We start from the raw sequence: 228,321 nt of genomic DNA, 5'->3' as shown, positions 1-228,321 counted from the left end.
GTGAGCCTGCTCGCGATAGCGTCCTTTCAGATCAGCGCAGGAGGTACGGGATTTCGACTTTCACTGCGCCAGTCGGGCAGTCCTTTTCACACGGCATGCAGTACCAGCATTCGTCGAACGCCATGTAGGCCTTTTGCGTGGCCGGGTTGATCGCCAGCAGGTCCATCGGGCACACGTCGACGCACACGGTGCAGCCTTTGTGGGCGATGCAAAGGTCTTCATCGACCGTGACGGGCGCGTTGGAGCGAAAGAAGATTTCCTGGGGTTGATAGGCCATTTTGCGGTCTCTCTTTTGGGCTCAAGCAGCAAAGGCACCGACACGCAGCCGGTCGTAGGCCTGCATTTCATCGGCGTCCAGCGGGATGATGTAAGGCTCGACGGCTTTCTTGAAGCTGGTCATCAGCCCGTTTTCATCCTTCTTCAGGTGGCAATGGCAGAACCAGTCGCTGTCGTTGCGTTGCGGATGGTCGACCCGATAGTGATAAAGACCCCAGCGGCTTTCGGCGCGGAACAGCGAAGCGCGGGCGGCCATTTCGGCGCAGTCGCGGATCATGCTGACTTCCATGGCGCGCATCAGTTCATGGGCGTTATGGGCCTTGATCTGATCGAGATCGCGCTGGATATCGCTAAAGCGTTGCAGGCCGATTTGCATCTTCTTGGTCACTTTCGGCGGTTGCAGGTAGTCGTTCACAAAACGTCGCAGCTTGTACTCGACCTGAGCTGGCGGCAGGCCGTGTTCGCGATCCAGCGGTGCGTAGACCCGGGCCTTTTCCGTTTCGATTTGCTTGGCATCGACCGTCGAAAACTCGCGTCCGGCGACAAATTCCGCCGCGTTGGTGCCGGCAAACCAGCCATAAGTAAACGCGCCGAGCATGTAGTTGTGCGGCACCGCGGCCATGTCACCGGCCGAGTACAAACCCTTGACCGAGGTCTCGGCCTTCTCGTTGACCCACACGCCGGACGCCGAATGCCCGCTGCAAAAACCGATTTCGGAGATGTGCATCTCGACCATTTGCGTGCGGTAGTCGGTGCCGCGATTGGCGTGAAACTGGCCGCGACTCGGGCGTTCGTTGCTGTGCAGGATCTCTTCGATGTTCTGGATGGTTTCCTCGGCCAGGTGATCGAGTTTGAGGAACACCGGGCCATTGCCGCTTTCGAGTTCCTGGTGGAACTCCCACATCATCTGCCCGCTCCAGTAGTCGCACTCGATGAAGCGTTCGCCCTTGTTGTTCGCGGTATAGCCGCCCAATGGACCGGTGACGTAGGCGCAGGCCGGGCCGTTGTAATCCTTGATCAGCGGGTTGATCTGGAAGCATTCAAGATTCGCCAGTTCAGCCCCGGCGTGATAGGCCATGGCGTAACCGTCGCCGGCGTTGGTCGGGTTTTCGTAGGTGCCCATCAGGTAACCCGAGGACGGTAAACCGAGACGTCCGGCGGCGCCGCAGCAGAGGATCACGGCTTTGGCCTTGATCACGTGGAAGTCGGCAGTGCGGCAGTCAAAACCCATCACCCCGTTGACCGCGCCCTCGTCGTCCGTCAGCAATCGCGTGCAGACCAGCCGATTGGTGATGCTCACCCGCGCCCGTTTCAACTGGCGATACAGGACTTTTTTGATGTCGTGCCCTTCCGGCATCGGCAGCACGTAGGCGCCCATGTGGTGGACCTTTTTCACTGCGTAGTCGCCGGTCTCGTCCTTCTCGAACTTCACGCCCCAGCGGTCCAGTTGCTCGATGGTTTCGAAGCTGTGGGTCGCGTAGGCATACACCGCCGCCTGATTGACGATGCCGTCATTGGCAATGGTGATTTCCTTGGTGTACTGCTCCGGCGTCGAGTGACCGGGAATGATCGCGTTGTTCAGGCCGTCCATGCCCATGCTGATCGCGCCACTGCGTTTGACGTTGGCCTTGTCGATCAGCAGCACGCGCAAATCGCGATTGCGTTCCTTGGCCTTGATCGCCGCCATCGGTCCAGCGGTGCCGCCGCCGATCACGACGATGTCGTATTCCTGTTCGAGCGTGCTTCTAGTTATTGAGCTTCTGGTCATGCCTGCGCCCCTTTTTGCCGGTCGATCCGCAGGCGGTACTGGAAGGCATCGCCGCGGTAGTAAAGGTGTTCGAAGTCCACGGGAACGCCTGCGGCGTCGTGGGTCAAACGCTCGATGCGCATGATCGGCGAGCCGGGTTCGACGTTCAGCGCCTGGGTCAGGTCGCTGTCGGCCAGCACCGCATCGATGGCCAGATCCGCGTGACCAAGGGCCAGGCCGCAGTCGTTTTCCAGGATCAGGAAAATGTCGCGGGTGACCAGATCGGCCTTCTCCAGGCGCTCGCCGATGGCCTTGGGCAGGTAGGTGATTTCCAGGGAAATCGGCTCGCGGTTGATCAGCCGCACCCGTTTGATCTGCGCCACGGTCTCGCCTTCGGCGACGTGCAAGCGCTGGGCAACGAGTTTGTCGGCGGCAATGAATTTGAAACTGCGCAGGCGGTTGATCACCTCATAGCCGCGACCGGTCATGGACTCGGCGAGGCCTTGCAGGGTGCTGACGTTCTGGAAGGTTTTAGGCTTGGCGACGAAGGTGCCTTTGCCGTGGATCTTGAAGATCAGCCCTTCTTTCTGCAGATCCCCCAAGGCCTGGCGCACGGTGATGCGGCTGACTTTGAACAGCGCACCGAGTTCGCTTTCGGAAGGCATCTGGCTGTCTTGCGGGTATTCGCCGTCGAGGATGCGGGCGCGCAGCACATCCCGCAGTTGGGTGTGCAGCGGGACGCTGCTGAGGGAGAGAACGTTATCAGTCATGGAAGATCACTTGTTATAACGAGTTATGACGTGATCTTAAAGTTCTAATGACAGGCTTGAGAAATACTGTTTGAGCATAAGGTTAGAGCGGTCTGTCAGACGGGCACAAACCATTGTGGCGAGGGGGCTTGCCCCCGTTCGGCTGCGCAGCAGTCGCTAAACCTGCTGACTTGATATTACTGAAAGAATGCAGGGGAGCGCTTCGCACTCCAACGGGGGCAAGCCCCCTCGCCACAAGAACCCCTCACCACAAAGGTGCAGAGTGAGCAAAGTTCAGTTGCGCTTGAGGATCTGGTCCATAACCCAATCGGTTTTCACTGCCTGTTCGGCCACGGCCGGATGCTGCACTTCTCCCCGAATGTGCGCGTTCATACCCAGCACGTGATGCCACTGGATGTGCTCATGATTCTCGATGTGCAGGCTGAGTGTTTCATCGGCTTCAAGCTGAACCGGATGCTCATCGAATACGGAAAAGCTGATCCGGCCTTTGCTGCCAATCAGTTCGACCCGATCTTCTCGTCGGTCCGCGACGAAATTCCAGCAGCCCATGCCCAGGGCGCCCGAAGCGAACCGCCAACTGGCGCTGACGGCATCCTCGGCGGCATACAAACCAGCCTGGTGCGCAGTAAAACCGGCGACTTCGACGATGTCACCCAGCAGGTACTGGAACAGGTCGAAGCCATGACTGGCCAGGTCGGCGAAATAACCACCGCCAGCAATTGCCGGGTCGGTGCGCCAGTTATCTGTACCGCCAAGATCGGTCGGAGATGGCGCTTTGGTCAGGGTCCAGGTCAGGTGCCGGACCTCGCCGATCCGCCCTTCCTCCAGCCATTGCCGCACTTGCTGAAAGCGCGGCAGCGAGCGTCGGTAGTAGGAAACAAACAAGTGCAGCCCGGCATCGGCAAAGACCTTTTGCATCTCACGGCTTTGCCCGGCATTCAGCGACATCGGTTTTTCGACGCAGCAATGTTTGCCAGCGGCGGCCACCCTCAAGGCGTAAGCGTGATGACAGTCAGGCGGCGTGGCGATGTACACCGCGTCGACCTCGGGATCATTGATCAGCGCGTCGACATCGGTGTAGACCCGAGCGATGCCGTGGCGCGCGGCGTAATCCGTCACCGCTTCCAGACGCCGGCCCATGACCGCCACCAACGCCGAGCCGGGCGCCTTGTAGAAGGCCGGCCCGCTCTTGCGTTCAGCGACGCTGCCACACCCGATCATGCCCCAGCGCACCACGTTCATACTGACTCCTTGATAGTTAGCCGACGCGCAGTGCGCGCAGGTCCAGATGACCGTCCTTGAGCGGCGGGCACCAGTAGTAGCCGCCGGTGATCGGCCGGCTGATGCGGTACAAACCGTCGGTGATGCCGTCTTCCAGACCGCTCATGCGGCGCAGTTGGGCTTCGAAGGCGTCGAGGGAGAAACCGAAGGCCAGGAACATCAGGCCGGCGCGATCGCCTTCGATCCAGGGCATGGAACGGCGCACCACGAAGGCCTCGGGGGCGAAGCTTTCCTGGGCGGTGCGTTTGACGTGAGCGGAAATCGGCGCGTCGTCGAGTTCTTCGTTGTCGCTCAAACGACGGCCCATGATGTTGTCCTTCGCATGGGACGGCATCGCGTGGAAACCCTTCAAGTCGTGCTGCCACTGCTGGATCGCGGCGAAACTGCCGCCGACCATTCCGTCAGCGCCGTCACTCACCAGCGCAGCGGCAACGGCGGCTTCGTCGTGAGGGTTTTCGGTACCGTCTTCGTAACCGGTCAGGTCGTGGCCGGAGAGGTGGCGGAAGGTTTCGTTCATCTGCACCAGGCGCAGGGCCGGGGCCAGCGCAGCTTCGATGGCGTTGCTGCGGTTGAGCAATTCGCCACGGTCGACACCGTGCAACCAGCACCAGAGCGCGTGCTGGGTCGAGGGGTTGTCGACGCCGACACCGGTCAACGCTGGAAAGGTGCGCAGGCCATCGATTTGCCCCTTAAGCGCCTTGACCAGGGACTCACCGAAACCGACCACGGCCGACTTCCCGTCCACCAGTCCCTTGAGATTCTCCAGCGCGGCCGGCAAGGCAGCGGCGGATTCGAGGGCGAAGAACATATGACGAGCTTGAGGCGGAACTGGGGTGGCGAGAATGCCCGGCTGGTAGTAACTCATATGAACTCCTTTAGAAAGAACGCGAAGTTTAACCGGAGGATCGTTACTTGTGTGTTTTCAGGGCAAAAGGTCGCAGGCTCGGCAGCTGCTACGACGACCCGCAACGTCGAGCCAAAAAAATCATAAGATGAGCCATGACAAGCGAGTCCGAGGTCTGCTAAAACGATTCATCAGTGCATCACCCAATCCAGACGGGGTAGCGACATGACCACAGCACACATCCTTGGCAACCTGTTTCCCGACGCCAGCGACATCCCGGAAAAATATCGCCTCGATGGCCAGACCGAGCAGCGTGAATACCTGGTCGATGGCGAGCTGAAAACCTGGTCCGGGGCCCTCGCCCAAGTCCGCAGCCCGGTGTACCTGACCGGCGAAAATGGCGATGAACAAGTGATCCTCGGCAGCACGCCGCTGCTCGATGCCGACACCGCATTGACCGCCCTCGACGCCGCCGTCCGCGCCTATGACCGGGGCCAGGGTCTGTGGCCGACAATGCGCGTGGCCGAACGCATCCAGCACGTCGAAACCTTCCTTGGACGCATGCGCGAACAGCGCGAAGCCGTGGTCAAGTTGCTGATGTGGGAAATCGGCAAGAACCTCAAGGACTCGGAGAAAGAGTTCGACCGCACCTGCGACTACATCGTCGACACCATCAATGCACTCAAGGAACTCGACCGCCGCTCCAGCCGCTTCGAACTGGAACAGGACACCCTCGGCCAGATCCGCCGCGTGCCGCTGGGCGTGGCGTTGTGCATGGGACCTTACAACTACCCGTTGAACGAAACCTTCACCACGCTGATTCCGGCGCTGATCATGGGCAACACCGTGGTGTTCAAACCGGCCAAGCTGGGTGTGCTGCTGATTCGTCCGTTGCTGGAAGCGTTCCGCGACAGCTTCCCGGCCGGGGTGATCAACGTGATCTACGGCAGCGGCCGCGAGACCGTCAGCGCGCTGATGGCCAGCGGCAAGATCGACATCTTCGCGTTTATCGGCACCAACAAAGCCGCCAGTGACCTGAAAAAACTCCATCCAAAACCGCACCGCTTGCGTGCGGCGTTGGGTCTGGATGCGAAAAACCCCGGCATCGTGCTGCCTGAGGTGGATCTGGACAACGCGGTCAGCGAAGCGCTCACCGGTTCCTTGTCCTTCAATGGTCAGCGTTGCACCGCGTTGAAAATCCTCTTCGTCCATGAAGACGTGGTCGAAGCGTTCATCGAGAAATTCAACGCCAAACTCGCCAACCTCAAACCCGGCATGCCGTGGGACAGCGGCGTGGCGCTGACGCCGTTGCCGGAAGCGAGCAAGGTCGATTATCTGCACTCGCTGGTGGCGGATGCCGTGAGCAAAGGCGCCACCGTGGTCAACCCCAACGGCGGTGAAGCCCGCGCTTCGTTCTTCTACCCTGCCGTGCTGTACCCGGTGACGCCGCAGATGCGCGTCTATCAGGAAGAACAGTTCGGCCCGGTCGTGCCGATCGTGCCTTACCGGCATCTGGACACGGTGATCGATTACGTTCTGGAATCGGACTTCGGCCAGCAGCTGAGTATCTTCGGCACCAACCCGGTGGCGGTCGGCCGGCTGGTCGACACCTTCGCCAACCAGGTCGGCCGGATCAACCTCAACGCCCAGTGCCAGCGCGGTCCGGACACTTTCCCGTTCAACGGCCGCAAGAACTCCGCCGAAGGCACGCTGTCGGTGCATGATGCGTTGCGGGTGTTTTCGATTCGCACACTGGTGGCGACCAAGTTCCAGGAAACCAACAAAGATCTCATCAGCGAGATCATCAGCGGACGCAGTTCGAGCTTCCTGACCACCGATTACATCTTCTGAGGAGACCGAGCCTGAGCACATTCAGAGACAGCCGACTCCCACCGCTAATGCGCCGACTGCTGCGTCCGTTACTGGACCCGTACCGGCGCTATCGCCACGCCAGGGTGATCCACGCGGTGCGTGTGTCGCTGGGGTTACTGGCAACGATCCTGCTGACCACCGGCATCAATCTGCCCCACGGTGAGTGGGCGTCGGTGACGATGCTGGTGGTGATCGGTGGTTTGCAGCATCACGGCAACATCGGCAAAAAAGCCGCCGAACGCGCCATCGGTACCTTGATCGGCGCCGGTGTCGGCTTGCTGCTGGTGGCGCAACAGGCCTGGCTCGGGATGCCGTGGCTGACCTATTTCGCAATGGCCGTGGTTTGCGGGTTCTTCTCGTACCACGCCATCGGCAAGGGCGGTTACACCGCGTTGCTCTCGGCGATTACCGTGTTTATCGTCGCGGGGCATGGCGACAATCCGATCACCGACGGGTTGTGGCGTGGGGTGGACATCCTGATCGGCATCGCCCTGGCCCTGGCTTTTTCTTTCGCCTTGCCGCTCTACGCGGTTTATTCCTGGCGCTACAACCTGGCCGATGCCTTGCGCGACTGCGCGGCGATCTACGGACGCATCATCAATGGCCAATCGGTCACCGATGACGAACACCATAAACTGGTGGGCCGCTTGAACACGGTGATGGTGCAATTGCGCTCGCTGATGCCGTCGGTGTCCAAGGAAGTGCGGATCTCCATGACCGAACTCGATGCCATTCAGCGGCACTTGCGGATGTGCGTCAGCACCCTGGAAATTCTCGGCAACACCCGACCGGATGCCAGTGACCCCGAGGCCATGGACCATCTGCAATCGTCCTTGAAAGCCGAGCATCGGCTGATTCGGGTGCAACTGATCGGTATGGCCCGGGCGCTGAAATCCGGTGCGTCCCAGCGGCTCAACCGGCCCGTCGAATTGCCGTCGGATTCAAGCCTGACCGCGCCGGTTTACAATCCGCTGGACGGCTACCGGTTATTGGTCCGGCAATTAGCCGCCAACATCGGCGAGATGCGCCAGCGCTTGGCCAAGACGGCACCGCGCTGGAACATCTGAGGTTTCTTCACGGCTTACTGCGTCGTCACCGTCCGACGAAACTTCAGGCTCCAACCCTGTTGCATGCCGGCAGCGGCCAACAGAATCGCGGCAACACCGATCCATTGCAGCGGCTCCAGGCGATGGCCGAAGGCAAACCAGTCAACGAAAATCGCCGCAATCGGGTAGATGAAGGACAGCGCACCGGTCAGTGCCGTCGGCAGTTTTTGGATCGCGCCGTAGAGCAGCACATACATCACGCCGGTGTGGACAATGCCCAGGGTTATCAGACTCGCCCATGCACTCGGCGCTTGCGGCAGTGCCGAAAAGTGCGCGAATGGCGCGAGTAACAGCACGCCGGTGGTGACCTGGACCAATGCAATCAGATGCGGCGGTGTGCCGGTCAGGCGCTTGATGATCAACGCAGCAATCGCGTAAAGAAATGCCGCCCCCAGCGCCAGAGCGATACCCATCAGGTAATCATTACCGCTCTCGCCCTGCCCGCCATGTGCGCTGACAATCGCCAGCATCCCGAGAAACGAAATACCCAGCCAGAACAGTTTCTGCAGGGTGATTTTTTCGTTGAGGAACAACGCGGCCAACCCCACCAGCATGAACGGCTGAACGTTGTATACCGCGGTGCCTATGGCAATCGAGGCGCGGGAGTAAGAAGCAAACAACAGCACCCAGTTGCCGACAATCGCCACGCCGCTGAGCACGGCCAGCAAGAACGTGGTGCGGGTCAGAATGCCGGGGCGCAGGAAGCCGAATGCCGCGCAAATCAGCAACAACGTGCCGGCGCCGAACACGCAACGCCAGAACACTACGTCCAGCACCGGTTGCCCGGACACCAGCACGAACCAGCCGATGGTCCCGGAAATCAGCATGGCGGCGGTCATTTCAAATGACCCGTGACGTATGGTTTTGTCCATCATCAGACTCCTGTGTTTGAGCCCAAAGTATGCCAATCCGCTGGGGGGCTTCTCCAGCGCAAAAAGCAGGCTAAACTCGGAATCTGCCTTTTTTATCAAGGCGGTTTGAATTAATTGCCTAATAGGGTTTTCGCCATGACCGACGATATCGACCAAGTGCTGATCACGGCATTGATGGAAGACTCACGCCGCTCGCTCAAGGCTCTGGCGCAAATCAGCGGCCTGTCTTCGCCCAGCGTCGCCGAGCGTTTGCGTCGCCTCGAAGAGCGTGGCGTACTCAAGGGTTACACCGTCGAGATCGACCCCAAATGCTTTGGCTATCAACTCCAGGCCATCGTCCGTATTCGTCCGCTGCCAGGCCAGTTGCAGGAAGTGGAACGACAGATCCAGGCCATTCCCGAGTTTACCGAGTGTGACAAAGTCACCGGCGACGACTGTTTCATCGCACGCCTGCATGTGCGTTCGATGGAACAACTGGACACCCTGCTCGACCGCCTCAACACCCACGCCGAAACCAACACTGCAATCGTCAAGAAAACCCCGGTCAAGCGCCGCTTGCCACCGATGGCATGACCCTTTACTCAAATCCCAGGCAAGAAAAAACCCGCCGAAGCGGGTTTTTTCCTCAAGGCTGACGATTAGTCATCGCGGCTCATGATGCCGAACAGCTGCAACAAGCTGATGAACAGGTTGTAGATCGATACATACAGGCTGATGGTCGCCATGATGTAGTTACGCTCGCCGCCGTGAATGATGGCGCTGGTCTGGAACAGAATGCAGACCGAGGAGAACAGCACGAAACCTGCGCTGATCGCCAGTTGCAGACCGCTGATCTGGAAGAACAGGCTCGCCAGCGTCGCACCCAGCAGCACGAAGAAGCCTGCAGTGATGAAACCACCCAGGAAACTCATGTCCTTGCGGGTAATCAGCACATAAGCCGACAGACCGCCGAACACCAGCGCAGTCATCGCGAAGGCCGAACTGACCACCTCGGCGCCGCCCTGCATACCCAGGTAACGGTTGAGGATCGGGCCGAGCAGGAAACCCATGAAACCGGTCAGGGCAAATGCCGACACCAGGCCCCAGGCCGAATCACGGAGTTTGTTGGTAAGGAAGAAAAGGCCATAGAAACCGATCAGCACCACGAAAACGTTCGGGTAGCCGACACGCATCTGCTGAGCGACAAACGCCATCACGCCGCTGAATGCGAGGGTGAGAGCGAGTAAGCCGTAAGTGTTGCGCAGGACGCGGCTAACCTCTAGCTGCTCAGCCTGCACGCTGTTATTAACTGCGTAATCCTGTTCGCGCATGGCGACACTCCTGTTGGTTTGAAACGTTCAGTCGCAAAGATCATAACAGACGCTCTGTAACAAGCTATGCAGAGAGTTTGACAGTGTGTTTCATTCAGGTATTATGGCGCCCGCAACGCAAACGGAGGTGTGGCCGAGTGGTTTAAGGCAACGGTCTTGAAAACCGTCGACTGTAACAGGTCCATGAGTTCGAATCCCATCGCCTCCGCCATATTTGTACCGACAAAGCCCTGATTAGTCAGGGCTTTGTCGTTTCTGGGGTTTGGTGAGCGGTTGAGCGGCCTAGGTGGTCGTTTCCGCATCTTTTCGGCTATTTCCGCAACCCCCGCGCAGAAATCACTTGAAACAACTGGCTTTCGAGCCCCTCCCCCGGCGTCCTGCCGATCGTTAAACATCCTTCATGTAACGCGATTCTGCGCTTGGGAGAACTCACGAAACGGGATCGGCTTCGCACCGCTCAGGTAGGCATAGTTCGGATCGTTCTTGTTCCAGCAGCTGAACTGGTACGGCTTCTGGCACACGCCAGAGTAGCCCTCCCGTGGCCACCACAGCCAAACTGGTTGCGCTTGCGCGCAACGCGCCATGCCTGGCGCACCAATAAAAAACCCGCCGGAGCGGGTTCATAAGAGTTGAAACTATCAGATGGGACCGTACTGCTTTTGCAAGGCATCCAATCGTGCCTGCTCATTCTCACTAAGGCCGCCAGCATCAAAAAGTACCTTGCCGTCCGGACCATCAAGTCTGTAGACCTCGACGGTGAAAATTGCTCCTGCTGGAGCTTCAATCTTGCCCCACTTACCGAACTTATTGGGCAAGAGCTGCCAAGTAGCTCCCTCACCGGCCTCCAAGCCACCGCTAATATCGTAGTTAAACGCGTCAACAAACCATGGAATGGCTCTTTCAGGACTGGCAATAGTTCCCTTGAAGTAAGCGCGGGAAATCGGGTGGGAAGTACCGTTCTGAACAGTTAACTCGATAACAGGCTGAGGTACTTTGGAGTATTTTTCAGCCTGCTCCAGAAGTCTTGATCTCGACACGGCGAACTTTGTCAGTTCAACTTTGGCGGTCTCAGCGGATGCTACTCTGGACTGTAGCTCCTTGATCTCCAGCAAAGCCTGCTCTTTTTGCTTCCTCTCTCTTTCAGCACGAATGTTTGTCGCCATCGTGTTCACTTCGGCAGCGGTCTTCCCATCCAAGCTTAAATTGTTGTCCTGCTGCGCTCCCACAAGCGATGTTTTCCCAATATTCAGACTGCTCAACGCTACAAGCATCAGGTCGGCAGCGAACTGTTTCTTTTCATCAGGAGAAAGCCTTTCGGCTACTTTTTTTGAGGATTCTTGTAAGGTCGCCTCGGTTGTAGCATCCAGTTTTGGGTCCCCGCATCCAGCAATCAATGCTGCCGCCAGTCCGATAAGCAACATCCGTTTCATCCGTTTCCCTCCAAAAAAAAACGAATTTTAGCAAATGGCCATAATCGCGTCGCCTTCAACAGATTTACTTATGATCCTACGGGAAGCGATCGGACATAAGTGAGAGCGCTTCAGCCTCCATGACGCGCAGATCGTGGAAGATTGCAGTCCTATCTTTTACCGGAACGCCGGAAAGATCGAATCCAATCCGAACTACCAGACCGCCCAAGGCAAGATCACCATCAACTACTGGGACAGCAGCTGGAATGCCTACTGGGGCGGCATGGGGCCCCGCACCGTTGCCGAGTTCGTCGCCGACTGTGACTGGCTGACCCGACCTCCATCAGCCGGCCCACCGCCCGGGCATGACCAGGCGGATCGAAATCAGAAGTCCATTTATTCCAAAGCCATCGATTTCCTGGAACGACTCGGCAAGCTGTCAGATCGCTCTTTAGTGGCACGATGCAACAAAGAAACATTGTAATCGTAGGTCGATATCAACGGCATTGGCCCCTCGTTCCGAGCCATCCCTAGCCATTGCCTTGTTCGTTCAACGTCAAAGAATTCGTTCTTGAACTTCATCTTCGCAACAAGGTTCGCTGAGACCCTAAAGTGTCCACATCCGGCCGAGCATTTGACCTCGGACCAGCATCCAGCCATGTGAACAATTTTAGAAGCAGCCTGGCAAATTAAGCATTGCATGTCCGATCTCCATTTCGATGACTTACCTACTGTAGCCGAACATCGGCCAAGGCTCCCCCAATGCCCACGGAAAATCTTAAGGTCTATCAAGCCGGAGAAGGTGCCGAAGGCCAACAGTAATAACCTTCGCCACCAGCATCGCCCAAGCTCGCCTGTCAGTCGCCCCCCACGTTACCTATCCGTTAAGGCCGGTGAGGGCTGGCTTTGCGGTCCCGGCTGTAATGGTCATTCCCCCTGTAGGTCTGGGGGGAGCCTTGGGAACTGGTTTTTTGGCCGGCACCTGTGCGGGCTCAGGCGTCAGGCCTTCATTTTTGGTGCCAGTCGTCACTGTTGGTCGGCCTGGCGGTCGCAGGAATACTAACCTTTTAAGGTAAGGCCTGAATGTGTCGTGGTGGACCGGCCTCCGAGTTGCTCCCGGCCCACCGCAGTACTCGATAGGAGGAATGAAAAATGGCCAATTTCGAGAAGAAAATGCCGGTGCAGACCGACGATGAAAAAACCAATCAGCAACCGATGGCTACATCAGACCCTTGGCGTCATCTGGAAAAACTGCGCCAGCAGGTCGATCACCTGTTCGAAGACTTCAATCGTGGCTCAGGGTTAATGCCTTTCCGGCGAGGGCTGTTCGATGTCGAACCGTTCTGGAGTCGGGAATTTATCGGCCGCAGCCTGCCTGCGGTGGACATTACCGAGAAAGATGAAAGCTTCGAAATCACGGCCGAACTGCCAGGCATGGATCAGGAAAATATCGACATCAAATTGTCCAACGGCAATTTGATCATCAAGGGTGAAAAGAAAGAGGACAAGGAAGAAAAAAGAAAAGGCTATCACGTGTCAGAGCGTCACTATGGCACCTTCGAGCGGGCGTTCAGCCTGCCAAAAGGTGTCGATACCGACAAGATCGAAGCAAATTTCAGCAAAGGCGTGCTGAGTATTTCACTGCCGAAAAAGCCCGAAGGCATGAACGCGGACAAAAAGGTGCAAATCAAATCCAGCTGAATCCGAGACAGCCCTTCACGCCAAAAAAGCCCTTTGTCGGGAAGCCGGCACGGGGCTTTTTTGACGTGGTCTAAAAGTAACCGGGCGGGCGCGGTTAATGCCAGGCGGCGCGGCTCGTTTTGAACGACCCTGCGTTCTCATGCTGATGCTGAGCCAAGGCCATGAAAAAGAATGACCAGTGGAATCTGTCCTACTTCGCGATCGCTTTTATCGTGCTGAGTCTCATGCAGATATTCTTTGGCGAGCGCCAGGCGGTGCAGCCCCTCCCGTACAGCCAGTTTCTGCAATTGTTGAACGAGCAAAAAGTCAGTGATTTGCACGTCGATAAAGACCAGATCAGCGGCAAGTTGCAAGAGCCCATCAACGGACACGATCGATTCTCCACCGTGCGGGTGGATCCGGCGCTGGCGACAGAACTCTCTCAATCGGGCGTCAGTTTTACCGGAATCACCGAAAACACCTTTATGAACAGCCTGTTGGGCTGGCTGTTGCCGTTTGTCCTGATTATGGTCTTCTGGAATTTCCTGTTTCGCGGGATGGTGGACAAACAAGGCCTTGGCGGTTTGATGAATGTCGGCAAATCCCGGGCCAGGGTGTTTGTCGAACGCGACACCGGAGTGACCTTCACCGATGTCGCCGGCATCGACGAAGCCAAGGCCGAGCTGGTGGAAATCGTCTCGTTTCTCAAGGACACGGCCCGATACGAACGCCTGGGCGCACACATTCCCAAGGGCACCTTGCTGGTCGGCCCGCCCGGCACCGGCAAGACGCTGGTGGCCAAAGCCATCGCCGGTGAAGCCGGTGTGCCGTTTTTCTCGATCTCCGGCTCCGAGTTCGTCGAGATGTTCGTCGGGGTCGGTGCAGCACGGGTCCGCGACCTCTTCGAACAGGCACGGCAGGCAGCGCCCTGCATCATCTTCATCGATGAACTCGATGCGCTGGGCAAGATGCGCGGCGTCGGTACGCTGGGCGGCAATGACGAAAAAGAACAGACCCTCAACCAGTTACTGGCCGAGCTGGATGGCTTCGATCCCCGCGAGGGCGTGGTGTTGCTGGCCGCGACCAACCGCCCGGAGGTCCTCGACCCGGCGTTGTTGCGGGCCGGGCGCTTCGATCGGCAGATTCTGATCGACCGCCCCGACCGCAAAGGTCGGGAAGCAATCCTCAAAGTTCATCTCAAGAAAGTCACCGTGGAGCCAGGGCTCGATGGCGTACGTATCGCCGAGATCACCACCGGTTTCACCGGCGCCGACCTGGCCAATCTGGTTAACGAAGCGGCCATCGTCGCCACCCGACGCGGCGCCGAGGCGGTCAGCCTGAACGATTTCACCGCAGCGGTAGAGCGCCTCATCGCGGGGCTCGAGCGCAAGAGCAGCCTGCTCGATCCCGACGAGCGTCGGGTGGTGGCCTATCACGAAATGGGGCATGCCCTGGCCGCCAGCACGCTGCCGGCGATGGACCCGGTGCATAAAGTATCGATCGTGCCCCGCGCCATCGGCTCGCTCGGCTATACCCTGCAACGACCGACCGAGGATCACTTCCTGATCAGTTGCCAGACGCTCAAGGACCGGATTGTCGTGCTAATGGCCGGGCGTGCAGCCGAAGACCTGATCTATGGCCAGATCTCCACCGGTGCCGCCGATGATCTTGTCCGCGCGACCGATATCGCCCGGCAACTGATCACCCGGTTCGGCATGAGCGCCGAACTTGGACAATCGGTGCTGGAGCGGCAAAACGCAACGTACCTGGGAGACCGCATGGCCACGGTGGGCGAGAAGGATTATTCGGAGCAGACCGCCCGCGAAATCGACCTGGGTATCCGCGCCCTGCTCGATGAAGCCTACCAACGGGCCAAGGCATTGCTGGAGAGTCGTCGGGCCGACCTGGATGAGGGGGCCCGCCTGTTGCTGGAAAAGGAAACCCTCACGCCGGAGGAATTCCCACCTCTACTACCCTGTGCAGCAAAGCGCGACGGGCCTGATTGAGACGATAGCGGCGCTGATAGCGCATTCGGTGATTTTTTCAACGGTGTCCGCCAACAACGCTAGGCTTACAAACAATGTGGTGATTATCGCCATTTTGCAGGGAGCGCAAAAATGGAAATCATTACACCGTCGGCAAATCCTCTCTCTCAAGATGGCCCAGAGAGGAATGCCGCAATGAAGCTTTCCAATCATTACAAATGGACTGCCTTGGGCGCCATTGCGCTGACCCTTTTCAGCGTACTTGTATTTTTGCTGATCAAATCCTATTCCTATGACACATCGACCTACTTCGAGTCGCGCGACTTCGTTCGCCAACTCAAGCAGTTCGATGCCAATTGGAACGTGAAGATTCTGAGAGCAAAAATTGGTATGAACAACAATCTGCTTCTGGTGGCGCCTCCTGAAGCAGAGCAACGATGGCAGCATCTCGATGACCTTAACGCTGTCGGCCCGCTTTCGACCCTTTGGCAATCCCGACGCCAGGGTTATCTGGATGCGTTGGAAAACAAAACCCTATTGGTCGAGCAATTCAAACAGCACAACACGGTGTTGCGAACTTCACTGGATGCCCTGCCTGAACAAGAAGATGACATTCAGGCATTACTGGACAATAACAACATCCAGGATTTAACCACCCAATCAAACGTATTCGATCTCATGTTGGCAACCGTCGAGTACGCCCTCTATGTATCCCATGACAAAGCCGACGAGATCGCCCATCAACTGAACGAACTCAACGAATACATCAATCAAATGCCATTTGATCGGCGCCAGCCTTTTACTGCATTTGTCGAGCATGTAAACGCCATCGTTCGAGAGCAGCCCATTGTCAATGACCTGCTTGATCGCATCAGTGTGATTCCGGTCGCACAGCAACTGGACAGCATCAACGAATTATTGAACGAGACACAACGGCGCACTGGCGCGACAGACCACCAATATCACCTTTATCTCGGAATATGCGCCGGCATCATGGCGTTGCTGTTGTTGTACCTGGCGGCCCGGCTGGTTCGCAGTTATGCCGTGATCAACAAGATGAACAACGAGTTACAAACGGCAAACGAGCGGTTGGAGCAACGCGTCGAGGAACGCACCCGCGAGTTGATCGAAGCCGAGCGCGAACTGGTCGATGCCGCGCGAATGGCCGGCATGGCAGAGATCGCAACCAATGTGTTGCATAACGTCGGCAATGTGCTGAACAGCGTTAACGTCTCGGCAGAATTGATCACGCGCAAATTAGCGGTCAGCAAAACCCTGGGCCTGGGTAAAGCGGTAAATATGATGAACGAGCATGCCGAAGACCTGGGGCAATTCATGACCTTCGATGAAAAAGGCAAACTGCTGCGCGGTTACCTCAATCAACTGGTCGACTCCATCGCGACTGAGCAATCGAGCATCGTTGAGGAACTGTCACAACTCACCAAAAGCATCGATCACATCAAGGACATCGTTTCCACTCAGCAGGCTTATGCCGGCGCCGCCAGGCTGGTCGAGCCGTTGAACGTCGTCGATCTGTTCGAGGATGCGTTACGCATGAATTCCGGTGCGTTGAGTCGCCACCATGTCGTCGTCAGCAAGGACTACCGGGACACGCCGACGATCATCGGCGACAAACACCGACTACTGTTGATCCTGATCAACCTGATCAGCAATGCCAAATATGCAATGTCCAAGGTCAGCGATCATCAGCGCCATATGACGCTGGGCGTCAAGATTGTCGATAACGCAACACTGCGCCTCAGCGTAGAAGATCAGGGCGAAGGGATCGCTGCCGAGAACATCACCCGCATCTTTAATCACGGTTTCACCACGCGCAAGGAAGGCCACGGTTTTGGCCTGCACAGTTGTGCGCTCGCTGCGGTAGAGATGAACGGGCATCTTCGCGTGCATAGCGATGGACCAGGCCACGGAGCGGTTTTCACGCTGGAGATTCCGCTGGAGACGGCGCATGCATTGCCGACCGCCGGAATCACGACACAACATGACACTCAAGCAACCACCTCACAACGATAGCAATCCACTGTACAACCCATACGCTGCCAACCCGGCCCCGGCGATGACGCAGGCAAAAATCCCTTTCTCGATAGGCGAGAACAAAGGCTCACCCTGCTCATGTTTTGCCTTGGCAAATAAAATCACGCCGGGCGCATACAACAATGCCGAGAGCAGCAAATACTTCACCCCGCCGGCATACAACAGCCACACCGCGTAACAAAGTGCGATCCCGCCAATCATCAGGTCTTTGGTGCGCTCGGCCGATGCGTGTTCGTAAGTTTCGCCGCGTCCGCTCAACAGCACTGCATAGGCCGCCGACCACAGATACGGCACCAGAATCATCGAGGAAGCGAGGTAGATCAGACTGGTGTAGGTGCCGGCGGAGAACAGCGTAATCAGCAGGAAAATCTGGATCATTACATTGGTCAGCCACAAGGCGTTGACCGGTACATGGTTGGCGTTTTCCTTTTTCAGGAAGGCCGGCATGGTCTTGTCCTTGGCCGTGGCAAAGAGGATTTCAGCACAGAGCAACGCCCATGACAGCAACGCACCCAACAGCGAAATCGCCAAACCGACGCTGATCAACAGTGCCCCCCAATGACCGACGATATGCTCCATCACCGTCGCCAGTGACGGGTTCTGCAGTTTGGCCAATTCGGGCTGGCTCAAGACTCCCAGGGACAGCACGTTAACCAACACCAGCAGCGCCAACACCCCGAGGAAACCGATGACTGTCGCTCGGCCTACGTCCGAACGCTTCTCCGCCCGGGCCGAATACACACTGGCGCCTTCGATGCCGATGAAGACGAAGACCGTCACCAGCATCATGTTGCGCACCTGATCCATCACACCGCCAAAATTCGGATTGCTGTGCCCCCAGATATCCCGGGTAAAGATGTCGGCCTTGAACGCCACGGCAGCGATGACGATAAACATGATCAACGGCACGATCTTGGCGACGGTTGTCAGTTGATTGATGAATGCGGCTTCCTTGATTCCGCGCATCACCAGAAAATGCACCGCCCACAGAAGGACAGAGGCGCAGCCGATGGCGATCGGCGTGTTGCCTTGGCCAAAGACCGGAAAAAAATAACCCAGCGTGCTGAACAGCAACACGAAGTAACCGACATTGCCTAGCCAGGCGCTGATCCAGTAACCCCAGGCAGACGAGAAGCCCATGTAATCGCCAAAACCGGCCTTGGCGTAGGCGTACACCCCGGAGTCCAGCTCGGGTTTGCGATTGGCCAGCGTCTGAAAGACGAAGGCCAGGGTCAGCATGCCAACGGCCGTAATGGCCCAGCCGATCAATATCGCGCCGGCATCGGCTTTCTCGGCCATATTCTGCGGCAGGGAAAAGATCCCGCCGCCAATCATCGACCCCACCACTAAGGCAATCAGTGCATTCAAACGGAGTTTTTGCGTCGGCTGGGACATTTTTTGCGCCTCACTTTAATCGCGAGAACTTTCATAGTCGATATTAACCGACCAACAAAGCGTAATAGTGGTTACCCATTAACGCCAGGCAATGGTTTTTTATAACTTATCGCAATGAAAGCACGTGGCAAAATAGCGATTTAATCCACAATTGTTAACACTTAATCTGGCATTCCTAAAATATAAAATTAAATTTGCCAAAACCCTGAAACCAACTAGCGTCAAGTCACCATTTATTTTTTTCTGCCTGCTTTAAAACGCTTATAGCAACAACATCTAGCACAGCCTTACAACGATAAGTCTTTAAATAACAACAAACTATGAGAATGCATTAAACCCACGTAAACATTGGCTAACGAAACTAAGTGTTGTCTCTCCCCAGAAATGGAGTCATGCAATGTCTGAATCCCCCGGAAAACTGAAACTCGGCGCTCTGGTTGCTTTGGTCGTCGGCTCAATGATCGGTGGCGGGATCTTTTCCCTGCCGCAGAACATGGCCGCCAGTGCTGACGTCGGCGCCGTTCTGATCGGTTGGGCCATCACGGCCGTCGGCATGCTGACCCTGGCCTTCGTCTTCCAGACCCTGGCCAACCGCAAGCCGGATCTGGACGGCGGTGTTTACGCCTACGCCAAGGCGGGTTTCGGCGACTACATGGGTTTCTCGTCTGCCTGGGGATACTGGATCAGTGCCTGGCTGGGGAACGTCGGCTACTTTGTTTTGCTGTTCAGCACCCTCGGTTACTTCTTCCCGATCTTCGGTGAAGGCAACACGGTGGCGGCGATAATCGGTGCGTCGGTGCTGCTCTGGGCCGTGCACTTTCTCGTGCTGCGCGGGATCAAGGAAGCCGCATTCATCAACCTGGTGACCACGGTCGCCAAGGTCGTGCCGCTGTTGCTGTTCGTCCTGATCGCAATCTTCGCCTTCAAACTGGATATCTTCACCGCCGATATCTGGGGCCTCAAGAACCCGGACCTGGGCAGTGTGATGAACCAGGTGCGCAAGATGATGCTCGTCACCGTCTGGGTGTTCATCGGCATCGAAGGCGCGAGCATCTTCTCGGCCCGGGCGGAAAAACGCAGCGACGTCGGTAAAGCCACCGTGATCGGTTTCATCACCGTGCTGCTGTTCCTGGTGCTGGTGAATGTTCTGTCGCTGGGCATCATGACCCAACCAGAGCTGGCCAAGCTGCAGAACCCGTCGATGGCCGCAGTACTGAAACACGTGGTCGGCGAGTGGGGCGCGCTACTGATCAGTGTCGGCCTGATCATCTCGTTGCTCGGAGCGCTGCTTTCATGGGTGCTGCTGTGTGCAGAAATCATGTTCGCCGCCGCCAGGGACCACACCATGCCGGCCTTCCTGCGCAAGGAAAATGCCAACCAGGTGCCGGTCAACGCCTTGTGGCTGACCAACGCGATGGTGCAACTGTTCCTGATCATCACGCTGTTCTCGGCCAGTACCTACCTGTCGCTGATCTACCTCGCCACCTCGATGATTCTGGTGCCGTACCTGTGGTCGGCGGCCTATGCGCTGCTGCTGGCGATCCGCGGTGAGAGCTATGAAAACGCTCTGGCCGAACGCAGGAAAGACCTGTTCATCGGCGCCATTGCGGTGATTTATGCGATCTGGCTGATTTATGCCGGTGGCGTCAAATACCTGCTGCTCTCCGCCCTGCTCTACGCCCCCGGCGTCATTCTGTTCGCCAAGGCTAAACTTGAAGTCAATAAACCGGTTTTCACCAACGTCGAGAAGTTGATTTTCGCAGCAGTCGTCGTGGGCGCCCTGGTCGCAGCCTACGGGCTGTATGACGGCTTCCTGACCCTGTAACACCTCATTTGGAGGATTACTGTAATGACCACCGAAAAAGTTAAGTACGGCGTCCATTCCGAAGCCGGCAAACTGCGTAAAGTCATGGTTTGCTCTCCAGGCCTGGCTCACCAGCGGCTGACCCCGAACAACTGTGACGAACTGCTGTTTGACGATGTGCTGTGGGTCGCCCAAGCCAAGCGCGACCATTTCGACTTCGTCACCAAAATGCGCGAGCGCGGCGTCGACGTGCTGGAAATGCACAACCTGCTGACCGATATCGTCGCCATCCCGCAAGCGTTGGACTGGATTCTGGAACGCAAGATCACCGCCGACTCGGTTGGGTTGGGATTGATCAACGAAACCGGTTCCTGGCTGCGCAGCCTCGAGCCGCGCAAGATTGCCGAGTTCCTGATTGGTGGCGTGTCCGCGGATGACCTGCCAACCAGTTTCGGTGGCAAGACCATCGAAATGTTCCGCGATTTCCTCGGCCACTCCAGCTTCATTCTGCCGCCACTGCCCAACACCCAGTTCACCCGCGATACCACCTGCTGGATTTACGGTGGTGTGACGCTGAACCCGATGTACTGGCCGGCCCGCCGTCAGGAAACCCTGCTGGCGACTGCCATCTACAAGTTCCATCCGCAGTTCACCAGCGCCGACTTCCAGATATGGTATGGCGATCCGGACAAGGAGCACGGCAGTTCCACCCTCGAAGGGGGTGACGTCATGCCGATTGGTAACGGTGTGGTCTTGATCGGTATGGGCGAACGCTCGTCTCGCCAGGCTATCGGCCAACTGGCAGTCAATTTGTTCAAGAACAAAGCCGTCGAGAAAGTGATTGTCGCCGGCCTGCCGAAATCCCGTGCGGCGATGCACCTGGACACGGTGTTCAGTTTCTGCGATCGCGATGTGGTGACCATCTTCCCGGAAGTGGTGAACCAGATTGTGGCCTTCACCCTTCGCCCCGACGAAAGCAAACCGGGGAACATCGACATCCGTCGCGAAGAGACCAACTTCCTCGACACCGTGGCCAAGGCCCTCAACCTCAAAGCGCTGCGCGTCGTCGAAACCGGCGGCAACAGCTTCGCCGCCGAACGCGAACAGTGGGATGACGGCAACAACGTGGTCGCTGTGGAGCCGGGCGTGGTCATTGGTTACGACCGCAACACCTACACCAATACGCTGCTGCGCAAGGCCGGTGTGGAAGTCATCACCATCAGCGCCGGCGAATTGGGTCGCGGCAGAGGCGGCGGCCACTGCATGACGTGCCCGATCATTCGCGACCCTATCGACTATTAATTTGCCCACCTCGGCCTGCGCTTATAAAGCACAGGCGTTGGGATAACCGACATCCAAGGAGATCCAAAATGGCCTTTAATATTCACAACCGTAATTTGTTGAGCCTGGAGCATCACACCCCTCGCGAATTACGTTATCTGCTGGACTTGTCTCGCGACCTCAAGCGCGCCAAGTACACCGGCACCGAGCAGCAACACCTCAAAGGCAACAACATCGCGCTGATCTTCGAAAAAACCTCGACCCGGACCCGTTGCGCTTTCGAAGTGGCAGCCTATGACCAAGGCGCGAATGTCACCTACATCGACCCGAACTCTTCGCAAATCGGCCACAAGGAAAGCATGAAGGACACCGCCCGCGTATTGGGTCGCATGTACGACGCCATCGAATACCGTGGCTTCAAGCAGGAAATCGTCGAAGAACTGGCCAAGTTCGCCGGCGTGCCCGTGTTCAACGGTCTGACCGATGAGTACCACCCGACGCAAATGATTGCCGACGTGCTGACGATGCGTGAAAACGCCGACAAGCCGATTCATGAGATCAGTTACGCCTATTTGGGCGACGCCCGTAACAACATGGGCAACTCGCTGCTGCTGATCGGCGCCAAGCTCGGCATGGACGTGCGCATTTGCGCTCCGAAAGCCCTGTGGCCGGCGGACGATCTGGTCGCGCGTTGCAAAAAATACGGTGAAGAAAGCGGCGCTCGCATCACCCTGACCGAAGACCCGAAAGCCGCAGTCAAAGGCGTGGATTTCATCCACACCGATGTCTGGGTGTCGATGGGGGAACCCGTTGAAGCCTGGGCTGAACGCATCAAGCAACTGTTGCCATACCAGGTCAACGCGCAACTGATGAAAGCCACTGGCAATCCGCGCACCAAGTTCATGCACTGCCTGCCGGCGTTCCATAACAGCGATACCAAGATCGGCAAACAGATCGCCGAGCAATATCCGGACCTGAGCAATGGCATTGAAGTCACTGACGACGTGTTCGAGTCGCCAGCCTGCATCGCCTTCGAGCAAGCGGAAAACCGCATGCACACCATCAAGGCGATTCTGGTGTCGACTCTGGCTGACCTTTAACAACCGATCACGATTGCATGATCGATCACTGACCTGTAGGAGCTGCCGGAGGCTGCGATCTTTTGATCTTTGAAGATCAATAGCAAGATCAAAAGATCGCAGCCTCCGGCAGCTCCTACCCAAAAAGGACTGCATTATGCGTATCGTCGTTGCTCTGGGCGGTAACGCCCTGCTCCGCCGTGGTGAACCCATGACGTCGGACAATCAGCGCGCCAACATCCGGATCGCCACCGAACAGATCGCCAAGGTTCATCCTGGCAATCAACTGGTCATTGCCCATGGCAATGGTCCTCAGGTCGGGCTACTGTCGCTGCAAGCCGCGGCCTACACCTCGGTTTCGCCGTATCCGCTGGACGTGCTGGGTGCCGAAACCGAAGGCATGATCGGCTATATCATCGAACAGGAACTGGGCAACCTGCTGGACTTCGAAGTGCCCTTTGCCACCCTGCTCACTCAAGTCGAAGTCGATGCCAATGACCCGGCGTTCCAGAACCCCACCAAACCCATCGGCCCGGTCTACACCAAGGCTGAGGCGGAAAAACTCGCAGCTGAAAAAGGCTGGGCGATAGCCCCGGATGGTGACAAGTTCCGTCGCGTAGTCGCCAGCCCAAGACCCAAACGTATTTTTGAAATTCGCCCGATCAAGTGGCTGCTGGAAAAAGACAGCATTGTCATTTGCGCGGGGGGTGGCGGCATCCCGACGATGTACGGCGCCAGCGGCAAACTGCAGGGCGTGGAAGCGGTGATCGACAAAGACCTGTGCTCGGCGCTGTTGGCTGAACAGCTGGAAAGCGATCTGCTGGTGATCGCCACCGACGTCAATGCCGCCTACATCGATTTCGGCAAACCCACCCAGAAAGCCATCGCTCAGGCTCACCCCGACGAAATGGAAAAACTCGGCTTTGCGGCTGGGTCCATGGGGCCGAAAGTCCAGGCCGCCTGCGAGTTCGCCCGCCATACCGGCAAAGTCGCGGTGATCGGTTCACTCTCGGACATCGAGGCCATCGTTCAGGGCACGGCTGGCACCCGTATCAGCACCCAGGAACCTGGCATTACTTATTTGTGAGGAGAAACGACAATGGCGACGTTCGACCCCGGGCATCTGCACTTCGAGCGCCATGCGCTGAACAAGAGCGATGTCAGCTACAACCTGCACCTCGACTATGAAGTGTTCAAGGATCCCAAGGAAGGCAAAGGGATGCAGTTCACCTTGCACGGTTCGATCCAAGGCAAGGACATGCAGGAAAAGTTCTTCCTTCCCAAGGATCAAGCCTACAACTTTGCCAGGAATGTCACGAAAATCCTTGAAAAGTACGGTATCCCCAAAGTCCACAGCAGCATTGGGTCAAATCACAAATTCTACGACTTGATGTTCGAAGACATGAGGGAGCAACTGGATATGAAATCGGGCGACCCGGTCAAACCAGAACATCTGGAGTAATCCGGGCGAGCTTTTTCTATCGTTATCAGTGGGGCGGCCAGGACAACGCGTGCAGCTGCGTGTCCTGGCCGCGCAAATCCCTGACGGACATCCGCAAGGCTTCAGCCCAATTCACTTTCCCGGATGAGCTTCTTGTTAATCTTCCCGACGCTGGTTTTAGGGATTTCGGCGACGAACTTGAACTGCTTGGGGATAGCCCATTTGTTGATGCGGCCACGCTCGACAAACCCATGCAGGTGCGTCTCCAGGATCTTGCGATCGAGATACTGCCCGGGCTCGCACACCACCAGCGCCATCGGCCGTTCGCCCCATTGCTCATCGGCGATGCCCACGACCGCGACCGACATGACGGCCGAGTGTTCGCTGATCAGGCTCTCCAGTTCCAGGGAGCTGATCCACTCCCCGCCCGTCTTGATCACATCCTTGATGCGATCCTTGATTTCCACTCCACCCAACGCGTCGATAGAGGCCATGTCGCCGGTGTGCAACCAGCCGTTGTGCCACAACTCGGCGCCCTTTTCGGGCTCCTTCAAATAGCCTTGGGTCAGCCAGGGCGCGCGCACCACGATCTCGCCCAGGGACTCGCCGTCATGAGCAACGTCATTGCCACTGGCGTCGATGATTTTCAGGTCGACCATCGGCACCGGCGTGCCCGTCTTGATGCGGGTGGCCAGTTGGGCTTGCGTGGATTGAGCGAGGTCTTCGTCACGCAGGTAAGTCAGGCACAGCAATGGGCAGGTTTCCGACATGCCGTAACCGCTGTGCACCTGAATCCCTTTGGCGCTCGCTTCGCTGGCAACACCTAATGTCAGCGCGCTGCCGCCCAGGAGCATTTTCCAGCCATCAAAACGGGTCTGTGCCGCTTCCTCGCAGTTCAGGATCATTTGCAGAATGGTCGGCACGCAGTGGGAAAAAGTGACCTTCTCCTCTCGATACAATCTGACCAGGCTGTTGGGCTCGTAGCGACCGGGGTACACCTGTTTGATCCCCATCAGGGTGGCGACATAAGGCACACCCCAGGCATGCACGTGAAACATCGGTGTGATCGGCATGTAGACATCATCGGAACGCAGCAGCGGCAACCCCTGATAGACGCCCAAAGTGCCCACGGCATTCAAGGTGTGCAGGACCAATTGGCGGTGGGTGAAATACACGCCTTTTGGGTCGCCAGTGGTGCCCGTGGTGTAGAAAAGGGTCGCGACGGAGTTTTCATCGAAATCGGGAAAGTCGTACTGATCTGCCGACCCGGCCAACAGGTTTTCATATTCCCCCAGTACCGGTAGCGACGTGTGAGTGGCTGTGTCGTCCGTGAGCTGCAAGTAACCTTTGACGGTTTTCAGCTGCCCGTGAATCTGTTCTACCAAAGGCAGGAAATCATCATGTACCAGCACCAGGTCGTCCTCGGCATGGTTCATGGTGTAGAGCACCTGATCCGGCGAAAGACGGATGTTCACGGTATGCAGCACCGCGCCGATCATCGGTACGGCAAAGAAGCATTCCAGGTAGCGATGGCTGTCCCAGTCAAGCAGGGCCACCGTGTCCCCGGCCTTGACGCCGGCAGCGGTCAAGGCGTTCGCCAGTCGGCGGATCCGCTGGTTGAGGGTCTGGTAGCTGTAGCGCAGTTTGTCGGCATACACGATTTCCCGACCCGGCTCGTAGCGCACGCCAGACAGCAGCAATTGCTTGATCAGCAAGGGATAGGCATAGGCGCCGTCGGCGGGCGGAATTATTTTTGTCGCCATCATGGTTGTGGTTCCCGGTCCTTTTTACGTGGGCTCAGAACTGCTCTGCATCCAATTGATAAAGGCATTCGCTGCCCGCCTTGGCCGATGCGCTCAACGAATGGATACGCGGCAGCAGACGGGCGAAGTAGAAGCGCGCGGTGGCCAGTTTGCTGGCGTAGAAATCGTCTTTGGAATGCGTGCTCATGGCCGCCTTGGCCATTCGCGCCCACATGTAGGCGTACGCGGTGTAGCCGAACACGTGCAGGTACTCGACCGAAGCCGCACCGATTTCATTCGGGTTGTTCTGGGCTCGGTCCAGCAGCCAGGCAGTCAGTTCGTCGAGGGTGTCGACGGCGGCGTTCAACGGTTTGGTGAACTCACCGAGGTCAGCGCAGGCATTGGCGGTAAAGTTGCGGATTTCCGAAGCGAACAGCCGGTACAGCGCCCCGCCGCTGCCGACGATTTTGCGCCCGGCCAGGTCCAGTGACTGGATGCCGTTGGTGCCTTCGTAGATCTGGGTGATGCGCACGTCGCGAACCAATTGTTCCTGGCCCCATTCGCGGATGTAACCGTGGCCGCCGAAGACCTGCTGGCCATGCACCGTGGTTTCCAGCCCCATGTCGGTGAGGAACGCCTTGGCCACCGGGGTCAGCAGCGACACCAGTTCCTGAGCGCGGCTGCGGGTTGCCGCGTCATCGCTGTACTTGACGGTATCCAGTTGCAGGGCCACGTAGCTGGAAAACGCCCGCCCGCCTTCGTTCAAGGCTTTCATGGTCAACAGCATCCGCCGTACATCCGGGTGCACGATGATCGGATCGGCGGCTTTGTCCTTGTTCTGCGCGCCCGTCGGCGAACGACTTTGCAGACGGTCACGGGCGTATTCGACGGCGTTCTGGTACGAACGCTCACCCAACGCCAGGCCCTGGATACCCACGCCCAGACGTTCGTAGTTCATCATGGTGAACATCGCCGCCAGGCCCTTGTTCGGCGCATCGATGATCCAGCCGGTCGCCTCGTCAAAGTTCATCACGCACGTAGCGGAGGCCTTGATACCCATCTTGTGCTCGATGGAACCGCAGGACAGCGAGTTGCGTTCACCCAGCGAGCCATCGGCATTGACCAGCACCTTGGGCACCAGAAACAGCGAAATCCCCTTGGGACCTGCCGGTGCATCCGGTAACCGGGCGAGCACCAAATGAATGATGTTTTCAGTCAGGTCGTGCTCGCCGCCGGTGATGAAAATCTTGCTGCCGCTGATCTTGAAACTGCCGTCGGCCTGAGGTTCGGCACGGGTGCGAATCAGGCCCAGGTCCGTGCCGGCATGCGCCTCGGTCAGGCACATTGAACCGGTCCAGGTGCCGGCGTACATGTTCGGCAGATAGCGTTCCTTGAGCTCCCGACTGGCGTGGGCATTGATCGATAGGCACGCGCCGGCGGTCAGCATCGGGTACAGGCCGAACGACAGGCTTGCCGAGTTGACCATCTCCTCGACCTGAGCCGAAATGGCCTTGGGCATGCCCATGCCACCGAATTGCGGATCACCGCCAACACCCACCCAACCGCCGTCGGCGAATGCCTGGTAGGCCGCGACAAAACCGTCCGGCGCCTGGACGGCGCCGTTGCTCCAGGTGCAGCCCTGCTCGTCGCTGCTGCGGTTCAGCGGTGCGATAACTTCACCACTGATTTTGCCGGCCTCTTCAAGGATCGCAGCGGCTGTTTCTTCATCGATCACCTCGGCCAGGCCAGGCAATTGGGCCCATAAGCTGGACACCTTGAAGACTTCGTTGAGCACGAAGCGCATATCGCGCAAAGGAGCTTTGTAATCAGACATGGTTGGCTTACTCGGAAGTGGTCAGGGCATGCGGCATGCCCTGGCGTTGAGATGTATCGGTTTCAGCGGCTTGCGCCACGTGGACTTGCGGAACGGGGTGACGCAGCAGGAAGTACGACAGGGCAGGAATCAGCACCAGCGCGCCGAGCATGTTCCACAGGAACATGAAGGTCAGCAGGATGCCCATGTCGGCCTGGAACTTGATCGGCGACCAGACCCAGCACACCACGCCGGCCGCCAGGGTGATGCCCACCAGGCCCACGACCCGGCCGGTAAACGACACAGCGTTGCGGTAAGCCTGAGACAGCGGCAGGCCCTGGCGCTGGAAATGCAACTGCACGCTGAGCAGGTACAACGCGTAGTCCACGCCAATCCCCACGCCCAATGCGATCACCGGCAGGGTCGCGACCTTCACGCCAATGCCCATGGCCACCATCAACGCCTCGCAAAGGATCGACGTCAGCACCAGTGGCAACAGGGCGACCAGGGTTGCGCGCCAACTGCGGAAGGTGATCAGGCAGAACAGCGTCACCGCCGCATAGACGTAAAGCAGCATGGTGCGATTGGCCTCGCGAACCACGATGTTGGTCGCTGCTTCAATCCCGGCCGACCCGGCCGCCAGCAGAAACTGGCGATCTTCGCTGTTGTTCTCCCGGGCAAATTTCTCGGCGATGCCCACCACGGCATCCAGCGTCTCGGCCTTGTGGTCCTTGAGGAAGGTGATCACCGGCATCAGCGAACAATCGGTGTTGAACAACTCCGGGGAGTTGACCGAGGCTTGCTGCGCGGCGTAGTTCAGCACGTCCTGATTGCGCTGGATGCTGTTGAGCTTGGGGTTGCCTTCGTAGGTGCCGGCGGTGATTTGGCGCACCGCGTTGACCAACGAAGCCGTGGCCTGTACGCCCGGGTACTGCTGCAGTTCCCAGGCCAGACGGTCGGCGAGGACCAGCGTCTTGTAGTTCAAGCAGCCTTCCGGCGCAGTCTTGATCATCACCGCGAACAGGTCGCTGGACAGCGCGTAGTGGCTGGTGATGTAGGCGTTGTCACGGTTATAGCGCGAGTCGGCACGCAACTCCGGTGCGCCACTTTCCAGATCGCCGATCTTCAGCTGCAAGCTGACCATGAAGCCGCCGATGCCCATCAGCACCGCGACCAATACCGCCCCGGCGGCCCACTTGCGCGTGGTGAAGCGGTCGAGCAAGTCCCACAGTTTGCCGAAGCCTTTGTGCCCTTCCGCGCGCGTGTCGATTTTCAGCGCACGCTCGGCAGCCCTAGCGCCGACACCGACATAAGACAGCGCCACCGGCATCAGCAACAGCGAGGTGAAAATCAGCACCGCCACACCGATACTGGCGGTGATCGCCAGGTCGCGGATCACCGGAATATCGATCAGCATCAGCACCGCGAATCCGACGGCGTCAGCCAGCAGCGCGGTGACGCCGGCAATGAACAGACGGCGGAAGGTGTAGCGCGCGGCGATCAGTTTGTGGGTGCCACGGGCGATGTCTTGCATGATCCCGTTCATCTTCTGCGCCGCATGGGACACGCCGATGGCGAAAATCAGAAAAGGCACCAGCACCGAGTACGGGTCGATGGCATAGCCGAGCCAGGCGACGATGCCGAGTTGCCAGACCACCGCGATCAGCGAGCAGCCGACCACCAGCAAGGTGCTGCGAACGCATCGGGTGTAGGCGTAAATAATGATCAGCGAAGTGACGACGGCCAGGCCGAAGAACATCATCACCTGAATCAGCCCGTCGATCAGGTCGCCCATCAGTTTGGCGAAACCGATCACCCGGACTTTGTACTGGCCCTTGCCCTCCTCCCCGGCCTTGCGTGCAGCGCTGTCACCGGCGAATTCGATCTTGTCGCGCAACTGCTCTTCGAGCATCTGCGAAAAGGCGTGGTAGTCGATGCGCTGACCGCTGGCCGTGGCCTTGTCCAGCAGCGGCACGATCAGCATGCTCGATTTGTAGTCGCTGGCCACCAGACTGCCGACGATACCGGCGCGGGAAATGTTCTGGCGCAGCTGTTCTATTTGCTCAGGCTTGCCCTCATAGGTATCGGGCATCACCGGACCACCCTGGAACCCTTCCTCGGTGACTTCGGTCCAGCGCACCGCCGGGCTCCACAACGACTTCATCCAGGCGCGGTCGACGCCTTCGGTGAGGAACAATTTGTCGTTGACCTGCTTGAGCACGTCCAGGTAACCGGGGTCGAAGATATCGCCCTGGGTGTTCTCCACCACCACCCGCACCGAGTTGCCCAACCCGCGCAGCGACTGGCGGTTTTCCAGGAAATTCTGGATGTACGGTTGACTCTGCGGAATCATTTTTTCGAAGCTGGGACGCAGCTCCAGGCGAGTCGCGGCCATGTAGCCCAACACCACGGTGGCCAGCGCCATCAGCAGCATGAACAGCGGACGGTAGTTGAACACCAACCGCTCCAGCCGATTGCCGGATTGGCGGTCGAAGTCCCGCAGATCGCGGATCACCGGCATGGTTTCTTGTTTGATATTGCCCATGTCTGGGTTCTCGCTCTAAGGGTTCGAGGGCTTATTCAACGGACAGCGTCCGTGCACCACGGCTGCCAACCACCACCAGCGCACCGTTGGCGGCGCGCGTGACGCCCGTCACCGGAACCGGTTCGGCTTGCTGCAACCAGTGCATTTGCGCACCGGCGCCCTGGCTCACCAGCATCTGCCCGCCCTGAGTGAACAGGCGGTAATCACCATGGGCATCGACGATGCCGGCGGTGATGCTGACGCGCAGGCCACTGTCCTGCGGGGTCCAGCTGAGACCGCCATCGGTGCTGCGCAGCACATTGCCGCGCAAGCCATACACGAGCGCTTCCCCGGGCTTGCCGAGCACACCGAAAAAACTGCCCTGATAAGGTGTCTGCACAGCGGCGAAGCGCTGTTGGGTGTCATTCCATTTCAGCAACAAGCCCTGCTCGCCGGCGATGTACAGCGCATCACCGGTGGAGGCGATGGCGTTGAGGTGAAAGCCCTGCGGGTTGTCGGTGCGGTCCTGGAACGGGGTCCAGCTCTGGCCGCCGTCTTCGGTGCGCAGGATCAGGTTGAACACCCCGACCACATAGCCGAGGCGGTCGTTGGCGAACCAGACATCGAGCAAGGGCTTGTCGGCGCCCTGCGCCACCAGGCGCTCACCTTCGGCGACCAACAGTGGCCATTGTTCGTTGCCCGGTTCTGCACTGACCAACGCGCCGTAATGCTTGACCAACAAGGCACCGATCTCGCGGCCGTCCAGTTGCTTGCGCCAGGTCGCCCCCGCGTCGTTGCTGTGCAACACCACACCGTCGCCGCCCACCGCCCAGCCCTGAGTGGCGGATGGAAAGCTGACGGCATTGAGGTCGGCACTGACCGGCACCGCTGCCTGCTGCCAGTGCTGGCCGGCATCGTCGGAAAACAGAATATGGCCACGCTGGCCGACGGCGATCACGCGCTCACCGGCGCGGGCCATGCCGGACAACGGACTGTTGATGGCCAAGGCACTGACCCTGGCGGGCAGGTCCAGCACATCGACGTAATCGGCCGCGTGGGTGACGCCCTGCAACAGGCCGAGCACAACCCCAAACGCCACCTGCAAATAATTCTTATACGAACACATACCGCGTCCTCTTCGGAAAACCGCGCCGGGACACACATCCGTGTGTCTGACGTTCACACCTGGCGCCCACGACGATCGGCGTGCACCAACCGCCGCAGGGTCCACGCCTTGTGAGCCGTGGACCTTGCGGGCGCTTTTTTGCGTTTGGCTTAGCGAATGCCGCTGCCGGCCAGGGATTCCGACGACCATTGCGCCTTGGAGAGCGGATCGATGTACTTGATGCCGCCGTACGGCCCGACCACGCCGTTGATGTTGTAGGACCCCCCCACCAGGTCGTAGATCATGAAGGGCGTGGAATCCGGGATCTGCTTGTCGTAGCTCTGGCTGAGGAACGCGAAGGAGCCACGGTACAGCTGACCACGGGCGTCGTATTGGTCAGAGGCCAGAGCGGTCCAGCTGTCTTCATCGAGGTAGAAGCGGCGCTTCTGATAGATGTGTCGAGCGCCGGACTTGAGGTTGCCCTCAACCACCCAGACACGGTGTTTTTCCCAACGCACATAATCGGGAGCCAGGTGATTGGCGGTGGTCAGCGACTTGGGATCCTGGGCGTAAGTCAGCTTGTAGGTGTTGTACGGCACGATCATTTCCTGCTTGCCTACCAGCTTCCAGTCGTAACGATCCAGTGCACCGTTGAACACGAAAACATCATCGTAGGTGCCCGCGCCGGCGGTGCCGGGGTTAGGCGTGTCGTAGGCCAGGTTCGGTGCCAGCTTGACCCGACGCTGGCCAGGCAGGTACTGCCAGGCGCGACGCGGTTGCTGCAGCGGGTTGGCGGCGTCCTTGAGCATCACCGCTTCACCGGCCCGGCGCGCGGGGCCGGTGTAGGACAGCTTCATCTGGTAGTACACGTCGGCGCTGCTGATCGGCTGCGCGAGGTTTTCGTAGATCGGATAGGAAATGAACGCCTGGCCGGTAGTCGCCAGGCTCGGCACGCCAGCGGAGTCAACGTTCCAGGAGTCGTACTTGGAGTTGATGCTCACGCCTTGATAGCGCAGCAGGAAGTTCCACATCGCTTCGTTGCCCGACTGCGGGATCGGGAACGGCACGCCCGGCAGCACGTTATCGATGGCCAAACCGCCTTCGAGGGACTTGGCGCCGCTGGCATTCTTCACGCCGTTGTCGAGGATGGCTTTGGGCAGCGAAACGGTGCGGTGGGTCGGGTAGACATTGACGTGGAAGCTCGGGAACCGTTTGGCCAGTTCCGCCGTGGTTGCACTGAGCAAGCCCTTGTACTGATCGACGTTTTTGCCGTCGATCACCAGCAACGGTTTTTCGTTGACGAAGGGATCCGGACGCATGCTGTCACCGGCTTTGAAGCTGGCCGGCGGCGTGGTCAGGCCACCGTCATAGGCGGGAATGGAACCATCAGCGTTCCCGGCCTTTTCGGCGCCCACCAGGGTCAGGCTGCTGCCCAATTTGGCGGCGTCCTGAGTTGAAACAGCGGCCTGTGCCTGGGCGGCAAGGACCATGGCCAGCGACGCGGCCAACACGGTTTTTGCGAATTTCATCTTGTTATTCTCCTGCTTGCATTGAGCAAATCAGTGGTGCATCAAAAAGTTGTTTTCATCGTCAGGTAAACGGCGCCACGGTCCTCAGTCGTGGCCCCTCCACCGGAGAAGGCTGAGTAGCCACCGCCGTAACAGGCGTAGTTTTCATTGCCGCTAAAGGCATTGGGAGTGGAGCCGTCGCCGCTGCCGGCATTGGCCGCGCCGGTGCTCAGACCGCTGGTGTCGCACTTGTCGGTCTTGCCGAAGGAGTCCACGTACTTCAGGTCGACGAAGTATTTGTTGTACACAACGGCACCCACGCCCACGGCATAGTTACCGGTGTCTTTGGCGCCGCCACCGGACACTGGCGACACGCCGGCAAGGCCCACGTTGACGGACATCGGTGCGTTGAGGTCGACGCCGGGAAACACCTGGTACCAGGTCGGCGTGAAGTTGACCGCGATGCCCCAGTTGTCCCGGGTCGGCTGGTCGATGCCGCGATAGGTGTCCTTGCCCTTGTAGAGCGCCTCGTTCTTGCTATCGAGCTTGAGCAGGTTGCTGTAATACAGCTCGCCCAGCAGGGTTGCCGAATCGAACACCGGCGTTTTGGCAATGGTCATCAGACCGTTGAGCGTCCAGTGCAAGGTGTCGCCGGTGGCGGCCATGCTGTCGCCCCTCTCCGGGGTGTCATACACCACACCGGTGGCAGCCGTGCGTGCCGGCAACAGGCCAAGACCCGCGCCCAGGCCCAGCGGACTGTTGGTGCTGACAATCGCCGGAATACTGGCCAGCGGCATGTTGTGACGAATGTTCAGGTCCGACCCCACACTCACCCCGCCCACATCCTTGGACAGGCTCAGGCCAACGATCTTGATGTTGTCGGCGTAGGCCATTTGATAGGTGGCGGTGCTCAGCGAGTTGAGCGTATTGACCACCGCAGGCACTTGCCCAGCCGGCGGGGTGCCGTTGGGGTTGGCAGAACTCAGGCCTCTGGCATCCAGCCATGCTTGCGGCAGGATTTCCGAGGTTTCGCGGTAGTAAACACCAAGGGTGCCATCCAGCCAGGCCGGCGACCACTTGGCCATAACGCCCCAGTCACCGCGCTTGTCCGGCGTCAGGTCATGACCGCGACGCACATTGGTCAGCCCGTTGCAGGGCGCCAGACCACAACCCAGCGGACTGCCCGGCACCACACCATTGGTGTTGCCCAGCAGGAAAGATTGCGCACCGAAACCGACCAGATCGGAACCGCCGTAATAAGTGCCGGCTTCCGGCAGGCGCGCGGCGTCCCAATCGAGGAAATACTGGGCACCCACGGTCAACTCGGGATTGACGGTGAACGACATCGACAACTGATTACGCGGAACGAACAGTTCCTTGGCTTCGGTACCGGGCGAGGCAGCCAGTTTGGCCAGGTCCAGACCGGATTGGCCGTAACTGATCGAGTGCACCGGGTTGAGAATGGTCTCGCCCCAGAACACGTTGTGCTGTCCGGCCTTGACGCTGAGCAGCGACTCCTCGCCCACTTCGGTGCTGTAGAACACGAAGGCATCGAGGATTTCGCCGGACGGTCCGGTGTAATAACGCTGGGCATAGTTGCTCAGGTGCGGGCTGCCGTTGCCGACGTTGTCACCGGTGACTCCGGCCAGACGTGGGTCGTTGGCGACCAGTCCCGACCTTGCGTCGTTGCCGTTGACGAACGGGTTGGAGTTGGAACCGGTGTTCTCGTAGGCCTTGTCGTACCAACTGGCGGCGCTGACACGAAAACCCATGTGGTTCTGGTAGACCACATCCATCTCGGTCAACAGGTCGACACGGTTGGTGATGTTGGTCCCGGCCTTGCGGAAGTTGTAGTCGCCGTCGTTGTTGTTCGGCGTTGCCAGCATGCGTTTGTCAGCGCTTTCGGTGCGTACGCCGTAGTTGTACTTCACGGTGTTATCAAGACGTACGGTCCAGTCCGGGTTACCTGTGTCGAGCTCGATCGCCTGCGCGACCGGCACGGCTGCGGCCAGGATGGCCGAGGCCAACAAGGTGTAACGCGAGGGTGCGAACCCGTGACTCTTATTGTTGTGCATTGCGTTGTCTCCGCCTTTTTGTATTTGTTTTAAGCGCAGCCGCCCTCGCGCAACCCCTTGTTCCAGGGGTTTACGGTTTCAGGAGTGAGGGCAAATGCCGGATGGCGCGGGCCAACCGGCGCCTGAACTAGCGATCCAGCTCGAGGATGAGGGCTTCGGCTTGTGGCCAGTGCCCATACCCGGCAGCAGGATTGAGATGACCGACTTCGCCGAGATTGAGCAGTTCGCTGCCCCAGCCTTCGGCCATGCGCGTGGCGGCGTTCAGGCTGGCGAGGTGGTCGTTGGTACTGGCGGCCACTAGACTGCGGAACGGCAACCGGCCTTTGGGTAGAGGGTCCCAACCCTGGGTACGCAGGGTTTCAACGGATGGGTAGCCTTGCGGCCATTGGGCATCGAGGTCCGGCGGAGCGGCCAGCAGCGCGCCTTTGATCGGCCGACTGTGCCGCGCAGCCCAGTGCGCAACCATCAACACGCCGGCGCTGTGAGCGACCAGAATCACAGGCCCGTCGATCTGTTCCAGCTCATGCTGAATCGCTTCGACCCGCTTGCTGCAATCAAGCTTGTCGGTGTCCAGCGGCGGCACACTGCGTACCTTGCACAGCCTGGTTTCAAGCAGCGTTTGCCAATGCTCGGCAACGTGCTCGCGCAGACCTGGTACGATCAGAACGGTTGCTGCAGTTTGCAGTTTGTTCACTTCAACACCTTCGCTTTCTCGATGACTCGACTGGCTCTGTTCGCCAGGGGCTTCTTGTAGGACTGACATTAAAGAGCGCCCGCCCGAGGCGCTTTTCATTAGACGTCAGGCACTTTTCTTTTCATGACAAATTTCCAGGTGTTGGGCACACAGCGACCATTGGTCGAATATCCCCGCAGGTTCTCTACAGCTCACTGTAATCAATGGGTGAGCGTCGATTGCTGTACAACGACGGTGTGATTTTGGACAGCATTTAGCGAGCGCCCTCGCCAACGTCACAACTGTTCAATTGTTGATGTGCTGGATATAGTCGCCACGCAAATTTGAATCGCAACCGGCCCAGGAAAGACCTTCGCATGCCCAAGCTTGTTCGCGCCGCCGTCTTGACCAACTACCTGGAGGTCACTCAGTACCTGGGGTTCAACCCGCGCGATGTACTGGCCGGCGTCGGCTTGAGCAAAGCCAAGCTGCAAGCCCCTGAACATCGCATTCCCATCGATGCCGCCGTGCGTCTGCTGGAGGACTCGGCCGTCGCCAGTGGCTGCCAGAGTTTCGGCCTGAGCATGGCCGAGTCGCGCCAGCTCTCGGACTTCGGCGTGGTCAGTCTGCTGCTCAGTCATCAGCGTACGTTGCGTGACACCTTGCAAGTGTTGGTTCACTACCGTCATCTGATGAACGATTCGCTGGCCCTCTTCATCGAGGAGGCGGGCAAGATGGTGATCATTCGCGAAGAGGTGGTCACCGAATCGCCGATGCCCTGCCGACAAGCCAATGAACTGGCGATCGGGGTGATGTTCCGCCTGTGCGCTGCCCTGCTCGGCGCACACTGGCAACCCTACAGCGTCAACTTCACGCACCAGCCTCCCGACAACCTGCAACTGCATCGCCGTCTGTTCGGCTGCAAACTGGAGTTCGGCAGCGAGTTCAATGGCATCGTCTGTCCCAATGCCAGCCTCGACATGACCAACCCCCATGCCGACCCGGCCATGGCGCGCTACGCCCAGAGTTACCTCGACTCACTGCTGAACCACGAAGGCCCTTCGATGCTGTTCGAGGTGCGCAAAGCCATCTACCTGCTGCTGCCGATGGGACGCGCCACCATCGAGCAGATCGCCCAGACCCAGGGTATGAACGTACGCACCCTGCAACGTCGCCTCAAAGACGACGGCTGCGCCTTCAACGACCTGATCAACGACGTGCGCCGTGACCTGGTGTTGCGCTACCTGGAAAACCCGAATTACTCGTTGGGCCGGATCGCCGACATGCTCGGCTACTCCATGGCGAGTTCCTTCACACGCTGGTTCATCACCCAGTTCGGCATGCCGCCGGCGGCTTGGCGCAGCGCGCAAAAACAACCCAAGGCACCCAGCGAGCCGAGCACCCTGCCCGCCCCCACGGAACCCTGAGACGACTGAAAGGCCCCCTGGGACTTCCACAAAAAAAAACGGCGACTGCTGGTACAGTCGCCGCAAAAAACCGGCGTTTGTGACACCGGTCGGGAGCCCCACTGCGACTAGGAGTCGACCGCAGTGCAGCCCTGCCATAAAGCGTTTTGCGTCAGGTTCTAAAGCCCCCAACGCAGCAACAACAGCACCAGCACGACGAGAAATACCGTCTCCCCCACCATCAACAGGATCGGCTTGATGCCGACAGCGGCCAGCTCCTTGAGTTGGGTTTTCATGCCCAGAGCGCTGATGGAAACCACCAGGCACCAGCGCGACAATTCATTGACCGATCCCTGCACCACCGGGGCCACCCAGCCGGTGCTGTTGATGCAGGCCAGAATCAGAAACCCGACAGCGAACCATGGCAGCAGCGGCGGTCGTTTGCCGGTCGGGTCGGCGCCCTGCATGCGGGTGATCATGGCGGCACAGACGATCACCGGCAGCAGCATGGCAACCCGCATCAGCTTGACCACCGTGGCCGTATCGCCAGTCTCGGTCGACATGCTGTAACCGGCACCGACCACTTGGGCGACATCGTGAATGGTCGCCCCCAGGAGCACGCCCGCCACTTGTGGCGACAACGACAGCCAGTTGGCAATCATCGGGTACACGATCATCGCCAGGGTCGACAGCGCCGACACCCCGATCACCGTGAATAACGTCGCGCGTTCTTTCTGCGGATGGTTCGGCAATGCCGCCGCCAGCGCCAACGCGGCCGATGCACCACAAATCGCCGTGGCGCCCCCGGTGAGCATGCCGAACAAACGCTGAAAGCCCAGCGCCTTGGCTGCGATCACTGAAACGCCGATGGTCACCACCACCAGAATCACCACCAGGGCCACAGGCTTCCAGCCCAGCGCAGCCATCTGTTCGAGGGTGATGCGCATGCCCAGCAGCGCCACACCAATGCGCAACACGGTGCGCGCCGTGAACTCGATGCCAGCCTTGCAGGCACCGTCACCGGCCAGGAAGTTCACCGCCATGCCCAGCAACAAAGCAAACAGCATCACCGGCGCGCCGTAGTGCTCGGACAAAAAGGACGCAGCCGCTGCAACGATCAGACTGACGATAAAGCCCGGCGCCAATTCGCGCGTTCGGCTGTGGATACGGGTGAGAGCGATGGCGCTCATGGCGCGGACTCCTCGGGAACGATGACGATGAATGCCTGGCCGTCGATAATCTCGACCGGGTAGTTGGTGACTTTGACTGCGGTGGAATTGAGCAAGTAGCCGCTGCGCAAATCGAAGCGCAAGCCATGGGCGCAGCACTGAATCACTCGCCCCTCAAGGCGCCCGCCACACAGCGAGGCGCCCTGGTGCGGGCAACTGTCGTCGATGGCGAACACGTCACCTTCGACGTTGAATAACGCCAGGCTTTTGTTATCGAATTCGAACAGTGCACGACCGCCCGCCTGCGGGAGTTTTCCGACAGGCACGGGGATACGCCGGTTCATGCAGGTTGCCGCTCGTGATCACTTTCTTTCAGTGCCTGGCTCATGGCCCCGAGCAGCGCCTGAGCAGGTTGTGCACCGATCACCGTCATGCGACGGTCGAACTGAAAGCTCGGCACCCCACTGGTCGCGCCGGGGAAGCCATCGAATGGCGTGGCGTCGCCCCTCAGGCAATCGAGCACGACGTCCGCATCGATGCCGCAGGAGCGGGCAATGGCGAGCAAGGTCTCGCGGCACCCCAGGTTTTCGCGTTTGCGGAAATAAGCGGTGAACAGCCGTTCGAGCAACATTTCACGCTGAGCAGCATTGCCCAATACGCTGACTCGTTCGAACAAACGGTGGGCGTCTGCGGTGTTGGGCATCGTCTCGATGTGGCTGAGGTCGATGGCCAGTCCAACCGCCGCGGCAGCCTGCTGTACCTGGGCCTGGCGCATGGTCATAGCGTCGGCATTGCCCAGACGCTTGCGGTAGAAATCGGCGAAGGGCTCACCTTGTACCGGCAACTGAGGCAGCAACTGCACGCCATGCCACACCGTGGTGATCTGCACATCCGGGTGGCGACTGCGAAACTGTACCTGCGCATGCTCCAGTTGACGCTTGCCGATCAGGCACCAGGGGCAGATGAAATCGAAGAACACATCAATACGTAAACGACTACTCACAACTTCACCTCTAACACCGCTTTGCTAATCGAATCGTGGACGTGCTCGCCCTTAAGCCGGGCAATGTCCTTGTGGTAATGACACTTGGCATAAAAGAACACGGCCCCAGCCGCGATGCTGACCAGCGGCACTAATTGAAAAGCAGCCTGCAAGCCAATGAGGTCGGACACCTTGCCGGTGATGAACGGCCCAGGTGCCAGCCCCAGCATGTTGTTGGCCAGGGTCAGCGTGGCGAAGGCCGTGCCGTGGACTGAGTAATGGGTCAGGTTGGCAACCATCGCTCCGCAAGGGCCGGTCGTGCCGGCGGCAATCAACATGCCCAGGCAGATCAGCACCAATTGCACAGGCCCTGCCGGCAGGGCGAACGCCGCCGACAACAACAGGCAACTGCCCAGGCAATAGGTGATGGCCAAAGTGACTTTGCGCTCCGGCGAATGGCGCGACAGTCGATCGCTGAGCATGCCGCACAGGATCATCCCCGCACCGCTGCACAGCACGATGATCGCCGCGACGCCGCCCGCCTTATCCGTGGCCATGTCGTAATAACGATTGAGGTAACTGGGCATCCACACAATCACGGTGCCGCCGACGAACAGTTGCAAGCCACTGCCGATGTAGGCAGCGATCACCGAACGGCTGGAAAACAGCGTACGCAACGGACGCTTGACCGCTGCCGCCGCCTTGTTCGCCGCCAGGGAGGCACGTTGCGGCGCAATGCGTGCTTCCTTGACGATGATCGGGTAAAGCACTGCCAGCAGCAGGCCGAACAGCGCCATGCCGGCAAACGACCAGCGCCAGCCAAGCTTGGCGGCGATTGCACCGCCCAGCGCCATCCCTAATACCGAACCGAACATGCCGCCCGCCATGAAGGCACTGGCCAGCGTTGCGCGCAGGTGTTTGGGAAATACCGAAATCACCACCGCGATGCCGACGCTGCCGTACGCCGCTTCGCCGACGCCGACCATGAATCGTGCAATGAACATCTGCTGATAGTCCTGCGCCACTGCGCAACCCAGCGTCGCCAGACTCCACAGCAAGGCCATCAGCGCCAGGCTCTTGACCCGGCCGAAGCGATCCGCCAGCAATGACAGCGGAAACGTCAGCAGCCCCACCATCAGCGCGACAATGCCACTGAGCAGGCCGAGCTGACCGTCGCTCAGGGCCCATTCGCCCTTGAGCATCGGGAACACCGCGTTCAACACCTGGCGTGACATGTAATCGGAAATCAACAGCCCGAACGTCAGTGCGAAGACGATCCAGGCATACGGTCGCGCAACACCGACAGCACAGTCGTCATCGTCTGCGGCGATTGGGTGAAAGGCCATGCAGCCTCCTCAAAGCTTTGTTTTATTGTTGTTATCAAGCGTGTTGCAGTGCAGCGAGCGGGAGGCCATCGACCTCCCGCTTCGTCTGCCGATCAGCCGCGTTGCGGCACACCTTTCTGCCCAGCCTTGCGGTTGGGGGCCATGCCGTTGGCCAGCAGCGTTTCTTCGATGCTCTGGTACTGCACGCCGATGCGGTAGATCTCACGGGCTTCTTTACCGGTGGCGATTTCGCGACCCAGTTCATGGGCGATACGCACGGTCTGCTTGATCTGCGCAACTGAGCCGAAACGATCGCCCTTGTGATCAATGATAGTGTCTTCATTGCCCACACGCGGGTGCATACCCATGGCCATCGACATGGTGTTGAACGGCATGACGTTCTTGAGCAGCGACTCGGAGGTCAGGGTGCAACCGTCTGGCGCGCGGTGGATGAAGTTGAAGAAGTTGAACGGATTGGGGCCATCGAAACCGCCACCAATACCGATCCAGGTCAGGTTCAACGGGCCCTTGTAGACGCCCCTGCGCACCAGACGCTCGAGGGTTTCCATGGCGTGCATGCCGGTCAGCTGGAAATGCGGCTGGATGCCGTTGTCCATCAGACGCTTGAGGTGCTCGGCGACCCAGGCCGGACCTGCCGGAACGGTCATTTCACTGTAGGCGGCCTGATACAGGGGATTGGCCAGGGACGTGCCTTCCAGGTATTCCGGATACAGCAGTTCCATGATGTTCATCTGGGTGGTGTTGATCGCCACCGTGACCTGATCCGGTTTTGGCGTCAGCTCGGCCAGCATGTGGCGCGTATCGTCAGACAGCCACTTGGCGGCTTCGCCATCGCTTTCCGGCGCGAAGGAAATCGAACCACCGACCTGGATGATCATGTCCGGCACGGCTTCACGCACGCCGGCGATCAATTCGTTGAATTTGGACAGACGCTTGGAACCCTTGCCGTCCAGCTCGCGCACGTGCAAGTGCAAGACGGTGGCGCCGGCCTCATAACATTCGACCGCTTTTTGCACCTGTTCGTCCATGGTCAGCGGGATGTCTTCGGGGAAGTCTTCCGGCATCCATTCCGGGCCGTACGGGGCCACGGTGATGACCACCTTTTCCATGTTTTCCGGGTGCAGGGAATCGTCGAAGAATTGCATGAGTTACTCCTGTTTTTATGATTGTCGCGCCCACCCGGGATCGTGCCGGGCAGACGTGTTTACGAGTGCGAATGCAGAAGGGGTCGATCAGTAGGTCTTGTCGCCGATGATCCCGGCACGCTCCATCTTGCGATGACACGGCGGGTAATCCATGACGGCGTAGTGCTGGGTGCTGCGGTTGTCCCAGATGGCGATGCTGTTGGGTTTCCAGCGCCAGCGCACCTGATACTCGGGGATGTAGGCCTGGCTGATCAGGTAGCGCAGCAACTCGCTCGCGCCAGGGTTGGCGTCCTGGCCGAAGCGCACCCGCTCGGGGGTGTGGTAGTTGCTCAAGTGCGTGGTGAAGGCGTTGACGAACAGCACCTTCTCCCCGGTTTCCGGATGAGTGCGCACCACCGGGTGCTCGGCATCCGGGTACATCGCCTTGAGCGCCAGACGTTTTTCGATCGGCATGGCGGCGCCAAAGCTTGCTTCAATGCTGTGACGGGCGCGCAGGTCGGCAATCTTGACCTTTACGTCCTCCGGCAAACGAGCGTAGGCCTCGACCATGTTGGCCCACATGGTGTCGCCGCCCACCGGCGGGCACTCTACGCAGCGCAGCACGCAGCCCATCGGCGGCGACTCGCGCCAGGTCGCGTCGGTGTGCCAGGCGTTTTCGTAGCGGTCCATCGGCTGGTCCGGGTTCTTGTAGATGCGCACCAGCCCGGGATGATCCGGATCACTGCCGGCCACCGGATGATCTTCCAATTCACCGAAGCGGCGAGCGAAGGCCACGTGCTCGGCGCGAGTGATGTCCTGATCGCGCAAGAACACCACCCGATGCTTGAGCAACTGAGCACGAATCTCGGCAAAAAGACCGTCGTCATGGACCGCGTCGGCGAGGTTCACGCCGATCAGTTCGGCGCCAATGCTGCAGGTCAATTGTTCGACTTTCATGGCAGACGACTCCCTTAAATAACGAAAATCGAAGAGCCCGTGGTTTTGCGTGATTCCAGGTCGCGATGGGCCTGCACGGCATCCTGCAAAGCATAGTGCTGGTTGATCTCGATCTTGATCCGACCGCTGCCAACGTGGTCGAACAATTCGCCGGCCAGGGCTGCTTTTTCCGCCGGGTCGGCGATGTAATCGGCCAGGGCTGGACGGGTCATGAACAGCGAGCCTTTCATCGCCAGCAGTACCGGGTCCAGGGCCGGGATCGGACCGGATGCCGTGCCGACGCACACCATCAGGCCACGACGCTTGAGCGAGTCCAGCGAACCCATGAAGGTGTTCTTGCCGACGCTGTCGAACACCACGTTGACACCGACACCATCAGTCATTTCACGCACGCGCTGGGCGACATCTTCATGGCTGTAATTGATGACATGGTCGCAGCCATGGGCACGGGCGATTTCACCCTTGACCTCGGTGGACACGGTGCCGATGACGGTCAGGCCGAGCAGCTTGGCCCACTGTGAAACGATCAGGCCCACGCCACCAGCGGCGGCGTGCAGCAGAATGCTGTCGCCGGCCTTGAAATCGTAGATGCGCCGCATCAGGTACGACGACGTCAGGCCGCGCATGGTCATGGCGGCGGCGGTCTCAAAACTGATGGTTTCCGGCAGTTTGATCAGCGGCGCGGCCGGGATCAGACGCTCGGTGCTGTAGGCCCCCAAGGTATTGAGAAAACCGGTATAGGTGACGCGATCACCCACACGGACATTGGTGACTCCCTCGCCGATGGCCTGGACCACACCGGAGGCTTCAACCCCCATGCCATTGGGCATCGGGATCGGGTAGGTGCCATTGCGAAAGTAGGTGTCGGCATAGTTCAGGCCGACCGCCACATGACGAAGACGAACCTGGCCTGGACCGGGGTCGCCAACTTCGACCTCCTCATAACGGAGGACTTCGGGACCACCGGTTTCGTAGAAGCGTACGGCTTTGGCCATTTTTTCTTATTCTCCAATCTGCAAGATGGGCGTGCTGCGTCGAATTGCGCTGATTGGACTGTAGGACGCCGTCTGGGGAGTCGCTTCTCATCAGACGACAATGGCTTTTCATTTCATGACAACTGTGTGTGTTGTCCGAATCCTGGAAACGTAAAAGCACGGCAAGTGTGGGCTGATGCCGGGATACATATCCGTTTCTGCGGTCACGGCGGCTATTGGTTTCGCTTTTACAGCGAGTCACTTGGAAGAGCCCCAAGTAACCAAGGGCTCTTGCCCCTGTCGTTCGGTGCCTCGCCTAGGCTCGGCATGCCCTCGCTCCGGTCCTGCTCCGTGGGCCCGCCGCCATCGGCCATCCATGGCCGGGGGCGGCTAACCCGGCATCCATGCCGGGTTGCCCACTGCGCAGAACCTCCACTCGGCCTCTCGAGGGGGCGTGCACCGCAAAAACACCGCGAGGCGGCCTACCGGCCGACCTGTCTCTTCAAGCGTACGCATTCCCCTGTGGGAGCGAGCCTGCTCGCGAAAGACGTGAACGATTACGCGTGCTGTCTGAATGAACGCGGTGTCTTGACGTTTTTCGCGAGCAGGCTCGCTCCCACAGGAACCAGTGAGTGCCGGGAGCTGTTGATTTTGCTTTGGCTTTGGCTTTGGCTCTGGTTTTTGATCTTGATCTGCTTGCCCCTTTCCCAGAGGCCGAGCGCAGGTTCTGCGCAGTGGGCACCGCGGCAAGGATGCCGCGGTAGCCGCCCCCGGCCATGGATGGCCGATGGCGGCGGGCCCACGGAGCAATGCCGGAGTGAGGGCATGCCGAGCCTAAGCGAGGCACCGAATGGAGGGGCAAAGCGTTTTGCTTCCTTTTGGGCGTCTGCAAAAGGGAGTCGCTGTAAGAGCGAAACCGCCAGCCGCCATCACCGCAGAAACGGATATGTACCCCGGTTTCGGGGGGTAGATTCAATGGAGCTGACGTTGTCTCTGTAGCTCCATCTTCAGCCAGGTACTCGTCGGCTGGACGCCTGTTGAGCAACGCACTTGATAGGCTTTGCCACTCATGCTGCTTTTAGTGGCAGCAAGATCGATGAAGTCTTCTGCACTGCTCACCAGATTCTTGCCTTCAAGATAATTCAGCTTCTTTTCGAGATGTGCCCGAGCCTGGGGTCCAGGGTACTCACTGCCGTTGCGCACGAACTTACACTCGCTGCGCTCCACAAAATCCAGCAAGCCCTTTATCTCCTGGTTCGCCTGTGGCGAGATTTGAGCCTGTACACCGCCCGCCACTGCAAAAAGGCCGATAGAAACAGCGATCAGCCATCGGCGGAAAATGGGTCGAATTACCGCTACGTTCAAAACCCACATGATACTTTCCCTGTCCTGAAAACGATGACTGTAGCGCGGCATCGCCCGAGCAGCCAGGGCTGGGCCAATCCGCATGCACTCCCCCTGCGCGATATTCTTCGTTCGAAAGGATCAACCTGGAAAAGAGAAAGGGGATCAATGAGCCCAACGTCTGTGCGCGAGCAGTTGGCCAAAGTCGCAGTTACTTATCCCTGTATCGGCATCAGACTCATTGATCATTGCCCAGCTCAATGTTGGGCGATTTCCATCTAACCGAATGGAGATGCATTGGCGCGTCAATAGCAGCCATGCACTATTTTTTTAACAAAACAACTTCTGCACGTCTAATCACCTTTTCCCCGGCCTTACAGGCTCCTTATAGGCTCAGGAAATATCCCCTTGGAAGCCAGCCACCACCATTCGTCGCATCAGAAACGTAGCGCGATTTTTTTGACAACGTCTGGCTCAAGGTTTGCACAAGACGCTCGTAGCAGCCCCAGAACGACATAATTCTGACGCGGCAGCACTTTAATTAACGCTTAGGACGCCAGCAATGCGCTTGGTCAGTCACCGGGAGATGTAACGTGTCAACTCTCAATGAAATCGCAGCGAACCACGCGAGAATGGCTAAGGCTCTTGTCGAAGAGTCGACCGGGCTGAGTGAGCGCCACACCCAGATTGTGGAAAGTTTCGAAGTTCCATCCATGGATGCGCAACACGTGCCTCTGCACCTTATCGCCGGAGTGCAGGACAATCACTTTGGACAGGCAACGAGTTACTGACTCTAACCGCGCTTGATCCGGGCAGCCTGTTGGGCAAGCTGTAACGGTCGAATACCACTTCTTGACCTAAACTCAACTAACTAGCCCGTTGGGGAGCTGCCGGAGTGGCATTCCCATGCTCGAAAATTTAGAGATGTCGCGTGTCAAGCGCTTCGCCGCAAACGTGGCCGGCCGAGATTTCGCGGTCGGTGACATTCATGGCCATTTCACTCGATTGCAGGACGCTCTGGATGCAGCCGGATTCAACCACTTGGTAGATCGCCTGTTCAGTGTTGGCGATCTGATTGATCGTGGGCCCGAGTGTCACGATGCGCTCGATTGGCTGGACAAGGCATGGTTCCACCCGGTGCGAGGCAACCATGACGACTACGTGGTGTACTTCGATACCTGCGACGTCGACAGCTGGATCGACAACGGCGGCTCATGGTTCTTGGACCTGTCGCCGCTCGAAAAGCAAGCATTCGCGGCGCAGTTCGCCAAGCTCCCTATCGCGATCGAAGTCGAAACGGCCTACGGCCTGATCGGCATCGTGCATGCCGATTGTCCATTTCCATCATGGCAGCAACTGCGAAACGAACTGGAGTCGCCGGAAAGCAACAGGCGTCTGCAGGAGGTGCAGCACTACTGCATGTGGTCACGAAGGCGGATCGATCAGCACGAGGCGCATGGCGTTGAAGGACTGCGCGCACTGGTCGTAGGGCATACGCCGCTTTATATGCCCGTCAGCCTTGGCAATGTGATTCACATCGATACGGGTGGCTGGAGGCCGGACCGTGGTTATTTCACCCTGCTGGATCTCGAAACGCTCGAAACCATCCCCGCAAGCTGACTCAACACAATTCGGCCACTCAAAAAAAACCCGGCCTCATCAGCCGGGTTTTTTATTAGCTATTCAGGTGGCATCACTGCCACCGATCATCAACAGCACTTCGGCCCAGCCTTGCTTCCGTAACGAGCTTCCTGGCGTTCCCGAAAAAACACCTCGTAACTCATCACTGGCTTGTCCGGGTGCTTGGTCTGCATGTGCTCGACGTAGGTGTCGTAGTCGGGCATGCCGACCATCAGGCGCGCCGCCTGACCGAGGTATTTACCGAGGCGACTCAGGTCATTGAACATGCTGCAATCCTCGATCAAGCATCCGGCAGAGCCTGGAATGGCGCTTCTTTATCCGTACGTTCTTTAGTGCCCCAGGCGGCGATACCGACCTTGAGCGCAAAGAACAGGATGCTGAAGACCACCAGCAAGAACAGCGCCGTCAGCGTTGCGTTGGTGTAGGCGTTGTAGATCACGTGCTGCATCTGGTCGATGCTCTTCGCCGGGGCGAGGATCTGACCGTTGGCCAGCGCATCGCTGTACTTCTTGGCCAAGGCCAGGAAACCGATCGCCGGGTTGGCATCGAACAGCTTGATGAAGCCGGCGGTGGTGGTGCAGATCAGCAGCCACACAGCGGGCAACATGGTGACCCAGACGTAACGCTGGCGTTTCATTTTGATCAGCACGACAGTCGCCAACATCAGCGCGATACCGGCCAGCATCTGGTTGGAGATACCGAACAACGGCCACAAGGTGTTGATGCCACCCAGCGGATCGATCACGCCCTGGTACAACAAGTAACCCCACATCGCCACACACCCGGCGGTTGCGATCAGGTTGGCGGTCCAGGATTCGGTGCGTTTCAGCGCCGGCACGAAGGAGCCGAGCAAGTCCTGCAGCATGAAACGGCCGGCACGGGTACCGGCATCCACAGCCGTCAGGATGAACAGCGCTTCGAACAGGATCGCGAAGTGGTACCAGAACGCCATGGTGTTCTCACCCGGCAGAAGGTGGTGCAGGATCTGCGCGATACCGACTGCCAGGGTCGGTGCACCACCGGCACGGGCCAGGATCGTGGTTTCACCGATGTCCTTGGCCACCGCTTGCAGCGCTTCCGGAGTAATCGCAAAGCCCCAGCTGCTGACAGTCTGAGCAACCGTAACAGCGTCAGAGCCGACAAGCGCCGCCGGGCTGTTCATGGCGAAGTACACGCCCGGCTCGATCACCGAAGCGGCGACCATGGCCATGATGGCGACGAAGGATTCCATCAGCATGCCGCCGTAACCGATGTAACGGGCATGGCCTTCGCTGGCCAACAACTTCGGCGTAGTGCCCGAAGCAATCAGCGCATGGAAACCGGAGACTGCGCCACAGGCGATGGTGATGAACAGGAACGGGAACAGACCGCCCTTCCATACCGGGCCGGTGCCATCGATGAACTGGGTGAGTGCCGGCATTTTCAGGTCAGGCATGGTGATCAGGATGCCGATCGCCAAGGCCACGATGGTGCCGATTTTCAGGAACGTCGACAGGTAGTCACGCGGCGCCAGAATCAGCCACACCGGCAATACCGCGGCAACGAAACCGTAACCGATCAGCATCCAGGTGATCTGGATCCCGGTAAAGGTAAAGGCCTTGGCCCAGACCGGATCAGCAGCAATCTGCCCGCCCAGCCAGATCGAACCGAGCAGCAACAACACGCCGACAACGGAGATTTCACCGATGCGGCCCGGGCGGATGTAGCGCATGTAAATGCCCATGAACATCGCGATCGGGATGGTCGCCATCACCGTGAAAATGCCCCACGGGCTCTCGGCCAGGGCTTTCACAACGATCAGCGCCAGCACCGCGAGGATGATGATCATGATCAGGAAGCAGCCAAACAGCGCGATGGTGCCGGGGATGCGGCCCATTTCCTCACGAACCATGTCGCCGAGGGAACGGCCGTTGCGGCGGGTGGACATGAACAGGACCATGAAGTCCTGAACGGCACCGGCCAGCACCACGCCGGCAATCAGCCACAGCGTACCGGGCAAGTAACCCATCTGCGCCGCCAGGACCGGACCGACCAGCGGCCCCGCGCCAGCAATGGCTGCGAAGTGGTGACCGAAGAGGACGTGTTTATTGGTCGGCACGTAGTCCAGACCGTCATTGTTGACGACAGCGGGCGTGGCACGATTGGGGTCGAGTTGCATCACTTTGGTAGCGATGAACAGGCTGTAGTAGCGGTATGCGACGAGATAGATAGCGACTGCTGCGACTACGATCCAGAGGGCATTGATCGCTTCGCCGCGGCGCAGGGCCACGACACTTAGCGCAAACGCTCCCAGGACAGCCACGGCAAACCAGGCGAGGTGTTTAGCCAGACGGGGCATAGCGTGTCTCCTGCCGACAGCCAGTGGACTGCGGCGGTAATTTTTATAATTGTGTCCGCTGTGCGGAGCTGGCCCAATATCCCCGCATGCCGTCTACAAATAAATCCGCGTTACTACGTACGTGGCTTCTACGTAGTTCTACGTAGATGTCGTCTGATATACCGCCATCGCGAGCAGGCTCGCTCCCACAGGGGAATGGTGTACACCTGCGAGTAATTGGTCGGCTGTCAGGCCGTCATCGCGAGCAAGCTTTGCTCCTACAGGGGATTGTTGTTCGCCTTTCGCTTCTCACCACTCAACAGGCCGAGCGTTAGCTCGCCTGCAGCTTTTGATCTTGATCCACCCGCCCCTTCGGGAGGCTGAGTGGAGGTGTTCATCTGGGGGGGTAGGCGCGAAGCGCCGTGCGGCGAAGCCGCACACATCGAGAGGAGGTCGAAGCGAAGCCGACCGGAGGCGATGCCCCCAGATGAATACCGGAACGAAGGAACGCCGAGCCTAAGCGAGGGGCCGGACGCTGGGGCGAGACCTTTTGGTTCCTTTTGGGGCGTTTGCCAAAAGGGACTCGCCGTAAGGGCGAAACCATTAGCCGCCGTTACCGCAGAAATGGATATGTACACCTCAAAGAAAATGGTCGGCTGTCAGGCCGCCATCGCGAGCAAGCTCAGCTCCTACAGAATCCAAGCCACAGGTCATTCCGTCCAGCACCGCTACTGGACGCGCGTATCTTTGGCATATGATGCCGGGCCTTCGCCTTCCCTCGGTCCGGACAGGAGCAGAGATGCAGCTCAAACACAAAATCGTCGCGCTCGGGATTCTGCCGCTGGTATTGGCCATCGCCGTCATCTGCGCGCTGGTGATATCCATGAACCGCCAACTGGGTGAACAACAGGCGCAACTGATCGAAGACAGCATTCTGGCCAGCAAACGCGCAGAACTTAAAAACTACGTCGAAATGGCGCAAAGCCTGATCGAACCTCTGTACGACGACGGCCACGGTGACGAACACGCACAGCAAAAAGTGCTGGAAGAACTGCGCAAACTCAGCTTTGGCATCAACGGCTACTTCTTCGTCTACGACCACGAAGGACGCAGCCTGATGCACGCGCGCCAGTCCGAACTGGTGGGCAAATACCTGTGGGACATGAAGGACCCTCACGGTTTGCCCGTGATCCAGGCGTTGCTCAAAAGTGCACAATCAGGCGAAGGCTTTCAGCGCTACGCCTGGAACAAACCCTCCTCCGGCCAAGTGACCGACAAGCTCGCCTATGTGGTGATGCTGGATCGTTGGGGCTGGATGCTCGGCACCGGCATCTACCTTGAAGACGTTGAACGCGCGACCCAGCAGGCGCGTGACGAAGTGGCCCAGGGCATTCGTAAAACCATGCTGGCGATTGCCGCAGTGGCCCTCGTGGCGGTGCTGTTTGTCTTCGCCAGCGGCATGACGCTCAACGTCAGCGAGCATCGTCTGGCCGACAAAAAACTGCAGCGCCTGACCCAGCGTATCGTCAGCTTGCAAGAGGAAGAGCGCTCACGGGTTTCCCGTGAACTGCACGACGGCATCAGCCAGCTACTGGTCTCGATCAAGTTTCAGTTCGAACTGGCCAGCCATCTGCTCGAGAATGGGCAAGCACACGACAAGGGTTTGAGTACGCTGAGAGACGCCACGGAACGCCTGGGGGAAGCGATTGGCGAAGTTCGCAGCCTCTCCCACGACCTGCGTTCCTCGCTGCTCGACACCCTGGGCCTGCCGGCCGCGATCGGTCAACTCGCCGCAGAATTCGAGCAACGCAGCGGCCTGGTGGTGACTTTTAACGACAACGAATTCGACTGTCACCTGGTCGATGGGGCCGCGGTCTCGCTGTTTCGCATCGTGCAAGAAGGCCTGACCAATATTGAACGACACGCCCAGGCTAAAAACGTCTCCATTACCCTGCACGGGTCCGAAGATTCCATACGGTTGACGGTGGTCGATGACGGTATCGGTTTCAACGTCGCCCAGGTCGAACGTCGTCATGCGGGCATTGGCCTGCGTAATATCCGCGAGCGTGTCGAGCATTTTGGTGGACGATTCGACCTGATCTCGATGCCGGGAAGAAGCGAACTGGACGTTTGGCTGCCAATGAAAATGCCCGGTACAACACGCTGACTCACCCCTTACAACAAGAGTGAATACCCGCGATGAACCTGCCCTACCCGATCCGCGTCGCACTGGTCGACGATCACGCCCTGGTCCGCGACGGGATCAAAGCGCTGCTGGCGGTCATGCCTCCCCTGGAAGTGGTGGGCGAAGCCGAGAGTGGCGCGGATGCCATTGAAATGGTCGGACGCTGCCAGCCGGACCTGTTGCTGGTCGACATCAGCCTGCGGGACATGAACGGGCTCGAGCTGACCCGGGTGTTACGCAGCCAGTACCCGTCGCTCAAGGTGCTGGTGCTCAGCATGTACGACAATAATGAATACGTGAGTGAGTCCGTTCGCGCGGGGGCCAGCGGCTATGTGCTGAAGAACTCACCGTCGCGGGAAATCATCGCGGCGATCGAAGCCATCGCCAGTGGCGGCACGTTCTACAGCGCCGAGATCGCCCAGCGGCTCATCGCCGATAAAAATACCGACAACGAGCTGACACCGCGCGAGAGCCAGGTGTTGTACAAGATGGCTCAAGGGCTGAACAACAAGGAGATGGCCCGCGAACTGGACATCAGCGTTCGCACGGTAGAAACCCATCGCCTGAGCATCCGTCGCAAACTCAACATCGACAAACCGGCGGCCCTGGTCAAATACGCGATCGATCACGGGATCATCTCGCGGTAGCGGATATACATTTGTCGCGAACTTCAGGCAAAAAAAATCCCAGGCAGCTGATGGACGCCTGGGACTCAAAATGCATAAACCGTGGTGGTGAACGCGGGACGAATATTACTTAATATTTCTGCCTGTAACAAGATGTTTTGATTCACCATCCAGTTACTAAAGCTTCTAACTCATTCAATATCCACACATTTTTTATGGACGAGCAGCGACAAGGACTGATTTAGAGGTACCAGCGATACTCCCGTGCACTGATGTCCTGCAGGAATGCCAAATGGTCCTGGCGCTTGTTTTCGCAGTAGACATCTACAAACTCTGCCCCCAAACCCTCGCGCAATTGCACGTTGTTTTGCATCGAACGCACGGCCTCCAACATCTCCAGCGGGAAGTCGATTCCGCTGCCACGATCTTCGTTGAGGGATGCAATCGGTTCACGCCCCACTTCCAGCCCTTGCTCCAGCCCGACCAGAATCGCCGCCAACACCAGATATGGATTGGCATCCGCGCCCGCCAGGCGATGTTCGATGCGTAGATTCTTCGCGTCCGACTCCGGCACCCGCAGGCAGGCGTCACGATCTTCGAAGCCCCAACTGGCGCGCGTCGCGACATTCACCGTGCCGCTCAAGCGCCGCATTGCGTTGTGATTCGGTGCAAAGATCGGCATGCAATGCGGCAACACTTCAAGGCAACCGGCCACTGCATGGCGCAGCGCCTGCTGATTGTTAGCCGCCAACAGGTTGGTTCCCGCCTCGTCGTAAAGGCTCACATGCACATGCATGCCGCTACCGGGGTGCTGCAAGTAGGGTTTTGCCATGAAGCTGGCGCGGTGATTGTGCTTGAGGGCCACGCCCCGTGTGCTGCGGCAGAACAGGGCTGCCCAGTCGGCCGCACGCAGGCCGTCGTCAAGGTGACCGAAATTGATCTCGAACTGGCCAGGGCCCAACTCCGCAGTGATCACCGTGGCATCAATGCCTTGCGCCCGCGCCGTCTCGACCATGTCATCGAGTACCGGTGAAAATCTCGACAGCCGTTCGATGTGCATATTCGGCTGATCATCGGCATCGTCCGTCAGCTGATCACGAGGGAACTGTGGCAAGCCGTCACGCAGCTGGCGATCGAACAGATAAAACTCCAGTTCGAACGCGACCACAGGGAAAATCCCTTTTCGGCCGAGGCGCTCGAGCACCTGCGCCAACACTTCACGCGGCTCGAAAACAATAGGCTTTTCAGTACCGCTTGAGGTAATCAGCATCTGCCCCAGCGGTTGGTTTTCCCAGCTCACGGGCTTGAGCGTACCGGGCACCAGGCGGCGTGGAGCATCCGGGTCGCCGTCGTTAAAACAGTAGTCGCCGATTTTGAACAGACCGCCCTGCGTACCCAGCAACACACAGTTTTGCGGCAGCTTGAGCGCGCTGCCTGCAGCGACCTTCTCGAGCATTTCTATCGGGTAGCGTTTGCCGTAAAAATGCCCGGGAATATCCAGGGAAATAAGGTCAACGTAACGCACCTGCGGGAAGCGCTGGCGAAACGCGCGAACCTCAGCAACCAGATCAGAGCAGACAGCATCCATCGTTAGTGTTCCTTGTTGTTTTTATCAGGTGTAAACCCAAAGCACCCGGGCGAGCTGATCCGAGAGGTTGCCGTAGCGACAATGCGTATGACTGGCCAGTTGAAAACTGTCGCCGGTGCGCAATGTCACCGGCTTATCGTCATCCAGCCACAACGTCAGCTCACCCTCGAGGACATAGCCACCTTGCTCCGAGCTGTCGTTCATGTGCCGATCACCACTGCTGGCGCCGGGCTCCAGTTGGCTTTCAAGCATTGAGAAGGACGCCCTCATCTTCGGAGAGACGAGGATGTCGGTAATCCCGTCGGCGTAATACAGCGTGCGTCGCTCATCCGGACGGGTCACCCAAGGCAATGCCATGGGCTTGGGCAAGCTGTAGAAATAGGTAGTCGGCACGCCGAGTGTTTCGCTGATGGCGGTCAAGTCCGCCACCGTGGGACGAGACAACCCCCGCTCGACTTGCGAGAGAAACCCGACCGAACGACCGATTTTGTCCGCCAGCTCTTTGAGCGTGTATTTTTTGTGTTTGCGCAGGTCCTGGATCAGGATCGCCAGCGCCGAGATTTCTTCTTGCATGTCCATCTGAAGGCTTCCAGAAATTGATGTTTCAAAGGCTGTCGCGCAGCCGATACCAGGCTTTGCCGATGGCTTCCAGTGGTGCTGCCATGTATTTGCCACCGGGAAAACTGCCGTTGATCAAACCCTGGTACAACGCCAGCTCATCCGGCTGGCCAAGTATCGCGTCGGACACGGCACGCGCCCCGGCCAACGTCGGCAGCACGCCATGCCCTGAGTAACCCTGTAGCCAGTAGAAATCGCCACGTCGACCGATGTCAGGCGTGCGCTTGAGGGTCAGATCGATGTGTCCTCCCCAGGCAAAGTCCAGTTCGACGCCCCTGAGTTGGGGAAATACGCGCTCCAGACAGGGCCGTGTCGCAGCGGCGATGTCCTTCGGCATGCCGCCCAGGTAAGTGCAACCACCGCCGAACAGCAGCCGGTTGTCCGGCGTACGGCGGAAATAATCGAGGACAAACTGGTTGTCGGTGACGCACACATTGCTCGGTAGCAACGCGGTCGCCTGATGCTCTGAAAGTGGCGCGGTGGCCACCTGATAAGTGCCAACCGGTAACACGCAACTCGACAGCTTCGGATCAAGCCGATCAAGGTAGGCGTTGCACGCCAGCACCAGCACGTCGGCGCGAATGCGACCGCGCTCAGTGGTGACCACGTAACGATCGCCGTCTTCGCAATAACTCAACGCCTTGCTCTGTTCATGAATGCGTCCACCGGCCTGTTCAATCGCAGCGGCCAGGCCGAGCGCCAGTTTCAGCGGATTCAAATGCCCGCCTTCAGGATCAAACAGACCTGCCTGGTAACGCTCACTGGCGACCCAATCAGGCAATGCCTCGCGCGAAATGAACTGCAAACCATCGTGACCCCACTTGTGGCTGGCCTCGTGTTGCCATTCTGTCAGCAGACTCACCCGACGCGGCATCACCGACGTCCAGAGGTGACCAGGCCGATAGTCACAATCGAAACCATGGCGGCCTGGCAAGTCTCGCAACTCCCGGGCAGCCCAACGCATGCTGTCCCATAACCGGCGCGCACGCTCATAACCCAGCGCCGCCTCCAACGGCGGCATGTCACACGACCAACCGAGAATGGCCTGACCACCATTGCGACCCGAGGCAGCCCAGGCCACCCGACTGGCTTCCAGCAACGTCACACGCTTACCGGCCAGGGCCAGGCGCAACGCCGTATGTAACCCACTGAAGCCGGCCCCGATGATCAACACTTCGGTGTCCTGCTCGCCCTCAAGAACAGCTCGATCCACCAAGCGATCCGCGCAGGTGTGGGCGTAATAGCTGGCGACGTGCTGGGTAGATTGCTGGAACATACGGCCTCATGAAATTTTATACTTATAATTTCATGAAAAAGTACACGTTAAATTTCACGGCGACAACCGTTCAAGGCACAAAAAAAATCCCGCCCAGGAAAACCCGGGCGGGATCGATGTGCAGACGACCGAGGTGATCGCGTTCGGCCGGAATCTGATCGGCCGGTCCCGATCATCCAGGTGACCGGTACCACCGACTGAACCTTACAGACAATCACGCACTGCCTGACGCAACGCCCCTGATTTCGCCCAGGGCGGCCCCTGATAAAGCGATACGTGACTGCCATCCTTCGATTTCACGATATCCACAATCTCGTCGGCCGTGATGATGCTCGGCGCGGTGACCCGGTAGCCATTGGAAATCGCCGATTGGGTCGTCTTGGGTATCTCCCGCTGCCACGCCGGCAGCACACACGCGGCGTAGTCTTTTGGCGCCTTGGCGCTGTACTTGCTGACATTGGGCTCACCTGGCACCAGGGACGCGGGCAACGAACAACCCGCCAGCAACGCCAACCCTATGCCCCCAATCAATTTACGCATGACGCTTCCTTATCCCGAAAAAGAGGAATGTAGCGTGTCGCTGTCCAGACATCCATCCGTTGCACTGAACTCAGCAAGGAGCGTTTTGATCGCCGGGATTGGGATACGACCTCTCGTTCAGATAAGTCATCCATCTTTCGTACGCTTCATGCTGCCATTGAGTGACCCGCTCCCATTCCGGGCCGCTCAGCTGATGTGCAGATATCAGTTTCATCATTTCCGTGGTGGCCGCGTCCAGATCAACGATCAGCTCATGGGCATGAAATCTAAAGTCATCAGTAGCCGTCATTTGAAGTTGCCTCGCCCTAGCAAAAATTCACTACCTCACTACGACATCAGATCTGCGGGTTCGCGCACATTTTCCGACAAAAGGCGGCACCAACAGTCCAGACGAACAAAACGCCCTGACCCGGGAAATGGGACTAAAATTTCGTAGCGGAGATTGGCAGGAGGTCATCATGTGGCTTAACGAATCTGAAAACGATCTTCGGCGCGACCTGCAAGGTGTTGCGTCGGATTTGAGATGGTCAGCGGTAGAGCTTTTGCGCATCGCAGAGCAGCTACGCCTGGCCGGCAATGACGTGGATGCGCAAGCAACCCTGAAGCTGTGCGAGTTGTTTCAGGGAGATGAAGAACGACTGAAGGGTTATGCCGAGGAAGTGAAAGCCAAGATCATCACTCGAACGAAAGCTCAATAGCAGGAGCATTTGCCATGCACAAGCCTCTATGCGCGCTGGTCGTTGTACTGGTCGCGTCGGGTGGCTGCAGCACCGAATCGCGTGTCTATCGGGATCAGCCGCTGGTCGCAAAGGTCGAGACCGGCATGAGCAAGGATCAAGTCCAGCAGATTGGCGGCCAGCCTTTATCCATAACGGATCGCACCGTTGAGCCTGGCACTTGCTTTGACTACAAGCTGAAGCAGGCCGGCCATCAGCAAACGTACAACGTCAGTTTCGATGGCAGGGGCAAGGTCGACCATAAAAGCTTCATGACCTGCGCGGAATGGAGTAACGCGCAGCAAAAAGCCCGAGAGCCCTCCCGCAGCACCGGTGGTGGTGGCGGTTATTAGCCCGGGACCTCAGCGCCCAGCAAAGAAAAGCCCCGGCGAACCGGGGCTGCAAGTGCGCTATTTATCTGATTTCTGGCTGCGTGCAGGCCGACTTGCCTTGGCCTTGTAGCCGGGAAGAGCGGCCGCAAAAGCCAGTGCTTCCTCTCTACTGCCAAAGGCTCCAAGCCGGTCACCTTTGGTGCACACCCGCCACGGGCCGTTGTTCACGCTGAGTACGTCATAACCATTCATGTGCATTTTGGTCAGCATCGGAACGCTCATAGTCACCTCCATTTCGGCAGTGATGATCCTGGATTCACTTGAATACCTTACACCCGACCTTCCATGAAGTGCCAACCAGACGTCGCGCCAGGATTTCGGCACCCGGTTGCACTTTCAGCCTCGTTCATCACTCCAACCATTGAGACAGACACATCGGCTCGAATATTGCATTTTTATGACTGATTTATGACAAACAGCAATCAGGTAACACATGAAAGTACGCGCGACCGTCATTTGCGAGCAAGACCGGCACATTCTCCTGGTGCGCAAGCCAAGGAGTCGCTGGATGCTGCCCGGCGGAAAGGTTGAGCGTGGTGAAGCCATTGCCGACGCCGCCACGCGAGAGCTTGAGGAAGAGACTGGGCTTGGGGTCGACGGGTTGCTGTACCTGATGGAGTTGCAAACGGGTAGCACCCGGCACCATGTTTACGAGGCCTCAGTGGCGAACGCGGATGAGGCCCGCCCGCAAAACGAAATTTTTGATTGCATCTGGTATCCGCTGGACGCGGTCCAGAACCTGAACACCAGCGACGCCACGCTCAGAATTATCAAAGCGTTTCAGCGTCGCCTGTAAGGCTCTCTATCCTGCGGCCAACGCCGTCGCGGCCTTATCGATGAACGCAGCAATCTCGACCGGCATCGAAGCCAGGGACGCATGGCTGGCGTTCAGGGTCAGGATCTCCCTGGCGTTCAGCCGCCCCGCCATCCATTGCTGATTTTGCGGTGAGATCATCCTGTCATCCGCAGAAACCTGATACCACGACGGCTTCTTCTTCCACGCCACCGTGGTAATGGTGTCGCCGAAGGTGCTGGCCAGCGGCGCTTTCTGGGTGATGCCCATCACCAACCCTTCGGTCGCGGGCAGGTCCTGGCAGAAGCTTTCGTGATAGAGCTCAGGCTTGACCCACAGATAACCGTCGCTGTCGGGAGCCAGGTTGGCCGCCGCAGCGGGTGGATGCCGTTGCGTGATGCCGCCGGGACTTTCACCGGCGTCCGGCGCGAAGGCAGCGATGTACACCAACCCCACCACGTTCGGCTGATCGCCGGCCTCGGTGATCACCGCGCCGCCATAGGAGTGCCCCACCAACAACACGGGTCCCGACACTTGAGCGAGCATCTTGCGCGTGCGCTCTGCATCGTCTGCCAATGAAGTCAGCGGCATCTCCACAGCGCGGATGTTCGTAATGCCCTTGTGAATCAACTCGGCGATGACCTTGTTCCAGTGGGCAGCGCCGCCCCAAAAACCATGGACCAGCACGATCGTGGGTTTGTCGCTCATTGCGATGACTCCGATTGAGGATGGGGTTGTTGGCAAGTCGCGTCAGCCCTGGTCGCCGCCACCGACCGGCATGATCATGCCGGTGATATAAGACGCTTCGTCGCTGGCCAGAAACAGAATAGCGCTTGCCTGCTCATCCAGCGTGCCATAGCGCTTCATCAAACTGCTGTCGAGCGTCTGGTCGACAATCTGCTGATACCAGACCTTCTCTTGCTCGCTCTGATCGGCGCTGTTGCGCGGAATGACCCGCGGCGGCGCTTCGGTACCACCGGGCGCGGTGGCATTGACCCGAATCCCGCGACCGGCGGTTTCGAAGGCCAGGCAAGCGGTCAGCGCGTTGACCCCACCCTTCGCCGCACCGTACGGCACGCGATTGACACTGCGCGTAGCGATGGACGAAACGTTGACGATGGCGCCGCTGCCCTGCTCAAGCATGAACGGCAGCGCGGCATGACAGCACCACAGCGTCGGGAACAGCGAACGGCGCACTTCGGCCTCGATCTGCGACGCTTCGTAATGCTCAAAAGGCTTGGTCCAGATCGTCCCGCCCACATTATTGACCAGCACATCCAGACGCCCGAAACGCTCGACGGCGGTTTGCATGACGCGGCTGCATTCGCTGTATTGCTCAAGATCGGCGGTCAGCGCGAGCACCTGGCTGCCCTGCCCCAATTGCTGCTGAACCTCGAACACCAGCTCGGAGCGATCGACCAGAATCAACCGCGCACCTTCCGCCGCCATGCGCTCGGCAACGCGCCGACCGATGCCTTGGGCTGCGCCGGTGATCAGCGCGACTTTTTCGTGAAATCTGTTCATACCCACCTCGTGTTTGCGCCACCCCCTCCGTAGGAGCTGTCGAGTGAAACGAGGCTGCGATCTTTTGATGTCGCCCTTATTAAAGATCGCAGCCTCGTTTCACTCGACAGCTCCTACAGGGACAATGCCGCAGAGAATGCTTACGCCGCGCTGGCGGCAAATTTCTCGTAGTAAAAGTTTGTCGGCGCGATGCCTTTTTCGCGGATGAACTGGCTGACCGCTTCGACCATCGGCGGCGGGCCGCACAGGTAGACATCGACGTCGCCTTCGTTCAAATGCTGCGGCTCGATGTGTTGGGTCACATAGCCCTTGAGCGGGTGCTGACTGTCCGGGTTGGCGACGCAGGCACTGAAGCTGAAGTTCGGGATTCGTGCGGCAAAGGCTTCGAGTCGATCCATTTCCACCAGATCGAAATCGTTGGTCACGCCGTAGATCAAATGCAAAGGATGTTCACTGCCCTGCTCGGCGATTTTTTCCAGCATCGCGGTGAATGGTGCCAGCCCCGTACCGCCGGCCAGCAGCAACAACGGACGGCGAATGTCGCGCAGATAGAAACTGCCCAACGGCCCGGCCAGGCTCATGCTGTCACCGGCCTTGGCCATGCCGGTGAGGAAGCTGCTCATCAAGCCGCCGGGCACGTTGCGGATCAGGAAACTGACTTCGCCGTTGCGCTGCAACGAGCTGAATGAATAGGCGCGGGTCTGCTCGCTGCCGGGAATCCCTAGGTTCACGTATTGCCCCGGCAGGAACGCCAGTTTGCTCAGCGCCTCGCCCTTGATCGACAGCGCGATGGTGCTGTCGGACAACTGGCGCACGGCACTGATGGTCGCGTCGTAACTGGCCTGGCGGGTGCGGCACACCTCGGATGAGGTCGGCACGCGCACCACGCAATCGCTCTGGGCGCGCATCTGGCAGGTCAGGACAAAACCTTGCTCGGCCTCTTCCGCGCTGAGCGCATCTTCGATGTACTCCTCGCCCAAATCATAACGGCCGGCCTCGGCGAAGCACTTGCAGGTACCGCAGGCGCCGTCGCGGCAATCCAGTGGAATATTGATGCCTTGGCGATACGCGGCATCGGCCACGGTTTCGCCGACATTGGCGTCGATGAATCGGGTGACGCCGTCTTCGAAATTGAATGCGATGGAATGAGTCATGACCGCTGCCTCACAGGTGGTAGACATCGATGACCTGGCGAACGTAATCGTTCTTCAGGATCACTTTCTTGGCCTTGATCAGCGGGTTTTCACCGCGCACATCGAGGGTGTAGAAACTGCTGCCGAAATAGCTGTCGACGGTCTTGTAGCGAAAGCTCAGGGTGTGCCAGTTGAAGCGCACGTTGCACAAGCCATCGGCCTGTTCGAGCAGCTCGATGTTGCTGATGTTGTGCGAGGTGCGGGTGTCCGGCATGGTGGCGCTGGAACGCTCGGTCTTGATGCGGAAGACGCGGTCTTCCAGACCGGTGCGATTGCCGTACCAGATCAGCGAAATTTCCCGTTGCGGGTCTTCTGTCAGCTCGTCGTTGTCGTCCCAGGATGGCATCCAGAACGTCGCGTCCGGGGCGTACAGCTCCAGCCATTCGTCCCACTGCCGGTCGTCGAGGTAGCGCGCTTCACGGTAGAGAAAATCACGCACGGCGTCATAGGTGATGGTCATTGCACGGCCTCCACAGGAATCAGTTCGGACTGCTCGGTGGCCAAGGCCTTGAGCATGGTCTGCTGCCAATACTTGTGTTGCAGCACGAACAGGCCTTCGTCTTCGGTGCGCACACCGCTGAGCAGCGGATGCAGGTCGATTTCCTTGGCCGCCTCATCGGCGCCTTCGATCCAGTGTTCGGCGCCACGGGACATGTCGTTCCAGGCGGTCACGCTGCCCTGATAACTGGTCTGGCAGGAACGAAACTCTTCCAGATCATCCGGGGTGGCCATGCCGCTGACGTTGAAGAAATCCTCGTACTGACGAATCCGGCTCGAACGGGCGTGGTCGCTTTCGCCTTTGGGGGCGATGCAGTAAATGGTGATTTCCGTGCGGTTGACCGAGATCGGCCTGGCGATACGGATCTGCGAACTGAACTGGTCCATCAGGTACACGTTCGGGTACAGGCACAGGTTGCGCGAGTTCTCGATCATCCAGTCGGCACGGGCCTTGCCGAAGTCCTGGGCCAACTCATCACGACGCTCGTACAGCGGGCGATCTTCAGGGTTGGCCCAACGGGTCCAGAGCAACATGTGACCCTTGTCGAAAGAGTAGAAACCGCCGCCCTGCTTGGCCCAGCTGCCGGCACTCATGGTCGGGTTGCAATCGCCGGCCTCGCGCTGCTTGCGCTGGTTCTGGGTGGCGGCGTAGTTCCAGTGCACGGAGCTGACGTGATAGCCGTCGGCGCCGTTTTCGGCGGTGAGCTTCCAGTTGCCTTCGTAGATGTAGCTGGAGGAACCGCGCAGCACTTCCAGGCCATCGGTGGACTGGTCGACGATCATGTCGATGATCTTCGCCGACTCGCCCAGGTGTTCAACCAGCGGGACTACGTCGGCCTTGAGGCTGCCAAACAGGAAACCGCGATATGACTCGAAACGCGCGACTTTGGTCAGGTCGTGGGAGCCTTCGCAGTTGAAGCTCGCCGGGTAGCCCGCTTCGGCCGGATCCTTGACCTTGAGCAGCTTGCCGGAGTTGTTGAAGGTCCAGCCATGGAATGGGCAGGTGTACGAACTTTTGTTGCCGGACTTGTGCCGGCACAGTGTCGCACCGCGATGGCTGCAGGCGTTGAGGAACGCATTGAGCTCACCGTCCTTGTTGCGCGCGATGAAGATCGACTGGCGCCCCATGGTGGTGGTGTAGAAGTCGTTTTTGTTGGGGATCTGGCTTTCGTGGGCCAGGTACAGCCAGTTGCCTTCGAAGATGTGCTGCATCTCGAGATCGAACAGCCGCGGGTCGGTGAACATCTCGCGCTTGCAGCGGTAGATGCCTTGTTCTGGATCGTCCTCAAGCAGGGATTGAAGATATTCGGGTCGCAGGGTCATGGCCGCCGCCTCCATTGTTATTGTTCAGGCAAGGCTCATGCTAGGACGGGGCAATGGGGTGGACTATCCGCTGGGTGCAGACCTTTATCCGTTTTGTGCAATGGGATTTTTTATGGGAGTGGATGGCGTTTGCGGGAATACAGTCCACCGCTGATCCGGTGTAGGAGCAAAGCTTGCTCGCGATGGCGTCGTGTCAGGCGACATCAATCGTGAACCTGCCGGCCTCATCACGGGCAAGCCATGCTCCCACAGGGATGGGTGGTGTTTGCGAGGTCAGTGGCGGCGTTTGAGGGTGTCCGACGGCAGTTCGCCAAACTGTTTGCGGTAGCTGTCGGAGAAACGGCCCAAGTGTAAGAAGCCATAATCCATCGCCACTTCCGTGACATTACGCACGTTGCACGTCGGGTCGCTCAGGCAGGCGTTGATGCGCTCAAGGCGTTTTTGCCGGATGTAGTTTTTCGGTGTGGTGCCGGCGTTGCGTTCGAACAATCCGTACAACGAGCGCAGACTCATCCGCGCCTGGCGCGCCAGTTCTTCGCTGTCGATGTCCTGTTTGAGGTGGCCCGCGATGTAATCGGCAATCACCTCGAACGTGGCCGTCTGTGAGCCAAGACTGATCCGGCTGACGTTGGTCTTCATCAGGCTGAGCATCTTGCTGACGATGATCTGAGCGTAGTGCTCCTGCACCCTGGGAATCTGCTCGGTGGCCTCGGCTTCCTGGCAAATCATCGCCAGCAGACCGACAAAGCCTTCCAGTTCATTGAGTTGATATCGGTTTTCCAGAAACCGCACGCCCTGCCCCGGATACCGCCAGCGCTGCTCATCGCACACGGATTCCAGCAACGAGGTGGGGACTTTCAGAATGAATTTTTCGCAATCGTCGGAGTACGTCAGGTCCACCGGATCATCGGGATTGATCAGCAGCAACTCGCCGGGTGCGAAGTAGTGTTCCTGGCCATGACCGCGCCACAGGCAGTTTCCGCGCAGCAACACTTGCAGGTGATAGATGCTTTCCAGCGCACCGGAAGTAACCCGCACGCTGCCGCCATAGCTGATGCGGCACAAATCGAGGCTGGCAAACTTGCGGTGATTGAGGCTGGCCAGCGGTCGCCCGGCCCGGGGCATCAAAATGCAATGGTTACCGACATGCTGATTGACGTAGCCCGACACCGCGTAAGGGTCGGCATGGTCGAATACGGTGCTGCGCTGACTCAACAGTTGCGCTTGCATCATCGGGTCACTCTCATTGTTGTTATAGGTTGCGTCGGGCCAATCCAGGGCAATGATCGAAACGCCGAAGACCACGAGATAAACGGTCGGTTATCTCGTGGCCCGGTTCCGTTGTTCGAGGATATCAGTCCTCCAGTGCGCGGACCCGCTCGTGGCGTTGCTGCTCGTCGGGTTGCGCGGAGGTCTGCAAGGTGAAATCGAAGTCGATTTCGGCAAAACGACCGCTGACACCGTGCGCCGCTGCGCGCTGTGGATCGTCGCTGAAGGTGATTTTGGCAATCAGCTCGTCACGGGTGGCATACGCGAAGTCGTCGTGCAGGTATTGATCGCCATCGAGGTTGATCTGGGTGGTCAGGTGACGATGATCCGGCGCGGAGATGAAGAAGTGAATGTGCGCCGGCCGTTGACCATGACGGCCCAGTTGATCGAGCAGTTGCTGGGTCGGACCGTCCGGCGGGCAGCCATAGCCCGACGGCACGATGCTGCGGAAGCGATAACGCCCCTCGGCATCGGTGACGATACGACGACGCAGGTTGAACTCCGACTGGGTGGTATCGAAATAGGAGTAAGTGCCGCCGGTGTTGGCGTGCCAGACATCCACTACTGCACCGGCCAATGGTTCGCCGGCGGTGTTCTTGACCTGGCCCTGCATGAACAGCACCACACCCGGATCGACGCCGTCATCGAGTCGCGCTTCGCCTTCCGACAGCGGCGCACCCGCCACGTACAGAGGGCCTTCGATGGTCCGCGGTGTGCCGCCGGCCTTGCCGGCCTGTTCATCTTCGGCGTCCATCAGCAGGTCGAGGTAATGCTCCAGACCGAGCCCGGCCACCACCAACCCGGCCTCTTGACGCGCACCCAGCACGTTGAGGTAGTTGACGGCTTTCCAGAACTCTTCCGGGGTCACGGCCAGGTCTTCGATGATGTTCACCGAATCACGCAGGATGCGGTAGACCAGGGCCTTGACCCGCGGGTCGCCGGCGTCGTTGAGCAGGCCGCTGGCCTCTTCGAGAAACTTTTGGACACTGGCAGTGTGGGAAATCTTGACGTTCATTTTGGTGGGTTCCTCATCTTGTAATTATTAGCGTAGCGAACTGAACAGGCTGGGTTCAGCGGTCATCCTCGCGAATGGAAGAAGGATGCCGGCACATCGCCTCGACCTCGATCGCCATGTACGGAAACAGCGGCAATTGCATGAGCAGGTCGTGCAGCTCCTGCACGCTGTCGACGTCGAAAACGCTGTAATTGGCATAGTGCCCGGCGATGCGCCACAGGTGACGCCACTTGCCTTGCTCTTGCAGGCGCTGGGCCAAAGCTTTTTCGTCAGCCTTCAATTGGGCGGCTGCTTGCGGATTCATATCGACCGGCAGGTTCACGGTCATTTTTACGTGGAACAGCATAATGCTCTCCTCAGGCTTGATGAATGGCAGTAGAGGTTTTGTCTCGACGGAAGAACGCCAGACGTTCTTCATCGAGGTTCAGGCCCAGCCCCGGTGTTTTCGGCACGTGCAACTCAAAATCGCGATAGACCAGCGGCTCGCTGAGAATGTCTTCAGTCAGCAGCAACGGGCCGAACAGCTCGGTGTCCCACGCCAGTTTGTTCAGCGTGACAAAGGCATGGGCCGAGGCCAGGGTGCCGATGCCACCTTCGAGCATAGTGCCGCCATACAGGCCGATACCGGCCGCTTCGGCTATGGCGGCGGTTCGCAACACGGCGCGCGGGCCGCCGTTCTTGGCGATTTTCAGGGCGAACACCGAGGCCGCGCCTTCACGGGCCAGGTTGAACGCATCCTCCACGCATTCGATGGATTCGTCGGCCATGATTGGCGCCGGGCTCATGGCGTTCAGGCGCGCCATGCCGGCCCGGTTGTTGCGCGAGATCGGCTGTTCGATCAGGTCGATGCCGTTGGTTCCCAGGATCCGGCAGGCGCGCAACGCGACCGCTTCATCCCAGGCCTGATTGACATCGACCCGCACGCTGGCGCGATCGCCCAAGGCTTTCTTGATTGCAATAACGTGAGCCAGGTCGCGGTTGACTTCGCCGGCACCGATTTTCAGTTTGAAGATCCGGTGGCGGCGCAGGTCGAGCATTTTTTCCGCTTCGGCGATGTCCTTGCCGGTGTCGCCACTGGCCAGGGTCCACGCCACTGGCAGGGCATCGCGAACGCGGCCTCCCAGCAACTCGCTGACCGGCAGCCCAAGGCGTTTTCCCTGAGCGTCGAGCAAGGCGGTTTCGATACCTGATTTAGCGAACGTGTTGCCCCGGATGCTGCGCTCCAGGCGCAACATCGCGGCATTCACGTTGGCGCTGTCCTGGCCCAGCAGCAGCGGCGCGAAGTGTTTGTCGATGTTGGTCTTGATGCTGTCAGGGCTTTCGTTGCCATAGGCCAGGCCACCGATGGTGGTGGATTCGCCAACACCTTCAATGCCGTCGGCACAGCGCACGCGAATGATCACCAGGGTCTGGTTCTGCATGGTGTGCATCGCCAGCTTGTGCGGGCGGATGGTCGGCAGATCGACGATGATCGTCTCGATCGATTCAATGGCTGTTGCAAGCATGTCGATACCTGTCAGGTTCTTAAAGTTCTGGAACCGATTCTGGTACGGCTTTTTTCGGGAAGCCAATATAGAATTGGTCTGACTTGATACCTTTAAGGTATGCAACCGACTTGCGACTGGAGGCCCCATGGAACTGCGTCACCTGCGGTATTTTCAGGTATTGGCTCAAACCCTCAATTTCACCCGTGCCGCTGAACTGCTGCACATCGCCCAGCCGCCACTGAGCCGGCAGATGCAGCAACTGGAGGATGAACTCGGGGTGTTGTTGCTGGAACGCGGGCGGCCGCTGAAGCTGACCGATGCCGGGCGGTTTTTCCATGAGCACTCCACCGCCCTGCTCGAGCAACTGAGCAAGGTGTGCGACAACACGCGGCGGATCGGTCTGGGCGAAAAGACCTGGCTGGGCATCGGTTTCGCCCCGTCGACGCTCTACGGCGTGCTGCCGGAACTGATTCGCCGTTTGCGCAGCGGCGAGCCCCTGGAGCTTGAACTGGGGCTCTCGGAAATGACCACGCTGCAACAAGTGCAGGCGCTCAAGGCCGGGCGCATCGATATCGGTTTCGGCCGAATCCGCATCGACGACCCGGCGATCATCCAGACTGTATTGACCGAAGACCGACTGGTCGCCGCCCTGCCCGCCGGTCACCCATTACTGGCCGGGCCGATCAGCCTTCGCGAATTGGCGAAAGAACCCTTCGTGCTGTACCCCGGCAACCCACGCCCCAGCTACGCCGACCATGTGATCGCGTTGTTCGAATCCTATGGCGTGAGCATTCATGTGGCGCAATGGACCAACGAGCTGCAAACAGCCATCGGTCTGGTGGGAGCGGGAATCGGCGTCACCCTGGTGCCGGCCTCGGTGCAGTTGCTGCACCGCGACGACATTGGTTTCACGCCGCTGCTGGAGGACAACGCGACCTCGCCGATCATTCTCAGCAGGCGCGTGGGCGACGTATCGCCGGGATTGAATCATTGCTTGCAGATGATTGATGAACTGCAGCCGCGGGCCTAGCCGGCAAACGCCCGACGACCGGCGCGCATCTCAATGCGCAACTCGCCAATCAGATTGGAGACATCACGAACGGTAGTCAGCCGTTCGGGTGATACACCGGTAATCAACAGATCAATGCGCCCGGCGGCGGGTTCGTAGACCTTGATCCGTAACGTTCCGTCGGGATTCACCGTGCAGGCACAGGAAAGCGGTTGAAAACCGGACTCAACAATGCGGCAAAGCTCAGGAACTGAAACCATGACTGACGCCTCCGTGGCAGGAAATCGGATCCAACTTGCTCAGCATAGATGGGCTTTTCAAATCCTGCGCCTGCCAAAGCTCAAAATAAGTGTTAGCTGTTTCTCACTTTGGCGACCTTTCAGTGAGAATCCCCACCCCAGATCCAATTCCAGAGCCCCGGTAACTCAACCGGCTGTGAACTGTCGCGAACGGTACGCACCATGGCGGCCCGTTGCAGCGCTGCCGTGTCGTCGTAAAACGGCTTTTCTGCGGTTTTCACACCGGTAGCCTGTGCACTGTCGAGGAGGATTTGCAGGTATTCACGAGTATGCCGGGTGGTGTAGCGATTGACATCGGTTTCACTGCGCTTTTGGAAGAGAACGCGACCTCGCCGATTACTCTCAGCAGGCGCGTGGGTGACGTATCGCCGGGGTTGAATCATTGCTTGCAGATGATTGATGAGTTACTTCCGCGAGCGGAATAAAGCGATCCCGGGCGAGCACTGAAGGCTCCCCCCGGATCATGGCGCTGCAACTCAGACGAAGTCGGACTGCGTCAAAGTGGCAACCCCGGTGAGCTTGATGGCGAAATCTGCGTCAGCTCCGATGTTGGTCGTCCCATACAGCACACCATCGGTCAGTTTCAATTGCCCGGCATCCGTAAAGGCCGTATTGCTGTCGAGCAGTTGGAAGGTGCCCAACCCCGTCAGATCAATATGATCGGTACCCGATGTGAAATCGGTGACGACGTCCCAGTTTGCACTGGTCAGGCCCAACTGGCCCAGATTGGTGAACGTGAACGTGTCGCTACCCAATCCCCCGGTGAACACGTTCTGCGACGTATTGCCCGTCAGCACGTTGTCCAGAGCGTTGCCGAGCAGATTGAGCTTGACGTTAGCTTCGGTATTGCTGAGGTCGAGGTTTTCCAGGTTTGCCCCCAGGGTGATGGTGGCCACGTTGAGACCCGCCACCCCCCCCCAAACCACAACGGTGTCGTTGCCCTCGCTGGCCACTTCGACCAGTTTGTCCTGCAACGCATTCGTGCTGGTCAGATCGACATTGTACTGATCGTTGCCAGCTCCCCCCACCAACGTATCGACGCCCTCCCAGCCATCGAGTTTGTTGTTTCCGCTGTTACCGGTCAGGATGTTGGCCAGCGTGTTGCCGTCAGCATCGATGTCAGCTGTGCCGGTCAGCGTGAGGTTCTCGACGCTGTTCTCATTCAGGTCGTAACTGATGCTGGACAGGACGGTATCCACCCCGGCGCTGTCAACAATTCCGTCACCGATATTGTCGACGATATAGGTGTCGTTACCGGCGCCACCGATCATGAGGTCGGCCCCCGCTCCACCGTCGATACGGTTGTTCGCCGCGTTACCCGTCAAGGTGTTGTTCAGGTCATTACCGGTCAGGTCGAACGCTACGGTGTTGACTAGCGTTGCATACTCCACGTTGGCGCTCAGGTTGTAGGTCCCCCCTGCGGTGGCTATGGCTACCCTGACCAGGTCGGTACCCTCAGCAGCGTTTTCCGTCACGCTGTCGCCCAGGTTGTCGACCGTGTAGATATCGTCACCCAGCCCACCGATCAGGATGTCGCTGCCGATCCCACCATTGAGTGTGTCGTTGCCCGCACCGCCGTTGAGCGTATCGTTGCCGGCACCGCCGTCGAGGGTGTTGTTCGCGCTATTGCCGATCAGTTCGTTGTTCAGCGCGTTACCCGTGAGGTTGAGCAGCGTGGTGCCGGTCAAGCTGGCGTCGAGGTTTTCCAGATTGGCGCCCAGGGTCAGCAAGCTCGAAGACGCCAGTACGGCTCCGCCCTGCAAGCGGACGGTATCGCCCCCCTCGCCGGCGTTCTCGGTCAGGGTATCTTCCAACTGGTTCGTGGCATTCAAATCGACCAGATACAGGTCATCGCCCGTGCCGCCCTTGAGGATGTCGACACCCAGGCCACCGTAAAGCTGGTTGTTGCCGGCGTTGCCGATCAATGTGTTGTTCAGGGCATTGCCCGTAGCATTGATGTTGCCAGTGCCGGTGAGCGTGAGGTTTTCGACGTTGGCGCCCAGCGTGTAGGTCTGGTCCGACTTGACCAGGTCGACCCCGCCGTTCAGGCCTTCGACCACCGTGTCATCCGCATCGACGATGTAGGTGTCGTTGCCGGCCAGGCCGGTCAGCACGTTGGCGGCACTGTTTTGCGAGCCGTCCAAAATATTGGCCAACGCGTTACCGGTGGCATTGACGGCGGCACTGCCGGTCAGCGTGAGGTTTTCCAGCGTCGCACCCAGGGTGTAGCTCACCGCGGATTCGACCGTGTCGATGCCGGCACTGTCGATGATGGTTTCACCGACGGTATCGACCACATAGGTATCGTTGCCCGCGCCCCCGTTCATGACATCGGCACCGGCGCCGCCGTCGATGCGGTTGGCCGCCGCGTTACCGGTCAGGGTGTTGACCAGTTCGTTGCCGGTCAGGTTGTAGGCCACGGTGTTGGTCAGCGTGGCATTTTCCAGGTTTTCACCCAGGGTGTAGGTGCCGCCCGCCAGGGCGATGGCCACGTTGACGGTGTCGGTCCCGGCGTCTGCATCCTCGGTGACGGTGTCACCGACGTTGTCGACGACGTAGGTGTCGTCACCCAGGCCGCCGATCAAGGTATCGGCGCCAAGTCCCCCATTGAGGGTGTTTTTGCCGGCATTGCCCTGGATGAGGTTGGCCGAAGCGTTGCCAGTGAGGTTCAGCGACAGCGTGCCGGTATCCCGGGCATCGACGTTTTCCAGGTTGGCGTCCAGGACCAGAGTGGTGACCGTGGTGTTAGTAAACGCACTGGCCAGCGTCAGGGTATCGATGCCCTCACCGGCGATCTCGACCACCTTGTCCTCCAGCAGGTTGGTGGCGGTCAGGTCGACGACATACTGGTCATTGCCCTTGCCGCCGATCAGCGTATCCACGCCCCCCACACCGTCGAGTTTATTGTTGCCGTCGTTGCCGGTGATGATGTTGGCCAGTCCATTACCCTTGCCATTGATGTTGCCAGTGCCGGTGAGCGTGAGGTTTTCGACGTTGGCGCCCAGCGTATAGGTCTGGTCCGACTTGACCAGGTCGACCCCGCCGTTCAGGCCTTCGACCACCGTGTCATCCGCATCGACGATGTAGGTGTCGTTGCCGGCCAGGCCGGTCAGCACGTTGGCGGCACTGTTTTGCGAGCCGTCCAAAATATTGGCCAACGCGTTACCGGTACCATTGACGGCGTCACTGCCGGTCAGCGTGAGGTTTTCCAGCGTCGCACCCAGGGTGTAGCTCACCGCGGATTCGACCGTGTCGATGCCGGCACTGTCGATGATGGTTTCACCGACGGTATCGACCACATAGGTATCGTTGCCCGCGCCCCCGTTCATGACATCGGCACCGGCGCCGCCGTCGATGCGGTTGGCCGCCGCGTTACCGGTCAGGGTGTTGACCAGTTCGTTGCCGGTCAGGTTGTAGGCCACGGTGTTGGTCAGCGTGGCATTTTCCAGGTTTTCACCCAGGGTGTAGGTGCCGCCCGCCAGGGCGATGGCCACGTTGACGGTGTCGGTCCCGGCGTCTGCATCCTCGGTGACGGTGTCACCGACGTTGTCGACGACGTAGGTGTCGTCACCCAGGCCGCCGATCAAGGTATCGGCGCCAAGTCCCCCATTGAGGGTGTTTTTGCCGGCATTGCCCTGGATGAGGTTGGCCGAAGCGTTGCCAGTGAGGTTCAGCGACAGCGTGCCGGTATCCCGGGCATCGACGTTTTCCAGGTTGGCGTCCAGGACCAGAGTGGTGACCGTGGTGTTAGTAAACGCACTGGCCAGCGTCAGGGTATCGATGCCCTCACCAGCGATCTCGACCACCTTGTCCTCCAGCAGGTTGGTGGCGGTCAGGTCGACGACATACTGGTCATTGCCCTTGCCGCCGATCAGCGTATCCACGCCCCCCACACCGTCGAGTTTATTGTTGCCGTCGTTACCGGTGATGATGTTGGCCAGCCCATTACCCTTGCCATTGATGTTGCCAGTGCCGGTGAGCGTGAGGTTTTCGACGTTGGCGCCCAGCGTGTAGGTCTGGTCCGACTTGACCAGGTCGACCCCGCCGTTCAGGCCTTCGACCACCGTGTCATCCGCATCGACGATGTAGGTGTCGTTGCCCAGCCCCCCTTGCAAGGTGTCAGCGCCGGCAGCACCGTCCAGCACGTTGGCGGCGGCATTACCGGTCAGCACGTTATTGAGTGAGTTACCGGTGAGGTTGAACGCGACGGTATTGATAAGCGTGGCGTTCTCAAGGTTGTCACCCAAGACGTAGGTGCCGCCGGCCGTCGGGATGGCGACCTTGACGGTATCGGTTCCTTGATCGACCCCTTCGTTGATCACATCGGCGATGCTGTCGACGATATAGGTGTCGTCACCTGCCCCTCCACTCAGAATGTCGGCGCCAGCGCCACCATCCAGGGTATTGGCTGCGTCGTTACCGATGATGTTGTTGGCCAGCGCGTTACCCGTGATATTTATCAGAGAACCACTGTTGCTGTAGCTGGCGTCGGCCTCTTCAAGGTTCGCGGCCATGGTGATGTTGACAGTTCCCAGGCTAGCGTCCCCACCCCAGATCTCGACAAAATCGTAGCCTTCGCCCGCCTTCTCGATAATGACGTCGACCACTTTGTTGTCGTCGGTCAACTCGATGACATAGCCATCGTCACCCACACCGCCCTGATAGGTATCCGCGCCGCCGAAGCCGTCAAAAAAGTTATTGGCGGTGTTACCGATCATCAGGTTATCAAGGGCATTGCCCTTGGCCTTGGCGTTGCCGGTGCCGGTAAACGTCAGGTTTTCAATATTGGTCGCGAGCCGGATAGTGACCGACGACATGACGGTATCGATCCCCCCCGCTGCACCCTCGCCGGTTTCACTGATGACATCGCCCAGATTATCGACGATATAAGTGTCGTTGCCAGCGCCACCATCAAGGGTGTCGGCGCCTGCCCCGCCATCAAGCAGGTCGTTGCCGGCATAGCCCAACAGGGTGTCATTGCCCGAGCTGCCGGTGATGGTGTCATTGCCACTCAAGATAGAGGCATAGGTTGCCTGGGTATCGCCCGGCGTTTGTGCAAACTCGGCCAGCTGCGCCGCACTCTTGGAGATCCCGGTGAGGGTGTAGATGAGGACCCCGTTTTCTCTGTAGGTGCTGCCGGTCACGGTACCGGCGACGACGCCTGGAGAAGGGTATGTGAAGTTACCCGTAAAGACTTGTGTATGAACCCCGTCACTGATGGTCAGCGAGGTACTGGTAGTGTTGGTGACGACCCATTCCCAATCCTGATCCGCCAGAAAACTGAAGCTGTTCGATAAGGTTAAAGCAGCCATGGTTAGTCACCTGATAATCAGCAAAATTCTTTGAATGGGGGGTGCCGAAAAGGCTCTGGCATGACGTGGTGCCGGCACAGAGCCATCACGAGCATAGATGGATCCATAAAAAAGAAACGCCAGAAACGACTAATTCGGTGCTTTCCCGCCGAGCGGTTGGAAAAGGGTGAATCGGGGTCGAAAAAGCGCGTAACGGTGCAAAACCGACGCCAATTAAACGGCTTTCTCAGCTTTTTTCAGCGGAGTCATGGGGGCGATCTTTCAGTGGGAATCCCCATTCCAGATCCAGTTCCAGATCCCCGGCAACTTGACCGGCTCAGCGCCGTCGCGGACGGTACGCGCCATGGCGGCCCGTTGCAGCGCTGCCGTGTCGTCATAAAAAGGTTTGCGGGCTGTTTTCAGACCTGTAGCGCTCGCACTGTCGAGCAGGATTTGCAGGTACTCCCGAGTATGTCGGGCCGTGTAACGATTGAGATCATGGAAGGTCACCACCACCGGAATCACCCCGTCCACCACCGGTAACTCGCCACGGGCGATGCGCTCACGCACTTCGGACATTGTGCGCAAGAAGTGGGCCCGCCGCCGGGGGCTGGCGTTGAAGCCCCAGATCTTGCCGTCATTGGCGCTAAGGTCGGTCAGCAGCACATGCATGCCATGTTGCTGATAGGCCGCGAAGGTGCGCTTGTCGTAGTTCCAGAATGGCGGGCGCACCAGGGTCGGTGGCGCACCAGTGATCGCAGCGATGTCGGCGCTGCCGTTGGTGAGGGACTGTTCCAGTTCTTGCGGATCCAGGGATCGATGATTGGTGTGCCCGGGCGTGGCCGTGTGGAAGCCCAGGATCTGACCTTCGGCCTGTTCGCGGTGCATGACCTGACGCCCTATTTCACTGCCGCCCGCCCGTGAGGCACGGGTCTGCACGAAGAACACCGCTTTGAGGTTCGGTTGCACCGGGTTAGTGGCCAAACTGTCGAGCACCGTCATCGTCGGGTTCCAGAAACTCGATGCGCTGGGACCGTCATCGAAGGTCAGCAGAAAACGGATCGGTGGTTGCGCACTCAGACGCTGTTCGGTTTGCGGCGTCATTTCGATGGGAGAAGCGATGCACCCCACCAGCCCTGCGGCGATGATGAGTGCAGATAGAACCTTGACCAGCCGTTTCATGTTTTGCCCATTTATCCTTCGTCGGCCCCGCAGGTCGCTGCGGGCCGAGGTTGGATAAGGGTACACAGTGTTTGGTTCCAGTGCTGCCCGGCATCGTGGGTTACTGGGCAAACGCCTGCTGAAACGAGCTGTCGATAATCGGCGCAGTCGCCAACGCGGCCGGCAGCGCTTTTACCTTGAACAGGAAGTCCGCGGTGCTTTGCAGATCCTTTGCTGCCTGCGCATCCACCGGGCCAACGGTCATGTGGGCCTGGCGCAACCAATGGCGCGACACGTTCTGGTCAAGGTTGGCTTTCTTCGCCCAGAGATCGGCGTACTCGTCGGTGTGGTTGTCGACCCAGGCCCGGGCCTTTTTCAGGCGCACCAGAAAGTCGGCAATGGCTTCGCGTTTGCTGTCGATCGACGGCGTCGAGGCGGCGATGGCGCTCAGGCCGGGCATCAGGTTCTTGGCGGTGAGGATCGGCCGGGCGCCGGAGAACAGAATCTGCTGGGAGATGTAGGGTTCCCAGACCGGGAACGCGTCAATGCTGCCCTGAGGCAACGCGGCGGCGGCATCGATCGGCATCAGTTTGATGAAGTCGACATAGTCTTCCGGCAGGTCGGCTTTTTCCAGGGCACGCAGGGTCAGTTGCTGGCTCCAGGCACCGGGCCAGTAGGCGACTTTCTTACCCTTCAGATCGGCGATGGTTTTGACCGGCGAATCCTTGGGCACCAGCAAGGCGATGGTGTCGGGGTTCTGCCGCGACACGCCGATCAGTTTCACCGGCGCCTGTTTGGCGGCGAGGAACAGAAAACCCGAATCGCCGAGAAAACCCAGATCCAGCGCGCCGGTATTCAGCGCTTCGGCCAGCGGCGCGGCGGCCTGGAAGTGCTTCCAGTCGACGGTATACGGCGCGTCTTTCAGTACGCCCGACGCCTCCACCGAAGCGCGAACGTTGTAGTAGTTCTGATCACCGACGTGCAGGACGACGGGCTCGGCGGCGTACGCCAGTGGTGCGGCGAATAGTGCGCTGGTTAGTAGACTACGCACGAATCGGGACAGGTTCATCGGAGGCTCCTTGAGGGTTACTGCGATAGACCATAACGCTCTTATAAGAAGCTTTTGAAATTCGATTAATGCATAAGCTCATGACCCACAGCGAACAGTGTTTGCCCGGCAACAGCGACTGAACAGACTGTTTTCCTGTGAACATTTCTTCTGCGCAGCCGGCGCGGGAATGGCTTGACCCACCACCCCCAAAGAACGCGCTGAGCGGATGGCGCTGTTGCAGGGCGAAGTCAGCGAAGTTTTAACGTATCAATACAGACCTATAAGCAGGCATAAGTAACAGTTATATATACCTATTGATCGCTTGAACGTTACACAGGCTGTTTCATACAGGAAACACTCTGCTTTATTTGCGATTTTAATCGGGCAACCGCCTGTCCGACACTTCGGTACATTTAGAATAACTATGGATAGCATGCGCGCCGCATTCCCTTCGGAACCCCACAATTGACCAAAGAGTCAATAAACCAAGGAAATCCCTACAACAACAAGCCTTGCAGAGAATTAAATTGCGCGACGATTTCACAATCAATCAAGTCGATGGTCTGGCGTGTGTTTATCTTTCGAAGACAGAACATTACCCACTCGACTGTTATATCGGGCAATACATAAAGACCCGCAACCTGCATTCAATTGCCACTATCGGCAACCTCCTTCGCTCAACCCTCGAACGCTATCCGGGTAAACCTCCGGTCATGGTCAACGAGCTGAACGCCTGGATCGACAATACCTTGGGTTATCGGGCCTCCCACCCCGATTTTCTGCTGGAAGACGTTTGAGTTGATGGACCGGGTTCATTCAGCCAAAGAACTGAACGAACCCGACATCGAGCCACTCTCAATAACTGAGCTTCGGTCCAAGGAGGAATATATGAGCAAACTCGTTCCCTATGCTGTGCACTATATGTTCGACGGCGTTCGTCAGCACTTTTTCAAACTGGCTGAACAGTTTTCCGATGTCGAGGCGATACATTCGGCTTCCGCCCATGCTTATCCTGACTCCGGTCGTCAAATCGCCGCACACGCCAACCTCGAAACTGCGCGCATCAAGGCGCAGCAATTGGGTATTACGCACATTCGCTGGAATGAAGCGATCTGATTTAAAAAATCGCCCAATGAAAAAGCCCCGCTTTGATAGCGGGGCTTTGTTGTATGTGCAGCGCGGTCAAGGTTTCAGCGGACGTTCCTGGTCGCGATCTGACAGCTCTTTACCGTCGTCGGGGTGCTTCCAGTCCGGCGTCGAACGCCGTTGCCGCTCAATCTCTTCTTCCGTGGGTTCATCATCCACATCTTCATCCGGGTACGGACGCTTTGGATCATTAGCCATGCTCACCTCTCTTCCTGTAGGGGTCCCCTTTAAGCGTAGAACAATTTCGACGGGAACGACTTAGAGCCACCAACGCAGCAAAAAGAAGAACCCCATGCTCAACAACATGCTGAGCAAGGTATTGCGGGTGTAAAGCACCAGCCCCACCGCCACCAGCGAACTGATCAGGTACGGGTTATCCCACTGCAGATTCAGCTGCTTGTCCGGCATGAACACGATCGGCCCACAGATCGCCGTCAGCATGCCCGGCACCGCAAACCCCAGGAACTGCCGCGCATTGCTGCTCAAGCGCACGGGCAGCCGCGGTTCCAGAAACACATAGCGGTTGAAGAACACCAATAGCCCCATGCCGAAAATCACCGCCCAGACCATCATGTGCGTCCACCGTAGAATTTGTTGCAGATAAAGCCTGCGGTCATGCCCGCCAACCCCGACAGCACCAGCGCCGAGCCCCATTGCCAGTAGCTGAACAGCACCGAGCAGAACAACGACACCGCCACGCACACCACGGTCGGCACGTTCCGCACCACCGGGGTGATCAGGGCGATAAACGTCGCCGCAATGGAGAAGTCCAGTCCCAGATGTTCCAGCCCCGGAATGCTGCTGCCCAGCACGATGCCGGCCAGGGTGAAGAGGTTCCAGGCGATGTAGAACGTCAGGCCGACGCCCAACGCGTACCAGCGGTTGAACTGTTGTTTGTCATGCGCACTGGTCAGGGCGAACAGCTCGTCGGTGAGCAAAAAGCCCAACCCGACACGCCAGCGCCCCGGCAACGGCGAAATCACCGAACGCATGCTCATCCCGTAGAGCAAATGCTGGGAGGTCAGCAGCAGTGTGGTCAGCAGAATCGAAAAGATCCCGGCACCGCCCTTGAGCATGCCGATCGCCACCAGTTGCGCGGCCCCGGCGAATACGATGCTCGACAACCCCTGGCCTTGCAGGGGCGTGAGATTGGCCTCGATGGCCATGGAACCGGCCAGAAGTCCCCAGGGCGCGGTGGCCAGGGACAACGGCATGATCGCCGCAGCGCCGCGAAGAAAGGCACTGCGCGGCATGAGTGAATTGGACATAACGCTCTACAACCAGGGAAAGACCTCAGACTGTGCCAGCAGTCGCGGCCGCTGGCTTGAACAATCTTGCGCACTTGTTCCGCGAACTTGTTCCATTCATCGGCTGCACGCTTGATCCCCCCCAGTAAATTTCCTCGTCGTGCCCGCAGCGCTGAACAGCAAACAATCGATAGAGCGTCAGCAACCCGGCCGAGTACCATGGAGCCATTCGCATAACGCGTCAGGGAGTCGACATGCTTTACCGAATCGCCGCCGACGGGCTGGTCCTGTTCCACCTGTTGTTCATTCTGTTCGTGCTGTTCGGCGGGCTGCTGGTGCTCAAATGGCGCCCCCTGATCTGGTGGCACCTGCCTGCGGCTGTGTGGGGCGTGTCGGTGGAAGTCTTCCACCTGAACTGCCCGCTGACGCAGTGGGAAAACCTCATGCGCGACGCAGCCGGGCAAACCGGTTACAGCGGCGGTTTCATCGAACATTACGTATGGCCGGTCATTTACCCGGCAGGCCTGACACCGGCGATTCAGCTGGGACTGGGCAGCGTGGTGCTGGCGATCAACGTGCTGGTCTACCTTCGGTTGATCAGGTTGTGGAAGTTACGTCGGGCAACCTGACACCAAAAGATCGCAGCCTGCGGCAGCTCCTACGGGAAACGCATATCGCAGAGTAGGAGCTGCCGCAGGTTCGGGCTGCGTTCAGACGATCTTTTGATCTTGTTCGTTCAAGGACTCCGCCCATGTTATCGATTGACGATCTCACCTTGCTGGAAGCCATCCGCGAAACCGGCAGCCTGTCCCGGGCCGCTGCTCACTTGGGCAAGGCGCCCTCGACGGTGTCCTACGCGGCGCGGCAACTGGAGGAACGCTTTGACGCGTTGCTGTTCGACCGTCGTCGCTACCGCTTGCAGCTGACCCCGGCGGGTGAGTTGCTGGTGAACGAGGCGGCGCGACTGATGCAAGACGTCTCGCGGCTGACCCAGCGGGTGCAGCAAGTGGCCAATGGCTGGGAGAGCCGGCTATGGATCGTCACCGATGAGTTGCTCGAATTCGAAGCGTTGATCCCGGTGATTCACGAGTTCGATGCGCTGGAGTCCGGCGTGCCGTTGCGCATCACTCAGGAAGTCCTGAAAGGTGTTTGGGAAGCCCTGCGTGAAGGCCGTGCGGACTTGATCATCGGCGCCACCAACGAACCACCGGCGATCCCCTCCTTGCGCTGGATGCAACTGGGGGAAATGGAATGGGTGTTCGCGGTTTCACCCAGGCACCCACTGGCCAAGGCCCAAGAGCCGATTTCACGCGCCATGGTTGCGCAACACCGGGCGATTGTCGTAGCCGATTCGTCCCGGGTTACCGAGGGCAGCACTTACGGCGTCTCCGGCGGCCAACCGGTGCTCGCCGTGCCGACCATGCGCGCCAAGATCCTCGCCCAGTGCGACGGGTTGGGCGTGGGTTGGTTACCGAAGCATCGAGTCGGCTCGTTACTGAAAAACGGCACGCTGGTTGAAAAACAGATGGCCGACCCGCGCGAGCCAAACATATTGTATGCCGGCTGGCGTGGCGATCATGACGGCCGCGCCTTGGGCTGGTGGCTGGAAAAACTCAAGCAATCGTACCTGTCTACCAAACTGGTTCAAGGCAGTGACCGGTTTGTTTGAATTCAGTTGGCAATGACGCTCATGTTCCGGCCACTGGCCTTGGCCACGTAGAGCGCCTTGTCGGCGGCCCCCACCAGGTCGTTGGGCTGGGCTTGTGACGCCGGATTGTAAGCGGCGACCCCCAGGCTGACCGTCACCGTGCCTTCAGCACCTTCACTGTGCAGGATGCCGGCCAGCTGAACCGCGCGACGGATTTTTTCCGCCACCAGAAATGCTCCCACGTAGTCGGTCCCCGGCAGTACCACCGCAAACTCTTCGCCGCCATAGCGGGCAGCCAGGTCGCCAGGGCGCTTGATGTTGTCCCTGATGATCGTGCTGATGTTGCGTAAACACTCATCGCCGGCCACATGGCCGTAAAGATCATTGAAGCTCTTGAAGTGATCGACATCGATCATCAGCAGCGCAAGGTGAGTCTGGTTGCGTCTGGCGCGGCCCATTTCGGCGAGGATGAACAGATCGAACTGACGCCGGTTGGACAGCCCGGTCAGTGCGTCCTCCAGCGCCAGCAACTCAAGACTGCGGTTGACCTCGATGAGCTTTTCCTGCGCATCCAGCAATACGCCCTGCACGTGGTTTTGCTGCTTCATGAGGCGAATGAGGCGATAACCGAGGACGCCCAGAAACCCCAGGAATAACGAGACGATCCCGGCACTCAGCAGTACCTCCTTACGCCAGGCGGCCAGGACTTCATCTTTATTCAGCGCGGCAAAGATGATCAGCGGATAACCGTCGACCCTGCGAAAACCGACCACCCGCTCGACCCCATCCACATAGGAGGGAACCGTTGCCGTGCCTGAATTGCCCTTGGGCAACAGTTGCGTAAACAGCGGCCCCTTGGCGACGCTGGTACCGATTTCAGTTTCTTTGAACGGCCGGCGCACGACGATGGTGGCGTCGTCGGCGATCAGGTTGATCACGCCGTTATGACCCATGTCGATGCTGTCGTAGAGCCCGAGGAAATGGCTGAGATAAATCGTTGCCAACGCCACACCGGCAAACCGGCCATCCGGATGATTGACGCGACGGGACACCGTCATGATCCATTCACCGCTCGAACGGCTCTTGATCGAAGGGCCGATGTGGGGACCGCGGTCGGGATGATCGCGATGGAAAATGAAATATTCACGATCGGCGTTGTTGGCATCGGGCACCACGGCGCCGTTGGAATTGGCAACCCAGCGCCCTTCTTCGTCATAGACAAACAAGCCATGGAGCTGGCTCAACTCACTGCGCTGGGCCTTGAGCAACCGCTCCAGCCGGGGTACCCGGGACTGGTCGATGCCGTCGTTTTCAAGACGATCCACCAGGGTCAACAGCAACGTATCGGCTTGCTTGATCGACGCCTGCGCTTGCGAGGCCAGGGTCTGGGCAAGGTTGGACATCGCCACTTCTTTGTCGTGCAGATGGTACTGGCGCGAGTTCCAGGCTTCCCAAATCACGATAGCCGTCATGGACAGGCACACCGCGACCAGCAGAATCACCGCTGAGCGAACCTTGAGTGTGGCCCCGGTTTGCTCGGGGACCCAAGGCACGCCATGGCGGGATTGTTCAATTCGATTGTTAACGGACGGATGACCCATGACGCTCCCTGAATATTGATCACAGGGCGAATCTTCCCGTTCGCCCTTTTTTTGACCCCTGACGGGTATGAGCCGCCTGGTGCCAGGCGACTATGCCTCATCAAACACCCGATAGGTTGATCTACGCGAGAAGTATTCGCACGGCTGTCTCGACAAACGGCGTAATGCTGTTCACTTGGGGGTGTTGGGGGGCATATCCGTTTCTGCGGTGATGGCGGCTGGCGGTTTCGCTTTTACAGCGACTCCCTTGGAAAAGCCCCAAGTAACCAAGGGCTCTTGCCCCTCCATTCGGTGCCTCGCCTAGGCTCGGCATGCCCTCACTCCGGCATTGCTCCGGGGGCCCGCCGCCATCGGCCATCCATGGCCGGGGGCGGCTACCGCGGCATCCTTGCCGCGGTGCCCCCTGCGCAACGCCTGCGTTCGGCCTCTGGGAAAGGGGCAAGCAGATCAAGATCAAAAGCCAGAGCCAGAGCCAGAGCCAGAGCCAGAGCCTGGCGCGGTACCTGTGGGAGCGAGCCTGCTCGCGAAAAACGTCCGGACACCGCGTTCATTCAGACAGCACGCGTTATCGTTCACGTCTTTCGCGAGCAGGCTCGCTCCCACAGGGGAATGCGTACGCTTGAAGAGACAGGCCGGCCGGTAGGCCGCCTCGCGGTGCTTTTGCGGTACTCGCCCCCTCGAGAGGCTTCGTTCCGGTTCTGCGCAGTGGGCCCACGGAGCAGGACCGGAGCGAGGGCAACCCCCTAAGCAGCCGTGACCGCAAAAACGGATATACACACAAAAAACAAGCTACTTGAGGCTTCCCGCCAAAAACTGCTGCAACCGCTCGCTATCAGGCTTATCCAGAACAGTAGACGGTGCCCCTTGCTCTTCAACCCGGCCCTGATGCAAAAACATCACATGGTTCGACACCTGCCGGGCAAACGCCATTTCATGGGTGACCACCACCATCGTCCGCCCCTCTTCGGCCAACTGCTGCATGACCTTGAGCACCTCGCCCACCAGCTCGGGGTCAAGCGCAGAGGTCGGTTCGTCGAACAGCATCACTTGCGGTTCCATGGCCAGCGCGCGCGCAATGGCCACGCGCTGTTGCTGGCCGCCGGACAGCTGGACCGGATACTGCGTCTCGACCTTTGCCGGCAAACCCACCTTGGCGAGGTAGTGCCGCGCCCGTTCCAGAGCCTGCGCCCGGCTGACACCCAGCACGCTCATCGGGCACTCGATGATGTTTTCCAGCACCGTCATGTGGCTCCACAGATTGAAGTGCTGGAACACCATCGACAGCTTGCTGCGCATGACCTGCAACTGCGCGGGGTCAACCGCACACAAATCCCCCCTCGAATTCTTGCGGGTGAGCAGCTCTTCGGCATTGACGATGATGCGCCCGGCGGACGGTTGTTCGAGATGGTTGATACAGCGCAGGAAGGTACTTTTCCCCGACCCCGAGGAGCCGATGATGCTGATCACGTCACCCGCCCTGGCCTTGAGTGAGACACCCTTCAATACCTCATGGCTGCCGTAGTTCTTATGCACATTTTCAACGATCAATTTATACATTCGAGCATGTCCAGTTAGGGGTCAGTGCGTCCGCGGTTTGAGGTAGCCGAGCCAATGCAGTTCGCCGCGACGAAACAGCCAGATCAGGAAAAACGCGCTGCCGGCATACAGCACCCCGGCGATCCCGAACGCGGCAAAGGATGCATAAGTCGCCGAGTTGACGTCCCGGGCAATCTTCAGCAAATCGGGGACCGTGGCGGTAAATGCCACCGAGGTGGAATGCAGCATCAGAATCACTTCATTGCTGAAAAACGGCAGGGCCCGACGCAACGCCGACGGCAGGATGATCCGGCGATAGAGGGTGAACCGGCTCATGCCGTAGGCGCTGGCAGCCTCGATTTCGCCATGGGGAGTCGCCCGGATGGAACCGGCGAAAATCTCGGTCATGTAGGCGCAGGTATTGAGCGCGAACGCCAGCACCGTGCAGTTGAACCCGTCACGGAAAAACGCGTTGAGAAAGTCCTGGGAACGAACCACGTGCAAGCTGTACACCCCGGTGTAGAAAAACAGCAGCTGGATGTACAACGGGGTGCCGCGAAACACGTAGGTGTAGCACCAGACAGGCAGACGGATCAGCGGGTTGCGGCTGACGCGGGCAATCGACAACGGCACCGCGAGCAGGAAGCCCGTCACCACCGAAAGAATCAGCAGCCACAAGGTCACCGCCAACCCGGAAAAGTGTGGCCCGTCACTCCACAGATACGCCTGCCAGTAGTTTTCGAGAATGCCGGTCATAGCGCAGCCTTCCTGACACCCACCGAATAGCGGTGCTCAAGCCACATCAAGACAACGTTGGACACCGTGGTGATGGCGAGGTAGATCAGGCCGCCGACCAGCGTGAAATAGAAGAACTGCATCGAGCCCTTACCCGCATCCTGCGTGGCTTTGATGACATCGGTCAGGCCGATGATCGATACCAGCGCGGTCGACTTGATCAACACTTGCCAGTTATTGCCAATGCCCGGCAGTGCGTGACGGAGCATTTGCGGGAACAGGATTTTGCGAAAGGTTTTGCCACGGGTCATGCCGTAGGCCCTTGCCGCTTCGATCTGGCCAGCCGGGACCGCCTGGAAGGCGCCGCGAAACGTCTCGGTAAAGTAAGCCCCGTAAATGAAGGCCAGGGTGATGACGCCGGCCAGAAACGGGTCAATGTCGATCTGAGCGATGCCCAGCCAATCGGTCATTCGGTTGAGCAGCATTTGCAGGCTGAAGAACAGCAACAGCATGATCACCAGGTCCGGCATGCTGCGAATCACCGTCGTATAACCGGTGGCCAGCGTTCGCAACAAACGGTTGGAGGACAACTTGGAACTGGCGCCGAGCAGCCCGGCCAGGACCGCGATCAACAATGACCACAACGCCAGTTTGATAGTGGCCAGGGTGCCCAGCAGAATCTGCGGGCCAAAGCCTTCCAGAAGCATTTCACTCTCCTTGTTCTTATTAGGTCGAGGTGAAGGGGGATGCTGCGATGGAGCGGCCAGGCGACCGCTCTGTTTCAATGGTCGAAGGGGCGTTACTTCGCGCCGTAGACGTCGAAATCGAAGTACTTTTTATTGATCCGCGCGTAAGTGCCATTGGCGAGAATCGTTGCCAGGGCTTTGTTCAAGTCTTCGCGTAACTCGACATCGCTCTTGCGCAAACCGATGCCGTCACCGACGCCGAAAAAGGCTGGGTCATCCAGGGTGGCGCCGGCAAATTCATAGTCCTTGCCCTGCGCGGTATTGAGGAAGCCGTAACTGGCTTGAATGGCCCCTTGCAACGAGGCATCGAGTCGGCCCACCACCAGGTCCGCATACACCTGGTCCTGATTTTGATAGGAGAGCACGTCGATGCCTTTCTTACCCCAGACGGCTTTGGCAAACGCCTCCTGAGTCGAACCCTGCTCCACGCCAATGCGTTTGCCCTTGAGCGATTCGAGGGTGGGCAGCAGGCCCGATCCACGCTTGACGACCAACCGGGCCGGCGCATTGGAGACTTTGTCGGTGAACGCAATCTGTTCCAGGCGCTTGGGCGTCACGGTCATCGACGACGCCACCGCATCGAACTTGCGCGCCAGCAGCGCCGGGATCATGCCGTCCCAGCTGCTTTCAACCCAAATGCAACGGGCCTTCAGTTCAGCACACAGTGCTTCAGCGATGTCGACCCCGAAACCGGTCAGCGTGCCATCCTGGTTCTTGTATTCCAGCGGTGGATACGTGGGGTCGACCCCCAGTTTCAGGACTTTGCCGGACCAGTCGGCCGCGCCGGCCAGACCAGAGGCCGTCAACAACACCAGTGAAACAGCCGCAATCATCTTGTTCATTATTTTTGTTCCTCTCAGGCCCAACGAAAATACGGCGACTCAACCCAGAAAACGCTCGACCAACTTGACCCAGTAGCTCGCACCGATCGGCAGGCAGGCATCATTGAAGTCATAGCCGGGGTTGTGCAGCAGACACCCGCTATCGCCCTCGCCGTTGCCGATCACCAGGTAACTGCCGGGGCATTTTTCCAAGACAAAGGCAAAGTCCTCACTCGCGGTGAAGGGCCGCAGGTCGTCGATCAGTTGCCCTTCTCCCAGCCAGTCGCGAGCGACTTCACGGGCAAACGCGGTGTGCTCGGGATGGTTAATCAACACCGGATGACAATGCTGATAATCGATGTGGGCCCGGGCGCCGAAACTGGCCGCCTGACCGTTGACCAATTCGGTAATCCTGACTTCGAGCAAGTGGCGAATCTCGGGGGTCAGGGCACGCACGCTCAGGCTCATCTCGGCGCTGGACGGAATCACGTTCGAAGCGCTTCCGGCATGCAGGGAGCCCACCGTGATGATCGCCATTTCCTGCGGATTGACGTTGCGCGAGACGATGCTTTGCAGGGCGATCACGATCGAGGAGCAGACCAGCACCGGGTCGACCGCCTTGTGCGGCACCGCGCCATGGCCGCCATTGCCGATGATTTTGATGTTCACCGTATCGGCAGACGCCATGAACGGACCACTGTAGAACCCCAGATGCCCGACGGGATAACCCGGTACGTTGTGCATAGCGAAGATCGCATCACACGGGAACCGTTCGAGCAGGCCGTCCTCGAGCATTTTCCGGGCACCGCCCAGGCCTTCTTCGGCCGGTTGAAAAATCAGATTCACCGTGCCGTTGAACGCCCGGGTCTGCGCCAGGTGTTTAGCGGCTGCGAGCAGTGTTGCCGTATGGCCGTCGTGGCCGCAGGCATGCATGACGCCGTCGATTCGGCTGGCGTAAGGCAAACCGGTGGTTTCCTGAATCGGCAGTGCATCCATGTCGGCGCGCAAACCGATGGACCGCCCCTCGCCATTTTTCAGGGTGGCGACGACGCCGGTCTTGCCCACGCCAGTGCTGACCTCAAACCCCCACTGCGTCAAACATTCTGCAACCCGCTCGCTGGTGGCGAATTCTTCAAAACCCAACTCGGGGTGCGCGTGAATGCTGTGGCGCAACGCGATCATTTCTTCTTGGATGGCTGCAATACCCGGCAAGACTGGGTCGGCGATCATTGTTGTATTCCTTCGATAAGACCTGAGCGGTTGCTGAGTCGGATCTTAGGGAACGGGCTCTGGGCTGGGGAGGCCCAGTTTGGTTATGATGACAACCATGAGTTGTCACCAGGGTGAGCAGATGAAACTCCATCAATTACAAGCACTGATTGCCAGCGCCGAAACCGGCAGCATCCGCGCCGCCGCGCGTTCGCTGGACATCTCCCAGGCCGCCGTGACCAAAGCGCTGCGCGAACTGGAAACCAGTCAGCAGTTGCCGCTGTTCACTCGAACCCCCAGCGGCCTGAACTTCACGGAATACGGCAAAGTATTGCTGACCCACGCCCGGCTGGTGATCAAGCAACTCGAACATGCACAAACCGAGCTCGATCACATGCGTGGCAAGGCCCAAGGGCGCCTGTGTGTCGGGGTTACGCCCTGGATCGCCCTGACCTTCTTGCCCGAGGTGGTGCTGGCGTTTCGCGAGCGCATGCCGGAAATCCGCCTGGAGCTGTACGAAAGCCTGATGGCCGTAGCCCAGCCGTTGTTGCGTGATGGCAGCATGGATTTTGCCATTGGTCAGTTGCACCCGGCGCAATCGACCCAGGAGTTTGCCTGCGAAACCTTGCTCGATTACCAGACGTCGGTGCTGGTCCGCCAGGGTCATGTCCGGCAGGACGCTCGGTCAATCCATGAGTTGCTGGAGCAGAACTGGACGCTGAACTACGCGCCGGACGGACACGACGGGCTGATGCAGGCGCTGTTCTGGAAGCACGGTGCGCAGATCGATGAGAACCGAATCGTTCGGGCCCATTCGCTGGCCATCCTGCAAATGATGGTCGAGCGGGCCGACATGTGTACCTGGGGCCCGTCCATCGTGAGCGTCGCCCCGCCCTTCCTCGGCCGGGTGGTTGCCCTGCAACTGGCCGAGCAGTTCGAACCCCGGCAGCTGAGTATCGTGACCCGCCGCAATGGCTCCCTGAGCAATGCAGCGCAGTGCTTTACCGACTGCCTGTTGCAGGTCATTCGACGCCATGCCCGCTCGGCCAAAAAGGAAGACCGGGAACTGTTTGAAACCCTGCGCCTGCGGGTCTAAGAAGGGGCAACTCGCCGTCTTCCACGCCCAAAACGTGGGTGCGGATTTCGCCCGCACCAATGTTTTTTACTTCGAAGCCTGCTTCACGGCCTCAAGCCATGCCGGATTCAATTGCATCTGATCAGTCTCGATGCCCAGCGCTTCCATCTGCGCCTTGTGCTGATCCATCTCGCGGGTCAATTGACTGTGATCACTGGAGTTGCCGTCCAGCTCGTGCATCTGGCTCAACCCCAGATGGTAGAAACGCAGTAGCTTCATGGCCGTCGGATCCTCCTTCTCCACCGCCGCCGTCACCTGATGCATGACGTTGGTGATGCTCATCAGGCTGCGCTTGAGCCGCCAGCCGTAAACCGCCGGGGCCATCCATGGCTGGGTCCAGAATGTGCCGCGCATCAGCGCTGCCATCAGCAGCACCGACACAAACACGCCGCCGACGTTAAATCGCAGATTGTCGCCACCGGGTTCGCCGAACAGCGCCACCGCCGTGGTGGACAACACCATCGCCAGGGCCAGGAAAATCAAGGCTATGATTATCGTGCTGCGTCGCGTCTGGCTTCGATAGCGTTCGGGGTTCTGCGGCTGGATTTCGAACATCGCGACGGGGTTCCTTCAGGGCATGGGTAAAAAGGCTGCGGGGCATTATCGCCTCTGCAGGGGATTTAGCTATGCTGAGGCTCCTTTTCATCTTTTCATCGTCAAACGGGGAAATGGCGATACAGCGCAGTTCGTGCCATCTTCTTTCATGGATACATACTATTCGGATGCCATTTGCCTGTATGAATGGCATCGTTTTAAGGATCATTGAATGACCCAACGACAAGTAATCAATGCCTCGGTCAGCCCAAAAGGCAGCCTGGAAACCCTTTCTCAACGTGAAGTACAGCAACTGAGCGAAGCCGGATCCGGCAGCACCTACACCTTGTTCCGCCAGTGCGCCCTGGCCATCCTCAATACCGGCGCCCATGTCGATAACGCCAAAACCATCCTCGAAGCCTACAAGGACTTCGAAATCCGCATTCACCAGCAGGACCGTGGCGTACGCCTGGAACTGCTGAACGCCCCGGCCGACGCCTTCGTCGATGGGGAAATGATCGCCAGCACCCGGGAAATGCTCTTCAGCGCCCTGCGCGACATCGTCTACACCGAAAACGAACTCGACGCCCAGCGCATCGACCTGAGCACCTCCCAGGGCATCAGCGACTACGTATTCCACCTGCTGCGCAACGCCCGCACCCTGCGCCCCGGTGTCGAACCGAAGATCGTGGTGTGCTGGGGCGGCCACTCGATCAACACCGAAGAATACAAATACACCAAGAAAGTCGGCCACGAACTGGGCCTGCGCAGCCTCGACATCTGCACCGGTTGCGGTCCTGGCGTGATGAAAGGCCCGATGAAAGGCGCGACCATCGCCCACGCCAAACAGCGTATCCACGGCGGCCGCTACCTCGGCCTGACCGAGCCGGGCATCATCGCCGCCGAAGCGCCCAACCCGATCGTCAACGAACTGGTGATCCTGCCGGACATCGAAAAACGTCTGGAAGCCTTCGTCCGCGTCGGCCACGGCATCATCATTTTCCCGGGCGGCGCCGGCACGGCCGAAGAGTTCCTGTACTTGCTCGGCATCCTGATGCACCCGGACAACGCAGGCCTGCCCTTCCCCGTGGTCCTCACCGGACCGAAACATGCCGCGCCGTATCTGGAGCAACTGGATGCGTTTGTCGGTGCCACCCTGGGTGAAGCTGCGAAGCAACACTACGAGATCATCATCGACGACCCGGCTGAAGTCGCGCGTCAAATGACTCAAGGTCTGAAAGCGGTCAAACAGTTCCGCCGCGAGCGCAATGACGCGTTCCATTTCAACTGGCTGCTGAAGATCGACGAAGGCTTCCAGCGCCCGTTCGATCCAACCCACGAAAACATGGCCAACCTGAAACTGAGCCGCAACCTGCCGGCCCACGAACTGGCCGCCAACCTGCGCCGCGCGTTCTCCGGCATCGTCGCCGGCAACGTCAAGGACAAGGGCATCCGCCTGATCGAAGAACACGGGCCGTACCAGATCCGTGGCGACGCGGCGGTGATGCAACCGCTGGATCAACTGCTAAAGGCCTTCGTCGCCCAACACCGGATGAAACTGCCAGGTGGCGCGGCGTATGTGCCGTGTTATCAAGTGGTTGCGTAACAGGCACCATCAAACAACCCTGTGGGAGCGAGCCTGCTCGCGATAGCTGTGTGTCATTCAACCATAATGTTGACTGACACTCCGCCATTCGCGAGCAGGCTCGCTCCCACAGTGGTTTATAGGTGATCCGCATCAATGATCGCCTTGGCAAAAGCCTGCGGATCTTCCTGCGGCAAGTTGTGGCCGATGCCGCCGTTGATGAGTCGGTACTCATATTTACCGGTGAAACGCTTGGCATAATCCTCGGCAGCCGGATGTGGCGCCCCGTTGGCATCACCTTCCATGGTGATGGTCGGCACCGTAATGACCGGGGCCTTGGCCAGCCGCTGCTCCAGCGCTTCGTATTGAGGTTCGCCCTGAATCATGCCCAACCGCCAGCGATAATTGAAGATCGTAATAGCCACATGGTCGGGGTTGTCCAGGGCCACCGCGCTGCGGTCGAAAGTCGCGTCGTCGAACGTCCATTTCGGGGAGGCCAGCTCCCAGATCAACCTGGCGAAGTCGTGACGATTTTTTTCGTAACCGGCCTGGCCGCGTTCGGTCGCGAAGTAGAACTGGTACCACCATTGCAGCTCGGCCTTGGGCGGCAACGGATTCTTGCCGGCGGCCTGATTGCCGATGAGGTAGCCGCTCACCGAGACCAGCGCCTCCACCCGCTCCGGCCAGAGCGCCGAAACGATGTCCGCCGAGCGCGCGCCCCAGTCGTAGCCACCGAGCACCGCCTTCTTGATCTTGAGCGCATCCATAAAGTCGATGACGTCACTGGCCAACGCGGCAGGCTGGCCGTTGCGAACCGTCTTGTCGGACAGGAAATGCGTGTCGCCGTAGCCCCGTGCATACGGGATCAGCACCCGGTAACCCTTGGCCGCCAACAAGGGCGCCACTTCGCTATAGCTATGAATGTCGTAGGGCCAGCCGTGCAGAAGAATCACCACCGGACCATCGGCGGGGCCGACTTCGGCGTAGGCCACGTTCAGCAACCCGGCGTTGACATGCTTAAGAGGGCCGAAGGAGTCCGCCTTGAGGGTGCCAGCGCTGGCCACCACTGGCTCTGGCGTCGCGGTTTGCGCATTGGCAGCACCAAAGGCACCTAACTGCATCAGCGCGAAAGCGAGGACCGATGGGCCAAAGAAACGACGACGTGAGTCGTTTTTTTTGCTCAACACATTCATCTTCATGGTGATTTACCTGGAAGTCATTGACCTGGTGTTCTGGACGTCGTGAGTCAGCCATCGCGGGTTGATCAGCAGACTGCGCGTTCATCGGTTTTGACAGCGATCAGCGTAGTGGAAAGATCAGCTGCCCTGATTGCCGCACTCTGCGAATTTGCTGTAATCGAGGACTTTCTGCGTGCCGCTGGAATCGAGATAGGTCAGGCGGGCATCGACAATGCCGCAATTGCCGCCGCCGTTGTCGACGACGGAAACCACTTTCTTGATATCCAGGTGGGTGCCGTGAGAAGTTGTCTGCGACGGCGCTTGAACATCGGCATGAGCCGAAAACGCTGCAACGTTCAGGACCGCGAAGAAGCTGGCGGCAATCAGTGTGTTCCAGTTCATGGTGATTTCCTCAGGGTTGCAATGGGCAGTGGTTGTGAGGCAAGTCGTCTTGTCTCGGTGGAACCCATTTAATCGGCCCGAGGTATCTGCCATGTGTCGTAGAACCGGTCGTATTAAGGCGTAAGGTGTCACAACGGGCGCCAGATACAGTGCGATACAAAGCGAACAACAAGAGGCTTGAGCGATGGAACACGTGAACCACATCCTGATCGTCGACGACGACCGGGAGATTCGCGAGCTGGTCGGCAATTACCTGAAAAAGAACGGCCTGCGCACCACGGTGGTTGCCGATGGCCGGCAGATGCGCAGCTTTCTCGAAGCCAATCAGGTGGACCTGATCGTGCTGGACATCATGATGCCCGGCGATGACGGCCTGTTGCTGTGCCGCGAATTGCGCTCGGGCAAACACAAAGCCACGCCGATCCTGATGCTCACCGCACGCAACGACGAAACCGATCGCATACTCGGCCTGGAAATGGGCGCCGACGACTACCTGACCAAACCCTTCGCTGCCCGCGAACTGCTGGCGCGGATCAACGCCGTGTTGCGCCGTACGCGGATGCTGCCGCCCAACCTGCTGATCACCGAAACTGGCCGGCTGCTGGGCTTCGGCCGCTGGCGCCTGGACACCACCGCCCGGCACTTGCTCGACGAAGACGGCACGATGGTGGCCCTCAGTGGCGCCGAATACCGTCTGCTGCGGGTATTCCTCGATCACCCGCAACGGGTGCTCAGCCGTGACCAGTTGCTCAACCTGACCCAGGGTCGCGACGCCGACCTGTTCGACCGCTCGATTGATTTGCTGGTGAGCCGCCTGCGCCAGCGATTGATGGATGACTCACGGGACTCGACCTACATCAAAACCGTGCGCAGCGAAGGCTATGTGTTCTCCTACCCGGTGGAATTGCTTGGCGCAGAATCATGAAGCGCTCCACCAGCAGAACCTGAGGAGACTTTTACATAGGGTTTTGTATCCGTCTGTATAAGAACCCGCGACAGATACGCAGACACCGATTTCGGCTTGTTGGAGCACACATCACCGATACACCCGAGCGTTTAACTGTGATCACCGGATAGCAGCCGCTACCGACCCACTCAAACTAAACGCACGGAGAATTACCCATGATCAACTTCTCGAAAGTCTCGTCCCTGGCACTCGGTCTGGCACTGGTTGGTGGTCTCGGCCTGTCGAGCCTGGCGTCGGCCCACACCGGCCATGCTGCGTCCCCTGGCCAGGTTCAACAACTGCTGGTGGAAGGCGGCTCCGATCGTCTGATCGAGAATCGCGTGGCCGAAGGCGGTGCCGACCGTCTACAAGAACTGCGCGAACGTGTGGCATCGGTCAGCCCGAGCAATGCTCTGCGCGGTGGTGTGGTTGTCGCGGAAAACCGCGCCGAGTTCGGCTCGAAATATCAGCGGTATTGATCGAGCTCTACACAGCGGCAGAAATCAAATGTGGGAGCGAGCCTGCTCGCGATGAGGGAGTGTCAGTCGGCATTATTGTTGAATGACACACCGCCATCGTCGGAACGCCGCCCGGAGCAGGCTCGCTCCCACATTTTTGACTGTGTTCTGTCAGTTACAAAGCCTGCCTATCCACCCTTGCATGACGCCCACAAGTCCTGAGATCTGACGCAATAGTCCGACAATTCCTCGGGACATTTACAGCACGCCCGTACTAAGATTTGCGCTTCATTTCATCAAGGAAGATTCATGAAGCGCATTGCCGGTTGCCTGTTGTCTTTCCTGACCTTTACGGCGGTCGCGGCGGATCTGAACCTGCTCACCGACAACCATCCGCCCCTGCATTTTCAGCAAGGCAATCAACTGGTGGGGTTTGGCGTGGACGTGGTGCAGGCACTGGCCGAACGCACCGGCGACCAGGTGCACTTGCAACAAGTCCCTTTGCTGCGCGCCCTGCGCGTCGCCACGACCGAGCCTGCCACCGGGGTGTTTACCGTGTTGCGCACCGCCGAGCGCAATGGCTTGTACCAGTGGGTCGGTCCGCTGATGGACGTGGAGACGGCGCTTTATTCCGCGAACACCCAGCAACCGGTGCGCAGTTTGCAGGACGCCAGCACCCAGGGCCGTATCGCCGTCCCGCGAAAATGGCTGGCTTACGACTACTTGCGCAAGCAGGGTCTGAACAATCTGTACGGTGTGGAAACGCCCGAACAAATGATGCGTCTGGCACGTCTGGGCCGCATCGAGTTTGTGGTGGCCGACACCCTCTCCATCGCCACCCTCGCCCGGGAAGAGGGCTTGGCGCCCAGCCAGTTGCACTATCAGATGCCGCTGATGAAGCAAGGCACCTACATCGCGTTTTCCCCGCAGACCGATGCGCGCCAGGTCGCGCGCTGGCAACAGGCACTCGACGAGATGAACCGCGATGGGCGTCTGGAACAACTCAAGCAGCGCTGGCTCAGCGACAACACACCCCGCTGACAATGGATCAACGCTCTCGATAACAACTATGCGTCAGGGTGTTTTTTTATCGCGATGCTCCAGCACTACAGTGGCCCCATCTTCTCCCCACTCTCTGGAGCATCATCATGAAAAGCATCATCGGTCTGGGTTTCGCCCTTTCGGTTCTTGGCGCTACCTCCGCCATCGCCGCCCCACACGCCACCTCGCCAGTCGTTGCAGCGACCAAAGTCAGCCAACCGGCCACACTGAATGTGAACACGGTCGGCGTTGATCACAAAAACAGCCAGGCAAGCACACTCTACGTCGCTGAAAACCGCCCTGAGTTCGGTTCGAAGTATCAGCGTTATTGAGCAACGCCGTTTGAAACAACAAACCCCGGGGAGATCCGATCTCCCCGGGGTTTCTTCGTAATAGCAGATCACCGATGTCCGTAGCAGCTGCTACAGAAACGGTGTTGTTGTCAGGCGAATGGCGAGCGCCTTGGCCTGGCTCGCGACGTCGGTCACTGCGGTGCTTTCCCACCACATGCCACGTAGCGGTGGGCCCATGGCGAACAGACGGTTGGCGATGTGTTCATCGGCGCCCAACACCGCGCCATCGACTGCCGCCGCAATCCCCAGTGCCAACGGCCCCGGTCGGACAAGTCCGCGTGCCAGCAGTTGCTGTGGCAGCGGTCGAGCCACTCGCCGCCAGTCGTATTCGATGCCGCTGGAATTGATCAATGCCGCGCCGCTGACAACACTGGTTTCTGCTTCACCCCGACGCCGAATGCGGATACTCACTTCTCCGTCCGCTGAAGGCTCCAGCCCTTTGAACGACGCGGCCTGAATCCGCAACCGCCCTTCCTTGTGCAATCGCTCCACCAGCTCGGCACTCAACGGCGGCGAGCGATGGTGATGGCTTTCCCACCACGGCCGCACATGCCGCACGAACTGTCGACGCTGCACGTCCGTCGCCTGATTCCACAAGCGGCCAATGTGCACCCGCACGGTGTCGAGCGGCGCCTGCCAGTCGATGCCTTGAGCGATGGCGTCCCGGCAATGCCGACGCAGTTCGTGCACCAACTGTCGTGGCGTGCGAATGCTCTGATCCTCGGCGAGAAAGTCCACCCAGGCCGGTGGCTGACGACGCACGTGAGGCAGCAAGCCATGTCGGGAAAACACTTCGATCGGCCCGCGATGCCCGGCCTGTTCCAGCGACACCACGGCATCGACCATGGTCAGGCCTGAACCGATGATCAGCACGGTCGACTGCGGATCAAGTTGTTGCATGGCGGTGACATCCCACGGATCAAGCGCCGCCGCGTTCAAGCCGCTGGACTCGGTCTGTGGCGTACGCGCAGCGGGAAACATCCCCGTGGCCAACACCGCATAAGCGCCCTGCAAGTGTTGCCCGTCGCTTAACGTCAGCAACACAGAATCGTCCCGGGTCTGCAGGTCAACCACCTCGGCCCGCACATGCTCGACCGTTGACCTGTTCAACGCCCCCACCGCTTGCGCTTCGGCCAGACGCTGCTGCACGTACAGGCCGAAAATCCCCCGGGGCGGGAACAATTCGCTGACCGGCACATGTTGCTCGTCAGACTCCGGCCAGCCGCCAGCCGCGATGTATTCGGTCAGCCATTGGGTCAGGTCGTCGGCGTTGTCCGGGTCGACGCTCATCCGCGCCGCATTGCCGTTGAGCGTATGGCCCAGTTCGACCGCGCTGTACGCCTCGCCCCGTCCCAGTTCAGCGCGGGGTTCGATCACCAGCACCTGGCGCTTGCCCGGCAGGCGCAGCAACTGCGCCGCCAGCATTGCGCCGCTGAGGCCGCCGCCGACGATCAGGATGTCCGCGTGGCGGATGGCCTCGGTGGTCTGCCCGCTTTGGGTTTCAGTCATGGCGTTCTCACTGATCAATGTTTCATCTCGAAAATCTCCTGGACGATAATAGGCGCCAAACCCATGGAAGGTTCATCAAGCAATACCAAAGTAGGACAGAGAAATCATGCGATGTCCCGTTTGAATTCGAATAACCAGGCAGGCGCAGGTTGCGCGTCGGGGGCGCGCGTGGCTTGCCAGATGAAACTCAGGTTCTGAAAGCCCAGCAGTCGGCGAACGCGGTTTTTGATCAGCCGTCGCAGGCCTTTTTCCGGGTGGGCGATGGACCAGTCGCAGAGGTGTCGCCGCCAGGTGCCTTGGGGGGCGAGACGGCTGTCGATTTCGGCGGCCAGCAATTGCAGGCGCTCGGCCGATAACAGCAATCCCGAAGGTGCCACTTCACGACGGTCGCGGCTGGCACTGCCGGGGCTTTCCGGGAAGGCCAGTGATTGGCCGCGGGTCAACCAATGCTCGAGCAAAACGTTGAGGCCGGCCTGCCATTGGGTGCCCTCTTCGCTCCACAATGGCTTGCTTTGTGCCCAGCGGTTCAGGCGTTGTGGGGGTTCAACCGGGCCGAGCAGATCAGCGAAGTTCAGCAGCGTCTGGCCTTCGTTGAGCCAGAGTTGTGCGGTCTGTCGGTCCTGGACGAACGCGTGAGTGGGACGGCTGCGCCACAGGTTTTCGTGCAGTGATACGGGAGCGAGGTCATCCGGCAAGGTCAGCAGTTCACCGCCGATGTGTTGCGATGCCAGGGCCAGCAGCAATAGATCAGGCTCGAAGGCGCCGCTCAACGCTAGACGCGATTCTTTTGTGAATCCTTGTTGACTCAAACCGTCGGCCAAACGCTCGACATCGCGCAAGACATCGATCCAGCGCCAGACGAACCACCGGCCATGGCGCTTGTGCCGCAAGGCCGGTTGCAAGGGGCTGACCTGAGCCCAGTGGCGCAATTGCTCCAGGGCTCGGGGCAGATCAACCCGCCACTCGGCGGTGTCCGCGATTGGCGGACGTTTGAGTTCGTGCACGCTCATGGGATTGACCTCCTGTTCATGGGCAAAAGCGTGCGGTGGTCCGCTGGGCTGAGATCTGTAAAACACCACCGTCCCCTGTGGGAGCGAGCCTGCTCGCGAAAGCGGTGGATCAGTCAGCATCAATGTTGAATGTGCCGGCCTCTTCGCGAGCAGGCTCGCTCCCACAGGGGATGTATGTGGTGTTTGAGTCTTCTATGCGGACGCCACTTTTTTCTCTTGCTGCCGCAACGCCGCCAGGTCTCGATAACCCGCACCCGGATGAATCTCCGGCAAGCGCGGCCCTTCCCCAAACAGCTTCTCGCGCAAGGTCCCCGGCGCGTATTCGGTTTTGTAGACCCCACGCTTCTGCAACTCCGGCACCAGCAATTCCACGGCGTCGATGAAGGTTTCGTGAGTCAATGCATAGGCCAGGTTAAAGCCGTCCACATCGGTTTCCTCGACCCACTCCTGCAACAAGTCGGCGACGGTCTCGGGACTGCCGACAAACAACGGACCAAAACCGCCGATGCCCACCCAGTCAGCCAATTCGTTGGGGGTCCAGACCTTGTTCGGGTCCGCCGTGGAGAACGCTTCCACCGCCGATTGAATGGCGTTGGTGTGCACATGCTTGAGCGGCTCATCGGGTTTGAACTGACTGAAATCAATCCCGGTCCAGCCCGAAATCAGCGCCATTGCCCCCTCGTAACTGACCCAGGTTTTGTATTCCTCGAACTTGGCTTTGCCTTTGGCATCGGTCTCGCCAAGGATCACGGTTTGCAGGTTGAAGATCAGGATCTTCGACGGATCGCGTCCCGCTTCGGCAGCCCGACGACGGATGTCGGCAACGGTTTTCTTCAGCAGCACTTTCGACGGTGCAGCAACGAACACACACTCGGCATGCTCGGCGGCAAACTGCTTGCCGCGACTGGATGCGCCAGCCTGATAGAGAACCGGCGTACGTTGCGGCGAAGGTTCACAGAGGTGAATACCCGGCACCTGGAAGTGTTTACCGACGTGCCGGATCTCGTGGATTTTGCTCGGGTCGCTGAAGATCCGCCGCTCGCGATCGCGCAGGATGGCGCCCTCTTCCCAACTGCCTTCCCAGAGTTTGTAGCAAACCTCCAGGTACTCTTCGGCGAAGTCGTAACGGGCGTCGTGTTCGGTCTGGTTTTTCTGGCCGAGGTTCTTCGCACCGCTTTCCAGATAAGAGGTGACGATGTTCCACCCGGCACGGCCCTTGGTCAGATGGTCGAGCGTCGACAGGCGTCGGGCGAATGGATACGGGTGTTCGAACGACAGCGAGGCCGTCAGGCCGAACCCCAGATGCTCGGTGACCAGCGCCATGGGCGGAATCAATTGCAGTGGATCGTTGACCGGCACCTGCGCCGCCTGACGGATCGCCGCGTCGCCATTGCCGTTGTAAACGTCGTAGATGCCCAGCACATCGGCAATAAACAAACCGTCGAACTTGCCGCGCTCGAGGATTTTCGCCAGATCGGTCCAGTACTCCAGATCCTTGTATTGCCAGGAGCGATCTCGCGGATGCGCCCACAAACCCGGCGACTGGTGACCGACGCAGTTCATGTCAAACGCGTTGAGACGAATTTCACGGCCCATCAAACGACACTCCGAACGCTGGGGGGATGGATGCCGTTGAGGCGGAAGTTGCCGATGAGGTGGAGTTTCCAGCGCAGCGGATCATCCAGTGATCCGGGCAACGCGGTGCGTTGGCCGGTGAGTTCGAATTCGGCGTTGCTGACGGCATTTAAAGCGTCCGCACTGGCCAGGTGCGACTCGGCGATGGCGACGCTGATTTCCGTGTCGTCATCAACGCTGTTCAGAACGTCTTCGGCGCGTTCAAGCAGCGCGGCGGCGACTTCAATGCGGATGTGCAAATCGCCGAAGCGGCTGATGACGAACGGATCATTCGTGGCTTGAGCCTGCTGCCGGACGAAACGCAACGTCGCATCGAGCAAGCTGCGAGCGTTGTGCAGGTCGTGCTGACTTTTGGCCAGGGGCTGCCCGGCAATAATCGGTTGGGTCAAAGCGTTCATGGTGGGTTCCTCAGTTCCAGGCGTGGCGCGCAGGCTTCACGCCGTTGAGCAGGTAGTTGCCGATCAGGTGGTATTTCCAGCGTGCCGGGTCGTGCAGGGTGTGCGTCCGGGCGTTGCGCCAGTGGCGGTCGAGGTTGTACTTGCCGAGCACCGAGCGAGTACCGGCCAGTTCGAAGAGTTTGCTGCTGGCAAGCAAGGCGATCTCGGCGGACAGCACTTTGGCCTGGGCGACCACCACCGAAGCGCGGGCCACCGTTTCTTCGTTGGGGTTGAACAAGGCGTGGTCGATTGCACGGCCGGCCTTTTTGAGGATCGCTTCGGTGCCGTGAACCCGCCATTCGAGGTCGCCGATCGCGGCGATGCTGAACGGGTCCTGCCAGCCGTGATCCTGCCCGCTGTCGATCCATGGCCGGGCTTCGCGGGCGTAGCGTTTGGTTTCTTCCAGGGCGCCGACGGCAATGCCGGTGTCCACGGCCGCCTGAATGATTTGTGAAATCGGGCCGTCGGCCGTGGGTTCGTCGAACGCTTTATGGGCTGGGATAACCGCGCTGAGCGGGACTTTCACTGCGTTCAGGGTGACACCGCCGCTGGCCGTGGTGCGCTGGCCGAAACCGTCCCAGCTGTCGATGACGGTCAAGCCGGGAGTGTCGCGCTCGATGAAGGCGATGAAGGCCTTGTTCTCTTCATTGACCGCCACCGCTGGCACGATGTGCGCGAACAGAGCGCCGGTGCAGTAGAACTTTTCGCCGTCAATTTGCGCGGTGTCTTTATCGAAACGGATTCGGGTTTCGAAGGCCCCGGCATTTTTGCTTTTGGATTCGGAGAACGCGTTGCCGAAACGGTAGCCCTGTAGGACTTTGCCGAAGTAGTGACGCTTCTGCTCTTCGGTGGCGGTTTGCAGCAGGATGTCGAGCACGCCGAGATGGTTTTGCGGGATCTGGCCGAGGGATGAGTCGGCAGCGGAAATGATCTTGATCACCTCAGCGACGGTCACGTAGGAAACACCGGCGCCGCCGTATTCCTTGGGAACGGTGATGCCCCAGAGGCCGCTGGCGGAAAACTCGTCGAGTTCGGCGACCGGCAGGCGTCGCTCGCGATCCCGCACGCTGGCTTCGATGGCAAAGCGTGCAGCGAGCTTGTGGGCGACGGCGATGGCTTCGGCGTCTGAGCGGATTACATGGGCGGTGATAGGTGAAGTTGTCATGGGCCGACTCCGTGGGTCCGGGTGAATACCCAGATCCGTTACAGAAGTCGTGCCAGTTATTAATAGGTTTATTAATCAGCTATTTATGGCTTATTCAACGAAAACAGACTCACAAAAAAAACGCAAAATGTTCAATCACTGTTGCCCTGCCAACAGCCAGGCCTGCCTCACAAGCGCATCGACACGCCTAAATCGAGCACTTCGCTTTGTTGGAATGGATCGTCGACCCAATACCGAATCCGCATCCCCATACTGTTAATAAACGCGCAAGCAGGAATCACAAATGATGCCCCACCTCCAGTAAGTGGGGTCGTTAATGTTTTGGAAGTGCTGTCATTGCTGTATTCGAGGGTCACAGGAGTGCCTGGATAGACACCCCGGTTCAATACAATATCGACCTGGGCGCCGGCTACGACATCTTCGAGAAAGACAATGTCGCCGCGGGCCACCGGCAGTACGGGTGCAGGTAAAAGCGCTGACGGCTTTTTGTGATGAATAGACATTTATGAACCCAATGTTGAGGAGTGGACCGCCATACGCCGGCGCACTCATCATTGTCTGGATCCAAGGCCAATCGTCTACTGTAAGAAGTAACAGGTATATACGTGTTTGAAGTGGCGAAATCAGCGCCGATCAAATCACCACATTTCGCACAAATCGCGCCGCCACCGGCCCATCGTTGCGATAGGCGTGGGGCTGGTTGCTGGCGAACATGTAGAACTCGCCGGCAGCGATGTGCTGCGGTGTGTCGCCCAGCATCAGGGTCAGCTCCACCTCTCGGGTAGCCGTGGCTTCGGACACCAGGAATTTTCCCGGTCCAGGCCACTTCGTTTGATTTGCCGAAACAGTAGCCCTGCAGGACTTTGTCGAAGTAGTAACACTTCTGCTCTTCGGTGGCAGTTTGCAGCAGGATGTCGAGTACGCCGAGACGGTTCTGCGGGAGCTGGCCGAGGGGTTGAGTTGAGGCTGTGATAGGCCGACTCCGGGGTTTCGGATGAGTACCCGAGTCCTTTTTCACAAGTCGTGCCAGAGTATTTATTCGTTATTATTCAACTGGTTATTAGCAAGCACATGCATTACCCGATAAAAAATATGCAACAAACTGTCGTTTTCGTGTTGCTGGAACAACAGTCTGTAAAGGAAATACTCAGCGTTCTGGTTTACGGAACGCTGAGTACTCATCAGAACGACTATCAAAATTAACTTATTAGCCCCCATCTGCTTAAAGACGCGAGGCTTAAATCGACCTCTAAGCCAAGTGAATTTCATAATTAACTGGTTTGGATGAGTCTTCGACTCCCCCACGCGTATAGATAACATAATGAAATGCTACCGGTCCCTGACCGGAGTTGTTCAGGAAGAAAACTGTTGGCACCACCACTTTTATCTCTTTATCGTCCGGTTCCGGGAGAGAAATGGTGACAACAACTTTTCCGTTAATGCAAATATGAATTTCGTCATCAGGTTGCGGATCAGTCCGAGGAGGAATAATGGCCGTCCCCCCTTTTTCGACCGCCGACATCTTGATCACCCCATTGATAGCTTCTTCAATTTGAAGCGGCTCCAATTCCATTTCCTGATTCCTTCTAGTAGACGTTCAAAAGAAGCGCTATCAGCAAAAAACTGCAAAGCTGATGTTTTGAAGCGCTGAACGTTATTGAGAGCTCAATGACGCTTAACGTCTACTGTCAGAAATAACAGGTAGCTCATCATTTCCGATGAACGGTTATCAGCTATCAAATCACCACATTTCGCACAAACCGCACCGCCACCGGCCCATCGTTGCGATAGGTATGGGGCTGGTTGCTGGCAAACATGTAGAACTCGCCGGCAGCGATCTCATGGGGTGTATCACCCAGCATCAGCGTCAGGCAGCCTTCGAACACGTAGATCTGCTCACTCCAACCCTCAGCGTCCGGTTGCGACGGGTAAATTTCCCCCGGTTGCAGGCACCATTCCCATTGCTCCACCTCGCGGGTAGCGGTGGCTTTAGACAGTAAAACGGCTTTGCTGCCAGGAATCTTCCCGGCCCAGGCCACTTCGTTGATGCGACTCGGGTCGCGGGCATCCGGGGCCTGGATCAGGTCGCTGAATGCGACGTCGAGCGCTTCGGCCACGCGGTCGAGGGTGGTCAGGCTGACATTCTTCTCGCCGGCCTCGATGGCCACCAACATCCGACGGCTGACCCCGGATTTTTCCGCCAGCGTCGCCTGGCTCATGTCGGCGGCGTGGCGCAAGCGTCGAACGTTCTGGCTGACGTGCTGGAGGACCGAAGCCCGCTGGGTAGAATCTTTGTGCACTATATTGCTCACTTGGTGGGGTTGGGCAGTATACTGCGCAACATTCGGCGCATTGTGCGTCCCCCTCAGGTAGCGCGCAAGGTCATGACGTCGGTGAATACCCCTCACACCTCCTCCCGTTTCTCGCGGTTCAGCAAGGCCGAGTGCGTGCTGGTGCTGATCACCATGGTCTGGGGCGGGACCTTCTTGCTGGTGCAGCATGCGATGACCGTCAGCGGGCCGATGTTCTTCGTCGGTCTGCGTTTTGCCGCGGCGGCGATCATTGTTGCGCTGTTTTCCTGGCGACACCTGCGGGACCTGACCTTGTTCGAATTGAAGGCCGGGGCCTTTATCGGCGTGGCGATCATGCTCGGTTATGGTTTGCAGACCGTCGGGTTGCAGAGCATTCCCAGCAGTCAGTCGGCGTTTATTACCGCGTTGTACGTGCCCTTCGTGCCGTTGCTGCAATGGCTGGTGCTGGGGCGGCGTCCGGGCTTGATGCCGAGCATCGGGATCATGTTGGCGTTTACCGGGTTGATGTTGCTGTCGGGACCGGCCGGTGCTTCGTTCAATTTCAGCCCGGGTGAAATCGCCACGCTGATCAGCGCCGTGGCGATTGCGGCGGAGATCATTCTGATCAGCACCTATGCCGGCCAGGTCGATGTGCGACGGGTGACGGTGGTGCAATTGGCGGTCACCTCGGCGCTGGCGTTTTTGATGGTGGTGCCGACTCAGGAAAGGATTCCGGACTTCTCCTGGCTGCTGTTGTGCAGCGCGCTGGGCCTGGGCGCGGCCAGTGCGGCGATTCAAGTGGCGATGAACTGGGCGCAGAAGAGCGTTTCGCCGACCCGGGCAACGCTGATTTATGCCGGTGAGCCGGTGTGGGCCGGGATTGTCGGAAGGATTGCCGGGGAGCGGTTGCCGGCGATTGCGCTGGTGGGTGCGGGGTTGATTGTGGCGGCGGTGATTGTCAGTGAGTTGAAGACCAAGGGTAAGGCTGCGGCGAGAGAGGAAGAGTTGGAGCGGGAAACACAGGGTTAAGCTTCAAGATCTGTAGCGTCTGGTAGATCGTCTTCGCGAGCAGGCTCGCTCCCACATTTGGAATGCATTCCCCTGTGGGAGCGAGGCTGCTCGCGAAGGGGCCAGACCTGCGGCATACAGAACTTTGAAACAATGTGAATCAGGTTTTTTCCGTCTACCTTGTAGGATTCTGCGACAGCTTGGCGTTTGGTGATCCGGGAGCTGGCACGTATGATGCTTCACAAACTTCCGCAGATTAGAAGCCTATGTCCCTGATAGTTCTACTGCTTCTGCCTTTTATCGGCAGCTGTCTGGCAGCCTTGCTGCCGCACAACGCGCGTAACACCGAATCTTTGTTGGCTGGCCTGGTTGCCTTGATAGGCACCGTTCAGGTCGCCCTCTTGTACCCGCAAATCGCCGATGGCGGCGTGATCCGCGAAGAGTTTTTCTGGTTGCCCAGCCTGGGCCTGAACTTCGTCCTGCGCATGGACGGTTTCGCCTGGCTGTTCTCGATGCTGGTGCTGGGCATCGGCACGCTGGTTTCGTTGTACGCCCGCTACTACATGTCGCCGGACGATCCGGTGCCGCGGTTCTTCGCGTTTTTCCTGGCGTTCATGGGCGCCATGCTCGGGCTGGTGATCTCCGGCAACCTGATCCAGATCGTGTTTTTCTGGGAGCTGACCAGCCTCTTTTCATTCCTGTTGATCGGTTACTGGCACCACCGTGCCGATGCGCGACGCGGTGCTTATATGGCACTGATGGTCACCGGCGCAGGCGGTTTGTGTCTGCTGGCGGGGGTCATGCTGCTCGGCCATGTGGTCGGCAGCTATGACCTGGACAAGGTCCTGGCCGCCGGCGATCTGATTCGCGCACACGCCCTCTACCCTATTCTGCTACCTCTGATCCTCATCGGCGCCCTGAGCAAAAGCGCGCAATTCCCCTTCCACTTCTGGCTGCCCCACGCCATGGCGGCGCCGACACCGGTTTCGGCCTATCTGCACTCGGCGACCATGGTCAAGGCCGGGGTGTTTCTGCTTGCACGACTGTGGCCGTCGCTGTCCGGCAGTGAAGAATGGTTCTACATCGTCAGCGGCGCCGGTGCCTGCACCCTGTTGCTCGGCGCGTACTGCGCGATGTTCCAGAACGACCTCAAGGGGCTGCTGGCCTACTCGACCATCAGCCACCTCGGCCTGATCACCCTGCTGCTGGGCCTGAACAGTCCGCTGGCCGCTGTGGCCGCGGTGTTTCACATTCTCAACCATGCGACCTTCAAGGCTTCGCTGTTCATGGCCGCCGGGATCATCGACCACGAAAGCGGCACCCGGGACATTCGCAAGCTCAGCGGCCTGATCAAGCTGATCCCGTTCACGGCCACCCTGGCCATGGTCGCCAGCGCTTCCATGGCCGGCGTGCCGCTGCTCAACGGCTTCCTCTCCAAAGAGATGTTCTTCGCCGAAACCGTGTTCATCAATGCCACGGCCTGGATCGAGATGACGCTGCCCATCGTCGCGACCATCGCCGGCACTTTCAGCGTCGCCTACTCGCTGCGCTTTACCGTCGACGTGTTCTTCGGCCCGACCGCCACCGACTTGCCACACACCCCACACGAGCCGCCACGCTGGATGCGCGCGCCGGTGGAGTTGTTGGTGTTCGCCTGCCTGGTCGTGGGGATTTTCCCGGCGCAGGTGGTCGGCCCGTTGCTGGCCGCGGCTGCCCTGCCGGTGGTAGGCGGCACCTTGCCTGAATACAGCCTGGCGATCTGGCACGGCTGGAACGCGCCGATGATCATGAGCCTGATCGCCATGTCCTGCGGCATCGTGCTTTATCTGCTGCTGCGCAATCAGCTCAAACACGGGCGTTTCAAGTACCCGCCAATCATTGGCCGGTTCAACGGCAAGCGCCTGTTCGAACGCGGCCTGGTGATCATGATGCGCCTGGCCCGTCGTTTCGAGCGGCGGATCAGCACCAAGCGCCTGCAAACCCAATTGTTCCTGGTGGTGCTCGCGGCCGTGTTGGCCGGGTTGATCCCGATGCTCCACAGCAACCTGAGCTGGGGCGACCGGCCGAAGATTCCGGGTTCGATCGTGTTCGTGACCCTCTGGCTGCTGGCGATTGCCTGTGCCCTCGGCGCGGCGTGGCAGGCCAAGTATCACCGGCTCGCGGCCCTGACCATGGTCAGCGTCTGCGGCCTGATGACCTGCATCACCTTCGTCTGGTTCTCGGCGCCGGACCTGGCGCTGACGCAATTAGCGGTGGAAGTGGTGACCACGGTGTTGATCCTCCTCGGGCTGCGCTGGCTACCGCGACGGATCGAAGAGGTCTCGCCGCTGCCGAGCACCCTGCGCAAGGCGCGCATCCGCCGTATCCGCGACTTGCTGCTGTCGACCGTGGTCGGTGGCGGCATGGCGTTGCTGGCCTACGCGATGCTGACGCGCCAGACACCGAACGATATTTCCTCGTTCTACCTCAGCCGTGCCCTGCCCGAAGGCGGCGGCAGCAACGTGGTCAACGTGATGCTGGTGGACTTCCGCGGCTTCGATACCCTCGGTGAAATTACCGTGCTGGTGGCCGTGGCGCTGACCGTGTTTGCCCTGCTGCGACGCTTCCGCCCGCCAAAAGAAAGCCTGCAGTTACCGGCCCAGCAGCGTCTGCTGGCACCGGACGTGGTCACCGATCTGGTCAACCCGCGTCACGCCAGCGACACCGCGCTCGGTTTCATGATGGTGCCGGCGGTGCTGGTGCGCCTGCTGCTGCCGATCGCGTTCGTGGTATCGGTCTACCTGTTCATGCGCGGCCACAATCAACCGGGCGGCGGTTTTGTCGCAGGTCTGGTGATGTCGGTGGCGTTCATCCTGCAATACATGGTCGCCGGCACCCAGTGGGTCGAAGCGCAAATGAGCCTGCGACCGTTGCGCTGGATGGGCACCGGCCTGTTGTTTGCCACGGTCACCGGGCTCGGGGCGATGGCCGTCGGTTATCCGTTCCTGACCACCCACACCTGGCATTTCGGACTGCCGGTGTTCGGTGACATTCACATCGCCAGTGCGCTGTTCTTCGACATTGGCGTGTACGCCGTGGTGGTCGGTTCGACTCTGTTGATTCTCACCGCCCTCGCTCACCAATCGGTACGGGGTCACAAGACCGCTGCCCTGCCTCGATCCGTCGCCACGCAAGGAACCGTCTGATGGAAGAAGTCATCGCAATCGCCATCGGCGTGCTGGCCGCGTCCGGGGTCTGGCTGATCCTGCGGCCACGGACGTTTCAGGTGGTGATGGGCCTGTGCCTGCTGTCTTATGGTGTCAACCTGTTCATCTTCAGCATGGGCAGCCTGTTCATCGGCAAGGAACCGAACATCAAGGACGGCGTGCCGCAGGACCTGTTGCACTACACCGACCCGCTGCCGCAAGCGCTGGTATTGACCGCCATCGTGATCAGCTTCGCCATGACCGCGTTGTTTCTGGTGGTGCTGCTGGCTTCCCGGGGCCTGACCGGTACCGACCATGTGGATGGCCGGGAGCCTAAAGAATGAATCTGATGCCGCATTTGATCGCTGCACCGATTCTGCTGCCGCTGCTGACCGCCGCCATGATGCTGATGCTGGGCGAGAAACACCGTCCGCTGAAGGCCAAGATCAACCTGTTTTCCAGCCTTGTGGGGTTGGGCATTGCCGTGCTGTTGCTGCAATGGACTCAGGAAACGGGCGTCCCCGGCTCCATCGGCGTGTACCTGCCGGGCAACTGGCAGGTGCCGTTCGGTATCGTGCTGGTGGTCGATCGTCTGTCGGCGCTGATGCTGGTGTTGACCGGGATCATCGGCGTCAGCGCCCTGCTGTTCGCCATGGCCCGCTGGGACGGCGCTGGTTCGAGTTTCCACGCGCTGTTCCAGATTCAGATGATGGGCCTGTACGGCGCATTCCTGACGGCGGACCTGTTCAACCTGTTTGTGTTTTTTGAAGTGCTGCTGGCGGCCTCTTATGGCCTGATGCTCCACGGTTCGGGTCGGTCGCGGGTGTCGTCGGGGCTGCATTACATCTCGATCAACCTGCTGGCCTCGTCGCTGTTTTTGATCGGCGCGGCGTTGATCTACGGCGTCACCGGCACCCTGAACATGGCCGATCTGGCGCTGAAAATTCCGCTGGTGCCGGAAGCCGATCGCGGCCTGCTGCATGCCGGCGCAGGGATTCTGGCCGTGGCGTTCCTGGCCAAGGCCGGGATGTGGCCGCTGAACTTCTGGCTGGTGCCGGCCTATTCCGCGGCGAGCGCACCGGTGGCGGCGATGTTCGCGATCATGACCAAGGTCGGCGTCTATACCTTGCTGCGTTTGTGGACCTTGCTGTTCTCTGGTCAGGCCGGCGCCTCGGCGTACTTTGGCGGCGACTGGCTGATCTACGGCGGCATGGCGACTATCGTCTGCGCCGCCGTGGCGATTCTCGCCGCACAACGTCTGGAGCGCCTGGCCAGCCTGAGCATTCTGGTGTCCGCCGGGATTCTGCTGTCGGCCATCGGTTTCGCCCAACCCAACCTGATCGGCGCGGCGCTGTTCTATCTGGTCAGCTCGACCCTGGCGTTGAGCGCGTTGTTCCTGTTGGCCGAGTTGATCGAGCGTTCGCGTTCGGCCAATGAAATGCCGTTGTTCGATGACGGCGATCTGCCGCGACCGATGGAATCCTTGCAGCCGCCCAAAGGCATCAACCTCGATGACGAGCAGAAAGCCGTGGTCGGCCAGGTGATTCCCTGGACCATGGCGTTCCTCGGGTTGAGCTTCATTGCCTGCTCGCTGCTGATCATCGGCATGCCGCCGCTCTCGGGATTCATTGGCAAACTCGGCTTGCTCAGCGCCCTGCTCAATCCGTTGGGCCTTGGCAATGGCAGCAATGAGCCGGTTTCGAACGCGGCGTGGGGCTTGCTCGCGTTGCTGATCCTCTCCGGGCTGGCGTCGTTGATCGCGTTTTCGCGCTTGGGCATCCAGCGTTTCTGGACGCCCGAGGAGCGGCCGTCGCCGTTGCTGCGACGTTTCGAATGCGTGCCGATCATCGCGCTGCTGGGTTTGAGCATTGCGCTGACCTTCAAGGCTGAACCGCTGCTGCGCTACACCCAGGCGGCCGCCCAAGCCTTGAACAACCCGCAGCAATACGTGATGGCGGTGCTCGGTACCCGTGCGATTCCAAGCCCGGAAGCCAAAGCCGCGGTAGCGGAGGTCACACCATGAAGCGACTGTTTCCTGCTCCCTGGTTGTCGCTGGCCCTGTGGTTGCTATGGCTGGTGCTGAACCTGTCGATGAGCCCCGGCAATCTGCTGCTGGGCGCGGTGCTGGGGTTCTGCGCGCCGTTGATGATGCGCAAGCTGCGACCGCTGCCGATCCGCATTCGTCGGCCGGGGGTGATTGTGCGTTTGTTCTTTCTGGTCGGTCGCGATGTGGTGGTGTCCAACCTCGCCGTGGCCTGGGGCGTGCTCAACGCCGGTCGCCGTCCACCGCGTTCGCGCTTCATCAAGGTGCCGCTGGACCTGCGTGACGCCAACGGCCTGGCCGCGCTGTCGATGATCTGCACAGTGGTCCCCGGAACAGTCTGGTCGGAACTGGCGCTGGACCGCAGCATTTTGTTGCTGCACGTCTTCGATCTGGATGACGAAGCGCTGTTCATCCAGCACTTCAAGACGACCTACGAGCGCCCCTTGATGGAGATCTTCGAATGAGCGCCTTGCTGTCGAACGCAATCCTGCTGAGCCTGTTCATCTTTTCCCTGGCGATGATTCTGACCCTGATCCGGCTGTTCAAGGGGCCCTCGGCCCAGGACCGGGTTCTGGCGCTGGATTACCTGTACATCATCGCGATGCTGATGATGCTGGCGCTGGGCATTCGTTATGCCAGTGACACTTACTTCGAGGCGGCGCTGTTGATTGCGTTGTTCGGCTTCGTCGGCTCGTTTGCCCTGGCGAAATTCCTGCTGCGTGGCGAGGTGATCGAATGAGCGCTGAACTGTCTCTGTGGGTTGAAATCCCGGTGGCGATCCTGCTGGTGCTCAGCAGCCTGTTTGCGCTGATCGGCGCGGTTGGCCTGTTGCGGATGAAGGACTACTTCCAGCGCATGCACCCGCCGGCACTGGCGTCGACCTTGGGCGCCTGGTGCGTGGCGCTGGCCTCGATCATTTACTTTTCGGCACTCAAGTCCGGGCCGGTGCTGCATGCCTGGCTGATTCCGATTCTGTTGTCGATAACTGTGCCGGTGACCACGTTGCTGCTGGCGCGGGCGGCGCTGTTTCGCAAGCGTATGGCGGGGGATGATGTGCCGGCTGAGGTGAGTAGTCGGCGCACGGAGATCGGGAGTTAAGTTTGAGTTTTTGTGTTGATTGGTAGGGCCTCATCGCGGGCAAGCCTTGCTCCTACAGGATTTGTGTCGTTCACAAACGTGTGATTCAACACAAATCCTGTAGGAGCAAGCGGTGCGGCGACCCGACTTGCCCGCGATGCTTTTAGCAGCAACTCAGATCCAGGCAACTGCCAATAACCCCGCCCCCAACACCACACACAACGGCGAATACGCCCAGGTGTCGAGCCGGGCAAACTTCGAATCCTTCACCTGCTTGAAAAACCCTATCAAATGCGAATCGCCGATCGCCCTGGCGAACATCAGCATCGCAATCGCGCTGATCACCCATTGCAGCGACCAGTGATGTACCGTCGGCAGATACAGCCCGACCCGCAAGCACACCAGCATCGCAATCAGCAGCAACCCGACCGCCACCAGCAACGTGGCAAAGCCTGAAGGCTTGAAGGCCGGCCTGGATTCCGTGCCGCCCTCTGCCGATATTCGCGGGACCGCCGCCTCGCTACCCAACTTGCCACCTGCCGCCCAGTACAGGTGGATCAGGCTGATCAACAGGAAGATGGTAGCCATCCATTGCGCGATCAATAGGCTCATGTTCGGACTTCCAGCGTGAAATGTCGCAGCAGGATGAACTTACTTGCACGATTTTGTAAGGGTATTCGTCATCGGCGATGATAAAGTGCCGCCCCATGAAACTTGCCCGAACTGATCGTACATTGATGGCCTGGATGCTTTATTGCTGCGTCCTGTTCAACGTGTTCGCCTGCAGTATCGGTCACGGGCAAATGGTCGGGATGCAGCTCAACGGCATCGGCGGCCAGTTCTGTACCGTCGATCCGGCCAGCCAGCTGCCCGCCTCGTCGAACACCTCTGAAGACAAACTGCCGACGCTGTCCAAGGCCTTCGGCTGCCCGTTGTGCTCCACCGGCGGCATGGGCCCGGCGCTCAACTCCAGCCTGACCCTGGCGATCCTCCCGCAGCAACACAGTCCGCCCTTGGCCGTCGTCGCCAATGTTGACCGCCCTGCCCGCTTCACCTGGCCTTCGGCCAATCCTCGCGCTCCGCCTGTCGCCTGAACTTCTTCGCCTTTTCTGATCAGCCCACCTCGCCAACGCGTGGCGTTGGCGTGTGCGCTGTTTCCTAGTCAAGCATTCAGGACTCATCGATGAAACGCATTCCTTTACTGGCAAGCCTGTTCGGCTGCCTGTCTGTAAACGCCTGGGCGCAATCCACCGTCGACCTCGCGCCCATCACCATTGATGGCGAAGCGACGGCTGAGCCGGGTCTGAGTCTGGATCAGTCCAGCGGCATGGCATCGCGGCTTGGCCTGAGCGTGCGCGAAACCCCGGCCTCGGTGGCCGTGGCCAACCGCAACGACATCGAGCGCCACGGTGCGCAGAATTTCCAGGACGCCGCCAACACCTTGCCGGGCGTCAACGCCAGCGCACCGCCGGGTTTCGGTGGGTTCGTCTCCTATCGCGGTTTCACCAGCAGCCAGATCACCCAGATGTTCAACGGCATCAATGTCTCCGGCGGCCTCGCCCGGCCGGTAGACGCCTGGATCTATGATCGAGTGGAACTGGTGGGCGGCCCGTCATCGCTGATCAATGGTGCCGGTTCCGTGGGCGGTTCGCTGAACTACGTGACCAAACTGGCCACCCGTGAAGAGCAAGCCGTCGAAGGCCGGGTCAGCTATGGCAGTTACGACACCACCGAGACCGCATTCGGCCTCAACCACGCCCTGAACGATGCCAGCGCGGACGTGCAGCACTACGCGCGGCTCGACGTCAGCCACAACACCGGTAACGGCTACATCGACCGTCAGGAGCGTGATGCGTGGAGCGTGGCGTTCTCGCTGCTCAGCGACCTGACGCCCGACCTGTCCCACACCCTGGCGCTGGAATATCAGGATGAACACGAAGACAGCCCTTACTGGGGCACACCGGTGCTCAACCCCAAGGCCGGCGAATTGAAGATCGACAAGCACAATCGCTTCAACAACTACAACGTCGAGGACGGCCGCTACGAGCAGCGCACGATTTGGCTGCGCTCGATCATCGACTACCGGATCAACGACAGCACCACCCTGCGCAACACCCTTTACCACCTCGACAGCCAGCGCGATTACCGCAACCTGGAAACCTACCAGTACAACGCCGACAACAGTGCGGTGAATCGCTCCACGGCGTATCAGGTCCGGCATCAGGGCGAGCAAAACGGCAACCAGTTCGAACTGCGCCACGACAACACACTGTTCGGGCTGGACACGACCTGGTCCGGCGGCTTCGAGTACAAGGTCAACCAGACCACCAACTCGCCGCTGAACGTCAAAGGCGCCAGCACCGTCAACCCGAATAACTTCCAGCCGGGTCACTTCTATGACATCCCGGGCACCAAACCGGGGTTTGTCAGCGACAAGACCAACGAAGTCACCACCAAAGCCCTGTTCGCCGAGAACCGTTTGGTACTCACCGACAAACTCGCGCTGCTGACCGGCCTGCGTTACGACGACATCGACCTGGACGTGACCAACCACCGAGTCGTGACCGCCAGTAATCCCCGGCACCTCAAGCGCAGCTGGGAGCCGGTGACCGGTCGGGTCGGCCTGACTTATCAATTCATCCCCGAAGCCAACGTCTACGTGCAATACAGCACCGCCGCCGAACAGCCTAACGGTACACAAGACTTCGACGTGTCCACCGGCAAGCAATGGGAAGTCGGCAGTAAATTCGACTATCTGGACGGCCGCGGCTCGGCGACAGTGGCGGCTTACACGATTGAGCGAAAGGACTTCGCAGTCACCGATCCACTGGATCCGACCAGCAGCATTCCAGTGGGTCAGCAGACGTCCAAAGGGATCGAACTGGCCAGTTCGTTGAGGATCACTGACAAGCTGTTGGCCGAAGGCAACTTCGCCTGGGTCGATGCGCAGTACGACGAATTCAACGAGAAGAATGCGGCGGGTGTCGTGGTTTCACGCAAAGGCAACACACCGACCAACGTGCCGGACCGGGTCGGCAATCTATGGCTGACCTATGACTTCGCGCCGCAATGGCAGGGCGGTGTCGATGCGCGGTATGTGGCCTCGGTGTTTGCCGACAGCGCCAACACCCTGACCGTGCCGTCGTATACGCTTTACGGAACGTTCCTCAGCTACAAGGTCGATCAACACACCACCGTCACCGGCCGGGTACGCAACCTGACCAATGAGGTGTATGCCGAGTTTGCCCATGTGTCACCGGCGTATTATCTCGGTACGCCGCGCACCTTCGAGTTGGCGGTGCAGACCCGATTCTAAGACCGCTGTAGGAGCACGGCTTGCCGGCGATGGCGTCCTTGAAATCGCCATCGCGAGCAAGCTCGGCTCCTACAAAGGTGATTCGCTCACTTCAACTCGGCAGAGACTTTATCCGCCACATCCTTCGGCACCCAGGCCTGCCACACTTCCGGGTGCGCCTTCATGAACGCCTGCGCCGCCTGCCGTGGCGGAGTGTGTTTTTCGCTCATCTCGGCCAGCGCCTTGTTCAATGGATCGATTGGCAAATCGACCTTGGTGAAGAACTCGGCAATCTGCGGATACTGCTTCTGGAATGGCGTGGACACACCGATGGACAGCTTCGAGGGCAACGAGCGTGTCGGTTTCGGATTCGGGTTGTCGGCGTCGGTCAGGGTTTTCCAGGCATCGGCGTCGAACGGCGGCTCTTCGAGCTGAATCAGTTTGAAGCGGCCGAGCAACGGTGTTGGCGACCAGTAATAGAACAGCACCGGTTTGCCGCGCCGAATCGAAGAGCTGATCTCCGCATCCAGCGCTGCCCCTGAACCGCTGCGAAAATTCACATAGCTGTCGTCCAGCCCATACGCCTTGAGTTTCTGTTTGTTGACCACTTCCGACGTCCAGCCGATCGGGCTGTTGAGGAAGCGCCCCTTGCCCGGGGTTTCCGGATCGCTGAACACGCCTTTGTACTTCGGCAGGTCGCTGACACTGCGCAGGCCCGGCGCCAGCGGCTTGATGCCTTTCGCCGGGTCGCCCTTGATCACGTATTCGGGCACCCACCAACCTTCGGTGGCGCCCTTGACCGTATCGCCGAGACTCGCGACTTTGCCTTCTGCCTCAGCCTTGACCCAGACCGGACTGCGACCGGCCCATTCTTCGCCAATCACCTGAATGTCATTGTTGGCCAGCGCGGTCTCCAGGGTGATGGTCGTCCCCGGCAAGGTATCGGTCGGCAGCCCGTAGCCCTTCTCGACGATGATCCGCAGGATATCGGTGATCAGGCTGCCGCTTTCCCAGTTCAGGTCGGCGAAGTGGATCGGCGCCTGGGCAGCGAACACCGGAACGGGTGAAGCCAACAATCCGAAAGTGGCCAGGGTAGCGGCCAGCAACCGTCGAAATCCGTTCATGCTTTTGCACCTCGTGCTGTTCACAGCAATAGCAGGATGGCCTGGCAGAAGACCGCAAAGCCTCTGAATACTCAGTCCACTGACTGTAGTAGAGGTTCCTGCTTTCGAGGGAGGTCAATCAGTTTTCGGACGGTTCCTGCAAGCGCGCCAACGCTCTTCGTACCATGCTGGCGTACTCCGCCGGACGCAACGTATAGATCTGTGATGCCACCCAACCCAGCCATGCACCTTGCAAAACAGCCTTCTGGTCGAACATCCGCAGGGCTTCGGCTTGCGCACTGGCCTGGTTCTGTTCGTGGAAGTCGGCGCGGGTCAGGGTCATTATTCGCTGGCCTTGAAGGTGACCAGTTCCCCTTTGCGCCACTTGGCAGCCTTGGCGGTCACGGCTTTCAGGGTTTTGGTCAGGCCTTCCTGCAACTGTTGGTGAGCGGCGAACACCATCACCACGCTATGACCTTCCTTGAACACAATCCCGTGGCCATCAGCGGTGGTGACGAACGCGTAATCACCCAGGCCGTACACCGTCAGTTTGATTTCACGGAACTTGATGTCCAGCTTGCCGCCTTCGCGACTGGGCAATACAGAGGCGCTGAAATGATCGCCGACCTTGAGTTTAAGCCCCGGTTTGTCATCAACCACCAGCGCCTCTTCGGTGTCGATCTCGGCAATATAAATGCCTTCAGCGTTCTGTTCGGTGATGTAAACAAAACGTGACTGGAACTGTTTAACCAGCTTTGCGCGCAAATCACCCAGCACGAACAAAGCATGCATATCGAGATTACTTACTGCCAAGGAAACATCCCCACATATGAAAATGATGCTGCACGCTAAAACAGCGCACAGCAGAAAAAAGCGGCAATGCCGAAGGTGTCGCAAAAAGACCCGGGTTGAAATCCTGAAACGAGCAGAGGGCTCATCCATCGCGAGGCTTGAGAAGACTACTGGAACAGCACTCACGTCGTCTTGCCTGACGTTCGTCAGAGGTTGAAGGAAAAAGCCCTTCCGACGGCCAGAAAAACGGGACTACCAACTTTAGGGAAAAAGCTCTTTAAAAAAAGCACTTTTCCGACATATCGCCAGCAAAAAATTGCTTTAGATGAACATCGATCGCCAAACACTGACGGTGATTCTAGAGCAGCGATGCTCATCGAGACTACCCAAAACCACGTACGCACGTCGGTAAAACAACGAAAAGGACTTCATATGTGCACGCTGACACATTTTGCTCACCCTCAGGCGCCCAGTACGAACAGCTCGAGGACGCTGCCCCCCGGGATGTTTCAACCGCATGAATACTACCCTGAAGAGCTCGCCCGGCCACGCTTCCAGGTCATTCTGGCCGGCAACGCCTTTTTTCATATCAAGGAAATTTCCACCGGCCGCGTCAGAGGTTTCCGCGGCAATCATAACGAAGCCTGCGCTCTTGCGCGCTCGCTCGAGTTACCCGGTTGACGATCCCGCCACGTTCATTTCCATAGACGCTTCGTCATGCCGGCGACTTAACTCAGCCGCCGGCATGCAACTACTGCCATACTGCCCGACCAATGAAACCCGTCCCCAGGGTGGGCGGCGTTCAAAACAACAGAATATTTTCAAGGGAAGGCTGCTACGTGACGGAATTTGATATCGGTGAATTTTTTATCCGGGGCGAAGCCAGAGAAGTCGAAGGCGAATTCCAGGCAGTCATTATCATGCGCGCCAAACCACCGCTGACCACCGTGACCTATCACCAGGTCGAGAAGGATCGCTGGTTCAAGACCTCGGACGTCGCCGCCGTTGCCGCCCAGGACGCCGCCAAGGCGCTGAAGGTTGCCGTCGATGAAGGTGCATTGAAAGCCTGATAACCGGTTTGCAGTCTATGCTCACTTCTGCTTTTGAACATCGCCATCGAACTCCTGAAGCGCGGCTCTCTCAGATGTATTGACGCCGCCCCTCAGATCTCGCACTCGACGCGACCCGCAAGGAGATGAACATGGATTCACCGACACATGATTTGAAAGGTTTGTTCGACCAACTCGGCCTGGACTCCAGCGAGAAAGCCATCGACGATTTCATTGCCAGCCATTCACCCCTGGCCGACAACAAGAAACTCATCGATGCCGAGTTCTGGACCCCGCAGCAAGCAGGCTTCCTGAAAGAACAATTGCGTGAAGACGCGGATTGGGCGCGGGTGGTCGACGACCTGAACCTGCGCATGCATCAGATCCACTAGCCTCTGATTCCATGCAGGCTGTCGGGTGTTTTGGCGTTCAATTGCGCCAACCAGGCAGCCCTGCACTCCTGCGCCTCTTCGCGACTTGAGAATGCCGTTCCGCGGCGTTCACCATTGAGCAGCACCACCCAACAGACGCTCCTCCCCAGCGAACGCAAACTGGCAGGCACACCGCTGCCTATCATGACCGCGACATCGACTCTGCTTTGCATGCTGACCTCTCGAGTTTCATTAGCAACCTAACTATGTAGGCATGGTAATGAGTTCATTCGCTTGGAAACAGCAATGCAACTGCACAGCTTCGTTGTTGAACCGGTAACAATGGGCGACGGATCAAGGGCCGACCTGTTTTTTGTGTGCATATCCGTTTTTGCGGTTACGGCGGCTATCGGTTTCGCTTTTACAGCGAGTCACTTGGAAGAGCCCCAAGTAACCAAGGGCTCTTGCCCCTGTCGTTCGGTGCCTCGCCTAGGCTCGGCATGCCCTCGCTCCGGTCCTGCTCCGTGGGCCCGCCGCCATCGGCCATCCATGGCCGGGGGCGGCTAACCCGGCATCCATGCCGGGTTGCCCACTGCGCAGAACCTCCTCTCGGCCTCTCGAGGGGGCGGTGCGTCCAGATCAAAAGCTGCAGGCGAGCTAACGCTCGGCCTGTTGAGTGGTGAGAAGCGTGCGTACACCCTTCCTCCCTGTAGGAGCTGTCGAGTGAAACGAGGCTGCGATCTTTTGATCTTGCTGTTGCTTTGGCTTTTGATCTTGATCTGCTTGCCCCTTTCCCAGAGGCCGAACGCAGGCGTTGCGCAGGGGGCACCGCGGCAAGGATGCCGCGGTAGCCGCCCCCGGCCATGGATGGCCGATGGCGGCGGGCCCCCGGAGCAATGCCGGAGTGAGGGCATGCCGAGCCGAGGCGAGGCACCGAATGGAGGGGCAAAGCGTTTTGCTTCCTTTTGGGCGTCTGCAAAAGGGAGTCGCTGTAAGAGCGAAACCGTAACCAGCCATCACCGCAGTAACGGATATGTACCCCAACACCCCTAAGCGAACAGCCGGTCTATCAACGAGGCCTTTCCGGCTTATAACCCAACCGCAAACCACCCCAATGCCGGCCCTTGAGCATGATGGGCACCGAAAGGTCGTGCATCAGCTCACCGGTGTCGCGGGTGTAGGTTTGCAGCAGTACGGCCTGCTGATGACTGCCACAGCGAATCCCGGTGCGATCGGCGAATTTGCGTTTGGTGCGGTTCTGCAAGGTATCGACCTGCGCATCACCGGTCAGGGGTTGGCTGAAGACCTTGTTGTGGGTCGGCACATAGCCCTGCTGCGTACAGGCGATGGCGAACACCAGGCCTTCATGACGCGGCAACAACGGTTCCTGGATCGCCGGCAAGACCTGATCGGCGTAGCGATCGAAGCGGGTCTGGTACTTGGCCGGGCTGGTGTTGGGAATGGTTTGGTAATTGCGGTCAAACAGGTCATCGAGGCTCACGCGCCCCTCGTCGATATCCGCTTCAAAGCGCGCCGCGATCTGACTCGCTCCCTCGCGGGCCAGGTCATAAACCCGCTGGTGATAGTCATCCAGCCCGACTTCGGCGAGGCGTTCGCTGATGGTTTCGGCCTGACCTTCCATTTGCACCGCGGCCTGGGCCAGACGCTGGGTCTGTTGATCGCTGATCGCCAGGTCGCTGCGCATCTGTTCGATGGCGTGAAACAGGCTATCGAGTTGTTCGCGGTTGGTGTCGGCGCCCCTGGCGATTTCCCCGACCTGGCTTTCGACGCCGGCAGCCAGACGCGCAATATTCTCCAAGTGCTGACCGGTGTGCTCGACCTGCTCGACACCGGTGTCGAGGTCGCTGGACAGTTGACGGATCTGCTCCACCACTTGCGCGGTACGTTGCTGAATATCAGCGACCATTTCCCCGACTTCGCCGGTGGCCGTCGCCGTGCGCGCGGCCAGACCGCGAACCTCATCGGCCACCACCGCAAATCCGCGACCATGCTCACCGGCCCGCGCCGCCTCGATAGCCGCGTTCAATGCCAGCAGATTGGTCTGGCTGGCGATGGACTGGATCACCAGGGTGACCCGTTGAATATCATCACTGCGCAGGCTCAGGGCTTCGATCAGTTCACGGCTGTTACTGGCACGCTGACTGAGTTGATGCATGCGGGCGATGGACTCGATCAGCTCCGTACGTCCCGCCGCGCTGCTCCGATGAGCCTCGCTGGCCGCACTGAGGGCTTCCCGGCTGAGTGTCGAGGTGGCTTGTTCGGTCGCGATCATCACTTCGGCGTTGCTGACAATCTGCGCCGCGGCACCGAGCTGCGACTGCAGTTTGTCGGCCAGTTGCTTGACCGAAAAGGCCACACCGGCGGCAGACAACGCGTTATGACTGGTGGTGTAGGAAAGATCGCGAGTCAACTCGGCAATCGCGCTGGTGCTGTCGACAGGGGTTGCCTCAGGGATGGCGCGCGAGCGCAAGCGAGGTAGCCAGATCACCAGCACCGCCAAAGGCAGGCCAAGGTAAAGCGACCAGCCGCCCAGCGTTATGCCGCACAACAAGAGCATCAGGGCGATGCTTTGCAGGGTCGGCGTCAGCCAAAGGTTTTTCGGCAAAAGCACGGGTGCAGACGCTGCTGCAACCAGAGATCCGTCACGCGTCATCTTCGTCACCCCACCCATAATTCTAATTGTTGTATCGGCATTAAACGCCACTACAAGGCCATTATCTATGGTCCATTAGTAGTGGGTATTGCAGCAGATCAATAGAAGTACGCGGGTTTTTCGCAGACGAAAAAAAGCATCGCGGGCAAGCCTTGCTCCTGCCAGGAGTGAGGCTTGCCCGCGATGCGGGGCGTTACGAAATCAGGCCTGACGCTGGTGCTTGTCGATCTGTTCGTGACGCTCTTGAGCTTCGATGCAGTACTTGGTGGTCGGGCTGATCAGCAGGCGCTTCAGGCCAATGGCCTCGCCGCTGTCGTCGCACCAGCCAAAGCTGTCTTCCTTGATGCGTTCCAGAGCCTGTTCCAACTGAGGCAGCATGCGCTGGTCGCGATCGATCGCGTTCACCAGCCAGGTGCGCTCTTCTTCTACAGAAGCAGCGTCGGCCGGATCGGCCGGGGTGTCCAGGCTTTCGATGGCGATGCGGTTCTGTTCGATGCGCTCATGGGTTTCGACTTTCATGTTCTGCAACAGCTCAGAGAAAAAAGCATGTTGCTCGGCATTCATGTAGTCATCCGCCGGCATGGCCAGCAACTTGTCCTTTGTCATTGATATCTCTATAAAAAAACGTGCATTAAGGCGAATTAGGGAGCGTTCCGGCGGACCTGGGTCGGCCATCGGAACGGCGCCGTTTAATTCCAAGCGCCACCCGGCACTCAATTTACGAGGGGCGGCAGTCTAAGGCCGACTTGAGGCCTCAGCAACTGAAAAGACAGCGAATTCGTCCGACAAAGCCCTGAAAGTGCTCTATGGCAGTCTTTGCGGTGGATATCGGAGTGCGTTTATAGCAAGAAATTCAATCGAGCGGCTGTATATAGAAGACAAATGGTTACGCCACGCGGGTCAGGCGTGGCGCATTGGCTGCTTTTTCTGGGGCTCAGCGCTTGAGTTTGCGCTTGTTGCGGTACTGATCGATGACCACTGCGACCACGATGATCAGGCCTTTGATGATGTCCTGAATGTAGGCATCGACGCCGACGAAGGTGAAACCGCTGGCCATGACCCCGAGGATCAGTGCGCCGATCACCGTGCCGGTGATGCGCCCTACTCCACCGGCCAGGCTGGTGCCGCCGATCACGGCCGCGGCAATCGCGTCCAGTTCATAAGACATGCCCATCCCGGCCTGCCCGGTCGCGGCCCGTGCCGACGCCACCACACCCGCCAGGCCTGCCAGCAAACCGGCAATGCTGTAGACGATCACCAGATGCCGCTTGACGTTGATCCCCGAGGTACGCGCCGCCTGCATGTTGCCGCCGATGGCGTAGGTGTATTTGCCGTACTTGGTGTAACGCAGGGCGATGTGGAAGATCACCGCGACCACCAGGAAAATGATCACCGGCATCGCGCCGTGTCCGATCGCCGTGTAGGAATCCGAGAGCATGCTCACCGGTTGGCCTTCGGTGTAGTAACGCGCGAGACCACGGGCCGAGACCATCATGCCGAGGGTGGCAATGAACGGCGGGATACCGGTGATGGCAATGATGCTGCCGTTGATCGCCCCCGCCAGCAGCCCTACCCCGAGCCCGGCAATCACCGGAATCCACACCGGCAAGTCAGTCAGCGACGGAAACACCGCCCGGGCGAAGTCCGACGTCTGGGCCAGACTGGCGGCGATCATCGCCGACAACGCCAGTACCGAACCGGACGACAGGTCAATGCCGGTGGTGATGATGACCTGGGTCACACCGATCGCCAGCAGACCGATAATAGACACCTGCAGAATCATCAGCACCAGACGCTGGGAGTTCATCAGGAAGCTCTGGTCGCGCACGATCCAGCCAAACACTTCAAAAACCAGGCCGATGCCAATCAGCACCAGGAAAATACTCAATTCGGTCGGAAAGCGCCGGCGACTCTTGACCGGTGCGGTTGCTGGCTTGTTTTCCAGTATCGCGTTCATAACCCACCCTTCATTAGAAATCTGTGTGGCGAGGGGATTTATCCCCGTTGGACTGCGCAGCAGTCCCATTCTTTTGGGGCCGCTTCGCAGCCCAACGGGGATAAATCCCCTCACCACAGAAATGCGTCCACCCTTGATTTAGTGAACCGCGGACATGCCCGAGGCCAATTGCATCACTCGTTCCTGGGTCGCTTCGCTGCGGTCGAGGGTGCCCATCAGGTCGCCCTCGTGCATGACCATCACCCGGTCGCTCATGCCGAGCACTTCCGGCAGTTCCGACGAAATCATGATCACCGCCATGCCTTCGCTGGCGAGGCAGGAAATGAGCCGGTAGATCTCGGCCTTGGCGCCGACGTCGATACCGCGGGTCGGCTCGTCGAGAATCAGGACCCGTGGATTGGTCATCAGCCAGCGCGCCAGCAAGGCTTTCTGCTGATTACCGCCGGACAAGGTGTCGATGCACTGCTCCAGCGACGGTGTTTTGACCCGCAGCTTCTTGCACATGTCTTCGCACAAGGCGCGCAGGGCTTTTTGCTGGATGAAACCGTGGCCGGCGTAATGCGGCAACACCGCCATTTCCATGTTCTCCAGCACCGACAGGCACGGGAACAGGCCGCTGAGCTTGCGATCTTCGGTCAACAGCGCGAAGCCCTTCTCGATCGCCATGTGCGGATCGCTGATGCGCACCACTTCGCCGTCGAGACGCATCTCGCCACCATCGCTCGGGGTAATGCCGAAAATCGCTTCGGCGACGTTGGTCCGCCCCGAGCCCATCAACCCGGCGATGCCGAGAATCTCGCCAGCGTGCAGGTCGAAGGAAACATCCTTGAAAATACCGTCCAGTTTGAGGTCGCGCACCGACAGCAGCAGATCGCCGATCGGCTTTTCACGCACCGGGAACAACTGGCTCAGCTCGCGGCCGACCATCATCGAAATCAGGCTGTCGCCGTCCATGCTGTCGGCCCGCTGCAAGCCGATGTAGGCGCCGTCACGGAACACCGCCACTTCATCGGCGATGCTGAACACTTCGTTCATTTTATGGGTGATATAGATGATGCCTTTGCCCTGACTCTTGAGGTCGGCAATGATCGAGAACAGATGCGCGACTTCCTTGTCGGTGATGGCCGAGGTCGGCTCATCCATGATCAGGATGTCGGAATCGTAGGACACGGCCTTGGCGATCTCGACCATCTGCCGTTCGGCGATGCTCAGGTTGCCGACCAGCTCTTCTGGATCGAGGTTGATCCGCAGGCGTTCCAGCAGTTTCGCCGTGCAGCGATGCATTTCACGGTGGTCGATCATGTGGAAACCGTTGAGCTGCTCACGGCCGATCCAGATGTTCTCGGCGATGCTCATGTGCGGCATCAGGTTGAGTTCCTGGTGGATCATCGCGATACCGGCCTGGAGCGCAGCCAATGGCGTTTCGAAGACCACCGGTTTGCCTCTCAGGCGCAGTTCACCGGCGTCCGGCTGATAGATGCCGGCAATGATTTTCATCAGGGTGGATTTGCCCGCGCCGTTTTCGCCCATCAGGGCCAGCACGGAGCCGGGGCGTACCCGAAGCTGCACATCGGACAAGGCCACCACACCGGGAAATCCCTTGCTGACGTTGATGATCTCCAGCAGGTACGGCTCATCGACAGGTGTTGCAGCTGGCTGGATACCCACCAACGGGGTGCTCGAAGCAGTCGCTGAAGCGAACATGATCAGGTACTCCATCAGCAAGGTCGCGGTCGCAACCTTGCGTGTTTATTGTTGTTATTGAACGGACGGGCTATTTGAACGTGTCGACGTTTTGCGGGGTGATCAAGCGGTATGGCACCCACACGGCCTGTTCAACCGGCTCGTTTTTGGCCATTTTCACGGCGGTGTCGATCGAACCGTCGGCCTGACCCTTGGCGTCCTGGAACACCGAGACGGCCATGTTGCCTTTCTTGATCGCGTTCAGACCGTCCGGGGTTCCATCGACACCGGCGATCAGCACACTGCCTTTCTCGACGCCGGCCTGTTGCAGGGCCATCGCAGCACCAATGGCCATTTCGTCGTTGTTGGCGATGACCGCGTCAAACTTGCGGCCCTGGGTCAGCCAGTCGTTGACCAGGGTCATGCCCTTGTCCCGCGACCAGATACCGGTCTGCTCTTGCTCGATCTTGATGTTCGGGTATTTGGTCAGAACGTCTTTGACGCCCTTGGTGCGGTTGGTGGTGGAGTTGTTCGCGAGGTCGCCCAGCAGAATCACGATGTCACCCTTGCCGCCCATTTTGTCGGCCAGGTACTGCATCTGCATTTCACCGGCCTCCAGATCGTTGGAGGCGACAGTGACCACGCCTTTGGGCAGCTTCAGGTCATCGGGGCGGCGGTTGACGTAGACCAGCGGGATGCCTGCCTTGACGGCGGCTTCAGTGATTTTCTTGGTGGCAGCGGTATCCACCGGGTTGACCACGATGGCATCTACCTTTTGGCTGATGAAGCTTTCGACCTGGCTCAACTGCTTGACCACGTCGCTGCGGGCGTCTTCGAATTGCAGCTGCACGCCCTCGGGATAGGACTTGGCTTTCTTGTCCATGGATTCGCGCAGGTAGGTCAGCCAGGTGTCATCGAATTGGGACATGCTGACGCCGATCTTCATATCGGCGAGCGCCGCGCCACTGGCGAACATCAGGGACAAGGCAAGTGAGGCGAAGCGGATCTTGGTCTTCATGAAAAGTCTTTCTCCACATTCTTGTTGGTTTTATGGATGAGGCGTGACGATTTCAGTAAGCAGGCAAGCGGGAAAAGGGTTGAAACAGGTGGCGAGGCAGGTCGCTGGAAATGACTCTATTAGAATATAATTTCTATATCAACTCATTTTAGAATTTTATTCTGATTTTATTCCATGGCTCTTGAACGGGCTCAATTCCACCACTTGATGCCGCTCGGCGCTCAGTCGCGCAGCGTCTAGCACGCGGGTGGTCGCCAGTGCATCACGGGCATCCACAGGCAGTGGGCCACCGCTCTGCAACGCGGTTTGTAGCTGTAAATAGAACTGATTCCAGCAACCGCGCTCGGAGGGAACCCGCTCGCGCACTTCGCCTTGTTCGAACCAGCCCCAGCGGCGATGCTCTTCAACGCCCCAACGCTCACCTTCGGATTTCGGCGAGAGCCCGGCGAGTGCCGATGCTTCTTGCCCGTCCAGGCCATCGACGCTGTAACAGCCTTGGCTGCCGGTTACCCGAAAGCGCGGGCCGGGGGTGTTTTGCAGGCAGCTGCCGCCCAGGTGTGAGGTGACGCCACTGGCATGGGTCAGGGACATAAAGAAGCCGTTATCGAAGGCCTGGCCTTTTTCAAGGTAATCCAGCTCGGCGTAGACCCGTGTCACCGGGCCGAACAACAGCAACGCCTGATCCACCAGATGGCTGCCCAGATCGCGCAGGAAACCACCGCCACTGCCGTTGTTCACCGCCTGCGGTGAGTAACGCTCGATCCGTGATTCGAAACGGGTGACCTGGCCCAGCGCACCGGATTCGATGAGCTTGCGCACGGTCAGGAAGTCCGAATCCCAGCGACGGTTCTGGTAGACGCTGAGCTGCACACCCTGGCGCTCGGCCATGGTGATCAGGGTTTGAGCTTGCTGCGCGTCAGCGGCGAACGGTTTGTCGCTGACCACCGCCACACCGTGTTCGATGCCATCGAGCACCAGTGCCGGACGCCCCTTGAGCGGCGTGGACACCACCAGCACATCGATTCCGGCCTCCACCAGTTGGCCGATGCTGTCGAACGCCGGCACCCCAGGGTGCTCGGCTGCCAGCAACTGCCGGCGTTCCGGTGAACGGGTGACCACACCCACGAACGTCGCCGCCGGCAAACTGCTGATCAGCGGAGCATGGAAAAACCGGCCACCATGGCCGTAACCGACAAGTCCGATACGCATATTGTTCTCCTGATCAGAAATCGACACCGCCCCCTGTAGGAGCATGGCTTGCCCGCGATGGCGCCAGCTCTGACACACCGCGTTATCGTTTATCGCGAGCAAGCTTTGCTCCTACAGGGGATCGGGTTAGCCGTAGAAGTGTGGGCGGTCAGGGAGAGCAACTTTGACGATCTGGCCGCTGTTCTGTGCTTCGATGCACGCGTCTGCTGCGACGGCAGCGGCGAAGCCGTCCCACGCTGACGGGCCACCGACCTGCCCGGCCCGCACACCATCGATGAACGCCTGCAACTCAACGTCGTACGCCGCGATGAAGCGATCCTTCCAGTCCATCAAAATCGCGTTGGACAACTTCGCCCCGCTGCGCAACTGAACCTGCGACGGCTCCGGCAGTTTGGCGATGCCGGTCTCCCCCACCACTTCGCACTGGATGTCGTAGCCGTATTGGCAATTAACGAACACTTCCACGTCGATGCGCGTGCCCTTGGCGGTTTCCAGCAGCACAATTTGCGGGTCTTTCAAATGCGCGAGCGCCTTGCTGCTCTTGCGCGGGAACACCACTTGCACCGACACGTAATCGTCGTCGAGCAACCAGCGCAACACGTCCAGCTCATGGATCAGCGTGTCGGTGATCGCCATGTCGGTCTTGTAGTTTTCCCCCACGGTCGGGTTGCGGTGCGCGCAGTGCAACATCAACGGTTCACCAATCTGACCGCTGTCGATCACGGCTTTGAGTGCCCGATAGCCTTCGTCATACGGACGCATGAAGCCAACCTGCACCAGGCGTTTGCCATAGGCCACTTCGGCCTCGACGATTTTCCGACAGCCTTCAGCGGTGACCGCCAGCGGCTTCTCGCAGAACACCGGCTTACCCGCCGCAATCGCCGCCAGCACGAATTCTTCGTGGCTCGGGCCCCAGGAGGTGACGAGGATTGCTTCGACCTCGGGCGCCTGGATCAGCGCGTGGCCGTCGGGATAAACCTCGGCGGTCAGCTTCAGGTCGGAAACGACCTTCGCGGCTTGCTGCAAGTTGATGTCGGTCACCGCAACCACCTGGCTATTGAGCAAGGTCTGGCTGCAACGACGAATGTGGTCCTGGCCGATGGCCCCGGTGCCGATGACGCCGATCTTTAAAGACATTTAATGACTCCTGGATTTGTTGTTGTTCGTTCAGGGCAATCAGTACTGACGGGCCTTGGCCAGTCGTTCATTCAGGGTCTTGGCCACCGCATCGGTGCGGGCGCTGGTGGAGACTTGCGCCACGCCGACCCGCCACCACGACAGGTAGCCGTGAATCATGGTTTTCGGCAGGACCTTGATGTCGATCAGTGTCGACACCGTCTGCAAGCGCGCATCGGCCAATGCCGCTTGCAGTTCTTCAACCGTGTTCACCTTGTAGGTCTTGCAGCCATAGGCCGCCGCGCTCATGGCGAAATCCACCGGCACGAAACCGCCGTCGAGCTTGCCGGTTTCCGGGTTGCGGAACCGGAATTCGGTGCCGAAGCTGTCCATCCCGTTGCCCATCTGCAGGTTGTTGATGCAACCGAACGTCATGTTGTCGAGCAACACCACGTTGATCTTGCGTCGCTCCTGAATCGAGGTCGCCAGCTCCGAGTGCAGCATCATGTAAGAGCCGTCGCCGACCAGCGCGTAGACCTCGCGATCCGGCTCGGCGAGCTTCACGCCCAGTGCGGCATTGACCTCGTAACCCATGCAGGAATAACCGTACTCGACGTGATAGGTGTTCACGCCCTTGCTGCGCCAGCTGCGCTGCAAGTCACCGGGCAGGCTGCCGGCGGCGGCGACGATCACGGCGTCATCGGCGAGGGTTTCATTGAGCACGCCGAGCACGCGGCTCTGGGTCAGGCAGGAACCGGTCAGCTCGATAAATTCGCGCAGCACCGCCGGGTCTAGGTGGTCGTTGATTTCCGGGATGAAGTCTTTGCTCTGGTATTCGACCTGATAGAGACGGTCGACTTCCTCGTCCAGTTGCGCCTTGGCCTGACGCGGTTGATCGCCCCACGCAGAACGGTAATCACCCAAGGCTTCAGCCAACGCTTGCAAGCCGACTTTGGCATCCGCCAGCAGTTGCACGCCGTCGAGCTTCAGGGCATCGCACGGGCTGATATTGAGGTTGAGAAATTGCACGTCCGGATGCTGGAACAGGGATTTCGAGGCGGTGGTGAAATCGCTGTAGCGAGTGCCGACACCGATGATCAGATCCGCATCCCGGGCCAACAGATTCGCCGCCAGGCAACCGGTTTCGCCAATCCCGCCAACGTTCAGCGGGTGACTGGACACCACCGCACTCTTGCCGGCCTGAGTTTCGGCGAAGGGAATATCGAAACGCTCGGCAAACGCCTGCAAGGCGGCATTGGCGCCAGAGTATCTGACCCCGCCACCGCAAATGATCAGCGGCTTGCGCTTGCCTTTGAACAGCGCCAGCGCATCACCGAGCATCGCTTCAGTCGCCGGACGACGCTCGATGCGGTGCACGCGTTTTTGCAGGAAGTAATCGGGGTAATCGTAGGCCTCGGCTTGCACATCTTGTGGCAAAGCCAGGGTCACCGCGCCGGTTTCGGCAGGGTCGGTGAGCACGCGCATGGCGTGGATCGCCGCCGTCATGAGTTGCTCGGGACGGTTGATGCGGTCCCAGTATTTGCTCACGGCCTTGAACGCGTCGTTGGTGCTGATGCTCAAGTCGTGGAACTGCTCGATCTGTTGCAGCACCGGGTCCGGCTGGCGGCAGGCATAGACATCACCGGGCAACAGCAGCAAGGGAATGCGGTTGGCGGTCGCCGTCGCCGCGGCGGTCAGCATGTTCGCCGCGCCCGGGCCTACCGATGAGGAGCAGGCGTAGATCTTGCGCCGCAAGTGTTGCTTGGCGAAACCGATGGCCGCGTGGGCCATGCCTTGCTCGTTGCGCCCCTGATGGACGATCAGGTCGCCACTGTCCTGTTCCAGGGCCTGGCCCAGGCCTAGTACGTTACCGTGGCCGAAAATAGTAAAGATCCCGGCGACGAATTTGCTTTGAACCCCATCGACCTCGATGTACTGGTTATCGAGGAATTTCACCAGGGCCTGAGCCATGGTCAGTCTTGTTGTGGTCATAACCGATCCTTCAATAAACGAAGAAACCTTGTGGGAGCGAGCCTGCTCGCGATGGCGGCGGCACATTCAACATTGATGTTGCCTGACACACTGCAATCGCGAGCAGGCTCGCTCCCACATTGGATCTCCATCAACCTGATAACAGTGTCAGGCCAAAGATTTTTGCAGGTGATCCATGCTCGCGCCGATCGCCTGCTGGATATCCGCCAGGCCATGGACGCTGTCGGCAAACGGTTCGAACGACAGGTAGCCGCTGTAACCGCTGCTGAGCAAGGTGTCGATTTGCGCCGCGTTGCCAAGGATGTCGCCCTCGCCCACCAGCACTCTGTGCCCGTCACGAATGCTCGCCAGTGGCGCCTCGGCATCCTCGACACCTGAGATGTGCACCAACCCGGTCAGCTCGGGAAAGAACTCATGCTCGCTGGCCAGGTGATGGTGAAAGGTGTCGTGAACCAGACGGAACACATCCAGCCCGCCGATGGCCTTGATTGCGTCCACCGCCGTGCGTTTACGGCGCAGCGAGCACTCTTCAAAACCCAGCGGTTCGATGAAACCGAGAATGCCGTGTTCGCGCAGGATCGGCGCCAGTTCAGTCAACGCCGTGCGCAGACCCGAAGCGCGTGCGGCCTCGTTACGCGGGTCGGCACGGTCGTTGAGCGGGCACATGACCAACCCTTGAGCGCCGCAATCACGGGCATAAGCAGCCAGCTTCAGGGCGTGCGCACGGCGCTCGTCATTCCACACATCAAACGGATACAGCGCGTTGATCGACAGCACGGTGATGCCTTTGGCAGCACACAACTCCCGGACGCGCTCGGGTGCGGTACCGTCTTCGATCTCGACGCCTTTAAGGTCGTTGCGAATTTCGATGGCGTCGGCCTTGAGGGTCACCGCCAACTCGATGAACGCGGGCAGGGACAAACGTGGGGCGACCATACGGTTCAGGGCGAAACGCAGGGGCTTGCTCATTATTGTTGTTCTCCGCACAGGTGAATTAGTTGGCTGTCGGCATGCTGAATTCAGGGCCCTTGGCGATGCTGTCAGGCCAGCGCTGCATCACGCTTTTGTAGCGGCTGTAGAAGCGAATGCCTTCTTCGCCGTAAGCGTGGTGATCGCCAAACAGCGAGCGCTTCCAGCCGCCGAAAGAGTGCCAGGCCATCGGCACCGGAATCGGCACATTGATGCCGACCATGCCGACCTTAATGGTGCGGGCAAAGGCCCGGGCGATGCCGCCGTCGCGGGTGAAACAGGACACGCCGTTGCCGAACTCGTGGGCGTTGATCAACGCCACGGCGCTGGCGAAGTCCGCTACACGAACGATGCCCAGCACCGGGCCGAAAATTTCCTGTTGGTAGATGCTCATCTCGGTCGTGACGTTATCGAACAGTGTCGCGCCGACGAAGAAGCCGTTCTCGGCGCCCGGCACTTTGAAGTGGCGGCCATCAACGATCAGTTGCGCGCCCTGGGCAACGCCTTCGTCGATGAAACCTTCAACTTTGGCCTTGTGCTCGGCGGTCACCAGCGGCCCCATGTCGCTGTCGCCCTTCAGGCCGTTGCCGACTTTCAGTTGATCGATACGCGGCAGCAGTTTGGCAATCAGCTGATCGCCGACATCGCCCACCGCCACGGCAATCGAAATCGCCATGCAGCGCTCGCCAGCCGAGCCATAAGCGGCGCCGATCAAGGCATCCGCCGCTTGATCCAGATCTGCGTCAGGCATGACGATCATGTGATTCTTCGCCCCGCCCAGTGCTTGCACACGCTTGCCGCGGGAGGTGGCTTGCTGGTGGATGTACTCGGCAATCGGCGTCGAACCGACAAAGGAAATCGCCTCGATGTCCGGGTGTTGCAGCAACGCGTCGACCGCGGTCTTGTCACCCTGGACCACGTTGAACACACCGTCCGGCAACCCGGCTTCGCTCAACAGACGAGCCATCAGCACACTGGCGGACGGGTCACGCTCGGACGGCTTGAGGATAAAGCAGTTACCGGTGATCAGCGCCAGCGGGATCATCCACAGCGGCACCATCACCGGGAAGTTGAACGGTGTGACGCCGGCACACACGCCCAGCGGCTGACGCAGGTTCCAGTTATCGATGCCGCCACCGATGTTGTCGCTGAAATCTGTTTTCAACAGGTTCGGCGCACCGCAGGCGTACTCGACGATTTCGATGCCCCGGGTGACTTCGCCCTTGGCGTCCGAAAACACCTTGCCGTGTTCGCGACTGATGATTTCTGCCAGCTCATCGTGATGTTGGTCGAGCAATTCCTTGAACTTGAACATCACCCGCGAACGGCGCAGGGACGATTGTTCGGACCAGGCCGGAAAGGCTTTCAGGGCCGAGGCGACGGCTTCGTCGACGGTCTTCTGGCTGGCCAGCCCGACGCGTGCCTGGACGCTGCCGGTGGCCGGGTTGAAGACGTTGCTGAACCGTTCGCTGCTGCTGTCTTGCACTTGACCGTGGATGTAATGGCCGATGATCGGGGCGTTGCTCATTGATCGTGTTCTCCGTGCAGAGGTTGGAATTCAGGCTTTTAGTTCAGAGATCAAGCAGCCAGCTGTGCTGCGGATCGTTATGGAACTGCCAGACGCGTTTGGGTCCGGCCATCACGTTCAGGTAGTACGACTCGTAGCCGTACGGCACGCTGACCGGGTGATAGCCTTTGGGCACAACCACGAGGTCGCTGTTTTCCACGGCCATGGCCTGATCGATGCTGCGGTCATCGGTGTACACCCGCTGGAACACGAAGCCCTGGGGCGGGTTGATCTGGTGGTAATAGGTTTCTTCGAGAAAACTCTGATGCGGCAAATCATCGGTGTCGTGCTTGTGCGGCGGGTAGCTCGACGAGTGACCCGACGGCGTGCGCACTTCCACCACCAGCAGCGAATGGGCTGGTTCGGTGTCCGGCAGAATGTCGCAGACGTAACGGGTGTTGGCACCTTTGCCGCGCACGCTGCGCTTCATCGTTTCCGGTTTGATCAAACGCGGACCGTAGGAGCTGCCGAAGGCTGCGATCTTTTCGCTTTCAGCTTCAGTAGTGGACCCAGGCGCTGAGCAAACAGCAATTTGCACATCACTCAGCGCGACCACTTGCGCCTGACTGCCAGGTGGCAAGTACGCGGCGAAGGGTGATTTGTCTTCGAACACTGACTGACGATCACCAATGTTGTCCCAGTCGAACGCGCCCTGCCCCGGCGCTTCACCCTTGATGCTGACCCGGCCGCTCAGCAGCACCAGGCACAGTTCTTTATCACCGGCCGACACCGGCAGGGTTTCGCCCAGACTCAAGCGGTAAGCGGCGAAGCCAACGTATTCCAGCTCACCTTTGCCCAACTCGACCATGGTCCTGCCACGGGCGTTGCTTTTGACCAGCAGACTCATAATGCAATCCTCTCGTCGAGCAGCGCACGCAAGGTGTCGTAGCCTTTTTTGGCGTAGACATAACTGGGTGCCACCGCCGGGTCCTGTTCCGCTTCGACCACCAGCCAGCCGTGGTAACCGGCCGCCAGCAGCACGTCGAGCAAGGCGCCGAAGTCGATGTCGCCATCGCCGGGCACGGTGAAGGTGCCGTTGATGATGCAGTCCGGGAAGCTCCACAAGTTGTTGCGGGCCAGTTGCACCACCGGTTTGCGCACGTCCTTGAAATGTACGTGGCAGATGCGTTCGATGTGTTTGCGCAGCACGTGCAACGGTTCGCCGCCACCCATGTAGCAATGGCCCGAATCGAACAGCAGACCGACTTCGCTGCCGGTCAGCGCCATCAGTTTGTCGATGTCTGCCGGGGATTCGACGTAGGCGCCCATGTGATGGTGATACGCGAGGCGCACGCCTTGGGACAAGGTGAAGCGCGCCAGTTCGGTGAGCTTGTCGGCGTACTCCTGCCAGGCGTGTTCGGTGTGGAATCGCGGGCGTTCGACCAGCGGAATGCGCTGGCCTTGAGTGGAGTCGGCGACTTCGCCGTACACCAGTACCTTGGCGCCGTTTTTGGCCAACAGCTCGACATGGCCGCCGATGGCATCGATTTCTTCGGCCACCGAGCGACGGGCCAGACGGCTGGAATACCAACCGGACACCAGCGCCAGGTCGTAAGGGCGCAATACATCGCCGACACCCTTGGCGTCTTTGGGGAACTTGCCGTTGAGTTCGAAACCTTCGTAGCCGATTTCCTTGCCTTCGCTCAGGGCGGTGCTCAGCGGCGTCTCGCCACCGAGGGACGGCAGGTCGTCGTTGCTCCAGGAGATCGGGTTGATGCCAATTCGAATAGCGGGCATGGCTGCACCTTTTATTGTTGTCTGAATGAGATCTCTGCAAACCAGCCCTGTAGGAGCAAAGCTTGCTCGCGATGCTGTTGGCGTTCTCGAGGGCCCCATCGCGGGCAAGCCATGCTCCTACAGGTGATCTGCGCGTCATGCGCGGGCTGTACGCCAGGCATCGATCAGTTCAACGAACGTGCCCTGCACTTGACGGATCAGCGTTTCATCGTCGATTTCACCGGCCATCCACGCGCGGCTCGGTTCCTGGAAAATCGTCCGGCCGACTGCAAACCCGCGGCACGTCTGGCTCTGGCTGGCCTGTTGAAACCCTTCGGCCAATGCCGCTGCCGGTGCATTCAGCCCCAGCAACACCACGCCTCGGCAGTACGGATCACGTTCCTGAATCAGCTCGTCGAGTTGCTTCCACTCCTCGGCGCTCTGCGCTTCGATCTTCCACCACGCCGGGTAAATGCCCAGGTTGTAGAGGCGTTTCAGCGCGCGATACAGCACGTCCGGATGAGTCGACGGATGATCCTTGGGCGGGATGATTTCCAGCAGCAGTTCATGACCGCTGACCTGGGAGGCCTGGTACAAACCCTTGATCTGCGCTTCCTGTTCCAGTCGCAGCAGCGGTTCGTCGTCGGGGTGGAACTGCACCAGGCACTTGATGATTTGTTCCTGCGGCCAGGCGATCAGGTTGCTGCCAATCGAGCGCCCATGTTCGAAGGCCAATGGCCGCGAACCCTGCACTTCCACCGGACGCGCCACCCACCAGCCGCGACCGGTGGCGGCGTTCAGCGAGTCCTGGCCGAAGCGTTGATCGGCCAGCAGCCCGACATCGGCCTCGACGCCCTGCTCGCGCAAGTCGGCTTCGACCCGTTCCACAGCCTTGATAAACAGTTGCTTGAGTTCGCCGATGGCGGTCAGGTCGCGACCGCCCTTGTGCGCCAGTTCCACCAGTTGCCCGCGATGGTCGAAAGCAAAAATGAACAGCTGCTTCCACTGTTTGCGCGGCACGCTGACCTGATGCAGACGCTGCAACACCGCGTCCTGATCCGGCCGGGTAATCGGCACCGGGCTGTTAAACAGATAGTCGAGTTCGGCACGGGTCGGCATGGCCGGCGCGCAGGCATGACGCGACACCACCAGACCGCCACAGGCATTGGCCAACTGGCAGCAGCGCTCGTCGCTCGCATCCTCCAGCCAACCGGCGAGGAAGCCCGACATGAAGGCATCGCCGGCCCCCAGCACATTCAACACTTCCACCCGAACGCCGGGGTAAATGGCGCCGTCTTCAAGACGCTCCGGAATGACGCCGTGAATCACCGTGCAACCTTGCGGGCCGAGCTTGACCACCAGGGTCGCCGCGCTCAGGCGCCGCACATTGCGTAGTGCGGTGAGCAAATCCTCGGAACCGCCGGCAATCAGGAACTCTTCTTCCGTGCCGACGATCAGGTCGAAACGCGGGAGGATTTTCTGCACATGCTGGCTGACGTTCTGGTCGGCGACGAAACGGGTTTCGCCGTCGGCCTTGCCGGCCAGGCCCCAGAGCACCGGGCGATAGTCGATGTCCAGCACCCGTTTGACGTTGTACTTCTCGGCGTAATCCAGAGCCTGGATGCTCGCCTTGTAGACGCCGTCGGTGGAGAAATGGGTGCCGGTGATCAGCAAGGCTTTGCTGGAAGCGATGAAGGCTTCGCTGATGTCTTCGGCCCGCAGCGCCATGTCGGCGCAGTTTTCGCGGTAGAAGACCAAAGGAAAGGTTTCGCGATCCTTGAGGCCCAACAGGACCATGGCGGTCAGGCGCTCCGGATCGACCTTGATGCCGCTGACATCGCAACCTTCGCGGGTCAGGGATTCAACCAGGAAGCGGCCCATGTGGTCGTCCCCTACCCGGCTCAGCATCGCCGATTTCAGGCCCAGCCGAGCCGTGCCGAAGGCGATGTTGGCGGACGACCCGCCGAGGTATTTGGCGAAGCTGCTGACATCCTCCAGCCGCGCGCCGACTTGCTGCGCATAGAGGTCGACGCCTAGGCGCCCCAGGCAAATCAGATCCAATTGACGCCCACTGGCAAAACGAGTCTGGCCCATGCTGGCTCCTGTTATTTTTATCAGCCTGCGTTCGGGGCGATGGCCGCGCCGAACACTCTTGGTGGATGCAGACTAAAACGACCGGGACCGAACAATCAATAATTATTCCAAATAATTTTTACGTGGAATATTTTTTCCAATAAACTTTGCTACAGGCGTTCCAGAGGCAGTGCATCGTTTCAGCACACCTCGTACTGACCGCACGCTCAAGATTTTATTCCGGCCTACCCTGTAGACTGCGCACAGCCAACCTATTGTCAGGGGATGACGCTTTTAGTCGTCCCTATAAGAACAAGCCAGAAGGATTCCTTATGACCCGCACCGATCAGCCGGCGACGACCGAGAGCACGCCCGACAGCGATCTCGTCAGCCCCCCGATCAACGCCGAGCGTCTGCTGCAGCTGATCACCAACGAATACGAAAGCCTGCCGCGCCAGCTCAAGCGCATCGCCAGTTACATGAGCCAGCAGAGCGACCGGATCATGGTCGACCGCATCAGCGACATCGCCCGCGAGTGCGAAGTCCACCCGTCGGCGATCGTGCGGTTTTCCCAGCGTTTCGGCTTCAGTGGCTTCAGCGAAATGCAGGCACTGTTCCGCGAGGCCTATACCCACAAGACCACGCCGGTGCAGAACTACCAGCAGCGCATTCGCAGCATGATTGCCAACAAGTCGCAGAAGGCCAGCGGCGGCGACCTGGCGCGCGAGTGCATCGATGCGACCCTGTCAGGCATCGAACGGCTGGGGCTGGAACTCGATGATCAGGCCTTCGACAAGGCCGTTGACCTGGTGGTGAATGCCGACAACATCTACGTGGTCGGGGTGCGCCGTTCGTTCGCGGTCGCCGACTACCTGGTCTACAACCTGCAACACACCAACAAGCGCATCCATCTGGTTTCGGGGCTCGGCGGCAGCTACCGCGAGCAGATGCGCAGCGTGCGCGCCAATGACCTGGTGATCGCCATCAGCTTCACGCCCTACGGCAAGGAAACCCAGCACTGCCTGCGCATTGCCCAGCACCATCAGGCCAAAACCCTGATCATCACCGACAGCAACCTCTCGCCCCTGGCCAAGCGCGCCAACACTGTGTTGCTGGTCAACGAAGGCAGTTCGTTTGCCTTCCGTTCGTTGAGTGCGACGCTGTGCCTGTGCCAGGCGCTGTTTATCGCCGTGGCCTATCGGCTGGAATTGAAGGTCGATGAGATTCACGAACAGGTCGGCTTCGAAGATTAGCGCCACGCCGTTTGCAGCTCGCTGAAGCTAAACTAAGGTTGTCCATCCCGAAATGGACATCTGAAGGAGCGGTTCAATGAAGCTGATCGGCATGCTGGATTCACCGTACGTGCGGCGCGTCGCCATCTCTGCCAAACGCCTTGGCATCCCACTGGAACACCAGTCGGTTTCGGTGTTTCGGCATTTCGAGCAATTCCAGCAGATCAACCCGGTGGTCAAGGCGCCCACCCTGGTGTTGGACGATGGCGAGGTGTTGATCGACTCGACGTTGATTATCGAATACCTCGAAGCGTTGGCCGGTCCCGCCAACAGCCTGATGCCCAGTGACCTGAAGCAGCGCTTGCGCTCGTTGCGCCTGATCGGCCTGGCGTTGGCGGCGTGCGAAAAGTCCGTACAACTCTATTACGAACGCAACCTACGGCCAGCGGAGATTCAGTTTGAACCGTGGGTGGAGCGGGTCGAAGGGCAATTGGCGGCCGCCTATTCGGCGCTGGAGCGGGAGCTGGAAATGCAGCCGCTGAAGACCGACGGGACGATTGCTCAAGACGGGATTACGTTGGCGGTGGCGTGGAGTTTCACCCATCTGGTGGTGCCGGATCAGGTGGATGTGAATCGGTTTCCACAGATCAGTGCGTTTACCGCGTATGCCGAGGGGCTTGAGGATTTTGTCAGTACACCGATTGAGTAGACAGGTTTGTTGTGCCTGATCTGGCCCCATCGCGAGCAGGCTCACTCCCACATTTGACCGAGTTGTCCAGACAAGCGCGATCTAATGTGGGAGCGAGCCTGCTCGCGATGGCGGTTTGAGAAGCGGCAGAGGCCTGTGCCCCAGGGTAAATTAGTGCATGAACAGGGCGATCAGGATGATGATCGGGATCGGTACGCCGAGAAAGAACAGCAGTAGTGAGCGCATGGTAGTTCTCCTGGGTTAGCGAACAGGCAGTGAAGTGGTGGTCACGTAAGCGTCGGATTCCAGATACACCACAGCATCCCGACGACGGCCGCCAAAGGTTGCAGCGAGGCTGGCGAAAAACGCACCGATCAGCAGCGCGATGAACATCCACAGCGAAGTCCAGGCAGCGACTTTGGCGGCGGTGTCTGCGGCTTGTTGGGCGGCGAGTTTGGCGTCGGCCACGGCTTTTTGCGTGCGGGCATACACTTCATCAACGCGACGTTCCGCGTCCGCTTGAGTGAGGTTGGTCCGCTGGGCGACCAGTTGCGCCAGGTAGATGCGGTCTTCGGCAGCCAGTTGAGCGCCGTTGCTCAGGCTGCGCACGAAGATGCGCGTCACGGTGCCACGAACGGCGTCATCACTGACCGCCGCCGGACGATCATCGCGGAACAGGCTGTCGACGAAGTAACCGTACTGGTCACTGTCCGTGTTGCCGACAGCCGTGCCGGCGGCTTGAGTCGCGGCACTCGCAGCGCCGCCAACCACGCTCGCCCCGGCCTGCACGCCACCGCCGACGATGCTGCTGACCGAGCCGACCACCAGCGTCGCCGTCACCAGAGTCGCCACGCACCAGGCCAGAAAGCCGTGGGCAGTGTCACGGAAGTAAACCTCATCACCGTGCATGTACGCCCACTTCACCCGCAAACGACCGGCGATGTAACCGCCCAGCCCGGAAGCCACGATTTGCGTAGCCGCCAACCAGACAATCGTTGAAATACCCAGGCCCTTGGCGCTCACCCCTTCATTGGCCCATGGCGATACCGCCGAAAAACCCAGGCCAAAGCCGAGCAGCACGAGAATCAGCGACAACGCTGCCGCCGCAGCGGCCCCCGCGAAGATCGCGCCCCAGGACACGCCAGAGAGCGTGCTCGTTTCTTCGAGGGCAGGATAGAAACCATCAGAGGATCTATTCATTGTTATATCGCTCCAGGCAGGAAAGATGGTGATACAACTCTTCAACGGAGGAAGTGCAGTCACCGTGCCAGTCGCCGACTTTAAATAAATGGCGGTTTTTCAATAAGTTATAAAGTTTGAACTTCCAATGGCCTTGCAATTTGCAAGGAGCCGTCTGTAGCGGCGGGTTTTATGCATTGACCGGGAGCGGTGTTTTCAATGGAAAAATCAAAAGATCGCATGAAGTTTTATTTAGAAAGCCTGCCATCATTTCTTGGCAAAATGCCGCTCAATGTTGAGTACTCCTAATCAGGCCCGCCCTATGACCCGCATCTTGACCATCGAAGACGACGCCGTGACCGCCCGGGAAATCGTTGCCGAATTGAGCAGCCACGGCCTCGACGTGGATTGGGTCGACAACGGCCGCGAAGGTCTGGCGCGCGCGGTCAGCGGCAATTACGACTTGATCACCCTTGATCGCATGCTCCCAGAGCTCGATGGCCTGGCAATTGTCACCACGTTGCGGACCATGGGCGTGGCCACGCCGATCCTGATGATCAGCGCCCTCTCCGACGTCGATGAGCGTGTGCGCGGTTTGCGCGCGGGCGGTGACGATTACCTGACCAAACCGTTCGCCACCGATGAAATGGCCGCTCGGGTCGAAGTCCTGCTGCGCCGGCAGAACACCGTGACCGCCCAGGCCACCACGTTGCGAGTGGCGGATCTGGAGCTGAACCTGATCAGCCATGAAGCCAGCCGCGACGGTCAGCTGCTGACGCTGTTGCCCACCGAGTACAAGCTGCTGGAATTCCTGATGCGCAACACCGGGCAGATTCTGTCGCGGATGATGATTTTCGAAGAGGTCTGGGGTTACCACTTCGACCCCGGCACCAACCTGATCGACGTGCACATCGGCCGGCTGCGCAAGAAGATCGACCCACCCGGCAATCTCCCATTGATCCGGACCGTGCGAGGCTCGGGTTATGTCATTGCCGAACCCGTCTAAAGGTTGGCGTTCCTCCAGCAGCCGACTGCTGGCGCTCTACAGTTCGCTGTTCGTGCTCTGGAGCGGCATTCTCATGGGGGTCATGTACTACGAGGTGTCCGATTACCTGGACAACCTGGCCAAACACTCGCTGATGCAGCGCCAGCATTTGTTTTCGCGCTTTCAAGGCGAACAACTGATGGACGCCCTCGCCGTCAGCATGACCTTCGACATTCGCGGCATCGACGCCTATGGCCTGTTCGATAGTCAGCATCGCTACCTCAATGGCGCCCTGCAGCACATTCCCGAAGGCCTGCCGCTGGACGGCAAGATTCACATGCTCAGCGACTGCGCCGACTCCGACGACCCAACCCTGCCCGCTGACAGCTGCGACGCCGTGGCGACCCAGACCCGGGATGGACGCTGGCTGGTGCTGGTGCGCGACAACGGTTCGTTATTCGCCGTGACCCGGATCATCCTTCACGCGTTGTTCTGGGGCGTGACCCTGACGATCCTGCCGGGCATCGTCGGCTGGCACTTGTTGCGCCGCCGCCCCTTGCGGCGCATACGCGGGATTCAGGCCAGTGCCGAGGCCATCGTCGCCGGCGACCTGACCCGCCGTCTGCCATTGTCCAATCGCCGCGATGAGCTGGACATGCTCGCCGCCATCGTCAACGCCATGCTCGAACGTATTGAACGCTTGATGAACGAGGTCAAGGGCGTCTGCGACAACATCGCCCACGACCTGCGCACACCGCTGACGCGCCTGCGGGCGCAGCTGTACCGGATTCAGCAACAGGCTGATGAGGGTTCGACGCTGGCGGTGCAACTGGACTCAGTGCTCGGTGAAGCGGACACCTTGATGGCGCGCTTTCGAGGGTTGCTGCGGATTTCCGAGCTGGAAGATCGTCAGCGCCGTTCGGGTTTTGTGCAGCTGGATCCGGTGCCATTGTTGCACGAGCTGCACGACTTTTATCTGCCGTTGGCGGAAGAAGGCGAACTGGTTTTCAAGCTGCAATTACCTGACGTCTTGCCGCCACTGAATGGTGATCGCGCGTTGCTATTCGAAGCGGTAGCGAACCTGCTGAGCAACTCGATCAAGTTCACGCCGCCAGGTGGCGAGGTGATTTTGCGGGGGGTCAATGAGGGTGGGCATACGCGGATCGAAGTGCTCGATTCGGGGGCCGGGATTCCGGAGGCAGAGCGGGAGGCCGTGTTCCAGCGGTTCTATCGTGCCGACGGCGGCAACCAGAAAAGCGGGTTCGGGTTGGGGCTGTCGATCGTTGCAGCGATTGTGAGCTTGCATGGGTTTACGCTTGAAGTCGGTACTAGTGAACTTGGAGGGGCGCGGTTGGTGCTGGATTGCCAGCAACGCTTGATTCCCCAGACCTGACGCTAACTCAAGAACAACGAAGATCCTTGTGGGAGCGAGCCTGCTCGCGATGGCGATGTGTCAGGCGAGATCATTTTCGCCTGATAGACCACTATCGCGAGCAGGCTCGCACACAGGGGATTGGTGGTGTTTTCAGTAGCCCACCACTCCTTCTTCATGCATCTGCCGCAACAACACCGTCCCACTGTCCATAAACTCCGGCGACCCAGCCATTCCCGCCTCCACCGCCAATCCTTCCAGCTGCTCACGCCCGTCCAGTTGAGGAAACTCCTCAATCCGCTGCAACAACCGCCACGCCAACGGGCTCAGTGCAGAAAACTTCACACTCCAGTCCTCCGCCCGACGCACCAGCAGCAGCGTTGGCTGAGCCGGCGCTGTCTGCGGTTGATAATCTGGCCCCACCAACTGCACCGGCCAGGCATACGCCAACGGCCAGGCCAGCGGCGAAACCTGCAACGGTCGGTCCAGCAACAACCCGGCATCGCTCAGCGGCAACGGTTCGGCCTCGGACTGCTGCAACGCCATCTCGACCCACTCGTAATGTGCCAACTCCACCATGAACGGCGGCCACGCCCCTTCGCTCAACGCTTGCGGTTCCGAGGCCAGGAACTCGACAAACTCCTTGGCGATCTCGCCGAATTTCGGCGTGCGTGCGCGGTAGTCGCGCAGGAAAATCCGTACCAGTGAACGCCAGTGTTCATCACCGAGAATCTTGATCAGCACCGGAAAAGTCCCGCTGAGCAACGACGACAGGTTCGCGAAAATCAGGTCGCGGTAAACCTGCGCCCGTGTCACGTCCATCCCGGCCGGTGGCACGCAATGATCGGGATCGCGCAGGTAAAGGCCCAGGGTGTTTTGCTGCTGAAACAGACTGGGCTTATCCACGGTTCGCCTCTTCGGTTTGCAGGCGGCGGATGGTCTGCAATTCGGCCACCAGTTCGGAAAATGCCGGGAAGTTGAAATCCCGTTCCAGCAGCGTCGGCTGCGCGCCGAAGCGAGCGTAAGCCTCAGTCAGCAACGACCAGACCACCGGTTTCACCGAAGCGCCATGGGTGTCGATTTTCAAGGTGTCGGACTCATCGAAATGCCCGGCCACGTGCATGGCAACCACCCGGCCCGGGTCGATGCCGGCCAGAAATGTCTGCGGATCGAAACCGTGATTGATCGAGTTGACGTAGACGTTGTTGACGTCCAGCAACAGGTCGCAATCGGCTTCGCGCAGCACCGCGTTGGTGAAGGTCACTTCGTCCATGTCCTGTTGTGGCGCGGCGTAGTAGGAGATGTTTTCCACCGCCAGGCGCCGACCAAGAATGTCCTGAGCCTGACGAATTCGCGCGGCGACGTGGTACACCGCTTCTTCGGTAAACGGCAACGGCAGCAGATCGTAAAGGTGACCGTCATCGCTGCAGTAGCTCAAGTGTTCGCTGTACAGCGGCACCTTGTATTGATCGAGGAAAACCCGGACTTCCTGCAGAAACCCGACGTCCAGCGGTGCCGGGCCGCCCAATGACAGCGACAAACCATGACAGGACAACGGGTATCGCTCGGCCAGGGCACGCAACGCATGACCATGAGCGCCACCGATACCGATCCAGTTCTCCGGCGCGACTTCCAGAAAGTCGAAATCGCCCACGCGGGCGGCCTGAAGGTCCTTCATTAAACCGCGACGCAAACCGAGCCCGACGGTCGCCTTCGCTGATGTGATGGGGGTCTGCATTGGTGTCGATCTCAATGTTTGCCAGGACGGAATCACAGTTAACCGAAAGGATGTATCGGCTCTGTGTTCGCAAATGCCCTGGATGCGGGGAACTGTATCGGGAAGCCTGTCAGATACAGTGCAATACACACGGTCCCTGTAGGAGCTGGGCTTGCCCGCGATGAGGCCGGCGCATCCAACATATTTGTCGCCTGACACACCGCCATCGCGGGCAAGCCGGGCTCCTACAGGGGTCAGCGTTAAACCAGATCTTGCCGCCTTCGGGGCTTTCGTCGTTTCGGCCGGCAGTGCACGGCCCCCGGACTAAACTTAGTGCACGCAGGGCGTGCTTATCGTCCTGTTCATTCCCACGACCACCGTTCAGAGGTGAACGCCTCGAAAAACAAGGCCTCTGGACTGTGATCCTGCTGAAGGAGCACACGTGATGGACGAGGCCAGACTCAATGATTTCATGGGCAAACTGGTGAACGACATGGGCGGCGCGGCGATGCTTGCCAACGTCATCCTCGGCGAAGAGCTCGGACTGTACCGGGCCATGGCCGACAGTCAGCCAGTCACCCCTGAAGCCCTCGCCGACAAAACCGGCTGCAACACCCGCCTGCTGCGCGAATGGCTCAGCGCCCACGCCGCTTCCGGTTACATGGAACACCGCGACGGCCAGTTCCGCCTGCCCGAAGAGCAAGCCCTGGCATTGGCAATCGAAGACTCGCCGGTCTATGTGGCGGGTGGCATCGGGGTGGTCGCATCGTTTTTCCATGACAAGGACAAACTGGTCAACGCCATGCGCGGCGACGGTGCCCTCGCCTGGGGTGATCACCATCCGTGCATGTTCAGCGGCACGGAGCGGTTCTTCCGGCCAGGGTATAAAGCGCATCTGGTCGCCGAATGGCTGCCGGCGCTCGAAGGCGTGGTCGCCAAACTGGAGGCTGGCGCCAAGGTGGCGGATATCGGCTGCGGCCACGGCGCATCCACCGTGATCATGGCCCAGTCGTTTCCGGATTCGCGGTTCGTCGGTTTCGACTACCACGCGCCTTCCGTCACCGTCGCCACCCAGCGCGCCGAAGAAGGTGGCGTGGCCGGGCGTGCGCGGTTCTTCCAGGGCACGGCAAAAAGCTTCCCCGGCGATGACTATGATCTGGTTTGCTACTTCGATTGCCTGCACGACATGGGCGACCCGGTGGGCGCGGCGCGGCACGCTTATGACGCGCTAAAACCGGATGGCACGGTGCTGCTGGTGGAACCGTTCGCCAATGACTCGCTCGACGACAACACCACCCCGGTTGGCCGCTTGTTCTACGCCGCTTCAACCTTTATATGCACCCCGAACTCGCTGTCCCAGGAGGTCGGCCTCGGGCTCGGCGCCCAGGCTGGCGAGGCGCGGCTGCGCAAGGTCTTCACTGAGGCCGGGTTCAAGACGTTCCGGCGGGCCACGGAAACGCCGTTCAACCTGATTCTTGAGGCGCGCAAGTAAACCCGATCCCTGTAGGAGCACAGCTTGCTGGCGATGGCGTGTTTGAAATCGCCATCGCCAGCAAGCTGTGCTCCTACAGGGTTGTCGGTGTGTTTGAAATCGCCATCGCCGGCCAGCCGTGTGCCTACAGGGTGGTCGGCCAATGCTACCCTGCAAACACTCATGGCCCTCCGGAGTGTTGAACATGCTCGACAACCTCATCCGCGAACAACTCGACCGCCTTCAGCAGTTAATGGTTGACCAGCCGTTTGTGGTCCTGACCGGCGCCGGCATCAGCACTCCGTCGGGCATTCCGGATTACCGCGACAATCAGGGCGTGCGGCGTGGCCGGCAACCGATGATGTATCAGGAATTCCTCTCCGCCCCCGAATCCCGGCGTCGCTATTGGGCGCGGGCGATGCTCGGTTGGCCGCGGGTGCGCCAGGCCCAGCCGAACGTGGCCCACGAGGCCTTGGCCCGTTTGCAAAGTTCGCAGCAGATCAGCGGGCTGATCACTCAAAACGTCGACACCCTGCACGACCAGGCCGGCAGCCATGACGTCATCGAACTCCACGGCAGCCTGCACCGCGTGTTGTGCCTGGACTGCGGAAAACGCAGCGAGCGGGATTCGATCCAGCAATTGATGGAAGCGCAGAATCCGTATCTGGCCGGCGTGGATGCGGTGCAAGCCCCGGATGGCGACACGCTGCTGGATGCGGCGTTTGAGGCACGGTTTCAGGTGCCGCATTGCCCGCACTGCGCGGGTGAGCGGATGAAGCCGGACGTGGTGTTTTTTGGCGAGAATGTGGCGCAGGTAACGGCGGCCAAAGCGATGACGGCGGTTGAGAAGGCGGCGGGGTTGTTGGTGGTCGGGTCTTCGTTGATGGCGTATTCGGCGTTTCGGTTGTGCAGGGCGGTGGCGGATCAGGGGAAGCCGTTGATTGCGATTAATTTGGGGAAGACACGGGCGGATGACCTCCTAGATTTGAAGATTGAGGGGTCTTGTGAACGGCTTTTGCCGGAATTGGCGCAGAGGCTGGATCGATGATGTCTTGAGCTCGGGGTTCGACTTTAGGTCCACCCCTCACCCCAGCCCTCTCCCCAGTGGGGAGAGGGGGAAAGGGGGCAGATCTTCAAGCCTTTCAAACCTGAGTTCGACTCTCGGTCGCAGGTCGCAGGACATCTCCCATGCAACTCGGTCAGTCCCCTCGCCCCTCCGGGGAGAGGGTTAGGGTGAGGGGTGGATTCAACTGTCGCCCCAAATCTTCAGCTTTAAGAATATCGAACAACGCCTGCGCCGCCGCCGACAGTTCCACCCCTGGCTTGGTCAACACCCCAATCGCCCGCTCCACCACCGGATCGCGCAAGGTAATGCACCGCGCGCCGAGTTCCAGCATCTGCCCGACACACAACGCCGGCACCGCACTCACCCCCAAACCACTGGCCACCATCCGCCCCACCGTCGCCAATTGATGGCTCTCAAACTCCACCGGCAATTTCATCCCACGCGCCTGCAAGTGCTCTTCGAGCATCACCCGCACCGTGGACGGTCGCTGCAAAGTGATGAACGGTTCCTTGAGCAAGGTCTGCCAATCGATGTCTTCCAGTTCCGCCAAAGGAGAATCCTTCGGCACAACGGCCACAAACCGGTCCATGTACAACGGCGTGAATGCCAGCGACGAACTCTGATTCGGCTCAAACGCCACCCCCAGCTCAACCTGTCGATCACGCACCATCTCCAGCACCTGCTCGTTGATCACGTCATTCACCGTGACGTTGACCTTGGGATAGCGCGCCCGAAAGGTTTTCAGGATCGGCGGCAGCAGGTTGCCGGCAAATGAGGGCATCGCCGCCAGCGTCACGCGACCGCGCTGGAGAGTGAAGCGTTGGCGCAGCTCATCCTCGGCATTGTCCCAGTCGGCGATCAGGCGACGCGCCAGTGGCACCAGTGATTCTCCTTCTGCGGTCAGCGCGACATTGCGCGTGTTGCGGGTGAACAGGCGCCCGCCCAACCCCTCCTCCAGCGCCTTGATGGTCAGGCTTAATGCCGATTGCGACAGGTGCAACCGCTCGCAGGCCACGGCGAAACTCAGACTCTGGGCCACGGCCAGGAATGCGCGGATCTGCTTGACTGTCATGTGCGAGTTGCTCCAGTAATCAGGAGTACGGCTTACCCGCGATGGCTTCCTTGAAATCGCCATCGCGAGCAGGCTCGCTCCCACAGGGGTTATTGGTGAGTTTTATCTATCAATCAACCTTAAAAATCAACTTAACAAATGAATACTGCGGCGAGACACTCCTATCCCATACGGCTAGCCAGCCGCCCACAAAGAATAAAAGAGGTGCATATGGCAGGTTTCGACAAGCGCGTGAGTTCCTACGAGGAAGCTCTGGCAGGTCTTGAAGACGGTATGACGGTGATCGCCGGCGGCTTCGGTCTGTGCGGGATTCCGGAAAACCTCATCGCCGAGATCAAGCGCAAAGGCACACGCGACCTTACCGTGGTTTCCAACAACTGCGGCGTCGACGGTTTCGGCCTCGGCGTGCTGCTGGAAGACCGGCAGATCCGCAAGGTGGTGGCGTCCTACGTCGGCGAGAACAAACTGTTCGAAGACCAACTGCTGAAAGGCGAAATCGAAGTAGTCCTGACCCCTCAAGGCACCCTCGCCGAAAAAATGCGCGCAGGCGGTGCCGGCATCCCGGCGTTCTTCACCGCCACCGGCGTCGGCACTCCCGTTGCCGACGGCAAGGAAGTCCGCGAATTCCATGGCCGCAAGTACCTGATGGAAGAGTCCATCAGCGGTGACTTCGCCATCGTCAAAGGCTGGAAAGCCGACCATTTCGGCAACGTTATCTATCGCCACACCGCCCAGAACTTCAACCCGCTGGCCGCCACCGCCGGCAAGATCACCGTGGTCGAAGTCGAAGAAATCGTCGAACCCGGCGAGCTGGACCCGGCGCAGATCCACACCCCTGGCATCTACGTCGACCGGGTCATTTGCGGCACGTTCGAGAAGCGCATCGAACAGCGCACCGTGCGTAAGTGATCCCCTGCCCCCGGACCGAATGAAGGAATAACAACAATGGCACTTTCCCGCGAACAAATGGCTCAACGCGTCGCCCGCGAAATGCAGGACGGCTTCTACGTGAACCTGGGCATCGGCATTCCGACCCTGGTCGCCAACTACATTCCTGAAGGCATGGAAGTCATGCTGCAGTCGGAAAACGGCCTGCTGGGCATGGGTCCCTTTCCCACTGAAGAAACCATCGATGCCGACATGATCAACGCCGGCAAACAAACGGTGACGGCGCGTATCGGCGCGTCGATCTTTTCCTCGGCCGAGTCCTTCGCGATGATCCGCGGTGGTCATGTCGACCTGACCGTACTCGGTGCGTTTGAAGTGGACGTGGAAGGCAACATCGCCTCGTGGATGATCCCCGGCAAACTGGTCAAGGGCATGGGCGGCGCGATGGACCTGGTAGCCGGCGCAGACAACATCATCGTCATCATGACCCACGCGTCCAAGGACGGTGAGTCCAAGCTCCTGTCCAAATGCAGCCTGCCGCTGACCGGCGCCGGGTGCATCAAGCGTGTGCTGACCGACCTGGCTTACCTGGAAATCGAAAACGGCGCGTTCGTTCTCAAGGAACGCGCACCGGGCGTCAGCGTCGAGGAGATTGTCGCCAAGACCGCCGGTAAACTGATCGTGCCGGATCACGTTCCGGAAATGCAGTTCGCTGCCCAGTGAGGAATCATTCCATGCAAGAAGTCGTCATTGTCGCCGCCACCCGCACCGCCATCGGCAGTTTCCAGGGTGCCCTGGCCAACGTGTCCGCGGTTGACCTCGGTGCTGCGGTAATCCGTCAGTTGCTGGCGCAAACCGGTCTGGACGTTGCTGAAGTCGATGAAGTGATCATGGGCCAGGTGTTGACCGCCGGCGCCGGACAAAACCCTGCGCGCCAGTCGGCAATCAAAGCCGGCCTGCCGTTTACCGTGCCAGCGATGACCCTGAACAAGGTCTGCGGCTCGGGCCTCAAAGCACTGCACCTGGCCACCCAGGCGATTCGCTGCGGCGATGCCGACGTGATCATTGCCGGCGGCCAGGAAAACATGAGCCTGTCCAATTACGTCATGCCCGGTGCGCGCACCGGTCTGCGCATGGGTCACGCGCAAATCGTCGACACCATGATCAGCGACGGCCTGTGGGATGCGTTCAACGATTACCACATGGGCATCACCGCCGAGAACCTGGCTGACAAGTACAGCCTGACTCGCGAGCAACAAGACGCCTTCGCCGCAGCCTCGCAGCAGAAAGCCACGGCCGCCATCGAAGCCGGGCGTTTTGCCGATGAGATCACGCCGATCCTGATTCCTCAGCGCAAGGGCGATCCGGTCGCCTTCCAGGTTGACGAACAACCACGGGCCGGCACCACCGCTGAAGCACTGGGCAAACTGAAACCGGCCTTCAAGAAGGACGGTTCGGTGACCGCCGGTAACGCCTCGTCCCTGAACGACGGTGCCGCCGCCGTGATCCTGATGAGCGCGGAAAAAGCCAAGGCCCTCGGCCTGCCGGTGCTGGCGAAAATCGCGGCTTACGCCAACGCGGGTGTTGACCCGGCGATCATGGGCATCGGCCCGGTCAGCGCGACTCGTCGTTGCCTGGACAAGGCCGGCTGGTCCATCGACCAACTGGACCTGATCGAAGCCAACGAAGCCTTCGCTGCGCAATCTCTGGCGGTGGCCAAGGATCTGGAATGGGACCTGAACAAGGTCAACGTCAACGGCGGCGCTATCGCCCTGGGCCACCCGATCGGTGCGTCGGGTTGCCGAGTGCTGGTGACTCTGCTGCATGAAATGATCAAGCGTGACGCCAAGAAAGGCCTCGCCACCCTGTGCATCGGTGGTGGTCAGGGCGTGGCACTGGCGATCGAACGGGCGTAAAGCGTTCAACAGACGGCGCGGGGACCCACGAATATCCGTTCGCCGTCTGGCAACACACCCGGTGCTTCAGAGTTAAATCTGAGCTGCTTTTGTGGCGAGGGGGCTCGCCCCCGTTGGAGTGCGAAGCGCTCCCAAAAGTCTTCGACAGTTGCCGAGATTTTGGGGGCTGCTGCGCAACCCAACGGGGGGCGAGCCCCCTCGCCACAATGGTCTACATTCAGGCTTGCCTCAGCTGATTGGCACCGGGTTCTTTTAGCCTGCTCGTCAGGCAAATTTCACCAGGTTCAGCGTCGGCAAAGGACCGCCTGGAAACTGCACCAGCCGCGCCCCGACGCTCAATTCCCCAAGATCAATCCCGAAGAAGCCCAGCTGTTCGATCAGCGCCGCCACTTGAGCTTTCGCATCGGCATCATCCCCCGAGAGAAACAGCACCCGCCGCCCGCCCTCCGCCGCCGGATCACTTTCCAGAAAACGCGCCTGAAGATGGTTGAACGCCTTCACCACCCGCGCACCGGGCACCCATTCGGCAAACACCTCGCTGGATGTCCGCCCCTGCAAATCCACCGCCTTGAACGACGGCGCCTCGATTGAGTTGTTGGCGTCGATGACAATCCGTCCGCCAAAATCCGGCAGGCCGGCGAGCGCGGTCGGCAACTTTGACCAATTGACCGCGACCAGTACGATGGCTTGTGCGGCGGCCTCCTCGCGGGTTCCGGCACGTGCCGTTGGCCCGAGTTCTGCCACCAGCGAGGCCAGGCTTTGCGGGCCACGGCTGTTGGCGATAACCACTTCAATGCCTTGACGCGACAGTGCTCTGGCAAAGGCTGCGCCGATTGCGCCGGCGCCGATGATTCCGATGGTGCTCATGGTTGTTCACTCCGAGGGTTGTCGTTGGAGTGAATACTGCGCTTGCCATTAGCGCTTGATTAGCGGGTAATGCCTTGAATGATCTTCAAGCATGACTAGCAGGTGATTCCCATGGAAACCCTCGCCAACCTCGAATCCTTCGTCCGTAGTGCCGAGACCGGCAGTTTTTCCGCCGCCGCACGGGTGCTCGCATTGACCCCTGCCGCTGTCAGCCGCAACGTGGCGATGCTCGAACGCAACATCGGCGTGCGGCTGTTCCAGCGCTCGACCCGCAAGCTGTCCCTGACCGAAGCCGGGGAACGCTTTCTGACGAGCATCGGCGGCAATCTGGAAGCGTTACAGACAGCAATCAGCGCGGTAAGCAGCGACCAAGGCGAGCCGACCGGCGTGCTCAAAGTCAGCCTCGCGCCGACGTTTGGCATCGGTCATATCTTGCCGCTGCTGCCGGCGTTCCTGGCGCGCTACCCGTTGATTCGCCCGGAATGGCACTTCGAAAACCGCCCCGTGGATTTGATTGCCGAAGGGTATGACGCAGCCATTGGCGGCGGCTTCAAGTTGACGCCAGGGGTGGTGTCGCGGACGTTGGCAGCGGCGCATGTGGTGGCGGTCGCCTCTCCCGCTTACCTCGCAGGACGCAGCCTACCCGACAGTCCGGCGGACCTGTCGGGACACACCGGCATTGTGATGCGAGGTACCCGCACCGGGCAGATTCGCCAATGGCTGATGAACGATGGCGCAGGCAACGAAGCACCGGCCAATCTGAACGAACACATTGTGTTCAATGACCCGGCCGCCATGCGCGAAGCGGCGATACTCGGCCTGGGCGTGACACTGCTGGTGTTGCCGGATGTGCTGGCGAATATCCAGCGTGGCGAACTGGTGCGCCTGCTGCCCGACTGGCATGCCGACGCGGGACCGATTTCGCTGTATTACCCTAGCCGGACGTTGATGCCGGCCAAAACTCGGGTGTTCATCGATTTTGTGGTCGAGGCGTTTTCACACCACTGACAGACTGATCGTTCCCATGCCAGCACCCGCGTCGGCCTCACGCTTTTTGGTGTACGCAAAACTGTAGGAGCCGAGCTTGCTCGCGATGACGGCGGCACATTCAGTATCGAGGGGCCTCTCAGATCGCCATCGCGAGCAAGCTCGGCTCCTACAATTTTTGTATACAAAATCACGACATCTATAGAGCAATCCCACCCACGCAATGCTAACGTTGCCGCCTCACTCAGGTCGGAGGTGCGCGCGTGCTGCTACTTAAACTGCTGGTCATCCCAGGATTTCTCTTGCTGATTTCCCTGGCCGGTAAACGCTGGGGACCGAGTGTCGCCGGTTGGCTGTCGGGGTTGCCGGTGGTGGTCGGGCCGATTCTGTTCTTTCTCGCCATTGAGCAGGGCCAAGTGTTCGCCGCTCAGTCCGCGACGGCAGCGCTGTCGGCGATGTTCGCGATGATTGCTTTTTGTGTGACCTACGCTCAGGTTGCACAACGCGCGAAGTGGCCGTGGGCGCTGGTGATTTCGCTGTTGGTCTGGGCCACGGCGGCCGTTGTGCTGTCGGTGATTCCTCCGTCCCTGGTGTTCTCGGTGATCGCCGCTGCGACCGCCCTGCTGGCGGCGCCGTATCTGTTTCCCTCGGTACAGCCGATCGTTTCAGGCCTGGCGCCGAAGTCCGACAAATTGCTGTTGCGTATGATTGCTGGCGCCCTGCTCACCCTCGCTGTCACGTTGCTGGCCAGCACCGTTGGCGAACGCTGGAGCGGCCTGCTCGCCGTATTCCCGGTGCTGGGCAGCGTGATGGCGGTGTTCTCCCAGCAAACCCGCGGCCCGGCGTTTACCGCCGCGTTGTTGCGGGCCACCGCGACCGGGATGTATTCGTTCGCCGCGTTTTGCCTGGTGTTGGCGCTGGCCTTGCCAGGCATGGGTCTGAGCGCGTTCGCCCTGGGCGTCGCGGTGTCTGTGGGTATGCTCGGGGTGACCAGGCGCTTGTTGGCCAAACCGGTAAGTCCGGTACCGGACGCTGGACGTACGGCAATCAAACCCTAAGCGGCTTGGTGTCATCGGGCCGGGATGGTCGCCCGCTCATCGCGCACGATCAACCGCCAAAGCGTCGATAACACGTTCGATAATTTCGAACGAGTAAAGCAAAAAGCTCGCACGTCAATCGAACGGGTTTACTTCAACATCAGCCTCAGTTCAACACCCACCACTGACTGAGGCCTACACCATGAAGTTCTTTTTCCACCCTTCGCCCAACCCGATGAAAGTCGCCCTGCTGCTTGAAGAACTGCAAACGCCCTACGAATTGATCGGCGTCGATACCTTCAAGGGCGAGCAACACCTGCCAGCCTTTTTGGCAATCAACCCGAACGCCAAGGTACCGGCCCTGGTCGATGGCGACGCAACCGTCTTCGACTCCCAGGCGATCCTGCTGCACCTGGCGCAGAAACATCAGCGCTTCCTGCCGACCTCCGTGGCCGGACAAGCCGAGCTGCTGTCATGGCTGATGTTCATCGCAACCGGCCTGTCGCCATTTTCAGGCCAGGCGGTGCATTTCCTGCACCACGCGCCGGAAGACCTGGCGTATGCGAAAAACCGCTATCTCAAGGAAGTCGAACGCCACTACCGCGTGCTCGATCAGCGCCTGGCCGACCATCAGTACCTGGCCGGCGACGCCTACAGCATCGCCGACATGGCGCTCTGGGGTTGGGCCAATTACGCGCCGTACATCCTCGGCGAGAACGGTCTGGCGGCGTACCCGAACGTCAAGCGCCTGTTCGATGAAATCAGCGCCCGTCCGGCCGCTCAACGAGCCCACGGTCTTAAAGAGAAACTGGTGCTGAAGGCCGAGTTCGACGAAGAAACCCGTCGCAACCTGTTCCCGAACCAGGCGTAACACCGCAGCTGCTACAGGGGTGAGGGCTGCTAGAAAGTGGATTCCATGGGATGATTGCGGCGAACGCGCGACCATCCCTGGAGTTTCTGAATGTCATTGTTGAGTAAAAAAGCCGTTGTCCTGTTGTTGACGGCGGTTGCCAGTCTGGGAGCGCTGAATGCGCAGGCCGCCAAGGCCACTGCCAGCGATACCGCGCCTGCACAGAAAGTCTCGATGCTCGGCGGCAAGTTCAAGTTCACCCTGCCTAAAGGCTTCGTCGCCAACCCTTTGCCTGCCGGCGACGCGGCCACCGGCACCGCCGGGGCAACGGGCACCATGTACACCAATCAGGCGACTAAAACCGTCGTGATCGCCGCTGAAAACACCATCCTCGGCGGCCTCAACGTCAAAGACAACGACGGTCAGTTCCTCGACTCCGTGGCGTCTGACTTCTCCACCCAACAAGCCACGGCGCTGCCGGACTTCACCAAGCTCAGCGAAAAAAGCCTGACCCAGAAAGGCACCGGACTGGGGCTGCGGCAGATCGACAGCACCGCCACCCAGGGCGGCGGCAAAACCCTCGACACCACGCTGATGGCCGCGTCCAACACACGCATGGCGATCGTTCAGGTGATTTCCCGCCTCAGCGACAATGCTGGCCACGAGGCGCTGGTCAAACAGATCGTCACCGGCAAGTAGGCGTCAGGGATTGAGACGCTGCAACCAGGCGCTCAAGTCCTGCATTTCGGCAGCACTGATGCTGTGACCGACGCCAGGGTAGGCATGAAATTCAGGCTTGAGTGACAGGCTCTGCAACAGGCTGTCGGCGTCCGTGCCGTCAATGTACGGAAGGCGTTTATCTGCAGTGCCATGACCGATGAAAATCGCCAGCTCCTGGCGCTTTTCATCCGGTTTCAGTTCGGACCTGAGCACCGGCAGAATCCGCCCGCTCAACGCCGCGATCCCGCCCACCGCCTCGGGATGACGCAGGGCCACCTCATAGGACATGATCGCGCCCTGGCTGAAACCCACGAGGAACACCTTGTTCGGTTCGGTGTGATATTTCTTCGCCGCTTGTGCGACGAACTCCTGCAGCACCTGGCCGCTGGACTTCAGATCATCGGTTTCACCGTTGTAGGCCGCGTTACCCTTCTCGCGAAACCACTTGTAACTGCCCTCCTCCATCACCATCGGTGCGCGCACCGACAGGTAGTTGTATGACGCGGGCAGTTCATCCTTGATGTCGAACAGGTCCTCCTCGTTACTGCCGTAACCGTGGAGGAAAATCACCAGGGGCTGATTGCGCGATTCGGGGTTGGCCTGCTCCAGGTACTTGAGCGGCAGATCGGTTTGCAGCGGGATTTGGGCGTGGACGGCGGTGGACGCCAGGAGTGTCAGCAGAGCGAGAAATTTCAACATAAACCTTCCTTCACAAGTGCAGGATTCGGGGCAGAGCCTAACACTGTGAAGCTTGCCGGGGGATTCTGGGTGTTGCTGATGCCGCCATCGCGAGCAGGCTCGCTTGTATGGTAGGACTTGAAGGGAGGAGAAGGGACAAGGCTCGATTCTGACTGTTGACGCAGTACAGACCGTGGGAGAGTTCGCCCCTCCTCCTTTCACCCAAGCGCCGATAAAGAATGCATCGGGCCTAGACCGACGATAGGAACAAGCCTGCGCCCCTGGGTGAGCCCTTCAAGTGCTTAAAACCATATCCCGGAGGAAATCCTATGGCAATGCCGGTTTCTGCTTCAAAGCCGATCGTGGGCGTGGATGTCGCCAAGAATGAGTTGGTGATTTATCACGCCGAACTGGGCCTGCTTGAAGAGATTCCCAACAATAAAACAGCCATCAAGAAGTGGTTGAAGGCCTTGCCGAGCACGGTGGCCATTGCCGTCGAAGCCACCAATATCTACCACTTGGAGTTCGCCGATCTGGCCTACGAGGCCGGATGCGTGATTTACATGGTGGGCGGCTATGAACTCAAGCATTACCGCGAAGGTGTGAAGGTCCGTGCCAAAACTGATGCACTGGATGCCAAGTTGCTTGCTCGGTATCTGAAAAATGAACATGAAGAGCTTCACCCATGGACCCCGCCATCCCCACTATACCGCCAGCTGCTGAGTCTTTTCCGCCGCCGGGCGGCGTTGGTCCAGGCAAGGGTCGGCCTGGTGCAAAGCTGGGCCAATGAGCCGCTGCTCAAGACCGCTTTTGCCGAACAAGTGAAGTCCATGCAACAGCTTGAGATGCTGATCGAGAAGACGATCAACGATCAGCTCAAAGAAGCCGGTTTGCTGGGCCAGTTAAAACGCTGTCTGAAAGTGGAAGGCATTGGTTTTTTGACAGGTGCGCGTTTGATCACGGCGTTTCAGCGGGGTGACTTCAGAAACGCGGATGCCTTTATCGCCTTTCTGGGAATGGATTTGCGGGTATCAAAATCAGGGCAAAAAGACGGCCGCCGCAGTTTGACCAAGCGCGGTGACCCGGAGGCTCGGCGGCTGCTGCACAATGCGGCAATGTCGGCGAGTCGCACCGAGGCCTGGAAAGATTTTTATCAAGAACAAAGAGCTCGGGGTTTCAGCACCACTCAAGCATTGGTGATGCTGGCTCGAAAGCTCGCTCGGGTGGTATTCGCTCTGCTAAAGGGGCAGGACGAATACCAACCGAAAGTCAGTTGAGGGCTTCCCCTCAACCATAGAATCTCCCACAGTGGGAAATGCATTCCAAATGTGGGAGCGACGGTGCGGCGATCCGACCTGCTCGCGAAGAGGCCCTAAGACACTACGAAGATTGCGCGGCTAATCGTTGATGAGTTTTCCGACCCGAATCGGCTCGCGCCCCGCGACCTTCGCCTGCCACGTGCCCGGCTGTGTATAGCGCCCGCGATCAATCGCAAACAACACCCCACTGGTCCCCGCGCAAACGGTGGTGACCCGATCATTCAGCGGATCGACCACTTCAAACAGCGCATCCCCCTTCTCCACCCATTCACCCGAATCGCGCAAGAAACTGACGACCCCATGATGCGGCGCGAACAGGTATTGGGTGCCTTCGAACGGCATGCCTTCACAGCATTCGCTCGGGGCCGCAGGCCAAGTGCCTTTGATGAAACCCTGCTCGGCGAGGAACCCGAGAATCGCCTCGCAATTGGCTTGAGCCTGATCGACTCGCGTATCACCCATGCTGCCCAGCTCCAGCGTCGTCGCCAGGTTGGCCGGCGGAATCGCGGCCTCCGGGAAAGCCCTGGCCAGGCGCAACCACGGGGTTGAACACGACTCATCGAATGAACTGCCGCCGGAATCTTCGCAGAGCAACGCCACCCCGGCCTTCAAACGCGCCGCCAGGGATTGCCACTGCGGCCAGTGTTGCGGCAAGGCATACAGATGAATCGCCGCATCGAAATCACAATGCAAATCGAGGGTGATGTCGGCCTCACAGGCGTGACGCAGCAGCAAGCGGTGCATGGCCTCAAGCTGCGAGGTCGGTGCCGGCAGGCCGTCGAGTACCTGGCCCATGGTCTGGCGAATCAGCGCAATGTTGGCAGCCGCATCACCGCCCAACCGATCGCCGATCAGCTCGGCCACCGGTGCGCTTAGTTCGACGAAGGAGCGGTTGAAGTTCTTGCCACTGCCCAGCTCGAAGCGGCCCATGTGGCTACCTTGCAGGTGCTGATCGAGGCCAATGGGATTGGCCACCGGGACCAGTTCGATCACGCCCTGCAACTGGCCCTGGGTTTCGAGTTCGGCCAGTCGCTTTTTCAGTTCCCACGCCGTGCGCATGCCCGGCAGTTCATCCGCGTGCAGGCTGGCCTGAATGTAGACCTTGCGAGTGCCCGCGCCATAACGAAACACGCTGAGGGTGCGTTCGGTGCCCAGGTGACTCCAGGGCAGTGAATGGTCGATGCGTTGCATGAGGACTCCTGAATACTGAACGATGAGATCTTCTTTTGTGGGAGTGAGCCTGCTCGCGATAGCGGTGTGTCAGGCAAAAGACTTTCCACTGGAAAACCGCTTTCGCGAGCAGGCTCGCTCCCACAGGGATCTCATTTCAACAGAGAGAGCATAAAAAAAGTGGCAGCCGCGTCAACGGTTGCCACTTTTTTTGAACGGGCGTGATTACTTACCGTAAACGTCAAAGTCGAAGTACTTGTCTTGCACTTGCTTGTACTTGCCGTTGGCGCGGATTTCGTTGATGGCGGTGTTGAATTTCTCTGCCAGGGCGGTATCGCCCTTGCGCACAGCAATACCGGCGCCGCCGCCGAAGTACTTGGCGTCTTCGTAGGTCGGGCCGACGAAAGCGAAGCCTTTACCGGCGTCGGTTTTCAGGAAACCGTCGTCCAGGTTAACCGAGTCGGCCAGCATCGCGTCGAGACGACCGGCGACCATGTCCAGGTTGGCTTCCTGCTGGGAGCCGTAACGAACCAGATTGATACCGGCCGGCACCAGCACTTCAGTGGCGAAGCGGTCGTGGGTACTGGCGCGCAGCACACCGACTTTCTTGCCTTTGAGTTCGGTCAGCGGGTCTTTGATGTCCGTGCCTTCCTTCATCACGAAGCGCGCCGGGGTGTGGTAGTACTTGATGGTGAAGTCGACGTTCTTTTTGCGATCGTCAGTGATGGTCATGGACGACAGGATCGCGTCGATTTTCTTGACCTTCAGCGCCGGGATCAGGCCGTCGAACTCTTGCTCGACCCAGGTGCACTTCACTTTCATCTGCTCGCACAGCGCGTCGCCGATATCCACGTCGAAGCCGGTGAGTTTGCCGTCAGGGGTTTTCATCGAGAATGGCGGGTAACCGGCTTCGATACCGAGGCGGATCGGCTTAGCGTCTTCGGCCACAGCCGTCAGGGACAACATCGACAGTGCCAGGGCACCGAACATCACTAGCTTCTTCATTTATAACTCCTGTGTGCGGAGGCTTTTATTGGCAGCTTTCGATTGGCTTTCGGTAGCTGCTTCCGATTGGAGAGCACCGAAGTGGCCGGCAGTCTAGAGCGGCTCAAGGAGGGCAAATTGTGTTTAAGCGACAAATACTTATAGAAAAGTGGCCGACGGATCCGAGTCCCTTGAAGCGTGCGCCAAGCCGGTGCAAAGACTGTAGGACAAGCCCTCGTGGCCTGCAGTGATCAGTGCGAGCAGCAGATATATTGCGTCGGGCCGACGCGGATGGGTTTGCAGTTCCATCCGGAGTGGACGGGCGATCGCGTAGACCTGTAGGAGCTGTCGAGTGAAACGAGGCTGCGATCTTTTCGACTACATCAACATTCGCAACCGATCACGGTGCTGGCAGGCCGTTGCAGCGCAACACTCAACTCAAACCCTTCATCCAGCCACCCGGTCACCCCGCCAATCATTTCCTTGACCGGGTAACCCAACGCCGCCAGTTTCACGGCAGCTTTGTTGGCACCGTTGCAGTGGGGTCCGGCGCAATACACCACGAACACGCTGGTTTTCGGGTAGGCCGCCAGAGCTTCAGCGTTCAGCAGTCGCCCCGGAATATTGATCGCTCCCGGCACATGGCCACGCTCGAACGCGAGCGGGCCGCGCACGTCTACCAGGACAAAATCCACTTCGCCTGCCTGTTGGCTGCCGTGGACGTCGGAACAGTCGGTTTCGAAGGTCAGACGGTTGCTGAAATGCATCAGGGCGATGGCCGATGGGGCGGCGGGAATTTCGCGGACCAGGCTGGTCATGGGCTGTACTCCAAAGTCTCGATGGGTGTGAGAAGACTTTATCCGCCCGACGCTTGCGGCTACAGTGGCGCACAAGACACTCACCGGGAACTTTCCGCCAAATGCAGCCCACCCCTGGATTGGTCGCGATTCTGGCCTACGACGGCCTCTGTACGTTCGAATTCGGCATCGCCGTGGAGATCTTCGGGCTGGCCCGTCCGGAGTTCGACTTCCCTTGGTACGAACACCGAATCGCCGCCGTTGATAGGGGCCCGATGCGCGCCATGGGCGGTATTCAGGTGCTGGCCGATGGCGGCATGGAGCTGCTCGAGGACGCCCGGACCATCATCATTCCCGGCTGGCGTGATCGCAGCGCCCCAGTGCCTGAGGCATTGATCGCAGCCCTGCGCCAGGCCCATGCGCGAGGTACGCGGCTGCTGTCGATCTGCTCGGGGGTGTTCGTGCTGGCGGCCACCGGTTTGCTCGACGGTCGCGGCGCCACCACGCACTGGCGTTACACCGCTGAGTTAGCCGAGCGTTTTCCGAACATTCTGGTGGACCCGGACGTGCTCTATGTCGATTCAGGTCAGTTGATCACCTCGGCCGGCAGCGCTGCCGGTATTGATGCCTGCCTGCACTTGGTGGCGCGGGACTTCGGTACGCAAGTGGCCAACTCGGTGGCTCGGCGGCTGGTGATGTCGCCGCAACGCACCGGCGGTCAGGCGCAGTTTATTCCGACACCGGTCAGTCCTACGCCGCGTAGCGATTTGTCGCGCGTCATGCAGTGGGCACGCGAGCGTTTGCATGAACCGCTGGAAGTGCGCGAGCTGGCGAGTGAGGCGGCGATGAGTGAACGGACGTTTCTGCGCCGCTTCACTGAAGCCACCGGCATGCCGCCCAAAGCCTGGTTGCAGCATGAGCGCCTGGGCCGGGCTCGCGAACTGCTTGAGAGCACGAGCCAGAACACCGACCAGATTGCCCAGCGCTGCGGCTATCGGTCGGTGGAGAGTTTTCGGGTGGCATTTCGCAGCGTGGTCGGGGTGCCGCCGTCGGTGTATCGGGAGCGGTTTGGGCGGGAGGTTAAAGCAATAATTTGAGGTGTGTTTGAGGGCCTCATCGCGAGCAGGCTCACTCCCACATTAGACCGTGTCCGTCAATACAACTCGGTCAACTGTGGGAGTGAGCCTGCTCGCGATGAGGCCAGCCCAGACACCAATTTTCTCAAGGCTTACGCAGCAGATACGTATCCATAATCCACCCATTGGCCAACCGAGCCGCCTTGCGCACTCGCTCGATCTCATCCGCCACCTCCCTGAGCTTGCCGCTGATCAAGATCTCATCCGGCGTCCCCAGGTAGGCCCCCCAGTAAATCTCTGTCTCCTGATCCGCCACCCGATGGTAGGAATCTTCTGCATCGAGCATGACCACCAGGCTGTCGGCATCGCTCACCTGCCCCGCCGCCAGCCGTCGGCCAGTGGTGATTTCAATCGAGCGGCCAATGCGGTTCAGCGGCACCTTATGTTGCGCCGCCAGCGCCTGAACACTGGTGATGCCGGGGATCACTTCAAATTCGAAGACGCACCGGCCCGAGGCCAGAATCGCCTGCAAGATCCGAATCGTGCTGTCGTACAACGCCGGATCGCCCCACACCAGAAAACCGGCGCACTGGTCGTCAGTCATTTCCTCGCGGATCAACCGTTCGAAGGTCTGCTGCTTGGCCAGGTTCAGGTCTTCCACGCTGGCCTTGTAGTCCACATCACCGCGTTCGCGCTCCGGGCTGTGGGCTTCAACGAAGCGGTAGTCGCGATCGGTGATGTAGCGCTCGCAGATCTCGCGGCGCAGGTCGATCAGTTTGTCTTTGCTCTGGCCCTTGTCCATGAGGAAAAACACGTCGACGAGGTTCAGCGCTTTCACGGCCTGCATCGTGATGTAGTCGGGGTTGCCGGCGCCGATGCCGATGACCAGAAGTTTTTTCATCAACGTGTTCCCTCAGGGTCAGTGCCCAGCAAGCGTAAGCGCCAGCGGCCGTTGAAGCGCAACTCGATGGCCGACAGCGGTTCAACATCGATCAGGTTGAACGCTGCGCCTTGCAGCACTTGCGTCAGCGCGGCGCGAATCACAAACGGATGGGTGATGGCAACGATGTGTCCCGGTGTGGCCTCCAGCGTTTTCAGCCAAGCGGTCACCCGCTCACTGAGTTGCACCACCGACTCGCCACCATGGGGCGCCGAATTCGGATCATCGAGCCAGATCTGTAGCGCTTGGGCTGAGGTTTTTTGCAGATCGTCGATCCGCGCGCCTTTCCAGTGCCCGAAATCGCAATCCCTCAATGCCTCGACAATCTCCACGTCACTGCCGAACAACTCGGCGGTTTGCCGGGTTCGCAGTTCAGGTCCACACACCAGTCGCGGCGTCCCCTTGAACTGAGCACGACGCGATCCCTTTGCCGATTGCCAATCCATTTCTATTGGCTCATTCGTAGGAAAACACGCCAATTTTTGTGCGACGGTTCGAGCGTGGCACATCAAAGTCAAACGGGTCGCCTGCACAAAGGATCACTCTGTCGATGAAATGGAAAACGGCAACACGCCGCGAACAATGACCCAATTGTGCCGCAAGAAGCGCGATCCAGGGCGTTTCGTTTGATCCAGCAAACACAGGTCCTGACTCACACGCACCTGAAAAAAACAGCGATATCTGACACCACTATGGGCGATGGCCTACAAGCTCAGTCGACTTCCATGTAGCCCAAGGCCCACGGGCTTTTCGCCCTATTTTGGCGCTTTAAAAAACCATCGAAAAATTCACTAGACATGTTGAGTCCGCTACATAAATACTGTTTTAGCAATTTATGAAATGAAACCGACATATCCATCCAGCAAGGAGCCCGGATGCCTTCTCTCAGAGACCTGATCACCGATCCCGGCCTGGACCTTACGCCGTCGGAACGCAAAGTCATCCGTGCCTTGCTGGACCAGTATCCGCGTAACGGACTGGGCCCGATGTCACGTTTGGCCGAACATGCCGGTGTCAGCGATCCCACCATCGTGCGACTGGTCAAAAAACTGGGTTTCAGCGGTTATGCCGATTTCCAGGATGCCTTGCTCAGCGACATGGACCACCGCCTCCGCTCCCCCAGCACCCTGTTGCAACCTCGTTCTTATCTTCAGAAAGGCGACGCCTGGAGCCAATATCTGGCGCACAGCCATCGAGCGCTGGTGGACACCCATGCGCTGACCCAGCCCGAAGATGTGCGGATTCTGGTGGAATGGCTGCTCGACACCCGCCATCAGGTGCATTGCTTCGGCGGGCGTTTCAGCAGTTTCCTCGCCAGTTATTTACTCAATCACCTGCGCTTGCTGCGTCCGGGCTGTTTCGCCCTGGAAGACAACGCGCAACTGCCCGACCGATTGTTCGACGTGCAGCGTCAGGACGTGGTGCTGGTGTTCGACTATCGCCGCTACCAGTCACAGGCCCTGCGCGTGGCCAATGCGGCGAAAAGTCGCTATGCACGCGTGGTGTTGTTCACCGACATCTATGCTTCACCGTTGCGGGAAATGGCCGACCTGATTATCAGTGCGCCGGTGGAATCAGTGTCGGCCTTCGACTCCATGGTTCCAGCGCTGGCCCAGGTCGAGGCACTGATCGCCTGCCTGACCCTGCGCAGTCCGGAGCTGGCCGATCGCCTGGAAGGCATCGACGCCCTGCGGACCGACTTCGACACCCACCTGCTGGAGGATAAATAAGGATGTTCACGCTCCCCCACCACTCACCTCGGGATTTGCCATTCGTCACCGATCATACCGCGCTGTTGCTGGTGGACATGCAACGCGCCTGGCTTGAGCCGCAGTTCGACCCGCACCTCAACGGGCCGGACGCCGAGTACTTCCTGACCCGCACCCACATGCAGGTGGTGCCCAATCAACGCCGGTTGCTCAGCGCCTTTCGCAGCGCCCGGCAAAACGTGCTGCACACGATCATCGAAAGCCTCACCGCCGATGGCCGCGACCGCTCGCTGGACCACAAGTTCTCGGACATGCACTTGCCCAAGGGCAGCCCGCCAGCGCGGATCATCGACGACCTGACCCCGGCAGAAAACGAAATCGTGCTGCCCAAGACCTCGTCCGGGGTCTTCAACTCCACCAACATCGACTACGTGCTGCGCAACCTCGGGACGCGACACCTGATCATCGCCGGCATCGTCACCGATCAGTGCGTGGACATGGCCGTGCGTGATGCCGCCGACCGCGGTTATCTGGTGACGCTGGTGGAAGATGCCTGCGCGACTTACACGCCCGCGCGGCATCAGGCCTGCCTGAATGCAATCAAGGGTTACTGCTGGATCACCGACACCCAGACTGTGCTCGGCCGGTTGCAGGAGATGCAGCCATGAGCGAGCGCCTGTTGCCACTGCCCATGACCACCCTCGTCACCACCGACCTGATCGGCGTGACACGCGGACGCTCCTTTCCCACGGACGAACTCGAGCACTATCAAAGGACGGGGTGTGGCTGGGTGCCGGCCAACAGTGCGCTGACCCCGCAAGACATCATCGCCTACACCAACCCCTGGGGCGCTTATGGCGATTTGCGGCTAATGCCGGACCTGCTCAGCCGAGTGACGGTCAGTAACGGCCCGGATGCCGACGCTCCGGCGCTGGATTTTATGCACAGTGACATTTGCGAAACCGATGGCCGCCCGTGGGGTGCCTGCCCGCGTACGGTGTTGCGCAATGAGGTAGAGCGCTATCGCGCCGAGTTGGGCTTGCAGGTCAATGCGGCGTTCGAGCATGAATTCAACTTGAACACCGGCGACGTTGAACACCTGGCGTTTTCTCTGCAAGCCCAGCGTCAGGGTGCCGAGTTTGGCGGTTGGCTGCTCAGCGCCCTGCGTGCCGCTGGCGTCGAGCCGGAAATGTTCCTGCCCGAGTACGGCAAGCATCAATACGAAATCACCTGCCGCCCGACCCTTGGGGTGGCCGCTGCCGATCGCGCGGTGAACGTGCGTGAAATCACCCGCGAGATCGCCCGGCAAATGGGCCTGGAGTTGAGCTTCGCGCCCAAGACCTCGGAGCATGCGGTGTGCAACGGCGTGCACCTGCACGTCAGCCTGCTGGACCTGGCTGGCCAACCGGTGATGTACGACGCCGGCACCACCAATGGCTTATCGACCCTCGGCCAGCACTGGGCCGCCGGCATCCTGCATCACCTGCCCGCGCTCTGTGCGTTTACCGCGCCGACGCCGGTGTCCTACGAGCGTTTGCAGCCCCATCACTGGAGCGCGTCCTACGCGTGCCTCGGGCAACACAACCGCGAAGCCGCGCTGCGAATCTGCCCGACGACAAGCCTGGGCGGCAAAACGGTGGCGTCGCAATACAACCTGGAATTTCGCGCCATGGACGCCACGTCCTCGCCGCACCTGGCCATGGCCGCGCTGCTGATTGCCGGCCGGCTGGGCATCGAACAACGCCTGGCTTTAAACGCAATCACCGATGAAGTCCCCGACGCCCTGAACGAAGAACAACGCCAGGCGCGCGGCATCGTCGCCCTGCCCGCGTCCCTTGCCCAGGCCCTGGATTGCCTGCGCAACAGCGAGGCACTGATCGAGGCCCTGCCGAGCGCGTTGCTGGACACCTACTTCGCCCTGAAAACCGAGGAACTGACGCTGACGGAACAGCTGTCGTCCGCCGAACGCTGTGAACACTATGCGCGCCTGTACTGAATCTGCTGAGCTCGGTCTTTACACCGAGCCCGCGTACACCCTGAGCCGGGAAGACTCCGATCACCCGTTGATTCTGGTCTGCGAACACGCCAGCCGTTTTATTCCGGCCGGGTTGAATGACCTGGGCCTGAGTCACGAGGCGGCCCGTGAGCACATCGCCTGGGACATCGGCGCCCTGGCGCTGGCCGAGGGCTTGTCCCGAGCATTGGGTGCAACCCTGTTGGCGGCCAATTATTCGCGGCTGCTGGTCGACCTCAACCGACCGCGCCAGGCCCCGGACAGCATTCCGGCGCAGAGCGAGATTTATCAGGTGCCGGGCAACCGGGACCTGGACGAAGCCACCCGCGAGTACCGTCGGCAATCGCTGTTCGAGCCGTTTCACTCGCGTCTGACAGACTTGATCGACGAACGTGTCGCTCAAGGCCGGCCGGTGCGGGTGGTGGGCATTCACAGTTTCACGCCGGTCTATCACGGCCAGCCTCGTGTGCTGGAAGTCGGCGTGTTGTTTGGCGAGGGCGGGGAGTATGCCCAGCGTTTGATCGATGGTTTGAGCCAGCATCCATTGAAGGTTGCCGGTAATGAACCGTACAAAATCAACCCGCTGGGCGACATGACCGTGCCGGTCCACGGTGATGCACGGGGCCTGGAATCGGTGTTGATCGAGGTGCGCAACGACCTGCTGCGTACGCCTGAAGACGTCAATCGCTTTACCGAATACCTGGCGCCGCTGTTGTAAAGCAATCGCTTCAAACTCGCGGCTTGTAGCTGCGTTCATATCAAGGAGAACGGCTTCATGGAAATAGAAGAATTTGGCTACAAGCAAGAGTTGAAACGCAGCCTGTCGCTGACCGACCTGGTGGTGTACGGGATGATCTTCATGATCCCCATCGCGCCGTTTGGTGTTTACGGCTACGTCAACGCCGAAGCGCCAGGGCTGGTACCGCTGGCCTACATCATCGGCATGGTGGCGATGCTCTTCACGGCCCTGAGTTACGGCAGCATGGCGCGGGCCTTTCCGATTGCCGGTTCGGTTTATTCCTACGCGCAACGGGGCCTGAACCAGCACGTAGGGTTTATCGCCGGCTGGCTGATGCTCCTCGATTACCTGCTGATTCCGCCGCTGCTGTATGTGTACGCGGCCATGGCCCTGAATCATTTGTACCCGGACATTCCGAAGGTCGGTTTCATCCTGGCCTTCCTGGTCAGCGCAACCTTCGTCAACTTGCGGGGCATCACCTTCACCGCGCGAATGAACATCATCTTCCTGCTGGCGCAACTGGTGGTGCTGGGGATCTTCCTGTTTTACGCCTGGAACGCGCTGCACAGTGGCGGCGGTAACGGTCAGCTGACACTGGCGCCGTTGTACAACCCCGAGACATTCAACTTCGCCCTGCTGATGCAAGCGGTGTCGATTGCGGTGCTGTCGTTCCTCGGTTTCGATGCGATTTCCACCCTCGCCGAAGAGATCAAGGGTGACCCGGGCCGCAGCGTCGGCAAGGCCGCGTTGATTACGCTGGTGGTCATGGGCGTAATCTTCGTTGTGCAGACCTGGATTGCGACAGACCTGGCGGCCGGCATGGGTTTCAAATCCGCTGACACGGCTTTTTATGAAATCGCTGAACTCGCGGCCGGCAGCTGGCTGGCCACCCTGACCGCCGTGGCGACGGCGCTGGCCTGGGGTGTTGCGGTGGCAATCACCTCTCAAGCAGCAGTGTCTCGTCTACTGTTCGGCATGGCCCGGGACGGCAAGCTGCCAAAGGTTCTGGCCAAGGTTCATCCCAAACACAACACGCCGTACGTGAGCATCTACCTGGTGGCCGTGCTGTCGCTGGTGATCTGCTACCTGTTCATCAACTCGGTGGACACCCTCACCTCACTGGTGAACTTCGGCGCACTGAGCGGTTTCATGTTGCTGCACCTGACGGTCATCAACTACTACTGGCGTCGGCAGAAATCCGGACAGGTGATCCGTCACCTGATCTGCCCGGTGATCGGCTTCATCATCGTCGCGGCGATCATGTACAACATGGGCGTCGACGCACAGAAACTCGGCCTGATCTGGATTGCTTTGGGCCTGGTCTACCTGTTTGTACTCAACAAACTGGGCACCCGTGCGGTACTGCCCGACCCAAGCAATGGCTGACAAGAAATAGAGCGGCGTCTGACAAAAATTCAGGCGACCGCCGATTGAACGCGTGGAAACCGACAGTGATAGTCAGGTTCGCTGCCAACCGCCGAACCCTTTGATACAGGAGTGCATCCATGCTGGTCTTACGCCCAGTCGAGTTAACCGACCTGCCCCAGTTGCAGCAACTGGCGCGCGACAGTCTGGTAGGCGTCACGTCCTTGCCGGACGACACCGAATGCCTGCGCGAGAAGATTCTCGACTCCTGCGCCTCATTTGAAAAAGACGTTGAGGGTCATGGCCCGGAGAACTACTTCTTCGTGCTGGAAGATCTGACCCAAGAGCGTTTGGTGGGCTGTTCGGAGATCCTTGCCACCGCCGGTTTCAGCGAGCCGTTTTACAGCCTGCGCAATCGACACTTCACCAGCGCCTCACGGGAGCTGAACATCGAGCACGGCGTGCCCGCGCTGTCGTTGTGCCACGACCTCAGCGGCCATACCTTGCTGCGGGGTTTTCATATTGACGCAACGCTGGTGCGCACACGGTTCTCTGAACTGCTGTCCCGGGCGCGGCTATTGTTCATCGCCGCCCACTCGCAGCGCTTTTCCGAAGCCGTCATCACCGAAATCGTCGGCTTCAGCAGCGACGAAGGGCACTCGCCGTTCTGGGATGCAGTGGGCAAGCATTTCTTCGACTTGCCCTACGCCGAGGCCGAACGACTTTGCGGCCTGGAAAGCCGAACCTTCCTCGCCGAACTGATGCCGCAATACCCGATCTATGTGCCGATGCTGCCCCAGGCGGCGCAGGACTGCATCGGCCGCATCCACCCCGATGGCCAGGAGGCTTTCGATATCCTCGAGCGCGAAGGCTTCGAAACCAACAGCTACATCGACCTGTTCGACGGCGGTCCGACGTTGTATGCACGCACTCCCGGCATCCGCTCCATCGCCCAGAGCCAAACCGGCACGGCGAAACCGGGTGCATCCATCGATGCCCGTGGCAGCTATCTGGTGAGCAACGATTCGCTGAAGGACTATCGCGCCATCGTCGCCGATCTGGATTACCAGGCCGGGCAACCTGTGGGGTTGAGCGCCGAGATGTGCGCCGCCCTGATCGTGACCGAAGGCAGCCCTATCCGGCTGATCGCCCTGTGAGCATCACCCGGCCCCGCGCCCAACGACAGCGCCCGAGCGGGCGTGCAGAAGGAGTTGCATCATGATTGTCCGCCCGGTTCGCGTCACCGACCTGCCCGCCTTGCTGAGCCTGGTGCACCAGGCTGGTCCTGGCTTCACCACCCTGCCGGCCAACGAGGAACGCCTGACCCACCGGGTACGCTGGGCCCAACGAACCTTCGCCGAACAGGTCGAACGCGCCGATGCCGATTACCTCTTCGTGCTCGAAGACGACGATCAGCAACTGGTGGGCGTCAGTGCCCTGGTGGGCGCCGTGGGCCTGCGCGAGCCCTGGTACAACTACCGGGTCGGGCTCACGGTCAGTTCGTCACCGGACCTGGGTATCCGGCGACAGATTCCGACGTTGTTCCTGAACAATGAAATGACCGGCCAATCGGAGATTTGCTCGCTGTTTCTGCGACCCGATCAACGCCAGGGCAGTAACGGTCGGTTGCTGTCGTTGGGGCGCTTGTTGTTCGTGGCCGAGTTTCCGCACCTGTTCGGCGACAAACTCATCGCCGAACTGCGTGGCAGCGCCGACGAACATGGCTGTTCACCATTCTGGGACAGCCTGGGCCGGCACTTCTTCAAGATGGATTTCAGCCACGCCGATCACTTGTCGGGGCTGGGCAGCAAGTCGTTCATCGCTGAACTGATGCCACGCCAACCGCTCTACACCTGCCTGCTCACCGAACAGGCCCAGGCCGTGATCGGCAAGGCGCACCCGAACACCGAACCGGCCCTGAAAATCCTCACCGCCGAAGGCTTTGCCCATAAGGGTTACATCGACATCTTCGACGCCGGCCCGGTGATTGAAGCCCCGGTCTCGAATATCCGCACCGTGCGTGACAGCCAACCGCTGGTGCTGGCCATCGGCACGCCCGACGAGGAGGCCCCGGTGTGGCTGATCCACAACCGTCGCCTGGAAAACTGCCGCATCACCGCCGCCCAGGCCAGACAGGTGGGCAACAGCCTGATCGTCGACCGCCTCACCGCCAAACGCCTGCAACTGCAACCCGGCAACTCGGTGCGCGCCGTGCCGCTGCTCAATCAACAGCAGCAGGCTGTTGCGGCGTGATTCACTCCAGTTTGAACGCGTCGTCCAGCGGCATGCGGTAACCGTTGGTCAGGCGATTGGCTTCGTTGGACATCCAAACCACGGCCTGCAACTCACCGAAGATCTCCTCGGTCATCCCGACCTTGCGTACCGCCGCGGTATGCGTACCACCCCACAAACATCAACTAACAATCAACAACATTAACTAACAACTACCAAATTGCATCCAACAAACACACCCTCCATACTCCAAAACATAAACCACCTACAAGAAACAACCCAATCATGTAAAACGCAAAAAGAACCACCCCAGCACTTCTTTATTTCTCACACACTCAATATTGAAACCCGCATTTACTTACAAAAAAGCCCATCACAGACAATTAAAATTTTAATTAACACGATAAAAAATTACCCGCCACACGCTCCGACTAATATTTGCCCCTTTTTAAAAAACGCAAACCAGAGCCCCTCATGATTGAAACACTTTTAAACGCTGACCTATCGCCAACCCGGCTTATGACCATTATCAAATCCATCGACATCACCTCCGACATTAATAAACTGGTCAGCAGGGTGCGCGAAAACACCGCACGCACCCATGCCGCTTCTCAAGCTGCCGAAATCATGAAGTTAACGAACATCCATACCAGGTCATTGCTGCTGCACTGTAACGAAAGTGGCAACATTAGCCTCAAGGCACCTGACAGTGCACCCGCATCACAGTTGCTCTATACCGTTCCAGGAAACAGTATTTTGTTTGCCATCAACAATCAGTCATTTCCCGTTCAGCTTTACGCGGTGCAGGATAACCACCTGACATTCAGGCAGATGATGATCGTCGACGCCGACAATCCATTATTCATTGACGGTTCAAAGGTCCTGTTCGACAGCAATCCGATGGGTATCGGGCATGCGGCATTTATCGGCAGCATCAACCTGCCCGACAGGGGCGCAGACATTGGTGTATTTGATCGCACCTCATTGCGCAAAATCGCCTGGTTCCCCCATGACGATAGCGCCGCCCGTTATCTGGTGAGCCTCGAATTACTTGAAGCTGCACAGGATCCCGAGGCCGGAAAAGTGGCCGAAGAACTGATATATCACTACCACCCTGCCGTTGCGTGGAAAGCGTTTCAGTTGATTCAGCAAACCAATCCGCAGGCCGCACTGAATTACGTGCCGCTGTTGAGAAAACTGCAAAACAGTCGGCTGAACCATTTACTCGACCAGCAAAGTGAGGCGGCATGAAACTGGAAGCGTTCATTGAGCGGATGACAACTTACGATCTTGAGCGAGACAAGCCAAAAATCATAGAAGATCTGCGTCAACTGGCTACAAATCGAACGTTGTTGAGCGAGCACCTTTACACCACTATTCAGCGAGACGGGTTTAGTACTAGCAACAGCCTCTACAGCGCTTATGCTTTTATACTGGCCTACAATGATATGTTTACCGTTCGCCTTGGATTCTGGTCTCCGATTACGTCACAAGACGAAAGTGAAACGTTCATCTATGACCTGAATCACACTCACGACTTTGAAATCTATGCCGTGGGTTATAGCGGCGACGGGTACACGACTGTCACACGAAAAATACTTGATAACACACCGATACAAGCCGGCACCCTACCCGCACTCAGTGAAGAGCATGTACTGAAACTCGCACCCGGCGAAGTTCTGCACATGCTCCCACTACAGGAAATACATAAACAACTTCCACCCAGAACAATGTCCGCATCACTGAGTTTGCTTATTCACCCTCAGCGATCGGATATAACCGAAGAAGCTTGGTGCTTCGACGAAAACCATATACCGACTTACCCCGGTATTGCTATGCAGGAAACAGCATTCTTTGAACGCACGCTGTCACTGCTTCAAGGCGGGTAGCAATCGGCTACCCCCATTAATCTAAAAAAGGAAATAAATATGAACAAGCCAATGAACAACTGGAACGAAACTCCGCTTCTGCGCGCTGGAGCCAATGTCATCAACACGCCGGTCAAGACAACGTCGCTAGAACCATGCTCCTCCGGCGTCGGGCCTCGTTATAACGTGGGTAATATCCACGAAATCAAGAAATTCTGGGGGCTGCCGGCTCAAGGCTGAAACCGCTCTCTTTGAGAGCACTACCAAGGCTGCAGACTGACAAGGTTTGCAGCCTTTTTTTTTCATCAAGATGTATTGCCCAGCAATCTACCGCTGGCTTCTGCAAATTCGTCATCATTCTCCCCCCGCTCGCGTGATAGCCTTTTGGTCCTTCGGCGTTGACACTTTTGCTCAAGCCCTTCCATTCCCATTGCAGTGGTGGAACTCATATGTCCAGGCTTTCTCATCAAGATTTGCGCCGTAACTTTCGCGAGCTGTTCGCTTCCAATACCTGCTATCACACGGCGTCGGTTTTCGACCCGATGTCGGCCCGCATTGCCGCGGATCTGGGTTTTGAAGTGGGGATCCTGGGCGGTTCAGTCGCATCGTTGCAGGTACTGGGCGCTCCCGACTTTGCCTTGATCACCCTCAGCGAGTTTGCCGAGCAGGCCACTCGCATTGGCCGTGTCGCTCAATTGCCGGTCATCGCCGACGCCGACCACGGCTACGGCAACGCGCTGAACGTGATGCGCACCATCGTCGAACTCGAACGTGCCGGTGTGGCCGCCCTGACCATCGAAGACACGTTGCTGCCCGCCCAGTTCGGCCGCAAGTCCACCGACCTGATCGGGGTGGCAGAAGGCGTCGGCAAGATTCGTGCGGCACTGGAAGCCCGGGTCGATTCGGAAATGGCAATCATCGCCCGCACCAACGCCGGGATCCTGCCGGTGCAGGAAGTCATCAGCCGTACCTGTCATTACCAGCAGGCCGGTGCGGACGGGATTTGCATGGTGGGCGTGCGGGACTTCGACCACCTCGAACAAATCTCCGAGCACCTGAGCGTGCCGTTGATGCTGGTCACCTACGGCAACCCGCTGCTGCGCGACGACAAACGCCTGGCCGAACTGGGCGTGCGGGTCACCATCGATGGTCACGGCGCCTACTTCGCCGCGATCAAGGCCACGTATGACAGCCTGCGGGAACAACGGCAGTTCTTTACTCAGGCGTCGGACCTGAGCGCCACCGAGTTGACTCATACCTATACGCAGCCTGAGGAATACATTCGTTGGGCGGAAGAGTTTATGAGTGTTAAGGAATAACGGAGACCACCGAAAAGATCGCAGCCTGCGGCAGCTCCTACAGGGAATACGCCATCTCAATGTAGGAGCTGCCGCAGGCTGCGATCTTTTGATCTTGCCTACTTCGCGGTCTTGAACTCCACCTCCCGCTGCAACGCCCGCGCCTGAACCACATTCAGCATCGCGCAATCTTCGCGCATCAGCAGATGAACTGCCCGGGTAACGCGCGTCAGATCGCAATCGGAAATGTCTTTGAGGTTCAGGCTGGACAAGGTGTCCGCCAGATCGCGAACCACAGTAAAGCGATGCGCGGCGCAAGCGGCGATGTCGCTGAGTTCTTTGTGAGTGTTGATGAAGAGCACCGGGGTTTCGGCGTCGTAGGTGTCGATGGGGAGGTAACGGGGCATGACTTGGTCGAACATGGAAATATCTCCTGATAAATAAGGACTTCAGGGATTCGACCGGCCAAAATCGTCGCGGGATTGACCGCGAGCCGAGATCATAAAGGGCCAACTTGCAGCACTGCAACGAGCAGTTCTGTGGGAAACGTCTTGGAAAGTTGTGGGGTGGTTTTGACGGCGGTGTCCGGCTTGAGCCCCCCCCCTCACCCTAACCCTCTCCCCAGAGGGGCGAGGGGACTGACCGTGGGTTTCTTGAGGAGTCCGGCGACGTGAACGACCGAGTTGAATGCGATTTTTAAGTGATTTGCTGTTGGTCGAATCCAAGTTCGACTCAATCTCTCAGGTCGCAGTAAATAGCCAAAACAACTCGGTCAGTCCCCTCGCCCCCTTGGGGAGAGGGTTAGGGTGAGGGGTCGATCCAACTGACCCACCACCCCCAAACCGCACGCAATTCAGTGAGCCTTGGCCAACTCCATAATCATCCGCGACAACAAGTAAATCCGCGGCGCCACACTCTCTACCTCCGCGTATTCCTCCGGCGTATGAATATTCCCGCCAACAATCCCGAACCCATCCAGCGTCGGCGTACCCACGCCCGCTGACAGGCTGGCATCCGCCGCCCCACCGCTACCTTCTTCCGTCAACTTGCGGCCAATTTCACCGTAAATCCCTTGAGCCATCGCCATCAACCGATCCGATTCCGGCGTTTGCGGCATCGGCGGCAATCCGCGCTGAAGGGTGGTGGTGACTTCTGTGTCAGCAATCAGCTTGTCTTTCGAAACCCGCGCCAGGTCCTTCTCGATCCGGTCAAACTCTTCCGGCACCGCCGCCCGCACGTCTGCCTTGGCGGTGGCTTGATCCGGAATGACGTTGGTGCGGTCCCCAGCCTTGAGTACGGTGAAGTTGATGGTGGTTTTCTTCTCCGCGTCGCCCAGTTTGCCGAGCTGCAAAATCTGGTGCGCTGCTTCCATGGCGGCGTTGCGTCCCAGCTCCGGCGCGACACCGGCATGAGCCGCCTTACCCTTGACCTCGACCACGGCGGTGGCACTGCCTTTGCGCCACACCACCAGGCCATCCGCCGGGCGGCCCGGTTCGAGGTTGAGGGTGACGTCGTGGGCCTTGGCGGTTTTCTTGATCAGGTCGGTGGCAATGTCCGAGCCGGTTTCTTCGCTGGCATCGAGCAGAAAGGTGATTTGCGCGTAGTCCTTGAAGTCGAGGTTTTTCAGGACTTTCAGCGCGTAGATCCCTGCAACGATGCCGCCCTTGTCGTCCATCACGCCCGGCCCGTAGGCGCGGCCGTCCTTGATGTGGAACGGACGCTCGGCGGCCGAACCTTCCTTGAAGACGGTGTCCATGTGCGCCATCAGCAGGATTTTTGCCTTGCCGGTGCCTTTGAGGGTCGCGATCACGTGGCTGCTTTTGTCCGGGGTATTGGGCACAAGCTCGAGGGTCGCGCCGAGTTTTTTCAGTTCGTCGATGGCGATGTCGCTGACTTTCGTCAGGCCCGGTTCAAAGCCGGAACCGGAGTCGATGTTCACCAAACGCTCCAGTAACTTCAGGGCTTCGCCCTTGTACTGTTCGGCATCGGTGAGGACTTGTTTGTGCGGTTCGGCGAAAACGGTGGGAGCGAAAGCGCCGAGGGCGATGGTCAGGCCAAGGCTGGTGGCCAGCAGGGAGCGAGGGAGATTGAACGTCATGAATCGATCCTTGTTTCGTGTCGGGGGGTGAAAAACACCCTACCTGACTACGGCGCAAGGCTCTAGACCGAATGCGACACTGAGCGTTCGGCTTTGGACCGAGTTGAAGCCATCGCGGGCAAGCCTTGCTCCTACAGGGCAACGTGATCTGTAGGAGCCGAGCTCGCGATGGCGGAATGTCAGGCGACATTACTGGTGATGGATCACACCGAATCAAGTAATGGGTGATGCGGTTTGTCATCGCTGCAACAGATGACGCGGTTGCGACCGGAGGCTTTGGCTTCGTAGAGCGCCTGGTCGGCGTCGTTGAGCCACAGGGTTGCGTCGGTGTATGCCGGGTTGAAGGCGGCCAGACCGATGCTCAGGCTGACTGTCAGTGCCGGGCTCTGCTCGTAGCCCAACGTGGCGAAGCGATCACGCAGCGCATCCATGGCGACCGCAGCGCTCGTGAGCGGAAGATCCGGGAGGATCACGCAGAACTCGTCGCCACCGTAGCGCCCGGCAACATCCGCCGCGCGCAGGTTCTGCTTGAGCATTTTGCTCAACTGGCGCAACACGATGTCCCCGGCAACGTGGCCGTAGGTGTCGTTGATAGATTTGAAATGGTCGATGTCGATCAGAGCAATCGCCCCGCCCTGCTGCTGACGTTTGCAACGCTGGAATTCGATTTCCAGTTGATCCTTCCAGGCGCCGTGGTTGAGCAAGCCGGTGAGGCTGTCGGTGCGGCTCAGGGCCAGCAATTCACGCTTTTGTCGGCCGAGGGTGTGAGCCTGGCGGAAGCAGATCCAGCCCAATGCCAGCGGATACAAACACATCAAGGGCAAACAGGCATACATCTGCAGTTGGCTGGTTTGCGGGACGAAGGCCGGGGAGAAAATCAGCAGTCCGACGCCCATCCCGAGAACTTGCGCCACGGTTCCCGCCAACAGGAAACGCAAACCGCCAATGGCCACATTGTTCATCGCCATCATGCCCAGGGTCGTCGCGCCGGGCAGCGGATTGAAGTGCATGGCTGCGACCCAAAAGCCGCCGAGAAAGGCGTCCACCAGCAGGTTTCGGTGTTCGGCGTGATAAGGCACTGGCGCGCGGCGCGCCCATTGATAGGCCACGTGCGGCCAGAGTATGGCGTTGAGCAGCATCGCCGCCCACACCCACGGTGCAGGGTTGAGTGGATACATCGCTGCGCTCACGAGCAACAGCCCCAAGGCTAAACCCAGGGTTCGCGATGTATAGAGCCTCCTGGCCAGTGAAAGTCCTTTTCCTCCCGTTTTTTCCATAGAGGCCTCTGCGCCACTGAACGGAACCTGAAAACAGGGCTTCAAGTGTGGTGAGAGTCTATCAGGGAAGCGGCAAATAGCCATCACCGGCTGGCGGTCTGAATACCACGGCACAACCTTGAGGCGAGCGCCCAATGTTTGGCTATACATGAAAGAAGGGTTCGATCAATAACGATAAAAAAGGAGGCCCATGCAGACCTTTCAAGTGTTGATCATCGGCAGTGGATTTGGCGGCCAGTGCGCGGCGATCAATTTGCTCAAGGCAGGCATCGACGATTTTCGCCTGCTGGAACGGCGGGACTTTTTCGGCGGCACCTGGTGCCAAAACACCTACCCCGGTGCCGCGGTCGACGTGCCCTCGCCGCTCTATTCGCTGTCCTTCGCGCCCTACCGCTGGACGCAAATGTTCGCCGAGCAGGCCGAACTGCACCGCTACACACAGTACGTGGTGGAGCACTTCGGCCTGCGAGACAAGGTTGAACTGCAGGCCAATGTCGAGCGCATCGAATGGGACGACGACGGCAAACGCTGGGCGGTGCACACCGCCTGCAAAGGCACGTTCCATGCGCAGTTCCTGATCAACGCCACCGGGCCGCTGAGCCAACCGGTGATCCCGCACTTCGAGGGCCAGGAGCGGTTTCAGGGCAAGACTTTTCACACCAACAACTGGGATCACACCTACGATTACCGGCAAAAACGCGTGGCCATCGTTGGCAGCGGTGCCAGCGCGGCCCAGGTGATTCCGACGATTGCCCCGGACGTCGAGCATCTGCATGTGTTCCAGCGCACGCCGCACTGGGTGTTGCCTCGGGCCGACCGCGCCTTTGGGCCTTTCCAGCGTTGGTTACTGGGGCTCAAACCAGCCTACAAACTGTTGCGCTGGACGATCTACTGGCTGTTCGAAACCCGAGTGATTGCCTTCAAGTATTCGAAACCAGCGATCCGCGTGGTCCAGCAACACGCCCTGCGCTTCCTCAAACGGCAAGTGCCCGCCCCACAATTGCGGCAAAAACTGACGCCCGACTATGCCATCGGCTGCAAACGGATAATCGTCTCAAGCACCCTGTACCCGGCGCTGGGCCGCAGTAACGTGAGCCTGCACAGCCGCGAGCAAGGCATCGCCGCCATCGATGAAACCGGCATCGTCACCCAGGACGGCCAACACATCGACCTGGACCTGATCGTCTGGTCCACCGGTTACGACGCCACCGACGGGGTGATTTCCTACCCGGTCACCGGCAAAAACGGCACACAACTCAAAGCGTTCTGGGCCCAGTATCCGCGGGCCTATCTTGGCACCAGCCTGCCGGACTTCCCCAACCTGTTTATCGTCACCGGCCCCAACACGGGCATCGGCCATACCTCGGCCCTGTTCATCATCGAGTCTCAGATGAACTACATTCTCGATTGCATCCGCACGTTAAAAGAACACGGTTTGCGCAGCATCGAAGTTCGCCCCGAAGCAGAACGTACCTACACTGAAATGATCCACCGGGAGATGGAACGCACCGTATGGAAGTCCGGGGGCTGCCACAGTTGGTATCAAAGCAAGAGCGGTCATGTGATTGCGATGTTTCCGGGGTTCAGTTTCAGCTATCACCGGTTGACCAGGGCGCTGAAACCCGCCGATCACATTCTGTCCTGATCACGTAAAAGGAAGATGCCTGATGCTTTTGTTGGTTGTCGCAATCGCCGTTTTCGTGGCCTGGAGCTGGTTGAGTTACCCGGCCATCGGTCATTGGCTCTATGACTTGAACATGTCGGTAGAGGCGAAGCTGTATGGCTTGCACAAAATTGTCGTGCCGATCGCCGAAATGACTGTTTCGACCTGGCAAGGCGGGCCGTACGAAGCGTCCAGCAGCGTGCTGATGCTCCACGGCTACAGCGCCGACAAGAACATCTGGCTGCGTTTTGCCCGGCACTTTGTCGGCAATTATCGGGTGATCATCCCCGACATCGCCGGCCATGGCGAAACCGGCTTCAAGGCGGGCGGCGGCTACGACATTCCCTTGCAGGCCAAGCGGATGATCCAGTTGCTCGATGTCTGCGGCGTCGAGAAAGTCCACGTGATCGGCAACTCGATGGGCGGTTACATGGCGGCGTGGCTGGCGGCCACGTACCCGGATCGCATTGTTTCGGTGGCCCTGATCGACCCGGCAGGTGTCACCGCCCCCGAAGCCAGCGACCTGGAGCGGCATTTGGCCAAGGGCCACAACCCGTTCCTGATTCATTCACGGGAAGAATTCCAGCGCTTCTACGCCATGACCATGGCCGAACCGCCGTGGGTACCCAAGGTGGTGCTGGACGCCATGGCGCAACGCTATGAACAGAGTCGCGATGAGCTGGAAGAAATCTTCAACGACTTCCGTGCCAGCCCGCCGATGGAGCCGAAACTGCCCGACATCAAGTGCCAGGCGCTGTTGCTGTGGGGGCACAAGGACCGCTTGATCGATGTCAGCAGCGTGGCGATCTGGAGCAAAGGCATCGCCGATCTGCGAGTGGAAGTCTGGGACCACACCGGCCATATGCCAATGGTGGAGCAACCGACGAACACGGCGCGGCTGTATCGGGAATTTTTGGCATCGCTGCGCTCGGAAAGCCCTCAGGATCAGCGGCTGCACTGAACATGCAGTCCTTTGCAGAATGAAGTCCGTAAGATTCTTCGTTTGTCGGCGCCGCGCAAGGCTGCGATCTTTTCCCGCATCCTTTACGTTACCGCACCAGGAATTCTTTCATGAGTCACCCAAACTTCGTCAGCCCTGACCTGATCCGCCAACGCTTTTCCAAAGCGATGTCCGACATGTACCGCGAAGAAGTGCCGCTGTACGGCGCGCTGATGGAACTGGTGGAACAAACCAACCGTCACGTGCTGGACAGTGATCCACAGATCGCCCGACAGTTGAACAGCACCGGTGAAATCCAGCGCCTGGACCTGGAGCGGCATGGCGCGATCCGTGTCGGCACCGCCGATGAACTGGCCACCCTCGCCCGGCTGTTTGCGGTGATGGGCATGCAGCCGGTGGGTTATTACGACCTGACCCCGGCCGGCGTTCCGGTGCATTCCACGGCTTTTCGCGCGGTGCATGAGGCGGCGTTGCAGGTCAGCCCGTTCCGGGTATTCACCTCCCTGCTGCGTCTGGAACTGATCGAGGACCTGGAACTGCGAGCGTTCGCCCAGTCGGTGCTGGATAAGCGTTCGATCTTCACGCCCACTGCGTTGATTCTCATCGAGCGCGCCGAAACCCAGGGCGGCCTCACCGAACAGGAGGCCCGGGACTTCGTCGAGCAGGCGCTGGAAACATTCCGCTGGCATCACACCGCCACCGTGACCGCCGAGCAGTACCGCAAGCTCAGCGCCCAGCATCGCCTGATCGCCGACGTGGTGGCGTTCACCGGCCCGCATATCAACCACCTGACGCCGCGCACCCTGGACATCGACATCGTCCAGGCGCAAATGCCTGCCCACGGCATCACCCCCAAAGCGGTGATCGAAGGACCGCCCCGCCGTCAGTGCCCGATCCTGCTGCGCCAGACCAGTTTCAAGGCCTTGGATGAGCCTGTCGCTTTCACCGATCAAACCCAGACTCACGGCAGCCACAGCGCCCGTTTCGGCGAGATCGAGCAACGCGGCGCGGCGCTCACTCCCAAAGGCCGGGCGCTTTACGACCGCTTGCTCAACGCTGCCCGGGATGAATTGAAAGACTTCCCCAATGAAGCCAATGCCGCACGTTACAACGCGCTGATGGCGCAGCACTTTGCAGAATTCCCTGACACCGTTGAGGGCATGCGCCGAGAGGAACTGGCGTACTTTCGCTACTTCGTCACGGAAAAAGGTTTGGGGGCCGATGAGCTGAAATCGTGGTCGCTGGAGGATCTGCTCAACGGCGGGTATTTGCGGGTTGAACCGTTGGTGTACGAAGATTTCCTGCCAGTCAGCGCTGCGGGGATTTTTCAGTCGAACCTGGGGGATGCGGCGCAAACCCACTATGGCGTGCAGTCGAACCGGCAGGTGTTCGAGAAAGCGCTGGGGCGATCGACGATTGATGAGTTGGCGTTGTATGCCGAGACGCAGCGACGCTCGATCGAAGAATGTTTCGCGCATTGAGCCTCGCGACCTGAGGCATGGCACAAACATGTAGCAGCTGGCGCAGCCTGCGTCCGGCTGCGCAGCAGTCGTAGAACCGGCAAACACGGTTTACCTGAATGACCGCGGTGTTTGGTTTTACGACTGCTTCGCAGCCGAACGCAGGCTGCGCCAGCTGCTACACATCAGATTCAGCGGAGCTTCGCCAACAGTTCTTGTGCCGCAGCTTCAGAGGAAGCCGGATTCTGACCGGTGATCAGCAAACCATCAGTGAGCACATAACTCGCCCAATCAGCACCTTTGGAATAGACACCACCCTTCTCCTTAAGCATGTCCTCCACCAAAAACGGCACAACCTTCGTCAGTTGCACAGCCTCTTCCTCAGTGTTGGTAAAGCCCGTCACGCGCTTGCCTTTGACCAGCGGCTGGCCGTCTGCGCCCTTGACGTGACGCAACACACCCGGGGCGTGGCAGACCGCTGCGACCGGTTTGCCTGCCTGGTAAAACGCCTCGATCAGAGCGATCGAAATTTTGTCTTCGGCCAAATCCCACAGCGGGCCATGGCCGCCCGGGTAGAAAATCGCGTCATAATCTTCAGCCCTCGCGCTGCTCAGCAGAGCGGTAGACGCCAATGCGGACTGGGCGGCGGAGTCTTTGCGAAAGCGCTCGGTGGCCGCGGTTTGCGCGTCCGGCTCGTCGCTTTTTGGGTCCAGCGGTGGTTGACCACCCTTGGGCGAGGCCAGGGTCAACTGAGCGCCGGCGTCCTTGAAGGCGAAATACGGTGCGGCGAATTCCTCCAGCCAAAAGCCGGTTTTCTTACCCGTGTCACCCAATTGATCGTGTGACGTTAGAACCATCAGGATTTTCATGTCGTTCTCCTTGAGTTCGCAGATGTTCATTCATCTCGGCGCTGAGTTTGACCTCCGGGCTGCTGTGTTCGTTGCACCTGTCACCCTAGCGGTTCTGCTACCGGTTTTCGGCAAATCAGACGATGGGTCACCGAATGATGGCTAACGGCCTTGATGCGCAAGAAGTTGCGCACTCATCACTGCGAAAGCCCTTCCCGGGTGACTGATCGCCCGGCCTGTCAGGCCCCCAGCCAAGTGCGCAAGAAGTTGCGCAGTACTGCGCAACTTCTTGCGCACATTCACAGGCGATCGCTGCCGAACATTCTCCACACGGTCGAAAAAATCTCTCAACCACCTGATTTATATAGCATTAACGGTTTATGGCACGGACCTTGATAACAGTCAGGCACCCACCGGGCGATACCGCCTCCCGGGCACCCTAACTTTTAGCAAGGAGCACATCCATGGCTACACCAGCGTACATGTCCGTCACTGGCGAGAAACAAGGTCTGATCACTGCCGGCGCATTCACCGCCGACTCGGTTGGCAACACCTACCAGGAAGGTCACGAAGACCAGGTCATGGTTCAGGCTTTCAGCCACGACGTGATCATCCCGCGTGACCCACAGTCCGGCCAACCGACCGGTCAGCGCGTTCACAAGCCAGTCGTGATCACCAAGGTCTACGACAAGGCTTCGCCACTGCTGCAAGCCGCTCTGACCTCCGGCGAGCGCATGAGCGAAATCGTTATCCAGTGGTACCGCACTTCGGCTCAAGGTACCCAAGAGCACTACTACACCACCAAACTGGAAGACGCGATCATCGTCGCCATCAACAACAAAATGCACAACTGCCAGGATCCGTCGAACTCGCACTTCACGCACCTGGAAGAAGTGCAATTCACCTACCGCAAAATCACCTGGACCCACGAAGTATCCGGTACTTCGGGTTCCGATGACTGGCGTGTTCCGGTCGCTTAATCGCGGCTGACGGTTCCAAACATCGGCCAGCTCTGCTGGTCGATGTCATTTGCGCCTTCCAAGAATTTTCGCGTCCGCAAGCGCCCGTTTGGGTGCAGGCGTGCGCCGCAGTACTGCACGAGGAACAAGGGATGTTCGCGCCGGCCAATCAAACTCACTTTGCCCTGACCATCGAAGGTCTTTCCAGCGACTTCCAGGTTTTTTCCCTGCAAGGTCGGGAAGCCATCAGCCAGCCTTTTGTGTTTGAGGTGGAGCTGGTCAGTGAACAGCCGTCCCTGGACCTCGAGACCCTGCTGCACAAACCGGCCTTTTTGCAGCTCTCGCCTGACGGCAGCGGCATTCATGGCCAGATCTACCGCGCCGCCCAGGGTGATTCCGGCAAACGCCTGACCCGCTACGCGGTGACCCTGCGCCCGCAACTGTCTTACCTGGCGCACCGCATCAACCAACGCATCTTCCAGAACCTTAACGTGCCGAAAATCATCGGCAGCGTCCTCGAAGAGCACGGCATCCAAAGCAATGCCTATGAATTCAAAGTCGGGGCGATTTATCCCGAGCGCATTTACTGCGTTCAGTACGATGAATCGGACCTGCAGTTCGTTCAGCGTCTGTGCGAGGAAGAAGGTATCCACTACCACTTTCAGCACAGCGCCACCGCCCACAAGCTGGTGTTCGGCGATGACCAGACGGTGTTCCCGAAACTCGCACCCGTGGCCTACCAGCAAGACTCCGGCATGGTCGCCAACGACCCGGTGATCAAGCGTTTTGACCTGCGCCTGGAAACCCGCACCAGCCGTACCACCCGCCGCGACTACGACTTCGAAAAACCACGCCTGACGCTGGAAAGCGAGAATCGCGGCGACGCCCTGCCCGACCTCGAAGACTACGACTACCCCGGTCGCTTCATCGACCGCGAACGCGGCAAGCACCTGGCCAAACGCGCCCTCGAACGTCACCGCAGCGACTTCCAGCTCGCCGAAGGCAAAAGCGATCAGCCCTTGCTGGTCAGCGGCCACTTCCTGGCCCTGACCCAACACCCGAAAGCCAAATGGAACGACCTGTGGCTGCTCACCGAAATCCTTCACGAAGGCAAACAGCCGCAAGTGCTGGAAGAGTCGGTCACCAGCAACACCACCAACCTGAAAGACGATTTCCACCAGGGCTACCGCAACCGCTTCCAGGCCACCCCGTGGGACGTACCAAACCGTCCGCCCCTGACGCAAAAGAAACCGCGCATCCTTGGCAGCCAGAGCGCCGTGGTCACCGGGCCAAAAGGTGAAGAGATCCACTGCGACCAATACGGTCGCGTCAAAGTGCAATTCCACTGGGACCGCGAAGGCCAGGCCGACGACAAGACCAGCTGCTGGCTGCGTGTCTCGTCCGCCTGGGCCGGCGCCCACTACGGCGGCATCGCCATCCCGCGCATCGGCATGGAAGTACTCGTCAGCTTCCTCGAAGGCGACCCCGACCAACCGCTGATCAGCGGCTGCCTGTACCACAAGGAAAACGTCGTCCCGTACGCCCTGCCGGCGAACAAGACCCGCAGCACCTTCAAAACCCTGAGCTCCCCCGGTGGCGGCGGTTACAACGAACTGCGCATCGAAGACAAAAAGGGCCAGGAACAAATCTTCCTGCACGCCCAACGCGACTGGGACGAAAACGTCGAACACGACCAGAAAATCCGCGTCGGCAACGAACGCCACGACACCGTCGAGCAAAACAGCTACAGCGAATTCAAGGCCGAAGAACACCACACCGTCTACGCCGACCGCAAAGTCGAAACCCGCGCCAACGACCACCTCACCGTGGGCGTCAACCAGCACATCAAGGTCGGCACCGGCCAGTTCATCGAAGCGGGCCAGGAAATCCACCTGAGCAGCGGCATGAAAGTCGTGCTCGAAGCTGGCAGTGAACTGACCCTCAAGGGTGGCGGCAGCTTCATCAAGATTGATGGCAGCGGTGTGACGTTGAGCGGGCCGGTGATCAACATGAACTCCGGGGGGAGTCCCGGTAGCGGGACTGGCGCGGCACCGTTGATGCCCGGCGCGCTGAAACAGGCCGACGCCGACAAGGCCGGCGCGGTTCTGACCCCGGCTCAGATCAACACCCTCAAACGCAACGCGCCGTTCTGTGAAGAGTGCGAGAAATGCAAGGCAGGTGCTTGTGCGATCTGATCTTTTGACCCCGCAGGCTTGGCTGGCTGAACGGCCGTTGCAGGTTAATGAACGTCTTTATTTGATTGTCAGTGCGGCTAGCGATGCCGAGCCACTGAAGGCCTTCTACCAGCAGGATATGGCGCCGGAGCTGATACCGATCTGGAGCGGCACGCCGTACGCCGATTGGCAACCAGTGATGCCCTACCTCGCCGAGCTGAAACCCAACAATGGTTTCCTTCAGTGGATTGCTGAAACCGACGCTCAGGATTGGGGCTGGCTGGCGGTGTCCACCAGCACGCCAGACGTGGTGTTCGAACATCTTCGCAGTTTGACTCAAGTGCATATGCCCGATGGCACCGAGGTGTTTTTTCGGTTCTGGGACGGGCGACATATTTTCCCGATTCTTGAAGGATTGGGTGCTGGCGCGGGTGAAGTTTTACCGGTGTTTGACCGCTACCTGATCAATGGCCAAACACTGGAGGTGGGACCGAGGGCAGTGCCACCGGCCAAAGCCTGGCCGTGGTGGGAGGTGCCGCAGAAGTTAGTCGACACGCTGGCGGAAAAAGACCACACCACCGTCGTCGACAACCTGATGCAGTGGCTGGGAGAGGACTGCCCCGAACTGTTCTTCGCCTTCCCCGAAAGTAACTTGCGCCACAAGGTCGAGCGCTTCGTGCGCCAACAATCCAATACAGAAGATATGGCAGAGCGTCTTGCTGCTGAGCTGACAAAGGAAGTCACGTCATGATTGATCCCATCGGTAAATTGGTCCTTCAAGTCCTGGACGCCAAGACGCCTGACGTGAATGTCATCCTCAAGGATTTCAATAATTGCCTGAGCGACTACAAGACCTGGGCCGACGGCTTCTGGACTGGCTGGGCAATGGATGTAGATCAAAAGTTCAAAGTGGGCAACGAAGTCAGCGTCACTGAGCGCAAGACCAAGACAGGACCCGTTGAAACCTACGCCACCTGTCCGTTGATGGGTGATTTCACGCTGATCCACATGTTTGAAAGCGCACGGTACGTGCCCATTGGCAATACGCCAGTCAAGCTCGAACCCGTCAAAAAAGCGATGTTCGGCGGATACGACGTTGTCGGCCCGGTGATTCCCGCAAACATCGGTCCGAGCGGCATTGAAGTCATCAAAGGCTGCAAGCCGGGTCAGATGTACCGAATTACTTTTTTCCCGAATGTTTCTGAAAGCAACGTCAAGGCGCTGTATGCCTCGTACCAGGGTGTTATCGGTAATCTTGACGGCTGGTTGAAAAGCGAGTGGTCGAGCAAGTTCCAGCCGCAATGGGTGAGCTACACGGCAGCTGACCGGGCGGGGCGCTCGGTCATTTTGGTGAAGTCCGCACTTGATAGTCTTGAGAAAGCACTTCTGGGTCTCTGGGATGACATCAAAAGCCTATTCGAATTATTAGCCCACCCTGTCGACAATGCGAAGAAGCTTCTCCAGTACCTGAATGAAGACGAGGTAAAAAAACTCTATTCAGCGTCGAAAGAGGCCATTGCTACCGGGCTGCTGATTCTCAGCGACGAGCCGCTGATGTTCATCTATCTCTCGGCCATTGTCGCGTGGGTCGGCATGTTGCCGCCGCAAGTCTGTGTGGAAGTGATTACCGCCATCAGCACTTCCTTTCTGATCAACGTGGTACTGGGGATCTGTCTTTCCGGTGGCGTCGGGCTGGCGATTCGTGTTGGCACAAAAACCTTAGTCAAAGTCAAATCGGGTACCGCAGTACAAATGCTGCAAGAGTTTGCCGAAAAACTCTTGGCGACGAGTAAGGGACACGCCTTGAAGGCTCACGGTGAAACCGTGAAACCTCTTCTTGCCAGCGCGCAAGGCGTACCGATGAACGCCGCCAAAAAGGCCACGTTGAAAATCGAACAAGCGACTAAGACAACCGCCAAAGGTCCAGTGCCGATCACCAGCGATACGCCTACCCTGCTGGAGAAAAACGCCTCTGTATTTGCTCGTAAGAAAGCTGAAAAACACTACGTTCTGGAGCCAAAGGAAAAGATCGACGACGTTTCTACTCAGTCGAAAACACCTGACGACAAAAGCGCCGCATGCGCCAAGAAAACCTGCACCAATGGTTGCCCCGTATCGATGGTCACTGGCGAAGAACTGCTGACCCTGACCGACGGCGAACTCGGCGGTCTGCTGCCCTTCAGCTGGACGCGCCTTTATCGCACCAGCGCTGCGGAAATCGACTGCGGCCTCGGCTACGGCTGGAGCCACGCCCTCGCTCAACGCGTCGACATCAACGGCGACGAGGTGATCTGGACCGACCACGAAAACCGTATCACTACGTTCCCGTTACCAAGTGTGCAGCGCCTGGCGATCACCAACAGCCTGTCGGAAGCGGCGATTTTCCTCGGTGAGGATCCCTCCGAACTGATCCTCACCCAAGCCGGTGAGCGCACCCAGTTCTACCATTTCCGCTACAACACCAAAGGCGCGACGCTGATTGCCATCAGTGACGATTATGGCAATCGCCTGCACATTACCCGTGACATCCACGGTCGAATCAAACGTGTCGATAACGGTGCCGGTCGCGCCCTCCTCGTGCGTTACGATCGAAAGCACATCGTCGCCATCGACTATCAGCAGTTCAGCCCGGCTGACAATCTGGAAGATGCCTGGATCACCATCCAGACGATGGTCACCTATGGCTACGATGCCCAGCACCGCCTGATCGAAGCTAAAAACGCCGCCGGTGAAGCCGAGCGTTATGCCTACAACGACCAAAACGTCATTCTCGAGCGTCAACTGGCTGGCGGCGCAAGTTTCTACTGGGAATGGGAAAAAGAAGGCAAATCAGCACGCTGCATCCATCACTGGGCAAGCTTCTCGCAGATGGACGCGCACTACGCTTGGGATGACAAGGGCAGCGTCACTGTTACCAACGCCGACGGCAGTGAAGAGGTCTACACCCACGACGATAAGGCTCGACTGGTTGCCAAAGTCGACCCGGATGGCGCCGAACACCTGAAGGCCTATGATGACAAGGGTCGCCTGATCGCCGAAAAAGACCCTCTCGGCGCAGTCACCGAATACCAATACAACGAAGCCGGCCGACTGGTCGCGGTCATTCCACCAGAAGATGCACCGACTACCTACGAGTATTACCGCGGCTTCGTCCGCGTGGTGAACCGTGGGCCGGCGACCTGGAAATACTGGCGCAACGACCAAGGCGACATCACCGAACAAATCGACCCAGACGGCAATTCGACCCATTACAGCTACGACCGTCAGGGCCGTCTGCTGGAAATCCGCCATCCCGACGGCAGCCATCATCAACTGGGGTGGAACAATCTCGGCCAACTGCTCGAAGAACAACTGCCGGACGGCGGTCAGCGCAAGTACCGCTATGACGCGCTAGGTCGGCAAATCACTCGCCAGGACGAAAGCGGCGCGATCACTCAATACCAATGGGACGCGGCGAACCGCCTCGCGCAAATCACCCTGCCAGGTGGTGCAACCCGTGCATTCACCTACAACGCCTACGGCAAAGTCACGGCCGAACGTGATGAATTGGGCCGCGTCACCCGCTTCGAATACGCCGATAACCTGCATCTGGTCAGCCGCCGCATCAACCCGGATGGCAGCCAGTTGCGCTATCGCTACGACAACTCGCGCCTGCTGCTCAGCGAGATCGAAAACCAACGTGGCGAGCACTACCACCTCGACTATTACCCTAATGGCCTTATCCAACAGGAAACCGGTTTCGACGGTCGACGTACCGCCTACGAATACGACCTCAAAGGTCAGTTGCTGAAGAAAACCGAGTTCGGCGACGACGGCAGTGAGCTGGTCACTGAGTACCAACGCGACACCGCTGGCCGCTTGCTGGTGAAAACCCTGGCCGATGGCGAGAAAATTCACTACAGCTATGACGCCCTCGGTCGCCTTGTGAACGTCGACGACGGCCACTGGCCCCTCGCCTACGAATACGACCTGCAAGATCGCCTGATCACCGAGCACCAAGGCTGGGGCACCCTACGGTACGAGTACGACCAACTCGGCCAGCTCAGCCATTGCCGCCTACCTGACGGCAGCAAACTCGACTATCGCCACCAATCCGGCGGCCGCCTGAGCAGCATCGACCTCAATGGCTCGCGTCTGACCACTCACCAGTTCAGCGCCGGTCGCGAACAGCAGCGCCAACAAGGCCTGCTGCTCAGCCAATACCAGTATGACGAACAAGGTCGATTGCAAGCTCACAGCGTCAGTCAGCAAGATCGCAACCTGTTCCAGCGCCGATACGCCTACGACGCCAACGGCAACCTCGCCGGCATCGACGACAGTCGCAAAGGTAATCGCAGCTACCACTACGACCCGCTCGACCGCCTGATCAACGTCCGTGGCACCACCCCGGAAAGCTTCGCCCACGACCCGGCAGGCAACCTCCTCGGCCAAGGCGACCAGCCAACCACGAACCTGGCCAACGTAAAAGGCAACCGCCTGCTAATGCAAGGCGACCGCCATTACGACTACGACGCCTACGGAAATCAGATCCGCGAACGCCGGGGCACTGGGCAAAAGCTTGTCACCGAGTACCGTTATGATTGCCAACACCGCCTCATCGGGGTCAGCCTTCCCGGCGGTAGCGTAGCGAGCTACAAGTACGACGTCTTCGGCCGTCGAATCGCAAAAACTATCGATGGTCAAACCACGGAATTCCTGTGGCAAGGCGAACGCCTCATCGCCGAAAGCGCGGACAACCGCTATCGCAGCTACATCTACGAGCCAGGCAGCTTCCGCCCGTTGGCGATGCTCGATGGTGAAGGCCCGCTAAAAGCCGAGCCGTTCTACTACCAACTCGACCACCTTGGCACCCCGCAGGAACTCACCGACTACAGCGGCGAGATCATGTGGTCGGCGAAATACCGCGCCTACGGCAACCTCGCCACCCTCGACGTGGCGGAAATTGATAACCCGCTACGCTTCCAGGGTCAGTACTTCGATGCGGAAACGGGCTTACATTACAACCGGCATCGCTACTACAATCCTGGCACTGGGCGGTATTTGACGCCGGATCCGATCAAGCTTGCGGGGGGGTTGAACAACTACCAGTACGTGCCTAACCCTACGGGGTGGGTGGATCCGTTGGGGTTGGCCTGCGGAGTTGGAAATTGCCCCAAAGTCACTCGAGATGCCCAAGGCAGAATCACAGACTGGGAGTTTGATGTCACTCCGGATGACATAGGAACGGGTAGCGCGACGAATCAGGCCGCTCGGGATCATGCAAGAGAGCTTGGGAACGCAACTGATGACGCAGGACATGCGAGAGGGAACAAGCTAGGTGGACCAGGGACTGTGCTGGACAACATTTTCCCTCAAGCGCCATCAGTAAACCGGGGACAATTTAGAGTGTTCGAAAAAGGTGTTGCTGAACATATAACTGAAAATGACGTCAGCGCTAGCGCCCGCTTGACTGCAGTTTATGAAGGGCAAGACACTCGCCCGTACAAATTGATCTATAAAATTACATTCTCAGACGGCACGAAGCTTACCAAAGAATTTGACAACTAAAGGACACTACCAATGTTTATAGTCAAAACAGATATCAAAACAAACTCGTACATTGGTGGCAATCCTGTACTTCCATCAGGAGTAGATGCGCCGAAAAGTAAAAGCGACGTACCACTAACTTTCTTTTTTACCATTGAGTTCCCTGCCACGCACGCGCTCAGCGGCTACACGTTTAGCTTTTTCAGTGCTACAGATGAATTCGATGAAAATTTCACGATACCCGAAATGCTTAGTACGGACCTAAAGAACGCAATTATTCCAAACGGCTTTTTAAGAACATATCAAAAGCTTTTCAAAACATATTTATTTAAAACAGAAACAGCTCAAACATTAAATACAGCCTCTCGCATAAAACTTCAATATCTAGAGTTTTCCACCCAAGAAAATGGAGAAATTTTTGGCTGGGCTGGTCTACCTCCAAAATGGATACTTGAAGACGAAGCTCCGTCCACTTACGAAGGTGAAAGTCTCGACTTTCTACTCCAAGTAAAACGCGACCAGACTTTTGACATTACAGACGCAGCCCCACCACAAAAAGAAATTAATATATTTGGCGGAGAAAAAGACAGAAAAAAAAGAAATTACTTCTTCTTCAATCAAAATGAAACGTACTTTTTCGGCCAACCCTCAAAGGCTTTCGACAACAACGTATATATTCTTACTCAATGCGACTAAGCCAAAACAATTAAGAAAAAAAAAAGAAAAAAGGGGAAATATCTATTTTCCACGCAACCACGAAAATAAATCTGTCCCCTTTTGTTCGCTGCGCCGATGCTCTGCCTTCAGGACTAAAAATTGAGGAAATAAAATGGGCTCGAACAAAATCGTTTCCATTTGGACGGCGAACACCGACTGGGAACCGTCTACGCTTCGAGATGTGATGAGCCCAGAGTATTCTGACGGCGGAGACTATCTTGGCTCCGAGTTCAGCGAGGCTTTCTCACTTGGTTTTGTTGATGATGACACTGTCGAAGCAGATAAAATCGAGCCAACAAATTCTTTAATTGATGCAATTGACGGGTGCTCATACGACCTTGACATTGCGTCAGACATGAAAAATAAAAACACCCCTCTGACCGAAGCACCTATAGACACCATTGTCGCCATCTACGACTACTCCTTCTCGGGCACCCCCAAAAACATTAAAATCAGAAACAATCTATTTACATACCGAGGAAGTTTTGAATACCAAGACTAAACTCTCAGAGAATAGGCAGACATATTTCTGGACTCTAAAATAAATCTGCCCCTGAGAAATACAAGATACCTGCCAAAGATATTAGCCTTGGTAAAGAAGTCACATGGCATCACGTACCAGGAACGGATACACTCCAATTGGTAAGGTGCTATCAACATGAACAATCGAAAGACCCTCAATGGAATACTCTTTGGCAGAAGCTGTTCCATCCTAGAAACAAAGGGGGTCTGAAATGAAATTTGATTGGAGCTCTTTCGGGATTGAACAAGGTTCCTCAGTTGATAGCACTACGATTTCCCCAGTAAAAAAACTACTTGGTGTAAGCTTTCCAAAATCATACTTGGACTTGGTCACATATTCCGACGAAGCCTCTCCAGAGGTATCTGGATTTTCATATGGCGACGAAGGGACTTGCATAAGCGAGTTTTTTTCGTTCTCGCCTGATGTGACCCCGTATACCATCTCATGGTACTTAGGGGCAGGAAAACCCCCAGGGCTTCCCAAAGAAATGGTCCCTATAGCAAGGGATGCAGATGGTTACTTGGTTTGCCTGAATTTCAAAACATCCTCCATTACTGTTGAGATTTTTGATCCGAACTCAAGCAGTACTTATTTCGCTGCTAGTAATTTTGATGATTTTGTTAATTTGTGGAGTGAATAGGAGGAGCAGCAAAAAAGTCATGCAGTCCCGGAGGTGAATCGGGCACAAGGGATTGGAGTTCCGGAGCAAGCCGATGACATCATGAAAAACCCGAAATCTGATGACAAAACTATTGAAAGTCATCATATGTACAATGCACTGGCTGACAAAGCTTTTAACATCTATCCAGCAACAATAGATGAGCATCTATATAGATGGCACGGTGGAAGCTTCCAAAACGAGACCAAAGGAAAACTACTTAACCCATTGGTACCCGAGGATTTTTGAGCCATGACTAAGATAAGTATTACTTCTGCAGCCCCCACTAGCGACCTTGAAGTGGCCAAATTCCTACACCAACGATTTAAAATGTCGCTGATTGGTTCACAAAAAAAGCTCACCATGGGGGATAAAGGTTTTTTTTACACGTGTGACCTCTATCAAAATGACCATGTTGAGCGCGACAAGGATATTCGCGACATAATTACCTTCTTCAATAAAAAGAAACTTCCACTGCTGCTCCTAGAAATCGAAGATGAACAGGAATGGGGGGATTTAGATATAGACAACCTTAGTCAGTATTCAATATCTGAAGAGGAACTGCTAAACGCTCTGGACTCATCTAAAGGACTTTACGAGTAACCGAGCCCTTTCTTCATACTTAAACACCTTGCTGGCCTTCGATGAAATGAGTGAATTTTTGCTCCCCGATGTCAGCATCATACCCAAACGGCCCTTCAACCAGCGCTTTCACTCGGGACAGGAGTCCACCGCATGCCTTACCCCGATCTGCAAAACGCTGTTCAACATGCAGGGTTCACCATCACTGATTACTCAGATCAACGAGCTTACTTCGGCTGTTGGTCGCTGACCGTCGAAGGTCATGGGCGCACCTATTTAATCGTCAACGAAGGTCGAGACGGTTGGCTGATGTTTTATCGCGCAGACGCGGGAGGGACAATGACTGAGTTAGACAAGAAAGAATCGGCCTGGATGGATGACGCCGACAAAGCAACCCAATGCCGGATCTGGCTTTCTCACAGCCGCCCTGCCCCACAGCCTCACAAAGTCCGCAGTTACTACGTGATTGCGGAAAAGGATCTTGTACCGCAGCAGCCCCATAGTTCTGATTGGCCCAAGTTGATCGGTTACTGCTACGACGATGCTTATTTCTTGTTTTTTGAAGGCAAGGGTCATGGACTGGCTGGGACAGCAATATCGGCTGGCGAAGCGAAAAGACCTGAGTGGCTTGCGATGTTCACGGCGCTGGATGTGGGATGGTTTCTGGATTTTCTGGAAACGTCACGGTGCACGTCTGAAGAGGAATTTGTCCTGACGTTGAGCGCAAAAGTTGGCTCGCTCAGTGTCTGTCGATATTAAGTACGGACTGTCATAAAAAAACATTTGGTCAAAGCCTCTATCGCCCGGACATATAGCGCCTTTTAGCCGGCGCTGCATTCATAATTGCGCCGGCATCAGGCATTGCCACCCGCACCAAGTAAACCGGATACCCCCCCAAAGGAATGACCCCTTGATTACCAACGTCACCGTTAACCAACACCCGTTAGCGGAACAGTCATGAATTTCCCCAAACTTTATTTGCTCACATTGACCTTGTTGCTGAGCGGCTGCAAAGAAGACTTCGCCACCTTGCACTTCCCGGACACGGTACGCTCGGACCCCGCTTCCGGGCCTCAATACACCGATACCCTGGTCCATGAAAAATACAAAAAACTGATTTTCGACGCCGTTTCAGCGCGTGGCATTGATCCCGACGCGGTGGTGCTGGAGCGGGTTCAAGATCAAGACAAATTGATCCTGCTACGCTTGGCCGATAGTTCGCTCAGCGACGATCAACGCAACACGCTACGTGCGGTATTTGATGAGGTCATCCAGGCTCGCAAGGCCAGCTCGCGAAAATTAAGTCTCGATCTCGCCGAAGAAAAGGGTGACGTACCTGAGCGGGAGCAGGCCAGAACCGTTGATTTCATTCTCGATATACAACCGAACATCGAGCTCACCAGCAAGTTGGCAGGCATTTGGGGCGATGGCTTTCAAAAGATGGCGATCGCTTTTAAATATGGCATTGGGGACGAGGTTAAATGCCAGCTGTCCGCCAATCTTTTACCCGCCCCTGACTTACGAATCACAGCTTATGAACCGAATTCGAAGACCCGTGAAAACGCGTTCCTGACGCTGCTGACCACTACTGAACGCCCCGCCAAAGTGAGCGCTCACTGGCGCTTTCAGGATCCAGCGCTGATGAATGCGATTCGCAGCGGCTTGGTCAACGTTTTGCCCTCGACGTCTATTACCACTCGCGATAATCGCAGAACGTGGATGGTGGTCGACCAGATTGCACTTGAATTTGGCTCTATCGGAGAACAGACGATACATCCGGGTCAACTGGGTCGCACAGACCAAAGCGGGATGGAGGCATTATGTGCCAAGAAAGGTGAAGCGCTTGGACGACCGTTTTCATTCTATTTAGGGGACAGCCTGGATCGTTTGAGCCATGTCGAATACTTATGATCTGCGCAGATCTCAAGCCGATGCCTCTATGACAATGGCGCGCTTTTGCACGGCTTTGCGTTAAATATAAAAACGGGCGATCTAATGATCGCCCGTTTTATGCACTTCAAGTCAGCACACTGTCCTCAACCTCATACTTAACCACCACCCGATTCTTATAAAGCCGCTCACTCCTCAACACCTGACTCTCCTGCCCCTTGCTCCTGACCTCCCGCCAAATCTCGTTCTCCCGAAACACTCGCCCACCGTCCCGCACAAACCGGTGCCCAAGTTGATAAACGTGATACCGAAACTCTCTCACCTGATCGCATAACAACTCCCCTTCCAACTGTTGCTCGGTAACATTCAGCTTCAACTGAAAATGGCGATCAGTCGGGTTATGCAGCACCAGGTCAATATAGTTGTAAAAGATCGACGCCCCGGAGCCGAATGGCAGTACTCGCCCTTCGTCAGGAAAGGGATCGAAGCTGTGGTTCGACCGTTCAACGACGACCAATGGCGAGTGAATCGCCATCCAGTGAATCAGGTTGCTCAGTTGGCAGATCCCGCCGCCGATGCCGCTGCGGGCTTCACCAAATGACAGCTCCATGCCTTCGACATAACCGCGTTTGCGGGTGGGCCGGCCCACGAGGCGGCAAAATGAAAAATATTCGCCAGGACGGATGACGACGCCGTCGATCGAAGCAACGGCCAGTTTCAGGTTGATGACTTTGTTGTGTTGCAGAGCAAGATCGGAGTTGCCGAGTTTGCGGATCAGTTTGGAGGTGTGCTTGAGGTAGCGAAATGGCAATCGGGAGACGGCGTTCACCGAAACAGCGTATTGCTTGCGGGAGAAGCGCCAAGCCAGTTGGCGGAACAGTCTTTTTTGCCACACGCGGAGCCAGTAGAGCGCCGGGTGGTAGAGGGAGAGTGGTTTCATCCTTGTCATAACGGCGGCAGCCGTTTTCTTCCTTGATCTGCAAAATGCCGCGCATTTTAACGTATTGCTGCAGGGGTGTACCGCACTTCGAGAAGGTGTTCGCCCAGTGTAATGGCCTGGCAATCCATGCACCGGTAAAGAGCCCTGACACTGGGCGAACGGGAAGTATTTTAATTGAAGTTTTCGAATATGTCCGCGTATATGAACATGAAATTTATCGAAACAACTTTCGATTAAATGTCGGCCCAAATACCATTTCACAGACCAGCAAACTCACCAGTTAGACCATTAAAACTGATTGTTCTTATACATAAAAGTAGTACGAGAACAATCAATATATAGAGCTAATGCTCAACTTCAGTGCTTGCTGGTCACTGTCAATATGTCGGTATAGGTCACAACGACACTCTGTCCAACTTTCAGATCTTTCAATTTCGCTTGAACTTCGGGTCTGACGACGTCAACGGTCTTGGACTGGCCGGCGGGGTTCTCGAAGGTGATCTGGTTTTTCTTCACGTCGATTTTGGTGATTTTCAGTTGGACCTGCACCTGACGGTAGGCTTCACCGCCCGGGTTGTCGCTTCCGGGAGCTGCGCGGACTTCGCCCGCGCGTTCGACGCTGCCTGGCAGGCCTTTGTCGATATCGGTGTCGAGGTAGGCGGCGACAGCGCTGGTAACCTTGACATCGACTTGGTCGCCGACTTTCAAGTTGCCGAGGTTTTTGGCCTTGTCGGTCAATTGCACATGGACCTGACGACCTTCCGGCCCCTCCAGGACGACCTGATGTTTGGCAGCATCGACCGAGACAACTTTGGTGGTGACCTGATCCGCCTCCACAACGGCAGACAGCGGGATGTCCGCAGCCATGGCGCTAAGACTGGCGGCAGACAGCAGGGTCGCAAGGGTAATGGCTTTGGTCAGTGCGTGAAGTTTCATAAGCGGTACATTCCCTGTGAATTGGAGGCAGCAACGAGCGCTGAACCACCGTCCAGCGTCCTCTGCGCAGATGAGCATAGACGCTGATCAGGGAGTGTTCGCAGTTTCTTGGAGAACGCCTCAAGTCTCGGGATCGTCAACCTCCTGGGCGACGTTCACGGCAGGCGAGTCTTTATGGGAATGATCGGCCTTGGCCTTCAAGGCTTGCCATTGTTCCAGGTCGATGGCGCCCTGCCCCAGCAAGTCGTCGGCCACTCGCAGCAGTTCGGCATAGTGGGCGTCGGGGGATTGTTGCCAGTAGGCCTTGTCTTCGAACAGGCGCTGCCACGAGGCAAGGTCAGGTGGTTTGAGGTCGTCGCTCATGAGTGGGCTCCTGCGGGGGTTCTCACGGTAGAGGGTTGGGCATCGCGAGGAGTTCCGGGGGGATTTCGGGGAGATCAAGATCAACGTCAAAGGATCGCAGGCTTCGCCAGCTCCTACAGGGAGCCTCAATACCCGGTCATTTCCAGATAACCCTGGCCACCATGGCTGCCGCTCAATTGTACCGGCCCTTCCCAATAGGGAATGCGCAAAGCCATCCACGCATTGGGGTTGAGCGCGCTGATTGTGATCTCGAGGTGTTTGTCGGGGATTTTGATCGACCAGCGCACCGGCATCGAACGTCCGGCGACGTTGGCGGTGTCTTGCGGTGTGAGGCTGATGTCGGCGGCGTGCAGTAGCTGCGTCTGGCCCTGAGCGTCGATCCAGGTGCCGGTGAGGTAAGGCGCGCCGTCTTTCTGCCGCATGCGGTAGAGCATCACCTGCTCGCCGCTGTCCAGGTGCAGGGAAAACCAGTCCCAGCCCGTCTGGTTGGCGGTCAGGGGTTGGCTGCTCCATTCCCGGTCGAGCCAGGCCGGGCCGCTGACTTGATAGGTTTTGCCGTCGATTTCCAGCGTGCCGCGGGCCTGAAAAAACGGCTGACTGTAGTAGTACGACGCCTGCCCTTGTTCGGATTTCTGACTGAAGCCTTTGTCGCCCTGAAGCACCAAAGGACGCGTGGAGCTCAGCCGCAGTTGATAGTCAAAATGCTTGTCCCGGGCGCTGAGTTGAAGATCCGCCATAGGGTCGGAACCCTGACTGCTGAAACGCCAATCATCGATCCACGCGTTGAACGGAGTGAGACTCACACCAGCCTGACCAACGCCGCCACGGGCGTAACGTTCGGCGGCGTGATGCACCGTCGCCGACGTCACGGCCGCGTGGCCAAGCCAGATAATTTGATTACCCCAGCCGGCCACTTCGGGCGTCGCTTTCAAGGCGCTGCGAAACAGCGTCCATTGCGCGCCGAACTCGCGCCCCTGATCGTCCTTGAGGTTGGCGGTGACGTACCACCATTCGATGCGAAAACCGTCATGAGGACCGTGATCCGCCGGAAAGCTGAACACCCGACCGGGCACCACCGGCGTAAACGCGGCGGCCTGATGACCCAGCCCCGCGAAGCCTTTCTCAACAGGCGCCGAGTCATCGCAGCCGCTCAATAATGCCAGTAGCAACACACCGACCTTAATCTTCATGAGCAAACGTCCTCAGCAGATCCGCCGGTTGCGTGCGGTACAGCGAATACAGCGGCCACGCCGACGCCAACAAAGTCGCCAACAGCGCCAACCCCATCAACTGCAACAGCTGCAGCGGAAACACCCGCAGCGGCAAGCGCCAACCGAAGGCCTGAACGTTGATCACCGTGTCCAGGCACCACGCCAGCGCGATCCCCAACGGTAACGCCAGCACCAGGGTCAGCACCGCCAGCAACCAAGTCTGGCCGAGATTGAGCAACATCAGTTGCCGGCGAGTCACGCCGAGCGCCCACAGGGGGGCAAGTTGCCCGAGGCGGCTCTGGCTTTGCGTCAGCAGGCTGATGAACAGCGCCACGCCCGCCACGCAGAGGGTCAGGCTGTTGAGTGCGGCGGTCGCGGCAAAGGTGCGTTCGAACACTTGCGTGGACCAACCCTTGAGCCGGGCCTGATCGACGATGCGGCTGTCCTCCAGCGTGAAGCGGGTTTGCAGCGCGGTCAGGAAAGCGGGGATCAACGTCGGGTCGATGCGCAGGTTGAAACGGCTCGGGGTCAGCTGCGGCCAGCCGCGCAGCAGATGGTTGACGTTGACCAGAATGTGGCCCTTGGGATTGCCGTAATCGGCGTAGATGCCGACGATCCGTGGCGACCAGGCGCCGTTCGGTGTGGGAATCGTCAGGTGATCGCCAAGGCGCACCTTCAGCCGACGGGCCAGTTGTTCACTGAGCATCAGTGCGTCGTCCTTGGCCAGTCGGTCCCAAGGGTTGTCGCCCAAGGCTTCCAGCAATGGCCAATGCTGGCGATACGTCGGGTGATCGATCACGCCGAAGACGTCCGCCGGCCAGCCTTGCAACTGGATCGACACTTGCCAGCTGGGCAGCACCGCCGTGAGTCCGGGTTGCTGCTGGAGCCAGGTTTGCAGTTCTCTGGCCTGGGCCGGATTTCGCGGATTGACGTACAGTTCGGCGGTCAGGCGTTGTTCGAGCCAATCGCTGAAGGTCTGACGAAAACCGGCCGTCATGCTCCCCGCTCCAATGTTTGCCGCCAGTGCCAACAACAGCGCCATCAGCGCCAGGCTCAGGGCCGGCAGTTGTTGACGGCAGTCGGCGAGAAACCATTGGCCGAGCACCGAGCGACTGCGATGCAGCACCCGGTTCAACACCCAGTTGAGCACCACCGGCAACGCCAGCGCAGCGCCGATCAACAGTGCCGCCATCAGCACGAAGCCACTGCTCAGGCTGTCGCCAAAGATCAATGCCAGCACTGCGATCACCGCGGCGATCACGGCAACCCAACCCTGACGCCGCAACCAGCGCGCGTGAGCCTGATGCCAGGCCTGCGGATCGGCCAAGGCCAGCAAAGGCAGGCGCGCAGCCCGCAACAAACTGTTGGCCCCTGCCAACAACGCGCCCAACAGACTCAGGCCGACGCCGCTGAGCCACCACCACGGACTGAGGCTCAACTGCCCCGCCACTTCAGCGCCGTACAACCCGCGCAGACTCGCGGCGACGTCCGGCAGCAGCACGCTGGCCAACAGGTAGCCGCTGGCGACACCGACCAGTCCGCCGATCAACGCAAACCCACCCAGTTCGACCGCCAGACAGACAATCAGCATCCGTGCACTGACGCCGCAGGCACGCAGGGTTCTGAGCAAGCCACGGCGTTGTTCCAGCGCCAGGCCGATCGCGGCGTGGACGATGAACAGGCCGACCACGAATGACAGAAAACCCAGCGCATCGAGGTTCAGGTGAAAGCTTTCGGTGAGGCGCGACAAATTGTTCTCTTCGCCGCTGGTCTTGAGCTGCAGCTGTCCTTTGAATTGATCAGGCAGGGTCGCGGTGAAATCCTTCGGCAGCAGCAGGCGTGACAGCTGATCCGGCAGGCCGAGAATCTGCTGGGCGAAGCCGATATCCACCAACAACACACCGGGGGCCATATCCGGTTGGGCATGCAGCGGCGGCAAGGCCTGACCACTCAAAGTCAGCGGGCGTTCGCCCTCCTGCAGACCCAGTGCCTGCAACGTCTGCGGCGAAATCCAGGTACTGCCCGGCGGGCTGAAAAACTCGACAACCTGCTCAATCGGCAACGCCTGCCCAGCCACGGATGAACCGGCGGGCAGCGACACCGGCTCGATGCCCATCAACTGCAAGCGCTGGTCGTCATGCCCCTTGAGCGTCACCCGACCTTGCAGGACTGGCGACACCGGCCAACCCGCACGGCGCAGGTCGACAAACACTTGCTGGGAGAAGGTCGCGCCGCTGGGCGCACTGAGGCTGGCCTGGGGTTCGCCGCCGATCAACTGACTGGCCCGGGCATAGCTTTCACGCGCCTGGCTGTTCAGCGCCTGCACGCCGGTCAGCAGACTGGTGGCGAGCCAGAGCCCGGTCAGCACACTGAAAAATTGCACCGGGTGCTGCCGCCAATGACTGAGCAGCGCCCGCAGCGTTTCGCGAAAGACCCGCACCTCAGCGCTCGCCCGCGCCAGCCAGACGACCACCGTGGAGCACCACTTTATCGGCCAGCCGCGCGGCAACCCGTGAGCTGTGGGTGACCATCAACAAGGTGGTGGGACTGTCGTCGAGCAACTCCAGCAACAACTTCAAGACCTCATCGCTGGTGACTTCATCGAGGCTGCCGGTGGGTTCGTCGGCCAGCAGCAGTTTTGGCTGCGACGCCAGGGCACGGCCCAGCGCGACCCGTTGCTGCTGGCCGCCGGACAGCTGTTCCGGATAACGCTGCAGCAAATCAGCCAAGCCCAGACGTTGCACCAGATGCGCCTGCCAGCGCGGATCATGGCGCCCCGCCAGTCGTGCCTGGAACGCCAGATTGTCCTCCACGCGCAAACTGCCGATCAGGTTGAACTGCTGAAACACCAGGCCGATTTCGGTCCGCCGCCAGTTCGCCAGTTGCCCTTCGCTCATCTGCTCCAGACGATGTTCGCCGCTGCGGATACTGCCGCGATCGACCTTGTCGAGCCCGGCAATCAGGTGCAGCAAGGTGCTTTTGCCACTGCCCGATTCCCCCATCAACGCCAGGCTGCTGCCGGGTTTCAAGGTGAGGTCGACACCTTGCAGAACCGCTAATGGGCCCTGGGGAGTGGCGTAACTTTTGAAGACGCCTTGGACCGAAAGCATGGGGAAAACCGTTCGATGTGCGTGGAGCAAGGATAGCGGACGGCAGCGGCACCGCGAATAGACCCGCTCGGATACCCCATAGCCCACACACTTCAAGGAAAAAACATACACAACGAAGGAATTGCCTGACTGCTCATTCGTATCCAGATGGATACATTTGAGTAATAAATTTTGGCAAAGGAGGTTTAAACATGAGCCAGACTTTGACTACTTTCGATATGGCGGCTCTTCTGGACAGTGACGAAGCCATCAGCGAGTACCTTTCACAAGTGCTCGCAGACGGTGACAACGAAGAGTTTCTTCGCGCTATCGGCTACGTGGTGAAAGCGCGTGGAATGACACAGATAGCCAAGGACTCGGGTATGGGCCGCGAAAGCCTGTACAAGGCCTTCGCACCAGGTGCAAAACCACGTTTCGATACGGTTTTAAAGGTCATTCACGCCCTTGGCATTGATCTCTGCGCGCAGCCGGGTCATTCGGTCAATCACTCAACGCTCTGAGAGACTCTCTGCTTAGACTGCTTGCTTCTGCGCAACCAACGTAAAACACAACGGCAACTGCGCCGTTTGCTGCTCATACCGATCATAGAGTTCCTCGCGATTGGAATGCGGGTACTCCTTGAAGTGGCTGATCTGCAATCCCGCCTTGATGGCGCCGGTGAATATTTCGCCCAATGTGTGGACGAACCAGTAGGACGTCGCGGCCTGCTGTTCGATCTTGCCTTCGTAGACGATCGGCTGGTCCTGCACAAAAGGTTCGCTGCGAAAGTACGAGCTGTCCGGTCGATACGGATCGTTGGACTCGGGGTCGAACATTTCCAGGAAGGGGTGGGTTTCGTACACCACCAGACTGCCGCCGGGCTTGAGGGTTTGTGCGACATGGCGGAAAAATTCAGCGATGTCCGGCATCCAGTTCAACACGCCGATGGTGATCAGGGCCACGTCGAAGCGGCCATGAAGTTCTGTCGGCAAGTGATGAATGTCTGCCTCGATGAACTCAGGCGCATGGGGCGAGCGTGACGCCAGTTCCCGCGCCTGATCGAGGAACGCCTCGGACTGGTCGACGCCTGTGACGCTGCGGGCACCCAGCGCAAACAACGACAGGCTTTCGCGGCCGTTGTTGCAGCCCAGTTGCACCACGTCTTTGCCGTCGACACCGACCTGTTCCAGTAACCCTCGGAGGGTGTCGTCCAAGCAGCAAAAATCACTACAACCAACCGCCGTCAAACGGGCCTGCCATTCGGGGGTGTCCTTGTGGTGTCGGGCGGAGTCATTCCAGGCATCGCGGTTGCTGGCGATGGCTTTTTCTTTTGTCGGCATTTCCATTGCGCGCTCCAGACTGGGGTCTTTCATTAATTGCGTGCTGACACTATAACCGCGCTACAACCCACCCTCAGCCTGATCCAGCCGTTCACGCAAAAACTCGATCAACGCCTGCACCGGTCGCGATGCTTGACGGTGCTGCGGATAGACCGCCGACAACGTCAGCGGCTCGGAACGAAATGCGTCCAGCACCGGCACCAGCCTGCCGTCCTTCAACGCCGAACCCACAATGAAAGTCGGCAAGTAAGTAATCCCCATACCGGCGATCGCCGCGTCCCTGAGCAGTTCACCATTGTTCACCCGCATCCGCCCGGTGACATTGACCACCAACGGCTTGCCCTGCCCTTCGAAACGCCATTGCACCTGACGACCATGGCCGTAAGGCAGGCAGTCATGCGCGTGCAAGTCTTCGGGTTTGAGCGGCGTGCCGCGCTCGGCCAGGTAAGCCGGGCTGGCGCAGTACACTCGCTGGATGGAGGCGATGCGTCGGGCGATCAGCGTCGAATCCTCCAGAATGCCGATGCGCAGCGCCAGGTCATAACCCTCACTGAGCAAATCCACCGGTCGATCACTGAGGTCGACCTCCACCGTGACATCGCGATAACGCTGCAAAAACACCGGCAGCAAACAGCCCAAACGCGCCACCGCAAACGACAATGGCGCGCTGATACGAATAGTGCCGCGGGGCTCAGTGGTCTGGCCGGCGATGCCCTGCTCTACTTGCTCGACTTCGCCCAGCAGACGCAAGGCTGACTCGTAATAACTCTGCCCCAGTGGCGTCACGTCCAGTCGCCGCGTGGAGCGATTGAGCAGCCGCACGCCCAGACGCTCTTCGAGTTGCATCAACCGCCGGCTGACGAACTGCTTGGACAGACCCAATTGATCGGCCGCCGCGGTGAAGCTGCCGGAGTCCATGACCTGGCAAAAAATACGCATATCTTCGAACGGGTTCATTGTCACGCCTTGGTTGACAGTCAATCACTTTATAGCCGCTTTTTCCTTTTTAGACACCCTATTAATCTGTGTCCACGGTGTTGCTGAGGCCTGAACCACAGTGCTGGCAGCAACCTGAACCTTAGGTAATCAACGTCTAATTAAAAAGGATTTATCCCATGAACATCGTCAAAAAATCCCTGACCGCTTCCCTCCTCGCCCTCGCCGTAGGCAACGCCTTTGCCGCCGGCAGCCCGGGGGTCGAACACAACACGCAAGCCTTCCTCGAAGCGCTCGCTGCCGGCGGTGGCAAGCCGCTTGAGCAACTGAGCCCTGCAGATGCCCGTGCGGTACTGACCGGCGCGCAAAATTCGGTGAAGGTTGATCTGTCGGGTGTGGACGTCAGCGACCGTGCGATCACAGTCGATGGGCAAACCATCAACCTGAAAATCGTGCGGCCGGTTAAGGTCAAAGGTGAATTGCCGGTGTTTATGTTCTTCCACGGTGGCGGCTGGGTGTTGGGCGATTACCCGACTCACCAGCGCCTGATCCACGACCTGGTGGTCGGCTCCGGTGCTGTCGCGGTGTATGTCGATTACACGCCATCGCCGGAAGCGCACTACCCGACCGCGATCAACCAGGCCTACACCGCGACCCGTTGGGTGGCCGAGCATGGCAAGGAAATCGGCGTCGATGGCAAACGCCTGGCTGTGGCCGGCAACAGCGTCGGCGGCAATATGGCGGCGGTCGTGGCCTTGATGGCCAAGGAACAAAAAACCCCGGCCCTGCGCTTTCAGCTGTTGATGTGGCCAGTGACCAACGCACAGTTCGACACCGGGTCGTACCAGCAATTTGCTGAAGGCCACTTCCTGACCAAGGGCATGATGAACTGGTTCTGGGACAACTACACCACCGACAAAGCCGAACGTGTGCAGATCCATGCCTCGCCGTTGCAAGCCAGCGCCGAACAGCTCAAAGGCTTGCCAGCGGCCTTGGTACAAACCGCCGAGTTCGACGTGTTGCGTGACGAAGGCGAAGCCTATGCCCGCCACCTCGACGCGGCCGGTGTGCCGGTCACGGCCGTCCGCTACAACGGCATGATTCACGACTTCGGCCTGCTCAACCCGCTGAGCCAGATACCGGAGGTGAAAGCGGCGGTTCGCCAGGCGGCACAGGAGCTCAAGACGCATCTGAACTGAGTCCCCTCGCCTCGCCACACAGCAATGTGGGCGAGGCGGCTACGCGAATCGAAAGCAATCTTTAGCCGGAGTTTCCCCATGACCTTTATCCTCGCTCATCTGCTGTCATGGAGTGCCCTGCTGCTGGTGATCGACGCCGTGCTCTGGCACCTCGCGCCGTTCAAGCATCGCGTCACGCGGGTCGGTGTGCGTCTGTCGCTGTTCGTGATGTTCAGCGCGCTCTTGATCAATGCCGGTGTAAGCCCGTTACAGGCGCCGCTGTTCGCCGAGGATCGCGTAGCGCAATCGGGCGCCACGGCGCTGGGGATTCTCTGGTGGCTGTACGCCGCACGGGTGCTCACCGAAGTCATCGGTCTGGTACTGATGCGCCGCATCGGTCACAGCGGTCGGTTGCTGCAGGATGTCATCGGCGCACTGGTGTTTCTGATCGCCATCGTCGCGGCGGCCGGTTATGTACTGGAGTTGCCTGTGAAAGGTTTGCTGGCGACTTCCGGCGTCGTGGCAATCGTCGTTGGCCTGGCGTTGCAAAGTACCTTGAGCGACGTGTTTTCCGGGATCGTGCTCAACACCACCAAGCCGTATCAGGTGGATGACTGGATCATGATCGACGGCGTCGAAGGTAAAGTGCTCGACATCGACTGGCGCGCCACCCACCTGCTGACCAGTGCCGGCAGTACCGCGGTGGTGCCGAACTCGGTGGCGGCCAAGGCAAAAATCGTCAACCTCAGTCGGCCGAACAACATGCACGGCGTGTCGATCAGCATTCAGGTGCCTAACCACATCCGCCCGCGTCGGGTGCTGGATGCACTGGACCGCACGCTTCAGGGCACCAGCAGTTTGCTGCTCAATCCGGCACCGAAAGCAGTGCTGAAAGAGTCTGGCGAAACCATGTCCGAATACGTAGCCAGCGGGTTTATCGCCGAGCTGGGTAAAAAAAGCGAAGTGCGCAATCAACTGTTCGACCTGGTGCATCGGCACCTCGAAGCGGCGGGCATTTCCCGGCAGCTCGATGGCGTGATTGAACCGACGACCCGCGCACGGGCGTTGCTCGATGAAGTGAAAATCTTCCGTTCCTTGAGCGAGGATGAGCGTGATCAGATCGCCCAGTCGATGGTCCCGCAGCAGTACGCGGCAGGTCAGGTGGTGCTGGAACTGGGCGAAGTGCCGGACTGCTTGATGGTGATCGCCACCGGCGTGGTCAGCGCCACTGTACCCAATGGCACGGAGCAAACCGAAGCCGGGCGTATGGGGCCGAGCGAAGTCATGGGTGAGCAAAGCATTCTCACCGATACGCCCTCGCAGGCGACCTTCACCACCTTGACCTCGTGCATCATTTACCGGATCGACAAATCCCTGACTCGTAACTGCATGGAGCAACGCGTCGAAGTCGGTCGGGCGTTGAACAAGCTGCAAGCGGTCAGGCAGCAGAACAGTCGGTTGGCGTTGATGACCACACCGGTGCCGGTCAGGAAAAGCGGATTCCTCAGCTGGCTGCACAAACGCCAACCGGTGTAACGGAGCACACGGTCCAGGTAGCGAATAGCTCATTCGCCAGCAAAAAAAATGCCCGCACATTCGCGGGCATTTTTGTGTGTGATTGCAAACTTACTTCGAAGTCAGCACCGAGTAGCTGTTCATCAAATTGCGGTAGTTCGGAATGCGCGGCGACAGCAGGTTCGCCAGGCCTTCCATGTCGTTGCGCCAGTCGCCCTGCAGCTCGCAGGCCACCGAGAACCAGTTCACCAGTTGAGCACCGGCCGCCGCCATGCGCGCCCAGGCCGCTTGTTGCACGGTTTCGTTGAAGGTACCCGAGGCGTCGGTCACGACGAACACTTCAAACCCTTCAGCCAACGCCGACAGTGTCGGGAACGTCACGCAAACGTCGGTGACGACACCGGCGATGATCAGTTGCTTGCGGCCAGTGGCTTTAACGGCTTTGACAAAATCTTCGTTGTCCCAGGCGTTGATCTGGCCTGGACGCGGGATGTACGGCGCGTCCGGGAACTGCTCTTTCAACTCGGGAACCATCGGGCCGTTCGGACCGTTTTCGAAGCTGGTGGTCAGGATGGTCGGCAGCTTGAAGAACTTGGCCACATCGCCCAGTGCCAGTACGTTGTTCTTGAATTCGTTCGGCGAGAAATCCTGGACCAGCGAGATCAGGCCCGTCTGGTGGTCGACCAACAGGACAACGGCGTCATCTTTGTTCAGGCGTTTGTACGGAACGTTGCTCATGTGAAACTCCTCGGTGGATGGGTGTTACATGCGGCGCCGACGTACAGGGTCGGCGCTTTTTTGTGATCGTCAGAACGCGAAGCACGAGCAGCCGAACGCGCCCCAGAAACCCGCGAAATCACTGACCGGCGCATTCGACAAACGCGCCTTTTCATGGCTATGGGAATGCACGCCGCACGGCCCACTGCAATGGTGAACCTGCGCTTGCATCGGCGAAGTCGGACGCCAGTGGCCCGGCACTTTCACCACCGGCGACCAGTCCGGCAGCACCGGTACGCTGGCCGGCCCGAGTTTTTCAAAGTCACCGGCGGCGTACACCACCTTGCCGCCGACCACGGTCAACACCGACTCGATCCACTTGATCGCTTCTTCGTCGACGCTGAAAAAATCCGCGCTCAGGGCCGCGACGTCAGCCAGTTGGCCGACCTTGATCATGCCTTTCTTGCCCTGCTCGGAAGAGAACCAGGCGCTGCCGTGGGTGAACAATTCCAGGGCGGTTTGACGCGGCAGGCCTTCGGCGTGCAGCTCAAGCCCACCCACTGTCCGGCCGCTGACCATCCAGTACAGCGAAGTCCAGGGGTTGTAGCTGGACACTCGCGTGGCATCGGTGCCGGCGCCGACCGGTACACCTTCGGCCAGCATGCGTTTGATCGGCGGGGTCGCTTCGGCGGCTTTGGCGCCGTAACGCTCGACGAAATATTCGCCTTGGAACGCCATGCGATCCTGAATCGCAATACCACCACCCAGCGCCCTCACCCGCTCAATGTTCTGCGGCGTAATGGTTTCGGCATGGTCGAAAAACCATGGCAAACCGTTGAACGGAATGTCGCGGTTAACCTTCTCGAACACGTCGAGCATGCGGCTGATGGATTCGTTGTACGTGGCGTGCAAACGGAACGGCCAGCGCTGCTCGACCAAGTGGCGCACCACCGGCTCCAGCTCGTCTTCCATGGTTTGTGGCAGGTCCGGACGCGGTTCGAGGAAGTCCTCGAAATCCGCCGCTGAAAACACCAGCATTTCCCCGGCGCCGTTGTGCCGCAAGTAGTCGTCGCCCTGATGCAGGGTCACGCTGCTGGTCCAGTTTTTGAAATCGGTCAGCTCTTCCTTGGGCTTCTGGGTGAACAGGTTGTAGGCGATGCGAACAGTCAGCTGCTGGTCCTTGGCCAACTGCTCGATCACCTGATAATCGTCCGGATAATTCTGGAAACCGCCACCGGCATCGATGGCGCTGGTCAGGCCGAGACGGTTGAGCTCGCGCATGAACTGGCGGGTCGAGTTGACCTGATATTCCAGCGGCAACTTCGGCCCCTTCGCCAGCGTCGAGTACAGAATCATCGCGTTAGGGCGGGCGACCAGCATGCCGGTCGGCTCACCGTTGGCATCGCGCACAATCTCGCCACCCGGCGGGTTCGGCGTGTTGCGGGTGTAACCGGCCACGCGCAACGCGGCACGGTTGAGCAAGGCGCGGTCGTACAAATGCAGGACAAATACCGGTGTATCCGGCGCGGCCTGATTGAGTTCTTCGAGGGTCGGCATGCGCTTTTCAGCGAACTGGAATTCGTTCCAGCCACCGACCACGCGCACCCATTGCGGCGTCGGCGTGCGGTCGGCCTGATCCTTGAGCATGCGCAGGGCATCGGCCAGCGACGGCACCCCTTCCCAGCGCAGTTCGAGGTTGTAGTTCAGACCGCCACGGATCAGGTGCAAGTGCGAGTCGTTGAGGCCGGGAATGACGCAGCGCCCCTTGAGATCGATGACCTGTGTACCCGAACCGCGCAGGGCCATGGCTTCGGCGTCGGTGCCGACCGCGACGAAGCGACCATTGCTGATCGCTACGGCGCTGGCGCGTGGGTTTTCACGGTCAACCGTATGAAATTGGCCATTGAACAAAATCAGATCGGCGTTCATCGCTTTTCCTTGGGCTGAGTGGAAGAGGACAGCCAGGGCGCGAACAACCGCGTCGCCATTGGCATGAACAGGTACACCACCGACACGACGATGGTCAGCGTGATCAGGAACGTCGCGACCACGTAATTGGACAGGAAGGTATTGAGCTGCAGCAGCGGGCCCCAGATCAGCGGCACCAGCAAGGTGTGCGGCAAAATCACCAACAACGTCACCACGGCCTGCTTCCAGCGCGGCGGTGGTGGCGAAGCGGCGTCGGCTTGCGGCGCGAACCAGAATTCGTTGACCGGATTAACCTCGGTCTGGTCGCCGTCAGCGAGCATCGGTGTGGCTTCGTTGACCAGTTCCAGCCGTTGCGGTGAATCGAGCCAGCGCTGCATCGATTCGGTGGAGCAAAAGCGCAGCACGCAGGTATACAGGTCAAGTCCGGCGCTCTTGCCGCGAATCACATCGACGCCCAAGTGCCCTTCCTGCTGCCCGGCAATACTGACAATGTTGCGCAACCAGGCTTCGTAAGGCACTTCAAACCCCGCCTTGATCCTGTGCTTGATGACCAGGGTCACGACTTCCTCGAAACGATTGGATTCAGGCATAACGCAAAGCTCCGGCGAATCGGACATTGAGCGCCAGCCGTCCCGGCCCGGCGATAAGAACGCTGGTGAACAGAATCAACAGCAGCCAACCGAACTGCCCTTCATCAAGACTCCATTGCGCATGCACCACCAGTAGCGCGATCAGCAACACCGACAAAATCTGTAGACACGCCAGACGCACCAGCACCCCGGCGATGATCAGCAGCGGGCACAGCACCTCGGCAAAAATCGCCAGCATCAACGTGACGTTCGCGCCCAGGTGGAAAGGGTCTTCGATGACTTGCAGTTGAGCGTTGTAGTTAAGCAGTTTCGGCAAACCGTGCACCCACAGCAGAAACAGACCACCGCTGACCCGCAAAAACAGCAGTCCGAGATCCTGGGCCCGCTCATCCCATCGCGACGTATTCATGGGCTACCTGCACAAATGAAAAACCACCGGCAGCGATGTGCCGGAACGTCATTCGATAGTGCCGGCGTGGGGAGGGGAAAAATTGGATGTACGTGCTCTTTTTGTGGATGAACCCGGCGGTACGATCCACCGCAGATCCCTTGTGGGAGCGAGCCTGCTCGCGATAGCAGTGGGTCAGGCAATATCAATGCTCAATGACACATCGCCTTCGCGAGCAGGCTCGCTTGTATGGTAGGACTTGAAGGGAGGAGATTGGTCGGCTCCCAGGCCGCCCCTTCGCGAGCAAGTCGAATCGTCGCACCGCCGCTCCCACAGGGGGATTGGTGTTCGCCTTTCGCTTCTCACCACTCAACAGGCCGAGCGTTAGCTCGCCTGCAGCTGTTGACCTTGATCCACCCGCCCCTTCGGTAGGCTGAGTGGAGGTGTTCATCTGGGGGATAGGCGCGCAGCGCCGTTCGACGAAGTCGAACACATCGAGAGGAGGTCGAAGCGAAGCCGACCGGAGGCGATGCCCCCAGATGAATACCGGAACGAAGGAACGCCGAGCCTAGGCGAGGGGCCGGACGCTCGGGGCGAGCCTTTTTTTGCTTACTTTTTTTTGGCGTTTGAAAAAAAAGTGAGTCGCCGTAAGGGCGAAACCCTAAGTGGCCGTTACCGCAGAAATGGATATGTACACCTGAAAGAGATCGGTCGGCTACCAGGCCGCCATCGCGGACAAGCCTCGCTCCTACAGGGAATCGGGCAGGCGGGAATGTGGTCGGCCCGGAGGCCGCCACGGTCAAGCAGAAATCGGCAAAGGCCTGGACATGAACTCACCGATCCGCGACCGCAACCACCGTTCCGCCGGATCGTTGTCATGCACCCCACTCCAGGCCATCGAAAGTTGCGCCGCTTCAATCGGAAACGGCGGGTCTTCGGCCCGCAACGCACACCCCTCGACCAACGCACACGCTGCGTAATCCGGCACGGTGGCGATCATCTCGGTCCCGGCCAGCAACGCCCGCAAACCACTGAACTGCGGAACGCCCAACACCACCCGCCGACTTCGTCCGATCTTCGCGAGATCAAGATCAATGTTGCCGCTCAAATCCCCCGAAAACGACACCATCGCATGCGGTCGTTCACAGTATTCATCCAGCGACAGCGCCCCCGGTCGTTTGTCACCACGCAGCACCTTGCACGGAATATCCCGCAACGTCTTGCGCTTGGCATTGGCCGGCAGATCCGTGGTGTAACTCACCCCCACCGAAATCTCCCCAGACGCCAGCAACGCCGGCATCAGCAGATAATTCGCCCGCCGCACGACCACAATGATCCCGGGGGCCTCTTCCCGGAGCTGGCTCAACAAGGGCGGAAACAAGCCAAACTCGGCGTCGTCCGACAGCCCAATGCGAAACACATCGCAGCTTGTAGCGGGATCGAATTCTTTAGCTCGGCTCACTGCCCCGGAAATCACATCCATCGCCGGCTGCAGCTCCTTGAGAATCGCCAGTGCCCGCCCTGTCGGCTCCATCCCGCGGCCGTTGCGCAACAGCAGCGGATCGTCGAACAGATCCCGTAACCGTCCCAGCGCCGCACTCACCGCCGGCTGCCCCATGAACAGTTTTTCAGCCACACGGGTGAGGTTCTTTTCGAACATCAATGCTTCGAAAATCACTAACAGGTTCATGTCGACGCGGCGCAGATCATTACGGTTCACAGGCAGATTCCCTTGTGTTCAGCCAGGCACTTAGTGGTTGGAATTTACTCGATCAGCGGTACGTTGGCCGCACGTTTGTAAGGACCGTACTCCACCGGAACCCATTGGAAATGCTTGCCCTCTGCCGCGATATGGCCGATGCCCGGAAACGGCAAATGCGCCGCTGTTACCCAGATTTTGCTCGCCGCTGCATCACTGAAAACCCTGGCGCGGCTCTTGATCGCTTGCTGACTGTTGACGTCAAAGCCGATCGACACTTCAGGGTGTTCGAACTGCACCGCCAGGTTATGCACCAGATCACCCATGAACAGAATGCTCTGACCCTGCGAGGTGAAGCGGTACGTGGCGCTGCCCGGCGTGTGGCCGGTCTCGATAACCGCCTCCACACCCGGTACGGGCGACTGACTGGCATCGAACGTCTTGAAGCGACCTGCCGAGACGTAGGGCGCGGTCGAATCCTGGGCGATTTTGAAATACGGCTTGGCACCCTCGGGCGCCTTGCCGAGGGCTTGAGGATCGAGCCAGTAATCAGCTTCTGCCTTTGCCGCGTAAACAGTGGCGTTGGCGAAAACCGGTTTCTGCTGTCCGTCGACCAGTCCGCAGACATGGTCCAAATGCAGGTGGGTCAACAAAACCGTATCGACCTGCGCAGGCTCATATCCGGCGGCTTTCATATTGTCTGACAGCATCCCGGCGGTAGCACCAATGCACTGGCCGGCACCGGTATCGACGAGGATCAATTGCTTGCCAGTGTTGATCAGAAAGGCATTGAACGCGGTTTGTACGCCCGGCGTTTCAATCGAACGGCGAGCCAGCAGCGCGCGGATCTGACTTTGGGTCAGACCTTTGAGCAGTTTGGGCGACAGATCGTTGTAGCCATCGAACAACGCCGTCACCTCGTAATCGCCCACCGCCAACCGGTAATAACCCGGCACTTGCGTGCCGACTTGCGCCGGTGCCTGAGCCGAGGAAATGCCGGACGCCAGCGCTGCCGCGAGCCCCAGCGCGCAAACCAGAGAATGTTTCATGCCACCACCTTGGTCGAGTCAGAAGAGCGGCCACACACAACGCCGCCAGATAACGTCGATTTTGCACGGCTCGCCCCCATGAAAATTGCAGCAATGTGCTGAGTTAGCGCCGTTGGTTACCACCGTACACGGACGGAATTAACAACGTTTAACTCGCCTGCCAGAGCCCTGCGACCAAAAATGAAGCTCACCGACAAGGACATCTGTCATGGCCCATTCTCAGCAAAACGTCGCCTGTGAGACGACCACTGAAACGCGAAAGAAAACGACCGGCGGCCTGACTCCATGGCGCGAAAGCCTGGTCAAGCAACTGATCCTCGAGCGACTTGGTGAGACCGTTGAAGTGACCGAACTGGCCCGCGCCTGTGCCCTTTCGCGCAGTCATTTCTCCCGCGCGTTCAAGTGCAGCACCGGGCTCTCGCCTCAGGACTGGATTCGCAACCAGCGCATCACCCGCGCCAAGCAATTGATCCAGAACACTGACCTGACGCTGACGCAAATCAGTCTCGAATGCGGCTTCTGCGATCAGGCACATTTCTGCCACATCTTCACTCGCAACGAAGGCATCACCCCATTTGCGTGGCGTTGCCGCACCGTGCGTTCCCTGGCCCACCGCCCCGCCTGCACCGCTCAACTTCACGCGCAATAAACCCGCCAACACATTTCTTGTAGCAGCTGTCGAGCCCCCGGCGAGGCTGCGTTCGACTGCGAAGCAGTCGTGAACTCAGCCCCCCGGTGTTTCAGGCAGGCCGCGCTCTCGCATTTTGCGACTGCTTCGCAGTCGAACGCAGCCTCGCCGGGGCTCGACAGCTGCTACAGAGCTTCCATGACATAGGATCGGGGGGCTAGGGATTAACGCTTAGTCCTTCAAAAACGCCAGCAGATCGGCGTTGAGCTGATCCTTGTGGGTATCAGTCAAGCCATGAGGGGCGCCGGGGTAGATCTTCAACGTAGATCCTTTCACCAGTTTTGCAGATGCAATGCCCGACGCTTCGATCGGCACTACCTGGTCAGCATCGCCATGCACCACCAGCGTCGGAATGTCGAACTTCTTCAGGTCTTCGGTGAAGTCGGTTTCGGAGAACGCCTTGATGCAGTCATAAGCGTTCTTGTGGCCGGAGGTCATGCCTTGCATCCAGAACCAGTCGATCATGCCCTGGGATGGCTTGGCGTCCGGTTTGTTGAAGCCGAAGAACGGACCGCTGGCGAGGTCGATGTAGAGCTGCGAACGGTCGGCCAGGGATGCCTTGCGAATGCCGTCAAACACCTCGATCGGCAGGCCGCCAGGGTTGGCTTCAGTCTTGAGCATCAGCGGCGGCACCGAAGAAATCAGCCCGGCCTTGGCCACGCGGTCGGTACCGTGGCGACCAATGTAGCGCGCCACTTCGCCGCCGCCGGTGGAGAAGCCGAACAGCACGGCGTCTTTGAGGTCCAGCCACTCGATCAACTGCGCCAGATCATCGGCGTAGGTGTCCATGTCGTTGCCGGTCCACGGCTGGCTGGAGCGGCCATGACCGCGGCGATCATGGGCGATCACCCGGTAGCCTTTGGCGGCCAGGAAGATCATCTGCGACTCCCAGCTGTCGGCGTTCAACGGCCAGCCGTGGCTGAAGACAATAGGCTGACCGGTGCCCCAGTCCTTGTAATAAATCTCGGTGCCGTCTCGGGTCGTGAACGTACTCATGCGTTGTCTCCTTAGTGAGTGTTGGGGTGAATCAAACCGGTGAGTGGCTCATGCGTTCAGCCAGCCGCGCTACTCGCTCGCCCAGATGGGCGGCGGTGCAGCGGTCTTCGGGGGGCGGTGCGCGTTCGGGGGACTGTTCGACATTCGACTGCGCCATGGCGCCGAGCGAGCTGCCCAGGCGATTCATTTGCCCATCGAACACGCCCGTGCTCGAACGCGCCGGCAGCATGTCGAGGCCAACCCAGATCATTGAATGCTGCGCGGCGAACACTGCCATCTGCAGCAAGGTGTTGAGTTTGTCGCCGCACAGGCAGCCGGAATTGGTGAAGCCGGCCGCCAGTTTGTCGCGCCAGGGTTGGGCCAGGTAGAACGCCGCCGTGGCGTCCATGAACCCCTTGAAGGGTGCCGAGGCGCTACCCATGTAGGTCGGCGCGCCGAAGATGATTGCGTCGGCGTTGTGCAAATGGTCCCAGTGCCGGTCCACGTCCTCGACCGAAATCAGCCGGCAGGTACTGCCGTGCCGTTCCACGCCTTGGGCCACGGCTTCGGCCATGACACGGGTGTGCCCATAGCCACTGTGATAGACCACCACCACGCTGCTCATTCCGGCGTCCTCTTGACATGTTTAATCCCTGTAGGAGAGTTTTGGGCGTAGACCGGACGCAGGACGAGTTAAACGTTGTTAATTTTCCCTGGTGCGCCAAAAGCCTCAGCGATACCTTCAAGACCGTCGCGCCCAATAATTACGGAACCCATGAACAAGGGCGGAGAACCAGCAGTCCAGGCAGACACCGCAGAGTCATCCGGCCAGCGCATTGCGTTGCCGTAAAAACCTGACGAATATGCTCGAAAACCGCGTACCAGACGGCGGTAAGCAGGAGTGACACGTTGACCCTTCCCCCCGACCAAGCCATCCATTTCGGCCCCTACCGGATCTATCCCGGACAACGTCTGGTCATGGAGGCCGACCAGCCCCTGCGCCTGGGCCGGCGTGCCATGGACATTCTGTTGATCCTTTTGGAACACGCCGGAGAGGTGGTCAGCAAACAAACGCTGATCGCCGGGGTCTGGCCCAAAAGCGTGGTGGAAGACATCAACCTGCGGGTGCACATGGCCGCCTTGCGCAAGGCCCTCGGCGACGGACAGGCCGGCCAGCGTTACATCATCACCGTGGCGCAGCGTGGGTACAGCTTTGTGGCGCCGTATTCGCTGGAGCACATCGAGCATCCTCCAGGGAGCGCAGCATCCGTGCCGAGTGGCCACAACCTGCCCGTTCGTCGAACCCGCATGATCGGCCGCCAGTCTCTCGTCGATAGCCTGGTGGTCCAGCTGTCACGCCAGCGTTTCATTACCCTGGTCGGCCCCGGCGGGATCGGCAAAACCACCGTGGCCCTGCGTGTCGCCGAACAATTGATCGGGCGTTACCGGGATGGCATTCGCCTGCTGGACCTGGCGCCGATCAATGATCCGGCGATGATCACCGTTCACCTGGCGACATTGCTCGAACTGTCCTTGCACGACGCCGAGCCGATGAGCGGCCTCGCCGCGTTTTTGCGCGACCGGCAGATGCTGCTGGTGATCGACAACTGCGAACACCTGGTCGATGCCATCGCATTGCTGAGCGAGAGCCTCCTGCGCGCCGCGCCAGAGGTGCACATTCTGGCCACCAGCCGTGAGAGCCTGCGGGCCGAAGGTGAATGTGTCCAGCGCCTGGAGTCGCTGGACTGCCCTCCCCCCATTGCCGTGCCAGACCGCGCTCAGGCCCTGACCTTTTCCGCCCTGCAGTTGTTCGTCGAACGGGCGATGGCCAGCCACGACAGCTTCGAACTGACCGATGACGAACTGCCGCTGGCAATTGAAATCTGCCGGCGTCTGGACGGTATTCCATTGGCGATCGAATTGGCGGCCGCGCAAGTCAGCAGCCTCGGATTGAGCGGATTACTGACCCAACTCCAAGGCAGTTTTCGCCTGCTCACCCAGGGTTGTCAGACCACGCTGGGCCGACACCAAACCCTGCGCGCCACACTGGACTGGAGCTTCGAGCTGCTGAATGCCTGCGAACAAACCTGCCTGCGCCGACTGGGTGTGTTCAGGGGCGGATTCACCCTGGAATCGGCGGCGGCGGTGATCGTCGGCGAACACATCGAACCGCAAGCAGTGTTTGGCTCGATCACGCAACTGGTGGCCAAATCGCTGCTGAACGTGGAGGTGGGTGACGAAGAAGTGTTTTACCGATTGCTCGATACCACCCGCAGCTATGCCCTGGAGAAACTCGACCAGGCCGCCGACCTGCCCGATACCCGGGAACGTCACGCCAAGCGCTGCCTGGCGTTGATGAATCAGGCCCAGCACGACTGGGAGCTGATCCCGACAGGCACGTGGATCGAGCGTTACGCCCGCAGTCTGGAAGACATTCGTTCGGCTCTCGACTGGTGCTTTAACGCGCAAGGACCGCAGGCATTGGCGATCCGCCTGACGGCAGCTTCCACGCCGCTGTGGCAGGAACTGTCGCTGCTCAAGGAGCATGGCGTGTACGTGCGCAAGGCGCTGTCACTGCTCGATGCAACGTCCGATCCCTGCCCGCAGCTGAAAATAGCCCTGCATCTCGCCCTTGGCAGCGCCTGTTATCACACTCAGGTGAGCACGACGGAAACCGTCGATGCATTCGTCAGCGCCAGAATCCTGGCCAAGCATTGCAACGATTTGGCCGGTCAGTTGCGGGCGGTGTCCGGGCACATGGCGGTCAACCTCTGTTGCGCCAATTATCAAATGGCCCTGGAACAGAGCCGGCAATTCGATCGGTTGGGGCTGCACGGCGATCCGGTGTTGTCCCTCAGCACGCATCGCTTGCGGGGGCTGGCATTGCACTTTGCCGGGGACCAGCAGCAGGCGCGGATGAATGCCGAGCAGGTGCTTCAGCGCATGGCCCAGAGCGGCCACCTCAACCGCTTCACCTACGGTTTTGGCGTGCACTACGACCAGAGCGTCGCCGCCCTGACGATTCTGGCGCGCATCCTCTGGTTGCAAGGGCAACCGGAACAAGCCTGGCGCACCGCCCGGCAAGCGCTGGACATTGCGACCCAGATCAACCACGGCACGTCCATCTGCTACACCCTGGCGCTGGCCGGTTGCCTGATCGCTCACTACAACGGCGATACCCGAACGGCTCGTGAACTCTTACGCCAGCTGCTGGACCAAGCACAGAAACACTCGGTGCTGCTGTTCTACACCTGGGCCCGGCACTATGCGCAGGTGATCGACAGCGCCGAGGCACACTTGCCTCTTCAGCCAGGCGTGGGGCTGATCAAGGACATCATGGTCACGCTGGATGGCAGTTTCGTCGATGACGCCCTGTTGCAACGGGCCGACACGGGTACGGCCGGCTGGAGCACGGCGGAAGTACTGCGGGCCCGGGCTGATGCGCTGCTGGCCGAGGATTGCCCGCTGAAAACCGAAGCGGCCGAGGCCGTGCTGATCAGGGCATTGAACGTGGCAAAACATCAGGGCGCCCTGGCTTGGGAACTGCGCAGCGCCACCTCGCTGGCGCAACTTTGGCAGCGTCAGGGCCTGTATCAGCAAGCTCATGAGCTGCTGGCGCCGATCTACAATCGGTTCACCGAGGGATTTTCTACACCGGACCTGAGCAAAGTCCGTCGATTACTCGACGAGCTCCATGGGCAACTGCACGCCTGAGACCCAGCGCGCCCGACTGATGTAATGCGAATAGCGCTGCTCAAACGCCCGCAGGTGGCCGCTGTGTTCGAGCTTCTCAAGGGCATAGGTGCGCGTGGTGTTGAGAAAGCGATAACGGGTCGTGCCGTTGACCTGATCCATCGAGAGCAACGATTTGGCGACCAATCGCTTCACCAGTGCCACCAGTTGATCGGGCTTCAGCTCCACGCAACTGCACACACCAATCGCGGCATCGAGGGTGAAGGACATTTTGAACACCGACAGGCGCTGCAACACGGTTTGTTCCCGCAGGCTCAGCCGTTCATAGCTCCAGTCCAGGGCAGCTTTGAGCGTCTGATGTCGGGGCACCGCCGTGCGCCGGCCTTGGGTCAGCAGCTGAAGACAGTTATCCAGCTGAGCTTGCAAACCGACCAACGCCAGCGCATGGATCTGCGCCGCAGCCAGTTCAATGGCCAGTGGCAAACCGTCGAGCCGCCGACAGATTTCACGAACCGCCTTGAGGTCTTGTTCGCGCAAGGCAAACCCTTGTTGACGGGTTCGGGCACGACTGACGAACAGCTGCACCGCCGAATACCCCATGGTTTCAGCAACACTGTGCAACGCCGACGCGGGCGGCACCGCCAGAGACGGAACACGCTGAACCGTTTCCCCCGCTGCCTGCAAAGGCTCGCGGCTGGTCACCAGAATGGACAGCCGAGGCGCCGACATCAGCAAATCCTCGACCAGGGTTCGACAGCGTTCCAGCAGGTGTTCGCAGTTGTCCAGCACCAGCAATGCGTGCCAGTTTGTCAGTACCTCCAGCGTCGTGCCGATCTCCCGTTCAAGGGTCTGGATCAGATGATCGACCACTCGCGCGGGGTCATCGATCGCAGCGAAATCAACCAGCCACACACCCTCTTCATAGTGCTGCAACAACAGTTCGGCGACACGCAACGCCACCGTGGTTTTGCCGACGCCGCCGGGGCCGACCAGCGTCATGAGACGACGGACCGGCAACTGCCGGACCAGGCTGCCGACCAGCGAATCCCGACCGGTCACCGGCGTGAGTCGTGCGGGCAGGTTGTGCTGATGTTTTTGCACGGTCTCGATCAAAAGCCGCGTGCCCGCGGACGCATGCTGCACCGGGGCGACAAAACTGTAACCGAGCTGGGGAATGTTGACGATGTAGCGCTGGCCATTCTGCCCGTCGCCAAGCGCCCGACGCAGGGCTGCAATGTGCACGCGCAGGTTGATTTCCTCAACCACGGACGTCGGCCAGACGTGAGCAATCAGTTCGTCCTTGCTGACCACGTTGCCGGCGCGCTCGACCAGCACCTGGAGGATATCCAGTGCCCGACCGCCCATGCGCAGCGGTCGATCACCTTCAAGGATCAGCCGTTGCCGCAGGTGGAATGCATAGAGGCCGAATCGCAGCACCGCATCGCTGTTTAAATCTCTGAGGCTGTTCATGCACATTCACGTGCAGAAACCTGACCCGGCTCACAGTGCAGCAACATCCCTTGCACCCGCCTTTCAGGCTCCCGCACCTCCATTGCAAAGCGTTCAGGGTATCTTGGCAGGCATCAGTGACGGTACAACTGCCACGGAGGGAGCGTCACAGCCATCACGGTGCGCATAACGGACAAGAAGGCTCTAGCTGAACTGTTCGCGGTATTGGGTTGGCGTCAAACCAAGCTTTTCACTGAACAGAAAACGCATGTGCCGTACGCTGCCGAAGCCACTTTTGAACGCCACTGTCTTGAGTGGCAAGTCGCTGGTTTCCAGCAAATTCCTGGCGCTGTCGATACGCGCACTTTGCAGAAATTCCATGGGCGTCATGTTCACTTCCCGAGCAAACATCCGGGCGAAGTGCCGCGCGCTCATGTTCGCGAGGCTGGCCATGCGTTCGATGCTGAATGCTTCATCGAGATGTTCGAGCACATAGTTCTGCACGCGAGTGATCGGCGTTTCCTGCGGTGCGACAGCGGCCATCAACGGGCTGAATTGCGCCTGCCCACCCTGCCGCTTCATGACCACCAGCAGTACCTTGGCGACGTCCTGGGCGACTTTCTTGCCATGGTCTTCGGTGACCACCGACAGTGCCAGGTCGATGCCGGCAGTGACGCCGCCGGAGGTGATGAGGTTGCGGTCCTGCACGTAAATCTGATCGGTCTCGACGGTAGCCTTCGGGAAACCTTTGATCAGTCGTTCGGTGTAATGCCAATGGGTGGTCACGCGATAACCGTCCAGCAAACCGGCATGGCCCAGCACGAACGCGCCGGTGCAGATCGAGCCGTATCGCTCGGCGCGACCGACCGCGGCTTTGAGCCAACACAACAACGGTGGATGGTTTTCGTTGTAGGCACCCGGACCGCCCGGCACCAGCAACAGGTCAAACGCCTGATCCGCCTGATCGATGTGCAAATCGGCCTGGACGCTGACGCCGTTGGAAGCACGCAGTGCGCCATGTTCGGTGCCGATGGTCGACAGTTCGTAACGATCATCCGGTGCCAGATATCGATTGGCGATGGAAAACACTTCCATCGGGCCTGCCATGTCCAGCAGGAGAAAGTCCGGGAACAACACCATAGCCACGGTTTTCATGGGTTCAAATCACTGAAGTCAAAAGAAAATCCATCTGCCAAACACCACCCCCCTGTGGGAGCGAGCCTGCTCGCGAAAGCGATCTATCAGTCACCAACAGTGTTGGATGTGACGCCGCCTTCGCGAGCAGGCTCGCTCCCACAAGTCTTGTGCCCGGCATCAGAGGAATGCTGCGCATTATGGCCAAATGTGGCATTCAACGCCGGAGAAGAATACGTGATCGCCTGTCGATTACTGTCAACCTCAACGAGACAGTATTTCAATTTCAACCTACTTATTGCACCAACCAGTAACCATTAACCTTCTCCTCAGTCGGACGAATCAACGTCCCCACAGGAGATTTCATCATGCTGACCCTTCGCAAAGCTTCGGATCGTGGCGCGGCCAATCACGGTTGGTTGAAGTCGTTCCATACCTTTTCCTTCGCCAACTATCGCAACCCGAAAGAGCAGGGTTTTTCCGACCTGCTGGTGATCAACGATGACCGGGTTGCCGCCGGTAAAGGTTTCGGCCAGCACCCACATCGCGACATGGAGATTTTCTCTTATGTGCTCGAAGGTGCTTTGGAACACAAAGACACCCTGGGCACTGGCTCGGTGATCCGCCCCGGTGACGTGCAGTTGATGAGCGCCGGCAGCGGCGTGGCGCACAGCGAATACAACCACTCGACCACCCGGCCGGTGCACTTCCTGCAAATCTGGATCGTGCCGGACATCAGCGGCGCCAAACCGCGTTATCAACAAGAGCATTTCAGCACGCAAAAGAAACGCGGCCGTCTGCAACTGATCATTTCCCCCGACGGGGAGAAAGGTTCGCTGAAGGTGCGTCAGGATGCACGGGTGTATGCGGCGCTGATCGACGGTAAGGAAAGCGCTGCTCTGGAATTGGCCACGAACCGCTATGCCTATGTGCATGTGGCCCGCGGCAATGTCGAGCTCAACGGCGTGCCGTTGCAGGAAGGCGATGGCGTGCGGGTTCGCGATGAACAGGTGCTGACCTTGAGCAACGGCGTCGATGCCGAGGTATTGATCTTTGACCTACGGCCGCAAGAACTGCCGGAAATGCCATAAAGATCAAGAGATCGCAGCCTCGTTTCACTCGACAGCTCCTACAGGGATTTGCGTGCACCTGTAGGAGCTGTCGAGTGAAACGAGGCTGCGATCTTTAGCTTTAGTCCCGAGAACCAGAAAACACCGCGACAATTTCATCAATCACTACACGGACTCTGGCGGTATGCCGCAGGTCTGCGTGGGTCACCAGCCACACGTCATACGGCACGGGTCGTGTGCGCTCCGGCCACAACCTGATCAGCCCGTCCCTCTCCCCCATGTACACCGGAATTTCCCCGAGCCCGATCCCCGCGGCAATGGATCGGCGCACCAGCAGACTGGAACTCAGGCTCGAAACAATGCGCCCGCGACCCAGCGGTTCCGAGACCAGAGTCATGTCTTTGTTGCCTTGCAGATACGGCTGATACACCACCAGATCATGCCCCTCAAACGCCGAGCCCGGCAGCGGCACGCCGTGGGCATCGACATACGCTTGAGACGCGAAAAGACCCACCGGCCAGCGGGCGATGCGTCGTGCGATCAGGTCCGGGTTGTCCGGCCGGGTATTGCGCACGGCAATATCGGCTTCACGTTTGGACAGGCTGAGAATCTGTGTCGAGGCGTCCAGTTGCACGCGCACGTCGGGGTGCTGTTGATGCAGGCGAGCAATCGCCGGGATCAGGAAGTCGATGGCCAGGGAGTCCGTGGTGCTGACCCTTACCAGCCCGGTCAGTCGATCGTCGAGACCTTGAATCCGGCGCTCCAGTTCGAGTGCTGAATGCTCCATTTTTTCCACCGCCCTCAACGCGGCTTCGCCGACAGCCGTCAACGCATAACCCTCGGAGGTGCGCAGGAATAGCGTGGCACTCAAGGATTTTTCCAGGGCCGTGATCCGCCGACCGACCGTAGCCTGATCGACACCCAGCACCCGCGCCGCGCCCCTTAGCGTCGACTCTCGGCACACCGCCAGAAACACCCGCGCGTCATCCCAATTCATACGGCCCCCAGCTGATGCATAGATGCATCACTCTAGCGCGAAATCGCTGCGTTATTGCATTGATAAACCACGATAGGCTGGAGGCCAGCAAAACTTACAGGACCGTTATCATGCACAGCACCTCGCCCACCCCGCGCAATGCGATCTGGCTGCCGATCTTCGCCGGGCTCTGCGCCAGCCTGGTCAGCATTGGCCTGGCGCGGTTTGCTTATACGCCGTTGATCCCCTCATTGATCCAGGCGCACTGGTTTTCGGCCAGCGACGTGGTCTACCTCGGTGCCGCCAACCTGGTCGGCTATCTGATCGGCGCGCTGATCGGCCACCCTTTGGCCCAACGCACCTCCAATACAACGGCCCTGCGTCTGATGATGTTTGCCGTGACCTTGTCGTTTTTCGCCTGTGGTTTTCCGTTGTCGGTGGGCTGGTTCTTCGGCTGGCGCCTGCTGTCCGGCGTTGCCGGTGGCGCAATCATGGTGCTGGTGGCTGCAACGGTGCTGCCCCATGTGCCGGCGTCCCGCAGAGGCTTGGCCAGCGGTGCGATTTTTCTGGGCATCGGCCTGGGCATCGCCGGGTCGGGGACGATTGTTCCACCGTTACTGAGCCTTGGCTTGCAGCACACCTGGTTTGGCCTTGGCCTTCTTTCGCTGATGCTGACCATTGCGAGCTGGTTCGGCTGGCCATCCGACTCTCACCACGCGACCGCCATGACGCCGGATAACACTTCGTCGACACCGACCGACTCGCGCGTGTACCTGTTGTTCGCCCAATACGCGTTCATGGCCGCCGGACTCGTGCCCGCGATGGTGTTCCTGGTGGATTACGTGGCCCGCGGGCTCAGTGCCGGCTCGCACATCGGTGCACTGATCTGGGTGATGTATGGCCTTGGCGCGATTATCGGGCCGGTCAGTTATGGCTTTCTGGCCGATCAACTGGGCGCGAAACAAAGCATTCGGCTGGTGCTGGTGGTGCAAGCGATTGCCGTCGGCCTGCTTTCGATATCGAGTTCTTTTGCAGTGCTGGCCCTGCTGGCGGTGATCCTCGGCTCATTCCCGCCAGGCATTGTCCCACTGGCACTGGCACGGGTTCACGAACTGGTCCCACAGCATCATCAACAGCAACTTGCCTGGAGCCGCGCGACGGTTTCGTTCGCTACGTTTCAGGCCATCGCCGGGTATGCGTATTCGGCGTTGTTCAACGCCAGCGGCGGCGATCACGCGTTGTTGTTTGTCATTGCAGCCGGCGCCATTGTGGTCGCACTGTTACTGGAACTGGGGATGCGTTTGTTGAATCGTCGCGATCAGCTAACGGCGGTGATTTTCCCCGCCAAGACGCGGTCCCAATTACTGAACACCTTCACAACAGGACGCCGACATGAATCTGCCCCAAACCATGACCCTGATTGAAATCACCGAACCCGGTGGCCCGGAGGTTTTGAAGCCGCGCCAGGAACCGGTCCCGACCGCAGGTGCAGGCGAAGTGCTGATTCGCGTGCATGCTGCCGGGGTCAACCGCCCCGATGTGATTCAACGCGCCGGCAAGTACCCGATGAAACCCGGCATGAGTCCGGTTCCTGGTCTGGAAGTGGCCGGTGAAGTGGTGGCGATCGGCGCTGGCGTCAACGAATTCATCGTCGGCGATAACGTCTGTGCACTGACCAACGGTGGCGGATATGCGCAATATTGCGTTGCACCGGCCAGCCAGACGTTGCCGATTCCTGAAGGGATGGATTGGGTGCACGCCGCGGCGGTGCCAGAAACTTTCTTCACGGTGTGGGCCAATCTGTTCGACATGGGCGGCGCCAGCAAAGGCCAGCGCGCATTAATTCACGGCGGCACCAGTGGCATCGGCACCACCGCACTGATGTTGTGTCGCGAGTTTGGCATCAAGGCATTCGCCACGGCGGGCAGTGAAGAAAAATGTGCAGCAATCCGCACGTTGGGGGCCGAGGCGATCAACTATCGCGATCAGGACTTCGTCCAGGTCATCCGGGAAAGAACCGCCGGCAAGGGCGTCAATGTCATCCTCGACATCATGGGCGGTTCGTACTTGAATCAGAATATCGCGGCGTTGGGTATGGACGGTCGGCTGGTGATGCTGGGCTTTCTCGGTGGCGCCCACGCCAAAGACGTCGACCTGCTGGCGATCCTGGGCAAACGCGCGACGATCACTGGCTCACTGATGCGCGCGCGCACCCGCGAAGAAAAAGCCTCGATCGCCGAACAGTTGCACGAGTACGTCTGGCCCGTACTCGCCGCCGGGCGTTGCCTGCCGATGATCGACAAGGTCTATCCATTGACCGACGCGTCGCTAGCTCATTCCCGGATGGAAGCGGGTGATCACATCGGCAAGATTGTCTTGCGGGTGGACTGATCAGTAGTCCTCTCCCGCCGCTTGGGCGCCGCTGATGATCGCGATGCCCGAGCTGGTGCCCAGTCGCGTGGCGCCGGCCTCGATCATCGCCAGTGCAGTCGGGTCATCGCGTACGCCACCGGAAGCCTTGACCCCAATAAGCGCGCCGACGGTGCGGCGCCGGGCCATTCATACGACTGTCGAATATATCCCCGCCTTCGCCACACTTCTGTTAAAACCCGAGCTTTCCTTTTGATCCTCCGGACCACCGCATGTTTTCTAACCTGATGAGCCGCTTGGGCCGACGCTGGCTGCCGCTGCTGGGCATGGCCGCGCTGATCATCGGTCTGCCAGCGAGTTGCGGGGTACTCAAATACACAGAACGCGAGTTGCTGTTCCGCATCGAGCCGGGCAACGCTGGTTGGTATCGCGGTCTGCCGCAGGACGTTCAGGAATTCGACATCAAGCCCGCCAGCTTCAAGGCCGGGCAAAGCCTGCATGCCTGGTGGTGGCCGGCCGCACGTCGCGATGCGCCGTCGATCCTCTACTTGCATGGCGTGCGCTGGAACCTGACGGGCCAGGCGTTCCGCATCGAGCAATTGCGCGCCATGGGCTATTCGGTGCTGGCCATCGACTACCGCGGGTTTGGCCAGAGCAAGGGGGATCTGCCGTCAGAAGCCAGTGTTTACGAAGACGCGCGAGCCGCCTGGGAGCGCTTCACCAAGATGCAACCGGACGCCAACAAGCGCCTGATCTACGGCCATTCCCTGGGTGGCGCGGTGGCTATCGACCTGGCGGCAGACCTGGCCGCACAGGCGAAAAAGGAGCATGGCGTGGTGCCGGTGCGTGGTTTGGTGATCGAGTCCACCTTCACCTCGTTGGGCGATGCCGTGGCGCAAGTGGCCGACAGCAACCTGCCGGTGAAATGGTTGCCGGTGCGCTGGCTGCTGTCGCAGAAATTCGATTCCATCGACAAGATCGTCGACATCAACATGCCGTTGCTGGTGGTCCATGGCCTGGCCGACCCGTTCATGCCCTCGCGATTCAGCCAGCAGTTGTTCAATGCCGCCAACGAACCCAAGCACCTGTTATTGGTGCCCGGTGGTACACACAACAACAGCATGAGCCAGGGCGGCACCCAGTATCGCCAGGCACTCGACGGCTTGATGAAAACAAAACCAACACAAATGGCCGGGCCGGCCGTGGTTCGGGTTTCCCGGGAGTCTTGAGGTCTATCGGTAACCGCGGGCCTGCAAATCAAACAACTGCGCATAGCGCCCGCCCGCGGCCACCAGACTGTCGTGATCGCCCCGCTCAAGGATCGCGCCCTGCTCCAGCACGATGATGTGGTCCGCATTGCGCACGCTGGAAAACCGGTGAGAGATCAGCAACGTCATGCGGCCTTCGGTGTGCTCACTGAAATGCTCGAATACCGCCGCTTCTGCCGCCGGGTCGAGTGCAGAGGTCGGCTCATCCAGAATCAGGATATCGGCGTTGCGCCGCATGTAGGCGCGCGACAACGCGATCTTCTGCCATTGCCCGCCAGACAGCTCCTGCCCCCCGGCGAACCACCGCCCCAATTGCGTGGCATACCCTCGATCCAGCCCCTCGATAAAGGGTGCGGCCATGCCCTCGGTGGCGGCCTCCTGCCAGCGCTGTTCATCGTTGAACGCCAGGGTGTCACCGACGCCGATGTTCTCGCCAACGGAGAATTGGTAGCGGATGTAGTCCTGAAAAATCACCCCGATGCGCCGCCGCAGCGCGTCTTCTTCCCACGCTTGCAGATCGCTGCCGTCCAGCAGGATACGGCCCTGATCAGGACGGTACAGCCGCGTCAGCAATTTGATCAGCGTGGTCTTGCCCGAACCGTTCTCCCCCACCAGCGCCACACTGTGGCCGGGCACAAGGTGAAGATCGATGCCTTCCAGCGCGGCGCGACTGGCGCCCGGATAACGGAAGCCGACGTTTTCGAAACGCAGGCCATCGCCGGGCACGGCGCCCACGGTGAGGTTGCCGGTATCCGCCACAACAGGCTCGGCCAGGTATTCATAAAGACTGGAGAGGTAAAGGCCATCCTCGTAGAGACCGCTGATAGCACTCAAGCTGCTGCTTACCGCCGTCTGCCCCTGCTTGAACAACACCAGGTACATGGTCATCTGCCCGAGGCTGATGTTGCCATGGACGGTATCGACCACGACCCAGGCATAGGCCAGATAAAACGCGCCGGTGCCCAGTAGACCGAGGATAAATCCCCAGCCATCCCGACGTAGTGTCAGGCGCCGGTCTTCGGCATAAAGCCGCGCGAACGTGTCGCGATAACGCTTCAACAGCAGCGGCGCGAAGCCGAACAGTTTGACCTCTTTGATGTAGCCCTCGTGAGAGAGGAGCGTTTCGATGTAATTCTGTTGTCGACTCTCCGGCGCGCGACGGGTGAACAATCGAAAAGCATCGCCGGAAAAATGTGCTTCGGCGAAGAACACCGGCAACGCGCCGACCACCAGCAGCACCAGCGCCCAGGGCGAAAAATGCACCAGCAACACACCGAAGCTGATCAACACGATCAGGTTCTGAATCAGCCCCAACGACTTCATCACCAGTGCCAACGGCCGGGTCGATGCTTCGCGGCGCACCCGAACCAGTTTGTCGTAGAACTCGGAATTCTCGAACTGCACCAGCGACAACGTCTGGGCCTTCTCCAGAATCATCGTGTTGACCTTCTGCCCTAACTGCACCCGCAACAGCGATTGCTGGACCGACAGCGCCCGCTGAGTCCCGGACAGCAACGCGAGCACGCCCGCTTCAAACAGCACGTAACGCACGACCGGCCACAACGGCGCACTGCCCTGTTGTGCGTGCAACTGCATGGCGGTGACGACCGCATCGACAATGCGTTGGCCTAACCAGGCGGCCAGTGCCGGGAGGACCCCGGCGATCAGCGTCGCCAGCACCAATCCCAGAAACAGTCCACGAGACGTTGCCCAGACCAGCAGCAAGGCGCGTCTCGCCTGATCGAGTAACGAGGTGAAACGATCGAGAACAGGGTTCACTCCGTGAGCTCCCCCTGATACCTCGCCCGATACCGCCCCGGACTTTCCCCCGTCCACTTCTTGAACGCCCGATGAAACGCGCTTGGCTCCTGAAAGCCAAGTTGCTCGGCAATGTCACTGATGCTCGCACGACTATGACGCAGTTGCTCAAACGCAACGCCACGCCGCACCTCGTCCTTGATCTCCTGATACGAACACCCTTCCCGCTCCAGTTTTCGGCGAAAGGTGCTGGGGCTCAGGTGCTGTTCCAGGGCGAAGGCCTGCAAGGTCGGCCATTGGCTGTAATGGCTGTTACGCAGGCGCTGATGGACCTGCGACGCCAGGCCGTGCTGATTACGAAAACGGATTACCAGCCATTGCGGCGCGGTGCGCAAAAACACTTTCAGTGAGGCCAGATCCTGAACCACCGGCAGACGCAGATAGTGGCTGGCGAATTCGATTTCGGTGCGCTCGGCGCCAAAGGTCAGGTTGGGTCCCCAGAGTAAACGGTCATCGCTGAGCGACACACGCTCATGGCGAAAATCTGCGCGGTCGATGGGGATGCGCCGCCCACCCAGCCAGCAGAGCAGACTGATCATCAACACCAGAAACGTCTCCTCGCCCAAACGACTGACGTCGCTGTTTGGCGAGTGGTTTTGCAAGCTGATCACCGCACGTTTTCCGCGCACCGTCAGCGTGCCGCGAAAGTCGTGGAGGAACAGCGCGAAATTGGCCAGGCACTGGCGCATGGCTTTGTGCAGGTCAGGTTCCTGAATCAATGCCCGGCAGATCAGGGCGAAACCGCCCGGCGGCATACCATGGGAGTCGAGCCCGAAGAACTCATCGTTGAGCTCGCGGATCTGAATCAACCACAACGCGGCAAACGCACTCGCCGGTACACGCGCGGTGGGCTGCTCCATCAACGCCGGATCGATGCCGGCCTGTTCAAGTGCAGCCCTCTGACGTTGCGGATTATTTCCCAGCCCATGGATCATTGCCTGCACGAAGTAGGCGGAAACCGAGTCCTTTTCCCGCATGTGAACGCTTCTCTCCCCATCACCCGAATGGCAAAAAACACCAGTGCCGTTGAACAGTTTCGGCATAGGACAACTGCCCTGCCGGCTCTAGACTCGCGGCCAATAGTACGCCTTCGGCCACTACGGCGGCCAAGGTATCGCGGGATTTGATCGGAAGGACAGAACATGAATCTGCAAAACATTGGCGTGATCGGCGCAGGCACCATGGGCAATGGCATTGCGCAAGTCTGCGCCTTGGCCGGTTTTAACGTGACCTTGCTCGACATCTCCGAGAGCGCCCTGCAAAAGGCCGTCGCAACCGTCAGTAAAAACCTCGATCGACAGATCGCCAAGGAAACGCTGACGCAAGAGCAAAAGCTCGCCGCCCTCGACAAGATCCGCACCAGCACCGACTACAGCAACCTGCAGAACGTGCAACTGGTGATCGAAGCCGCGACCGAAAACCTCGAGCTGAAACTGCGCGTGCTGCAACAGATCGCCGCGCAGGTCAGCGACGATTGCGTGATTGCCTCCAACACATCTTCGCTGTCCATCACCCAACTCGCTGCCAGCGTGAGCCAGCCTGAGCGTTTCATCGGTCTGCACTTCTTCAACCCCGTGCCGGTGATGGGGCTGATCGAGGTGATTCGCGGTTTGCAAACCAGCGACGCCACCCATGCCCTGGCGCTGGACATGGCGACTACTCTCGGTAAAACCGCGATCACCGCGGGCAACCGTCCGGGTTTCGTGGTCAACCGGATTCTGGTGCCGATGATCAACGAAGCGATCCTGGTATTACAGGAAGGCCTGGCCAGCGCCGAAGATATCGACGCCGGCATGCGCTTGGGCTGCAATCAGCCGATCGGGCCGTTGGCGTTGGCGGACCTGATCGGCCTGGACACCGTGCTGGCGATCCTCGAAGCCTTCTACGACGGCTTCAACGATAGCAAGTACCGCCCCGCTCCATTGCTCAAGGAAATGGTCGCCGCCGGTTATCTGGGGCGCAAAACGGGGCGTGGCTTCCATGCCTATGCCTGAGCGTTGCTCGCGCTTTGCCGAGTACCGGGACAAGGTGCTGGAGCTGTTCGCCTGCAAAGGTTTCGGACAGGTCGGCATGCGTGAACTCGCGACCTGCCTGGGGCTCGCTACCGGCTCGTTGTATCACCATTACCCCAGCAAACAGCACTTGCTGCTCGACCTGATCGAAGAGTTCTACGAAGAGCTGTTGGCAACCTTGGGGCGGATCGAGCAAAGGGCGCCGGCAAAACGTGACAAACTCCATGCCCTTATCCGAGCGCATTTGAACCTGCATCAGGAGATGCCCTGGCATTTTCGTCTGGCGGAGCGTGACAGCGGCTGCCTGAATGGAGAGCAACAGGAACGGGTTCGGCAGCTTCGCGAGCAATACGAGCGCCGACTGCTGCTGATGCTCGGAACAAGGCCTCGTCTCAGCGAGCAGGCGCAACTTGCCACCGGGCACGCCATCGCCAATTTGCTGAACAGCGCGCCCAGCTGGTTGGCGCAGCACACGCTGAGTGAAGCGGAGCGAGATGAGCTGCTGGAAAACCTGGTCAGTGGAGCCATCGAGCGTTTGCTGCGCCCCTCGGTTTCACGCGCAGTAGCTTGAGGGCCCAGGACGATATCTCAGTGACCGTGGATCGACACCTAGGCGCCGGAAGCCATAAGCCACGTCGCTTCAATAAAAAAAACATCTAAACAATTCCTGCCGATCACGACATCTAACGCTTTGCTAATGGGAGCCCAATCACTGCGGAGCCGGAGGTGAATTCAGCCTCCCTCCGCTTCTTCGTTACCGGGAGCAAAGCATGAAAATCAATCCCTACCTGATCTTCAATGGCGACTGCAAAGCCGCCTTCACCTTCTATGCCCAAAGCCTGCCAGGCCAAATCGAAGTCATGATGACCTTCGGCGAAAGCCCCGCGCGCGAGCACTTTCCGGCGGACTACCACAACCTGATCATCCACACCCGCCTGGTGGTGGGCGATCAGGCGATCATGGGCTCGGACACAACACCTGATCGCCCTACTGACGAAATGAGCGGCTGTTCGGTTTCACTGAATGTCGACAGCATTGCGGAGGCTGAACGGATCTTCGCTGCATTGTCGGAAGACGGCAGCGTACAAATGCCACTAGAAGCGACGTTCTGGGCAGCACGTTTCGGGATGCTGGTTGATCGGTTTGGTGTGTCGTGGATGGTGAACTGCGAAAAGGATCAGTGAAACTCACTTTCTCAAGGCATGAAAAAAGCCCAACCTGAAAAGGTTGGGCTTCTGGCAACTGCCGGACTGTCTGCTACCGTCAACACGCTACCTCGTACAGCCGCGGATTGTTCGGAGGAACCCCACTATGCCTGCCCATGACGTGCCTTGGTCCACTCGTTTCAAACTGTCACTGCTGGCTGGAGGGCTCACCGCTACTCTGCTCGCGCTGAGTGGGTGCGCCACTGTCGACGCCCAGACCACTGCCTATGTGGGCGTGGAGCATCCTGCGCCGACGCTCGCCAGCGAGGTCGTAGTGCTGCGCACCGAGCCTCTTCGCCCTCATGTCCGATTGGGTGAGGTAGTCATCGACGCGAGCGTCGAGCCAGCTCCTCCCATCACTCAGGTAGAAGAAAAACTACGCGAAGAATCCGCCAAGCTCGGCGGCGATGCCGTGGTTGTGGTCTACGACCATATCCAACCGGTGGGCGCCTATGTCAATGGTCCACTGTGGGCTCGCGACGTAAAAACCATCGAAGGTCGGAAACTCAAAGGGATTGTGATCAAGTACCGGTAATGTCCGTTCGCACTTTCCTGCGGGCAAAACAAAACCCCTACCTGCATACGCAGATAGGGGTTTCGGAATTTAATCTTGACGATGACCTACTCTCACATGGGGAAACCCCACACTACCATCGGCGATGCATCGTTTCACTGCTGAGTTCGGGATGGGATCAGGTGGTTCCAATGCTCTATGGTCGTCAAGAAATTCGGGTACTGAGTCGTAGCCAGCTGGCTTCGCTTCAGCAAATTGGGTATGTGACAGCTTTCGGTGTTTTGTGAGATTCGAACTTTCGGTTCATTTCGTCTTCACACACCGCAATCTGATGCTCTTTCGAGTAGTCAAATTGCTTGGGTGTTATATGGTCAAGCCTCACGGGCAATTAGTATTGGTTAGCTCAACGCCTCACAGCGCTTACACACCCAACCTATCAACGTCGTAGTCTTCGACGGCCCTTCAGGGGACTCAAGGTCCCAGTGAGATCTCATCTTGAGGCTAGTTTCCCGCTTAGATGCTTTCAGCGGTTATCTATTCCGAACATAGCTACCCGGCAATGCCACTGGCGTGACAACCGGAACACCAGAGGTTCGTCCACTCCGGTCCTCTCGTACTAGGAGCAGCCCCTCTCAAATCTCAAACGTCCACGGCAGATAGGGACCGAACT

Annotated in this window: 214 protein-coding genes, 1 tRNA gene, 2 rRNA genes and 6 pseudogenes; 97 read left to right on the top strand and 126 right to left on the bottom strand. The window is 59.1% G+C overall.

Annotated features, from left to right (window positions below; all coding sequences use genetic code 11):
• Positions 1-31: 31 nt before the first annotated feature.
• From PMI27_RS25725 to PMI27_RS25745, 5 genes are all read right to left on the bottom strand, one after another.
• Positions 32-277: a 4Fe-4S dicluster domain-containing protein gene (locus PMI27_RS25725; protein WP_007946457.1), complete on the bottom strand. Its 246-nt coding sequence runs from the start codon at positions 275-277 to the stop codon at positions 32-34.
• 21 nt (positions 278-298) lie between these two features.
• Positions 299-2,044: a fumarate reductase/succinate dehydrogenase flavoprotein subunit gene (locus tag PMI27_RS25730; protein ID WP_008155017.1), complete on the bottom strand. Its 1,746-nt coding sequence runs from the start codon at positions 2,042-2,044 to the stop codon at positions 299-301.
• Positions 2,041-2,793 (bottom strand): GntR family transcriptional regulator, encoded by a 753-nt coding sequence (locus tag PMI27_RS25735; protein ID WP_008155019.1) that lies wholly within the window; start codon positions 2,791-2,793, stop codon positions 2,041-2,043. The genes PMI27_RS25730 and PMI27_RS25735 overlap by 4 nt, the downstream gene beginning before the upstream one ends.
• A gap of 273 nt (positions 2,794-3,066) precedes the next feature.
• A complete protein-coding gene (locus PMI27_RS25740) occupies positions 3,067-4,035 on the bottom strand; it encodes a Gfo/Idh/MocA family protein (protein WP_008155021.1) in 969 nt (322 codons plus the stop codon).
• A gap of 16 nt (positions 4,036-4,051) precedes the next feature.
• The gene (locus tag PMI27_RS25745; RefSeq protein ID WP_008155024.1) at positions 4,052-4,939 is read right to left on the bottom strand and encodes a Dyp-type peroxidase; all 888 of its coding nucleotides are present in this window, start codon (positions 4,937-4,939) and stop codon (positions 4,052-4,054) included.
• Between the two features lie 204 nt (positions 4,940-5,143).
• Here PMI27_RS25745 and PMI27_RS25750 point away from each other — a divergent pair, with 204 nt between their 5' ends.
• Together PMI27_RS25750 and PMI27_RS25755 are read left to right on the top strand one after the other, a co-directional pair.
• Positions 5,144-6,769: an NADP-dependent glyceraldehyde-3-phosphate dehydrogenase gene (locus PMI27_RS25750; protein WP_008155026.1), complete on the top strand. Its 1,626-nt coding sequence runs from the start codon at positions 5,144-5,146 to the stop codon at positions 6,767-6,769.
• A gap of 47 nt (positions 6,770-6,816) precedes the next feature.
• The gene (locus tag PMI27_RS25755) at positions 6,817-7,857 is read left to right on the top strand and encodes an FUSC family protein (protein WP_008155027.1); all 1,041 of its coding nucleotides are present in this window, start codon (positions 6,817-6,819) and stop codon (positions 7,855-7,857) included.
• A gap of 14 nt (positions 7,858-7,871) precedes the next feature.
• On the opposite strand, the gene PMI27_RS25760 is transcribed toward PMI27_RS25755, so the two are convergent.
• Complete coding sequence (locus tag PMI27_RS25760; RefSeq protein WP_008155028.1) at positions 7,872-8,768, bottom strand: DMT family transporter; 897 nt, start codon at positions 8,766-8,768, stop codon at positions 7,872-7,874.
• A gap of 135 nt (positions 8,769-8,903) precedes the next feature.
• Between PMI27_RS25760 and PMI27_RS25765 the strand changes: the two genes are divergently transcribed.
• Positions 8,904-9,341, top strand: a complete 438-nt coding sequence (locus PMI27_RS25765; RefSeq protein ID WP_008155029.1) for an Lrp/AsnC family transcriptional regulator — start codon at positions 8,904-8,906, stop codon at positions 9,339-9,341.
• Between the two features lie 65 nt (positions 9,342-9,406).
• Here the strand turns inward: PMI27_RS25765 and PMI27_RS25770 are convergent, their stop codons facing one another.
• On the bottom strand, positions 9,407-10,078 hold the full coding sequence (locus tag PMI27_RS25770; protein WP_008155030.1) for a Bax inhibitor-1/YccA family protein: 672 nt from the start codon (positions 10,076-10,078) through the stop codon (positions 9,407-9,409).
• Between the two features lie 123 nt (positions 10,079-10,201).
• On the opposite strand from PMI27_RS25770, the gene PMI27_RS0229095 reads away from it, so the two are divergent.
• Positions 10,202-10,289: transfer RNA gene (locus tag PMI27_RS0229095), tRNA-Ser, on the top strand.
• 202 nt (positions 10,290-10,491) lie between these two features.
• On the opposite strand, the pseudogene PMI27_RS32000 reads toward PMI27_RS0229095, so the two are convergent.
• A pseudogene (locus tag PMI27_RS32000) lies at positions 10,492-10,617 on the bottom strand (cell wall hydrolase); the annotation flags it as partial.
• A 99-nt stretch (positions 10,618-10,716) separates the two neighbouring features.
• The gene (locus tag PMI27_RS25775) at positions 10,717-11,508 is read right to left on the bottom strand and encodes a DUF6694 family lipoprotein (protein ID WP_008155031.1); all 792 of its coding nucleotides are present in this window, start codon (positions 11,506-11,508) and stop codon (positions 10,717-10,719) included.
• A gap of 133 nt (positions 11,509-11,641) precedes the next feature.
• On the opposite strand from PMI27_RS25775, the gene PMI27_RS0229085 reads away from it, so the two are divergent.
• From PMI27_RS0229085 to PMI27_RS25790, 4 genes are all read left to right on the top strand, one after another.
• Entirely contained in the window at positions 11,642-11,971 is a 330-nt protein-coding gene (locus tag PMI27_RS0229085) for a hypothetical protein (RefSeq protein WP_033053020.1), read from the top strand.
• A gap of 668 nt (positions 11,972-12,639) precedes the next feature.
• Positions 12,640-13,188, top strand: a complete 549-nt coding sequence (locus tag PMI27_RS25780) for an Hsp20/alpha crystallin family protein (RefSeq protein ID WP_008155033.1) — start codon at positions 12,640-12,642, stop codon at positions 13,186-13,188.
• A gap of 161 nt (positions 13,189-13,349) precedes the next feature.
• Complete coding sequence (gene ftsH / locus PMI27_RS25785; RefSeq protein ID WP_008155035.1) at positions 13,350-15,173, top strand: ATP-dependent zinc metalloprotease FtsH; 1,824 nt, start codon at positions 13,350-13,352, stop codon at positions 15,171-15,173.
• 174 nt (positions 15,174-15,347) lie between these two features.
• Positions 15,348-17,186, top strand: coding sequence for a DAHL domain-containing protein (locus tag PMI27_RS25790; RefSeq protein ID WP_008155037.1), 1,839 nt, complete (start codon positions 15,348-15,350; stop codon positions 17,184-17,186).
• Here the strand turns inward: PMI27_RS25790 and arcD (PMI27_RS25795) are convergent.
• A complete protein-coding gene (gene arcD, locus PMI27_RS25795; RefSeq protein ID WP_008155038.1) occupies positions 17,175-18,602 on the bottom strand; it encodes an arginine-ornithine antiporter in 1,428 nt (475 codons plus the stop codon). The genes PMI27_RS25790 and arcD (PMI27_RS25795) overlap by 12 nt on opposite strands.
• A 397-nt stretch (positions 18,603-18,999) precedes the next feature.
• On the opposite strand from arcD (PMI27_RS25795), the gene arcD (PMI27_RS25800) reads away from it, so the two are divergent.
• The 5 genes from arcD (PMI27_RS25800) to PMI27_RS25820 all read left to right on the top strand — a co-directional run bounded on the left by arcD (PMI27_RS25800) (position 19,000) and on the right by PMI27_RS25820 (position 24,228).
• The gene (gene arcD / locus PMI27_RS25800) at positions 19,000-20,427 is read left to right on the top strand and encodes an arginine-ornithine antiporter (RefSeq protein WP_008155040.1); all 1,428 of its coding nucleotides are present in this window, start codon (positions 19,000-19,002) and stop codon (positions 20,425-20,427) included.
• Between the two features lie 24 nt (positions 20,428-20,451).
• Complete coding sequence (arcA, locus tag PMI27_RS25805; protein WP_008155042.1) at positions 20,452-21,708, top strand: arginine deiminase; 1,257 nt, start codon at positions 20,452-20,454, stop codon at positions 21,706-21,708.
• Positions 21,709-21,776: 68 nt separating this feature from the next.
• Positions 21,777-22,787: an ornithine carbamoyltransferase gene (locus PMI27_RS25810; RefSeq protein ID WP_008155043.1), complete on the top strand. Its 1,011-nt coding sequence runs from the start codon at positions 21,777-21,779 to the stop codon at positions 22,785-22,787.
• A gap of 136 nt (positions 22,788-22,923) precedes the next feature.
• Complete coding sequence (gene arcC / locus PMI27_RS25815) at positions 22,924-23,853, top strand: carbamate kinase (RefSeq protein WP_008155046.1); 930 nt, start codon at positions 22,924-22,926, stop codon at positions 23,851-23,853.
• A gap of 12 nt (positions 23,854-23,865) precedes the next feature.
• On the top strand, positions 23,866-24,228 hold the full coding sequence (locus tag PMI27_RS25820; protein ID WP_008155049.1) for a DUF5064 family protein: 363 nt from the start codon (positions 23,866-23,868) through the stop codon (positions 24,226-24,228).
• A gap of 101 nt (positions 24,229-24,329) precedes the next feature.
• Here the strand turns inward: PMI27_RS25820 and PMI27_RS25825 are convergent, their stop codons facing one another.
• The 7 genes from PMI27_RS25825 to PMI27_RS25855 form a co-directional block, all read right to left on the bottom strand.
• Positions 24,330-25,973, bottom strand: coding sequence for a fatty acid--CoA ligase (locus tag PMI27_RS25825; RefSeq protein WP_008155055.1), 1,644 nt, complete (start codon positions 25,971-25,973; stop codon positions 24,330-24,332).
• Positions 25,974-26,004: 31 nt separating this feature from the next.
• Positions 26,005-27,783, bottom strand: a complete 1,779-nt coding sequence (locus PMI27_RS25830) for an acyl-CoA dehydrogenase C-terminal domain-containing protein (protein ID WP_008155056.1) — start codon at positions 27,781-27,783, stop codon at positions 26,005-26,007.
• Between the two features lie 7 nt (positions 27,784-27,790).
• On the bottom strand, positions 27,791-30,307 hold the full coding sequence (locus PMI27_RS25835; RefSeq protein ID WP_008155057.1) for an efflux RND transporter permease subunit: 2,517 nt from the start codon (positions 30,305-30,307) through the stop codon (positions 27,791-27,793).
• 31 nt (positions 30,308-30,338) lie between these two features.
• Entirely contained in the window at positions 30,339-31,412 is a 1,074-nt protein-coding gene (locus PMI27_RS25840) for a WD40/YVTN/BNR-like repeat-containing protein (protein ID WP_008155058.1), read from the bottom strand.
• A 149-nt stretch (positions 31,413-31,561) separates the two neighbouring features.
• A complete protein-coding gene (locus tag PMI27_RS25845; protein WP_008155059.1) occupies positions 31,562-32,920 on the bottom strand; it encodes a DUF1329 domain-containing protein in 1,359 nt (452 codons plus the stop codon).
• A gap of 41 nt (positions 32,921-32,961) precedes the next feature.
• Complete coding sequence (locus PMI27_RS25850; RefSeq protein ID WP_008155061.1) at positions 32,962-34,974, bottom strand: DUF1302 domain-containing protein; 2,013 nt, start codon at positions 34,972-34,974, stop codon at positions 32,962-32,964.
• A gap of 127 nt (positions 34,975-35,101) precedes the next feature.
• Positions 35,102-35,668, bottom strand: coding sequence for an RBBP9/YdeN family alpha/beta hydrolase (locus tag PMI27_RS25855; RefSeq protein ID WP_033053036.1), 567 nt, complete (start codon positions 35,666-35,668; stop codon positions 35,102-35,104).
• A gap of 356 nt (positions 35,669-36,024) precedes the next feature.
• Here PMI27_RS25855 and PMI27_RS25860 point away from each other — a divergent pair, with 356 nt between their 5' ends.
• Positions 36,025-37,074, top strand: a complete 1,050-nt coding sequence (locus tag PMI27_RS25860) for an AraC family transcriptional regulator (RefSeq protein ID WP_008155064.1) — start codon at positions 36,025-36,027, stop codon at positions 37,072-37,074.
• Positions 37,075-37,232: 158 nt separating this feature from the next.
• Here PMI27_RS25860 and PMI27_RS25865 read toward each other — a convergent pair whose 3' ends face one another.
• From PMI27_RS25865 to PMI27_RS0229080, 8 genes are all read right to left on the bottom strand, one after another.
• A complete protein-coding gene (locus PMI27_RS25865; protein WP_008155066.1) occupies positions 37,233-38,243 on the bottom strand; it encodes a YeiH family protein in 1,011 nt (336 codons plus the stop codon).
• Complete coding sequence (locus PMI27_RS25870; protein WP_008155068.1) at positions 38,240-38,566, bottom strand: Rieske (2Fe-2S) protein; 327 nt, start codon at positions 38,564-38,566, stop codon at positions 38,240-38,242. Before PMI27_RS25870 ends, PMI27_RS25865 begins: the two co-directional genes overlap by 4 nt.
• Positions 38,563-39,225, bottom strand: coding sequence for a DsbA family oxidoreductase (locus PMI27_RS25875; RefSeq protein WP_008155070.1), 663 nt, complete (start codon positions 39,223-39,225; stop codon positions 38,563-38,565). Before PMI27_RS25875 ends, PMI27_RS25870 begins: the two co-directional genes overlap by 4 nt.
• Complete coding sequence (locus PMI27_RS25880; RefSeq protein WP_008155071.1) at positions 39,222-40,550, bottom strand: MFS transporter; 1,329 nt, start codon at positions 40,548-40,550, stop codon at positions 39,222-39,224. Before PMI27_RS25880 ends, PMI27_RS25875 begins: the two co-directional genes overlap by 4 nt.
• A gap of 92 nt (positions 40,551-40,642) precedes the next feature.
• Complete coding sequence (locus tag PMI27_RS25885) at positions 40,643-41,695, bottom strand: 3-keto-5-aminohexanoate cleavage protein (RefSeq protein WP_008155072.1); 1,053 nt, start codon at positions 41,693-41,695, stop codon at positions 40,643-40,645.
• A gap of 87 nt (positions 41,696-41,782) precedes the next feature.
• Entirely contained in the window at positions 41,783-42,631 is an 849-nt protein-coding gene (locus PMI27_RS25890) for a TauD/TfdA dioxygenase family protein (RefSeq protein ID WP_008155073.1), read from the bottom strand.
• 14 nt (positions 42,632-42,645) lie between these two features.
• Entirely contained in the window at positions 42,646-43,626 is a 981-nt protein-coding gene (locus PMI27_RS25895; RefSeq protein ID WP_008155074.1) for a quinone oxidoreductase family protein, read from the bottom strand.
• Between the two features lie 951 nt (positions 43,627-44,577).
• A complete protein-coding gene (locus PMI27_RS0229080) occupies positions 44,578-44,979 on the bottom strand; it encodes a DUF5329 domain-containing protein (protein WP_050595015.1) in 402 nt (133 codons plus the stop codon).
• Between the two features lie 563 nt (positions 44,980-45,542).
• On the opposite strand from PMI27_RS0229080, the gene PMI27_RS25900 reads away from it, so the two are divergent.
• Entirely contained in the window at positions 45,543-45,740 is a 198-nt protein-coding gene (locus PMI27_RS25900) for a hypothetical protein (RefSeq protein WP_008147028.1), read from the top strand.
• A gap of 115 nt (positions 45,741-45,855) precedes the next feature.
• The gene (locus PMI27_RS25905; protein WP_008147030.1) at positions 45,856-46,569 is read left to right on the top strand and encodes a metallophosphoesterase; all 714 of its coding nucleotides are present in this window, start codon (positions 45,856-45,858) and stop codon (positions 46,567-46,569) included.
• Positions 46,570-46,658: 89 nt separating this feature from the next.
• On the opposite strand, the gene PMI27_RS25910 is transcribed toward PMI27_RS25905, so the two are convergent.
• Both PMI27_RS25910 and PMI27_RS25915 read right to left on the bottom strand, forming a co-directional pair.
• Complete coding sequence (locus tag PMI27_RS25910) at positions 46,659-46,856, bottom strand: YbdD/YjiX family protein (RefSeq protein ID WP_007900300.1); 198 nt, start codon at positions 46,854-46,856, stop codon at positions 46,659-46,661.
• 14 nt (positions 46,857-46,870) lie between these two features.
• On the bottom strand, positions 46,871-48,928 hold the full coding sequence (locus tag PMI27_RS25915) for a carbon starvation CstA family protein (protein ID WP_024164521.1): 2,058 nt from the start codon (positions 48,926-48,928) through the stop codon (positions 46,871-46,873).
• 778 nt (positions 48,929-49,706) lie between these two features.
• On the opposite strand from PMI27_RS25915, the gene PMI27_RS25920 reads away from it, so the two are divergent.
• Both PMI27_RS25920 and PMI27_RS25925 read left to right on the top strand, forming a co-directional pair.
• On the top strand, positions 49,707-51,074 hold the full coding sequence (locus PMI27_RS25920) for a cache domain-containing protein (protein WP_008154583.1): 1,368 nt from the start codon (positions 49,707-49,709) through the stop codon (positions 51,072-51,074).
• Positions 51,075-51,106: 32 nt separating this feature from the next.
• Positions 51,107-51,739 (top strand): response regulator, encoded by a 633-nt coding sequence (locus PMI27_RS25925; RefSeq protein ID WP_008154581.1) that lies wholly within the window; start codon positions 51,107-51,109, stop codon positions 51,737-51,739.
• Positions 51,740-51,959: 220 nt separating this feature from the next.
• On the opposite strand, the gene PMI27_RS25930 is transcribed toward PMI27_RS25925, so the two are convergent.
• From PMI27_RS25930 to PMI27_RS25950, 5 genes are all read right to left on the bottom strand, one after another.
• Positions 51,960-53,306, bottom strand: coding sequence for a glutamine synthetase family protein (locus PMI27_RS25930; protein ID WP_008154579.1), 1,347 nt, complete (start codon positions 53,304-53,306; stop codon positions 51,960-51,962).
• A gap of 24 nt (positions 53,307-53,330) precedes the next feature.
• A complete protein-coding gene (locus PMI27_RS25935) occupies positions 53,331-53,885 on the bottom strand; it encodes a helix-turn-helix domain-containing protein (protein WP_008154577.1) in 555 nt (184 codons plus the stop codon).
• Between the two features lie 25 nt (positions 53,886-53,910).
• Positions 53,911-55,200: an NAD(P)/FAD-dependent oxidoreductase gene (locus PMI27_RS25940; RefSeq protein WP_008154575.1), complete on the bottom strand. Its 1,290-nt coding sequence runs from the start codon at positions 55,198-55,200 to the stop codon at positions 53,911-53,913.
• Positions 55,201-55,404: 204 nt separating this feature from the next.
• Positions 55,405-55,740: a hypothetical protein gene (locus PMI27_RS25945; RefSeq protein WP_008154572.1), complete on the bottom strand. Its 336-nt coding sequence runs from the start codon at positions 55,738-55,740 to the stop codon at positions 55,405-55,407.
• 70 nt (positions 55,741-55,810) lie between these two features.
• The gene (locus tag PMI27_RS25950; RefSeq protein ID WP_008154569.1) at positions 55,811-56,029 is read right to left on the bottom strand and encodes a hypothetical protein; all 219 of its coding nucleotides are present in this window, start codon (positions 56,027-56,029) and stop codon (positions 55,811-55,813) included.
• Between the two features lie 169 nt (positions 56,030-56,198).
• Here PMI27_RS25950 and PMI27_RS25955 point away from each other — a divergent pair, with 169 nt between their 5' ends.
• Positions 56,199-56,438, top strand: coding sequence for a hypothetical protein (locus PMI27_RS25955; RefSeq protein WP_008154567.1), 240 nt, complete (start codon positions 56,199-56,201; stop codon positions 56,436-56,438).
• Between the two features lie 14 nt (positions 56,439-56,452).
• Complete coding sequence (osmE, locus tag PMI27_RS25960; RefSeq protein WP_008154566.1) at positions 56,453-56,809, top strand: osmotically-inducible lipoprotein OsmE; 357 nt, start codon at positions 56,453-56,455, stop codon at positions 56,807-56,809.
• A gap of 57 nt (positions 56,810-56,866) precedes the next feature.
• Here osmE and PMI27_RS25965 read toward each other — a convergent pair whose 3' ends face one another.
• Complete coding sequence (locus tag PMI27_RS25965; protein ID WP_008154564.1) at positions 56,867-57,070, bottom strand: hypothetical protein; 204 nt, start codon at positions 57,068-57,070, stop codon at positions 56,867-56,869.
• Positions 57,071-57,281: 211 nt separating this feature from the next.
• Between PMI27_RS25965 and PMI27_RS25970 the strand changes: the two genes are divergently transcribed.
• Positions 57,282-57,644: an NUDIX hydrolase gene (locus PMI27_RS25970; RefSeq protein WP_008154562.1), complete on the top strand. Its 363-nt coding sequence runs from the start codon at positions 57,282-57,284 to the stop codon at positions 57,642-57,644.
• A gap of 6 nt (positions 57,645-57,650) precedes the next feature.
• On the opposite strand, the gene PMI27_RS25975 is transcribed toward PMI27_RS25970, so the two are convergent.
• From PMI27_RS25975 to PMI27_RS26015, 9 genes are all read right to left on the bottom strand, one after another.
• Positions 57,651-58,349: an alpha/beta hydrolase gene (locus PMI27_RS25975; RefSeq protein WP_008154560.1), complete on the bottom strand. Its 699-nt coding sequence runs from the start codon at positions 58,347-58,349 to the stop codon at positions 57,651-57,653.
• 42 nt (positions 58,350-58,391) lie between these two features.
• Positions 58,392-59,165, bottom strand: coding sequence for a 1,6-dihydroxycyclohexa-2,4-diene-1-carboxylate dehydrogenase (locus PMI27_RS25980; RefSeq protein WP_008154556.1), 774 nt, complete (start codon positions 59,163-59,165; stop codon positions 58,392-58,394).
• Between the two features lie 140 nt (positions 59,166-59,305).
• Positions 59,306-60,319 (bottom strand): benzoate 1,2-dioxygenase electron transfer component BenC, encoded by a 1,014-nt coding sequence (gene benC, locus PMI27_RS25985; protein WP_008154554.1) that lies wholly within the window; start codon positions 60,317-60,319, stop codon positions 59,306-59,308.
• Between the two features lie 10 nt (positions 60,320-60,329).
• Positions 60,330-60,818: a benzoate 1,2-dioxygenase small subunit gene (benB, locus tag PMI27_RS25990; RefSeq protein ID WP_008154552.1), complete on the bottom strand. Its 489-nt coding sequence runs from the start codon at positions 60,816-60,818 to the stop codon at positions 60,330-60,332.
• The gene (gene benA, locus PMI27_RS25995; RefSeq protein WP_008154551.1) at positions 60,815-62,179 is read right to left on the bottom strand and encodes a benzoate 1,2-dioxygenase large subunit; all 1,365 of its coding nucleotides are present in this window, start codon (positions 62,177-62,179) and stop codon (positions 60,815-60,817) included. Before benA ends, benB begins: the two co-directional genes overlap by 4 nt.
• 273 nt (positions 62,180-62,452) lie before the next feature.
• Positions 62,453-63,412 (bottom strand): AraC family transcriptional regulator, encoded by a 960-nt coding sequence (locus PMI27_RS26000; protein ID WP_008154547.1) that lies wholly within the window; start codon positions 63,410-63,412, stop codon positions 62,453-62,455.
• Positions 63,413-63,533: 121 nt separating this feature from the next.
• Complete coding sequence (gene catA, locus PMI27_RS26005; RefSeq protein ID WP_008154545.1) at positions 63,534-64,463, bottom strand: catechol 1,2-dioxygenase; 930 nt, start codon at positions 64,461-64,463, stop codon at positions 63,534-63,536.
• A gap of 55 nt (positions 64,464-64,518) precedes the next feature.
• Positions 64,519-64,809, bottom strand: a complete 291-nt coding sequence (gene catC / locus PMI27_RS26010) for a muconolactone Delta-isomerase (protein ID WP_008154543.1) — start codon at positions 64,807-64,809, stop codon at positions 64,519-64,521.
• Between the two features lie 10 nt (positions 64,810-64,819).
• The gene (locus PMI27_RS26015; protein WP_008154541.1) at positions 64,820-65,968 is read right to left on the bottom strand and encodes a muconate cycloisomerase family protein; all 1,149 of its coding nucleotides are present in this window, start codon (positions 65,966-65,968) and stop codon (positions 64,820-64,822) included.
• Between the two features lie 127 nt (positions 65,969-66,095).
• Here PMI27_RS26015 and PMI27_RS26020 point away from each other — a divergent pair, with 127 nt between their 5' ends.
• Positions 66,096-66,980 (top strand): LysR family transcriptional regulator, encoded by an 885-nt coding sequence (locus PMI27_RS26020; RefSeq protein WP_008154539.1) that lies wholly within the window; start codon positions 66,096-66,098, stop codon positions 66,978-66,980.
• On the opposite strand, the gene PMI27_RS26025 is transcribed toward PMI27_RS26020, so the two are convergent.
• Together PMI27_RS26025 and PMI27_RS26030 are read right to left on the bottom strand one after the other, a co-directional pair.
• Positions 66,977-67,219, bottom strand: coding sequence for a DUF1652 domain-containing protein (locus PMI27_RS26025; RefSeq protein ID WP_008154537.1), 243 nt, complete (start codon positions 67,217-67,219; stop codon positions 66,977-66,979). The two genes, PMI27_RS26020 and PMI27_RS26025, sit on opposite strands and share 4 nt — an antisense overlap.
• Before the next feature lie 119 nt (positions 67,220-67,338).
• Positions 67,339-67,554: pseudogene (locus PMI27_RS26030) on the bottom strand (polysaccharide deacetylase family protein); the annotation flags it as partial.
• On the opposite strand from PMI27_RS26030, the pseudogene PMI27_RS31995 reads away from it, so the two are divergent.
• Positions 67,549-67,683: pseudogene (locus tag PMI27_RS31995) on the top strand (LysR family transcriptional regulator); the annotation flags it as partial. The pseudogenes PMI27_RS26030 and PMI27_RS31995 overlap by 6 nt on opposite strands.
• A 51-nt stretch (positions 67,684-67,734) precedes the next feature.
• Here PMI27_RS31995 and PMI27_RS26035 read toward each other — a convergent pair.
• From PMI27_RS26035 to PMI27_RS26045, 3 genes are all read right to left on the bottom strand, one after another.
• Entirely contained in the window at positions 67,735-72,570 is a 4,836-nt protein-coding gene (locus PMI27_RS26035) for a beta strand repeat-containing protein (RefSeq protein WP_024164520.1), read from the bottom strand.
• Positions 72,571-72,831: 261 nt separating this feature from the next.
• The gene (locus PMI27_RS26040) at positions 72,832-73,731 is read right to left on the bottom strand and encodes a polysaccharide deacetylase family protein (protein WP_008157324.1); all 900 of its coding nucleotides are present in this window, start codon (positions 73,729-73,731) and stop codon (positions 72,832-72,834) included.
• Positions 73,732-73,831: 100 nt separating this feature from the next.
• Complete coding sequence (locus PMI27_RS26045; RefSeq protein ID WP_008157325.1) at positions 73,832-74,779, bottom strand: ABC transporter substrate-binding protein; 948 nt, start codon at positions 74,777-74,779, stop codon at positions 73,832-73,834.
• 509 nt (positions 74,780-75,288) lie between these two features.
• On the opposite strand from PMI27_RS26045, the gene PMI27_RS26050 reads away from it, so the two are divergent.
• Together PMI27_RS26050 and PMI27_RS26055 are read left to right on the top strand one after the other, a co-directional pair.
• Positions 75,289-75,558: a hypothetical protein gene (locus PMI27_RS26050; protein WP_008157327.1), complete on the top strand. Its 270-nt coding sequence runs from the start codon at positions 75,289-75,291 to the stop codon at positions 75,556-75,558.
• A gap of 91 nt (positions 75,559-75,649) precedes the next feature.
• A complete protein-coding gene (locus PMI27_RS26055; RefSeq protein WP_008157329.1) occupies positions 75,650-75,877 on the top strand; it encodes a DUF6555 family protein in 228 nt (75 codons plus the stop codon).
• A gap of 66 nt (positions 75,878-75,943) precedes the next feature.
• On the opposite strand, the gene PMI27_RS31830 is transcribed toward PMI27_RS26055, so the two are convergent.
• Genes PMI27_RS31830 through PMI27_RS26065 form a run of 3 tightly spaced genes read right to left on the bottom strand, consistent with a single transcriptional unit; the run spans position 75,944 to position 77,175 of the window.
• Entirely contained in the window at positions 75,944-76,105 is a 162-nt protein-coding gene (locus PMI27_RS31830; RefSeq protein WP_008157331.1) for a hypothetical protein, read from the bottom strand.
• 60 nt (positions 76,106-76,165) lie between these two features.
• Positions 76,166-76,477, bottom strand: a complete 312-nt coding sequence (locus PMI27_RS26060; protein WP_177327847.1) for an AzlD domain-containing protein — start codon at positions 76,475-76,477, stop codon at positions 76,166-76,168.
• Complete coding sequence (locus PMI27_RS26065) at positions 76,477-77,175, bottom strand: AzlC family ABC transporter permease (RefSeq protein ID WP_008157336.1); 699 nt, start codon at positions 77,173-77,175, stop codon at positions 76,477-76,479. Before PMI27_RS26065 ends, PMI27_RS26060 begins: the two co-directional genes overlap by 1 nt.
• A gap of 233 nt (positions 77,176-77,408) precedes the next feature.
• Here PMI27_RS26065 and PMI27_RS26070 point away from each other — a divergent pair, with 233 nt between their 5' ends.
• Together PMI27_RS26070 and PMI27_RS26075 are read left to right on the top strand one after the other, a co-directional pair.
• The gene (locus tag PMI27_RS26070; protein WP_008157337.1) at positions 77,409-77,783 is read left to right on the top strand and encodes a DUF2784 domain-containing protein; all 375 of its coding nucleotides are present in this window, start codon (positions 77,409-77,411) and stop codon (positions 77,781-77,783) included.
• Positions 77,784-77,905: 122 nt separating this feature from the next.
• Entirely contained in the window at positions 77,906-78,823 is a 918-nt protein-coding gene (locus PMI27_RS26075) for a LysR family transcriptional regulator (protein WP_008157339.1), read from the top strand.
• 2 nt (positions 78,824-78,825) lie between these two features.
• Here PMI27_RS26075 and PMI27_RS26080 read toward each other — a convergent pair whose 3' ends face one another.
• The 6 genes from PMI27_RS26080 to PMI27_RS26105 all read right to left on the bottom strand — a co-directional run bounded on the left by PMI27_RS26080 (position 78,826) and on the right by PMI27_RS26105 (position 85,471).
• Positions 78,826-80,403: a sensor domain-containing diguanylate cyclase gene (locus PMI27_RS26080; RefSeq protein ID WP_008157340.1), complete on the bottom strand. Its 1,578-nt coding sequence runs from the start codon at positions 80,401-80,403 to the stop codon at positions 78,826-78,828.
• 789 nt (positions 80,404-81,192) lie between these two features.
• Positions 81,193-81,960: an ABC transporter ATP-binding protein gene (locus PMI27_RS26085; protein WP_008151742.1), complete on the bottom strand. Its 768-nt coding sequence runs from the start codon at positions 81,958-81,960 to the stop codon at positions 81,193-81,195.
• Positions 81,961-81,981: 21 nt separating this feature from the next.
• Positions 81,982-82,695 (bottom strand): ABC transporter permease, encoded by a 714-nt coding sequence (locus PMI27_RS26090; RefSeq protein WP_008151739.1) that lies wholly within the window; start codon positions 82,693-82,695, stop codon positions 81,982-81,984.
• Positions 82,692-83,381 carry an ABC transporter permease gene (locus PMI27_RS26095; RefSeq protein ID WP_008151738.1) on the bottom strand — a complete coding sequence of 230 codons (690 nt, stop codon included), beginning with the start codon at positions 83,379-83,381 and terminating at the stop codon, positions 82,692-82,694. Before PMI27_RS26095 ends, PMI27_RS26090 begins: the two co-directional genes overlap by 4 nt.
• Before the next feature lie 92 nt (positions 83,382-83,473).
• A complete protein-coding gene (locus PMI27_RS26100; RefSeq protein WP_008151736.1) occupies positions 83,474-84,262 on the bottom strand; it encodes an ABC transporter substrate-binding protein in 789 nt (262 codons plus the stop codon).
• Positions 84,263-84,301: 39 nt separating this feature from the next.
• Positions 84,302-85,471 (bottom strand): M20 aminoacylase family protein, encoded by a 1,170-nt coding sequence (locus PMI27_RS26105; RefSeq protein ID WP_008151734.1) that lies wholly within the window; start codon positions 85,469-85,471, stop codon positions 84,302-84,304.
• 85 nt (positions 85,472-85,556) lie between these two features.
• On the opposite strand from PMI27_RS26105, the gene PMI27_RS26110 reads away from it, so the two are divergent.
• Positions 85,557-86,546, top strand: coding sequence for a LysR family transcriptional regulator (locus tag PMI27_RS26110; protein ID WP_008151732.1), 990 nt, complete (start codon positions 85,557-85,559; stop codon positions 86,544-86,546).
• A 66-nt stretch (positions 86,547-86,612) separates the two neighbouring features.
• Here the strand turns inward: PMI27_RS26110 and PMI27_RS26115 are convergent, their stop codons facing one another.
• Complete coding sequence (locus PMI27_RS26115) at positions 86,613-87,140, bottom strand: DUF3087 domain-containing protein (protein ID WP_008151730.1); 528 nt, start codon at positions 87,138-87,140, stop codon at positions 86,613-86,615.
• 211 nt (positions 87,141-87,351) lie between these two features.
• On the opposite strand from PMI27_RS26115, the gene ppnN reads away from it, so the two are divergent.
• Positions 87,352-88,725 (top strand): nucleotide 5'-monophosphate nucleosidase PpnN, encoded by a 1,374-nt coding sequence (gene ppnN / locus PMI27_RS26120; protein ID WP_008151729.1) that lies wholly within the window; start codon positions 87,352-87,354, stop codon positions 88,723-88,725.
• A 116-nt stretch (positions 88,726-88,841) separates the two neighbouring features.
• Here the strand turns inward: ppnN and PMI27_RS26125 are convergent, their stop codons facing one another.
• Together PMI27_RS26125 and PMI27_RS26130 are read right to left on the bottom strand one after the other, a co-directional pair.
• Complete coding sequence (locus PMI27_RS26125) at positions 88,842-89,903, bottom strand: alpha/beta fold hydrolase (RefSeq protein WP_008151727.1); 1,062 nt, start codon at positions 89,901-89,903, stop codon at positions 88,842-88,844.
• Between the two features lie 117 nt (positions 89,904-90,020).
• Positions 90,021-90,284 (bottom strand): DUF2790 domain-containing protein, encoded by a 264-nt coding sequence (locus PMI27_RS26130; RefSeq protein ID WP_008151725.1) that lies wholly within the window; start codon positions 90,282-90,284, stop codon positions 90,021-90,023.
• Positions 90,285-90,468: 184 nt separating this feature from the next.
• On the opposite strand from PMI27_RS26130, the gene PMI27_RS26135 reads away from it, so the two are divergent.
• The 4 genes from PMI27_RS26135 (at position 90,469) to PMI27_RS26150 (ending at position 93,061) form a co-directional block, all read left to right on the top strand.
• On the top strand, positions 90,469-91,209 hold the full coding sequence (locus PMI27_RS26135; protein WP_008151724.1) for a response regulator: 741 nt from the start codon (positions 90,469-90,471) through the stop codon (positions 91,207-91,209).
• Positions 91,210-91,406: 197 nt separating this feature from the next.
• A complete protein-coding gene (locus PMI27_RS26140) occupies positions 91,407-91,709 on the top strand; it encodes a hypothetical protein (RefSeq protein ID WP_008151722.1) in 303 nt (100 codons plus the stop codon).
• Positions 91,710-91,997: 288 nt separating this feature from the next.
• Positions 91,998-92,729 carry a substrate-binding periplasmic protein gene (locus tag PMI27_RS26145; RefSeq protein ID WP_008151720.1) on the top strand — a complete coding sequence of 244 codons (732 nt, stop codon included), beginning with the start codon at positions 91,998-92,000 and terminating at the stop codon, positions 92,727-92,729.
• 107 nt (positions 92,730-92,836) lie between these two features.
• Positions 92,837-93,061 carry a hypothetical protein gene (locus PMI27_RS26150; RefSeq protein ID WP_008151718.1) on the top strand — a complete coding sequence of 75 codons (225 nt, stop codon included), beginning with the start codon at positions 92,837-92,839 and terminating at the stop codon, positions 93,059-93,061.
• A 90-nt stretch (positions 93,062-93,151) separates the two neighbouring features.
• Here the strand turns inward: PMI27_RS26150 and PMI27_RS26155 are convergent, their stop codons facing one another.
• The 10 genes and pseudogenes from PMI27_RS26155 to PMI27_RS26190 form a co-directional block, all read right to left on the bottom strand.
• Positions 93,152-94,591, bottom strand: a complete 1,440-nt coding sequence (locus tag PMI27_RS26155; protein ID WP_008151717.1) for an FAD/NAD(P)-binding protein — start codon at positions 94,589-94,591, stop codon at positions 93,152-93,154.
• 104 nt (positions 94,592-94,695) lie between these two features.
• Positions 94,696-95,601 carry an AMP-binding protein gene (locus PMI27_RS26160; protein WP_008151716.1) on the bottom strand — a complete coding sequence of 302 codons (906 nt, stop codon included), beginning with the start codon at positions 95,599-95,601 and terminating at the stop codon, positions 94,696-94,698.
• Positions 95,602-95,793: 192 nt separating this feature from the next.
• Complete coding sequence (locus tag PMI27_RS26165; protein ID WP_008151714.1) at positions 95,794-97,197, bottom strand: LLM class flavin-dependent oxidoreductase; 1,404 nt, start codon at positions 97,195-97,197, stop codon at positions 95,794-95,796.
• A complete protein-coding gene (locus PMI27_RS26170; protein WP_008151712.1) occupies positions 97,197-97,634 on the bottom strand; it encodes a hypothetical protein in 438 nt (145 codons plus the stop codon). The genes PMI27_RS26165 and PMI27_RS26170 overlap by 1 nt, the downstream gene beginning before the upstream one ends.
• Positions 97,635-97,644: 10 nt before the next feature.
• Positions 97,645-98,838: an SfnB family sulfur acquisition oxidoreductase gene (locus tag PMI27_RS26175; RefSeq protein ID WP_008151710.1), complete on the bottom strand. Its 1,194-nt coding sequence runs from the start codon at positions 98,836-98,838 to the stop codon at positions 97,645-97,647.
• 167 nt (positions 98,839-99,005) lie between these two features.
• Positions 99,006-99,341: a hypothetical protein gene (locus tag PMI27_RS31020; RefSeq protein WP_150113494.1), complete on the bottom strand. Its 336-nt coding sequence runs from the start codon at positions 99,339-99,341 to the stop codon at positions 99,006-99,008.
• Between the two features lie 130 nt (positions 99,342-99,471).
• Positions 99,472-99,675, bottom strand: a pseudogene (locus tag PMI27_RS30155) (cupin domain-containing protein); the annotation flags it as partial.
• Positions 99,671-99,796 (bottom strand): annotated as a pseudogene (locus PMI27_RS31990) (SfnB family sulfur acquisition oxidoreductase); the annotation flags it as partial. The pseudogenes PMI27_RS30155 and PMI27_RS31990, both read right to left, overlap by 5 nt.
• A gap of 291 nt (positions 99,797-100,087) precedes the next feature.
• Positions 100,088-100,411 carry a hypothetical protein gene (locus PMI27_RS26185; RefSeq protein WP_008151705.1) on the bottom strand — a complete coding sequence of 108 codons (324 nt, stop codon included), beginning with the start codon at positions 100,409-100,411 and terminating at the stop codon, positions 100,088-100,090.
• Positions 100,412-100,574: 163 nt separating this feature from the next.
• Positions 100,575-101,138: a helix-turn-helix domain-containing protein gene (locus PMI27_RS26190; RefSeq protein WP_033053018.1), complete on the bottom strand. Its 564-nt coding sequence runs from the start codon at positions 101,136-101,138 to the stop codon at positions 100,575-100,577.
• Between PMI27_RS26190 and PMI27_RS26195 the strand changes: the two genes are divergently transcribed.
• The 7 genes from PMI27_RS26195 to PMI27_RS26225 all read left to right on the top strand — a co-directional run bounded on the left by PMI27_RS26195 (position 101,133) and on the right by PMI27_RS26225 (position 108,464).
• Positions 101,133-102,158 (top strand): DMT family transporter, encoded by a 1,026-nt coding sequence (locus tag PMI27_RS26195; protein ID WP_033053017.1) that lies wholly within the window; start codon positions 101,133-101,135, stop codon positions 102,156-102,158. The two genes, PMI27_RS26190 and PMI27_RS26195, sit on opposite strands and share 6 nt — an antisense overlap.
• Before the next feature lie 245 nt (positions 102,159-102,403).
• Positions 102,404-105,322: a monovalent cation/H+ antiporter subunit A gene (locus PMI27_RS26200; protein WP_008151699.1), complete on the top strand. Its 2,919-nt coding sequence runs from the start codon at positions 102,404-102,406 to the stop codon at positions 105,320-105,322.
• The gene (locus PMI27_RS26205; protein WP_007935994.1) at positions 105,322-105,666 is read left to right on the top strand and encodes a Na+/H+ antiporter subunit C; all 345 of its coding nucleotides are present in this window, start codon (positions 105,322-105,324) and stop codon (positions 105,664-105,666) included. Before PMI27_RS26200 ends, PMI27_RS26205 begins: the two co-directional genes overlap by 1 nt.
• Complete coding sequence (locus PMI27_RS26210; RefSeq protein ID WP_008151696.1) at positions 105,663-107,345, top strand: monovalent cation/H+ antiporter subunit D; 1,683 nt, start codon at positions 105,663-105,665, stop codon at positions 107,343-107,345. Before PMI27_RS26205 ends, PMI27_RS26210 begins: the two co-directional genes overlap by 4 nt.
• Complete coding sequence (locus PMI27_RS26215; RefSeq protein WP_008151694.1) at positions 107,342-107,830, top strand: Na+/H+ antiporter subunit E; 489 nt, start codon at positions 107,342-107,344, stop codon at positions 107,828-107,830. The genes PMI27_RS26210 and PMI27_RS26215 overlap by 4 nt, the downstream gene beginning before the upstream one ends.
• On the top strand, positions 107,827-108,105 hold the full coding sequence (locus tag PMI27_RS26220; protein WP_008151692.1) for a K+/H+ antiporter subunit F: 279 nt from the start codon (positions 107,827-107,829) through the stop codon (positions 108,103-108,105). The genes PMI27_RS26215 and PMI27_RS26220 overlap by 4 nt, the downstream gene beginning before the upstream one ends.
• Positions 108,102-108,464 carry a Na+/H+ antiporter subunit G gene (locus PMI27_RS26225; RefSeq protein WP_008151691.1) on the top strand — a complete coding sequence of 121 codons (363 nt, stop codon included), beginning with the start codon at positions 108,102-108,104 and terminating at the stop codon, positions 108,462-108,464. The genes PMI27_RS26220 and PMI27_RS26225 overlap by 4 nt, the downstream gene beginning before the upstream one ends.
• 153 nt (positions 108,465-108,617) lie before the next feature.
• Here PMI27_RS26225 and PMI27_RS26230 read toward each other — a convergent pair whose 3' ends face one another.
• Positions 108,618-109,055: a DUF3995 domain-containing protein gene (locus tag PMI27_RS26230; protein WP_008151689.1), complete on the bottom strand. Its 438-nt coding sequence runs from the start codon at positions 109,053-109,055 to the stop codon at positions 108,618-108,620.
• Between the two features lie 95 nt (positions 109,056-109,150).
• Between PMI27_RS26230 and PMI27_RS26235 the strand changes: the two genes are divergently transcribed.
• Together PMI27_RS26235 and PMI27_RS26240 are read left to right on the top strand one after the other, a co-directional pair.
• Positions 109,151-109,537, top strand: a complete 387-nt coding sequence (locus PMI27_RS26235) for a DUF2946 domain-containing protein (RefSeq protein ID WP_033053015.1) — start codon at positions 109,151-109,153, stop codon at positions 109,535-109,537.
• Positions 109,538-109,626: 89 nt separating this feature from the next.
• Positions 109,627-111,759, top strand: coding sequence for a TonB-dependent receptor (locus PMI27_RS26240; RefSeq protein WP_008151685.1), 2,133 nt, complete (start codon positions 109,627-109,629; stop codon positions 111,757-111,759).
• A gap of 86 nt (positions 111,760-111,845) precedes the next feature.
• On the opposite strand, the gene PMI27_RS26245 is transcribed toward PMI27_RS26240, so the two are convergent.
• From PMI27_RS26245 to PMI27_RS26255, 3 genes are all read right to left on the bottom strand, one after another.
• Positions 111,846-112,862 carry an ABC transporter substrate-binding protein gene (locus PMI27_RS26245; protein WP_008151683.1) on the bottom strand — a complete coding sequence of 339 codons (1,017 nt, stop codon included), beginning with the start codon at positions 112,860-112,862 and terminating at the stop codon, positions 111,846-111,848.
• 118 nt (positions 112,863-112,980) lie between these two features.
• On the bottom strand, positions 112,981-113,184 hold the full coding sequence (locus PMI27_RS26250) for a hypothetical protein (RefSeq protein ID WP_008151681.1): 204 nt from the start codon (positions 113,182-113,184) through the stop codon (positions 112,981-112,983).
• Complete coding sequence (locus PMI27_RS26255) at positions 113,184-113,654, bottom strand: hypothetical protein (protein ID WP_008151679.1); 471 nt, start codon at positions 113,652-113,654, stop codon at positions 113,184-113,186. Before PMI27_RS26255 ends, PMI27_RS26250 begins: the two co-directional genes overlap by 1 nt.
• Positions 113,655-114,065: 411 nt before the next feature.
• Here PMI27_RS26255 and PMI27_RS26260 point away from each other — a divergent pair, with 411 nt between their 5' ends.
• The 3 genes from PMI27_RS26260 to PMI27_RS26270 all read left to right on the top strand — a co-directional run bounded on the left by PMI27_RS26260 (position 114,066) and on the right by PMI27_RS26270 (position 115,074).
• Entirely contained in the window at positions 114,066-114,314 is a 249-nt protein-coding gene (locus PMI27_RS26260; RefSeq protein WP_008151677.1) for a hypothetical protein, read from the top strand.
• Positions 114,315-114,472: 158 nt separating this feature from the next.
• Positions 114,473-114,703, top strand: coding sequence for a hypothetical protein (locus tag PMI27_RS26265; protein WP_008151675.1), 231 nt, complete (start codon positions 114,473-114,475; stop codon positions 114,701-114,703).
• Between the two features lie 131 nt (positions 114,704-114,834).
• Positions 114,835-115,074: a DUF2789 domain-containing protein gene (locus PMI27_RS26270; RefSeq protein ID WP_008151672.1), complete on the top strand. Its 240-nt coding sequence runs from the start codon at positions 114,835-114,837 to the stop codon at positions 115,072-115,074.
• On the opposite strand, the gene PMI27_RS31985 is transcribed toward PMI27_RS26270, so the two are convergent.
• From PMI27_RS31985 to PMI27_RS26335, 14 genes are all read right to left on the bottom strand, one after another.
• Positions 115,071-115,286 (bottom strand): hypothetical protein, encoded by a 216-nt coding sequence (locus PMI27_RS31985; protein WP_008151671.1) that lies wholly within the window; start codon positions 115,284-115,286, stop codon positions 115,071-115,073. The genes PMI27_RS26270 and PMI27_RS31985 overlap by 4 nt on opposite strands.
• Positions 115,287-116,122: 836 nt before the next feature.
• Positions 116,123-117,346 carry a methyl-accepting chemotaxis protein gene (locus PMI27_RS26275; RefSeq protein WP_443200774.1) on the bottom strand — a complete coding sequence of 408 codons (1,224 nt, stop codon included), beginning with the start codon at positions 117,344-117,346 and terminating at the stop codon, positions 116,123-116,125.
• Positions 117,347-117,928: 582 nt separating this feature from the next.
• Positions 117,929-118,333, bottom strand: a complete 405-nt coding sequence (locus PMI27_RS26280; RefSeq protein WP_007907888.1) for a TraR/DksA family transcriptional regulator — start codon at positions 118,331-118,333, stop codon at positions 117,929-117,931.
• 328 nt (positions 118,334-118,661) lie between these two features.
• Positions 118,662-119,684: an ABC transporter permease gene (locus tag PMI27_RS26285; RefSeq protein WP_008153855.1), complete on the bottom strand. Its 1,023-nt coding sequence runs from the start codon at positions 119,682-119,684 to the stop codon at positions 118,662-118,664.
• Between the two features lie 138 nt (positions 119,685-119,822).
• Entirely contained in the window at positions 119,823-121,388 is a 1,566-nt protein-coding gene (locus tag PMI27_RS26290) for a sugar ABC transporter ATP-binding protein (RefSeq protein ID WP_008153856.1), read from the bottom strand.
• Positions 121,389-121,458: 70 nt separating this feature from the next.
• A complete protein-coding gene (locus tag PMI27_RS26295; RefSeq protein WP_008153857.1) occupies positions 121,459-122,385 on the bottom strand; it encodes a sugar ABC transporter substrate-binding protein in 927 nt (308 codons plus the stop codon).
• Between the two features lie 156 nt (positions 122,386-122,541).
• Positions 122,542-123,594: a Gfo/Idh/MocA family protein gene (locus PMI27_RS26300; RefSeq protein ID WP_033053013.1), complete on the bottom strand. Its 1,053-nt coding sequence runs from the start codon at positions 123,592-123,594 to the stop codon at positions 122,542-122,544.
• Between the two features lie 126 nt (positions 123,595-123,720).
• Complete coding sequence (locus PMI27_RS26305; RefSeq protein ID WP_008153859.1) at positions 123,721-124,731, bottom strand: Gfo/Idh/MocA family protein; 1,011 nt, start codon at positions 124,729-124,731, stop codon at positions 123,721-123,723.
• A gap of 39 nt (positions 124,732-124,770) precedes the next feature.
• Positions 124,771-126,702 carry a 3D-(3,5/4)-trihydroxycyclohexane-1,2-dione acylhydrolase (decyclizing) gene (iolD, locus tag PMI27_RS26310; RefSeq protein WP_008153860.1) on the bottom strand — a complete coding sequence of 644 codons (1,932 nt, stop codon included), beginning with the start codon at positions 126,700-126,702 and terminating at the stop codon, positions 124,771-124,773.
• A 147-nt stretch (positions 126,703-126,849) separates the two neighbouring features.
• Positions 126,850-127,671: a TIM barrel protein gene (locus PMI27_RS26315; RefSeq protein WP_008153862.1), complete on the bottom strand. Its 822-nt coding sequence runs from the start codon at positions 127,669-127,671 to the stop codon at positions 126,850-126,852.
• 25 nt (positions 127,672-127,696) lie between these two features.
• Positions 127,697-129,199 carry a CoA-acylating methylmalonate-semialdehyde dehydrogenase gene (locus PMI27_RS26320; protein WP_008153863.1) on the bottom strand — a complete coding sequence of 501 codons (1,503 nt, stop codon included), beginning with the start codon at positions 129,197-129,199 and terminating at the stop codon, positions 127,697-127,699.
• Between the two features lie 43 nt (positions 129,200-129,242).
• The gene (iolB, locus tag PMI27_RS26325) at positions 129,243-130,085 is read right to left on the bottom strand and encodes a 5-deoxy-glucuronate isomerase (protein WP_008153864.1); all 843 of its coding nucleotides are present in this window, start codon (positions 130,083-130,085) and stop codon (positions 129,243-129,245) included.
• The gene (iolE, locus tag PMI27_RS26330) at positions 130,082-130,975 is read right to left on the bottom strand and encodes a myo-inosose-2 dehydratase (protein WP_008153865.1); all 894 of its coding nucleotides are present in this window, start codon (positions 130,973-130,975) and stop codon (positions 130,082-130,084) included. Before iolE ends, iolB begins: the two co-directional genes overlap by 4 nt.
• Before the next feature lie 135 nt (positions 130,976-131,110).
• Complete coding sequence (locus PMI27_RS26335) at positions 131,111-133,048, bottom strand: bifunctional 5-dehydro-2-deoxygluconokinase/5-dehydro-2-deoxyphosphogluconate aldolase (protein WP_008153866.1); 1,938 nt, start codon at positions 133,046-133,048, stop codon at positions 131,111-131,113.
• Between the two features lie 311 nt (positions 133,049-133,359).
• Between PMI27_RS26335 and PMI27_RS26340 the strand changes: the two genes are divergently transcribed.
• Positions 133,360-134,280, top strand: a complete 921-nt coding sequence (locus PMI27_RS26340) for a MurR/RpiR family transcriptional regulator (RefSeq protein ID WP_008153867.1) — start codon at positions 133,360-133,362, stop codon at positions 134,278-134,280.
• 76 nt (positions 134,281-134,356) lie between these two features.
• Complete coding sequence (locus PMI27_RS26345; protein ID WP_008153869.1) at positions 134,357-134,968, top strand: glutathione S-transferase; 612 nt, start codon at positions 134,357-134,359, stop codon at positions 134,966-134,968.
• A 240-nt stretch (positions 134,969-135,208) separates the two neighbouring features.
• On the opposite strand, the gene PMI27_RS26350 is transcribed toward PMI27_RS26345, so the two are convergent.
• Positions 135,209-136,147 (bottom strand): hypothetical protein, encoded by a 939-nt coding sequence (locus PMI27_RS26350; RefSeq protein WP_008153870.1) that lies wholly within the window; start codon positions 136,145-136,147, stop codon positions 135,209-135,211.
• 301 nt (positions 136,148-136,448) lie between these two features.
• On the opposite strand from PMI27_RS26350, the gene PMI27_RS26355 reads away from it, so the two are divergent.
• Together PMI27_RS26355 and PMI27_RS26360 are read left to right on the top strand one after the other, a co-directional pair.
• Positions 136,449-137,132 (top strand): response regulator transcription factor, encoded by a 684-nt coding sequence (locus PMI27_RS26355; RefSeq protein ID WP_008153872.1) that lies wholly within the window; start codon positions 136,449-136,451, stop codon positions 137,130-137,132.
• A complete protein-coding gene (locus PMI27_RS26360) occupies positions 137,110-138,504 on the top strand; it encodes a sensor histidine kinase (RefSeq protein ID WP_008153873.1) in 1,395 nt (464 codons plus the stop codon). The genes PMI27_RS26355 and PMI27_RS26360 overlap by 23 nt, the downstream gene beginning before the upstream one ends.
• Before the next feature lie 132 nt (positions 138,505-138,636).
• On the opposite strand, the gene PMI27_RS26365 is transcribed toward PMI27_RS26360, so the two are convergent.
• Together PMI27_RS26365 and PMI27_RS26370 are read right to left on the bottom strand one after the other, a co-directional pair.
• Entirely contained in the window at positions 138,637-139,389 is a 753-nt protein-coding gene (locus PMI27_RS26365; RefSeq protein ID WP_008153874.1) for an HvfC family RiPP maturation protein, read from the bottom strand.
• Positions 139,382-140,221, bottom strand: coding sequence for an HvfB family MNIO-type RiPP peptide maturase (locus PMI27_RS26370; RefSeq protein WP_008153875.1), 840 nt, complete (start codon positions 140,219-140,221; stop codon positions 139,382-139,384). Before PMI27_RS26370 ends, PMI27_RS26365 begins: the two co-directional genes overlap by 8 nt.
• 424 nt (positions 140,222-140,645) lie before the next feature.
• Here PMI27_RS26370 and PMI27_RS26375 point away from each other — a divergent pair, with 424 nt between their 5' ends.
• Together PMI27_RS26375 and PMI27_RS26380 are read left to right on the top strand one after the other, a co-directional pair.
• Complete coding sequence (locus PMI27_RS26375) at positions 140,646-141,692, top strand: class I SAM-dependent methyltransferase (protein ID WP_008153876.1); 1,047 nt, start codon at positions 140,646-140,648, stop codon at positions 141,690-141,692.
• Positions 141,693-141,876: 184 nt separating this feature from the next.
• A complete protein-coding gene (locus tag PMI27_RS26380; protein ID WP_008153877.1) occupies positions 141,877-142,719 on the top strand; it encodes an NAD-dependent protein deacetylase in 843 nt (280 codons plus the stop codon).
• Positions 142,720-142,870: 151 nt separating this feature from the next.
• On the opposite strand, the gene PMI27_RS26385 is transcribed toward PMI27_RS26380, so the two are convergent.
• Positions 142,871-143,809 (bottom strand): LysR family transcriptional regulator, encoded by a 939-nt coding sequence (locus PMI27_RS26385; protein WP_008153878.1) that lies wholly within the window; start codon positions 143,807-143,809, stop codon positions 142,871-142,873.
• Positions 143,810-144,019: 210 nt separating this feature from the next.
• Between PMI27_RS26385 and PMI27_RS26390 the strand changes: the two genes are divergently transcribed.
• From PMI27_RS26390 to PMI27_RS26400, 3 genes are read left to right on the top strand one after another with little or no spacing between them, the layout of a single operon-like run.
• A complete protein-coding gene (locus PMI27_RS26390; protein WP_008153881.1) occupies positions 144,020-144,718 on the top strand; it encodes a CoA transferase subunit A in 699 nt (232 codons plus the stop codon).
• Between the two features lie 36 nt (positions 144,719-144,754).
• On the top strand, positions 144,755-145,420 hold the full coding sequence (locus PMI27_RS26395; RefSeq protein WP_008153883.1) for a CoA transferase subunit B: 666 nt from the start codon (positions 144,755-144,757) through the stop codon (positions 145,418-145,420).
• A gap of 11 nt (positions 145,421-145,431) precedes the next feature.
• Positions 145,432-146,613, top strand: a complete 1,182-nt coding sequence (locus tag PMI27_RS26400; RefSeq protein WP_008153885.1) for an acetyl-CoA C-acetyltransferase — start codon at positions 145,432-145,434, stop codon at positions 146,611-146,613.
• A gap of 264 nt (positions 146,614-146,877) precedes the next feature.
• Here PMI27_RS26400 and PMI27_RS26405 read toward each other — a convergent pair whose 3' ends face one another.
• The gene (locus PMI27_RS26405) at positions 146,878-147,480 is read right to left on the bottom strand and encodes an NADPH-dependent F420 reductase (RefSeq protein ID WP_008153886.1); all 603 of its coding nucleotides are present in this window, start codon (positions 147,478-147,480) and stop codon (positions 146,878-146,880) included.
• 111 nt (positions 147,481-147,591) lie between these two features.
• Between PMI27_RS26405 and PMI27_RS26410 the strand changes: the two genes are divergently transcribed.
• The 4 genes from PMI27_RS26410 to PMI27_RS26425 all read left to right on the top strand — a co-directional run bounded on the left by PMI27_RS26410 (position 147,592) and on the right by PMI27_RS26425 (position 151,053).
• A complete protein-coding gene (locus tag PMI27_RS26410) occupies positions 147,592-148,488 on the top strand; it encodes a LysR family transcriptional regulator (protein WP_008153887.1) in 897 nt (298 codons plus the stop codon).
• Positions 148,489-148,730: 242 nt separating this feature from the next.
• Positions 148,731-149,525, top strand: a complete 795-nt coding sequence (locus PMI27_RS26415; RefSeq protein ID WP_008153888.1) for a hypothetical protein — start codon at positions 148,731-148,733, stop codon at positions 149,523-149,525.
• Positions 149,526-149,706: 181 nt separating this feature from the next.
• A complete protein-coding gene (locus PMI27_RS26420) occupies positions 149,707-150,375 on the top strand; it encodes a glutathione S-transferase family protein (protein WP_008153889.1) in 669 nt (222 codons plus the stop codon).
• 90 nt (positions 150,376-150,465) lie between these two features.
• Positions 150,466-151,053, top strand: coding sequence for a hypothetical protein (locus PMI27_RS26425; protein ID WP_008153890.1), 588 nt, complete (start codon positions 150,466-150,468; stop codon positions 151,051-151,053).
• A 3-nt stretch (positions 151,054-151,056) separates the two neighbouring features.
• Here PMI27_RS26425 and PMI27_RS26430 read toward each other — a convergent pair whose 3' ends face one another.
• Positions 151,057-151,773, bottom strand: coding sequence for an alpha/beta hydrolase (locus PMI27_RS26430; RefSeq protein WP_008153891.1), 717 nt, complete (start codon positions 151,771-151,773; stop codon positions 151,057-151,059).
• Between the two features lie 308 nt (positions 151,774-152,081).
• Between PMI27_RS26430 and PMI27_RS26435 the strand changes: the two genes are divergently transcribed.
• Positions 152,082-153,029: an IS110 family transposase gene (locus PMI27_RS26435; RefSeq protein WP_008156820.1), complete on the top strand. Its 948-nt coding sequence runs from the start codon at positions 152,082-152,084 to the stop codon at positions 153,027-153,029.
• A gap of 120 nt (positions 153,030-153,149) precedes the next feature.
• On the opposite strand, the gene PMI27_RS26440 is transcribed toward PMI27_RS26435, so the two are convergent.
• The 3 genes from PMI27_RS26440 to PMI27_RS26450 form a co-directional block, all read right to left on the bottom strand.
• Positions 153,150-154,262 (bottom strand): succinylglutamate desuccinylase/aspartoacylase family protein, encoded by a 1,113-nt coding sequence (locus PMI27_RS26440; protein ID WP_008153795.1) that lies wholly within the window; start codon positions 154,260-154,262, stop codon positions 153,150-153,152.
• A 204-nt stretch (positions 154,263-154,466) separates the two neighbouring features.
• The gene (locus PMI27_RS26445; RefSeq protein ID WP_008153796.1) at positions 154,467-155,246 is read right to left on the bottom strand and encodes an ABC transporter substrate-binding protein; all 780 of its coding nucleotides are present in this window, start codon (positions 155,244-155,246) and stop codon (positions 154,467-154,469) included.
• A 362-nt stretch (positions 155,247-155,608) separates the two neighbouring features.
• Positions 155,609-156,043, bottom strand: a complete 435-nt coding sequence (locus PMI27_RS26450; protein ID WP_008153797.1) for a rhodanese-like domain-containing protein — start codon at positions 156,041-156,043, stop codon at positions 155,609-155,611.
• Positions 156,044-156,144: 101 nt separating this feature from the next.
• Here PMI27_RS26450 and ftrA point away from each other — a divergent pair, with 101 nt between their 5' ends.
• Positions 156,145-157,119, top strand: a complete 975-nt coding sequence (gene ftrA / locus PMI27_RS26455; protein ID WP_008153799.1) for a transcriptional regulator FtrA — start codon at positions 156,145-156,147, stop codon at positions 157,117-157,119.
• A 124-nt stretch (positions 157,120-157,243) separates the two neighbouring features.
• Here the strand turns inward: ftrA and cobF are convergent, their stop codons facing one another.
• Both cobF and PMI27_RS26465 read right to left on the bottom strand, forming a co-directional pair.
• Complete coding sequence (gene cobF, locus PMI27_RS26460) at positions 157,244-157,999, bottom strand: precorrin-6A synthase (deacetylating) (protein WP_008153800.1); 756 nt, start codon at positions 157,997-157,999, stop codon at positions 157,244-157,246.
• Entirely contained in the window at positions 157,999-158,571 is a 573-nt protein-coding gene (locus PMI27_RS26465) for a histidine phosphatase family protein (RefSeq protein ID WP_033053012.1), read from the bottom strand. The genes cobF and PMI27_RS26465 overlap by 1 nt, the downstream gene beginning before the upstream one ends.
• 342 nt (positions 158,572-158,913) lie before the next feature.
• Between PMI27_RS26465 and PMI27_RS26470 the strand changes: the two genes are divergently transcribed.
• The 11 genes from PMI27_RS26470 (at position 158,914) to PMI27_RS26520 (ending at position 169,284) form a co-directional block, all read left to right on the top strand.
• Positions 158,914-159,768 carry a MurR/RpiR family transcriptional regulator gene (locus PMI27_RS26470; RefSeq protein WP_008153802.1) on the top strand — a complete coding sequence of 285 codons (855 nt, stop codon included), beginning with the start codon at positions 158,914-158,916 and terminating at the stop codon, positions 159,766-159,768.
• A 2-nt stretch (positions 159,769-159,770) separates the two neighbouring features.
• Positions 159,771-160,415, top strand: coding sequence for an isochorismatase family cysteine hydrolase (locus PMI27_RS26475; protein ID WP_008153803.1), 645 nt, complete (start codon positions 159,771-159,773; stop codon positions 160,413-160,415).
• Entirely contained in the window at positions 160,412-161,743 is a 1,332-nt protein-coding gene (locus tag PMI27_RS26480; protein ID WP_008153805.1) for a glutamine synthetase family protein, read from the top strand. The genes PMI27_RS26475 and PMI27_RS26480 overlap by 4 nt, the downstream gene beginning before the upstream one ends.
• Complete coding sequence (locus PMI27_RS26485; protein WP_008153806.1) at positions 161,727-162,479, top strand: N-formylglutamate amidohydrolase; 753 nt, start codon at positions 161,727-161,729, stop codon at positions 162,477-162,479. Before PMI27_RS26480 ends, PMI27_RS26485 begins: the two co-directional genes overlap by 17 nt.
• Before the next feature lie 57 nt (positions 162,480-162,536).
• On the top strand, positions 162,537-163,886 hold the full coding sequence (locus PMI27_RS26490; protein WP_008153807.1) for an APC family permease: 1,350 nt from the start codon (positions 162,537-162,539) through the stop codon (positions 163,884-163,886).
• A gap of 119 nt (positions 163,887-164,005) precedes the next feature.
• Positions 164,006-165,022, top strand: a complete 1,017-nt coding sequence (locus PMI27_RS26495) for an arginine N-succinyltransferase (protein ID WP_008153808.1) — start codon at positions 164,006-164,008, stop codon at positions 165,020-165,022.
• A gap of 61 nt (positions 165,023-165,083) precedes the next feature.
• On the top strand, positions 165,084-166,118 hold the full coding sequence (gene astA, locus PMI27_RS26500) for an arginine N-succinyltransferase (RefSeq protein WP_008153809.1): 1,035 nt from the start codon (positions 165,084-165,086) through the stop codon (positions 166,116-166,118).
• 453 nt (positions 166,119-166,571) lie between these two features.
• Positions 166,572-167,348, top strand: coding sequence for a hypothetical protein (locus PMI27_RS26505; protein ID WP_008153812.1), 777 nt, complete (start codon positions 166,572-166,574; stop codon positions 167,346-167,348).
• The gene (locus PMI27_RS26510) at positions 167,345-167,986 is read left to right on the top strand and encodes a hypothetical protein (protein ID WP_008153813.1); all 642 of its coding nucleotides are present in this window, start codon (positions 167,345-167,347) and stop codon (positions 167,984-167,986) included. The genes PMI27_RS26505 and PMI27_RS26510 overlap by 4 nt, the downstream gene beginning before the upstream one ends.
• Before the next feature lie 39 nt (positions 167,987-168,025).
• On the top strand, positions 168,026-168,205 hold the full coding sequence (locus tag PMI27_RS26515) for a hypothetical protein (protein WP_008153814.1): 180 nt from the start codon (positions 168,026-168,028) through the stop codon (positions 168,203-168,205).
• 209 nt (positions 168,206-168,414) lie between these two features.
• Positions 168,415-169,284: an isocitrate lyase/PEP mutase family protein gene (locus tag PMI27_RS26520; RefSeq protein WP_008153815.1), complete on the top strand. Its 870-nt coding sequence runs from the start codon at positions 168,415-168,417 to the stop codon at positions 169,282-169,284.
• Between the two features lie 98 nt (positions 169,285-169,382).
• On the opposite strand, the gene PMI27_RS26525 is transcribed toward PMI27_RS26520, so the two are convergent.
• The 3 genes from PMI27_RS26525 to PMI27_RS26535 all read right to left on the bottom strand — a co-directional run bounded on the left by PMI27_RS26525 (position 169,383) and on the right by PMI27_RS26535 (position 172,638).
• Complete coding sequence (locus PMI27_RS26525) at positions 169,383-169,685, bottom strand: hypothetical protein (protein WP_008153817.1); 303 nt, start codon at positions 169,683-169,685, stop codon at positions 169,383-169,385.
• 431 nt (positions 169,686-170,116) lie between these two features.
• Complete coding sequence (locus PMI27_RS26530) at positions 170,117-171,361, bottom strand: M20/M25/M40 family metallo-hydrolase (protein WP_008153818.1); 1,245 nt, start codon at positions 171,359-171,361, stop codon at positions 170,117-170,119.
• A gap of 203 nt (positions 171,362-171,564) precedes the next feature.
• On the bottom strand, positions 171,565-172,638 hold the full coding sequence (locus tag PMI27_RS26535) for a diguanylate cyclase (protein WP_008153819.1): 1,074 nt from the start codon (positions 172,636-172,638) through the stop codon (positions 171,565-171,567).
• Positions 172,639-172,828: 190 nt separating this feature from the next.
• Between PMI27_RS26535 and PMI27_RS26540 the strand changes: the two genes are divergently transcribed.
• The 3 genes from PMI27_RS26540 to hglS all read left to right on the top strand — a co-directional run bounded on the left by PMI27_RS26540 (position 172,829) and on the right by hglS (position 176,743).
• Positions 172,829-174,283, top strand: a complete 1,455-nt coding sequence (locus tag PMI27_RS26540) for a flavin-containing monooxygenase (protein ID WP_008153820.1) — start codon at positions 172,829-172,831, stop codon at positions 174,281-174,283.
• 22 nt (positions 174,284-174,305) lie between these two features.
• Positions 174,306-175,262 carry an alpha/beta fold hydrolase gene (locus tag PMI27_RS26545; RefSeq protein WP_008153821.1) on the top strand — a complete coding sequence of 319 codons (957 nt, stop codon included), beginning with the start codon at positions 174,306-174,308 and terminating at the stop codon, positions 175,260-175,262.
• Between the two features lie 110 nt (positions 175,263-175,372).
• Positions 175,373-176,743 carry a 2-oxoadipate dioxygenase/decarboxylase HglS gene (gene hglS, locus PMI27_RS26550; protein ID WP_008153822.1) on the top strand — a complete coding sequence of 457 codons (1,371 nt, stop codon included), beginning with the start codon at positions 175,373-175,375 and terminating at the stop codon, positions 176,741-176,743.
• A 170-nt stretch (positions 176,744-176,913) separates the two neighbouring features.
• Here hglS and PMI27_RS26555 read toward each other — a convergent pair whose 3' ends face one another.
• Positions 176,914-177,591: a type 1 glutamine amidotransferase domain-containing protein gene (locus PMI27_RS26555; protein WP_008153824.1), complete on the bottom strand. Its 678-nt coding sequence runs from the start codon at positions 177,589-177,591 to the stop codon at positions 176,914-176,916.
• A 443-nt stretch (positions 177,592-178,034) separates the two neighbouring features.
• On the opposite strand from PMI27_RS26555, the gene PMI27_RS26560 reads away from it, so the two are divergent.
• The 10 genes from PMI27_RS26560 (at position 178,035) to PMI27_RS26595 (ending at position 190,620) form a co-directional block, all read left to right on the top strand.
• Complete coding sequence (locus PMI27_RS26560; RefSeq protein ID WP_008153825.1) at positions 178,035-178,550, top strand: Hcp family type VI secretion system effector; 516 nt, start codon at positions 178,035-178,037, stop codon at positions 178,548-178,550.
• 131 nt (positions 178,551-178,681) lie between these two features.
• Positions 178,682-180,724, top strand: coding sequence for a type VI secretion system Vgr family protein (gene tssI / locus PMI27_RS26565; protein ID WP_008153826.1), 2,043 nt, complete (start codon positions 178,682-178,684; stop codon positions 180,722-180,724).
• Positions 180,714-181,454, top strand: a complete 741-nt coding sequence (locus tag PMI27_RS26570) for a DUF4123 domain-containing protein (protein ID WP_008153827.1) — start codon at positions 180,714-180,716, stop codon at positions 181,452-181,454. The genes tssI and PMI27_RS26570 overlap by 11 nt, the downstream gene beginning before the upstream one ends.
• A complete protein-coding gene (locus PMI27_RS26575) occupies positions 181,451-186,250 on the top strand; it encodes an RHS repeat-associated core domain-containing protein (RefSeq protein ID WP_008153828.1) in 4,800 nt (1,599 codons plus the stop codon). Before PMI27_RS26570 ends, PMI27_RS26575 begins: the two co-directional genes overlap by 4 nt.
• Before the next feature lie 12 nt (positions 186,251-186,262).
• Positions 186,263-186,925, top strand: coding sequence for a hypothetical protein (locus tag PMI27_RS26580; protein ID WP_008153829.1), 663 nt, complete (start codon positions 186,263-186,265; stop codon positions 186,923-186,925).
• A gap of 133 nt (positions 186,926-187,058) precedes the next feature.
• Entirely contained in the window at positions 187,059-187,448 is a 390-nt protein-coding gene (locus PMI27_RS26585; protein WP_008153830.1) for an immunity 22 family protein, read from the top strand.
• A gap of 232 nt (positions 187,449-187,680) precedes the next feature.
• Positions 187,681-188,109: an SMI1/KNR4 family protein gene (locus tag PMI27_RS30135; RefSeq protein WP_081757381.1), complete on the top strand. Its 429-nt coding sequence runs from the start codon at positions 187,681-187,683 to the stop codon at positions 188,107-188,109.
• 270 nt (positions 188,110-188,379) lie between these two features.
• Positions 188,380-188,730 (top strand): hypothetical protein, encoded by a 351-nt coding sequence (locus tag PMI27_RS26590; RefSeq protein ID WP_008153831.1) that lies wholly within the window; start codon positions 188,380-188,382, stop codon positions 188,728-188,730.
• Between the two features lie 132 nt (positions 188,731-188,862).
• Positions 188,863-189,468 carry a hypothetical protein gene (locus tag PMI27_RS30010; protein WP_008153832.1) on the top strand — a complete coding sequence of 202 codons (606 nt, stop codon included), beginning with the start codon at positions 188,863-188,865 and terminating at the stop codon, positions 189,466-189,468.
• 198 nt (positions 189,469-189,666) lie between these two features.
• Positions 189,667-190,620, top strand: coding sequence for a hypothetical protein (locus PMI27_RS26595; protein WP_008153834.1), 954 nt, complete (start codon positions 189,667-189,669; stop codon positions 190,618-190,620).
• Between the two features lie 106 nt (positions 190,621-190,726).
• On the opposite strand, the gene PMI27_RS26600 is transcribed toward PMI27_RS26595, so the two are convergent.
• The 6 genes from PMI27_RS26600 to PMI27_RS26625 all read right to left on the bottom strand — a co-directional run bounded on the left by PMI27_RS26600 (position 190,727) and on the right by PMI27_RS26625 (position 197,159).
• Complete coding sequence (locus PMI27_RS26600; RefSeq protein WP_033053010.1) at positions 190,727-191,539, bottom strand: VanW family protein; 813 nt, start codon at positions 191,537-191,539, stop codon at positions 190,727-190,729.
• Positions 191,540-191,896: 357 nt separating this feature from the next.
• Entirely contained in the window at positions 191,897-192,475 is a 579-nt protein-coding gene (locus PMI27_RS26605) for a hypothetical protein (RefSeq protein WP_008153836.1), read from the bottom strand.
• A 120-nt stretch (positions 192,476-192,595) separates the two neighbouring features.
• A complete protein-coding gene (locus PMI27_RS26610; RefSeq protein ID WP_008153837.1) occupies positions 192,596-192,838 on the bottom strand; it encodes a hypothetical protein in 243 nt (80 codons plus the stop codon).
• A 125-nt stretch (positions 192,839-192,963) separates the two neighbouring features.
• Positions 192,964-194,028 carry a lipocalin-like domain-containing protein gene (locus tag PMI27_RS26615; RefSeq protein ID WP_008153838.1) on the bottom strand — a complete coding sequence of 355 codons (1,065 nt, stop codon included), beginning with the start codon at positions 194,026-194,028 and terminating at the stop codon, positions 192,964-192,966.
• Positions 194,018-196,489, bottom strand: a complete 2,472-nt coding sequence (locus PMI27_RS26620) for an ABC transporter permease (protein WP_008153840.1) — start codon at positions 196,487-196,489, stop codon at positions 194,018-194,020. The genes PMI27_RS26615 and PMI27_RS26620 overlap by 11 nt, the downstream gene beginning before the upstream one ends.
• A 1-nt stretch (position 196,490) precedes the next feature.
• Entirely contained in the window at positions 196,491-197,159 is a 669-nt protein-coding gene (locus PMI27_RS26625; RefSeq protein ID WP_008153841.1) for an ABC transporter ATP-binding protein, read from the bottom strand.
• A gap of 191 nt (positions 197,160-197,350) precedes the next feature.
• On the opposite strand from PMI27_RS26625, the gene PMI27_RS26630 reads away from it, so the two are divergent.
• Positions 197,351-197,659 (top strand): addiction module antidote protein, encoded by a 309-nt coding sequence (locus tag PMI27_RS26630; protein ID WP_008153842.1) that lies wholly within the window; start codon positions 197,351-197,353, stop codon positions 197,657-197,659.
• 12 nt (positions 197,660-197,671) lie between these two features.
• Here PMI27_RS26630 and PMI27_RS26635 read toward each other — a convergent pair whose 3' ends face one another.
• Both PMI27_RS26635 and PMI27_RS26640 read right to left on the bottom strand, forming a co-directional pair.
• Positions 197,672-198,484, bottom strand: coding sequence for a class I SAM-dependent methyltransferase (locus PMI27_RS26635; RefSeq protein ID WP_008153843.1), 813 nt, complete (start codon positions 198,482-198,484; stop codon positions 197,672-197,674).
• 54 nt (positions 198,485-198,538) lie between these two features.
• Positions 198,539-199,435, bottom strand: coding sequence for a LysR family transcriptional regulator (locus PMI27_RS26640; RefSeq protein ID WP_008153844.1), 897 nt, complete (start codon positions 199,433-199,435; stop codon positions 198,539-198,541).
• Between the two features lie 158 nt (positions 199,436-199,593).
• Here PMI27_RS26640 and PMI27_RS26645 point away from each other — a divergent pair, with 158 nt between their 5' ends.
• Both PMI27_RS26645 and PMI27_RS26650 read left to right on the top strand, forming a co-directional pair.
• Positions 199,594-200,613, top strand: a complete 1,020-nt coding sequence (locus PMI27_RS26645) for an alpha/beta hydrolase (protein ID WP_008153845.1) — start codon at positions 199,594-199,596, stop codon at positions 200,611-200,613.
• A 78-nt stretch (positions 200,614-200,691) separates the two neighbouring features.
• Positions 200,692-202,128: a mechanosensitive ion channel family protein gene (locus tag PMI27_RS26650; protein ID WP_008153847.1), complete on the top strand. Its 1,437-nt coding sequence runs from the start codon at positions 200,692-200,694 to the stop codon at positions 202,126-202,128.
• Between the two features lie 90 nt (positions 202,129-202,218).
• Here the strand turns inward: PMI27_RS26650 and ycaC are convergent, their stop codons facing one another.
• The 6 genes from ycaC to PMI27_RS26680 form a co-directional block, all read right to left on the bottom strand.
• Positions 202,219-202,845: an isochorismate family cysteine hydrolase YcaC gene (ycaC, locus tag PMI27_RS26655; protein WP_008032694.1), complete on the bottom strand. Its 627-nt coding sequence runs from the start codon at positions 202,843-202,845 to the stop codon at positions 202,219-202,221.
• Between the two features lie 69 nt (positions 202,846-202,914).
• The gene (locus tag PMI27_RS26660; RefSeq protein ID WP_008153848.1) at positions 202,915-204,753 is read right to left on the bottom strand and encodes an amidohydrolase; all 1,839 of its coding nucleotides are present in this window, start codon (positions 204,751-204,753) and stop codon (positions 202,915-202,917) included.
• Positions 204,750-205,343, bottom strand: coding sequence for an antibiotic biosynthesis monooxygenase (locus tag PMI27_RS26665; protein WP_008153849.1), 594 nt, complete (start codon positions 205,341-205,343; stop codon positions 204,750-204,752). Before PMI27_RS26665 ends, PMI27_RS26660 begins: the two co-directional genes overlap by 4 nt.
• The gene (locus tag PMI27_RS26670) at positions 205,336-205,752 is read right to left on the bottom strand and encodes a DoxX family protein (RefSeq protein WP_008153850.1); all 417 of its coding nucleotides are present in this window, start codon (positions 205,750-205,752) and stop codon (positions 205,336-205,338) included. Before PMI27_RS26670 ends, PMI27_RS26665 begins: the two co-directional genes overlap by 8 nt.
• A 778-nt stretch (positions 205,753-206,530) precedes the next feature.
• Entirely contained in the window at positions 206,531-207,451 is a 921-nt protein-coding gene (locus PMI27_RS26675) for a LysR family transcriptional regulator (RefSeq protein ID WP_008147889.1), read from the bottom strand.
• A gap of 44 nt (positions 207,452-207,495) precedes the next feature.
• Positions 207,496-208,479, bottom strand: coding sequence for an MBL fold metallo-hydrolase (locus PMI27_RS26680; protein WP_008147891.1), 984 nt, complete (start codon positions 208,477-208,479; stop codon positions 207,496-207,498).
• A 208-nt stretch (positions 208,480-208,687) separates the two neighbouring features.
• Here PMI27_RS26680 and PMI27_RS26685 point away from each other — a divergent pair, with 208 nt between their 5' ends.
• The gene (locus PMI27_RS26685; RefSeq protein WP_008147893.1) at positions 208,688-209,128 is read left to right on the top strand and encodes a helix-turn-helix domain-containing protein; all 441 of its coding nucleotides are present in this window, start codon (positions 208,688-208,690) and stop codon (positions 209,126-209,128) included.
• Between the two features lie 210 nt (positions 209,129-209,338).
• On the opposite strand, the gene PMI27_RS26690 is transcribed toward PMI27_RS26685, so the two are convergent.
• Both PMI27_RS26690 and PMI27_RS26695 read right to left on the bottom strand, forming a co-directional pair.
• Positions 209,339-210,163 (bottom strand): alpha/beta fold hydrolase, encoded by an 825-nt coding sequence (locus PMI27_RS26690; RefSeq protein WP_008147895.1) that lies wholly within the window; start codon positions 210,161-210,163, stop codon positions 209,339-209,341.
• A gap of 31 nt (positions 210,164-210,194) precedes the next feature.
• On the bottom strand, positions 210,195-210,767 hold the full coding sequence (locus PMI27_RS26695) for a flavodoxin family protein (RefSeq protein WP_008147897.1): 573 nt from the start codon (positions 210,765-210,767) through the stop codon (positions 210,195-210,197).
• Between the two features lie 284 nt (positions 210,768-211,051).
• Here PMI27_RS26695 and PMI27_RS26700 point away from each other — a divergent pair, with 284 nt between their 5' ends.
• The gene (locus tag PMI27_RS26700; protein ID WP_008147899.1) at positions 211,052-213,856 is read left to right on the top strand and encodes an ATP-binding protein; all 2,805 of its coding nucleotides are present in this window, start codon (positions 211,052-211,054) and stop codon (positions 213,854-213,856) included.
• Here PMI27_RS26700 and PMI27_RS26705 read toward each other — a convergent pair.
• Entirely contained in the window at positions 213,821-215,305 is a 1,485-nt protein-coding gene (locus tag PMI27_RS26705; RefSeq protein WP_033053008.1) for an ATP-binding protein, read from the bottom strand. The two genes, PMI27_RS26700 and PMI27_RS26705, sit on opposite strands and share 36 nt — an antisense overlap.
• Positions 215,306-215,488: 183 nt before the next feature.
• Positions 215,489-216,439, bottom strand: a complete 951-nt coding sequence (locus PMI27_RS26710) for a GlxA family transcriptional regulator (RefSeq protein ID WP_008147905.1) — start codon at positions 216,437-216,439, stop codon at positions 215,489-215,491.
• A 347-nt stretch (positions 216,440-216,786) separates the two neighbouring features.
• On the opposite strand from PMI27_RS26710, the gene PMI27_RS26715 reads away from it, so the two are divergent.
• A complete protein-coding gene (locus PMI27_RS26715; RefSeq protein ID WP_008147908.1) occupies positions 216,787-217,509 on the top strand; it encodes a pirin family protein in 723 nt (240 codons plus the stop codon).
• Between the two features lie 100 nt (positions 217,510-217,609).
• Here the strand turns inward: PMI27_RS26715 and PMI27_RS26720 are convergent, their stop codons facing one another.
• On the bottom strand, positions 217,610-218,485 hold the full coding sequence (locus tag PMI27_RS26720) for a LysR family transcriptional regulator (RefSeq protein WP_008147910.1): 876 nt from the start codon (positions 218,483-218,485) through the stop codon (positions 217,610-217,612).
• Between the two features lie 110 nt (positions 218,486-218,595).
• Here PMI27_RS26720 and PMI27_RS26725 point away from each other — a divergent pair, with 110 nt between their 5' ends.
• On the top strand, positions 218,596-219,888 hold the full coding sequence (locus PMI27_RS26725) for a YbfB/YjiJ family MFS transporter (RefSeq protein ID WP_008147911.1): 1,293 nt from the start codon (positions 218,596-218,598) through the stop codon (positions 219,886-219,888).
• Positions 219,857-220,855 carry an NAD(P)H-quinone oxidoreductase gene (locus PMI27_RS26730; protein ID WP_008147913.1) on the top strand — a complete coding sequence of 333 codons (999 nt, stop codon included), beginning with the start codon at positions 219,857-219,859 and terminating at the stop codon, positions 220,853-220,855. The genes PMI27_RS26725 and PMI27_RS26730 overlap by 32 nt, the downstream gene beginning before the upstream one ends.
• Here the strand turns inward: PMI27_RS26730 and PMI27_RS31975 are convergent.
• Positions 220,856-221,014, bottom strand: a pseudogene (locus tag PMI27_RS31975) (deoxyribose-phosphate aldolase); the annotation flags it as partial. It lies immediately after the preceding gene.
• Positions 221,015-221,106: 92 nt separating this feature from the next.
• Here PMI27_RS31975 and PMI27_RS26735 point away from each other — a divergent pair.
• Positions 221,107-222,063, top strand: a complete 957-nt coding sequence (locus PMI27_RS26735; protein WP_008147915.1) for an alpha/beta hydrolase — start codon at positions 221,107-221,109, stop codon at positions 222,061-222,063.
• Between the two features lie 3 nt (positions 222,064-222,066).
• Here the strand turns inward: PMI27_RS26735 and PMI27_RS26740 are convergent, their stop codons facing one another.
• Together PMI27_RS26740 and PMI27_RS26745 are read right to left on the bottom strand one after the other, a co-directional pair.
• Complete coding sequence (locus PMI27_RS26740) at positions 222,067-223,881, bottom strand: ABC transporter ATP-binding protein (protein WP_008147916.1); 1,815 nt, start codon at positions 223,879-223,881, stop codon at positions 222,067-222,069.
• Positions 223,878-224,897 (bottom strand): AraC family transcriptional regulator, encoded by a 1,020-nt coding sequence (locus PMI27_RS26745; protein WP_008147919.1) that lies wholly within the window; start codon positions 224,895-224,897, stop codon positions 223,878-223,880. The genes PMI27_RS26740 and PMI27_RS26745 overlap by 4 nt, the downstream gene beginning before the upstream one ends.
• 165 nt (positions 224,898-225,062) lie before the next feature.
• Between PMI27_RS26745 and PMI27_RS26750 the strand changes: the two genes are divergently transcribed.
• The 4 genes from PMI27_RS26750 to PMI27_RS26765 all read left to right on the top strand — a co-directional run bounded on the left by PMI27_RS26750 (position 225,063) and on the right by PMI27_RS26765 (position 227,672).
• Positions 225,063-225,914, top strand: a complete 852-nt coding sequence (locus PMI27_RS26750; RefSeq protein WP_008147920.1) for a 3-hydroxybutyryl-CoA dehydrogenase — start codon at positions 225,063-225,065, stop codon at positions 225,912-225,914.
• Positions 225,901-226,503, top strand: coding sequence for a TetR/AcrR family transcriptional regulator (locus PMI27_RS26755; protein ID WP_008147922.1), 603 nt, complete (start codon positions 225,901-225,903; stop codon positions 226,501-226,503). Before PMI27_RS26750 ends, PMI27_RS26755 begins: the two co-directional genes overlap by 14 nt.
• A 199-nt stretch (positions 226,504-226,702) precedes the next feature.
• Entirely contained in the window at positions 226,703-227,116 is a 414-nt protein-coding gene (locus PMI27_RS26760; RefSeq protein WP_008147925.1) for a VOC family protein, read from the top strand.
• Between the two features lie 127 nt (positions 227,117-227,243).
• Positions 227,244-227,672 (top strand): hypothetical protein, encoded by a 429-nt coding sequence (locus PMI27_RS26765; RefSeq protein ID WP_008147926.1) that lies wholly within the window; start codon positions 227,244-227,246, stop codon positions 227,670-227,672.
• A gap of 73 nt (positions 227,673-227,745) precedes the next feature.
• Here PMI27_RS26765 and rrf read toward each other — a convergent pair.
• Positions 227,746-227,861, bottom strand: a 5S ribosomal RNA gene (rrf, locus tag PMI27_RS0229055).
• Between the two features lie 157 nt (positions 227,862-228,018).
• Positions 228,019-228,321, bottom strand: a 23S ribosomal RNA gene (locus PMI27_RS0229050); the annotation flags it as partial.

The organism is Pseudomonas sp. GM41(2012) (genome assembly GCF_000282315.2).
Taxonomy (GTDB): Bacteria; Pseudomonadota; Gammaproteobacteria; order Pseudomonadales; family Pseudomonadaceae; genus Aquipseudomonas.
This window is presented reverse-complemented; position numbering and strand designations above follow the sequence as displayed.

Bases quoted from the DNA above. Each gene is read 5' to 3' on its own strand.
- PMI27_RS26755 (WP_008147922.1), top strand. From the start codon at position 225,901: ATGCCTATGCCTGAGCGTTGCTCGCGCTTTGCCGAGTACCGGGACAAG.
- PMI27_RS25880 (WP_008155071.1), bottom strand. From the start codon at position 40,550: ATGGCCTTTCACCCAATCGCCGCAGACGATGACGACTGTGCTGTCGGT.
- PMI27_RS26235 (WP_033053015.1), top strand. From the start codon at position 109,151: ATGAAACTTGCCCGAACTGATCGTACATTGATGGCCTGGATGCTTTAT.
- PMI27_RS30135 (WP_081757381.1), top strand. From the start codon at position 187,681: ATGAAATTTGATTGGAGCTCTTTCGGGATTGAACAAGGTTCCTCAGTT.
- PMI27_RS26040 (WP_008157324.1), bottom strand. From the start codon at position 73,731: ATGAAACGGCTGGTCAAGGTTCTATCTGCACTCATCATCGCCGCAGGG.
- PMI27_RS31830 (WP_008157331.1), bottom strand. From the start codon at position 76,105: ATGGCTAATGATCCAAAGCGTCCGTACCCGGATGAAGATGTGGATGAT.
- PMI27_RS26490 (WP_008153807.1), top strand. From the start codon at position 162,537: ATGGAAATAGAAGAATTTGGCTACAAGCAAGAGTTGAAACGCAGCCTG.
- PMI27_RS25905 (WP_008147030.1), top strand. From the start codon at position 45,856: ATGCTCGAAAATTTAGAGATGTCGCGTGTCAAGCGCTTCGCCGCAAAC.
- iolB (WP_008153864.1), bottom strand. From the start codon at position 130,085: ATGAGTCTGCTGGTCAAAAGCAACGCCCGTGGCAGGACCATGGTCGAG.
- PMI27_RS26205 (WP_007935994.1), top strand. From the start codon at position 105,322: ATGGAAGAAGTCATCGCAATCGCCATCGGCGTGCTGGCCGCGTCCGGG.
- PMI27_RS26320 (WP_008153863.1), bottom strand. From the start codon at position 129,199: ATGAGCAACGCCCCGATCATCGGCCATTACATCCACGGTCAAGTGCAA.
- PMI27_RS26210 (WP_008151696.1), top strand. From the start codon at position 105,663: ATGAATCTGATGCCGCATTTGATCGCTGCACCGATTCTGCTGCCGCTG.
- PMI27_RS26085 (WP_008151742.1), bottom strand. From the start codon at position 81,960: ATGTATAAATTGATCGTTGAAAATGTGCATAAGAACTACGGCAGCCAT.
- PMI27_RS26370 (WP_008153875.1), bottom strand. From the start codon at position 140,221: ATGCAGACCCCCATCACATCAGCGAAGGCGACCGTCGGGCTCGGTTTG.
- PMI27_RS26765 (WP_008147926.1), top strand. From the start codon at position 227,244: ATGCCTGCCCATGACGTGCCTTGGTCCACTCGTTTCAAACTGTCACTG.
- PMI27_RS26090 (WP_008151739.1), bottom strand. From the start codon at position 82,695: ATGACCGGCATTCTCGAAAACTACTGGCAGGCGTATCTGTGGAGTGAC.
- PMI27_RS25830 (WP_008155056.1), bottom strand. From the start codon at position 27,783: ATGTCTGATTACAAAGCTCCTTTGCGCGATATGCGCTTCGTGCTCAAC.
- PMI27_RS26530 (WP_008153818.1), bottom strand. From the start codon at position 171,361: ATGACGTTCAATCTCCCTCGCTCCCTGCTGGCCACCAGCCTTGGCCTG.
- PMI27_RS25770 (WP_008155030.1), bottom strand. From the start codon at position 10,078: ATGCGCGAACAGGATTACGCAGTTAATAACAGCGTGCAGGCTGAGCAG.
- PMI27_RS26035 (WP_024164520.1), bottom strand. From the start codon at position 72,570: ATGGCTGCTTTAACCTTATCGAACAGCTTCAGTTTTCTGGCGGATCAG.
- PMI27_RS26315 (WP_008153862.1), bottom strand. From the start codon at position 127,671: ATGAGCAAGCCCCTGCGTTTCGCCCTGAACCGTATGGTCGCCCCACGT.
- PMI27_RS26605 (WP_008153836.1), bottom strand. From the start codon at position 192,475: ATGAAACTTCACGCACTGACCAAAGCCATTACCCTTGCGACCCTGCTG.
- PMI27_RS26720 (WP_008147910.1), bottom strand. From the start codon at position 218,485: ATGAATTGGGATGACGCGCGGGTGTTTCTGGCGGTGTGCCGAGAGTCG.
- ppnN (WP_008151729.1), top strand. From the start codon at position 87,352: ATGACCCAACGACAAGTAATCAATGCCTCGGTCAGCCCAAAAGGCAGC.
- astA (WP_008153809.1), top strand. From the start codon at position 165,084: ATGATTGTCCGCCCGGTTCGCGTCACCGACCTGCCCGCCTTGCTGAGC.
- PMI27_RS26710 (WP_008147905.1), bottom strand. From the start codon at position 216,439: ATGAAAACCGTGGCTATGGTGTTGTTCCCGGACTTTCTCCTGCTGGAC.
- PMI27_RS31020 (WP_150113494.1), bottom strand. From the start codon at position 99,341: ATGTCTATTCATCACAAAAAGCCGTCAGCGCTTTTACCTGCACCCGTA.
- catC (WP_008154543.1), bottom strand. From the start codon at position 64,809: ATGCTGTTCCACGTAAAAATGACCGTGAACCTGCCGGTCGATATGAAT.
- PMI27_RS26635 (WP_008153843.1), bottom strand. From the start codon at position 198,484: ATGGAAATGCCGACAAAAGAAAAAGCCATCGCCAGCAACCGCGATGCC.
- PMI27_RS26220 (WP_008151692.1), top strand. From the start codon at position 107,827: ATGAGCGCCTTGCTGTCGAACGCAATCCTGCTGAGCCTGTTCATCTTT.
- iolD (WP_008153860.1), bottom strand. From the start codon at position 126,702: ATGACCACAACAAGACTGACCATGGCTCAGGCCCTGGTGAAATTCCTC.
- PMI27_RS26590 (WP_008153831.1), top strand. From the start codon at position 188,380: ATGACTAAGATAAGTATTACTTCTGCAGCCCCCACTAGCGACCTTGAA.
- PMI27_RS26645 (WP_008153845.1), top strand. From the start codon at position 199,594: ATGAACATCGTCAAAAAATCCCTGACCGCTTCCCTCCTCGCCCTCGCC.
- PMI27_RS26685 (WP_008147893.1), top strand. From the start codon at position 208,688: ATGGCCCATTCTCAGCAAAACGTCGCCTGTGAGACGACCACTGAAACG.
- ftrA (WP_008153799.1), top strand. From the start codon at position 156,145: ATGCAGCCCACCCCTGGATTGGTCGCGATTCTGGCCTACGACGGCCTC.
- PMI27_RS26450 (WP_008153797.1), bottom strand. From the start codon at position 156,043: ATGACCAGCCTGGTCCGCGAAATTCCCGCCGCCCCATCGGCCATCGCC.
- PMI27_RS26225 (WP_008151691.1), top strand. From the start codon at position 108,102: ATGAGCGCTGAACTGTCTCTGTGGGTTGAAATCCCGGTGGCGATCCTG.
- PMI27_RS25850 (WP_008155061.1), bottom strand. From the start codon at position 34,974: ATGCACAACAATAAGAGTCACGGGTTCGCACCCTCGCGTTACACCTTG.
- PMI27_RS26535 (WP_008153819.1), bottom strand. From the start codon at position 172,638: ATGGAAAAAACGGGAGGAAAAGGACTTTCACTGGCCAGGAGGCTCTAT.
- PMI27_RS26145 (WP_008151720.1), top strand. From the start codon at position 91,998: ATGAAGCGCATTGCCGGTTGCCTGTTGTCTTTCCTGACCTTTACGGCG.
- PMI27_RS26475 (WP_008153803.1), top strand. From the start codon at position 159,771: ATGTTCACGCTCCCCCACCACTCACCTCGGGATTTGCCATTCGTCACC.
- PMI27_RS26555 (WP_008153824.1), bottom strand. From the start codon at position 177,591: ATGAAAATCCTGATGGTTCTAACGTCACACGATCAATTGGGTGACACG.
- PMI27_RS26435 (WP_008156820.1), top strand. From the start codon at position 152,082: ATGGCAATGCCGGTTTCTGCTTCAAAGCCGATCGTGGGCGTGGATGTC.
- PMI27_RS26540 (WP_008153820.1), top strand. From the start codon at position 172,829: ATGCAGACCTTTCAAGTGTTGATCATCGGCAGTGGATTTGGCGGCCAG.
- PMI27_RS26690 (WP_008147895.1), bottom strand. From the start codon at position 210,163: ATGAGTACGTTCACGACCCGAGACGGCACCGAGATTTATTACAAGGAC.
- PMI27_RS26410 (WP_008153887.1), top strand. From the start codon at position 147,592: ATGGAAACCCTCGCCAACCTCGAATCCTTCGTCCGTAGTGCCGAGACC.
- benB (WP_008154552.1), bottom strand. From the start codon at position 60,818: ATGACCATCACCTATGACGCCGTGCGTGATTTTCTCTACCGTGAAGCG.
- PMI27_RS26385 (WP_008153878.1), bottom strand. From the start codon at position 143,809: ATGACAGTCAAGCAGATCCGCGCATTCCTGGCCGTGGCCCAGAGTCTG.
- PMI27_RS25775 (WP_008155031.1), bottom strand. From the start codon at position 11,508: ATGAAACGGATGTTGCTTATCGGACTGGCGGCAGCATTGATTGCTGGA.
- PMI27_RS26615 (WP_008153838.1), bottom strand. From the start codon at position 194,028: ATGAAGATTAAGGTCGGTGTGTTGCTACTGGCATTATTGAGCGGCTGC.
- PMI27_RS26285 (WP_008153855.1), bottom strand. From the start codon at position 119,684: ATGAACGCGATACTGGAAAACAAGCCAGCAACCGCACCGGTCAAGAGT.
- PMI27_RS26750 (WP_008147920.1), top strand. From the start codon at position 225,063: ATGAATCTGCAAAACATTGGCGTGATCGGCGCAGGCACCATGGGCAAT.
- PMI27_RS25860 (WP_008155064.1), top strand. From the start codon at position 36,025: ATGCCCAAGCTTGTTCGCGCCGCCGTCTTGACCAACTACCTGGAGGTC.
- PMI27_RS26240 (WP_008151685.1), top strand. From the start codon at position 109,627: ATGAAACGCATTCCTTTACTGGCAAGCCTGTTCGGCTGCCTGTCTGTA.
- PMI27_RS26715 (WP_008147908.1), top strand. From the start codon at position 216,787: ATGCTGACCCTTCGCAAAGCTTCGGATCGTGGCGCGGCCAATCACGGT.
- PMI27_RS26100 (WP_008151736.1), bottom strand. From the start codon at position 84,262: ATGAACAAGATGATTGCGGCTGTTTCACTGGTGTTGTTGACGGCCTCT.
- PMI27_RS26705 (WP_033053008.1), bottom strand. From the start codon at position 215,305: ATGAACAGCCTCAGAGATTTAAACAGCGATGCGGTGCTGCGATTCGGC.
- PMI27_RS26515 (WP_008153814.1), top strand. From the start codon at position 168,026: ATGAACAAGCCAATGAACAACTGGAACGAAACTCCGCTTCTGCGCGCT.
- PMI27_RS26360 (WP_008153873.1), top strand. From the start codon at position 137,110: ATGTCATTGCCGAACCCGTCTAAAGGTTGGCGTTCCTCCAGCAGCCGA.
- PMI27_RS25745 (WP_008155024.1), bottom strand. From the start codon at position 4,939: ATGAGTTACTACCAGCCGGGCATTCTCGCCACCCCAGTTCCGCCTCAA.
- iolE (WP_008153865.1), bottom strand. From the start codon at position 130,975: ATGCCCGCTATTCGAATTGGCATCAACCCGATCTCCTGGAGCAACGAC.
- PMI27_RS26105 (WP_008151734.1), bottom strand. From the start codon at position 85,471: ATGATCGCCGACCCAGTCTTGCCGGGTATTGCAGCCATCCAAGAAGAA.
- PMI27_RS25895 (WP_008155074.1), bottom strand. From the start codon at position 43,626: ATGGCCAAAGCCGTACGCTTCTACGAAACCGGTGGTCCCGAAGTCCTC.
- benC (WP_008154554.1), bottom strand. From the start codon at position 60,319: ATGACTCATTCCATCGCATTCAATTTCGAAGACGGCGTCACCCGATTC.
- PMI27_RS26110 (WP_008151732.1), top strand. From the start codon at position 85,557: ATGATGACAACCATGAGTTGTCACCAGGGTGAGCAGATGAAACTCCAT.
- PMI27_RS26000 (WP_008154547.1), bottom strand. From the start codon at position 63,412: ATGATGCAAGCGCAACTGTTGAGTCAGCGCAGCACCGTATTCGACCAT.
- PMI27_RS26305 (WP_008153859.1), bottom strand. From the start codon at position 124,731: ATGTCTTTAAAGATCGGCGTCATCGGCACCGGGGCCATCGGCCAGGAC.
- PMI27_RS26015 (WP_008154541.1), bottom strand. From the start codon at position 65,968: ATGCTTGCAACAGCCATTGAATCGATCGAGACGATCATCGTCGATCTG.
- PMI27_RS26730 (WP_008147913.1), top strand. From the start codon at position 219,857: ATGAATCTGCCCCAAACCATGACCCTGATTGAAATCACCGAACCCGGT.
- PMI27_RS26505 (WP_008153812.1), top strand. From the start codon at position 166,572: ATGATTGAAACACTTTTAAACGCTGACCTATCGCCAACCCGGCTTATG.
- tssI (WP_008153826.1), top strand. From the start codon at position 178,682: ATGTTCGCGCCGGCCAATCAAACTCACTTTGCCCTGACCATCGAAGGT.
- PMI27_RS26610 (WP_008153837.1), bottom strand. From the start codon at position 192,838: ATGAGCGACGACCTCAAACCACCTGACCTTGCCTCGTGGCAGCGCCTG.
- PMI27_RS26650 (WP_008153847.1), top strand. From the start codon at position 200,692: ATGACCTTTATCCTCGCTCATCTGCTGTCATGGAGTGCCCTGCTGCTG.
- PMI27_RS26045 (WP_008157325.1), bottom strand. From the start codon at position 74,779: ATGAACCTGTCCCGATTCGTGCGTAGTCTACTAACCAGCGCACTATTC.
- PMI27_RS25915 (WP_024164521.1), bottom strand. From the start codon at position 48,928: ATGCCCCGTCTGGCTAAACACCTCGCCTGGTTTGCCGTGGCTGTCCTG.
- PMI27_RS26055 (WP_008157329.1), top strand. From the start codon at position 75,650: ATGAGCAAACTCGTTCCCTATGCTGTGCACTATATGTTCGACGGCGTT.
- PMI27_RS26520 (WP_008153815.1), top strand. From the start codon at position 168,415: ATGTCCAGGCTTTCTCATCAAGATTTGCGCCGTAACTTTCGCGAGCTG.
- PMI27_RS26130 (WP_008151725.1), bottom strand. From the start codon at position 90,284: ATGAACTGGAACACACTGATTGCCGCCAGCTTCTTCGCGGTCCTGAAC.
- PMI27_RS26300 (WP_033053013.1), bottom strand. From the start codon at position 123,594: ATGCGTATCGGACTTGTCGGTTACGGCCATGGTGGCCGGTTTTTCCAT.
- PMI27_RS26060 (WP_177327847.1), bottom strand. From the start codon at position 76,477: ATGGTCTGGGCGGTGATTTTCGGCATGGGGCTATTGGTGTTCTTCAAC.
- catA (WP_008154545.1), bottom strand. From the start codon at position 64,463: ATGAACGTCAAGATTTCCCACACTGCCAGTGTCCAAAAGTTTCTCGAA.
- benA (WP_008154551.1), bottom strand. From the start codon at position 62,179: ATGACCCTGCGACCCGAATATCTTCAATCCCTGCTTGAGGACGATCCA.
- PMI27_RS25970 (WP_008154562.1), top strand. From the start codon at position 57,282: ATGAAAGTACGCGCGACCGTCATTTGCGAGCAAGACCGGCACATTCTC.
- PMI27_RS26725 (WP_008147911.1), top strand. From the start codon at position 218,596: ATGCACAGCACCTCGCCCACCCCGCGCAATGCGATCTGGCTGCCGATC.
- PMI27_RS25725 (WP_007946457.1), bottom strand. From the start codon at position 277: ATGGCCTATCAACCCCAGGAAATCTTCTTTCGCTCCAACGCGCCCGTC.
- PMI27_RS26495 (WP_008153808.1), top strand. From the start codon at position 164,006: ATGCTGGTCTTACGCCCAGTCGAGTTAACCGACCTGCCCCAGTTGCAG.
- PMI27_RS25740 (WP_008155021.1), bottom strand. From the start codon at position 4,035: ATGAACGTGGTGCGCTGGGGCATGATCGGGTGTGGCAGCGTCGCTGAA.
- PMI27_RS26175 (WP_008151710.1), bottom strand. From the start codon at position 98,838: ATGACAACTTCACCTATCACCGCCCATGTAATCCGCTCAGACGCCGAA.
- PMI27_RS25950 (WP_008154569.1), bottom strand. From the start codon at position 56,029: ATGACGGCTACTGATGACTTTAGATTTCATGCCCATGAGCTGATCGTT.
- PMI27_RS26135 (WP_008151724.1), top strand. From the start codon at position 90,469: ATGGAACACGTGAACCACATCCTGATCGTCGACGACGACCGGGAGATT.
- PMI27_RS26430 (WP_008153891.1), bottom strand. From the start codon at position 151,773: ATGTTGAAATTTCTCGCTCTGCTGACACTCCTGGCGTCCACCGCCGTC.
- PMI27_RS25930 (WP_008154579.1), bottom strand. From the start codon at position 53,306: ATGGATGCTGTCTGCTCTGATCTGGTTGCTGAGGTTCGCGCGTTTCGC.
- PMI27_RS26170 (WP_008151712.1), bottom strand. From the start codon at position 97,634: ATGAACGCTTTGACCCAACCGATTATTGCCGGGCAGCCCCTGGCCAAA.
- arcD (WP_008155040.1), top strand. From the start codon at position 19,000: ATGTCTGAATCCCCCGGAAAACTGAAACTCGGCGCTCTGGTTGCTTTG.
- PMI27_RS26395 (WP_008153883.1), top strand. From the start codon at position 144,755: ATGGCACTTTCCCGCGAACAAATGGCTCAACGCGTCGCCCGCGAAATG.
- hglS (WP_008153822.1), top strand. From the start codon at position 175,373: ATGAGTCACCCAAACTTCGTCAGCCCTGACCTGATCCGCCAACGCTTT.
- PMI27_RS26275 (WP_443200774.1), bottom strand. From the start codon at position 117,346: ATGATCGCGACCGAACAAGCCACCTCGACACTCAGCCGGGAAGCCCTC.
- PMI27_RS26355 (WP_008153872.1), top strand. From the start codon at position 136,449: ATGACCCGCATCTTGACCATCGAAGACGACGCCGTGACCGCCCGGGAA.
- PMI27_RS26525 (WP_008153817.1), bottom strand. From the start codon at position 169,685: ATGTTCGACCAAGTCATGCCCCGTTACCTCCCCATCGACACCTACGAC.
- PMI27_RS26165 (WP_008151714.1), bottom strand. From the start codon at position 97,197: ATGGGCCGTGAAATTCGTCTCAACGCGTTTGACATGAACTGCGTCGGT.
- ftsH (WP_008155035.1), top strand. From the start codon at position 13,350: ATGAAAAAGAATGACCAGTGGAATCTGTCCTACTTCGCGATCGCTTTT.
- PMI27_RS26400 (WP_008153885.1), top strand. From the start codon at position 145,432: ATGCAAGAAGTCGTCATTGTCGCCGCCACCCGCACCGCCATCGGCAGT.
- PMI27_RS26095 (WP_008151738.1), bottom strand. From the start codon at position 83,381: ATGCTTCTGGAAGGCTTTGGCCCGCAGATTCTGCTGGGCACCCTGGCC.
- PMI27_RS26420 (WP_008153889.1), top strand. From the start codon at position 149,707: ATGAAGTTCTTTTTCCACCCTTCGCCCAACCCGATGAAAGTCGCCCTG.
- PMI27_RS25735 (WP_008155019.1), bottom strand. From the start codon at position 2,793: ATGACTGATAACGTTCTCTCCCTCAGCAGCGTCCCGCTGCACACCCAA.
- PMI27_RS25865 (WP_008155066.1), bottom strand. From the start codon at position 38,243: ATGAGCGCCATCGCTCTCACCCGTATCCACAGCCGAACGCGCGAATTG.
- PMI27_RS26390 (WP_008153881.1), top strand. From the start codon at position 144,020: ATGGCAGGTTTCGACAAGCGCGTGAGTTCCTACGAGGAAGCTCTGGCA.
- PMI27_RS26200 (WP_008151699.1), top strand. From the start codon at position 102,404: ATGTCCCTGATAGTTCTACTGCTTCTGCCTTTTATCGGCAGCTGTCTG.
- PMI27_RS25920 (WP_008154583.1), top strand. From the start codon at position 49,707: ATGCAGCTCAAACACAAAATCGTCGCGCTCGGGATTCTGCCGCTGGTA.
- PMI27_RS26640 (WP_008153844.1), bottom strand. From the start codon at position 199,435: ATGAACCCGTTCGAAGATATGCGTATTTTTTGCCAGGTCATGGACTCC.
- PMI27_RS26425 (WP_008153890.1), top strand. From the start codon at position 150,466: ATGTCATTGTTGAGTAAAAAAGCCGTTGTCCTGTTGTTGACGGCGGTT.
- PMI27_RS26140 (WP_008151722.1), top strand. From the start codon at position 91,407: ATGATCAACTTCTCGAAAGTCTCGTCCCTGGCACTCGGTCTGGCACTG.
- PMI27_RS25750 (WP_008155026.1), top strand. From the start codon at position 5,144: ATGACCACAGCACACATCCTTGGCAACCTGTTTCCCGACGCCAGCGAC.
- PMI27_RS26595 (WP_008153834.1), top strand. From the start codon at position 189,667: ATGAATTTCCCCAAACTTTATTTGCTCACATTGACCTTGTTGCTGAGC.
- PMI27_RS26665 (WP_008153849.1), bottom strand. From the start codon at position 205,343: ATGCCTGAATCCAATCGTTTCGAGGAAGTCGTGACCCTGGTCATCAAG.
- PMI27_RS26350 (WP_008153870.1), bottom strand. From the start codon at position 136,147: ATGAATAGATCCTCTGATGGTTTCTATCCTGCCCTCGAAGAAACGAGC.
- PMI27_RS26280 (WP_007907888.1), bottom strand. From the start codon at position 118,333: ATGACAAAGGACAAGTTGCTGGCCATGCCGGCGGATGACTACATGAAT.
- PMI27_RS26185 (WP_008151705.1), bottom strand. From the start codon at position 100,411: ATGGAATTGGAGCCGCTTCAAATTGAAGAAGCTATCAATGGGGTGATC.
- PMI27_RS25790 (WP_008155037.1), top strand. From the start codon at position 15,348: ATGAAGCTTTCCAATCATTACAAATGGACTGCCTTGGGCGCCATTGCG.
- PMI27_RS26160 (WP_008151716.1), bottom strand. From the start codon at position 95,601: ATGAGCGTGCACGAACTCAAACGTCCGCCAATCGCGGACACCGCCGAG.
- PMI27_RS25825 (WP_008155055.1), bottom strand. From the start codon at position 25,973: ATGATGGCGACAAAAATAATTCCGCCCGCCGACGGCGCCTATGCCTAT.
- arcA (WP_008155042.1), top strand. From the start codon at position 20,452: ATGACCACCGAAAAAGTTAAGTACGGCGTCCATTCCGAAGCCGGCAAA.
- PMI27_RS25980 (WP_008154556.1), bottom strand. From the start codon at position 59,165: ATGAACAGATTTCACGAAAAAGTCGCGCTGATCACCGGCGCAGCCCAA.
- PMI27_RS26260 (WP_008151677.1), top strand. From the start codon at position 114,066: ATGTGCACGCTGACACATTTTGCTCACCCTCAGGCGCCCAGTACGAAC.
- PMI27_RS25755 (WP_008155027.1), top strand. From the start codon at position 6,817: ATGCGCCGACTGCTGCGTCCGTTACTGGACCCGTACCGGCGCTATCGC.
- ycaC (WP_008032694.1), bottom strand. From the start codon at position 202,845: ATGAGCAACGTTCCGTACAAACGCCTGAACAAAGATGACGCCGTTGTC.
- PMI27_RS26075 (WP_008157339.1), top strand. From the start codon at position 77,906: ATGTTATCGATTGACGATCTCACCTTGCTGGAAGCCATCCGCGAAACC.
- PMI27_RS26660 (WP_008153848.1), bottom strand. From the start codon at position 204,753: ATGAACGCCGATCTGATTTTGTTCAATGGCCAATTTCATACGGTTGAC.
- PMI27_RS26405 (WP_008153886.1), bottom strand. From the start codon at position 147,480: ATGAGCACCATCGGAATCATCGGCGCCGGCGCAATCGGCGCAGCCTTT.
- PMI27_RS25910 (WP_007900300.1), bottom strand. From the start codon at position 46,856: ATGTTCAATGACCTGAGTCGCCTCGGTAAATACCTCGGTCAGGCGGCG.
- PMI27_RS25810 (WP_008155043.1), top strand. From the start codon at position 21,777: ATGGCCTTTAATATTCACAACCGTAATTTGTTGAGCCTGGAGCATCAC.
- arcD (WP_008155038.1), bottom strand. From the start codon at position 18,602: ATGTCCCAGCCGACGCAAAAACTCCGTTTGAATGCACTGATTGCCTTA.
- PMI27_RS26545 (WP_008153821.1), top strand. From the start codon at position 174,306: ATGCTTTTGTTGGTTGTCGCAATCGCCGTTTTCGTGGCCTGGAGCTGG.
- PMI27_RS26480 (WP_008153805.1), top strand. From the start codon at position 160,412: ATGAGCGAGCGCCTGTTGCCACTGCCCATGACCACCCTCGTCACCACC.
- PMI27_RS25760 (WP_008155028.1), bottom strand. From the start codon at position 8,768: ATGGACAAAACCATACGTCACGGGTCATTTGAAATGACCGCCGCCATG.
- PMI27_RS25765 (WP_008155029.1), top strand. From the start codon at position 8,904: ATGACCGACGATATCGACCAAGTGCTGATCACGGCATTGATGGAAGAC.
- PMI27_RS0229080 (WP_050595015.1), bottom strand. From the start codon at position 44,979: ATGTGGGTTTTGAACGTAGCGGTAATTCGACCCATTTTCCGCCGATGG.
- PMI27_RS30010 (WP_008153832.1), top strand. From the start codon at position 188,863: ATGCCTTACCCCGATCTGCAAAACGCTGTTCAACATGCAGGGTTCACC.
- PMI27_RS26580 (WP_008153829.1), top strand. From the start codon at position 186,263: ATGTTTATAGTCAAAACAGATATCAAAACAAACTCGTACATTGGTGGC.
- PMI27_RS26680 (WP_008147891.1), bottom strand. From the start codon at position 208,479: ATGAAACATTCTCTGGTTTGCGCGCTGGGGCTCGCGGCAGCGCTGGCG.
- PMI27_RS25935 (WP_008154577.1), bottom strand. From the start codon at position 53,885: ATGGACATGCAAGAAGAAATCTCGGCGCTGGCGATCCTGATCCAGGAC.
- PMI27_RS25940 (WP_008154575.1), bottom strand. From the start codon at position 55,200: ATGTTCCAGCAATCTACCCAGCACGTCGCCAGCTATTACGCCCACACC.
- PMI27_RS26150 (WP_008151718.1), top strand. From the start codon at position 92,837: ATGAAAAGCATCATCGGTCTGGGTTTCGCCCTTTCGGTTCTTGGCGCT.
- PMI27_RS26115 (WP_008151730.1), bottom strand. From the start codon at position 87,140: ATGTTCGAAATCCAGCCGCAGAACCCCGAACGCTATCGAAGCCAGACG.
- PMI27_RS26230 (WP_008151689.1), bottom strand. From the start codon at position 109,055: ATGAGCCTATTGATCGCGCAATGGATGGCTACCATCTTCCTGTTGATC.
- PMI27_RS25840 (WP_008155058.1), bottom strand. From the start codon at position 31,412: ATGTGTTCGTATAAGAATTATTTGCAGGTGGCGTTTGGGGTTGTGCTC.
- PMI27_RS26025 (WP_008154537.1), bottom strand. From the start codon at position 67,219: ATGGTTTCAGTTCCTGAGCTTTGCCGCATTGTTGAGTCCGGTTTTCAA.
- PMI27_RS25835 (WP_008155057.1), bottom strand. From the start codon at position 30,307: ATGGGCAATATCAAACAAGAAACCATGCCGGTGATCCGCGATCTGCGG.
- PMI27_RS26155 (WP_008151717.1), bottom strand. From the start codon at position 94,591: ATGACTGAAACCCAAAGCGGGCAGACCACCGAGGCCATCCGCCACGCG.
- PMI27_RS31985 (WP_008151671.1), bottom strand. From the start codon at position 115,286: ATGCAAAGCAGAGTCGATGTCGCGGTCATGATAGGCAGCGGTGTGCCT.
- PMI27_RS26630 (WP_008153842.1), top strand. From the start codon at position 197,351: ATGAGCCAGACTTTGACTACTTTCGATATGGCGGCTCTTCTGGACAGT.
- PMI27_RS26670 (WP_008153850.1), bottom strand. From the start codon at position 205,752: ATGAATACGTCGCGATGGGATGAGCGGGCCCAGGATCTCGGACTGCTG.
- PMI27_RS26440 (WP_008153795.1), bottom strand. From the start codon at position 154,262: ATGCAACGCATCGACCATTCACTGCCCTGGAGTCACCTGGGCACCGAA.
- PMI27_RS26345 (WP_008153869.1), top strand. From the start codon at position 134,357: ATGAAGCTGATCGGCATGCTGGATTCACCGTACGTGCGGCGCGTCGCC.
- PMI27_RS26375 (WP_008153876.1), top strand. From the start codon at position 140,646: ATGGACGAGGCCAGACTCAATGATTTCATGGGCAAACTGGTGAACGAC.
- PMI27_RS26295 (WP_008153857.1), bottom strand. From the start codon at position 122,385: ATGAAGACCAAGATCCGCTTCGCCTCACTTGCCTTGTCCCTGATGTTC.
- PMI27_RS26245 (WP_008151683.1), bottom strand. From the start codon at position 112,862: ATGAACGGATTTCGACGGTTGCTGGCCGCTACCCTGGCCACTTTCGGA.
- PMI27_RS26215 (WP_008151694.1), top strand. From the start codon at position 107,342: ATGAAGCGACTGTTTCCTGCTCCCTGGTTGTCGCTGGCCCTGTGGTTG.
- arcC (WP_008155046.1), top strand. From the start codon at position 22,924: ATGCGTATCGTCGTTGCTCTGGGCGGTAACGCCCTGCTCCGCCGTGGT.
- PMI27_RS25870 (WP_008155068.1), bottom strand. From the start codon at position 38,566: ATGAACCGGCGTATCCCCGTGCCTGTCGGAAAACTCCCGCAGGCGGGC.
- PMI27_RS26250 (WP_008151681.1), bottom strand. From the start codon at position 113,184: ATGACCCTGACCCGCGCCGACTTCCACGAACAGAACCAGGCCAGTGCG.
- PMI27_RS26625 (WP_008153841.1), bottom strand. From the start codon at position 197,159: ATGCTTTCGGTCCAAGGCGTCTTCAAAAGTTACGCCACTCCCCAGGGC.
- PMI27_RS25945 (WP_008154572.1), bottom strand. From the start codon at position 55,740: ATGCGTAAATTGATTGGGGGCATAGGGTTGGCGTTGCTGGCGGGTTGT.
- PMI27_RS25975 (WP_008154560.1), bottom strand. From the start codon at position 58,349: ATGAGCGACAAACCCACGATCGTGCTGGTCCATGGTTTTTGGGGCGGC.
- PMI27_RS26470 (WP_008153802.1), top strand. From the start codon at position 158,914: ATGCCTTCTCTCAGAGACCTGATCACCGATCCCGGCCTGGACCTTACG.
- PMI27_RS26745 (WP_008147919.1), bottom strand. From the start codon at position 224,897: ATGCGGGAAAAGGACTCGGTTTCCGCCTACTTCGTGCAGGCAATGATC.
- PMI27_RS26560 (WP_008153825.1), top strand. From the start codon at position 178,035: ATGGCTACACCAGCGTACATGTCCGTCACTGGCGAGAAACAAGGTCTG.
- PMI27_RS26340 (WP_008153867.1), top strand. From the start codon at position 133,360: ATGACCCGCACCGATCAGCCGGCGACGACCGAGAGCACGCCCGACAGC.
- PMI27_RS25820 (WP_008155049.1), top strand. From the start codon at position 23,866: ATGGCGACGTTCGACCCCGGGCATCTGCACTTCGAGCGCCATGCGCTG.
- PMI27_RS26335 (WP_008153866.1), bottom strand. From the start codon at position 133,048: ATGGGCCAGACTCGTTTTGCCAGTGGGCGTCAATTGGATCTGATTTGC.
- osmE (WP_008154566.1), top strand. From the start codon at position 56,453: ATGCACAAGCCTCTATGCGCGCTGGTCGTTGTACTGGTCGCGTCGGGT.
- PMI27_RS26575 (WP_008153828.1), top strand. From the start codon at position 181,451: ATGATTGATCCCATCGGTAAATTGGTCCTTCAAGTCCTGGACGCCAAG.
- PMI27_RS26585 (WP_008153830.1), top strand. From the start codon at position 187,059: ATGGGCTCGAACAAAATCGTTTCCATTTGGACGGCGAACACCGACTGG.
- PMI27_RS26270 (WP_008151672.1), top strand. From the start codon at position 114,835: ATGGATTCACCGACACATGATTTGAAAGGTTTGTTCGACCAACTCGGC.
- PMI27_RS26735 (WP_008147915.1), top strand. From the start codon at position 221,107: ATGTTTTCTAACCTGATGAGCCGCTTGGGCCGACGCTGGCTGCCGCTG.
- PMI27_RS25780 (WP_008155033.1), top strand. From the start codon at position 12,640: ATGGCCAATTTCGAGAAGAAAATGCCGGTGCAGACCGACGATGAAAAA.
- PMI27_RS26760 (WP_008147925.1), top strand. From the start codon at position 226,703: ATGAAAATCAATCCCTACCTGATCTTCAATGGCGACTGCAAAGCCGCC.
- PMI27_RS25845 (WP_008155059.1), bottom strand. From the start codon at position 32,920: ATGAAATTCGCAAAAACCGTGTTGGCCGCGTCGCTGGCCATGGTCCTT.
- PMI27_RS25730 (WP_008155017.1), bottom strand. From the start codon at position 2,044: ATGACCAGAAGCTCAATAACTAGAAGCACGCTCGAACAGGAATACGAC.
- PMI27_RS26125 (WP_008151727.1), bottom strand. From the start codon at position 89,903: ATGAAGATGAATGTGTTGAGCAAAAAAAACGACTCACGTCGTCGTTTC.
- PMI27_RS26445 (WP_008153796.1), bottom strand. From the start codon at position 155,246: ATGAAGAAGCTAGTGATGTTCGGTGCCCTGGCACTGTCGATGTTGTCC.
- PMI27_RS25925 (WP_008154581.1), top strand. From the start codon at position 51,107: ATGAACCTGCCCTACCCGATCCGCGTCGCACTGGTCGACGATCACGCC.
- PMI27_RS26510 (WP_008153813.1), top strand. From the start codon at position 167,345: ATGAAACTGGAAGCGTTCATTGAGCGGATGACAACTTACGATCTTGAG.
- PMI27_RS26485 (WP_008153806.1), top strand. From the start codon at position 161,727: ATGCGCGCCTGTACTGAATCTGCTGAGCTCGGTCTTTACACCGAGCCC.
- PMI27_RS26600 (WP_033053010.1), bottom strand. From the start codon at position 191,539: ATGAAACCACTCTCCCTCTACCACCCGGCGCTCTACTGGCTCCGCGTG.
- PMI27_RS25890 (WP_008155073.1), bottom strand. From the start codon at position 42,631: ATGAAAGTCGAACAATTGACCTGCAGCATTGGCGCCGAACTGATCGGC.
- PMI27_RS26065 (WP_008157336.1), bottom strand. From the start codon at position 77,175: ATGTCCAATTCACTCATGCCGCGCAGTGCCTTTCTTCGCGGCGCTGCG.
- PMI27_RS25965 (WP_008154564.1), bottom strand. From the start codon at position 57,070: ATGAGCGTTCCGATGCTGACCAAAATGCACATGAATGGTTATGACGTA.
- PMI27_RS26020 (WP_008154539.1), top strand. From the start codon at position 66,096: ATGGAACTGCGTCACCTGCGGTATTTTCAGGTATTGGCTCAAACCCTC.
- PMI27_RS26695 (WP_008147897.1), bottom strand. From the start codon at position 210,767: ATGAGCAGCGTGGTGGTGGTCTATCACAGTGGCTATGGGCACACCCGT.
- PMI27_RS26290 (WP_008153856.1), bottom strand. From the start codon at position 121,388: ATGTTCGCTTCAGCGACTGCTTCGAGCACCCCGTTGGTGGGTATCCAG.
- cobF (WP_008153800.1), bottom strand. From the start codon at position 157,999: ATGAAAAAACTTCTGGTCATCGGCATCGGCGCCGGCAACCCCGACTAC.
- PMI27_RS25955 (WP_008154567.1), top strand. From the start codon at position 56,199: ATGTGGCTTAACGAATCTGAAAACGATCTTCGGCGCGACCTGCAAGGT.
- PMI27_RS26380 (WP_008153877.1), top strand. From the start codon at position 141,877: ATGCTCGACAACCTCATCCGCGAACAACTCGACCGCCTTCAGCAGTTA.
- PMI27_RS26080 (WP_008157340.1), bottom strand. From the start codon at position 80,403: ATGGGTCATCCGTCCGTTAACAATCGAATTGAACAATCCCGCCATGGC.
- PMI27_RS25885 (WP_008155072.1), bottom strand. From the start codon at position 41,695: ATGCAATTCTTCGACGATTCCCTGCACCCGGAAAACATGGAAAAGGTG.
- PMI27_RS26070 (WP_008157337.1), top strand. From the start codon at position 77,409: ATGCTTTACCGAATCGCCGCCGACGGGCTGGTCCTGTTCCACCTGTTG.